Source organism: Paenibacillus sp. FSL W7-1332, assembly GCF_037969785.1.
In the GTDB taxonomy this organism is placed as follows: Bacteria; Bacillota; Bacilli; order Paenibacillales; family Paenibacillaceae; genus Paenibacillus_AQ.
In genome coordinates, this window is sequence record NZ_CP150209.1 from 2,336,201 (window position 1) to 2,566,886 (window position 230,686).

At 50.6% G+C, this 230,686-nt stretch carries 211 protein-coding genes and 2 other annotated features (2 of these 213 cut by a window edge); of the genes, 167 read left to right on the forward strand and 44 right to left on the reverse strand.

Annotated features, from left to right (window positions below):
• Positions 1-188 carry the 5' portion of a rhodanese-like domain-containing protein gene (locus MKX98_RS10205; RefSeq protein ID WP_174819205.1) on the reverse strand. 121 nt of this gene lie to the left of the window's left edge, so 188 of the gene's 309 nt are visible here — the first part of the coding sequence; it begins with the start codon at positions 186-188; the stop codon falls past the left edge of the window.
• Between the two features lie 167 nt (positions 189-355).
• On the opposite strand from MKX98_RS10205, the gene aroA reads away from it, so the two are divergent.
• The 4 genes from aroA to ptsP all read left to right on the forward strand — a co-directional run bounded on the left by aroA (position 356) and on the right by ptsP (position 5,955).
• Entirely contained in the window at positions 356-1,648 is a 1,293-nt protein-coding gene (aroA, locus tag MKX98_RS10210) for a 3-phosphoshikimate 1-carboxyvinyltransferase (protein WP_220686002.1), read from the forward strand.
• 51 nt (positions 1,649-1,699) lie between these two features.
• Positions 1,700-2,122, forward strand: a complete 423-nt coding sequence (locus tag MKX98_RS10215; protein ID WP_071223669.1) for a CoA-binding protein — start codon at positions 1,700-1,702, stop codon at positions 2,120-2,122.
• Positions 2,123-2,311: 189 nt separating this feature from the next.
• Positions 2,312-4,195 carry a glucose PTS transporter subunit IIA gene (locus MKX98_RS10220; RefSeq protein WP_216535160.1) on the forward strand — a complete coding sequence of 628 codons (1,884 nt, stop codon included), beginning with the start codon at positions 2,312-2,314 and terminating at the stop codon, positions 4,193-4,195.
• Entirely contained in the window at positions 4,192-5,955 is a 1,764-nt protein-coding gene (ptsP, locus tag MKX98_RS10225) for a phosphoenolpyruvate--protein phosphotransferase (protein ID WP_194541727.1), read from the forward strand. Before MKX98_RS10220 ends, ptsP begins: the two co-directional genes overlap by 4 nt.
• 159 nt (positions 5,956-6,114) lie before the next feature.
• On the opposite strand, the gene MKX98_RS10230 is transcribed toward ptsP, so the two are convergent.
• Entirely contained in the window at positions 6,115-6,642 is a 528-nt protein-coding gene (locus tag MKX98_RS10230; protein WP_220686001.1) for a type 1 glutamine amidotransferase domain-containing protein, read from the reverse strand.
• Between the two features lie 542 nt (positions 6,643-7,184).
• Between MKX98_RS10230 and MKX98_RS10235 the strand changes: the two genes are divergently transcribed.
• The 4 genes from MKX98_RS10235 to MKX98_RS10250 all read left to right on the forward strand — a co-directional run bounded on the left by MKX98_RS10235 (position 7,185) and on the right by MKX98_RS10250 (position 9,703).
• On the forward strand, positions 7,185-7,346 hold the full coding sequence (locus tag MKX98_RS10235) for a hypothetical protein (RefSeq protein ID WP_339222867.1): 162 nt from the start codon (positions 7,185-7,187) through the stop codon (positions 7,344-7,346).
• 95 nt (positions 7,347-7,441) lie between these two features.
• On the forward strand, positions 7,442-7,789 hold the full coding sequence (gene ytxJ, locus MKX98_RS10240) for a bacillithiol system redox-active protein YtxJ (protein ID WP_339222869.1): 348 nt from the start codon (positions 7,442-7,444) through the stop codon (positions 7,787-7,789).
• 93 nt (positions 7,790-7,882) lie between these two features.
• Positions 7,883-8,893, forward strand: coding sequence for a catabolite control protein A (gene ccpA / locus MKX98_RS10245; RefSeq protein ID WP_071223674.1), 1,011 nt, complete (start codon positions 7,883-7,885; stop codon positions 8,891-8,893).
• A 108-nt stretch (positions 8,894-9,001) separates the two neighbouring features.
• Positions 9,002-9,703: a 5'-methylthioadenosine/adenosylhomocysteine nucleosidase gene (locus MKX98_RS10250; RefSeq protein ID WP_339222872.1), complete on the forward strand. Its 702-nt coding sequence runs from the start codon at positions 9,002-9,004 to the stop codon at positions 9,701-9,703.
• 111 nt (positions 9,704-9,814) lie between these two features.
• Here the strand turns inward: MKX98_RS10250 and MKX98_RS10255 are convergent, their stop codons facing one another.
• Entirely contained in the window at positions 9,815-10,447 is a 633-nt protein-coding gene (locus tag MKX98_RS10255; protein WP_071223676.1) for a GNAT family N-acetyltransferase, read from the reverse strand.
• Positions 10,448-10,732: 285 nt separating this feature from the next.
• Here MKX98_RS10255 and acsA point away from each other — a divergent pair, with 285 nt between their 5' ends.
• Positions 10,733-12,457: an acetate--CoA ligase gene (gene acsA / locus MKX98_RS10260; RefSeq protein WP_339222875.1), complete on the forward strand. Its 1,725-nt coding sequence runs from the start codon at positions 10,733-10,735 to the stop codon at positions 12,455-12,457.
• A gap of 189 nt (positions 12,458-12,646) precedes the next feature.
• Here acsA and MKX98_RS10265 read toward each other — a convergent pair whose 3' ends face one another.
• Complete coding sequence (locus MKX98_RS10265; RefSeq protein WP_339222876.1) at positions 12,647-15,754, reverse strand: transglycosylase domain-containing protein; 3,108 nt, start codon at positions 15,752-15,754, stop codon at positions 12,647-12,649.
• A 144-nt stretch (positions 15,755-15,898) separates the two neighbouring features.
• Positions 15,899-16,157 (forward strand) — a binding site (T-box leader).
• A gap of 51 nt (positions 16,158-16,208) precedes the next feature.
• Between MKX98_RS10265 and tyrS the strand changes: the two genes are divergently transcribed.
• Positions 16,209-17,462 carry a tyrosine--tRNA ligase gene (gene tyrS, locus MKX98_RS10270; RefSeq protein ID WP_339222878.1) on the forward strand — a complete coding sequence of 418 codons (1,254 nt, stop codon included), beginning with the start codon at positions 16,209-16,211 and terminating at the stop codon, positions 17,460-17,462.
• 85 nt (positions 17,463-17,547) lie between these two features.
• Here the strand turns inward: tyrS and rpsD are convergent, their stop codons facing one another.
• Positions 17,548-18,150, reverse strand: coding sequence for a 30S ribosomal protein S4 (gene rpsD, locus MKX98_RS10275; RefSeq protein ID WP_071223680.1), 603 nt, complete (start codon positions 18,148-18,150; stop codon positions 17,548-17,550).
• A gap of 533 nt (positions 18,151-18,683) precedes the next feature.
• Between rpsD and MKX98_RS10280 the strand changes: the two genes are divergently transcribed.
• The 5 genes from MKX98_RS10280 to MKX98_RS10300 all read left to right on the forward strand — a co-directional run bounded on the left by MKX98_RS10280 (position 18,684) and on the right by MKX98_RS10300 (position 23,632).
• On the forward strand, positions 18,684-20,675 hold the full coding sequence (locus MKX98_RS10280; protein WP_339222880.1) for a sensor domain-containing diguanylate cyclase: 1,992 nt from the start codon (positions 18,684-18,686) through the stop codon (positions 20,673-20,675).
• A 103-nt stretch (positions 20,676-20,778) separates the two neighbouring features.
• The gene (locus MKX98_RS10285) at positions 20,779-21,606 is read left to right on the forward strand and encodes a hypothetical protein (RefSeq protein ID WP_339222882.1); all 828 of its coding nucleotides are present in this window, start codon (positions 20,779-20,781) and stop codon (positions 21,604-21,606) included.
• A 131-nt stretch (positions 21,607-21,737) separates the two neighbouring features.
• Positions 21,738-22,853: an aminopeptidase gene (locus MKX98_RS10290; protein WP_339222884.1), complete on the forward strand. Its 1,116-nt coding sequence runs from the start codon at positions 21,738-21,740 to the stop codon at positions 22,851-22,853.
• Between the two features lie 95 nt (positions 22,854-22,948).
• The gene (locus MKX98_RS10295; RefSeq protein ID WP_071223684.1) at positions 22,949-23,194 is read left to right on the forward strand and encodes an HPr family phosphocarrier protein; all 246 of its coding nucleotides are present in this window, start codon (positions 22,949-22,951) and stop codon (positions 23,192-23,194) included.
• Between the two features lie 150 nt (positions 23,195-23,344).
• Positions 23,345-23,632, forward strand: a complete 288-nt coding sequence (locus tag MKX98_RS10300) for a YlaN family protein (protein ID WP_009589686.1) — start codon at positions 23,345-23,347, stop codon at positions 23,630-23,632.
• Between the two features lie 126 nt (positions 23,633-23,758).
• On the opposite strand, the gene cax is transcribed toward MKX98_RS10300, so the two are convergent.
• Positions 23,759-24,832, reverse strand: a complete 1,074-nt coding sequence (gene cax, locus MKX98_RS10305) for a calcium/proton exchanger (protein ID WP_194541737.1) — start codon at positions 24,830-24,832, stop codon at positions 23,759-23,761.
• Between the two features lie 187 nt (positions 24,833-25,019).
• Here cax and MKX98_RS10310 point away from each other — a divergent pair, with 187 nt between their 5' ends.
• A complete protein-coding gene (locus tag MKX98_RS10310) occupies positions 25,020-25,406 on the forward strand; it encodes an Asp23/Gls24 family envelope stress response protein (RefSeq protein ID WP_009589611.1) in 387 nt (128 codons plus the stop codon).
• A 53-nt stretch (positions 25,407-25,459) separates the two neighbouring features.
• Here the strand turns inward: MKX98_RS10310 and ftsW are convergent, their stop codons facing one another.
• The gene (gene ftsW / locus MKX98_RS10315) at positions 25,460-26,677 is read right to left on the reverse strand and encodes a putative lipid II flippase FtsW (protein WP_194541738.1); all 1,218 of its coding nucleotides are present in this window, start codon (positions 26,675-26,677) and stop codon (positions 25,460-25,462) included.
• Between the two features lie 11 nt (positions 26,678-26,688).
• Positions 26,689-27,036 (reverse strand): YugN family protein, encoded by a 348-nt coding sequence (locus tag MKX98_RS10320; protein ID WP_009589628.1) that lies wholly within the window; start codon positions 27,034-27,036, stop codon positions 26,689-26,691.
• Positions 27,037-27,288: 252 nt separating this feature from the next.
• Between MKX98_RS10320 and MKX98_RS10325 the strand changes: the two genes are divergently transcribed.
• The 9 genes from MKX98_RS10325 (at position 27,289) to MKX98_RS10365 (ending at position 36,270) form a co-directional block, all read left to right on the forward strand.
• Positions 27,289-27,798, forward strand: a complete 510-nt coding sequence (locus MKX98_RS10325) for an NUDIX hydrolase (RefSeq protein WP_220685994.1) — start codon at positions 27,289-27,291, stop codon at positions 27,796-27,798.
• A gap of 33 nt (positions 27,799-27,831) precedes the next feature.
• The gene (locus tag MKX98_RS10330; RefSeq protein WP_194541740.1) at positions 27,832-29,001 is read left to right on the forward strand and encodes a M20 family metallopeptidase; all 1,170 of its coding nucleotides are present in this window, start codon (positions 27,832-27,834) and stop codon (positions 28,999-29,001) included.
• 141 nt (positions 29,002-29,142) lie between these two features.
• A complete protein-coding gene (locus tag MKX98_RS10335) occupies positions 29,143-30,927 on the forward strand; it encodes a DNA repair helicase XPB (RefSeq protein ID WP_220685993.1) in 1,785 nt (594 codons plus the stop codon).
• Complete coding sequence (locus MKX98_RS10340) at positions 30,924-32,645, forward strand: helicase-associated domain-containing protein (protein WP_339222891.1); 1,722 nt, start codon at positions 30,924-30,926, stop codon at positions 32,643-32,645. The genes MKX98_RS10335 and MKX98_RS10340 overlap by 4 nt, the downstream gene beginning before the upstream one ends.
• Positions 32,646-32,747: 102 nt before the next feature.
• Positions 32,748-33,185, forward strand: coding sequence for a YlbF family regulator (locus tag MKX98_RS10345; protein ID WP_071223946.1), 438 nt, complete (start codon positions 32,748-32,750; stop codon positions 33,183-33,185).
• A gap of 47 nt (positions 33,186-33,232) precedes the next feature.
• Positions 33,233-33,496 carry a YlbG family protein gene (locus MKX98_RS10350; protein ID WP_006209210.1) on the forward strand — a complete coding sequence of 88 codons (264 nt, stop codon included), beginning with the start codon at positions 33,233-33,235 and terminating at the stop codon, positions 33,494-33,496.
• Between the two features lie 408 nt (positions 33,497-33,904).
• A complete protein-coding gene (locus MKX98_RS10355; RefSeq protein WP_071223691.1) occupies positions 33,905-34,342 on the forward strand; it encodes a hypothetical protein in 438 nt (145 codons plus the stop codon).
• A gap of 117 nt (positions 34,343-34,459) precedes the next feature.
• Positions 34,460-35,365 carry a selenium metabolism-associated LysR family transcriptional regulator gene (locus MKX98_RS10360; RefSeq protein ID WP_071223692.1) on the forward strand — a complete coding sequence of 302 codons (906 nt, stop codon included), beginning with the start codon at positions 34,460-34,462 and terminating at the stop codon, positions 35,363-35,365.
• A 50-nt stretch (positions 35,366-35,415) separates the two neighbouring features.
• Complete coding sequence (locus tag MKX98_RS10365) at positions 35,416-36,270, forward strand: PHP domain-containing protein (RefSeq protein WP_339222894.1); 855 nt, start codon at positions 35,416-35,418, stop codon at positions 36,268-36,270.
• A gap of 172 nt (positions 36,271-36,442) precedes the next feature.
• Here MKX98_RS10365 and MKX98_RS10370 read toward each other — a convergent pair whose 3' ends face one another.
• Positions 36,443-38,200, reverse strand: coding sequence for an NFACT RNA binding domain-containing protein (locus MKX98_RS10370; RefSeq protein WP_220685991.1), 1,758 nt, complete (start codon positions 38,198-38,200; stop codon positions 36,443-36,445).
• A gap of 178 nt (positions 38,201-38,378) precedes the next feature.
• Here MKX98_RS10370 and MKX98_RS10375 point away from each other — a divergent pair, with 178 nt between their 5' ends.
• The 18 genes from MKX98_RS10375 (at position 38,379) to spoVM (ending at position 58,997) form a co-directional block, all read left to right on the forward strand.
• The gene (locus MKX98_RS10375) at positions 38,379-41,174 is read left to right on the forward strand and encodes a calcium-translocating P-type ATPase, SERCA-type (protein ID WP_339222896.1); all 2,796 of its coding nucleotides are present in this window, start codon (positions 38,379-38,381) and stop codon (positions 41,172-41,174) included.
• Between the two features lie 75 nt (positions 41,175-41,249).
• Positions 41,250-42,086, forward strand: a complete 837-nt coding sequence (gene dapF, locus MKX98_RS10380) for a diaminopimelate epimerase (protein WP_220687480.1) — start codon at positions 41,250-41,252, stop codon at positions 42,084-42,086.
• Between the two features lie 182 nt (positions 42,087-42,268).
• A complete protein-coding gene (locus tag MKX98_RS10385; RefSeq protein WP_220685989.1) occupies positions 42,269-44,140 on the forward strand; it encodes a bifunctional homocysteine S-methyltransferase/methylenetetrahydrofolate reductase in 1,872 nt (623 codons plus the stop codon).
• Positions 44,141-44,178: 38 nt separating this feature from the next.
• The gene (locus MKX98_RS10390) at positions 44,179-45,066 is read left to right on the forward strand and encodes a YicC/YloC family endoribonuclease (RefSeq protein ID WP_339222899.1); all 888 of its coding nucleotides are present in this window, start codon (positions 44,179-44,181) and stop codon (positions 45,064-45,066) included.
• Between the two features lie 53 nt (positions 45,067-45,119).
• Positions 45,120-45,380: a DUF370 domain-containing protein gene (locus tag MKX98_RS10395; RefSeq protein WP_006209218.1), complete on the forward strand. Its 261-nt coding sequence runs from the start codon at positions 45,120-45,122 to the stop codon at positions 45,378-45,380.
• A gap of 13 nt (positions 45,381-45,393) precedes the next feature.
• Positions 45,394-45,966 carry a guanylate kinase gene (gene gmk / locus MKX98_RS10400; RefSeq protein WP_071223696.1) on the forward strand — a complete coding sequence of 191 codons (573 nt, stop codon included), beginning with the start codon at positions 45,394-45,396 and terminating at the stop codon, positions 45,964-45,966.
• A gap of 58 nt (positions 45,967-46,024) precedes the next feature.
• Positions 46,025-46,225, forward strand: a complete 201-nt coding sequence (rpoZ, locus tag MKX98_RS10405) for a DNA-directed RNA polymerase subunit omega (RefSeq protein ID WP_113057127.1) — start codon at positions 46,025-46,027, stop codon at positions 46,223-46,225.
• Between the two features lie 123 nt (positions 46,226-46,348).
• Complete coding sequence (coaBC, locus tag MKX98_RS10410; RefSeq protein WP_339222904.1) at positions 46,349-47,602, forward strand: bifunctional phosphopantothenoylcysteine decarboxylase/phosphopantothenate--cysteine ligase CoaBC; 1,254 nt, start codon at positions 46,349-46,351, stop codon at positions 47,600-47,602.
• Positions 47,602-50,130 (forward strand): primosomal protein N', encoded by a 2,529-nt coding sequence (priA, locus tag MKX98_RS10415; RefSeq protein ID WP_339222906.1) that lies wholly within the window; start codon positions 47,602-47,604, stop codon positions 50,128-50,130. Before coaBC ends, priA begins: the two co-directional genes overlap by 1 nt.
• A gap of 43 nt (positions 50,131-50,173) precedes the next feature.
• Complete coding sequence (gene def, locus MKX98_RS10420; protein WP_071223700.1) at positions 50,174-50,668, forward strand: peptide deformylase; 495 nt, start codon at positions 50,174-50,176, stop codon at positions 50,666-50,668.
• Complete coding sequence (gene fmt / locus MKX98_RS10425; RefSeq protein WP_220685987.1) at positions 50,665-51,606, forward strand: methionyl-tRNA formyltransferase; 942 nt, start codon at positions 50,665-50,667, stop codon at positions 51,604-51,606. Before def ends, fmt begins: the two co-directional genes overlap by 4 nt.
• A 50-nt stretch (positions 51,607-51,656) precedes the next feature.
• The gene (rsmB, locus tag MKX98_RS10430) at positions 51,657-52,985 is read left to right on the forward strand and encodes a 16S rRNA (cytosine(967)-C(5))-methyltransferase RsmB (protein WP_339224394.1); all 1,329 of its coding nucleotides are present in this window, start codon (positions 51,657-51,659) and stop codon (positions 52,983-52,985) included.
• A 180-nt stretch (positions 52,986-53,165) separates the two neighbouring features.
• A complete protein-coding gene (gene rlmN, locus MKX98_RS10435) occupies positions 53,166-54,206 on the forward strand; it encodes a 23S rRNA (adenine(2503)-C(2))-methyltransferase RlmN (protein ID WP_220685985.1) in 1,041 nt (346 codons plus the stop codon).
• 6 nt (positions 54,207-54,212) lie between these two features.
• On the forward strand, positions 54,213-54,989 hold the full coding sequence (locus MKX98_RS10440) for a Stp1/IreP family PP2C-type Ser/Thr phosphatase (protein ID WP_071223703.1): 777 nt from the start codon (positions 54,213-54,215) through the stop codon (positions 54,987-54,989).
• Positions 54,986-57,133 (forward strand): Stk1 family PASTA domain-containing Ser/Thr kinase, encoded by a 2,148-nt coding sequence (pknB, locus tag MKX98_RS10445; RefSeq protein ID WP_339222910.1) that lies wholly within the window; start codon positions 54,986-54,988, stop codon positions 57,131-57,133. Before MKX98_RS10440 ends, pknB begins: the two co-directional genes overlap by 4 nt.
• A 51-nt stretch (positions 57,134-57,184) precedes the next feature.
• Positions 57,185-58,093 (forward strand): ribosome small subunit-dependent GTPase A, encoded by a 909-nt coding sequence (gene rsgA, locus MKX98_RS10450; protein WP_339224396.1) that lies wholly within the window; start codon positions 57,185-57,187, stop codon positions 58,091-58,093.
• A 3-nt stretch (positions 58,094-58,096) separates the two neighbouring features.
• On the forward strand, positions 58,097-58,756 hold the full coding sequence (gene rpe, locus MKX98_RS10455; RefSeq protein ID WP_339224398.1) for a ribulose-phosphate 3-epimerase: 660 nt from the start codon (positions 58,097-58,099) through the stop codon (positions 58,754-58,756).
• Between the two features lie 160 nt (positions 58,757-58,916).
• Positions 58,917-58,997 carry a stage V sporulation protein SpoVM gene (gene spoVM / locus MKX98_RS10460; protein WP_034273235.1) on the forward strand — a complete coding sequence of 27 codons (81 nt, stop codon included), beginning with the start codon at positions 58,917-58,919 and terminating at the stop codon, positions 58,995-58,997.
• A gap of 442 nt (positions 58,998-59,439) precedes the next feature.
• Here spoVM and rpmB read toward each other — a convergent pair whose 3' ends face one another.
• Complete coding sequence (gene rpmB, locus MKX98_RS10465; RefSeq protein WP_006209230.1) at positions 59,440-59,628, reverse strand: 50S ribosomal protein L28; 189 nt, start codon at positions 59,626-59,628, stop codon at positions 59,440-59,442.
• Between the two features lie 366 nt (positions 59,629-59,994).
• Between rpmB and MKX98_RS10470 the strand changes: the two genes are divergently transcribed.
• From MKX98_RS10470 to MKX98_RS10485, 4 genes are all read left to right on the forward strand, one after another.
• Positions 59,995-61,773, forward strand: a complete 1,779-nt coding sequence (locus MKX98_RS10470) for a DAK2 domain-containing protein (protein WP_071223706.1) — start codon at positions 59,995-59,997, stop codon at positions 61,771-61,773.
• A gap of 48 nt (positions 61,774-61,821) precedes the next feature.
• Positions 61,822-62,679 carry a DegV family protein gene (locus MKX98_RS10475; RefSeq protein WP_216535135.1) on the forward strand — a complete coding sequence of 286 codons (858 nt, stop codon included), beginning with the start codon at positions 61,822-61,824 and terminating at the stop codon, positions 62,677-62,679.
• Positions 62,680-62,693: 14 nt separating this feature from the next.
• Positions 62,694-64,745 (forward strand): ATP-dependent DNA helicase RecG, encoded by a 2,052-nt coding sequence (gene recG / locus MKX98_RS10480; RefSeq protein ID WP_339222914.1) that lies wholly within the window; start codon positions 62,694-62,696, stop codon positions 64,743-64,745.
• Positions 64,746-64,831: 86 nt separating this feature from the next.
• Positions 64,832-65,119 carry a stage VI sporulation protein F gene (locus MKX98_RS10485; protein WP_113057116.1) on the forward strand — a complete coding sequence of 96 codons (288 nt, stop codon included), beginning with the start codon at positions 64,832-64,834 and terminating at the stop codon, positions 65,117-65,119.
• A gap of 225 nt (positions 65,120-65,344) precedes the next feature.
• On the opposite strand, the gene MKX98_RS10490 is transcribed toward MKX98_RS10485, so the two are convergent.
• Complete coding sequence (locus MKX98_RS10490) at positions 65,345-66,052, reverse strand: SOS response-associated peptidase (protein WP_220685980.1); 708 nt, start codon at positions 66,050-66,052, stop codon at positions 65,345-65,347.
• Positions 66,053-66,248: 196 nt separating this feature from the next.
• Here MKX98_RS10490 and MKX98_RS10495 point away from each other — a divergent pair, with 196 nt between their 5' ends.
• Positions 66,249-67,550 carry an NCS2 family permease gene (locus tag MKX98_RS10495; protein ID WP_194541759.1) on the forward strand — a complete coding sequence of 434 codons (1,302 nt, stop codon included), beginning with the start codon at positions 66,249-66,251 and terminating at the stop codon, positions 67,548-67,550.
• 231 nt (positions 67,551-67,781) lie between these two features.
• On the opposite strand, the gene MKX98_RS10500 is transcribed toward MKX98_RS10495, so the two are convergent.
• Positions 67,782-68,402 (reverse strand): putative glycolipid-binding domain-containing protein, encoded by a 621-nt coding sequence (locus MKX98_RS10500; RefSeq protein ID WP_339222917.1) that lies wholly within the window; start codon positions 68,400-68,402, stop codon positions 67,782-67,784.
• A gap of 582 nt (positions 68,403-68,984) precedes the next feature.
• Between MKX98_RS10500 and MKX98_RS10505 the strand changes: the two genes are divergently transcribed.
• The 7 genes from MKX98_RS10505 (at position 68,985) to MKX98_RS10535 (ending at position 75,685) form a co-directional block, all read left to right on the forward strand.
• On the forward strand, positions 68,985-69,383 hold the full coding sequence (locus MKX98_RS10505; RefSeq protein WP_339222919.1) for a NisI/SpaI family lantibiotic immunity lipoprotein: 399 nt from the start codon (positions 68,985-68,987) through the stop codon (positions 69,381-69,383).
• Between the two features lie 47 nt (positions 69,384-69,430).
• Positions 69,431-70,147, forward strand: coding sequence for a lantibiotic protection ABC transporter ATP-binding protein (locus tag MKX98_RS10510; RefSeq protein ID WP_194541762.1), 717 nt, complete (start codon positions 69,431-69,433; stop codon positions 70,145-70,147).
• The gene (locus tag MKX98_RS10515) at positions 70,144-70,875 is read left to right on the forward strand and encodes a lantibiotic immunity ABC transporter MutE/EpiE family permease subunit (protein WP_194541763.1); all 732 of its coding nucleotides are present in this window, start codon (positions 70,144-70,146) and stop codon (positions 70,873-70,875) included. The genes MKX98_RS10510 and MKX98_RS10515 overlap by 4 nt, the downstream gene beginning before the upstream one ends.
• Positions 70,876-70,900: 25 nt before the next feature.
• Positions 70,901-71,668, forward strand: a complete 768-nt coding sequence (locus MKX98_RS10520; RefSeq protein ID WP_194541764.1) for a lantibiotic immunity ABC transporter MutG family permease subunit — start codon at positions 70,901-70,903, stop codon at positions 71,666-71,668.
• A gap of 30 nt (positions 71,669-71,698) precedes the next feature.
• The gene (locus MKX98_RS10525; RefSeq protein ID WP_339222920.1) at positions 71,699-72,367 is read left to right on the forward strand and encodes a response regulator transcription factor; all 669 of its coding nucleotides are present in this window, start codon (positions 71,699-71,701) and stop codon (positions 72,365-72,367) included.
• Complete coding sequence (locus MKX98_RS10530; protein WP_220685975.1) at positions 72,352-73,743, forward strand: HAMP domain-containing sensor histidine kinase; 1,392 nt, start codon at positions 72,352-72,354, stop codon at positions 73,741-73,743. The genes MKX98_RS10525 and MKX98_RS10530 overlap by 16 nt, the downstream gene beginning before the upstream one ends.
• A 364-nt stretch (positions 73,744-74,107) precedes the next feature.
• Positions 74,108-75,685, forward strand: a complete 1,578-nt coding sequence (locus tag MKX98_RS10535; RefSeq protein ID WP_220685974.1) for a sensor domain-containing diguanylate cyclase — start codon at positions 74,108-74,110, stop codon at positions 75,683-75,685.
• A 65-nt stretch (positions 75,686-75,750) separates the two neighbouring features.
• Here the strand turns inward: MKX98_RS10535 and MKX98_RS10540 are convergent, their stop codons facing one another.
• Both MKX98_RS10540 and MKX98_RS10545 read right to left on the reverse strand, forming a co-directional pair.
• Positions 75,751-76,251: an arsinothricin resistance N-acetyltransferase ArsN1 family A gene (locus MKX98_RS10540; RefSeq protein ID WP_220685973.1), complete on the reverse strand. Its 501-nt coding sequence runs from the start codon at positions 76,249-76,251 to the stop codon at positions 75,751-75,753.
• 29 nt (positions 76,252-76,280) lie between these two features.
• The gene (locus tag MKX98_RS10545) at positions 76,281-76,730 is read right to left on the reverse strand and encodes a MarR family winged helix-turn-helix transcriptional regulator (protein ID WP_220685972.1); all 450 of its coding nucleotides are present in this window, start codon (positions 76,728-76,730) and stop codon (positions 76,281-76,283) included.
• A gap of 393 nt (positions 76,731-77,123) precedes the next feature.
• Between MKX98_RS10545 and MKX98_RS10550 the strand changes: the two genes are divergently transcribed.
• From MKX98_RS10550 to arsC, 6 genes are all read left to right on the forward strand, one after another.
• Positions 77,124-77,474, forward strand: a complete 351-nt coding sequence (locus MKX98_RS10550; protein ID WP_220685971.1) for a metalloregulator ArsR/SmtB family transcription factor — start codon at positions 77,124-77,126, stop codon at positions 77,472-77,474.
• Between the two features lie 159 nt (positions 77,475-77,633).
• Entirely contained in the window at positions 77,634-79,040 is a 1,407-nt protein-coding gene (locus MKX98_RS10555) for an FAD-dependent oxidoreductase (RefSeq protein ID WP_220685970.1), read from the forward strand.
• Between the two features lie 18 nt (positions 79,041-79,058).
• Entirely contained in the window at positions 79,059-81,389 is a 2,331-nt protein-coding gene (gene gshAB, locus MKX98_RS10560) for a bifunctional glutamate--cysteine ligase GshA/glutathione synthetase GshB (RefSeq protein ID WP_259445351.1), read from the forward strand.
• 204 nt (positions 81,390-81,593) lie between these two features.
• Entirely contained in the window at positions 81,594-81,917 is a 324-nt protein-coding gene (locus MKX98_RS10565) for a metalloregulator ArsR/SmtB family transcription factor (protein WP_308116311.1), read from the forward strand.
• Between the two features lie 138 nt (positions 81,918-82,055).
• The gene (locus MKX98_RS10570; RefSeq protein ID WP_220685969.1) at positions 82,056-83,351 is read left to right on the forward strand and encodes an arsenic transporter; all 1,296 of its coding nucleotides are present in this window, start codon (positions 82,056-82,058) and stop codon (positions 83,349-83,351) included.
• Positions 83,352-83,378: 27 nt separating this feature from the next.
• Positions 83,379-83,798, forward strand: coding sequence for an arsenate reductase (thioredoxin) (arsC, locus tag MKX98_RS10575; protein ID WP_220685968.1), 420 nt, complete (start codon positions 83,379-83,381; stop codon positions 83,796-83,798).
• A 61-nt stretch (positions 83,799-83,859) separates the two neighbouring features.
• Here the strand turns inward: arsC and MKX98_RS10580 are convergent, their stop codons facing one another.
• Entirely contained in the window at positions 83,860-85,296 is a 1,437-nt protein-coding gene (locus MKX98_RS10580) for a PLP-dependent aminotransferase family protein (RefSeq protein ID WP_339222921.1), read from the reverse strand.
• Between the two features lie 291 nt (positions 85,297-85,587).
• Here MKX98_RS10580 and rpmG point away from each other — a divergent pair, with 291 nt between their 5' ends.
• The 16 genes from rpmG to MKX98_RS10660 all read left to right on the forward strand — a co-directional run bounded on the left by rpmG (position 85,588) and on the right by MKX98_RS10660 (position 101,497).
• Entirely contained in the window at positions 85,588-85,737 is a 150-nt protein-coding gene (rpmG, locus tag MKX98_RS10585) for a 50S ribosomal protein L33 (protein WP_098742858.1), read from the forward strand.
• A gap of 108 nt (positions 85,738-85,845) precedes the next feature.
• Positions 85,846-86,307: a hypothetical protein gene (locus tag MKX98_RS10590; RefSeq protein ID WP_194541771.1), complete on the forward strand. Its 462-nt coding sequence runs from the start codon at positions 85,846-85,848 to the stop codon at positions 86,305-86,307.
• A gap of 14 nt (positions 86,308-86,321) precedes the next feature.
• Positions 86,322-86,936, forward strand: coding sequence for a DUF1349 domain-containing protein (locus MKX98_RS10595; RefSeq protein ID WP_194541772.1), 615 nt, complete (start codon positions 86,322-86,324; stop codon positions 86,934-86,936).
• Positions 86,937-87,142: 206 nt separating this feature from the next.
• The gene (locus tag MKX98_RS10600) at positions 87,143-88,045 is read left to right on the forward strand and encodes an alpha/beta hydrolase (RefSeq protein ID WP_194541773.1); all 903 of its coding nucleotides are present in this window, start codon (positions 87,143-87,145) and stop codon (positions 88,043-88,045) included.
• Between the two features lie 190 nt (positions 88,046-88,235).
• Complete coding sequence (locus MKX98_RS10605) at positions 88,236-88,424, forward strand: hypothetical protein (protein ID WP_194545116.1); 189 nt, start codon at positions 88,236-88,238, stop codon at positions 88,422-88,424.
• A gap of 296 nt (positions 88,425-88,720) precedes the next feature.
• Complete coding sequence (locus MKX98_RS10610) at positions 88,721-89,695, forward strand: Gfo/Idh/MocA family oxidoreductase (protein ID WP_220685967.1); 975 nt, start codon at positions 88,721-88,723, stop codon at positions 89,693-89,695.
• Between the two features lie 340 nt (positions 89,696-90,035).
• Positions 90,036-93,710, forward strand: coding sequence for a nitrate reductase subunit alpha (locus MKX98_RS10615; RefSeq protein ID WP_220685966.1), 3,675 nt, complete (start codon positions 90,036-90,038; stop codon positions 93,708-93,710).
• Positions 93,700-95,235: a nitrate reductase subunit beta gene (gene narH, locus MKX98_RS10620; RefSeq protein WP_071223729.1), complete on the forward strand. Its 1,536-nt coding sequence runs from the start codon at positions 93,700-93,702 to the stop codon at positions 95,233-95,235. Before MKX98_RS10615 ends, narH begins: the two co-directional genes overlap by 11 nt.
• Entirely contained in the window at positions 95,228-95,806 is a 579-nt protein-coding gene (gene narJ, locus MKX98_RS10625; RefSeq protein WP_220685965.1) for a nitrate reductase molybdenum cofactor assembly chaperone, read from the forward strand. The genes narH and narJ overlap by 8 nt, the downstream gene beginning before the upstream one ends.
• Positions 95,793-96,485: a respiratory nitrate reductase subunit gamma gene (gene narI, locus MKX98_RS10630; RefSeq protein WP_194541777.1), complete on the forward strand. Its 693-nt coding sequence runs from the start codon at positions 95,793-95,795 to the stop codon at positions 96,483-96,485. Before narJ ends, narI begins: the two co-directional genes overlap by 14 nt.
• Positions 96,486-96,536: 51 nt before the next feature.
• Positions 96,537-97,001, forward strand: a complete 465-nt coding sequence (locus MKX98_RS10635) for a GAF domain-containing protein (RefSeq protein ID WP_194541778.1) — start codon at positions 96,537-96,539, stop codon at positions 96,999-97,001.
• Positions 96,998-98,080 (forward strand): ATP-binding protein, encoded by a 1,083-nt coding sequence (locus MKX98_RS10640; RefSeq protein WP_194541779.1) that lies wholly within the window; start codon positions 96,998-97,000, stop codon positions 98,078-98,080. The genes MKX98_RS10635 and MKX98_RS10640 overlap by 4 nt, the downstream gene beginning before the upstream one ends.
• Complete coding sequence (locus MKX98_RS10645) at positions 98,077-98,724, forward strand: response regulator transcription factor (RefSeq protein ID WP_071223733.1); 648 nt, start codon at positions 98,077-98,079, stop codon at positions 98,722-98,724. The genes MKX98_RS10640 and MKX98_RS10645 overlap by 4 nt, the downstream gene beginning before the upstream one ends.
• 166 nt (positions 98,725-98,890) lie before the next feature.
• Positions 98,891-100,405, forward strand: a complete 1,515-nt coding sequence (locus MKX98_RS10650) for a nitrate/nitrite transporter (protein ID WP_071223961.1) — start codon at positions 98,891-98,893, stop codon at positions 100,403-100,405.
• Positions 100,406-100,456: 51 nt separating this feature from the next.
• A complete protein-coding gene (locus MKX98_RS10655) occupies positions 100,457-101,182 on the forward strand; it encodes a YwiC-like family protein (RefSeq protein WP_194541780.1) in 726 nt (241 codons plus the stop codon).
• Between the two features lie 78 nt (positions 101,183-101,260).
• Positions 101,261-101,497 carry a hypothetical protein gene (locus MKX98_RS10660; protein WP_041621962.1) on the forward strand — a complete coding sequence of 79 codons (237 nt, stop codon included), beginning with the start codon at positions 101,261-101,263 and terminating at the stop codon, positions 101,495-101,497.
• 106 nt (positions 101,498-101,603) lie between these two features.
• Here the strand turns inward: MKX98_RS10660 and MKX98_RS10665 are convergent, their stop codons facing one another.
• The 4 genes from MKX98_RS10665 to MKX98_RS10680 form a co-directional block, all read right to left on the reverse strand.
• On the reverse strand, positions 101,604-104,093 hold the full coding sequence (locus MKX98_RS10665) for a glycoside hydrolase (RefSeq protein ID WP_220685964.1): 2,490 nt from the start codon (positions 104,091-104,093) through the stop codon (positions 101,604-101,606).
• 14 nt (positions 104,094-104,107) lie between these two features.
• A complete protein-coding gene (locus MKX98_RS10670) occupies positions 104,108-105,124 on the reverse strand; it encodes an ROK family protein (protein WP_220685963.1) in 1,017 nt (338 codons plus the stop codon).
• Complete coding sequence (locus tag MKX98_RS10675; protein WP_220685962.1) at positions 105,121-107,001, reverse strand: class I mannose-6-phosphate isomerase; 1,881 nt, start codon at positions 106,999-107,001, stop codon at positions 105,121-105,123. Before MKX98_RS10675 ends, MKX98_RS10670 begins: the two co-directional genes overlap by 4 nt.
• Before the next feature lie 123 nt (positions 107,002-107,124).
• A complete protein-coding gene (locus MKX98_RS10680) occupies positions 107,125-108,057 on the reverse strand; it encodes an AraC family transcriptional regulator (protein ID WP_220685961.1) in 933 nt (310 codons plus the stop codon).
• Positions 108,058-108,263: 206 nt separating this feature from the next.
• On the opposite strand from MKX98_RS10680, the gene MKX98_RS10685 reads away from it, so the two are divergent.
• Positions 108,264-108,854 carry a YdhK family protein gene (locus MKX98_RS10685; RefSeq protein ID WP_220685960.1) on the forward strand — a complete coding sequence of 197 codons (591 nt, stop codon included), beginning with the start codon at positions 108,264-108,266 and terminating at the stop codon, positions 108,852-108,854.
• Positions 108,855-108,931: 77 nt separating this feature from the next.
• Here the strand turns inward: MKX98_RS10685 and MKX98_RS10690 are convergent, their stop codons facing one another.
• The gene (locus tag MKX98_RS10690; RefSeq protein WP_220685959.1) at positions 108,932-109,831 is read right to left on the reverse strand and encodes a TIGR01777 family oxidoreductase; all 900 of its coding nucleotides are present in this window, start codon (positions 109,829-109,831) and stop codon (positions 108,932-108,934) included.
• A 221-nt stretch (positions 109,832-110,052) separates the two neighbouring features.
• Between MKX98_RS10690 and MKX98_RS10695 the strand changes: the two genes are divergently transcribed.
• Complete coding sequence (locus tag MKX98_RS10695) at positions 110,053-111,018, forward strand: arsenic resistance protein (RefSeq protein ID WP_220685958.1); 966 nt, start codon at positions 110,053-110,055, stop codon at positions 111,016-111,018.
• A gap of 167 nt (positions 111,019-111,185) precedes the next feature.
• Here the strand turns inward: MKX98_RS10695 and MKX98_RS10700 are convergent, their stop codons facing one another.
• From MKX98_RS10700 to MKX98_RS10720, 5 genes are all read right to left on the reverse strand, one after another.
• A complete protein-coding gene (locus MKX98_RS10700; RefSeq protein WP_339222926.1) occupies positions 111,186-112,376 on the reverse strand; it encodes an ornithine--oxo-acid transaminase in 1,191 nt (396 codons plus the stop codon).
• Positions 112,377-112,471: 95 nt separating this feature from the next.
• Positions 112,472-113,380: an arginase gene (gene rocF / locus MKX98_RS10705; protein WP_220685956.1), complete on the reverse strand. Its 909-nt coding sequence runs from the start codon at positions 113,378-113,380 to the stop codon at positions 112,472-112,474.
• A 227-nt stretch (positions 113,381-113,607) separates the two neighbouring features.
• Complete coding sequence (locus MKX98_RS10710) at positions 113,608-114,969, reverse strand: ABC transporter substrate-binding protein (RefSeq protein ID WP_339222928.1); 1,362 nt, start codon at positions 114,967-114,969, stop codon at positions 113,608-113,610.
• A gap of 126 nt (positions 114,970-115,095) precedes the next feature.
• A complete protein-coding gene (locus MKX98_RS10715; protein WP_339222930.1) occupies positions 115,096-115,920 on the reverse strand; it encodes a carbohydrate ABC transporter permease in 825 nt (274 codons plus the stop codon).
• Positions 115,917-116,897: a sugar ABC transporter permease gene (locus tag MKX98_RS10720; RefSeq protein WP_194541793.1), complete on the reverse strand. Its 981-nt coding sequence runs from the start codon at positions 116,895-116,897 to the stop codon at positions 115,917-115,919. Before MKX98_RS10720 ends, MKX98_RS10715 begins: the two co-directional genes overlap by 4 nt.
• Positions 116,898-117,132: 235 nt before the next feature.
• On the opposite strand from MKX98_RS10720, the gene MKX98_RS10725 reads away from it, so the two are divergent.
• From MKX98_RS10725 to MKX98_RS10755, 7 genes are all read left to right on the forward strand, one after another.
• On the forward strand, positions 117,133-118,116 hold the full coding sequence (locus MKX98_RS10725) for a LacI family DNA-binding transcriptional regulator (RefSeq protein ID WP_220687475.1): 984 nt from the start codon (positions 117,133-117,135) through the stop codon (positions 118,114-118,116).
• Positions 118,116-118,994 carry a ribokinase gene (rbsK, locus tag MKX98_RS10730; protein ID WP_194541794.1) on the forward strand — a complete coding sequence of 293 codons (879 nt, stop codon included), beginning with the start codon at positions 118,116-118,118 and terminating at the stop codon, positions 118,992-118,994. Before MKX98_RS10725 ends, rbsK begins: the two co-directional genes overlap by 1 nt.
• 2 nt (positions 118,995-118,996) lie before the next feature.
• Positions 118,997-119,395: a D-ribose pyranase gene (gene rbsD, locus MKX98_RS10735; RefSeq protein ID WP_194541795.1), complete on the forward strand. Its 399-nt coding sequence runs from the start codon at positions 118,997-118,999 to the stop codon at positions 119,393-119,395.
• Positions 119,396-119,410: 15 nt separating this feature from the next.
• Positions 119,411-120,892, forward strand: coding sequence for a sugar ABC transporter ATP-binding protein (locus tag MKX98_RS10740; protein WP_194541796.1), 1,482 nt, complete (start codon positions 119,411-119,413; stop codon positions 120,890-120,892).
• A 1-nt stretch (position 120,893) separates the two neighbouring features.
• On the forward strand, positions 120,894-121,862 hold the full coding sequence (gene rbsC, locus MKX98_RS10745) for a ribose ABC transporter permease RbsC (protein ID WP_009592570.1): 969 nt from the start codon (positions 120,894-120,896) through the stop codon (positions 121,860-121,862).
• 15 nt (positions 121,863-121,877) lie between these two features.
• Positions 121,878-122,795 carry a ribose ABC transporter substrate-binding protein RbsB gene (rbsB, locus tag MKX98_RS10750; RefSeq protein ID WP_220685955.1) on the forward strand — a complete coding sequence of 306 codons (918 nt, stop codon included), beginning with the start codon at positions 121,878-121,880 and terminating at the stop codon, positions 122,793-122,795.
• 223 nt (positions 122,796-123,018) lie between these two features.
• Positions 123,019-124,095 (forward strand): Gfo/Idh/MocA family oxidoreductase, encoded by a 1,077-nt coding sequence (locus MKX98_RS10755; protein WP_220685954.1) that lies wholly within the window; start codon positions 123,019-123,021, stop codon positions 124,093-124,095.
• A gap of 141 nt (positions 124,096-124,236) precedes the next feature.
• Here the strand turns inward: MKX98_RS10755 and MKX98_RS10760 are convergent, their stop codons facing one another.
• Complete coding sequence (locus tag MKX98_RS10760) at positions 124,237-125,859, reverse strand: response regulator (RefSeq protein WP_220685953.1); 1,623 nt, start codon at positions 125,857-125,859, stop codon at positions 124,237-124,239.
• Entirely contained in the window at positions 125,856-127,595 is a 1,740-nt protein-coding gene (locus MKX98_RS10765; RefSeq protein WP_220685952.1) for a histidine kinase, read from the reverse strand. The genes MKX98_RS10760 and MKX98_RS10765 overlap by 4 nt, the downstream gene beginning before the upstream one ends.
• Before the next feature lie 315 nt (positions 127,596-127,910).
• Here MKX98_RS10765 and MKX98_RS10770 point away from each other — a divergent pair, with 315 nt between their 5' ends.
• The 4 genes from MKX98_RS10770 to MKX98_RS10785 all read left to right on the forward strand — a co-directional run bounded on the left by MKX98_RS10770 (position 127,911) and on the right by MKX98_RS10785 (position 132,971).
• Positions 127,911-128,840, forward strand: coding sequence for an ABC transporter permease subunit (locus MKX98_RS10770; RefSeq protein WP_220685951.1), 930 nt, complete (start codon positions 127,911-127,913; stop codon positions 128,838-128,840).
• 19 nt (positions 128,841-128,859) lie between these two features.
• Positions 128,860-129,780, forward strand: coding sequence for a carbohydrate ABC transporter permease (locus MKX98_RS10775; protein WP_194541802.1), 921 nt, complete (start codon positions 128,860-128,862; stop codon positions 129,778-129,780).
• Positions 129,781-129,824: 44 nt separating this feature from the next.
• Positions 129,825-131,444: an extracellular solute-binding protein gene (locus MKX98_RS10780; protein ID WP_194541804.1), complete on the forward strand. Its 1,620-nt coding sequence runs from the start codon at positions 129,825-129,827 to the stop codon at positions 131,442-131,444.
• 441 nt (positions 131,445-131,885) lie between these two features.
• On the forward strand, positions 131,886-132,971 hold the full coding sequence (locus MKX98_RS10785) for a Gfo/Idh/MocA family oxidoreductase (protein ID WP_233354806.1): 1,086 nt from the start codon (positions 131,886-131,888) through the stop codon (positions 132,969-132,971).
• Here the strand turns inward: MKX98_RS10785 and MKX98_RS10790 are convergent.
• From MKX98_RS10790 to MKX98_RS10805, 4 genes are all read right to left on the reverse strand, one after another.
• Entirely contained in the window at positions 132,966-133,940 is a 975-nt protein-coding gene (locus MKX98_RS10790; RefSeq protein WP_220685950.1) for a hypothetical protein, read from the reverse strand. The genes MKX98_RS10785 and MKX98_RS10790 overlap by 6 nt on opposite strands.
• A 256-nt stretch (positions 133,941-134,196) precedes the next feature.
• Complete coding sequence (locus tag MKX98_RS10795) at positions 134,197-134,397, reverse strand: hypothetical protein (RefSeq protein ID WP_339222936.1); 201 nt, start codon at positions 134,395-134,397, stop codon at positions 134,197-134,199.
• Positions 134,398-134,520: 123 nt separating this feature from the next.
• A complete protein-coding gene (locus MKX98_RS10800) occupies positions 134,521-134,760 on the reverse strand; it encodes a redoxin domain-containing protein (RefSeq protein ID WP_339222938.1) in 240 nt (79 codons plus the stop codon).
• An 86-nt stretch (positions 134,761-134,846) separates the two neighbouring features.
• Positions 134,847-135,515, reverse strand: a complete 669-nt coding sequence (locus MKX98_RS10805) for a Crp/Fnr family transcriptional regulator (protein WP_220685948.1) — start codon at positions 135,513-135,515, stop codon at positions 134,847-134,849.
• 217 nt (positions 135,516-135,732) lie between these two features.
• Here MKX98_RS10805 and MKX98_RS10810 point away from each other — a divergent pair, with 217 nt between their 5' ends.
• The 3 genes from MKX98_RS10810 to MKX98_RS10820 all read left to right on the forward strand — a co-directional run bounded on the left by MKX98_RS10810 (position 135,733) and on the right by MKX98_RS10820 (position 138,659).
• A complete protein-coding gene (locus tag MKX98_RS10810) occupies positions 135,733-137,331 on the forward strand; it encodes a cobyric acid synthase (protein WP_220685947.1) in 1,599 nt (532 codons plus the stop codon).
• Between the two features lie 192 nt (positions 137,332-137,523).
• Positions 137,524-138,396, forward strand: a complete 873-nt coding sequence (locus MKX98_RS10815; RefSeq protein WP_220685946.1) for a hypothetical protein — start codon at positions 137,524-137,526, stop codon at positions 138,394-138,396.
• 23 nt (positions 138,397-138,419) lie between these two features.
• Positions 138,420-138,659 (forward strand): glutaredoxin family protein, encoded by a 240-nt coding sequence (locus tag MKX98_RS10820; RefSeq protein WP_071223769.1) that lies wholly within the window; start codon positions 138,420-138,422, stop codon positions 138,657-138,659.
• Positions 138,660-138,821: 162 nt separating this feature from the next.
• Here the strand turns inward: MKX98_RS10820 and MKX98_RS10825 are convergent, their stop codons facing one another.
• Positions 138,822-139,760: an NAD(P)-binding domain-containing protein gene (locus MKX98_RS10825; RefSeq protein ID WP_220685945.1), complete on the reverse strand. Its 939-nt coding sequence runs from the start codon at positions 139,758-139,760 to the stop codon at positions 138,822-138,824.
• Positions 139,761-140,101: 341 nt separating this feature from the next.
• On the opposite strand from MKX98_RS10825, the gene MKX98_RS10830 reads away from it, so the two are divergent.
• The 6 genes from MKX98_RS10830 to MKX98_RS10855 are packed head-to-tail and all read left to right on the forward strand — an operon-like array spanning position 140,102 to position 144,329.
• Positions 140,102-140,305 (forward strand): hypothetical protein, encoded by a 204-nt coding sequence (locus MKX98_RS10830; protein WP_259445350.1) that lies wholly within the window; start codon positions 140,102-140,104, stop codon positions 140,303-140,305.
• A gap of 24 nt (positions 140,306-140,329) precedes the next feature.
• Positions 140,330-141,010 (forward strand): hypothetical protein, encoded by a 681-nt coding sequence (locus MKX98_RS10835; RefSeq protein WP_194541814.1) that lies wholly within the window; start codon positions 140,330-140,332, stop codon positions 141,008-141,010.
• Positions 141,007-142,206: a glutathionylspermidine synthase family protein gene (locus MKX98_RS10840; RefSeq protein WP_194541815.1), complete on the forward strand. Its 1,200-nt coding sequence runs from the start codon at positions 141,007-141,009 to the stop codon at positions 142,204-142,206. The genes MKX98_RS10835 and MKX98_RS10840 overlap by 4 nt, the downstream gene beginning before the upstream one ends.
• Complete coding sequence (locus MKX98_RS10845; protein ID WP_339222944.1) at positions 142,207-142,881, forward strand: signal peptide protein; 675 nt, start codon at positions 142,207-142,209, stop codon at positions 142,879-142,881. It abuts the gene before it with no gap.
• Positions 142,878-143,270, forward strand: a complete 393-nt coding sequence (locus tag MKX98_RS10850) for a DUF350 domain-containing protein (protein WP_100536174.1) — start codon at positions 142,878-142,880, stop codon at positions 143,268-143,270. The genes MKX98_RS10845 and MKX98_RS10850 overlap by 4 nt, the downstream gene beginning before the upstream one ends.
• Before the next feature lie 36 nt (positions 143,271-143,306).
• On the forward strand, positions 143,307-144,329 hold the full coding sequence (locus MKX98_RS10855; protein ID WP_339222947.1) for an ion channel: 1,023 nt from the start codon (positions 143,307-143,309) through the stop codon (positions 144,327-144,329).
• 154 nt (positions 144,330-144,483) lie between these two features.
• Here MKX98_RS10855 and MKX98_RS10860 read toward each other — a convergent pair whose 3' ends face one another.
• Entirely contained in the window at positions 144,484-145,440 is a 957-nt protein-coding gene (locus MKX98_RS10860; RefSeq protein ID WP_339222948.1) for a GntR family transcriptional regulator, read from the reverse strand.
• 150 nt (positions 145,441-145,590) lie between these two features.
• Here MKX98_RS10860 and MKX98_RS10865 point away from each other — a divergent pair, with 150 nt between their 5' ends.
• From MKX98_RS10865 to MKX98_RS10920, 12 genes are all read left to right on the forward strand, one after another.
• Positions 145,591-146,112 carry an HPP family protein gene (locus MKX98_RS10865; protein WP_071223782.1) on the forward strand — a complete coding sequence of 174 codons (522 nt, stop codon included), beginning with the start codon at positions 145,591-145,593 and terminating at the stop codon, positions 146,110-146,112.
• A gap of 770 nt (positions 146,113-146,882) precedes the next feature.
• Positions 146,883-149,141, forward strand: coding sequence for a hypothetical protein (locus MKX98_RS10870; RefSeq protein ID WP_339222950.1), 2,259 nt, complete (start codon positions 146,883-146,885; stop codon positions 149,139-149,141).
• A gap of 18 nt (positions 149,142-149,159) precedes the next feature.
• Positions 149,160-150,353, forward strand: a complete 1,194-nt coding sequence (locus MKX98_RS10875) for a HEAT repeat domain-containing protein (RefSeq protein ID WP_194541820.1) — start codon at positions 149,160-149,162, stop codon at positions 150,351-150,353.
• A 22-nt stretch (positions 150,354-150,375) separates the two neighbouring features.
• On the forward strand, positions 150,376-151,764 hold the full coding sequence (locus tag MKX98_RS10880) for a glycosyltransferase (RefSeq protein ID WP_194541821.1): 1,389 nt from the start codon (positions 150,376-150,378) through the stop codon (positions 151,762-151,764).
• A 61-nt stretch (positions 151,765-151,825) separates the two neighbouring features.
• Complete coding sequence (locus MKX98_RS10885; RefSeq protein WP_216535081.1) at positions 151,826-152,632, forward strand: response regulator transcription factor; 807 nt, start codon at positions 151,826-151,828, stop codon at positions 152,630-152,632.
• Positions 152,633-152,815: 183 nt separating this feature from the next.
• Entirely contained in the window at positions 152,816-154,177 is a 1,362-nt protein-coding gene (locus MKX98_RS10890) for a nucleotide sugar dehydrogenase (RefSeq protein WP_194541823.1), read from the forward strand.
• Positions 154,177-155,103 carry a hypothetical protein gene (locus MKX98_RS10895; RefSeq protein WP_339222953.1) on the forward strand — a complete coding sequence of 309 codons (927 nt, stop codon included), beginning with the start codon at positions 154,177-154,179 and terminating at the stop codon, positions 155,101-155,103. The genes MKX98_RS10890 and MKX98_RS10895 overlap by 1 nt, the downstream gene beginning before the upstream one ends.
• 400 nt (positions 155,104-155,503) lie before the next feature.
• The gene (locus MKX98_RS10900; protein WP_194541825.1) at positions 155,504-156,955 is read left to right on the forward strand and encodes a polysaccharide deacetylase family protein; all 1,452 of its coding nucleotides are present in this window, start codon (positions 155,504-155,506) and stop codon (positions 156,953-156,955) included.
• A 1-nt stretch (position 156,956) separates the two neighbouring features.
• On the forward strand, positions 156,957-158,270 hold the full coding sequence (locus MKX98_RS10905) for a nucleotide sugar dehydrogenase (RefSeq protein ID WP_339222955.1): 1,314 nt from the start codon (positions 156,957-156,959) through the stop codon (positions 158,268-158,270).
• Positions 158,271-158,285: 15 nt separating this feature from the next.
• Positions 158,286-160,157 carry a glycosyltransferase gene (locus tag MKX98_RS10910; RefSeq protein ID WP_339222957.1) on the forward strand — a complete coding sequence of 624 codons (1,872 nt, stop codon included), beginning with the start codon at positions 158,286-158,288 and terminating at the stop codon, positions 160,155-160,157.
• A gap of 32 nt (positions 160,158-160,189) precedes the next feature.
• Positions 160,190-161,947 carry a polysaccharide deacetylase family protein gene (locus MKX98_RS10915; protein ID WP_220685936.1) on the forward strand — a complete coding sequence of 586 codons (1,758 nt, stop codon included), beginning with the start codon at positions 160,190-160,192 and terminating at the stop codon, positions 161,945-161,947.
• Between the two features lie 29 nt (positions 161,948-161,976).
• A complete protein-coding gene (locus MKX98_RS10920; RefSeq protein WP_339222959.1) occupies positions 161,977-163,065 on the forward strand; it encodes a glycosyl hydrolase family 18 protein in 1,089 nt (362 codons plus the stop codon).
• 130 nt (positions 163,066-163,195) lie between these two features.
• Here the strand turns inward: MKX98_RS10920 and MKX98_RS10925 are convergent, their stop codons facing one another.
• Both MKX98_RS10925 and MKX98_RS10930 read right to left on the reverse strand, forming a co-directional pair.
• Positions 163,196-165,343 carry a YhgE/Pip domain-containing protein gene (locus tag MKX98_RS10925; protein WP_220685934.1) on the reverse strand — a complete coding sequence of 716 codons (2,148 nt, stop codon included), beginning with the start codon at positions 165,341-165,343 and terminating at the stop codon, positions 163,196-163,198.
• Between the two features lie 30 nt (positions 165,344-165,373).
• On the reverse strand, positions 165,374-165,760 hold the full coding sequence (locus MKX98_RS10930; RefSeq protein WP_339222961.1) for a hypothetical protein: 387 nt from the start codon (positions 165,758-165,760) through the stop codon (positions 165,374-165,376).
• A 182-nt stretch (positions 165,761-165,942) separates the two neighbouring features.
• Here MKX98_RS10930 and MKX98_RS10935 point away from each other — a divergent pair, with 182 nt between their 5' ends.
• On the forward strand, positions 165,943-166,452 hold the full coding sequence (locus tag MKX98_RS10935; protein ID WP_194541832.1) for a Crp/Fnr family transcriptional regulator: 510 nt from the start codon (positions 165,943-165,945) through the stop codon (positions 166,450-166,452).
• Positions 166,453-166,634: 182 nt separating this feature from the next.
• On the opposite strand, the gene hmpA is transcribed toward MKX98_RS10935, so the two are convergent.
• Positions 166,635-167,840 (reverse strand): NO-inducible flavohemoprotein, encoded by a 1,206-nt coding sequence (hmpA, locus tag MKX98_RS10940; protein WP_194541833.1) that lies wholly within the window; start codon positions 167,838-167,840, stop codon positions 166,635-166,637.
• A gap of 487 nt (positions 167,841-168,327) precedes the next feature.
• Here hmpA and MKX98_RS10945 point away from each other — a divergent pair, with 487 nt between their 5' ends.
• Positions 168,328-169,020, forward strand: a complete 693-nt coding sequence (locus MKX98_RS10945; RefSeq protein WP_194541834.1) for a YitT family protein — start codon at positions 168,328-168,330, stop codon at positions 169,018-169,020.
• A 69-nt stretch (positions 169,021-169,089) separates the two neighbouring features.
• Here MKX98_RS10945 and MKX98_RS10950 read toward each other — a convergent pair whose 3' ends face one another.
• From MKX98_RS10950 to MKX98_RS10960, 3 genes are all read right to left on the reverse strand, one after another.
• On the reverse strand, positions 169,090-169,272 hold the full coding sequence (locus MKX98_RS10950; protein ID WP_071223800.1) for a hypothetical protein: 183 nt from the start codon (positions 169,270-169,272) through the stop codon (positions 169,090-169,092).
• Between the two features lie 131 nt (positions 169,273-169,403).
• Positions 169,404-170,369: a peptide-methionine (S)-S-oxide reductase MsrA gene (msrA, locus tag MKX98_RS10955; protein ID WP_071223801.1), complete on the reverse strand. Its 966-nt coding sequence runs from the start codon at positions 170,367-170,369 to the stop codon at positions 169,404-169,406.
• Positions 170,370-170,458: 89 nt separating this feature from the next.
• The gene (locus tag MKX98_RS10960; protein WP_194541836.1) at positions 170,459-171,070 is read right to left on the reverse strand and encodes a VTT domain-containing protein; all 612 of its coding nucleotides are present in this window, start codon (positions 171,068-171,070) and stop codon (positions 170,459-170,461) included.
• A gap of 524 nt (positions 171,071-171,594) precedes the next feature.
• On the opposite strand from MKX98_RS10960, the gene MKX98_RS10965 reads away from it, so the two are divergent.
• Together MKX98_RS10965 and MKX98_RS10970 are read left to right on the forward strand one after the other, a co-directional pair.
• Positions 171,595-172,296, forward strand: a complete 702-nt coding sequence (locus tag MKX98_RS10965; protein ID WP_194541837.1) for a TerC family protein — start codon at positions 171,595-171,597, stop codon at positions 172,294-172,296.
• A gap of 91 nt (positions 172,297-172,387) precedes the next feature.
• Positions 172,388-172,696: a hypothetical protein gene (locus MKX98_RS10970; RefSeq protein ID WP_339222965.1), complete on the forward strand. Its 309-nt coding sequence runs from the start codon at positions 172,388-172,390 to the stop codon at positions 172,694-172,696.
• Between the two features lie 100 nt (positions 172,697-172,796).
• On the opposite strand, the gene MKX98_RS10975 is transcribed toward MKX98_RS10970, so the two are convergent.
• Positions 172,797-173,615 carry an AraC family transcriptional regulator gene (locus tag MKX98_RS10975; RefSeq protein ID WP_100536197.1) on the reverse strand — a complete coding sequence of 273 codons (819 nt, stop codon included), beginning with the start codon at positions 173,613-173,615 and terminating at the stop codon, positions 172,797-172,799.
• 141 nt (positions 173,616-173,756) lie between these two features.
• Between MKX98_RS10975 and MKX98_RS10980 the strand changes: the two genes are divergently transcribed.
• The 10 genes from MKX98_RS10980 to MKX98_RS11025 all read left to right on the forward strand — a co-directional run bounded on the left by MKX98_RS10980 (position 173,757) and on the right by MKX98_RS11025 (position 183,941).
• A complete protein-coding gene (locus MKX98_RS10980) occupies positions 173,757-174,857 on the forward strand; it encodes a Gfo/Idh/MocA family oxidoreductase (protein ID WP_194541839.1) in 1,101 nt (366 codons plus the stop codon).
• A gap of 172 nt (positions 174,858-175,029) precedes the next feature.
• Positions 175,030-176,115 carry a Gfo/Idh/MocA family oxidoreductase gene (locus tag MKX98_RS10985; RefSeq protein WP_194541840.1) on the forward strand — a complete coding sequence of 362 codons (1,086 nt, stop codon included), beginning with the start codon at positions 175,030-175,032 and terminating at the stop codon, positions 176,113-176,115.
• Between the two features lie 45 nt (positions 176,116-176,160).
• Positions 176,161-177,129, forward strand: coding sequence for a sugar phosphate isomerase/epimerase (locus MKX98_RS10990; protein ID WP_100536200.1), 969 nt, complete (start codon positions 176,161-176,163; stop codon positions 177,127-177,129).
• 45 nt (positions 177,130-177,174) lie between these two features.
• Positions 177,175-177,897 carry a ThuA domain-containing protein gene (locus MKX98_RS10995; RefSeq protein ID WP_339222969.1) on the forward strand — a complete coding sequence of 241 codons (723 nt, stop codon included), beginning with the start codon at positions 177,175-177,177 and terminating at the stop codon, positions 177,895-177,897.
• A gap of 173 nt (positions 177,898-178,070) precedes the next feature.
• Positions 178,071-178,739, forward strand: coding sequence for a uracil-DNA glycosylase (locus MKX98_RS11000; RefSeq protein ID WP_339222971.1), 669 nt, complete (start codon positions 178,071-178,073; stop codon positions 178,737-178,739).
• A 147-nt stretch (positions 178,740-178,886) separates the two neighbouring features.
• A complete protein-coding gene (locus MKX98_RS11005) occupies positions 178,887-179,207 on the forward strand; it encodes a helix-turn-helix domain-containing protein (protein ID WP_071223811.1) in 321 nt (106 codons plus the stop codon).
• 183 nt (positions 179,208-179,390) lie between these two features.
• On the forward strand, positions 179,391-180,065 hold the full coding sequence (locus MKX98_RS11010; RefSeq protein ID WP_339222973.1) for a hypothetical protein: 675 nt from the start codon (positions 179,391-179,393) through the stop codon (positions 180,063-180,065).
• Between the two features lie 179 nt (positions 180,066-180,244).
• Positions 180,245-182,683 (forward strand): nitrite reductase large subunit NirB, encoded by a 2,439-nt coding sequence (nirB, locus tag MKX98_RS11015; protein ID WP_339222975.1) that lies wholly within the window; start codon positions 180,245-180,247, stop codon positions 182,681-182,683.
• A gap of 95 nt (positions 182,684-182,778) precedes the next feature.
• Positions 182,779-183,096, forward strand: coding sequence for a nitrite reductase small subunit NirD (gene nirD / locus MKX98_RS11020; protein ID WP_339222976.1), 318 nt, complete (start codon positions 182,779-182,781; stop codon positions 183,094-183,096).
• 47 nt (positions 183,097-183,143) lie between these two features.
• Positions 183,144-183,941: a formate/nitrite transporter family protein gene (locus tag MKX98_RS11025; protein ID WP_071223815.1), complete on the forward strand. Its 798-nt coding sequence runs from the start codon at positions 183,144-183,146 to the stop codon at positions 183,939-183,941.
• A 238-nt stretch (positions 183,942-184,179) separates the two neighbouring features.
• Here MKX98_RS11025 and MKX98_RS11030 read toward each other — a convergent pair whose 3' ends face one another.
• Together MKX98_RS11030 and MKX98_RS11035 are read right to left on the reverse strand one after the other, a co-directional pair.
• Entirely contained in the window at positions 184,180-184,338 is a 159-nt protein-coding gene (locus tag MKX98_RS11030; protein WP_071223816.1) for an asparagine synthase, read from the reverse strand.
• A gap of 84 nt (positions 184,339-184,422) precedes the next feature.
• Positions 184,423-185,148 carry a Crp/Fnr family transcriptional regulator gene (locus MKX98_RS11035; protein ID WP_113057034.1) on the reverse strand — a complete coding sequence of 242 codons (726 nt, stop codon included), beginning with the start codon at positions 185,146-185,148 and terminating at the stop codon, positions 184,423-184,425.
• Positions 185,149-185,419: 271 nt separating this feature from the next.
• On the opposite strand from MKX98_RS11035, the gene adhE reads away from it, so the two are divergent.
• The 20 genes from adhE to MKX98_RS11135 all read left to right on the forward strand — a co-directional run bounded on the left by adhE (position 185,420) and on the right by MKX98_RS11135 (position 212,507).
• Entirely contained in the window at positions 185,420-188,029 is a 2,610-nt protein-coding gene (gene adhE / locus MKX98_RS11040) for a bifunctional acetaldehyde-CoA/alcohol dehydrogenase (RefSeq protein WP_339222978.1), read from the forward strand.
• A 318-nt stretch (positions 188,030-188,347) separates the two neighbouring features.
• Entirely contained in the window at positions 188,348-190,594 is a 2,247-nt protein-coding gene (pflB, locus tag MKX98_RS11045; protein WP_339222980.1) for a formate C-acetyltransferase, read from the forward strand.
• A gap of 43 nt (positions 190,595-190,637) precedes the next feature.
• Positions 190,638-191,375 carry a pyruvate formate-lyase-activating protein gene (gene pflA, locus MKX98_RS11050; protein ID WP_339222982.1) on the forward strand — a complete coding sequence of 246 codons (738 nt, stop codon included), beginning with the start codon at positions 190,638-190,640 and terminating at the stop codon, positions 191,373-191,375.
• A 211-nt stretch (positions 191,376-191,586) separates the two neighbouring features.
• Positions 191,587-192,945 (forward strand): extracellular solute-binding protein, encoded by a 1,359-nt coding sequence (locus MKX98_RS11055; protein ID WP_071223821.1) that lies wholly within the window; start codon positions 191,587-191,589, stop codon positions 192,943-192,945.
• A gap of 91 nt (positions 192,946-193,036) precedes the next feature.
• The gene (locus tag MKX98_RS11060; protein WP_194541849.1) at positions 193,037-193,921 is read left to right on the forward strand and encodes a sugar ABC transporter permease; all 885 of its coding nucleotides are present in this window, start codon (positions 193,037-193,039) and stop codon (positions 193,919-193,921) included.
• Positions 193,921-194,748, forward strand: coding sequence for a carbohydrate ABC transporter permease (locus MKX98_RS11065; protein ID WP_071223823.1), 828 nt, complete (start codon positions 193,921-193,923; stop codon positions 194,746-194,748). The genes MKX98_RS11060 and MKX98_RS11065 overlap by 1 nt, the downstream gene beginning before the upstream one ends.
• 22 nt (positions 194,749-194,770) lie before the next feature.
• Positions 194,771-196,627 (forward strand): sensor histidine kinase, encoded by a 1,857-nt coding sequence (locus MKX98_RS11070; protein WP_339224402.1) that lies wholly within the window; start codon positions 194,771-194,773, stop codon positions 196,625-196,627.
• Complete coding sequence (locus tag MKX98_RS11075; RefSeq protein WP_194541850.1) at positions 196,605-197,390, forward strand: response regulator; 786 nt, start codon at positions 196,605-196,607, stop codon at positions 197,388-197,390. Before MKX98_RS11070 ends, MKX98_RS11075 begins: the two co-directional genes overlap by 23 nt.
• A 97-nt stretch (positions 197,391-197,487) precedes the next feature.
• Positions 197,488-199,128 carry a beta-N-acetylhexosaminidase gene (gene nagZ, locus MKX98_RS11080; protein ID WP_339222986.1) on the forward strand — a complete coding sequence of 547 codons (1,641 nt, stop codon included), beginning with the start codon at positions 197,488-197,490 and terminating at the stop codon, positions 199,126-199,128.
• A gap of 155 nt (positions 199,129-199,283) precedes the next feature.
• Complete coding sequence (locus MKX98_RS11085; protein ID WP_339222988.1) at positions 199,284-202,022, forward strand: stalk domain-containing protein; 2,739 nt, start codon at positions 199,284-199,286, stop codon at positions 202,020-202,022.
• A gap of 229 nt (positions 202,023-202,251) precedes the next feature.
• Positions 202,252-202,722 carry a Fur family transcriptional regulator gene (locus MKX98_RS11090; protein WP_220685924.1) on the forward strand — a complete coding sequence of 157 codons (471 nt, stop codon included), beginning with the start codon at positions 202,252-202,254 and terminating at the stop codon, positions 202,720-202,722.
• The gene (yidD, locus tag MKX98_RS11095; protein ID WP_194541853.1) at positions 202,719-202,976 is read left to right on the forward strand and encodes a membrane protein insertion efficiency factor YidD; all 258 of its coding nucleotides are present in this window, start codon (positions 202,719-202,721) and stop codon (positions 202,974-202,976) included. Before MKX98_RS11090 ends, yidD begins: the two co-directional genes overlap by 4 nt.
• A gap of 128 nt (positions 202,977-203,104) precedes the next feature.
• Positions 203,105-203,364: a binding site (T-box leader), on the forward strand.
• Positions 203,365-203,451: 87 nt separating this feature from the next.
• Positions 203,452-205,440: a methionine--tRNA ligase gene (metG, locus tag MKX98_RS11100; protein ID WP_339222990.1), complete on the forward strand. Its 1,989-nt coding sequence runs from the start codon at positions 203,452-203,454 to the stop codon at positions 205,438-205,440.
• Positions 205,441-205,650: 210 nt separating this feature from the next.
• The gene (locus tag MKX98_RS11105; RefSeq protein ID WP_339222992.1) at positions 205,651-206,817 is read left to right on the forward strand and encodes a zinc ABC transporter substrate-binding protein; all 1,167 of its coding nucleotides are present in this window, start codon (positions 205,651-205,653) and stop codon (positions 206,815-206,817) included.
• Between the two features lie 100 nt (positions 206,818-206,917).
• The gene (locus MKX98_RS11110; protein WP_071223831.1) at positions 206,918-207,667 is read left to right on the forward strand and encodes a metal ABC transporter ATP-binding protein; all 750 of its coding nucleotides are present in this window, start codon (positions 206,918-206,920) and stop codon (positions 207,665-207,667) included.
• Between the two features lie 46 nt (positions 207,668-207,713).
• A complete protein-coding gene (locus MKX98_RS11115) occupies positions 207,714-208,520 on the forward strand; it encodes a metal ABC transporter permease (RefSeq protein ID WP_194545121.1) in 807 nt (268 codons plus the stop codon).
• A gap of 17 nt (positions 208,521-208,537) precedes the next feature.
• The gene (locus tag MKX98_RS11120; RefSeq protein ID WP_194541856.1) at positions 208,538-209,251 is read left to right on the forward strand and encodes a cytochrome c biogenesis protein CcdA; all 714 of its coding nucleotides are present in this window, start codon (positions 208,538-208,540) and stop codon (positions 209,249-209,251) included.
• 152 nt (positions 209,252-209,403) lie between these two features.
• A complete protein-coding gene (mntR, locus tag MKX98_RS11125; protein ID WP_009591262.1) occupies positions 209,404-209,829 on the forward strand; it encodes a transcriptional regulator MntR in 426 nt (141 codons plus the stop codon).
• 116 nt (positions 209,830-209,945) lie between these two features.
• Positions 209,946-211,505: a family 10 glycosylhydrolase gene (locus MKX98_RS11130; RefSeq protein ID WP_339222997.1), complete on the forward strand. Its 1,560-nt coding sequence runs from the start codon at positions 209,946-209,948 to the stop codon at positions 211,503-211,505.
• Positions 211,506-211,583: 78 nt separating this feature from the next.
• Positions 211,584-212,507, forward strand: coding sequence for a patatin-like phospholipase family protein (locus tag MKX98_RS11135; RefSeq protein ID WP_071223835.1), 924 nt, complete (start codon positions 211,584-211,586; stop codon positions 212,505-212,507).
• 47 nt (positions 212,508-212,554) lie between these two features.
• On the opposite strand, the gene MKX98_RS11140 is transcribed toward MKX98_RS11135, so the two are convergent.
• Both MKX98_RS11140 and MKX98_RS11145 read right to left on the reverse strand, forming a co-directional pair.
• Positions 212,555-212,887, reverse strand: coding sequence for a hypothetical protein (locus MKX98_RS11140; RefSeq protein ID WP_071223836.1), 333 nt, complete (start codon positions 212,885-212,887; stop codon positions 212,555-212,557).
• 6 nt (positions 212,888-212,893) lie between these two features.
• Positions 212,894-213,886, reverse strand: a complete 993-nt coding sequence (locus MKX98_RS11145; RefSeq protein WP_220685918.1) for a DUF1385 domain-containing protein — start codon at positions 213,884-213,886, stop codon at positions 212,894-212,896.
• Between the two features lie 165 nt (positions 213,887-214,051).
• Here MKX98_RS11145 and MKX98_RS11150 point away from each other — a divergent pair, with 165 nt between their 5' ends.
• From MKX98_RS11150 to xseA, 22 genes are all read left to right on the forward strand, one after another.
• Positions 214,052-214,549 (forward strand): YqhR family membrane protein, encoded by a 498-nt coding sequence (locus MKX98_RS11150; RefSeq protein ID WP_194541860.1) that lies wholly within the window; start codon positions 214,052-214,054, stop codon positions 214,547-214,549.
• A 77-nt stretch (positions 214,550-214,626) separates the two neighbouring features.
• Positions 214,627-215,073 carry a type II 3-dehydroquinate dehydratase gene (gene aroQ / locus MKX98_RS11155; protein WP_339223000.1) on the forward strand — a complete coding sequence of 149 codons (447 nt, stop codon included), beginning with the start codon at positions 214,627-214,629 and terminating at the stop codon, positions 215,071-215,073.
• Between the two features lie 148 nt (positions 215,074-215,221).
• Positions 215,222-216,292: a Xaa-Pro peptidase family protein gene (locus MKX98_RS11160; protein ID WP_194541862.1), complete on the forward strand. Its 1,071-nt coding sequence runs from the start codon at positions 215,222-215,224 to the stop codon at positions 216,290-216,292.
• Positions 216,293-216,383: 91 nt separating this feature from the next.
• Positions 216,384-216,941 carry an elongation factor P gene (gene efp / locus MKX98_RS11165; protein ID WP_009591242.1) on the forward strand — a complete coding sequence of 186 codons (558 nt, stop codon included), beginning with the start codon at positions 216,384-216,386 and terminating at the stop codon, positions 216,939-216,941.
• 242 nt (positions 216,942-217,183) lie between these two features.
• Complete coding sequence (locus tag MKX98_RS11170; protein ID WP_071223842.1) at positions 217,184-218,437, forward strand: aspartate kinase; 1,254 nt, start codon at positions 217,184-217,186, stop codon at positions 218,435-218,437.
• A gap of 202 nt (positions 218,438-218,639) precedes the next feature.
• Entirely contained in the window at positions 218,640-218,906 is a 267-nt protein-coding gene (locus MKX98_RS11175) for a YqhV family protein (RefSeq protein WP_071223843.1), read from the forward strand.
• A 98-nt stretch (positions 218,907-219,004) separates the two neighbouring features.
• Entirely contained in the window at positions 219,005-220,003 is a 999-nt protein-coding gene (gene spoIIIAA / locus MKX98_RS11180) for a stage III sporulation protein AA (RefSeq protein ID WP_339223003.1), read from the forward strand.
• Positions 219,996-220,514: a stage III sporulation protein SpoIIIAB gene (gene spoIIIAB, locus MKX98_RS11185; RefSeq protein WP_194541864.1), complete on the forward strand. Its 519-nt coding sequence runs from the start codon at positions 219,996-219,998 to the stop codon at positions 220,512-220,514. The genes spoIIIAA and spoIIIAB overlap by 8 nt, the downstream gene beginning before the upstream one ends.
• Positions 220,515-220,530: 16 nt before the next feature.
• Positions 220,531-220,734, forward strand: coding sequence for a stage III sporulation protein AC (gene spoIIIAC / locus MKX98_RS11190; protein WP_007129715.1), 204 nt, complete (start codon positions 220,531-220,533; stop codon positions 220,732-220,734).
• A 10-nt stretch (positions 220,735-220,744) separates the two neighbouring features.
• Positions 220,745-221,134: a stage III sporulation protein AD gene (gene spoIIIAD, locus MKX98_RS11195; protein ID WP_071223846.1), complete on the forward strand. Its 390-nt coding sequence runs from the start codon at positions 220,745-220,747 to the stop codon at positions 221,132-221,134.
• A 15-nt stretch (positions 221,135-221,149) separates the two neighbouring features.
• Complete coding sequence (spoIIIAE, locus tag MKX98_RS11200) at positions 221,150-222,358, forward strand: stage III sporulation protein AE (protein WP_339223008.1); 1,209 nt, start codon at positions 221,150-221,152, stop codon at positions 222,356-222,358.
• 42 nt (positions 222,359-222,400) lie between these two features.
• The gene (gene spoIIIAF / locus MKX98_RS11205; protein WP_220685913.1) at positions 222,401-223,123 is read left to right on the forward strand and encodes a stage III sporulation protein AF; all 723 of its coding nucleotides are present in this window, start codon (positions 222,401-222,403) and stop codon (positions 223,121-223,123) included.
• 14 nt (positions 223,124-223,137) lie between these two features.
• Positions 223,138-223,782 carry a stage III sporulation protein AG gene (gene spoIIIAG / locus MKX98_RS11210; protein ID WP_194545123.1) on the forward strand — a complete coding sequence of 215 codons (645 nt, stop codon included), beginning with the start codon at positions 223,138-223,140 and terminating at the stop codon, positions 223,780-223,782.
• A 65-nt stretch (positions 223,783-223,847) separates the two neighbouring features.
• Positions 223,848-224,720 carry a SpoIIIAH-like family protein gene (locus MKX98_RS11215; RefSeq protein ID WP_194541866.1) on the forward strand — a complete coding sequence of 291 codons (873 nt, stop codon included), beginning with the start codon at positions 223,848-223,850 and terminating at the stop codon, positions 224,718-224,720.
• A gap of 168 nt (positions 224,721-224,888) precedes the next feature.
• On the forward strand, positions 224,889-225,392 hold the full coding sequence (accB, locus tag MKX98_RS11220) for an acetyl-CoA carboxylase biotin carboxyl carrier protein (RefSeq protein WP_071223851.1): 504 nt from the start codon (positions 224,889-224,891) through the stop codon (positions 225,390-225,392).
• 54 nt (positions 225,393-225,446) lie between these two features.
• Entirely contained in the window at positions 225,447-226,790 is a 1,344-nt protein-coding gene (accC, locus tag MKX98_RS11225) for an acetyl-CoA carboxylase biotin carboxylase subunit (RefSeq protein ID WP_194541867.1), read from the forward strand.
• Between the two features lie 118 nt (positions 226,791-226,908).
• Positions 226,909-227,322: an Asp23/Gls24 family envelope stress response protein gene (locus tag MKX98_RS11230; RefSeq protein ID WP_071223853.1), complete on the forward strand. Its 414-nt coding sequence runs from the start codon at positions 226,909-226,911 to the stop codon at positions 227,320-227,322.
• 71 nt (positions 227,323-227,393) lie between these two features.
• A complete protein-coding gene (gene amaP, locus MKX98_RS11235) occupies positions 227,394-227,933 on the forward strand; it encodes an alkaline shock response membrane anchor protein AmaP (RefSeq protein WP_113057003.1) in 540 nt (179 codons plus the stop codon).
• A 15-nt stretch (positions 227,934-227,948) separates the two neighbouring features.
• Entirely contained in the window at positions 227,949-228,182 is a 234-nt protein-coding gene (locus MKX98_RS11240) for a DUF2273 domain-containing protein (RefSeq protein WP_113057002.1), read from the forward strand.
• Between the two features lie 176 nt (positions 228,183-228,358).
• Positions 228,359-228,817: a transcription antitermination factor NusB gene (gene nusB, locus MKX98_RS11245; RefSeq protein WP_194541868.1), complete on the forward strand. Its 459-nt coding sequence runs from the start codon at positions 228,359-228,361 to the stop codon at positions 228,815-228,817.
• A gap of 61 nt (positions 228,818-228,878) precedes the next feature.
• The gene (gene folD, locus MKX98_RS11250) at positions 228,879-229,739 is read left to right on the forward strand and encodes a bifunctional methylenetetrahydrofolate dehydrogenase/methenyltetrahydrofolate cyclohydrolase FolD (RefSeq protein ID WP_100536241.1); all 861 of its coding nucleotides are present in this window, start codon (positions 228,879-228,881) and stop codon (positions 229,737-229,739) included.
• 1 nt (position 229,740) lies between these two features.
• Positions 229,741-230,686, forward strand: partial view of an exodeoxyribonuclease VII large subunit gene (xseA, locus tag MKX98_RS11255; RefSeq protein ID WP_220685911.1) — the 5' portion only. The gene runs 425 nt beyond the window's last position; the window shows 946 of its 1,371 coding nt (coding positions 1-946); the start codon lies at positions 229,741-229,743; its stop codon lies beyond the right edge, outside the window.

Sequence of the window (230,686 nt, forward strand, 5' to 3'; positions counted from 1 at the left end):
ACGACCTCCTGATCGCGCGGAATTTCGTCCAGACGATTCGGAATCTCGCCCATAGGGATATGCTTGGCACCGCTGATCATGCCGGCTGCAACTTCTTCATCCTCGCGGACATCAATCATGTACACATTTTCGCCGTTTTGAAGCCGGCTTCTAAGCTCCGATGTTTCCATTTGAGGGATCGGTTTCATCATATAGACCTCTTTTCTGATAATAAATGATTAAGATCGTAACGATCTGAATTTCCAGTTCACATGAACTATGATAACCAAGCGGTTCTTTCCCTGTCAATTTATACTAAGGGAGATTTCAAGGTTGGTTCATCATAACCTAATATATACAAGGAGAGATACATACGATGGATGTAATCGTCAAGCCTACGCCTATATTAAACGGAGAGATTGGAGCGCTATCCTCCAAGAACTATACAACTCGTTACTTGCTGGTAGCTGCACTTGCCGAAGGAACGAGCACGATCTATTACCCAGCTCATAGCGAGGATAGCGACGCCATGAGACGCTGTATCCGGGATCTCGGGGCCGTGATCGAGGAGGATGAGGAGAAGGCTGTCATTACGGGCTTTGGCAAATCGCCGCGGGATGTGAAGGAACTGAACGTCGGTAACGCCGGCGCCGTTTTGCGCTTCCTCATGGGCGTCACGGCGTTGTCTAAAGAGGTTACCTTTGTCAATACCTATCCGGAATCACTGGGCAAACGTCCTCATGATGATCTCATTGAGACGCTTGGTCAATTGGGCGTGGAAGTGGAGCATAATGAAGGCAAACTGCCGATCACGATTCGTGGCGGTCAGCCGAAAGGCGGAAAGCTCACCGTATCTGGCGAAGTGAGTTCGCAGTACTTAAGCGCACTGTTGTTCTTAACGCCGCTGCTTGCCGAGGACAGCGAGATTACCGTTACCGGTGATTTGAAATCCAAGGTCGTTATCGGTCAGACCCTGGAAGTGCTGGAGCAAGCGGGCATTACGATTCACGCAGCGGATGATTATACATTCTTCCGGGTTCCTGGCGGTCAATCCTACGAAGCGAAGACCTATACCGTTCAAGGCGATTATCCGGGCTCTGCTGCCGTCCTGGCGGCGGCTGCGGTCACGCAGTCGGATGTAACCATCCGCAATCTGTCAGAGGACAGCAAGCAGGGAGAGCGGGCTATTATTGACGTCCTGCGAATGATGGAGGTTCCCCTCACGCACAAGGACGGAAATGTCCATGTCCAGGGCAACCGAACCCTGAAGGCTTTGGAATTCGACGGAGATGCAGCGACGGATGCGGTACTAGCGATGGTTGCGGCAGCTGTGTTTGCGGAAGGAACCTCCCGATTCTACAATGTGGAGAATCTCCGCTATAAGGAATGCGACCGGATTACGGATTATTTGAACGAATTGCGCAAAGCCGGAGCGAACGTTGAGGAACGCCAGGCCGAGATCATCGTTCACGGCCGTCCGGAAGGCGTCGAGGGCGGCGTGGAGATCAATGCCCATTATGATCATCGGGTCATTATGGCCCTGACTGTGGTCGGACTTCGCGCACATCAGCCGATCCGGATTAAGGATGCGCATCATGTGGCCAAGTCGTACCCGCAATATTTTGATCACATGAAGGCGCTTGGAGCCAATGTAGAATGGGTAAAATAAAGGAATAGCCAAGCGGCTCGTCTATTACGAATGGAAAGGTGGTCATAAAGCATGGCATTTGAAAATCCTACGCGCGAAGAAATCGCGGATATTTTGCGAAACGCAGGCAATATCGCTGTTGTCGGTCTGTCTGACCGGCCGGATCGTACATCCCATATGGTTTCGGCTGCGATGCAAATGCGCGGATACCGGATTATCCCGGTTAATCCTGGTGCAACAGAAATACTTGGGGAGAAGAGTTATCCATCCCTGAAGGACATTCCGGAGCCGATCCATATCGTCAATGTGTTCAGACGCAGTGAATATTGTGCCGATGTGGCGCGAGAAGCTGCCGAGATTGGAGCTAAGGTGCTCTGGCTTCAGCAGGGCATTATCAGTGAAGAGGCGGCGGCCATCGCGGAGAAGAGCGGCATGATTGCCATCATGGACCGCTGCATCAAGGTGGAGGATTCCATCGCTTTGGGCGGGCGTTAAGTTTTGAGTTGGTGAATTGGAATTAGGAGCAAGCCTTATGTTGAAGCAGCCGCTGGCAGACTGGACACGATCCGGGCCTGCCGAGGCACTGCTCGTGAGGCTTGCTTTTCTATGTGGCATTTGCCCTGATTTCTTTTTGACAAAAACAGGCGCAGCGCTTACCATCAAGGATAGAAAGGAGGGCTCGCCTTGAATTGGTTGGGATCATTACAACAGCTGGGCAGAGCAGTTATGCTCCCTACAATGGCGCTTCCGGCGGCAGCTCTCCTGCTTAGCGTGGGGAGTCTGCCATGGTCGGCGTGGGGCTTCGGAACCTTGGGCGAGATTGCCCAGGCAGCGGGGCACGGCGTGTTTTATTATATGCCGTATTTATTTGCCATCGGTGTCGCATGGGGGCTCTCGAACCAGGGAGGACCCGCAGGGCTTGCCGCTCTGGCTGGCATGTTCATTTACGATCAGGTTATATCCCGTCTCGGAGACGGGAGTGTACAGCCCTCGACCTTGATTGGTATTATTTTTGGGGTAATGTCCGGTTACGTTTATAACCGGTTCAAACATATTAAGCTTCCAGAAGCTATACAGTTTTTTGGGGGCTCCCGATTTGTGCTTTTGTTCATGGGACTGTTCTCCACGATATTTGCATGGATCATGCTGGGGATGGCTCCCATGGTACAGCGCGGATTAGATGCCTTTTATGATCTGACCGTACATATGGGGGCATTCGGATTATTTCTCTACGGAATTTTGTACAGGGTACTGACGGCATTTGGTCTGCATCACTTGTTGAATAACGTCTATTGGTTTCAACTGGGCTCGTACGAGACGGAAGACGGTACCGTCGTTCAGGGGGATCTGCCCCGATTCTTCGCGGGTGATCCGACAGCGGGCGACTTCATGGCCGGGTTGTTCCCGATTATGATGTTTGCCCTGCCGGCGATTGCATTTGCCATTATTCAAGAGGCGCGGGAAGATTTGAAGCCGAAGGTAAAAAAAACGTTTATGCGGTCCGCGCTCGTCTGTTTTTTGACCGGGGTATCGGAGCAGATCGAATTCGCGTTCTTATTCGCGTCTCCTTATCTGTATGTGCTCCACGCCCTGATGGCCGGTTTCGCGATGGTGCTTACCTATGCGTTTGATATCCACCACGGGTTTTCATACTCGGCTGGATTTATCGATTACGTACTCAATTTTCACTTGTCGCAGAACGCCTGGATCATCATACCGATCGGGGCCGTATACGGCATCGTTTACTATTTTTTGTTCCGCTGGGCCATTCGCACCTTCGAAATCCCGACACCCGGGCGTGAAGAAGGCTCGGCGCTGGAAGGCCGGGCAGGAGACATCCCCTATCAGGCACCGCTTATTCTGGAGGCGCTTGGTGGGAAAGACAACATCGTTCAGGTCCAATCCTGCATGACGCGTCTTCGACTGACCGTATACAATGACCGCCAGATTGATTCGGACGCACTGAAATTGCTCGGTTCAGCCGGCATCATCAAGCTGGGCGGCGGGAATGTCCAGGTGGTATTCGGGACGTATTCCGAGCTCATCCGCGAAGAGATAAATAAGCTGATGCAGCAAGATTTACCGCGCGTTCTGTTCAGCGCGCCCGTACAGGGACGCATGCTTCCGATTGATGAAGTACCGGATGATATTTTTGCCGCCAAGCTTGTCGGCAACGGCGTGGCGTTCATTCCGGAAAAAGGGGAACTTGTATCCCCGGTATACGGAACCGTGATGCATGTCTATCCGACGATGCATGCCATTGGCATTTCAACGCCGGATGGACTCGAGGTGTTGATTCATATCGGGATCGATACTTCTCAACTGAAAGGACCGTTTACAGCTGTGGTAAGCGAAGGGGATACTGTCGAGCCGGGGCAATTGCTGGTCAAGTTCGATCTGGCATATTTAAAGACACATGCCGCATCACTGGCCACACCGATGGTGATCACCAATCCCGATAAAGTAAGATCTTGGAGCTTTGCTCCATTCAAGTCCGTTAAGAGAGGACAGTCATCTGTCATGTCCGTCGTATTAAATGAGAGTAATGCTGGGGGTAGAGAATCATGATACAAGGCATTGGCGCAGCAACAGGCGTAGCGATCGGTAAGGCTTTCGTACTGCCGCATTGGGAGCTGGACCTTCCGGATTCCGAAATGGATGCTGTCGATTTAGCCAAAGAGTTCGAGCGCTTATATGAAGGCATACGAACCTCCAAGAATGAAATTGAATATATCAAGAACGAATTCAAGGAAATGGTGGGGCACGAGGAGTCGCAGATCTTTGATGCGCATCTGGCCATACTGGAGGATCCCGTATTCATGAACGAAATTCAAGGGATCATCGAGCGCCAGTACAAGGCTGCCGAAGTAGCAGTTAAAGAGGCGATCGATCATTTCGTATCCATGTTCGATTTGCTGGACGACGAGTATATGAAGGAGCGGGCACTGGATATTAAGGATGTTGGTAATCGGCTGCTCAAGCATCTTCTCGGTGCTCCGGAAGTCAAGCTTCCGGCTGATACGCAGCCTTATATTTTGGTTGCGAAGGAACTTTCTCCGTCTCAGCTTGTGCATCTTAACCCTTCCCACGTTCTTGGCATCGTGACGATGACGGGTGGCAAGACCTCTCACTCGGCAATTATGGCCCGCGCTCTCGGCATACCGCTTGTATCCGGGATTGAGAACAAGCTGGATCATCCGATCCAGACCGGACAGCATCTGGTTGTGGATGGGGATGAAGGCTTGCTGTATTTGGAGCCCGACACGCTGGTTGTAGAGCGTTACGAAGGGATCCGAGAGCAGCAACGGAAAAAGAAAGAGCAGCTGCAGCTCCTGGCAACCGTTGATGCGGTTACGAAGGATGGAACATATTTCAATCTGGCCGCGAATATGAACTCCGTTAAAGAAATGGAGATTGCGCTGAAGAACGGCGCACAGGGAGTCGGATTGTTCCGGACGGAATTTTTATATATGGATCGCCACAACTTTCCTTCGGAAGAAGAGCAATTTGAAGTGTATAAACTGGTTGCCGAGAACGCAGGTGAGTCCTCGGTCGTGATCCGTACGCTGGACATTGGCGGCGATAAACAGTTGGATTACTTCGGGCTGCCGGAAGAAGAGAACCCTTTCCTGGGTTATCGCGCCATTCGTATCAGCCTGGATCGCACAGAGCCGTTCCAGACCCAGCTGTCCGCCATTCTGAGGGCCAGCGCTTTTGGTAACGTCAAAATCATGTATCCGATGATATCCTCGATAGAGGAAGTCAAGCAGGCTAATGCCGTGCTGCGGCGTGCGATGGCCGATTTGGACCAACGCGGCATCGCATACGATCCCAACATTAAGGTCGGCATCATGATTGAGGTGCCCGCGGCAGTTACCATCTCGGATCTGTTGGCAGAGGAAGCCGATTTCTTCAGCATCGGGACGAACGATTTGGTTCAGTATGTGCTGGCGGTAGATCGGATGAACGAGCAGATCGCGCATATGTACCATCCATTTCATCCTGCGGTCTTGCGCATGCTTCGGACGACGGTGGAGGCTGCGCATGCGGCAGGCATACCGGTCAGCGTGTGCGGAGAAATGGCTGGGGACGAGCGGGCGATTCCGATATGGCTGGAGCTTGGCGTTAAGGATCTAAGCATGTCGCCGCAATCCTTGCTTCGCGTGAAGCATCGGATCTTGAATACCAATGCGGCAGAAGCGAAGGGGGAGGCAGCGGCTTGCTTCAAATTGCGTACCAGCTCCGCTGTCGAAGAGCGTCTAAGCGCGTTTGCCGAACGCAGCAGTTATCTGAACGGAACTAACGGTACGGACAGCACGGCCTCTTAAAAAGCCAACCTCAAGAAGAAGGATGTCGTTACAATTTTCATGTTTCTTTTTTGAGTGGACAAGCTAAGCTATACCCGCATGAAAAAAAAAGCTGCCTATCTCACCAGGAGTCCTTCTTGGTGAAATGAGCGGCTGTTTTTGTGTGGTGCAGGGGAGCTTTCAGCCTTGCTGTGCCAGAGCATCGCAAAAAGCTTTGCCGTACGGCGGCAGATCCGGTGGACGGCGGGCGGAAATAATATGACCGTCAGTCACGACGGCTTCATCCTTCCAGATTGCACCGGCATTTTCCATATCGTCGCGGATCCCCGGTGTGGAAGTAACCGTAACGCCGTCCAGGATTTTGGCAGAGATGAGTACCCATCCGGCGTGGCAGATCTGTCCGATCGGTTTTTTGTCCGCATTCATTTCTTTAACCAGTTGAAGGACTTTATCATAACGGCGCAGCTTGTCCGGCGCCCAGCCGCCCGGAACGAGAATTCCATCATAATCCTTGCTGTTCAGCTCTTCAAATGAATATTCGGCTTGAGCGGGAACACCATATTTGCCCGTGTAAGTTTTTCCTTTTTCCAACCCGGCAAGATGGACTTCCGCCCCTTCCTCACGGACCCGGTAAACGGGATACCATAGTTCCAGATCCTCAAATTCTTCGTCTACAAGCGCTATTACCTTTTTTCCAGCCAATCTCATGATTGATATAACCCCTTTCTCACAGATTTCCTCATGTATCCGTATGACTGTTCTTATTGTAACAAATATGGAGGGCAGTTTCATAGGAACGAGCAAAGAACAAACATTTGGAAACATATCTGGTAAATAAAGCATTATCACAAATTAGCAGGATTCTTTGGTATGATAGTCGAATAGAACTAGTTTAGGTGACAGATTTGTGACATAGGCTGTTGGAATTAGATTACGCGATAGGATTTGGGGTGGGCATTTTGTTCAAAACCTGCAACTGTGGACAATGGATGAAGTTGGAATTAAGAAAGCTGATTCATGAAAGAAAGACTCGAATATATCATGTTCCTGTTTATGCCTGTCAGGCTTGCAAGAAGTATGAGCTTCTGCCTCTTATTAAACCGGATTTACTTCGCTATCTAGCATCGATTAGCAATGAGACTAGACGAATACACGTTTCGTTCGCAGATGTTAATGAGTCTGCATACGTACTTCGAGAAGTGTTCCGTACATACGATGATGATTCGTCGGTAGAATGGCAGACACGCTGTATGGAAGTTTTTGATGAGCGGATCAATATGCTGTTGGATCTATTTCGTTATGCCCAGAGCTTGGGCGACGGTGACTGGATGAGACAAATTGAGCGGCGGCTCGAGCAGTTAAGCACGATTAAATCTCTCGTTCCTGAAAATTCGGGAAATTATGCAAGATAATTTTCAGAAAATTTTCGCGGTTGTTGGATTTTTCACGCACTTTTTGTTAGGATAGAGGATAGGAACTTCAATACAATGAAGGGAATGTATATCCTATGGCGACGTTGACGAAAATGACTACTATAAAAGAGTTGCGCAGCACCCTTGAATCTTCGGAGCAGAGGCCCTTGCTGATGTTCAAACATAGTACCAGATGCCCAATTAGTGCCGGAGCCTACAAGGAAGTGCAAGCTTACCTGGAGGACCAGCCGAACGAGCGGATCGACTATGTATGGATTGATGTCATTGCCGACCGTCCGGTGTCGAGTCAAGCTGCGGAAACTCTAAGCATACAGCACGAATCGCCACAAGTTATTCTTGTAAAAGAAGGAGCGCCAGTCTGGCATACATCCCATTCCCATATTACGGCTGAAGCGCTGAAGGCTCAATTGGACGGCATCTAATGCCGTGTCGTTGCACAAAGCAGTAATTTGTCGTATCATAAATTCAATTGGTATTGAACGAATGAAAATCTATTGGCAATGGAGAGAAGGAATTTGACGGTAACCATTTACGATGTTGCGCGCGAAGCAGGCGTTTCCATGGCGACGGTATCACGGGTTGTAAACAATAACCCGAACGTTAAGCCTCAGACCCGGAAAAAAGTATACGAAGCGATTGAACGTTTAGGGTATCGTCCGAATGCGGTAGCCAGAGGTCTGGCCAGCAAGAAGACCACAACCGTCGGCGTTGTGATCCCTGACATTTCGAACTCGATCTTTGCGGAGATTGCCCGTGGTATTGAGGATATTGCTAACATGTACCACTATAATATAATTTTGTGTAATGCCGACAAACGTAAGGAAAAAGAAATCCGCGTTATCAACACATTGCTTGAGAAGCAAGTGGACGGTTTGTTGTTTATGGGTGGAACGGTGACGGACGAGCATATCCAGGCGTTCCAGACATCGGCTGTGCCGATTGTTCTTTGTGCGACAAGTGACGAGAGAGGTTCTTACCCTTCTGTTGACATTGATCATGAACAGGCTGCGTTTGATGCGGTAAACACTCTGATCCGGCACGGGCACCGTGAGATTGCCATGATCAGCGGCACGCTTCAGGATCCGGCGAACGGCTATGCACGTTTCCAAGGGTACAAGAAGGCGCTGGAAACTGCCGGCATCGAGTATCAAGAGGATCTGGTGCGTATTGGTAACTATCGCTATGAATCAGGCGTGGAAGCGATGAAATACTTCCTGGGACTTAAGAAGAAACCGACGGCTATTTTTGCTGCTACCGATGAGATGGCAATTGGCGCTATTCATAGCATTCAGGATGAAGGCTACAAAGTACCGGATGATTTCTCTATTATCAGCGTAGATAATATTCGGATGGCTTCGATGGTTCGTCCACAGCTGACAACGGTAGCTCAACCGATGTATGATTTGGGAGCCGTAGCTATGCGCTTGCTTACCAAGCTGATGAAGAAGGAGAATGTGGAGAATCCTCGCGTGATTCTGCCGCATGAAACGATTCTTCGGCTTTCGGTTAGTCATGTGAACGAGTAAGAAGTGTGAATGAAAGCAATTTACCATTTTGAAGAAAGCTCCTGGTTTTAAAGGGGCTTTTTTCTGGTGGGATTATTTTGTGGTCTTGAATTCAGGAGGGATATCGGTATGACAACACAGGTTATTGGCCTAATCGGGGCCATGGACGAAGAAGTGGAAATGCTGCTCAGTCAACTGGAGAATAAAGAAACGGCAGTTCGTGCAGGGGTTACATATGCTTCGGGAACGATTCATGGCAAGCGCGTCGTTGTATGCAAGAGCGGAGTGGGTAAGGTGAATGCCGCGGTTACTACGCAAATCTTGATTGATACTTATGGCGTTTCCAAAATATTGTTTACCGGCGTGGCGGGCGCGCTGCATCCGGAGCTGAACATTGGCGATATCGTCATCTCTTCCTCCTGCATGCAGCACGATATGGACGTGACGCCGCTCGGCTTTGCGCGCGGCGTGATTCCGTATCAGGCAGTGTCTGATTTTCCTGCTGATCCCTCGTTGATCGAGCTGGCAGAGGAAGCGTGCAAAGAGCAGGCGGCGAATCATTACGTCATCGGAAAGGTTCTTTCGGGCGATCAGTTCATTGCTAGTCGTGATACAGTACGGACGCTTCACGAGGATCTGAACGGGGTTTGCGCGGAAATGGAAGGCTCTGCCGTTGCCCAGGTATGTTATATGAACGGTGTGCCTTATGTGGTAATCAGATCCATGTCGGATAAGGCTGACGGTTCTGCCCATGTCAACTTTCCTGAGTTTACCGTGAAAGCTTCCAAGCGTTCACACGAAATCGTGAACTACATGCTGGGCAAACTCTAGTAAAAACTTTGTGTGAGTGGTAGGCATACATATCCAGTATGCATCTCTACAGACAAACTCCCCGAGGGCAAGCCCTTGGGGAGTTTGTTTTTTTATTTATTGGGTATCGACTTAATACATAAACCGCTGTCTGAAACGGATACGATCGAATTGTTCTTGTGATGAAAGCGGTACGTGCCGTCCGATTCTGACCATGAGACAGTTAGCAGGATGGGAGCAGATTTCCGGATCGTCGGTTGCGTACCACTCCATATCTACAATTTTCATTAACCGCTCCATCATTTTGCGGTAATCCCATACGTTAAGGCCGCTTCCTTTAAGATCCCAATGCCAGTAGTACTCGGTCGTAAACACGATGTAACGCTCCATCTGTTCTTCTTCAAATGCAGTCTTTATCATTTGCTGCCCAAGTCCCAGAGAACGGTAATCTTTCGCTACCTCGATGGCACCAAGTTCAATCAAATCTTCCATATTGCCCTCAGACCAGCGTTCCTGCTCATCCGGGTGATGAAACGTTACATATCCAACGATCATATCTTGGTCTCTCGTGATGATGATTCTGCCTTCGGGCAGGCCTGCAATTTCCACCAATGCCTCATGCTGCTCCGCAGGACGACGAAATGCCTTGAGATCAGGGTGCATGGTTAGCTCGGATAGTTGCTCGGGAGGTACAGGTCCTTCGATGATCAGGCGGCGGTCTTCAGGGAACAAAACATGAGACTGGTATACCTTGCAGTGTTCCATCCGTTACGCTCCTTTCAATTCCATACCCTACTTATAGCAAAAAAATAAAAAAATGAAAAGCAATGACAGGCAAACGAGAGCTATGATATAATCTTTTCGACATAAAATCATCACATTTGTGTCGTACTTAACGATATGTTTCCTTGCGAATTCAGGGGTTAATGACTCGAAGACTGCGACAACGTGACGACCCACCGCAATGTGTAAAATGTATGTTTCATTCAATCATTTTGTAAGCGCTGTCCACTATGAGGAGACCGATTTGAGAATGAGGAGGATGTTATCATGAATCAAACGCATAGCGAAATATTGCCAAGTGAAGTTTCACATTCCAATATGAAGAGTTACGAGCAGGCACGCTCCGAGTTTTCATGGGACGAAATCGAGAGACATTTTACTTGGTATGAGACGGGCAAAGTGAATATGGCCTATGAAGCTATAGATCGTCATGTGGCAGAGGGGCGAGGAGATAAGGTAGCTCTCTTGTATAGTGACGCCAATCGTGAGGAATCTATTACTTACGCGCAGTTGAAAGAAAAATCCGACAAGTTCGGTAATGTACTCCGTAAATATGGTGTTAGCAAAGGTGATCGGGTCTTTATCTTTATGCCGCGCGGTCCTGAGCTCTATGCCGGTTTGCTGGGCATTCTGAAGGTTGGCGCCGTGGTCGGCCCATTGTTCGAGGCGTTTATGGAGACGGCTGTAAAGGATCGTCTGGAGGACAGTGGAGCGATTGCACTGATTACGACGCCTGCACTGTTGTCACGTGTGAAGCGAGACGAGTTGCCTGAACTGAAGCATATTTTTGTTGTGGGCGAGATTGAAGAGGAGGACCCGCGGCTAGTAAGCTACCACGAGGAAGTTGAAGCAGCATCAAGTGAGCTGGAGATTGAATGGCTTGAACGGGAAGATGGATTGATCATGCACTATACGTCAGGCTCTACCGGGAAACCGAAGGGCGTCTATCACGTGCAGAATGCCATGATTCAGCATTATTATACGGGCAAGGTTGTTTTGGATTTAAGGGAAGATGATATATATTGGTGCACGGCGGATCCGGGCTGGGTTACCGGTACGTCCTACGGCATTTTTGCACCGTGGTTGAACGGGGTTACCAATGTCATTCGCGGAGGCCGTTTCAGTCCGCAGGATTGGTACAGTACTTTGGTGAACAATAAGGTAACGGTATGGTACAGTGCTCCCACCGCCTTCCGCATGTTAATGGGTGCCGGCTCCGAGCTTATCGACCAATATGATCTGAGCCATGTACGGCATATTTTATCCGTTGGCGAGCCGCTTAATCCCGAGGTGGTGCGTTGGGGACACAAGGCTTACAAGCAGCGTATCCATGACACATGGTGGATGACAGAGACTGGCGGACAGTTGATCTGTAATTACCCGGGCATGGCGATCAAGCCAGGATCCATGGGGCGCCCGGTGCCGGGCATTACAGCGGCTATCCTGGACGATCAGGGGAAAGAAGTGGCTCCGTACACGATGGGGAATTTGGCAATCAAGACACCTTGGCCGTCCATGATGAGAAAAATTTGGAATAACGAGGCGAAGTATGAAGAATACTTCCGAATTCCGGGCTGGTACATTTCAGGTGATTCGGCATATATGGATGAAGAAGGATACTTCTGGTTCCAGGGCAGAATCGACGATGTGATTAATTCGTCCGGTGAGCGAATCGGACCGTTCGAAGTCGAGAGCAAGCTGGTTGAACATCCGGCTGTTGCTGAAGCAGGCGTGATCGGTAAGCCTGATGTAACCCGTGGCGAGATCATTAAAGCCTTTATCTCTTTACGCGAGGGGTATACACCTACTCAGGAGCTCAAGGATGAAATCTACCGATTTGTGAAGGAAGGACTCTCCGCCCATGCTGCGCCTCGTGAAATTGAGTTTAAGGATAAACTTCCGAAGACACGCTCCGGTAAGATTATGCGCCGCGTACTGAAAGCGTGGGAGCTGGATCTTCCGACAGGCGATCTGTCCACGATTGAAGATTAAAAGCGTGATCAAGACAGGGCTGACAATGAAGATGGTGACCACCATTTTCATTGTCAGTTTTTTTGAGACAGGCGCTTTTCCTTTTACCAAAAAAGATGAACTAGACTAGAAGTTTCTGCTTAAGCAAAAATAAAGCCAGCCCTTCCAACAGACGATCGCTGTAGAGGGGCTGGCTTTTAATATTTCTATCTATTTTTTCTCAAAATATACGGCCGGTGAAGCAGCAGATTCACCGATTGGATTTACGGCAGTTATTCTAAAGGTACCGCCGATTGGGTTACCAGAGGAGTAATAGAACTCCGTGCTCTTACTTGAGCCAAGAATCTGGTAATTGCCGTCACTATTTGGACTGATGTAGATGTTGTAGACCATAACCTCTTCCTCTGGAGCATTGCCGCTCCAGGTGGCCTGAAAGCCCTCAGGGGTAGCTACAAGGGTCGGCTGACCTGGTGCAGACGGTACGGTAGCAGCACCTTCATTCCCAAGTTCCAGGTCGATATTGGGATCTCCCTCAGTCAAGCCATCATCCGGATTATCGATGTCGTCATCCGGATTCGCATCGTTGTCGCCCGGTACTTCGAATCCAGGCGCTGTGCCGCCCACAATGGCGCTTGGCTCAGATACTTTGCCGGCAACGTCAACGGCGACAACGTAATAAGAAGTAAACATTCCGTCAGCTCCAAGTCCCGAGAAGACAAGACTCTCATCGCCAAGCACGACCTGCCCTTGATGTGTATACGGACTTCCGTTAACGGACTTAAAGAGCCGGTATCCGACAACATCAGGAGATCCGCTGGCATTAAAGCTGATCGAGCCGCTGCCCATCGAATAATGAACATTTTTCGGTGGAGTAGGGGCTTTGCCATCATCCGTTCTAGGGTCGAGCCTGCTTGGCATCCCTTTCTTCGCGTCCTGCGGCAGATAAGATTCCAGTGATCTCTTTTCACCTTTCATGACCTTCAGGGCGTTCTGCAGCTCTATAATCAGCTCATCAATGGGTTTCTCACGCTTGATTACGATTTGTTCTCTCAACATATCCAGAGGCGTTGCTTCATGTGGAATGTAATTTACACCCCGATAGGTGATATATTTCGCTTTTGCGATGCCATCATCGCTTTCGGTAGGCACAAACTTCACATTAAACAGATCCGTTACGAATCTGTCCGTTAAGGCGGTCGGCAGTTTGCCGCTGTACGCCGAAACCGTTTTGGAGGTTATGCCTTCAGGCTTCTCAAACGTTTTGGTTGGGAACAGATCCGGCTTAACGTCGGTTGCTTCGTTCATGATTCTTGCCCAAATGGCCTGTGCGTGCTTGCGCTGGTCTCCAACGAGCGTATTTTTTTGTTCTTTGTATCCGACCCATACGCCAAGCGTCACATCAGGTGAGTATCCCATGAACCAGACATCCCCGTAGTTCTGGGTAGATCCGGTTTTACCAACGACCGGAACCTCATTGAATTTCTTGTACGTGTCTCTGACCTTGCTGCCTGTTCCGTTCGTGATGACGGTTCGGAGCATATCCGTCATAAGATACGCTGTCTGCTCGGAGAACACCTGCTCCGGTTTTACTTCATGTTTATAGACAATATTGCCTTTGGAATCCACGATTTTCTCAATCATGAAAGCATCCGTGAATTTGCCTTGATTGCCGATGGAACTGTATGCATTGGTGAGTTCTTCTACTGTCACGCCGTAATGAAGCCCGCCGAGTACACCTGTTGAAGCGTTATAATCGTCTTCCTCCAAGGTAGTGATACCCAGCTTCTTGGAAAACTCCCAAGCCTTCTCGATTCCGACCGTGTTGTTAAACAGTTTGAGGGCCACCGTATTGGTCGAATCGTTCAATGCCTGTCGTGCCGTCATCAATCCTCTGTACCCGGTGTACGAGTTTTTGGGAATATGGAACACTTTGCTGTAGTCCTTTAAGATGATCGGTGAATCGTCCACCACGCTGGCAGGTTGAATCGCTCCCGAATCGAGTGCCGGTAAATAGGCGGCAATAGGTTTCATGGCAGATCCAGGTTGTCGTTTCATTTGTGTGGCGTAATTCATTTGTTCTGTGTTAAAATCCCTGCCCTCAATCATGCCGAGAATGGCGCCGGTTTTGTTGTCGATCATCATCGCGGCGGTTTGTTCCATTCCTTTTTCCTGGCTGTCAGGCAAGTAGTTGCTGTCATCCTCCGCGATGGAGCGCATGGTCTTGTATAATGTCCGGTCGATGGTGGTGTAAACACGGTAACCGCCGGTGCTGAGCTGGGCCCGGGAAGCATCCATCAGATCGGAGTTCGCTTGTGTGCCTTTTGCGTTCTCTTCCGCTTCCTCGCTCAGCTGCATCAGAATATTCGATGCTTGACGTTCTACTTCCATCATGAGATAAGGATAAGTCACATAGGCCTTCTGCGTGCGAGGAGCAAGCGATTTTTTGATATCGAATGCCTTGGCCTCTTCATATTCGGCTTGTGTTATTTTGCCTTCTTCCAGCATGCTTGCCAGCACGCGGTGTTGCCGGTTTACTGCCCGTTTAAATGCTTTCTCGTCAAATTCTCCTTTGCCGTTGAAGGCCGAGTAGGAGGATGGAAGCTGCGGCAGACCCGCCAAATATGCAGCTTGAGCCACGTTCAGATCATCCAGCTTGTTGATGTTGAATATTCCTTTTGCGGCAGCCTTGATCCCGAACAGCTGGTATCCGCTGGAACCATTCCCGTAAGGAACCTTGTTCAAGTAGGCTGTTAAAATTTGGTCTTTACTCAAAAAGCGTTCCATCCGCATGGCAAGCAGCATTTCTTTTACCTTGCGGTTATCGGTTTTGTCGCGACTTAAAAAAGTGAGCCTGGCCAGCTGTTGCGTCAACGTGCTGCCGCCGGTTTGAACCGGTTCGTTCAGGACGCGTTCTTTTACGGCGCGAGCGGTACCTTTTATGTCAACACCCTTATGTGTATAAAAACGGTTGTCTTCTATGGATACGACGGCATCCTTAACAAACTGGGGAATATCCTTGAATTCCACAGGTCGTCTGTCTTCTTCGGTTCTAAGCTGCCCGATCGGTGAGCCATCCGCGAAGTAGGCGAAGCCCGTTATGGCATTGTCGTTCACCGTATTCTCGATGAGAGCTCTGGATCTTACCGGCTCATTCTCAACAATAGAGGTCACGTAGCCAGCTACGGCTCCTCCGGCGAACAAAACGCCCATCAGACCCACCACAAAGAGCCATCCGATGACGGATCCGAGCACCCGCAGAAAGGACCGTTTACGCGGTTTCTTCTGTTTTTCAGGCTCTTGTTTTTTCTCCTCAACCATGAATGTATACTCCTCCTTTTAACGCACCTATTATAGCATAAATCGAAGGTTTTGAATCATGTGTCCCTATATAGCGTGTCCTTTTTTGAGGAAGATTGACTTTTTCGGAAAGCATATGATACAAATAATGCAAAGTTCATATCGTGAAAAGCTTTGAAGGACCCCAGTAGAAGGCGGAGCCTTTCGTTTCCAGAGAGTCGGTGGGTGGTGCAAACCGATAACGAGCCCCTTTGAATTACCGTCCGGAGCTGACCGGGGGAAAAGGAGCCGTACACCTGTGCGGCTGTTACAGTAGTCCGGTTCCGGGATGACAACCCGTTATGGCAATGAAGTGAGAATCCGTTCCTTGTGGTAACGGATTCTAATTAGGGTGGTAACGCGAGCGCTCCTACTCGTCCCTTGGGATGAGTAGGAGCTTTTTTGCGTTCATAAATAGAGGGAGGCTTGCGGAAACATGAAGTGGGATGGTATATCGAACGTTCAGCAGCAAGAGGTGGAACGGCAGATGGAGGTGATCTCCCGTGGAGCAGTGGAGATCATCCCGGAAGAAGCGATGAGGCAGAAGGTGATGAAATCGGTTGTAACCGGCGAGCCGCTGCGCGTGAAGCTGGGAATGGACCCGTCAGCGCCCGATCTTCACGTCGGGCATACCGTCGTGCTGCAGAAGCTGCGTCAGTTCCAGGAACTCGGACATGAAGTACAGCTCATCATTGGGGACTTTACCGGCAGAATCGGAGATCCGACAGGCAAATCCGATACGCGTAAGCAGCTGTCGGAAGAAGATGTTAGACGGCATGCGGAAACGTACAAAAAACAAATATACAAGGTATTGGATCCTGAAAAAACGAAGGTATATTACAACTCCGAGTGGCTTGCGCCGATGACTTTTGCCGATGTGGTCAGCTTATCGGCAAAGGTGACGGTGGCACGGATGCTCGAGCGCGATGATTTTACCAAACGGTATCAGAGCGGGCTTCCGATCAGCATCCATGAATTTTTTTACCCGTTGATGCAGGGGATGGATTCTGTGGCGCTTAAGACCGATGTCGAGCTTGGTGGGACGGATCAGAAGTTTAACTTGCTGATGGGACGCACCCTGCAGAAGGAGTATGGCTCAGAGCCTCAGGTTGCAATCACGATGCCGCTTATTGAAGGGCTCGACGGCGTACAGAAGATGAGTAAGAGCTTGGGCAATTACATCGGTATCGATGAAGAGCCGAATGAGATGTACGGTAAGTCCATGTCCGTTCCGGATGAGCTCATGCTCAAATACTTCAGCTTGGCCACGGATATGGCAAGTGAGGAGGTAACCAGCTTGGAGAAGGGGCTCCGGGACGGAGTTGTCCATCCCCGGGATGCCAAGATGAGTTTGGGGCACAGACTCGTTTGCATGTATCATGGGCGGGAGGCTGCGGATGCTGCACAGCAGCATTTTGTGACGGTATTCCAGCAGAAGGCACTTCCTGAAGACATTGAGGTTTACATGGTACCCGAAGGAGAATTGAAGGAAGGAAAGATTATGCTTATCAATCTACTGACACTGCTCGGTTTTGCCGCTTCCAATGGCGAGGCTAGACGGAGCATTCAGCAGGGGGCCGTAAAATGGAATGGGGAGAAATGCAGCGACATTTACGGTGAGATCGTGCCTCAGGATGGGGATGTGGTTCAAGTGGGCAGGCGTAAATTTGCCAGACTGAGGCTTTCTTAAGCTTATTGAACCTGAAGAGGATTCAATGAGACAGCAAAAACCCTGAAGGCCAAGGCCTTCAGGGTTTTTAGATTCCGAGTTCATCTTAACGGTTGTAGAATTCGACGATTTGTTTCTCATCGATATCTTGGGAAAGTTCGGAACGTTCTGGAAGACGGATGTATTTCCCTTCCATTGCTGCTTCATCAAATTCGAGGTAAGCTGGAAGATGTACACGGTTAGCCAAAGCTTCCTTGATGGAGGAAAGGCCGCGGCTTCTTTCACGAAGACCGATTACATCGCCAGTGCTTACAGCGTAAGAAGCGATATCGACTTTCTTGCCGTTCACAGTCACGTGACCGTGAGCTACCAATTGGCGAGCACCCGCACGGGAATTGCTGAAGCCAAGACGGTAAACCAGGTTGTCCAGACGGCTCTCAAGCAGGAACATAAAGTTCTCACCAGCGATACCTTTCATGCCAGTTGCTTTGTTAAACAGGGTTTTAAATTGCTTCTCGCCCAAGCCGTACATATGACGCAGCTTTTGCTTTTCTTGAAGCTGCATACCATAGTTGCTGACTTTTCTCCGTTGGTTAGGACCATGCTGACCTGGAGGGAAAGGGCGTTTAGCCAATTCTTTACCTGTACCGCTCAGGGAGATTCCCAGACGACGGCTTAATTTAAATTTAGGACCGGTGTAACGTGCCATGTTATATAGACTCCTTTTTAATTAAAGTTTCATTAGGGCTCTATTTGCGCCGTATTTGTTTGCTCTACCGAAATCGCCGGAAGATCTGCCAGGAAAGTTCAGCCGCTGTCCTGTCAGTAACAAATAACGTGAGGGTGACACAACCCGCCCAAATTCATGGAATGCATTGCATTCTTACTCAACAATAAATATTATATGAAGTAATGATATAAAGTCAAGTTCAACCTGCAACTTACTATAACTTGGATTTTGTCTAATTTTGTCGATAGGTCCATGGACCTAAAAATATTGTGAAAAACGCATAAATTTTAATGCAAAAATGGGTAGAAAAGAGTAAGATGATATTGGATTAAGTAGTCTCATTTATCTAGTTACATATTGTAACATCTATCTGGTGTTTATGCAGCACCCTCCCAACATGTTGAACAGCTGGGTTACCGCCATTCATGCGGCAGCCAAATGGATCCTTACATTATGAATCGGAACGCCAGTCTTGGATAGGCCTTTTATAATGGTGCAAAGGAGCGCCCAATATGTCAGAAGATCAACGGAAAGTGTATGAAAGCTCTCCCGGCTCTGCAGTTATGTTTCATGATGCCGAGCCAATTCCTGGAAACGAGCCTTGCTTTTGGCTTCAGAGCTTGGATATTACACCTCATGATTTCCCTTATATTCAGCCTCTCATATCAGACAGCTATCTGGAGTGGCTAAGAGAAAGCGCAGGCACACAGGCGATGAAGAAATTCAGCTGGGCCCTTCTTTCTCATGAGGGAGCTTGGCTGACAGGGGCTTCCGATATAACGGAATACCTTAATGTAAGTGAAGATGAGACATTATCGCTTGCTTTGAACACCAAGGAAGCGGCGCAAGGAATGGGAAAGGGTTCGTTTGAGGGAAGCGTGCTGTGCGCTGTCCCGCTCTTCACTCGCATTCATGGTGATGTATTTGCGGTGATGGTCAGTGTTTCCTCACAGGCAATGGAGCCGGAACAATCACTTATGCTGACAGAAACATACGCCTTATTGTTTCGTTCCTGCTTCTATCGGAAGCTGGAGTACGTGTTTGCTGATGATCTGGAGAAAGTCCACACCCAAGCTGAGCGTGAGGTGCACAGGCGTTCCATCATGTTTCAGTATGTCAAACGGATGCATATCCAGATTGATGTGGACAGCGTGCTGGTGGAGGCTATCGACAGTGTCCTGGCGCTGTATCCCAAGGCCAAAGTCGAATTGTTTATGTCTCAGGACCATGAGAGTGGACATCCGCTTGTACGTCCTCTGCTGCTTCATCATTGGCAGAAAGAGGTTTATGTGCGGACATTTATGGAGGGTACCCTCACGATTGATGAACATGAGGAATCCGATTCGATCGTGGAAATCGGGATTCCCATGGGAGGCAAGCAGGGCGTTTATGGCGTACTCCATGTGGAAGTGGACAAGTCCGAGCTGCCCGATATGGATCTGGAGCTGCTCGGGATGATGGCCGACGCTGCCGGCACCGCGTTTGAGAATGCCAAATTGTACGAGCAGTCCAATCTGATGATTCATGAGCTCCGTATGATTAATGAACTGACACAGCGGTTGAACAAAAGCCTGCATTTGGCGGAGATATTTCAGTTTGCCAACCATGAGCTGCTAAAGATTCTTGAAGCCGATTACTGCTGCATTTTGATTTATAACGAGGAGCTTGGCGGTCTTGAAGTGGTATCCTGCAACGCCGAGTGGCTTGCCAAGGAGGTCTTTGAGAAGGATTATGGTTTGGGCGGCCTAGTCTATCATTCGAAGGAGCCCCTCATCCTGTCAGACTATCACGAAGAACGTCCGGCGGAATCCAGGCTTATGGAGAGCACCCATTCCAGCTCGATGATTGCTACTCCGCTAACCGTTAACGGTGAGGTACGGGGCGTTGTTCTTCTCACCCATGCGAAGCCGCATTATTTTTCCTATGACAGCTATCGGCTGCTTCAAGCTCTGACCAGCCATATTGGTCTGGCTATCGGCAATGCTTTTCTGCATGCGGAAGTGAGGAGAATGGCTAACCGGGATATGCTGACTGAACTGTATGCGAGACATTATCTTGACGAAATGATCCATGAATGTCAGAACCGTGATTTTTGCGGTTCTCTCATCGTTGTGGATATCGATGAATTCAAGCAGGTCAATGATACGTTCGGTCACCAGCGGGGGGACAAAATTCTGAAGCAGGTCAGCAGCATCGTGAAGACAACGATACGGCACAGCGATATTCCAGCCCGCTGGGGCGGTGAAGAGCTTGCCGTGTATTTGCCGGGACTCGGCATTCAACAGGCAATGCAGGTCGCCGAACGGATTCGCATAAGGGTATCGGAAGAGACCGATCCCCGCGTAACGGTGTCCTGCGGAATTTCCGAATGGAACTGGACCAATGACAAGATCAGCGTAGAGTCTCTCTTCTATCGAGCGGATATGGCCCTTTACGAAGCGAAGAATGGCGGCCGCAACCGGATTGTCGTGGAGAGGGCGGAAGCTGAAATCGGACTGGATTAAAAACCCTGCAGCTATTTAGTGGCTGCAGGGTTTTTTCTGTAATCTGCATAATGTAAGGGGCCGCGGATAGCCTAAGAGCAAGATCAACGAGAGGCTGATGATTATGAGAATGAGAAGATCACGGAGCGTCATCGGAATGGTTTTGTTTGTCTTTTGCCTAACCGGATGTGCCTGGCAGGAGCAGTTGTCTGCCGAAGAGTCGTTTAACCGTGCCCTGTCGGGGCTGTCGGGCGTTGATAATTTTTCTTTTCGGGGAGAAGCAGCGATTCGGACCGGAGAAAACGGACCGTTTCAGCAAAGTTTGGCATTTGAAGGCAATCTGCAGCATCATACGGATTTGACACTATCATCAAGGGACAAAGGGACAACAATACAGAAGAATAAGGTATCAGCGGATTCGGTATATAAATCTGATGGACTTACAGTGGCACTGAAGCGCAAAGAAGGCAAGTGGAGCACGCTGTCATCGGAACATGCCGAAGAAATGTGGATCACCCGCTTGAATCCGCTGGAACTGCTGGAGTATATCGGAAAGTCGGAGAAGACGGTGACCCAGGAACTGGGGGCGGCAAGAGGAACCAAGGTGCTGCGCATCGAGCTGTCACCCGAGGCGGCAGCCAATATGGTCTATGGATCGCTGGATGAGCAGATGAAGGCGCTGGCTGCGCGGATCGAACGCAAAGGGGATCCGCTGTATAGTGCAGATCCTAAGGTTCGTAAACGACTGAAGGCCGTCTGGCAGCGTGACTATAATGAAATGAAGAACATGCTCAGCAAGGCGGATGCCGTTTCGGTCTCTCATGTAACGATTAACAACAAAAAACAGCTTCCTACCAAACTGACTATGGAACGAACGTTGTTTTTTGTTGACGAGCAGGGCAGAACTCGCACGGAAACGCTGCTGTCCGATGTTACTTTTACCGGTTATTGAAGGATCAGCCATGAAAATTTTTTTAACGATGAACGCTGACTTCGAGTTGGTTGCATGCTACAATAATTTATAAATTTACCGCTGTTCAATTCATATGTAGGGGAACAGTCATCATAAGGAGGATATGACATATGCGTGATCCCAGAATTCAAAAACTGGCTCAAAATCTCGTGAACTATTCGGTAGATATGCAGCCAGGCGAAAATGTGCTCATTGAAATGATCGGATCGGAGCGCGATCTGCTGAATGCCATCATTGAGGAGGTTTCGAATCAAGGCGGCCGTCCGTTCGTGCAATTGACAGATCGCACGGTTCAACGGGCCATGCTGAAGAAAGCAAACAAGGAGCAGCTTGAGCTGTGGGCTGAGCTGGATCTTGAGCGCATGAAGAAAATGGATTGTTACATCGGTATCCGCGCAGGCGAGAACGTCAACGATATGGCTGACGTGCCTGAGGAAAACATGAAGCTGTACAATGCGCTTTACTCGCATCCCGTACATAGCGAAGAGCGTGTCAAGCGTACGAAATGGGTGGTTCTCCGCTATCCGAACGCCAGCATGGCGCAGCTTGCCAACACCAGCACGGAGGCGTTTGAGGATTTCTACTTCGATGTGTGCAATCTGGACTATTCCAAAATGGACCGCGCGCAGGATCCTTTGGCCGAGCTGATGAGGAATACCGACAAGGTTCGCATCGTGGGACCGGGAACGGACCTCAGCTTCTCGATCAAGAACATCGGCGCGGAGAAATGCTCCGGCCAGAAAAACATTCCGGATGGCGAGGTATACACAGCGCCTGTTCGTGATTCGGTTAACGGAACGATCGCTTACAATACACCGACTCTTTACAATGGCGTCACCTTCGAAAATATTAAATTCCGCTTTGAAAACGGAAAAATCGTCGAAGCAACAGGCAGCGACACGAAGCGGCTGAACGAGATCCTTGATGCGGACGAAGGTGCAAGATATATCGGCGAGTTTGCCATCGGCTTCAACCCGTACATTTTGACACCGATGAAAGATATTCTGTTTGACGAGAAAATCGCAGGTAGCCTGCATTTTACGCCAGGTCAAGCATATGATGTAACAGACAACGGCAATCGTTCCTCGATTCACTGGGATCTCGTGCTGATCCAGCGTCCGGAGTACGGCGGCGGGGAAATCTACTTTGATGACCGTCTCATTCGCAAGGATGGTATATTTGTTATTCCAGAACTGGCAGCGTTAAATCCGGAAAATCTTAAATAGATTGGAAAAAATGTTGCATAAGAAAACGGATTCAATGTATCATGAAGGTGCAGTGATGAGCTTTATTCAGATCCTAAAGTTACGGAGGGATTCGTATGTCCAATAACAATCAATCTATCGTAGAAATTTCACAAACCGCCAGCCAGTTCTCATCCTCCATCGTTTTACAGGCGGAGAACAAGTACATTGATGTTAAGAGCATCTTGGGTCTGTTCACAACGCTTGTCAACAGCCAAAGCTATGAATTGCATGTACATGGACCTGATGCTGATGCAGCTAAAAAGGCAATGATCGACGTATTCACCAAGCATGGTTTGAATGTATCCGTCGTGGCTGAATAACAGTCGCCAAAAACACCCTTCCATAGAATGGAAGGGTGTTTTTTCGTAGAGAAAGGGTCTATTTTGTTCAGGTCCTTGTATTGAGAAACGATTTCGACTAATATTAAAGATAGTAACTGTGCTGTGATTTTTGACATAGGGGGGAAGATCATGACTTCATCTGATTTACAGGAACAGCTGAATCTCAAAGCGATCAGTCTTCTACATGAAGATGCAGATAAAATCCTAAAGCTTATTGAAGTACAGATGGAGAATCTGGCGACCCGTTATTGCCCTCTCTATGAGGAAGTGCTGGATACCCAAATGTACGGTTTTTCAAAAGAGGTTGATTTCGCGGTGCGGGCCGGGCTTCTTCCGGAAAGTACGGGAAAGCAGCTGATCAGCAAGCTTGAACGCAATCTGGCGGTCCTGTACGAAGCCATGAATCAATCCAAATAGCCTGTACTCGTACAGGCGCATACATAGAGAAACGCATGTCGCACTCAGGCGGCATGCGTTTTTTTCTTGTGGATAGGATGGCATCGCACGACGTATGCAGCTGTGCGGGCGGACCGTTTCCTACGCTTAGACGAGGAAGAACGAGACGCCCAGTATGACGTATACGGCGAGCAGCAGAAGGCCTTCATACCAGTTGGATGCACCGTCCTGCGTTATGGATCTGGCAATGAATACGGCGACGCCGATGGCGACCAGCTCCAGCGTGGTGAACACGAGATCCATCGTATCTCCGAGAAAGAAGCTTATAAACACAAGCACGGGAGCAACGAACAGGGCGATCTGCAGGCTGCTGCCAACGGCAATTTCAACGGCGGCGCCGATTTTGTTCTTCATCGCCAGCATGATAGCTGCACTATGTTCGGCGGCATTACCGATAATCGCTACCAAGAAGGCCCCGATAAACAGCTCGCTGAGGCCATACTCGTGACTGATAGGCTCAAGGACCCCGACAAGCCATTCGCTGACAAACGCGACCATGACGGTGGCGACGACAAGATACAGAATCGAGCGTTTCTTGGACCAGGTGGGGCCGTGCTCGTGCGGCAGCGCATCCTGGTCGTGATCGTCGCTGACATCCGCCAAATAATTTTTGTGGGTAATCATTGAGAATCCAAGCCATGCGATGTAGGACACGATAAGAATTCCCGCTACAATGAGGCTGAGCGTCTTGGTTTCACTCTCCGTAATGGAGTGGGTATTCAGAAAGACCGCAGGGATGAACAGCGCGATAATGGCCAGCGTCATCAGGGATCCGTTCAGACCTGCCAGCGTCACATTGTATTTTTGGATTTTAAACTTGAGGCCCCCGGCAAACAGGCTGAGCCCGAGAACGAGCAGCAAGTTGCCGATAATGGAGCCGGTGATGCTTGCCTTCACCATATCGTACAAGCCTTCCTTGATCAGCAGGATGGCGATGATCAGCTCTGCCGCGTTACCGAAGGTGGCGTTGAGGAATCCCCCGAGTCGTTGACCCGCGTAATGCGCAACGCTTTCGGTTGCTTTGCCTAGAAAACCGGCGACAAAAATAACCGAGATCGAAGACAAAATGAATTGGAGCGTGAAGTTCCAGTTCGCAAAGTGTCCCAGCGCGCTCAGTAAAAAAGTGAAGATGAGAAGCGCGGGATTTAGCCATTTTTTCATAACCGACACCTACCTTATGGTTTATGTACTGATGAGTTCTTGCGATTGGAAACGACGATTCTCGCATCGCTTTCTACAATATACCCAAATTTTTCGAAAAATTATCCCTGTTTTCTGAAGGGAGCATTTGCTTTTTGGGTCCGTTACGATTTACAATAACGGATAATGAGGTGAAGGAGGATATGGCATGACGGAACAACTTCAACTGGATAACGGTTTGATTCGAATATCGGATGATGTCGTCTCGAAAATTGCCGGATTGGCTGCCTTGGAAACCCCAGGTATTGCAGCCATGTCCGGTGGATTGTCCGAGGGCTGGGCTAAGAGACTAAGCGGCAAAAATGTGCAAAAGGGTGTTACCGTGGAAGTAGGTCAGCTGGAAGCGGCGATCGACCTGCGGATTATCGTGCTCTATGAGACACCAATACATGAAGTGTGCCGCATGCTTCAACAGAATGTCCGCGAAGCTGTCGAGAGCATGACAGGGCTTCGAGTGGTTGAGGTCAACGTGAAGGTCGAAGGCGTAGCGTTTAAAGACGATGAAATCGACGATATTCAGCTTCGAGCCAAATAAGACGACCATAGGGGATCGTGCCCCGCTAATGATGAAAAAAATCGAAAAAAAGACTACCGGATTGCCCGGTAGTCTTTTTTAATTACGGATTTAACCTGCTCCTCTTTCATCGGACGGTTGCTGTCCCTGGATATGCTAAGCACGATTCCCATACTCAGCATCATGACCAGCAGCGAGGATCCGCCATAACTGATGAACGGGAGGGTAACGCCCGTTATCGGGATGGTATTGGTCACCCCGCCGATATTGATGAAGGCCTGAATGGCGATCAGTCCCATGATGCCGACGCCGGTCAAGGTACCGAAGGGATCCGAACAGCGTAGCGAAACAATGATCCCTCGCAGGATAAAATATAAGTAGAGCAGGAGGAATATCGCGGTTCCGATAAAACCGAATTCTTCGCCGATGACCGAAAAGATAAAGTCGTTGTAAGGATTCGGCAGATAATGCAGCTTCTGCACGCTCTCCCCGTAACCGGCTCCGGTGACACCGCCCTGGCCGATGGCGATCAGCGATTGAACCAAATTGTAGCCCGTGTCCGACTCATCGTGGAACGGGTCCATGAAAGCCTCGATCCGGCCCATCTTATAGTTCTTGGAAGCCTCTTCCTGATCTCCGCCGGAGTTAAAGAGCGATCCGACTCCCAGTGTGAGCACCAGGCCAAGCGCAACAAGCGAGATACATCCGAGGATATGCTTGAGGCTGGCGCCGCCGGCATAGATCAGCAGTCCGCTGGTAGCCACGAGGATGAAACAGGAGCCCAGGTCCGGCTGAAGCATGATCAGTCCCGCTACGATCCCTACAATAATGAGTACGGGGAAGAAACCGCCCTTCCATTGACGGATTCGTTCCCCTTTTTTGGTGATCAACGCTGCCAGATAGACAATGGTCGCTATTTTGGCCAGTTCTGTCGGCTGGATGCCGAATTTCCCCAGGTTAAACCAGCTTGTGGCTCCGTTGGTTGCGGAACCGATGATCACCACAAGAATCAGCAGCATCAAGGTTAGAAAAAACACCGGTATGAATAGCTTTTTGTACTTTTTATAGTTGATGTTCATGGCAACAAACATAACCAACGTGCCAAGGACGGCAAACGCGACTTGCCGCTTCGTAAAATGCAGCGGATCGTTATTGAATTTTTCATTGAAAACGGCCAAGCTGGAGCTGGAACTGAACACCATGATCAGTCCGAATCCCACCAACAGCAAGGTAAGGATCAGCAGTTGAAAATCAGGCGTCCCTCTCTTCGGCTGAGGTTTGGTCGTATTCATAATGTTCGACCTTACGCTTCCAGAAGAGCTTTGAGCTCTTGAAGCTTCTTGGTGGCCACATTCATAACGGGCTGTGGAGCCATGGATTCATACTCGAGTCCGTGCGGGAACGTGGCTTTACCCAGGTATACCGCTTCGATTTTGAGGATGGTGTCCGGTTTTTCGAGCTTGCCTTCAACAGCGCGGGTGTTGATGCGCAGAAAGTATTCAGCCTGATTTTTTTTATCTTCGATTTTCAAGTCATATGTAGCGCGGTAGTATTCCCACTGCCAACGAATGAAGCCTACTTTCTCGGCACATTCATCGAGGTAAGCTAAATCGCTGTGCAATCCGTCCAAGCCTGTATTTTCGAAAATCATGTGGTCGTAACCCCCTTAATAGTCCTTGCAAAGTTCTTTAATATGATAGTATGTTTCAGGAACTTGTGCAAGCCTGTACCGCCCGTCACGCTTCAATTGAGACCTTTTATCCAGATGAGTTTTTGATAACGACAGGCATTCTTCTTTTCTGCTAAAATAAAAGCAAGTGAAAACGCTGTGAAATGTACGCTTTCCATTCCGGTGGTTATATATTCATAGGACTTCAATTCAAGCGAAGGGTGGATATGGCCGATGAACCGCGTCGTTTACCGCACGGATTATTATGTAGTGGAAGAGAACGGGCAGAAGGAAATTGTCGTGATCGACCGGATTCCGGAATCGGCAGCGGTTGTGGCCGTTTATCAAGGGTGTCTGCTCTTGGTATGCCAGCACCGGGAAGCGGTGGATGAGATCACTTGGGAGCTTCCTGGCGGAACGGTGAGACCCGGTGAGGAACGGAAGCTTGCCGTGAAGCGGGAGCTTGAGGAAGAGGCAGGTGTACTGTGCAAGGACTTGTCCTACATGGGCAGCGCTTATCCGATGGCTTCTCTAGCCAACCGGAACGTTCATTTTTATTTCACCGACGATTTGAAGGTGTCCGTTAGCCACGAGTCGAATCAAGATGAGGACGAAGATGTTAGAGCTATGTGGGTCCCGCTCAGGGATGTGTATCGCAAGATGAAGGAAAGCGGCCGAATGGATGCCATGGTTGGGCACGGGCTGCTGCTGAGCAAGCTTCACGGATTTCTTGCGATCGATTGAGCCGCATATAGCGGGGAAGGATGATGGAACTTGATGAAGGAAGCATTTTGGGAACAATGGTATCCACGGATGGTGGAATGGCGGCGTCATTTACATATGCACCCGGAACTTTCGTTCCAGGAGAAGGAAACTTCGACATTTATAGCAACCCGGCTGCAGGAGCTTGGTCTGGAGGTCAAGACAGGCGTAGGCGGTCATGGAGTGATAGGAATTCTAAGAGGAGATAAACCCGGCAAGACCGTTGTGCTGCGCTCCGACATGGATGCGCTGCCGATTGAAGACGGCAAGAGCTGCGAGTACAAATCGCGGGTGCAAGGAGCGATGCATGCTTGCGGGCATGACGGGCATGCATCCATGCTGCTGGGGGCTGCGGCTTACTACAGCACGTACCCGGAAGAAGTTCAGGGCGAGATTCGTTTCATGTTTCAACCGGCGGAGGAAGTCTGCCCCGGCGGTGCGGTAGAGATGATCAAGGATGGAGCGCTTGACGGAGCCGACGTTGTCTATGGTCTCCACTTATGGACGCCGTTTCCAGTAGGAACCGCAGCGAGCGCGCCAGGTCCGCTGATGGCTGCGGCGGATGAGTTTTTCATTGATATTACGGGGCGCGGGGGACACGGCGGTATGCCGCATGTGACAGCCGATGCCCTGGTAGCGGGAGCAGCGCTGGTCATGCAGCTTCAAACCATTGTAAGCCGCACGGTAGATCCGCTGCAGCCTGCCGTGGTTACGGTAGGAACGATGCAAGCCGGAACGGCGCAAAACGTCATTGCTTCCTCTTGCCGGATTACGGGAACGGTACGCACCTTTGACGAACCTACCCGGACGCTAATACGGGAGCGGATCGAGCATATGACCCGGACGGTTTCGGAAACCTACGGCACGAAAGCAGCGGTTCGATATCTCGTCGGTTATCCACCCTTGGTGAATGATGAGACCGAAACCGCTCGCTTCTTCCGTACGGCCCCTAAGGTATTCGAAGCGGATCAGGTCAAGGTGTCACCCAAACTGATGCCGGCAGAGGATTTTGCATACTACTTGAAGGAAATTCCGGGCTGCTTCATTTTCGTTGGAGCCGGTAACCCGGATAAGGCGGCAATCTATCCGCATCACCATCCGATGTTCGACTTTGATGAAGATGCCATGCGTTATGGGGCGAAGCTGCTGGTCGAGATGGTGTCGAGCTATCAGAACGGGGACTAGACTTTAAGAAAATCGCAATCATCGCGCATGAACGCTCGTAATTTGGAAATCCTATAGATCATAGGGGAAGTTCAGATCCATGGACATGGATGTGGGCTTCTTTTTTTTTAAGATGACCAAACGTTACGAGGAGGGAATAGGGTGCATAACAAGCCATGCATCGTCCAGCGGGATCGGACCATATTGCTTGAAACCGCTCATGCGGATGCTGAGATCGCACGCGTACAACTGGCCCAGTATGCGGATTTGATCAAAAGTCCTTCGTCTTTTCATACATATCGCCTCACCCCGTTATCCTTATGGAACGCCGCTGCCGGGGGAATGACGGCTGAGGCAATTTGTTCGAGCCTTCGGTCGCTGTCACGATGGGATGTGCCGGCAGCTCTGCTCGAAGAGGTTTGCCAGCTTGTTGGGCGTTACGGACAGCTGTCGCTGCTCCCGCATCCCACGCTTGACAGCTCATTGCTGCTATCTAGTCATGAGGAAGCCTTGATGCAGGAGCTGATATCCCATCGCTCCCTGAAGGAAATCGGCGTTCGATTGATTTCGCCGAAGGAAGCAGAAGTGCCTTCAGACCGACGTGGCCTATTGAAGCAGGAGCTGACCCGGCTCGGCTATCCTGTGCTGGACCACGCGGGATATATGGACGGGCAATATCTGAACATTCTTTGGCGTGGTGAAAAATCGGACAGTGGGGGTCTTGAAGACTCCAACGGCGGATCCAACGATCAGCGCTTTCAGCTCCGCGACTATCAGCGGAAGGCTGCCGATTCCTTCAGGGATGTCGGCGGTGAAGGCGGCAACGGGGTCCTTGTCCTGCCTTGCGGTGCCGGGAAAACGGTCATTGGCATCGCTGCGATGCGCGATCTGCAGTGCGAGACTCTGATCCTCACTTCCAACACAACGTCTGTACGGCAGTGGATCGCCGAGCTGCTGCAGAAAACCTCGCTGTCCGCGGAGGAGATCGGTGAATACTCCGGTCAGCGCAAAGAGGTGAGGCCGGTAACGGTCGCCACCTATCACATCCTGACCCACCGACAAGGCAAGGGGGATGAACAGCAGCATATGAAGCTGTTTAATGAACGCCGCTGGGGCTTAATCATCTATGATGAGGTTCATCTTCTTCCGGCACCGGTATTCCGTGCGACGGCTGATATTCAAGCGACCCGCAGGCTCGGACTGACCGCCACCCTGGTTCGAGAGGATGGAAGGGAGCATGACGTGTTCTCGCTGATCGGCCCCAAACGATATGAAATGCCGTGGAAAAGGCTGGAGGAGCAGGGCTGGATTGCTTCGGTGGACTGTACGGAGATTAAGGTGCCGCTGCCGGATGAAATCAGAGCAGCCTGCGAGACGGCGGGCAAAAGGGATCAGTATCGGCTGGCTGCCGAAAATCCGTCCAAGCTCCGCGTGATTCGGCAGCTCGTGAATTTCCACAAGGATGCACAGACGCTGATTATTGGGCAATACCTGGATCAGCTTCATGCCATTGCCGAGGAGCTGCAGGCCCCTCTCATTACGGGGCAGATGACGCAGGATCAGCGCAATGAATGGTATAAGGCTTTCCGGGAAGGAACCGTCCGTGTACTTGTCGTTTCGAAAGTGGCTAACTTCGCCGTTGACCTGCCCGATGCCTCCGTGGCGATCGAGGTTTCGGGAAGTTACGGCTCAAGGCAGGAGGAGGCGCAGCGTCTCGGACGCTTGCTGCGGCCGAAGCAGGGGGAGAACCGGGCTTATTTTTATGCATTGGTAACGGAGGAGAGCCGGGAGGAGATGTTTGCGGTCCGGCGTCAGCTGTTCCTGATTGAGCAGGGGTATGAATATCACGCGATTCAAGCGAAGCACCCAGCCTTCCTTGACATGTCATCGATGCGGCATAGGCATCGCCTGCAGATTCCTGACGGGAAGGAGGCCTCGTGGAGATGATGGAACAGCAGGACGTGGCGGATGCCATAAGCTTAGATCGGCTTCTTCCGAAGGAGCGGTCGGTCCTTCATCATATCTGGAGCCGTTTTGCCGGGCAGCGATTTGATGACGACAAACTTCGCTCGCTGCGCGTTCGGCGCTTGAGCGGCGTGGAAGTGCAGCTCGCCTTCTTATCCTTGAGGCAGCAGCGATGGGTTCAAGCGGTGAAGCAGGGCTGGGGCGAGAGGATGTATTTCATCCCTTTTGATAAGCTTCAGATTCTCCAGGAGGCCTTTGGCGATCACAAGGCGGGTTCCGTTCCCGCAGCTGCCGTGAAGCTCCAGCAGGAGGGAAGAAGCGGGATAGCAGTCGATATGTTCAACGTTCTCGTATATGTCGCTAAGAACCGAGTGGCTGTGACTGCTAAAGGGGTTCTGCATAAAAAATTTATTCAGAAGCTGGGGAGCGTGGTGGAATTATCGCCATCCGATGTTGAGGGGCTTGCACTTCAATATGATCACGCTGATGTTTACCCACCACATATTGCGGTTGTATTGGATTTGCTGTTTTCGTTTGATCTGGTCGCCCTGGAGCAAGGGGAGCTTAGACTGAACATGACCGCATTGCGCCATTGGCTTGCACTCACGCGCGAAGCGATGGACCGATTGGTTCTGTTGCGCATGATGGAACGCTATGCTCCGAGTTTGGCCGAGTATCAGCATTTCACATGGCGGATTTGTCACTCATCACGGATCGGTGGGATGTGGTACTATGCTCAGCACACATTGGCATATGGCGAGGAGCCCCAGAACTTGGAGCCAAGTAGCGGAAAGGAATTGTCCGCGGAGGACGCAGCTTCATGGCTCCGTTTATTAACCGGCTGCGGTTACACCGATCTTGGCATGGATCACGATGGCCAATTCCTGTTCCGGTGGCGTATGGATCCCTGCTCCTTGCTGAGTGGAAGCAGCCAGGATAACACCGGATCTTCGGGGCTGTTTATCCAGCCGGATTTTGACATATTGATTCCGCCTGACGCGTCTTACACGGTCAAGTTTACGGCTGCCCTGTGCACGGAGCGCATCTCGGATGACGTAATGACGGTCTATCGTCTGACCAGGGATTCGGTGGCTCAGGCGGCGACGGCAGGAATGGGGCTGGAAGCGATCACGGCATTTTTTACGGAGTATGCTGCGGCGGGAATTCCGGAGAACGTGCATGCTGCCTTATGTCAGTGGGGCAAAGAGCTTGAAAGAACGGGTAAGGATGAGCTTTCACGATTTATCGGCGCAGCTCCGAAAGATAAAGCGGTACCCGGGGCCTGTGATGAAGAAGATAACCGTTACGTCATGCCGGGTTATCCTGGCAGCCCATCCAGCAGTTTGATTCGCCCTGCGCGCAGCGAGCTTGCTCTTGAATTGGACCACAGCCTTCCGGATATAACGTCAATCGTTCCGGATTTGAACCGGATTCCCATCATGTGGACACGGGATTGGCGCTCTTATCACGGTTCGACGGCCAAGCAAATGATGGAGCAGGCGCTTGAATTGTCAGCTAAATTAGAGATTGCGGTCGATGGCAGCCGGATGGAGTTTATTCCATTTCAGCTTGAGCGGCAGCCATGGAAAATTTCGGGAGCGTTATACGATCCGGACTCCGAATCTGATTCCGAAATGACGGAAACCGTGGTGCAGTTAGGCGAAGGGGAATGGAAGGAAATGCGGCTTGTGATTCCGTAAAAGCGTATGAATTCCCCCTTCTTAAGATACGAGCGTTATGCTATGATGAAAGAGTCCACAAACAAAGCGTGGGCCAAACTAATAGAAAAGCGGGATGAGTTCATGAGCGTATCGGAAATAAATACGGTCGATATGGCCGAGGTGCTCACCTATGCCTATGAAATAGGCGACATGATTAATGCTTCCGTCGAAGTGGCGGATTATCTATATTGGAAGCAGGCAGTTGAGGGTGATCCTATGATTCAGGCTTTAATCAAAAAGCTTGAGTCCAAGAAAGAGCTGTTTGAAGAGACCCAGCGGTTCGGTCACTTTCACCCGAATTACCATTCGGCAAAGGATGAAGTAGCCGCGGTGGAAGCGGAGCTTGAGGCTTTCGAGCCTGTAGCCCGGTTCAAGCAGGCGGAGAAGAATCTGGACGATCTGCTGCATTCGATGTCGGAGAAGATTGCTTTTTCGGTTTCGGAGAGCATCAAGGTTCCGGGCAACGATCCTCTTCCCAAGAAGGGTTGCGGCAGCGGCGGAGCTTGTTCGTGCGGATAATAGGCAAAGACTAGAGATAGAGACGAAAGCGAGGCGAGGAGCTTAGGATGTTGGCTGAACGGACCGGTTTTATTATATGGGTCAGCGATGTGAAGGCAGCAAGGAATTTGGAGAAATACGGCAGTGTGCACTATATATCACGCCGCATGCATTATGTTGTCATGTACGTCAATGCTGACCGCGCCGAGGAAACAATGAAGAACATCCGGAGATTGTCCTACGTTCGTAAGATCGAGCGCTCCTACCGGAATGAGATTAAGACGGAGTACAGCAGCAAAGGACCGGATAAAGCGAAGTTTTACGGACCTTAGCATGATGTGCCTGATCGTGAATCTAACGCAAATCGCATAAGTTAGCGAGAAGAGCGTAAAGCGGCCCCCGTAGGGCCGCTTTTTTTAAACTATCGGTAAGTATAAAGTTGGAGCGTGGGCATGGCTTTATAAAGTTTATTATGGATTGATGACGATAGATTGGCATAATTCGGAATCTTGTTTGATAAAATAGTATAAGTAAGGTACAATTTACATTTTAATCAAACCCATCATTCCATTCGGGCGTCAGCGCCCCAACGCACAGGATACAACTAGAGATATTTCTAAATTTTCGGTGATTGTTCACAAGAAGCGAGGTTTCAATCTTGTGAATGCCAGTGGAATGATGTAATATGTTGGGTATATATACATAGATACAAAGACCCATTTGGTGGAGAGTGATATTCCATGCGCGACAAAGGGACTGAGCGGTGGAGCACCTATGAGCCGTTTTATATTACGTTAAATGATAAAAAGGTCGCCGACATCGTCATTACCAATCATGCCAAGAGCCGTTATACGGACCGGGTTCAAGGTAACGACACGTCCCATGAGGAAATCGGGACATGGATGTGGGAGTGCCTGAAGCAGGACCGGATCGTGCCGTATTACCGCAACGAGCAGGATGTCTATCTGATTGACGACGACCTCGTTGTTGTGGCGGAGTTCTCGGAGCTGGAGCATGAACGTGATCTGATTGGCAACCCGCTGCATCGGATGATTATTGTAACTTTTTTGGGACGTATGTCAGAAACCATTGAGCTTCGAGACCTGAAGTCTTATTACTCATGGCTTCGCCATTCACGTCGCATGACACTGATTAAGAACAGCCGTAAACGTAAATAAAGAATTAGAGTTTTCATATGGCATGCGAGCGTAAGCGCGGATGTCTTTTTTGTATGCTCCGCCGCGATCCGTTACAATGATAAATACAAAAGCGGCAGCGAGAGGGGAACCGATGTTATGAACTTTCATCAGCTACATATTTTTTACACGGTAGCAGAGCGCGGGAGTTTTTCCGCTGCTGCCCAGGCGCTTCATATGAGCCAGCCTGCTGTGACGATGCAGGTACAATCGCTCGAGGAGTATTTTGGAACAAAGCTCCTCATTCGTTCCACCAAGCGCATGGAATTGTCCGAAGCCGGGAGGACGCTGCTTCCTTTTGCCCGCAAGAGCCTGGAGCTGTCGCAGGAAACGGACGCGGCGATGGCGGCTTTCTCTAATAAGCTTCAGGGAAGGCTGCAGCTGGGGGCAAGCCTGACCATCGGGGAATACGTGCTGCCCCGATTGCTGGGGCCCTTCGGCCGGGAGTATCCGGATATATCCATTATGCTGAAAGTGATGAACACCACGCAGATCCTCGAGGAAATCGCCGGCCATCAACTGAATTTCGGGCTGATTGAGGCACCTGTGGAGCATCCGGATATGGTTCTCGATTCGGTCATGGAGGATGAGTTGAAACTGATCGTTCCTTCCGGCCATCCTTTAGCAATAAGGAAAGATGCGATATATTTGGAGGATGTGCTGAAGTATCCGTTTGTGCTTCGCGAGAAGGGGTCTGGCACACGGAAGGTGATGGAGGATGTGCTGCTTATGCGGGGGTATGATCCCGAAAGCATCCAAACGGTCATGGAGCTTGGGAGTACGGGAGCGGTGAAATCGGCGGTAGAGGAAGGGCTCGGCATTACGATGCTGTCGACCTCAACGGTCAAGCATGAAACCGCGCTCGGTTTAGTCAAAATGATTGATATTGCGGATGCTTCGTTTAAACGGAATTTTTATTCCATTCAGTTGCGGTCCGCGCTGCTGCCGATGTCGGCGATGACGTTTTTGGCCTATTTAAAGGAACGTCAGCAAAACCAGCGATAAAGCACACCCGAACTTACAACGAAAGGGGATTGATTGACATAGATAAATCGATGAATCGGACAGGCTGCGACCTTCATTCCCACACCCAGGCTTCGGACGGGATGAACACACCTTCGGAGAACGTGCAGCTTGCTTTCGGGCGGGGACTTGGGGCTCTAGCTATAACGGACCATGACACGGTGGCCGGTGTCGAGGAGGCGCTGCAAGCCGGAGAACGCCTTAACATGATCGTGGTCCCTGGCGTAGAAATCAGCACCATGGCAGGCGGGACGGATATTCACGTCCTGGGCTATTACATAGATTACCAGGACCCCGTGTTTCTGGAGCGGCTGGCAGAGCTCCGTCGTACGAGGGGGGAGCGCAATGAGAAGATCATGGCGAAGCTGAGAGGACTAGGCATCGAGCTGACGATGGAGGAAGTGATCGGAGGCTTGGGGCGGCCGCTGGAACCCGATGAGAGCATCGGCCGCCCGCATATTGCGGATGCGCTGGTTCTTAAGGGTCATGCCCTCGATCTAAGGGATGCCTTTGACCGGTATCTCTCACAGGGCGCAGCTGCATATGTGCCGCAGCCGCGGATTCATCCCAAGGAAGCCTGCGAATGGATACGCGAAGCCGGGGGCGTGCCGGTGCTTGCGCACCCTGGACTCTACGGCGATGATGCATTGGTGAGAGCGGTCATTGAAGAGGCTGCTTTCAAGGGGATTGAAGTCTATCATTCGGACCATGGGGCAGCAGAGGAGAAACGGTATTTGGCGATGGCCGAGGCATACGGTTTGATTGTGACCGCCGGATCCGATTACCATGGCGAGAGGCAGGGCCAGGTGTTCCATGGGGATATCGGCAGCCGCCAGGTATCCATCCAGGTGTTGGATGAGCTTCAACAGGCGCGGGCAAGGAGCTAAGATCGACAACACGGCGCGGGTTTCGAGCGGAATACGTTTGCGCGCTCCGGCGGATTCGTATAGGAAATCGCGGCATGACAGTAAGAAAAAACGGGTACTCCGGCTGGTCCTACGACCTTTCGGATACCCGTTTTGTGGTTAAACGAACGATATATCGAGTTCGTTGCTCATCTTAATTGCGATTGTTTTTTACCGAACTGGGCATCGCCTTGATCCGCTGCTCGTCCGGCGTGACGAACAGCGTTTTTTGATTGTCATAAATGACAAACCCGGGTTTGGCTCCATTCGGCTTGCGTACATGGCGAATGAGCGTGTAGTCGACAGGCACGCTGCTGGATTCTTTGGCCTGACTGTAATAAGCCGCCAGCTGTGCCGCTTCCTGCAGCGTTGCATCCCCGTACTCGCTGCTTCGGATGACCACGTGAGAGCCCGGGATATCCTTGGTATGCAGCCATGTATCATTTGAGGAAGCGAGGCGGTTGGTTACGTATTCGTTTTGAAGGTTGTTTTTTCCAACATAAAGCTCGATGCCTTCGGATGAAGTATAGACATGCAGCGTCGGCTTGTCGTTTTTCTTCTTTTTCTTCGCTTTACGATTGCGGTCTCTCAAATACCCCTGCTGGATCAGCTCGTCCCGGATTTCATCGATGTCGCTCAAGGAAGCATGCGACAGCTGCTGCAGAAGATTCTCGATATAGTTGATCTCTTCGCGGGTTTTGATTAACTGTTCGTCGATGACCGCAAGGCTGTTCTTGTATTTGTTATATTTTTTGAAATAGCGCTGCGCATTGTCCGACGGAGTCAGGAGCGGATCCAGCGGAATGGTGACGGTCGCCTGCTCTTCATCATAGAAGTTGACCAGCTGGACCTCACGGTCGCCCTTCTGAATCTGGTGGAGCGAGGCGAAGAGCAGCTCGCCAAAGATACGATACCGGTCGGCATCCCCGGCTTCTTCCAAGTCCTTGTTCAGATTATCCAGCTTCTTGATGTTCTTCGTCCGTTCATTCTGCAGGAATCGGAGGAGGTCGCTTACCTTCTGTTTTACCGTATCCCGCTGCGCCTTATCCCCGTAATAATCCTCCATGCATCGACTGACCGACTCGTAGGTTGTAGTCTCGTCCACCAGCAAGGTCAGCGGAATGACGGAGAAGACCGACTTTCCTTTGGCATTGACGCCTGTAACCGGCGTATATTGATGGTTTCGTACTTGTTCCATGACCTCATCAAATGCGCTCCACAGACTTCCGCAATCTTTTTCCCCTTCAAGCCCGTCTGGACTCCCTTCCCCTGCGCGGTTGGCAATTTCCTGGGCCGCGAGCGGACTGAGGCCGCTGAACGCGCCGACCAGCCATGGAACGGTCTGCTCCTCGTTCATCAGACAGGATTCCCGGAAGGCTTCCTGCAAGGTTTCGAGCGGATTCAGCTTGTGCTGCTCCGGCGGATTCGTATAGGAGAATCCCGGCATAACCACGCGGTAGCTGCTGATGGCTGGCGTCACATGGTTGATGCCGTCCAGAATGGTGCCGCTTGCGGGATCGAGCAGAATGATGTTGCTGTGTCTGCCCATGAGCTCGACGATGATTTTCTTGGAGGAAATATCCCCGAGTTCGTCACGCTGCCGGATCGTAATATGGATAATTCGTTCCATCCCCACCTGCTGGATGTCCTCGATGATGCCGCTCTCGCAATGCTTGCGCAGAATCATGCAAAACATAGGGGCTTCGGCCGGATTCAGAAAGGTCTCCTGCGTCAGATGCACCCTGGGATACGTGGGGTTTGCGGATAGCAGCAGCTTGGCGTTTCCTTGCTGGGTGCGTATATGAAACACGATGTCCCGATCGTTCGGTTGATATATTTTATTGATCCGTGCGCCCCGGCATGATTGAAGCTCATGCACGATCGCACGTGTGACAATGCCGTCTAATGCCATCCTTCATTCTCCTATCTGTCTGTTACCCTTCCTATCGTACTTCTCTATGATGCCATATTTCCCTCAAAAACTTAAGGCCCCTTCTGTGATAATTCAGGACCTGTCCGAATACATTTACGTAGAAAGGGTGGAAAAGCTGTCATCCGCCGGAGCAAAACAACCGGGAGGGAAAGGAAGCATGGAACAAAAGCAATGGCATCAGATGGATACGGATGAGTTGCAGCAAGTGCTGCAAATGCATCCGGAGCAGGGCCTCACGGAAGAGGAAGCCGGGGAGAGACGAAAAAAAAGCGGCTATAATGAGCTCTCCGAGGGCGTTAAAATTTCTCCATTTGTTCTGTTCTTGAATCAATTTAAGGATTTCATGGTGCTGGTCCTCCTTGGAGCCACCCTGGTATCCGGTCTGCTGGGCGAGTATCTGGATGCCGTAACGATTGTGGCCATCATCCTGATCAACGGGATCCTCGGTTTCGTCCAGGAATTCAGGGCAGAACGGTCGCTTCGGGCTTTGAAGCAGCTGTCCGCGCCGACGTCCAGGGTCATCCGGGACGGCAAAGTGGTACAAGTTGCTGCTAGAGAACTCGTACCTGGCGATGTCGTGCTCGTGGAGAGCGGAGACCGCATTCCGGCCGATGTTCGCTGGCTCGACATCAACAACTGCAGCGTCGAGGAGTCGGCCTTGACCGGCGAGTCCCTGCCGGTGAACAAACATGCCGAGCCGATTCGCGATGCGGATGTTCCGCTGGGCGACCGCAAGAACATCGGCTTTATGGGCACGATGGTGGCCCGCGGTACGGGCAAAGGCGTTGTCATCCGAACCGGCATGGATACGGAGATGGGCAAGATCGCCGATTTGATCCAGAATACGGAGTCACAGGAGACGCCGCTGCAGCATCGCCTGGAACAGCTGGGTAAAATCCTGATCGCCGTTTCACTGGGGCTTACGATTCTGGTTGTCGTAGCAGGCATTCTGCATGGACAGCCTGCCGCAGGCATGTTCCTCGCTGGAGTCAGCCTTGCGGTTGCGGCCATTCCTGAAGGGCTTCCGGCCATCGTTACGATTGCACTCGCCCTCGGCGTGCAGCGCATGATTAAGCGCAAAGCGATCGTACGCAAGCTGCCTTCCGTGGAGACGCTGGGCTGTGCATCCGTAATCTGTTCGGACAAAACCGGGACGCTCACGCAGAATAAAATGACCGTAACCCAAGTTTGGCTGGGAGGGCGCTCATTGGAAGTGACCGGGCAGGGCTATGACCCGACGGGTCAGATCCTTCAAAGGGGCAAACCCGTCGAGCTTCGGTCCGACCAGGGACTGCGCAGATTACTGCAAATCAGCGGGCTGTGCAACAATGCCGAAATCTATGAGAACGTGCAGGAAGAAACGCGCAGCAAGCGCAAGAGCAAGGAAGAACCGGCAGCTGCTGCCTGGGAATTAAAAGGGGACCCGACGGAAGGAGCGCTGCTGACGCTATCGTCCAAGATGGGATTGACAAAGGGAAGCCTGAACTCCATCTATCAGAGAGACAAGGAGTTTCCGTTTGATTCGGAGCGAAAGCTGATGTCCGTCATCGTCAGCCATCAGGGCGGGCGCTTGCTCTGCACGAAAGGCGCGCCGGATGTCCTGCTGGATGCATGCACTTATATCATGTGGGACGGAAACGTTGTGCCGCTTACCGCTACGCTCCGTCAAAAGGTGCTTGCGGCCAATGAAGGCATGGCTTCTGACGCGCTGCGCGTGCTTGGTTTGGCTTATCGGGATTTGCGTTCCTATGACAAGCCGGAAACGGAGAAAGAGGCCGAGAGCCAGCTTATCTTTGTCGGGCTGGCGGGGATGATCGATCCGCCGCGCCGTGAAGTGCGCGAAGCGATTGCAACATGCCGCCGCGCGGGCATCAAGACCGTCATGATCACGGGCGACCACCGGACGACGGCGGAAGCGATCGCCGCCCAGCTGGGCATCCTGCCAAGGAACGGCCTGTCGTTATCAGGCCAGGAGTTATCCCGGATGGATGACAAGGAGCTGGATGCGAGAGTGGATCAGACCTTTGTTTATGCCCGCGTATCCCCTGAGCATAAGCTCCGCATCGTGAAGTCGCTTCAGCGTAAGGGGCATGTGGTTGCCATGACGGGGGATGGCGTGAACGACGCCCCAGCCATTAAAGCGGCGGATATCGGAATAGCCATGGGGATTACCGGTACAGACGTAACGAAGGAAGCGTCGTCGCTGGTGCTCAGTGACGATAACTTCTCCACGATTGTTTCGGCGATTGAGGAGGGGCGAAGCATCTATGAAAATATTCGCAAGTTTATCCGCTATTTGCTGGCTTCCAATGTCGGCGAAATTCTGACGATGTTTTTTGCGATGATGATGGGTCTGCCGCTTCCGCTCGTTCCGATCCAGATTCTGTGGGTGAACCTTGTTACGGATGGGCTCCCGGCTATGGCGCTCGGGGTGGATCAGCCGGAGAAGGATCTGATGGAGCACAAGCCGCGCGGAGCCAAGGAAAATATTTTTGCCAGACGGCTTGGTTGGAAAATCATCAGCCGCGGCATATTGATCGGCCTGTGTACACTTGGCGCATTTTGGATTACGCTTCGCATCGCGCCGAATGATCCGGACCAGTTGGCCAAAGCACAGTCCGTTGCCTTTGCCACACTCGTCATGGCGCAGCTGATCCATGTGTTTGACTGCCGCAGCTCGCGTTCGATTTTCCACCGCAATCCGCTTCAGAACAAAGCGTTGGTGCTTGCTGTGCTGTCCTCGGTATTGCTGATGCTCGGCGTCATGTACATCGAGGCGTTTCAGCCGATCTTTAAGACCGTTCCATTGGATTTGAAAGAATGGGCACTGACACTCGTGGCCGCCGGCATTCCTACCTTCCTGATGGGAGCGGGAAGCGTGTGGGGAGGCAGACGGAACCGCAACCGGAACCGCCGCAACATGATGACGAAGAGTGCAAATATTTCGGCATAAATTGAATGGATAGCCCATCACCTCTGCGATATGCTAAGCACGAGCATAGCAATTGCAGAGGAGATGGGTTTTATGATGGAATTTACGAAAATGCATGGACTTGGCAACGACTTCGTTGTCGTATACGGCGAACAAGAACTTCCATCCAATGCATCCGAACGGGCCGTGAAGCTGTGCAATCGCTTTTTCGGCATCGGTGCAGACGGACTTGTATATATTTTGCCTTCCGCTAAGGCTGATTTTATGATGCGCATCATGAACTCAGATGGTTCCGAAGCCGAACAATGCGGCAACGCCATTCGTTGTGTCGCGAAGTATGTGTATGATCACGGTTATATTGACCGAGAGGAGATTACCATTGAAACCATCGGCGCCGGAGTACAACAAGTGCGCCTTACGGTTCAGGACGGTCAAGTAAGCAGCGTGCGGGTCGATATGGGTGAACCGGTCCTGGATGGACTGAGCGTGCCTACATTGATCGATCTCCATCCGGTGGTGAATCATCCCATTGAAGTGGACGGCCGGGAATTCCGCTTCACCGCGGTATCCATGGGGAATCCGCACTGCGTCATTTATGTGGACGATGCCATTAACTTCGACCTCGGCGCATGGGGGCCCAAACTTGAGGTTCATCCGCTCTTCCCGAGAAAGATTAACGTGGAGTTTGCGACGGTGAACTCACGGGGGCAAGTAGATATGCGGGTATGGGAGCGCGGTGCAGGGCCGACCTTGGCCTGCGGCACCGGCGCCTGCGCAACATTGGTGTCCTCGGTGCTGAACGGATTGACAGATCGCAGCGCAACAATTTCTCTTAAAGGCGGGGACTTGTTCATCGAGTGGGAGGAGTCCGACAATCATGTGTACATGACAGGGCCGGCCGAGGTCGTGTACGCAGGAACGCTCGCCTGTTAGAGGATCCGGCAGCCATAACAATCCCCACCGGCAAAAGCAAAAAACGGTATGTTCTAAAGTTTGTCCTGTAGGGGTGGACACGGTAGGGAGGCCTTCTGAAGGCCTCCCTTTTGTCTCTTTATCTTTAGAGAGGTTTTATGATACATTAGTTGAAAATAAACGTCGGGTGGAGGAGAAACGCGATGAAACCGAATCTTCGGCAGGCATGGGAGAATCAGGTACTGGTCGGTGACGGCGCGATGGGTACTTATTTATATCAAAAAGGATTTCCTGTGGGCATATCATATGAAGAACTGAATTTAACCTCCCCGGAGGTCATCGGGAACGTTCATCGCCAGTATGTTGAGGCTGGTGCGCAGGTCATTGAGACGAACACGTTCTCTGCCAATTATGACAAGCTGTCCAAATACGGCTTGGAGGCGAAGGTAGGAGAGATCAACCGCGCAGGCGTAAGAATTGCGCGTGAAGCCGCTGGCGATAACGGATATGTAGTGGGTGCGGTAGGCTCCATTCGCGCGGGCAAAAGAAGCAACATTTCCACGAGCGAGCTCAAGCGTTACTTCGAAGAGCAGCTGACGGTTCTCATATCGGAAGGCGTTGACGGCATTCTGCTCGAAACGTTCTATGACGTGGATGAAATTCAATTGGCTTTGGCGCAGGCTCGAATGCTAAGCGACTTGCCGGTGATCTGCCAGTTTGCGGTGGAGGATATTGCCCGCACGCTGGACGGCTTCACGATGCCGGATGCTTACCGCATCCTGAGTCAAGAAGGCGCGGACGTAATCGGCTTTAACTGCCGGACAGGTCCAAACGGCATCATGCGCGCGCTGGAAACCTTGAACGGTATTATGAATCTTCCGGCTTCGGTCTATCCGAATGCAGGGATCGCCGACTATGTGGACGGGGAATACCGGTATGGTGCGAGTCCCGAGTATTTCGGAAAGACGGCACTGGAGTTTGCGGATCGTGGCGCCCGGATTGTCGGCGGGTGCTGTGGAACGACGCCGGAGCATATTGCTGAAATTTCATCGGCGTTGTCCGGTTACGTGCCTGCGCCGCTTCCGATCGTCGAGGAGGCTGAAGTCAACCGGATCGTGATTCACGAGACGGCCCAGGAGCAATTTTATGAACGCAGCGGGGAGCCGACGATTGTCGATATCGTGAAGGAGCGACATACCGTTATCGTGGAGCTGGACCCTCCAAGGGATTTGGATATCACCAAGTTCATGAAAGGTGCGGAAGCTTTGAAAAAAGCGGGAGCCGATGCGCTGACCCTTGCGGATAACTCGCTGGCCGTAACTCGCATGAGCAACATGGCGCTCGGCCATCTTGTACAAGCACGGACAGGATTGCGGCCGCTGATCCACATCGCTTGCCGTGACCGAAACCTGATCGGCACGCAGTCGCACATGATGGGCTTTGATGCGCTCGGCATCGACCATGTGCTTGCGGTGACCGGGGATCCGGCACGCTTCGGGGATTTGCCGGATTCCAGCTCGGTTTACGACATGACCTCATTTGAAATCATCCGCATGATCAAACAGCTGAACGAAGGTATTGCTTTTTCCGGAAAGCCGCTGAAGCAGAAGGCCAAATTCGTTGTCGGCGCAGCGTTCAATCCCAATGTAAGGCATCTTGACAAGGCGGTTGCTCGCTTGGAGAAGAAGATTGCCTCCGGTGCGGATTATGTGATGACGCAGCCCGTGTACGATCCCGAGTTAATGGTTAGGCTGAGAGAAGCGACGGCACATCTGGATATCCCGATCTTTATCGGCATCATGCCGCTGGCAAGCGGACGGAACGCGGAGTATCTGCATAACGAGGTGCCGGGCATTCAGCTCTCGGATGAAGTCCGCAGCCGCATGGCCGGGCTTGAAGGCGAAGCGGGCCGGGCAATGGGTGTCAAGATCGGCAAGGAGCTGTTGGATGTTGCAACAGAGCATTTTAACGGCATATATTTGATGACGCCGTTTATGTTCTATGAAATGAGCGTACAATTAATGGAGTATGTCTGGGAGAAATCGGGCCGCCGATTGACCCCCTTGTTTCATTAATAATTATCAATTACAATAGTGTAATGGATGTGATTCCGATGTCATTGAGTATGACCGGATATGGGCAATCCGTTGTCGATTTTCAAGGTTACAGTATCTCTTTCGAAGTGAAGTCGGTCAATCATCGGTATTGTGAAATCGTCTTTCGTATGCCCCGTGAATGGGCCTGCTTCGAGGATTCACTTCGACGGACCGTACAGAGCCGAATCGGACGCGGACGGATTGATGTTTATATTAACAAGGAAAACAACGGCGAGTCCCAGGGTGCCGTGCTGAACCACACCATGGTTCAGGCGTATTTACAGGCAGCCGAGGATTTGAAGTCATATGGAATCAAGGGAGATCTGGCGGTGCGGGATATTTTGTCGCTGCCAGATGTTCTTGTTAGTCCGAGCGGACTTCCCATGGATGAAGCGCAGCAGAAGTTATGGAATGATGCGCTTCTTCAAGGTCTTGAACAAGCGCTGGAGGGTCTGATCCAGATGCGCAGCAGGGAAGGTTCTTTTCTCGTGAAGGATATCGAGCAGAGGCTTGTCCGATTACAGCTGCTTCACCGAGAAATGACCGAACTTGCTCCTGAAGTTCCGGAAGAGTACCGGAAGCGTCTGAGGCAGCGCATTGAATCTCTTGATGACGGGTCGCTTGCTGTTGATGAACATATATTCGGAATGGAAGTTGCTCTGTTTGCTGAACGTTCCAATGTGGACGAGGAGTTGATTCGCCTTCACAGCCATTTGGAGCAATGCAGAGAGCTGCTTCATCAGAAAAGCCCTGTAGGCCGTAAACTGGATTTTCTGATTCAGGAAATGAACAGAGAAGTCAATACGATTGGATCGAAAGCCAATCATCTGACTCTGGTAAACCGTGTTGTCGAAATGAAAGCGGAACTGGAGAAGATTCGTGAACAAGCCGCTAATGTGGAATGACCGCAGCTTCATCGGCATGTAAGAGTCAAATGTATAGGGGGAGCAACCGCACTATGGCAATCAAACTTATTAATATTGGCTTCGGAAACATCGTATCGGCCAATCGGATCATCTCAATCGTGAGTCCTGAATCGGCTCCGATCAAGAGGATCATTCAAGAAGCACGGGACCGTCATATGCTGATTGATGCAACATATGGCCGAAGGACACGGGCTGTTATCATTACGGATAGCGATCACGTGATTTTATCGGCTGTGCAGCCAGAAACGGTGGCTCACCGTCTGTCCAGCAAAGATGACGACAACGACGAATAAGATGAGGAGTACTATGTCTAGAGGATTATTGATTGTATTGTCCGGTCCTTCCGGGGTGGGTAAGGGAACCGTCTGTACGGCACTTCGCAGCCGGGTTCCGGAGCTGGTGTATTCGGTGTCGGCAACGACGCGTTCGCCACGGCTCGGTGAGGTACATGGTGTGAACTATTTTTTCAAAAGTCGGGAACAATTCATGGATATGATTGAGAACGACCAGCTTCTCGAATATGCGGAATACGTCGGGAACTATTATGGAACCCCGCGTGATTTTGTGGAAGAAACTTTAGCCTCCGGTAAGGATATTATACTGGAGATCGAAGTGCAGGGCGCACTGAAGGTCAAGGAGAAGTTTCCCGAGGGTATCTTTGTGTTTCTGATGCCGCCGTCGCTGGATGAACTGAAGGATCGGATCCAGGGCCGGGGAACAGAGAGCCAAGCGACCATCGACCACCGCATGTCCGTAGCGGTTGACGAAATCAATTTACTGCAGCATTATGATTATGCGGTAGTGAACGATGAAATCAATCTCGCTTGTGAGAGAATACAATCTATCATTATTGCCGAACATTGTAAGGTGAGAAAGTAAGCTGTCTTTTCATAGACGGTGCTAACTTTCAAGTAAAAGAAGAAGAGGTGCTTCGACCATGTTATATCCATCCATTGATGAAATGATGAATAAAGTAGACAGTAAATATTCTCTTGTGGTTGCAGCTTCCCGCCGCGCACGCCAATTGCGTGAAGGCGGAGTCAGCGAGTTGAAACATCCTAAATCCCATAAGTTTGTCGGTGTCGCTCTGGAAGAAATCTATGGCGATTACGTGAAAATCGAGCGGGGACAGGACTAAGGCTTTTTTTCAATATTTGAATAACATGCGTTAGCGCGCGAAAATGTGACAACCGAAAGGTTGTTATTTTTTTGAGAAGATATGAGAATGTAGCCTTTATACAATGGAAAGCGGGGGATTGTCATGTTGAACGGAAAAGTCATTGTGCTTGGCGTTACGGGTGGCATTGCCGCGTATAAAGCAGCGACTTTATGCAGCAGGCTTGTCCAGAGGGGAGCGGATGTGCATGTCATTATGACGGAATCCGCGAAGCAGTTCATTCCGGAATTAACGCTTCAAACGCTGACCAAAAACCCGGTTTATAGCGATACCTTTGATGAACGGGACCCCTCGGTCGTCTCGCATATTCACTTGGCCGATCTGGCCGATTTGGTATTGATCGCTCCGGCCACAGCCAATGTTATCGGCAAGATGGCACATGGCCTGGCGGATGACATGCTGACCACGACGCTGCTCGCGACGACGGCTCCCGTCATGATCTCGCCGGCAATGAACGTGCATATGTACACGCACCCGGCCGTCATGGCCAATATGGAGACGCTGGTCTCCCGCGGGGTGTCCATGATTGAACCCGGAGAGGGGCTTCTGGCTTGCGGATATGTCGGAAAGGGACGGATGGAAGAACCTGATACGATTGTTGACGTGGTTGAACGTTTTTTCCGAGATCGCGGGGTACGACCTGTGGCGTTGAATGAGGATAAAGCGAGCAGCTCCACTGGCATATTGCACGGCAAAAAGGTGGTTGTCACAGCCGGCGGTACCATTGAGCGCATTGATCCGGTCCGGTATATAACGAATGATTCTTCCGGGAAAATGGGATTTGCGATCGCAAAAGCGGCCAAGCAGCTGGGAGCGGATGTTCACCTTATTGCCGCTCATACCGATGAAGCTCCACCAGAGGGAATCAAGGTGGAAAGAGTGGAATCGGCCCAGGATATGTACGATGCGGTGCAACGCGTATTCGAGCATAGTGATATCGTGGTCAAGGCGGCCGCTGTTGCCGATTATCGCCCAGCTGAGGTAGCGACATCTAAGATCAAAAAGCGCGGGGAGACCATGACGCTGGATCTTGTCAAAACAACCGACATTCTGGAGAGCCTGGGACGCCAAAAAACCTCCCAGTTCTTAATCGGATTTGCAGCTGAGACCGATACAGTGGAGCAGTTCGCCAGAGAAAAGCTGAAACGCAAAAATTGCGATCTGATCGTTGCGAACGATGTTACACAGGCAGGAGCGGGCTTTGGCACGGATACGAACAGCGTTCATATCTTTGATGCAGAAGGGCTGGTCCTGCAGCTTCCAGTGATGTCCAAGGAGGAAGTGGCCCAGAGGTTGTTAACGCTGGCGGCTGATCGGTTAACCGGGAGGTCATCCTGATGGAAATGGCACGAGTGATTGTGGACGTGCCGTCCAAGGATACGGACCGGCCTTTTGATTATTTGATTCCTGAGGAACTTCGGCCCTGGGTCGAGGTAGGCAGCCGGGTCGGCGTGCCGTTCGGGCACCGTACGCTCCAGGGATTCGTGGTCTCTCTGCATCCCCGGCCCGAGATGGATTCGGCCAAAATGAAGCCGATTCAGGAAGTCCTCGATGTGATGCCGCCGCTTTCGCCTGAGCTGATTGAGCTTGGCGAATGGATGAAGGAGCGTTACGCATGCCGATATATATCGGTTCTGCAGTCGATGCTGCCTACGGCGCTGAAAGGGAAGGCGGAGCGGTATATTTCCATTGGCGATTCAGACACGTTGCAGACGGATCAAACCGACGGATTATTTGCGCTCCTGCCCGAAAGTGAGTCGGAGCAGGAGATCATCCGCTTTGTCAGTCAGAAAGGCGAGGTTTCGCTCCAGCAGTTAACGCGGGCATTTCCGGATGGCGCTGCGACCATTAAAGCGCTGATCGGCCGAGGACGGCTTAGCGAATTCCAGCAAATCAAGGATAAGCTGCAGAAAAAAACGATAAAAGCGGTAGAGCTTGCCGTATCAAGCGAGGAAGCTCATCAGGCACTGGCTTCATTCACGGCCAAGGCTCAGCGTCAGAAGGAAGTGCTCCAATATATTTTGGAGATGGAAGCATTTCTGCCGATATCGCAGAAGGATCTGCTCCAGACGCTGGGTGTCACCGCAGGCACCGTGAAGGGACTGGCTGACAAAGGGCTGATTACCCTCGAGGATATCGAAGTGTTCCGCGATCCGTATCGAGGGCGGCATTTCACGCCTAGCACCCCATTGGCGCTCACACCGGAGCAGCAAGCGGTGTATCGCAGCATCGTGCACAAGCTGGATGAACGCAAGCATGGCGTGTTTCTCCTCCACGGGGTGACGGGCAGCGGTAAGACCGAGATTTACCTGCAGACGATTCAGCGATGCCTCGAACAGGAACGTCAGGCGATTGTGCTGGTGCCCGAAATATCGCTGACGCCGCAAATGGTGGAACGGTTCAAAGCTCGTTTTGGCGATCGTGTGGCTGTTATGCACAGCCGGCTTTCAGATGGAGAGCGTTACGATGAATGGCGGAAAATAAGAGAAGGCCGGGCGTCCGTTGTCGTGGGCGCTCGATCGGCGGTATTCGCGCCGTTTAACCGTCTGGGATTGATCATTATGGATGAAGAGCATGAAGGCTCTTATAAGCAGGAAGAGACACCGAAGTACCATGCCCGGGATGTTGCGATTCACCGCGCCCAGCTGACCGGCGCAGCCGTCATTCTGGGTTCGGCAACGCCTTCGCTGGAGAGTTACCATGCGGCGAGATCGCAAGCTCAGGATGATTTTGCGCCTCATCTGCTGGAGATGCCGAGCCGTGCACTGGGCAACAAGCTGCCCGAGGTCCAGGTCGTGGACATGCGGGAGGAGCTTCGTGAAGGAAATCGCTCCATGTTCAGCCGCTCTCTGCATGCTGCGATTTCGGCAAGGCTGGAACGCGGGGAACAGACGGTGCTGCTGCTGAATCGGCGGGGCTACTCCACGTTTGTCATGTGCCGGAGCTGCGGATATGTGGCAGGCTGTCCGGAATGCGACATTTCGCTGACCTACCATCAGAAATCGAATAATTTGCGCTGCCACTATTGTGGTTATGCCGCCCAGGCGCCGGAGGTTTGCCCGGATTGCGGAAGCGAGCATATACGTTATTTCGGGACTGGCACACAGCGTGTCGAGGAAGAATTGGCCAAGCTGTTTCCCGGCATTCGCGTCATTCGGATGGACGTGGATACCACGACCGAGAAGGGCTCACATGAGAAGCTGCTGAAGCAGTTTCGGGATAAAAAAGGGGACGTGCTGCTAGGCACCCAGATGGTCGCCAAGGGCCTGGATTTCCCTGATGTCACCTTGGTCGGCGTCATAACGGCCGATTCGGCGTTGAACCTGCCGGATTTCCGGGCGGCGGAAAAGACGTTTCAGCTGCTCACTCAGGTTGCCGGAAGAGCAGGCCGCCATCAGCTGCCGGGTGAAGTGGTTATCCAATCCTATACGCCGGAGCACTATTCGATTATCCATGCAAGCAGCCATGATTATTTATCCTTCGTCAAGGACGAGCTGAAGCACCGCAAAGCGCTCCATTATCCGCCGTATTGCAGGCTGATCCTGGTGACGCTGTCGCATGAGCAGCTGCCGCTGCTGGTAAGAATGGCGGAAAATTTTGCCGCGACCATCAAAAGCGAATCCGACCGCCGGGGATGGTTTGGGAGCCTGGACCGATTCGACGCAAGCGCGCTCGATATATTGGGTCCGGTAGCTTCTCCCATTCCGCGGCTAAAAAATAGATACAGATTTCAATGTATGATAAAATGGCGGGGAACGATGGATGCTGTCTCGCTGGTGCGCTCGGTTGCCGAGAAGCTGCAGGATTCGGCGCGGGACAGCAAGCTCCAGATCAGTATTGACGTAGATCCGCAAATGTTAATGTAATACAGCATATAATGATGAAAAGCACAAGGATGGTGTCATAGACATGGCGATTCGTATTATCGTTAAAGAACCGGATGAGGTTCTTCATAAAAAGGCAAAGGAAGTTACCAAAATTACGCCGAACGTACAAAAGCTCCTGGACGATATGGCGGATACCATGTACGATGCGGAAGGCGTCGGACTGGCTGCGCCGCAGGTCGGCATTCTGAAGCGTTTGATCGTGATCGACGCCGGTGATGAGCATGGATTGATCAAAATGATCAATCCGGAGATCGTGGAGAGCGAAGGCGAGCAATTCGGGCCGGAAGGCTGCCTGAGCATTCCAGGATGGAACGGAGATGTGCGCCGTGCGGAGAAAGTGACCGTTAAGGGGCTTGACCGCGAAGGCAATGAGCTTGTCATTACAGGTACCGGGCTGCTTGCGCGAGCGTTTCAGCATGAAATCGATCATCTGAACGGGGTGCTGTTTACGGAAATCGCTGACCGGGTGTATGAGTATGTTCCGGAACAGCCGAGAAAAGAGCTGGAGAACCGATGAATATCGTATTTATGGGCACCCCGGCCTTTGCAGTACCCAGTCTTGAAATGTTGATTAGCGAAGGTTATTCCATTGTCGCCGTCGTTACGCAGCCTGACCGCCCGCAAGGGCGTAAAAAGGTGCTGACCCCAACGCCGGTTAAGGAAGCCGCTCTTCGTCACGGCATTCCTGTTCTGCAGCCTCAGCGCCTGCGGAATCCGGAAGCTGTGGCCGAGCTGGCCGCGTATAAGCCTGATATGATTGTCACCGCCGCCTATGGTCAAATCCTGCCGAAATCGGTGCTGGATATGCCGTCACTGGGCTGTCTCAATGTCCACGGCTCGCTGCTCCCCGCTTACCGGGGAGGAGCTCCGATTCAGCGCAGTATCATCAACGGAGAATCCGTAACAGGCATCACGCTGATGTATATGGCGGAGGGGCTCGACACGGGCGACATGATCGCCCGCACCGAGGTTCCCATTGAGGATGACGATACGGCCGGAACCATGTTTGAGAAGCTGAGCCAAGCCGGCGCGGAGCTGCTGCGATCGGAGCTGCCGCGGCTTGTGAAGGGCAAGGTGGATGCCGAGCCCCAGGATGAGACGCAGGCAACGTATGCACCGAACCTGACCCGGGATGACGAAAGAATCGACTGGACTCGCACTTCCCGCGAAATTTACAATCAAATTCGCGGTCTGGTTCCTTACTCCGGCGGATTTACGCTGTGGAACGGGGATGTGTTCAAAGTATGGGCAGCGGCTAAGCCGGACAGTGCACAGACCCCATCTAACGATGCACAGCCAGGAAGCGTGCTAGAGCTTCATGAGAAGGGGATTGTTGTCAAAACAGGCGATGGCACGCTAACGCTGTTAACCGTCCAGCCCAGCGGCAAAAAGGCAATGGATGCGGCGCAATTCGTGCGCGGGACGAGCCTGACGGTCGGGACGGTGTTGTCGTGAGCGGGAACCGCAGGCCGAAGGGACGCCTGGACTCTCCTCGGGAGCTGGCGATGGACGTATTGACTCAGGTTGAGCAGGAGGGGGCGTACAGCAATCTCCTGCTCAACTCCGCTCTGCAGAGGTCCTCGCTTGCAAAGAGCGACGCGGGACTTGCCACAGAGCTGATCTATGGCACGATCTCAAGGCTCAACACGCTCGATTATTTTTTGGACAAGTTTGTCAACAAAGGGGTACAGAAGCTTCAGCCGTGGGTAAGAGCACTGCTTCGCATCAGTCTGTATCAGGTCATATATCTGGATCGGATTCCGGATCACGCGGTTGTCAGCGAGGCCGTTAATCTGGCGAAGCGCCGCGGGCATCAAGGGATCTCCGGCATGGTGAACGGGGTGCTTCGGAATATTCTGCGCCAGAAGGAAAGCTTGGCGATCCCTGAGAATATGCCGCCGGCCCAGCGCATTTCCTTGCAGCATTCCCATCCGTTGTGGCTGGTGGAGCGCTGGATATCGCAGTACGGGATCGAGACGGCAGAGGCAATCTGTGCCGCAAACAACGAACCGCCGGCTGTCAGCGTGAGAGTGAACACCACGATGATCTGCCGTGACGACATGCTGAAATTAATGTGCAGCCAGAACTATGAAGCTGCCCCATCGTCGCTTAGTCCCTACGGGATTGTTGTAAGGGGAGCGGGCAATATGGCCTTGACGGATTGGTACCGGGATGGAATGATCTCGATCCAGGATGAAAGCTCCATGCTGGTCGCTGAAGCTGTTAAGCCTGAGCCGGGAATGCGGGTGCTGGATTGCTGCGCAGCCCCGGGCGGGAAGAGTGCCCACATGGGCGAGCTGATGAAGGATGAGGGCAGCATTGTTGCCAACGACATTCATGCTCATAAAGGCAAGCTGATATCGGATCAGGCTGGTCGTCTGGGACTGGACAGCATTTCGATCGTGACCGGGGACGCGCTGGATTTGGTTGACCGCTTCGAGCCTGCGTCTTTTGACCGAATTTTGCTGGATGCTCCGTGCTCGGGCCTTGGCGTCATTCGCCGCAAGCCCGATCTGAAGTGGGGCAAGTCACAGGAGGACATCCATGAAATAGCGGCGCTGCAGCTAAGGCTGCTGGAGTCGGTCTCCACGTTGCTTCGTCCCGGAGGGCTTTTGGTGTACAGCACGTGCACGATTGAGCCGCTGGAGAATGAAGGGGTTGTATCTGCTTTTCTGGATAGCCATTCCGGGTTTGGAATCGCGGAAGATGGTCTTGGAGACTTAAGCCGGCTGGAAGGGAAATCGCTTCAGCGGGGAGGCGGGATTCAAATTCTGCCCCAGCATTACCATAGTGACGGCTTTTACATTGCAAGACTCGGCAGACGTCCCTCTTAAGGGCTCCGCTGACATGACTATAGTCGTATCCCGCCAATGCCGGCGGGTTTTCCTCTTTTACCGTCTCTTTTATTTATGTTAGAATAGGAAGAATGAAAAAAGAGATGCATATGAATGTAATAGGGAGCGTTCGGAAGAATACTGGCTGGACATCCTCTAAATTAGACAGGTGTGGTGAGAATGAAACCTTTTATATATGATTATTCACTGGAAGAGCTTCAAGCATGGGCTCAAGAGAACGGGGAGCCCGCGTTTCGGGGAACCCAGATTTATGACTGGCTGTACGTGAAGCGGGTGAACGACTTCGCGGAAATGACGAATCTGTCCAAGGAGCTTCGGACCAAGCTGGAGGATGAATTCAGTTTCGTTACCTTGACGGAAATCACCAAGCTGGAGTCAAAGGACGGAACGGTCAAGTTTCTGTTCGGCCTGCATGATGACCATGCGATCGAGACCGTCATCATGAGGCACAATTACGGCAACAGCATCTGCGTTACAACGCAGGTTGGCTGCCGTATCGGATGTACGTTTTGCGCATCCACACTGGGTGGCCTGAAGCGAAATCTGACCTCCGGCGAGATTGTTGCTCAAGTGGTCCAGGCGCAGAAGATTCTCGATAAGACGGGAGAACGTGTTAGCAGCATCGTGATCATGGGCTCGGGCGAACCGTTTGAGAATTATGAAGCGACCATGAAGTTCCTGCGCACGATGATCCATGAAAAAGGATTGAATATCGGCCAGCGCCACATTACCGTTTCGACGAGTGGCATTGTGCCTAACATCTATAAATTCACGGAAGAGGATACCCAGATTAATCTGGCCATCTCCATTCATGCACCGAACGATAAGCTGCGCTCCAAGCTAATGCCTGTTAACCGTCGGTTCCCGTTTGACGACGTGATTGAGTCGCTTCGTTATTATCAAGCAAAAACCGGACGCCGCATTACGTTTGAATACGCCTTGATCGGCGGCGTAAATGATCAGGTTGAGCATGCCGAAGAGCTTGCGGACGTCATTAAGGATATGAACTGCTTCGTCAATCTGATTCCGGTTAACCATGTGCCGGAACGGAAATATGTTCGCACATCGCGTAACGATATTTTCAAATTTCAACGTGCGTTAGCAGACAAGGGGGTCAATGTGACCATCCGTCGTGAACAAGGCCATGATATCGCTGCCGCTTGCGGTCAGCTCCGGGCCAAGCATATGGAGTTGAGGTGAGAAGATTTGATCAAGACGGTTCATGTAAGCCATGTGGGACGCGTTCGTCCTGTTAATGAAGATTCGGTATTTGTTAGCACACTGGAGCATGGCTATACCTTGGGTGTGGTTGCTGACGGTATGGGAGGTCACCTTGCGGGTGACACCGCCAGCAGGCTTGCGGTAGATACCGTGGCCGAGGATTTGTCCTCTTTGGAGGAGGACATGTCCATGGAAAGTATTCGGGCTGCGCTTGGTGATGCCATATTGCATGCCAATGCAGTTATCTATCGGGAAGCCTCGGCTGATGAGCGGCTTCACAATATGGGCACGACGATTGTAGCGGTGCTGCTGCGAGGTTCCGAAGGCTATATCGGACATATCGGGGACAGCAGGGCTTACAAAGTCGTTCCCGGACAAGTGATTCGACTCACAGATGATCACACATTGGTTAATGAGCTTTTTAAGAGTGGTCAGATTACGGAAGATCAACTGGAAACCCATCCTCGGAAAAACGTATTAAGCCGGGCACTTGGAACGGATGTGGATGTGACGGTTGAGCTTACACCGGTTACGATCGGAGAAGGCGAAGTGCTGCTGCTCTGCAGTGACGGGCTCAGCAACCGGGTCAGCCGCGAGCTGATCGGACAGATTTCCGGTTCACTTGACCTTCCTCTGGAAGAAAGAGCGGATCGCCTGCTTCAACTGGCACTTCTTGCTGGCGGTGAGGACAACATCACGGTCGCAATGTTTGAACATCAAGAAGAAGTTGTCGGGCAACGTATAAAGGGGTGGGATTCATGATCGGACATGAATTGGCTGGTCGTTATAAAATTATAGAACGCATCGGTGGCGGTGGCATGGCGCTGGTCTACAAGGCTCAGGATATTTTGCTGAACCGGAATGTAGCGATCAAAGTGCTGCGCCAGCAGTTTGTGCACGACGAGGAATTTATCCGCCGTTTCCGGCGTGAGGCACAATCAGCGGCTTCGTTGTCGCATTCCAACGTGGTCAGCATCTATGATGTGGGCCAAGAGGAAGATGTGCATTACATCGTCATGGAATATATCGAAGGTCAGAACTTGAACGAAATCATAAAAGAACGGGCACCGCTGCAGGTGGAAGAAGCTGTGCGGATTGCTACCCAGATTTGCGATGCGCTGGGACACGCTCATCATAACCAGATCATTCACCGGGATATTAAACCGCATAATATTCTGATTGGCCGTAATGGGAGGGTCAAAGTAACGGACTTTGGCATTGCCAGGGCGGTCACGTCGACAACCATTACGCAGACAGGCTCCGTTGTGGGCTCTGTGCATTATTTCTCGCCGGAGCACGCCAAGGGTGTCGTTACGGGCGAGAAATCGGATTTATACTCCCTTGGTATTGTGTTATATCAAATGCTCACGGCCCGTCTTCCTTTTCTGGGCGAGAGCCCGATTAGTGTTGCTCTGAAGCATCTCCAGGAGGAATTTGATGAGCCTAGAGAAGTAAACCCGCTCATTCCTCAAAGCGTGGAGAACATCATCCTGAAGTCCATGCGCAAAAACCCGGAGGAGCGTTATCAGTCCGCGGAAGAGATGATGGACGATCTTGAGACGTGCTTGATGCCGATGCGACTCAACGAACCGAAGATGGAGTTTGAGGACGATGCCGATTCTACACTGGTCATGCCAGCGCTCAAAACGATGCAGCGCAGCAGTCAGCATCATCATGACGATGACGACGACTCGGATGACGAGGAGTTTGAGGCAAAGTCGACCGGCAAACCGAAGAAAAAATGGGTCAAGCCGACCATCATCATCGGTTCGGTGCTCCTGTTCCTCGGCCTTATGTTTGGTGTTGTCATGTATGTGAACAACATGCTTGAGGTACCGGAGGTTAAGGTGCCGCCAGTTGTAGGCATGACGGAGGAGGATGCGATCCGCGAGCTTGAGGCCAAAGGCTTGACGGTGAATGAGGAAGTCATTCGTGAATATAAACCGAATGTGGACGAAGGCATCGTGTTTGCACAGGACAAGGAAGCTGAGACCATGCTGAAGAAAGGGTCTCCGGTTCAATTGTCGGTTGGGGATGCGAAGCCGCTTGAAAAAATGCCGGACCTCTCGGGTAAGACGTTTGATCAGGCAGTTGAGATCCTGACAAAAATGGGCATTAAGAAAGACGCAATTAAGCAGTCGTCTGAAAACAATGATACTGTGCCTGCCGATCAGATCTTTGATCAGAGCCCTTCCGCGACAACTGATATTAATCCTGAACAGGTGGAGGTCCGAGTCACGATCAGCAAGGGCAAACAAACGGTCAATATGCCGAGCTTGATCGGTATGGACAAAGACAAAGCGGTTGCTACCATCGAATCCTTCGGCCTTAAGGTTGGAGCGATAAAGGAGAAATCCAGCTTCGAAGTGAAGAAGGGCGAAGTAATGGAACAATGGCCGTATGAACCTAATGTTCCTGTAGCTCCTAACTCTGAAATCACGCTGTTCGTCAGCTCAGGCTATCCTTCGGATGCGCTTGAGTATAATTACAGCGTACCTGTCTCACCAAGCGTAGAAGGCCAAGAAAGCAAAATACGGGTCGTTTTCACCGATGCGCTGGGAGAAAACCAGGAAGCCGTGAACAAGACCATAACGACCTCGGAAATGGTACCTGTTAAGCTGCTGCTGGCTCCCGACAAGCATGCAACGGTCATGATTTTCCGTGACGGTCGCCAGGTGGATACGTACAGCGTAAGTTACAGCGATGTCAAGAACGGTACCGTGCCGCAGCCGACCTTTGAACAACCGCCTGTTGAACCTGATGTGCCGGTGGACACTAACCCGGATGAAGGAAATGGCGAGGAAGGTTCGAATGAGGAAGATGATGCTGCTTACCATTGGGACAATGGCAACAATGGCAACAATGGAAACGGCAAGGGGAATGGCAAAGGTAATGATAACGATTAGAAACAAGTCTTGAGAATACTAAATTTCAACAAGAAAGGTGAGGCCTATTATATGCTAGAGGGACTGATCGTGAAGGCACTAAGCGGATATTATTATGTCAAACCCATGCAGGATGGCAACATTATATCCGGGGAGGACCCAGCGGTTCAATGCAGAGCCCGCGGCATTTTCAAAAAGAAAGGCATCTCTCCGCTCGTTGGAGATCACGTTATGTACTCATTGACTGAAAATGGGGAAGGGACCGTGGACGAAATTCTTCCACGGTCTTCCCAATTAATTCGCCCGCCTGTCGCGAACGTCGACTTGGCGGTGCTGTTGTTTTCGGTCAAAGAACCGGATCTGAGCCTGCATCTGCTGGATAAGTTTCTGGTACATATAGAGCATGAGGGCCTTGAGGCATTGATCTGTCTGACAAAGCAGGATCTTGTGGACGCCTCCGACGATGTGCTGGAGCAGGTGAAGCGCCAGTATGAAGAGATTGGTTACGAAGTGCTGATTACCAGCTCTCTGCAAGGGGTCGGGACCGAAGAGGTGAAGAAACGGCTGGCCGGCCGAATCAGTGTCTTCTCCGGTCAATCCGGTGTCGGAAAATCGTCCCTGCTGAATGCGTTAATGCCGGGCCTCTCGCTGGAGACGAGTGAAATCAGCCTGCGTCTTGGCCGCGGTCGGCATACGACACGCCATGTAGAGCTGATTGAGCTTGATAACGGGGGGTATGTCGCCGATACCCCCGGTTTTAGCCAGCTGGATTTTCTGGAGCTGGGTGTCGAGGAGTTATCGACCTGTTTCAGAGAATTTGCTCCTTATGCTGCCGAATGCAAATTCAGAGGCTGCAGTCATCTGCATGAGCCGGGCTGCCGGGTGCTCCAAGCCAAAGAGGATGGAATCATCCTGGCTAGCCGTTATGAGCATTATGTGGAGTTTTATACGGAGATGAGAGAGAAGAAACGGAGGTACTGAATGATGATAAAAATTGCCCCATCCATATTGTCAGCGGATTTTGCGAAGCTGGGACAAGAAATTAAGGAAGCCGAGGCCGGCGGAGCCGATTGGATTCATGTGGACGTCATGGACGGACACTTTGTACCTAATATTACGCTGGGCCCGCCGATCGTCCAAGCCATCCGGCCCCATACGAGCCTGACGCTTGACGTGCATCTGATGATTGAACAGCCGGAGCTGTATATTGCGGATTTCGCCAAGGCAGGAGCCGACCTGATCACCGTTCATGCCGAAACCTGCCCGCATCTTCATCGGGTCATCCATCTGATCAAAGAGTTTGGCGTGAAGGCCGGCGTCGCGATCAATCCGGCTACGCCGGCCCATGTCCTTCAGGAAGTGCTCCCCGACTTGGACTTGGTGCTGGTAATGACCGTGAACCCGGGGTTTGGCGGACAGGCTTTCATCGAGCGGACCATAAACAAGATCTCGCAGCTGCGTGAATGGATTTCAAACTCCGACAACCCGAACATCCATATTGAAGTGGATGGCGGCATTACAGCGGAGACAGCGCCGGTTGTGGTGGAAGCGGGAGCGGATGTCCTGGTTGCGGGCAGCGCCGTATTCGGCAAGCCGGATCGCGCGGCAGCCATTGCAATAATCCGCGACAGCGTAACATCTTGACCAGAACGTGAACAACGGCATGCATAGGGCGCGGGTTTCCCGCATAAATATGGTTACATGAGCTGGGTTCTCATGTAGCCTTTTTTGTCTGTGTTCACATCTATGGGCTTGGTGCATAACATATTCTAGGAAGGCATGAGAATGATGGGGAGGGTGAGACATGAAATTCTATACGTTCAAGCTGCCGAAGTTTTTGGGAGGTTTTGTGAAGGCCATCTTAAATACGTTTCACAAGAGCTGACAGCTTGTCCCGGCGTAACAAAACCTCCGCCTGGGACTGACGCCGCCTAGCCGGTTCTGGGGAAAGAGGCAAGAACACTCCGATAGAGCGCATGGAGGACATACCGCAGCTGCATGCGGAGGTTTTTCTTGCGGTATAAGAAAGCCAAAATGCGCGGTAGTTCTCCTTCGCTTTCTTATATCAAAAGAAGAGTGTCTAGCGACGTACTTATCGAGGACAGACCGCGTTCGACCGGAAGTTTTTCTTGCGATATAAGAAAGTGGGAGTCGTGCTCTTTCATCTTTCTTATATCTAAATAAAAAAAGCACCTGCTAACTGCTCAGGGTGCTTTTTGTTTAGAAGGAGAATATGTATCTAAACGCAAGAAAAACTTCCTTGTCCCGGATCGCCCACAAATGGTGCCTGGAGATTAAGAAGTTTTTCTTCATATAACACAAGATGATTATACGCGAGTCACTTTACCGGATTTCAAAGCGCGAGTGCTGACGTATACACGTTTTGGCTTGCCATCCACCAAAATGCGAACCTTTTGAACGTTGACACCCCAAGAACGCTTGTTGTGATTGTTAGCGTGAGAAACGTGGTTACCACTGCTTGGTTTCTTGCCAGTTACATAACATTTGCGAGCCATTCATTACACCTCCTTGTTCCTAACCCTGCATGAAACAATACTTAAATATAATATCACAGTAAAAATTGCTCCGTCAACTGTCCTAAAAACATTTATTTCTCTTTGCCATTATAGTACAATGTTGATTAGTCCATAATATTTCCGAAGAAATAGTTCGTGGGCTGGTCGGCATGGCTCTCAAGAAGCTTGGGAACCGCCGCAAAGCGTAGAGGACGAGAGGATAGCCCATCATAGATTTATGATCCATTTATCATGATAAGTCTTTTATTTACTGCTTGGGCATTTCGTCAGCTATAAGCTATGAAATAGATATGAAATTTACGACAAGAAGTGTTATGGGTATCAAGCCAGGAAGGGGAATTCTCATTGAGTAAGCGTTCTTTGAATGGAACAGAATTTACCGCGATGGTCCTAGCCGGAGCGGAGCAGCTGCAGCAGCATGCAGAACACGTCAATTCCCTGAATGTGTTCCCGGTGCCGGACGGCGATACGGGGACCAACATGAATTTGACGATGACTGCAGGTGTGGCAGAACTGAAGAGTAAGTACTCGGAGTCCGTCGGGCATAGTGCCGGTGTGCTATCCAAGGGGCTTCTGATGGGAGCCAGAGGGAACTCGGGGGTTATTCTGTCCCAGCTGTTCCGCGGTTTCAGCCGATATGCGGCACCTTATACAGAACTAAATTCTCATCAATTCGCCGCGGCACTGCAGACAGGCGTAGAAGCTGCGTATAAAGCTGTCGTGAAGCCTGTTGAAGGCACCATCCTTACCGTAGCTAAAGAAGCGGCCAAGCATGCGGTCTATTTCTCCCGCCGCAACAACGATATCGTGGAATTGATGGAGCAGGTGTTGGCCAAAGCCAAAGAAACACTGTCCCAGACGCCTGATATGCTCCCTGTTCTGAAGCAGGTTGGCGTTGTGGATTCGGGTGGCCAGGGCCTGGTTTACATTTATGAAGGTTTCTTGCAGGTGCTGAGAAAAGACGCTCCGTCCGGATCGTTTGCTGTTGCGGAAGGACAAGCTGAACAGAGCAGCAAGGCACCGGCCTTCCAAGCGGTTCCTGACTTCTCGGCGGTTCAAGCTCCGGCCTCAGCCCAGTCCAGACTGTCCACAGAGGACATTGAATTTTTATACGACATGGAATTCTTTATTAATAGGCAGCTCGGGGAAGGAACGGGTGCAGACTTTGATGAAGATAAGTTCCGGAAAGCGCTTGCAGTGAATGGTGATTCCATCATTGTTATCGCCGATGACGAGACCATCAAAGTTCATGTGCATTCCAAGGCTCCGGGCGAAGTGTTGAACCTGGCACTACTGTATGGAGAAATTACCCAGATTCATATATTGAATATGCGCGAGCAGCACCGTGATTTGCTGACAACGGGAATGGACATCGCACCGATGCCCGAGTTGTTTGCGGATATTCCGGCAGAGACCGTAACACCGGAAGCTCCGGCTGTTCCTCCGGCAGACGAGATCGCACCATACGGTTTCATTGCGGTATCGTCAGGGGAAGGCATCTCTGACATATTCAAAAGTCTGGGCGTTGACGTCGTTCTCTCCGGAGGACAGACGATGAACCCGAGCACCGAGGATTTTGTCAATGCGATTTCTTCGATCTCGGCTCAGCAGATTTACATTCTGCCGAACAACTCCAACATCGTGCTGGCTGCCCAGCAGGCGAGAGAGCTTCTCGAAGGCGAGCGCAGCGTAACGGTCATTCCGAGCAAGACGATTCCGCAGGGGATCGCGGCTGCATTTGCTTTCCAGGAAGATGAGAATGCGGATATGAATACCGACAACATGCTGGATGCGATCACTCGTGTGCAATCAGGTCAGGTAACCTATGCCGTTCGGGACACAACGATTGATGATCTGGAGATCAAGGCCGGTCAATTCATCGGCATTCGCAATTCCAATATCGTTGCAGCGAATGAGGATTTGATTACGACCTCCCAGGATTTGCTGGGTAAAATGCTGGAGTCCGGCGATGAAATCGTGACTCTGCTTACCGGGGCGGACGCAAGCGAAGAATCGACCAACGCACTCACGGAGTGGCTCGGCGAGCAATACCCTAACGCAGAGGTTGAGGTGCACTACGGCGGACAGCCGATCTATTCCTATCTGTTCTCCGTTGAGTCTTGATAAACAACGCTTTGACATTATGCAAGGTACATTTTAGGAGGGGTTCCGGTGAATAAGACCGTTATTGTGACAGACAGCACAGCGGATATTCCGGCAGACCTGGCGAAGCAACACAACATTCATATTGTGCCGCTGAGACTTATGTTCGGGGAAGATACGTATTTGGACGGAGTCGAAATTACGCCGGGAGAGTTCTACAAAAAGCTGGTGCAGTCGCCCCAGCTTCCAACGACCTCCCAGCCTTCACCCGCAGATTTTGTAGCTGTGTATGAGTCCATTCTGGAACAGCACCCAGGCTGCTCCATTGTGTCCATTCACATCTCATCCGGCTTGAGCGGAACGTATCAGTCCGCATTGCTTGCAACCTCTCTAATCGAAGGAGAAGCGGATATCACCGTATGGGATTCCAAATCGGCGTCCTACGGTTTCGGACTATTCGTGGTTCATGCAGCGAAGCTCGCACAAGAAGGTGCGGCTGTTCCAGATATTATTTCGTCGCTTGAGGATCTTCGCTCCAAGCGCCGTCTCTACTTCCTGGTAGACACGCTGGAGTATTTGCAGAAGGGTGGGCGAATTGGCAAGGCTTCGGCCGTGCTTGGCACCCTGCTTAACATTAAGCCGATCCTGTCCATTGACGGCGAAGGGATTATCTTTCCGGTAGACAAGGTCCGCGGTCGCAAGAAAGCGACGGCCAAAATCATTGAGCTGTTTCAACAGGATCTATCCGGTGTGAAAAATATTAAAGTGGCTGTGGGTCATACAGCTGACCCTGCTCAGGTTGAGGATTTTCTGCAGCAGCTGTCCGCTGTGTTTACGATCGAGGAAACGGTGTATTCCGAGATTGGTCCGGTTATCGGCACGCACGTTGGACCGGGAACCATTGCAGCATATATATGGCCTGCTTAAGTGAGGTAGATGATATGAGTCTCAAACTCGATCAAATATCCGTCAGACAGATCAACGGCGTGAGCGCCCTGAAAGAGGGGGAGCTTCACGCCTTTGGCGTCTCTACGGTCAAGGATCTTTTGGAGTATTACCCCTTCCGGTATGAGGATTACCGGCTCCGTTCCCTGAGTGAAGTCAAGGACGGGGACAAAATTACCATTCAAGCCAAGATCGCGAGCGTGCCGGTACTGCAGCGCTACGGGCGTAAATCCCGTCTCACCTGCAAAATGCTCGCTGAAAACTGGATGTTCACCGCAACCTGGTTTAACCGGCATTTTCTGAAAGACCAGCTTACGGCCGACCGGGAGATCGTGCTGACGGGCAAGTGGGATCAGCGCAGAATGCAGCTTACGGTGTCCGAATCCGAGTTCCCGGATAAGGGAGCCTTTCGCAGCGGAACGCTGCAGCCGGTGTATTCCATCGGCGGGAAGATCACGCAATCCTGGATCCGAAAAACGATGGGACAGGCATTGGAGCAATACGGGGAGATGATTCCCGAGATTTTGCCGCAATCCTTGCTCAGGAAATATGATCTGATGCCGCGTAAAGCGGCGATCATGACGATCCATCAGCCCGTTGACTCCCGGGAAGGTCAGGAAGGACGGCGCCGGATGGTGTACGAGGAGCTCTTCTTGTTCCAATTGAAAATGCAGGCGTTCCGCGCGCTAAACCGGAGTCGGATGGACGGTGTTGTACATACGGCTGACAATGCAACGATCCGCGAGTTCGTGCGCAGCTTCCCGTTTGAGCTTACCGATGCGCAGAAGAAGGTGGAGCTGGAGATTTTGCATGATATGCGTTCCCCTTACTGCATGAACCGCTTGCTTCAAGGGGATGTCGGTTCGGGAAAAACGATTGTTGCCGCCATCGCTCTGTTCACAACGGTGCGCTCGGGCTTTCAAGGAGCCTTGATGGTGCCGACGGAGATTCTTGCCGAACAGCATATGCGTTCCCTGCAGAAGCTGTTTGAGCCCTTTGGCATTACCGTCGGCCTGCTGACGGGCAGCGTAACGGGGAAGAAGCGTAAAGACCTGTTGGCTTCCTTACAGATGGGGTTGACGGACGTTGTCGTGGGTACCCATGCGCTCATCCAGGATGATGTGTACTTCCGGGAGCTGGGACTCGTCGTAACGGACGAGCAGCATCGTTTTGGCGTGAATCAGCGAAGCGTACTTCGCCGTAAAGGCTATAACCCGGATGTGCTCACGATGACGGCGACGCCGATTCCACGGACGCTGGCAATTACCGCCTTTGGCGATATGGATGTATCCACGCTGTCAGAGCGTCCGAAAGGTCGTATTCCCATTACGACCTATTGGGTCAAACATGAACTCATGGACCGTGTGCTCGGATTTATTTCCCGGGAAGTAAATCAAGGACGTCAGGCATATCTGATTGCTCCTTTGATTGAAGAATCGGACAAACTGGACGTTCAGAATGCGATCGATTTGCATGTCCAGATGCAGCAAGCCTTTCCTACATATGCTGTGGGCTTGCTGCACGGCCGTATGACGCCTACCGAGAAGGATGAGGTCATGCGCCAATTCTACAGCAATGAGGTCCAGCTGTTGATTTCCACGACGGTCGTTGAGGTTGGCGTCGATGTGCCGAACGCAACTCTGATGATCATTATGGATGCCGATCGCTTCGGTCTGTCCCAGCTGCACCAGCTTCGGGGCCGCGTTGGCCGTGGGCAGCATGCATCGTATTGCGTACTTGTGGCCGATCCGAAATCGGAAGTGGGTCAGGAGCGGATGCAGGTTATGACCGAAACCGAGGACGGCTTCGAGGTATCCCGGAGGGATTTGGAGCTACGGGGCCCTGGCGACTTTTTCGGTACGAAGCAGAGCGGACTGCCGGAGTTCCGGCTGGCCGACATGGTCGCCGACTTCAAAGTAGTGGAGGAGGCCAGGGGCGATGCAGCGGCTCTGGTCAGCGACAGTTCCTTCTGGACGTCTCCTGAATATGAACCATTACGCGACTTTTTGCAGCAGGAGAAGATCTTTCAGGGCGATATCATGGATTAATAACATGAATCTGTTGGCACAATGGACAGACCTTCGTCATATACTCAAAAAAGGTAGCAGCATTTATGACTGGAGGTGCTTCAACATTGAGTTATCAGCAGTACGGGATTAGTCCGCAGCTGGTTGAACGAATCAAGCTAAAAATGAAAAACCCGGCGGTCAAGGAAAGAATTAAAGGGCTGACTCAGGGGTTGACCAAGGCAGATCTTCAAAATAGCGCAAAAGTCCATCAATTGATCCGGACGGCCAGCGGCATCTTGAATGAAAAGCTGAGCTCCACGCAGGAGCAGCAAATGGTTCAATTCGTGCTTGCACAGCGCATCGATCCGAACAACACCTTCCATTTGATCAAGCTGTGGGGTATGTTTCGATAACAATTGGATGACATCAAGGATTGACTTTGCATAGAAGAAGCCCCTCTCGGGAGTGTTTTCTCCTCATGAGCAGGGGCTTTTAAATTTGGGATATGCAGGGATAAAACGTTCCTGACGTTCTTCCGCAAATGGAGTTTTTGATTTATGTTCCAATCGATAGAAAAGAAACCGGCAAGTTGAGAAAAAGCGGAATTTGAAGAGGAATCCCGAACCTTTCTGAAAGATTTAGCTGCCTGTAATGGAGCGGATGCAATCCTCCGAGTCATTTTTAACGGAGTTCACGGTGGTGCTGACCGGTACGGCCTGCATTTCCTCCGCGGGGTAAGGTCTCAGAAGCTCTTTGAGGGATTGCAGGAAGGAAGGGCTGCTATCATTGGAATGAGAAGACGTCTGTCGTTCAAGCCATAGTGCTTCGTCTGCGGGTCTCAGAATGACAGGCATCCGGTTATGGATCGGCTCCATGAGTTGATTGGGTGCGGTGGTGATGACGGTGCAGGTGCTGAGCTTATCTCCGCCCGGGGTGATCCAGGTATCATACAGACCGGCCATGCTGAATATTTCACCGTTCCTCAAGCCGATGCGAAAGGGCTGCTTGCCATTGTCGTTTTTTTGCCATTCGTAAAAGCCGTCTGCAGGAATCAGGCATCTTTTCCGATAAAAGGGCATCCTAAAGGCAGGCTTGTCTTCCAGCGTTTCACTGCGCGCGTTGATCATTTTGGCTCCGGCCGAGGAATCCTTGGCCCAGGATGGGACAAGCCCCCACTGCAGCTGACCGATTCGGTTGGTGCTGCCGTCGTTAATAATCGCCGTGACCATCTGCGTTGGAGCGATGTTGTACCGGGGAATGTGAAAGGGAGATACCGATTCGGGATCGATGAGATATCTGGTCATCAGTTCTTCCCAAGTGACCGTGAGTGTAAAGCGTCCGCACATCGTTTCAAGCCTCCTGTTATTTGCTGTCGCTTAAGATTTGAATAGATTGTCTAATTAAGATTTTTAATGAGTTCAGAACGAATTTGCTACGTAGAGATTTTCAGTGCATTTGTGTTTGAGTATATCAAATATTGCCTAACTTACCAAAAGGGTCTGGCTCATTGCCAGACTGAGCATCATGAATGGAGGATTTTTCGTGTTTGATTTAAAAGCTAACGGTACCTCGGTTAAGACAGAAGTTGTTGCCGGGGCCACGACGTTTTTCACGATGGCGTATGTGACCGTTGTGAATCCGCTGATACTATCGCAAGCAGGTGTGCCCTTTGAGCAGAGCTTCACGGCTACGATTATTGCCGCTGTGATTGGTACACTGCTGATGGGGCTTGTAGCCCGCTACCCGATCGCTGTGGCGCCGGGGATGGGCTTGAATGCCTACTTCACCTATTCCGTTGTTCAGGGACACGCCGGACTTGGGTATATTGAAGCTTTCTCGGCGGTATTTATAGCCGGTATTCTGTTTTTGGTGTTATCGATGACTTCCCTGCGGCGCAGGCTGATTGAGATGATCCCGTCGAATCTGAAGCATGCGATCACGGTCGGTATCGGCCTGTTTATTGCTTTTATCGGTTTGCGGATGAGCGGCATCATTACAGCGCATCCGGACAATCTGGTAGCGCTCGGCGATCTGCACCAGCCATCGGTTGTACTGGCCTTGGTAGGACTTGCGGTTACGCTTGTGCTGCTGGCCCGCGATGTGAAAGGTGCCTTGTTTATCGGTATGATTATCACCGGGATTATTGCTTATTTTGCCGATATGCTGTCCTTTACGAGCGGGATTATGTCGGTACCTGCGCTGCCGGAAGGTATCTTGGTATGGAACCCGATTACCGCTGCCTCGGATGTGATCAGGCATGGGCTCTATGCCGTTGTGTTCTCGTTCCTCCTGGTGACGCTGTTCGATACCACAGGTACGGTAGTTGGTGTGGCGGAGCAGGCGGGGCTGATGAAGGATAACAAGCTGCCTCGTGCAGAACGTGCCATGTTCTCCGATTCGGTGGCAACCGTGGCCGGATCCATGGTCGGTACAAGCCCGACCACCGCTTATGTTGAATCGGCAGCCGGCGTTGGCGCAGGCGGTCGGACTGGATTGACGGCGGTCGTCGTGGCCGCATTATTCGTGGTTGCCGCCTTTTTCAGTCCGCTGATCGGCGCGGTTGCCGGTTTATCCGCCATTACGGCACCTTCGCTCATCGTAGTGGGCTGCCTGATGCTGAGCAGCGTTCAGCACATTCGGTGGAATGATTTTGATGAAGCGTTCCCCGCGTTTCTTGTCATCCTGACCATGCCGCTTACGTCCAGCATCGCGACCGGGATCGCGCTCGGTTTTATTTCATACCCGCTGATGAAAATCGTGAAGGGCAAGTGGAAGGCGGTTCACCCGTTGATGTATATTTTTGCCGTGCTGTTCGTACTGCAGCTAGTCTTTGTCCCGCATTGATTTATACACGTGAAAATCCCCTGCCAGGCCTAAGCAGACCTGGCAGGGGATTTTGGTGTATGCCGATAAAGTATTGCAGCCGAACACCGAATTCTCGCCGATGGATATTTTCTCCGAAAATGAGCGTGAGGCTTGCTTGTAACGGGTCGTGATGATGCTGCAACGGTTCCGGGTTGTTGTTTTCGTCCGGATACAGGGATGCTGCTCCTGGTGGCCATGGACGCATCGGGCTCAGCGAGCTCGGCTCCATACGTCCGCGTACTTCGTGACGAGGCCGTGCTCGTCAACCTCCAAATCCGCTTGATAGGCTCCATCGTTACTCTCATAACGATAGGTATACTCGCCCGTACGCGTATATTGCTGGGGAAGGGGGGCAATGGTTAGACTCGGGAACTGAATCCAAACGGCCGTCATGGAAGCGCTCTCTCCAGGCCTCAGCTTCAAGCGTCGGATCGGCAAGGAATTGGTGGAGGGGGTAATTCCGAGGTCAATGTCGGTCACGCCGGCAAATGCGGTGAGCTCGGTATCGCCGTCCCACCAGCGGCCGTCATCATCCCGCTCCAGGTGAAGGGACTGAACTTCCGTGCCGATTGAGAGCTTAATCTTTACCTTCCGGGTCTGCCAACTGCGGGTGGTTTCAACCTCATAGGAGCAGTGAAGCGGCCGACCTTCCAGGCTGGCTACGACCATTCCGGTGAGCGTAAATCCGTGATGATGTCGATAGAGCCGACCATGCTCCAGAGAGGGGAGATCGTGTCTGTTCCAGAGCAGCGACTGCAGGAGCTGATCCGAGTTTGTGTTCAATAGTCCGTTTGGTTTCATTTCTTCTTCAACGTGCATATTGTCGTTCATGTGAGATCCCGTCCTTTATCAAAAGAGTATGAATGCGCATACATTCCCTTAACTTCGTTTACCTCGTAATTTGCTTAGTCCCCGTATACTTGCAGTTGTACCTTTTCCTTGTTCCGAGCCGTGCTCTGATCCTCTCTTAAATCCATTGCGGGGGTGACCGCTTGTGCTTCTCGCCCTGCTTCTCCAACTGCGGATATCCCGTTCCCGCGCATCAAGCAAAAGCGGTAGAATGACGCAGTCCTTGCAGACAGCAGCTCTTCCTAGGTTTGCAGTGGAGACGTTCATCTTCACCATCATATACAAACATATGTTTGTTATGCAACTGATAAATACAGAGTATGACAAAATACGAATTCAGACAAAGGAACTTTAGGTAGTTTCACCAGATATGCTGTAAGCTTTTTTTTCTTCTTGATAGTTTTCTGATAATTACCGCTTATAGTCAAACGTAGCCACAAATGAGATGGATTTACGAAAGGAGTTTGATTTATGGGGAAGTCTTTCAAGCGTTGGCTCGTCTTGACGTTCAGCATATTTATTCTATTAACAGGATGCGGGAGCCTGAAAGATTTCACACAAAAGGTGATAGATGAAACAGAAAAAACCGCCCATTTTACATTGGATCTCGAGGAGGATACTTCATATACCATTGAGCAGCTCATCGATGATGGCCAGTTGGACAGAGTTGTTTTTGGCGGAAGACTGTATGAACTAAAGGATGAAGTCAATCCGAAGTCCAAGGGAGAGTATCTAGGGTTCATTGGGCAGACGCATTATGTGGATCAAGAGGGGAAGAGGTGGACAGAAGAGGAGCTAAAGAAGCCATATGTTTACTACAATCCGAAAGACATTCGAGAGAAACAGCCTTTGACCTACGGTTCCGCCTATCGATACAAACGGCAGCCTGAAGGCAGTTTCGACCTGATTATCATTGAGCTCAACAAAAAGCTTTTTCAAGCCAAGATGGTGCAGGGGGATTAGGGATTATCGCATCTTTGAAACATTTATTATGAAAGGATGAATGATTGTTGAAGGGTCAATTGTTAGAAATGAAGAAGGTCTCAAAAAGCTTTGGTAAGGAAAAAGTCGTAAAAGAGCTGTCGTTGCAGGTGCCTGAAAATTCCATATATGGATTGCTCGGCCCTAATGGAGCCGGAAAGTCCACCACACTTAAGATGCTGACCGGCATCATTACACCGACATCCGGCAGCATTTGGTTTGATGGTCATATCTGGAGTCGGCGGGACCTTGGCCAAATCGGAGCGCTGATCGAATCCCCACCCATTTATGAAAATTTAACAGCTTTCGAAAATTTGAAGGTTCGGAGTCTGCTGCTCGGACTGCCGGACTCTCGGATCAAGGAAGTTTTAAATATTGTAGATCTTCAGTATACCGGCAAAAAAACGGCAAGCCAATTTTCTATGGGGATGAAACAGCGGCTAGGTATAGCGATTGCCCTTCTGAATCGTCCCCGGTTGCTTATCCTGGATGAGCCTACCAACGGCTTGGACCCGGTTGGAATTCATGAACTTAGGGAGCTTATTCGTACCTTCCCCCGTCTAGGTATGACCGTGATTCTCTCAAGCCATATACTGTCCGAGGTTGAACAAATCGCCGATCGTATCGGTATCATCAGCCAAGGCGTTTTGGGATATCAGGGAGAGATCCAATCTGGACAAAATTTGGAGCAGTTATTTATGGACGTCGTTGCTGCCCATAGGATCAGAGGTGGGGTAGTACAATGATGGATTTCCTTCGGTCAGAACATCTGAAACTGAAACGCACATTCTCATTGAAGCTGCTTATCCTAGTCCCTTTCGCAAATGTGGCATTTTCTTTCATCATGAATCCCATGTATTTTGTATCCAATACGATCAATTGGTGGTCCATTCTGTTCCTGCCGCTCACGATTGCGCTATGGTGCTGCCTGACACATCAAAAGGAACAGCGAGCTTCGAGTTATTCCGGCGTCTATCTGCTACCGGTTTCTGTGAAAAAAATATGGTTTGCGAAGCAGTTAGTAATTTCTATCTATTCCCTTGCTGCGATGATGGTTTATCTTGTTGTAATGGGCATTGCCGGCATGCTGTTATCCGGAGAGCTTATCGTTAATGTTAGGACTCTTGTGGCTGTTTTGGTACTCTGGATCACAACGCTTTGGGAAATTCCTTTGTGTTTATGGCTGGCTCGGAAATGGGGAGCGGCCTTGGCCATGGGATTCAACATTGTGTGTGCATTGGGGTTTGGAATTCTGCTCTCTGCTCGGACGTTATGGTGGGCATGTCCATGGAGTTGGTCCATTCGGCTGATGTCTCCGGTTGTCAAGGTACATCCCAATGGAACCTTGCTTGAACAAGGACATCCCCTTCTTGAGTTGCAGGTTCTTCCGATTGGAATCGGTTTGTCGATATTGCTGACCCTACTCCTATGTTTATGGACGATGCAGCGATTTGAGCCACAAAAAAGCGCATAAACAATAGGGAGGGTAAAGTAGGAGTATGAGTTTGTGGAGATGTTTAAGAGCGGATTTGTTAAAGCTTCGAAGAACCAAGATTTTATGGATTCATGTTGCGATTCCAGTCGTATGTGCAGTGCTTTTTCTGGGTTACTTCCATGGTAGAAAGATGGATTCTTTTCAGATGTATTCCTTTTACATGGAGAGCATCGGCGTTGCACTGCCCTTGCTTCTTGGGATGATCACCGGCTTGATGGTTTACCAAGAAAGACGTGCAGGGCACTTTCAAGTACTTCTTAGCGGTTCCGCATCCCGCTTATCAGGATATACGAGCAAGCTGCTGCTCTTGATTTTATTCGAGGCTTTTTCGATTCTTTTGGCTGTAGTACTATGGGTAGCAGGGATGAAATGGGTATTGCACTTGACCGATATTCCTTTGTGGAGTTACTTTTACGGATGGCTTTGGCTTACAGGTTCCAGTCTATTGATTTGGATCGTACAACTTTTTTCAGCCTTTATGTTTGGAATGGGTGCTTCGATTCTATTGGGAGGCGCAGGGCTTCTGTTATCGGCACTTATGGCGACAGGGTTGGGAGATGGGATATGGATGTATGTCCCTTGGGCCTGGGGAGTTCGTTTCAGTGGGTTAACCGGCCTATTGCAAGAAGGAACCTTGCCGATGGAATTGGTGGACTATGTTCAAGATGAGTTAAAGCAGGGGCTTGTGTTTGCGACTTTGCTAACTTTAGCCGGTCTGGTTTTAAGTATGATCTGGTTTCGCCGATGGGAAGGCAAGCAAGCGCATGAATAGGCTGTTATTATAGGGAAAGACGTGATAGAAATGGCCAAAATCTTGGCGATTGACGACGACTCTGACATTTTAGCATTAATATCCAATATTTTGCATCGCGACCAACATGCCGTGATAACCCTTCAGGAAGTTACAGACATTAATCCAGAATTTTTTCAAGAATACGATCTGATCCTTTTGGACGTCATGATGCCTTATGTGGATGGCTTTGAGCTATGCAGGAGGATTCGGGGGTTTGTCAGCTGCCCCATTCTCTTTCTTACAGCCAAATCCCAAGAGGAGGATGTGGTTAACGGCTTGATGACGGGAGGGGATGATTATATTGCAAAACCGTTTGGCGTAAAAGAGCTGCGTGCGCGGGTAAATGCCCATTTGCGGAGGGAATCCCGGGAAAAGAACGTATCGAGGATGACCGTCGCGGGGGTTACTTTTGATTATGACGCCAAAGAAGTGTGGGTGGGGGAGCAACAGGTTCGGTTAACCCCCAATGAGTATAAGATATGCGAAATGCTTGCCAGACGAAAGGAGCGGGTATTCAGCCGGGAAGAAATCCATCAAGAGATATATGGAATTGATGGGGATGCCCTGTTTACTACGATTACGGAGTTTATACGGTCAATCCGCAGTAAATTTAATGCGTGTGGAGTGTCTCCGATCTCGACGGTCTGGGGAGTGGGCTACCGATGGCAAAACGACTGAAACAGACAACTCTACGTGTAGAGCTGCTCAAATACGTCATTTCATTAACCGTGTGTCTCGTTTCAATCGTACTTATAGGCGTATTCCTAAACCAGCTCGCCATTAATTCAGGGCTTGTGGTAAACGCTAATTATGATGAACGACGCGTGCTTGAAGCTGAGTCGATGATACAGGAAACTCCCCAATTCAAGAGGGAGCTGGTTCCCGATGAGATCCCGTTCGTTGTGCTGAAAAAGCCTGCGCTTGAAGTGGTAGATGGATCACTGGATGCTGCGGGAATGTCCTCGGCCATTCGGGCGATCCAGAACAGGACGGCTTACCAGGGACAATCGGTATACCGGGTCGTTGAGAGAGAGGATGCATACGTTGTTTTACATTATAAGGTTCGTACGCGCTTTACCTCACCGTTTTTAAGGGAGCATTTTCCGGATTATGAAGTGACAACCATCGCGCTGGGCATTGTATTGATCATAGGTGTGGTGTTGGCTGTCACTTCGGTGTTCGCGAGGAGACTTCAACGCCAATTCGACCGTATACAGGAGCTGACCCGAAGCATTCAAAACCAGGATCTGAGTCTGGAAGCGCAGAGGTCCCCGATTAAAGAATTCGATGATGTCATGACCTCCCTTCAGGAGATGGCAAAGGCGTTAGAGGCCTCACTGAAAGCGCAGTGGAAAACAGAAACTCGAAAGCGGGAACAAATCGCTGCCTTGGCCCATGATATCAAGATTCCGGTAACGATTATTAAAGGAAATGCCGAACTGTTAAATCTTGATGAACAGAGCGAGGAGCATGCGGGATATACCGAATATATCTTGAATGCGAGCAATAGGATCGAACATTATGTTAACATGCTTATTCAACTGTCCAAGGCCGAGCAGGACATGGCGATCATTAAGAAACCGACCTGTCTTAAGGATTTTATAGATGAACTCGTTCAGGACTTTACGGGTTATATCGGACATCGGAGGATTGAGCTTGAATTCGATGTTATGGAAGGATTGAAGATTGAACAGTCGACGATCTACATAGACAAAGCGCTGCTTCATCGAGCATTGATGAATATCTTGACAAATGCCGTGGATTATTCGCCTAATGGAGGGAAGATAGGACTCACGTTAATCAAGCGAGACCAACTCCTGTCATTTCGTGTGACTGACAGCGGACCGGGCTTTACCCTTGAGGACCTCGAGCAGGCTACCCAGTTGTTTTACATGGGAGACAAGAGCCGCACAGCTACAGGACACTACGGAATCGGATTAACCTTTGCCAGCAATGTTGCAAAGCTCCATCATGGAACTTTAACGCTTCGCAATCTTCAATGGCAGGGTGGAGCTGAGGTTACATTTCGAATTCCCATCGATCGAAGTCACTGACTCCGTGGCTTCGGTCTATTTGATTTGCCATGATTTGGAAGGGCTGTACCGAATTAATTTCCGGAGCAGTCCCTTCATCGTGTGACTTTCCGATATGCCGAAGAAACATTATGTTATTTGGAGCAACATCGAAGCCAGAGCAAGCAGGGCAAACACTTTCCCCGGGTGAGCTGATGGATACTACTCCTCGGTTCTTAACCAGCACTCCACAGAAACACGATCGGTTGAAAATCCCGCATTGCACCAGAACCCTACCCATAAAACGCTTATTCCGTATATGGACTTGAAAACGTATGTGAAGTAATATGAAAAGATCGTATATCTCATACGGCATCATTTCATCAAGAGTAGGGGTACAGCTTCCATGAACATACCTAAACAACGCATCAAAATCAGTCTAGCCATGGTTATGCCTGCGCTGGTTTCATTATCCATTCTCATGACGATGTCGATTATGTTCTATATCCAGTATAAAAACGAGAAACGATCCTTATACAACAACACCATGTCGCTTAATTTATCCTCCGCACAAAAAATGGCGGTTACCCTTGAAGCGATTTTCTCAGGGATGCGCCAAAGTCTTCGCGCCTCTGCCAACAATCCGGCTATTGAGGCCAGCGCGGCATCCGATCAGAAGGAGCTGCAGGTCATTTTTGATCTGATGCTGCAGAGCAGCCCTTATTTCAACTCCGTATTTTGGGCCGATCAAGCGGGTACCATTCGCGTGGTTTCTCCTGTGGGGAATAATTTGAATCAGGCCCGATTAAAAACGGAGGGGACTACGGAGGCGCTACAGGAGAGAAAGTCCTATATATCTGCACCGTATAGAACGCCTGCCGGACGCTGGATTGTTCTTGCGAGCGAGCCGATTTTTGACAGCTCCGGCGAGTATCACGGTATGATTGCCGGCACAATCTACTTGGAAGAGAACAATATATTGCATCGGATCTTCGGTTCCGGTGCGGGGAATGAGGAAGAATCCTACTCCTATATCGTGGATGCCCGCGGGAGGCTGCTCTATCATCTGGATAAAAGACGGGTAGGGGAGGACGTAAGCTCTAACGGCGTGGTAAAGCGGCTCATGAGCGGCGAGAGCGGCATGCAACGTGTCATGAATACGGATGGTGACGATTATTTGGCCGGTTATGCCAGCGTTGCAATGAATGGCTGGGGGATTGTCATGCAGACGTCGGTAAGTTCCATTCTGGCCGATGTCGACCGCAACTTGGAAGACCAACTGAGAAGCATGCTTTTTCCGATCGTGCTTATGCTGGTCATAGCCGCCTATACGGCTGCAAGAATTGCCGCTCCGTTTACCCGGCTGTATAAATTAACGAAAATGGTAGCAGCGGGACAAACGGTGTCTTCTCAGGAATTCCGGCCGCATTGGAATCGGGAAGCCGATCAATTGAACCGGATCATGGGGGTGGCTGCCGAATCGCTGGCCAAGCAGACCCTTTCGTTACAGCAGGAAGCCATCACGGATCCATTGACGGGGCTGTCCAATCGCCGAGAGCTGGAACGCTGCCTTGATTCATGGGAAGCGCTTAGGGATCCATATGCTGTTTTAATGCTGGACATTGACCATTTTAAAAGCGTAAACGATACATATGGCCATCAAACCGGCGATCAGGTCCTGAAGCTGGTGGCGGCGGTCATGAACGATTGCGTTCCAGAGGGTGCGGTCTGCTCTCGTTTCGGCGGGGAGGAGTTTGTCATTCTTCTTCGGAAGCATAGTATGGATGAAGCCTATCGTTTGGCTGAGCGAATTCGCAATGCGATTCAGAATTCCAAAACGCCTTATTCGCTAACACTTACCGTATCGATCGGCGTCTCCTTGTATCCCGAACATGGCAACCGAGAGGATGTATTCCAGGCAGCGGATATGGCGTTATACCGGGCGAAGGACGAAGGACGTAACCGGACGGTCTCGGCAGGATAATCGGTGTAAAAACAACTTATGCGTTGTATTCAGCAAGGAGACTGTCTCAATGAGACAGTCTCCTTTTATAAATTCAATAACTTCTCCATAATCTTGACGTCCACGAACTTGCCATCCAAGATGCCTTGGTTTTCAAGAACACCGACGTCGCGGTATCCCAGTTTATGATATAGGCCTTGACCGTTTTGATTAAATGGAAAGGTGAACAACACGATTTTATAAAACCTTTGTTCCTTTGCAATTACCTCAAGACGCTGAAGCAGCAAACTTCCGATTCCTTGGCCTCTGAATGCCCGATCGATGTATATGGATAGGTCGGCAACACCGTCATAAGCACATCGCTGCGAGTAAGGGTTGAGGGAAGCCCAGCCGATCACCTCGCCAGCGAACTCGGCTACAATGACAGCGTAACGATCTTGGTGTTGTTGGAACCAGTTATTCATATATGCAATATCCTTTACATCCATTTCAAGGGTTGCAATCCGATCCTCGATTCCTTGATTATAAATGTTCAAGATTCGTTCCATATCGTCATTGACTGCTGCTCTAATCGAAGCGGTGTTCACTGTTGGTTCCCCCTATAAATCATAATTATTTATTCAGATATTGGGCCGCAGCATTTACTGGATTTGGCCATTGCATCGTTGAAAATCTTAACGGAGTGAAGCACGGTTTCTTTTTCGAACTCGGTCATATACGAAAATACTTCGTTCAGGTAGTCATTCATTTGTTGATCAATGGTAGCCGCTATAAACTTTCCCTCCATCGTAAGAGCCAGCGTATAAACTCTTCGGTCCTGTGGATCCTGAGTTTTTTTCACTAAATTCATTTTGATTAGGGATTGTACCTGTCTGCTAAACGTCGTAATGTCGGTTCCAAGCGTATCTGCAATCTGTTGCATGGAAGGGTTGTGCTGCCGATCCACTTCGTATAGGATGTGGCTTTGTACTAATGTGACATCGTTTCCTCCAACACTGCAGCAGTTTTTATTAAGTAGTCCAAACCTTCGGGTCATGATCTGAAACAGCTCGCGAGCATTTTCCATTGTTGAATCACCTCTTGTATTAGTTATACAACACATATTTGCAATATGCAAATATGTGTTGGAATCCATATAAAATAATGATTTGCAGTTCAATAAGCTGGGTGAATGATTATTAAATCAAAATATTTTGATTTAGCCCTTGAATATGAAATTACATCATGATATGCTTCATTCATCAAAATTAATTGATGGATGGTGGAAAGTCCAATGATGAATTACTATATCATGGAAAGATTGATTGAGTTTCAACAAAAAGAAATAGAGCAGAAAGCACGACATGTCTGGAAGCGGTTGGAATCAGCTTATCCGAGACAGTCGACGATGAACTCTTCGGCCCATGTCACTTTACAACCAGCCGCTGTTTGTTGCTGCTGCTAAATGGAGGTTACGGATATGATCAAAGAACTGAATGTTATTCAGGGATCCAGCGAGACTGTTGATTTTACCCAATACGAGGCTAAGTTCAAAGCATTGGCGGATCAGAAAAGACTGAAAATCATGCATGAACTCAGCCAAAAAGGAAGCGTCTGCGTCTGTGACCTGATGGAAATTATGGAAATGCCTCAGTCTAAGCTATCCTATCACCTAAGAGTCCTACTCGATGCCCAATTGGTCACTCTCGAGACCAGAGGAACCTGGAGCTATTATGAATTAAATCATGCTGTAGTCAACCGGTTGCTTTCACCGGATTTGTGCTGCATTTTCCGTACAATGGATGCCAAGCAGAGTGGATGCTGCTCATAAGATCCGCAAGAACTGTTGGTTTTCTATTGTACTCCTAATTTAACTTATAGTTGCAAAATACAAGTTATTAAGTTTTGTTTATAGATTAAAACAGATTTCTTCTTTATTTAGTTAATAAATCAAAAAAATTGATAAATAGAAATGTAGGAGGATTTATGGATGAAAAACATTGAATTTAAGGTAGCTCCAACATCTTGCTGTACACCCCTGGTATCAAATAAAACTAAAGAAACGGTCAAGGAGGAGCATGCGTCCTACAACAATAATCTGCCGATCGCGATTATCGGTGCCGGACCGATTGGCTTGGCAGCCGCAGCGCACTTGGCGGAGAGAGGACAAAAATTCATCCTTTTTGAAGCAGGGCCCAGCATTGGTCAAAACATCCTGCAATGGGGACATGTACGTCTTTTTTCACCATGGCAGTATAACATCGATAAAGCCGCTGAGCGTCTTTTACGCAATCAAGGGTGGCAGCCTCCCGTTCTAACGGATTTGCCTTTTGGTCAAGAGTTGGTTCATCAGTATTTGGAGCCTGTGGCGAAATTGCCTGAACTGGAGTCTTACATTAGGTTGAATTCCAAAGTCATCTCCATAACGAAGAAGAACACAGATAAAATGAAATCCGCAAATCGTGAAGCTGCGCCGTTTGTACTATATGTTGAAACAAGCGTCTCCACCGAGCGGTTTGAAGCACGGGCGGTGATCGATGCCTCCGGGACTTGGGGTCATTCGAATCCGCTGCATGCAGACGGGATATGGACACGTGAAGAGCGTGATCTGAAAGATCGCATTTATTATGGAATTCCGGATCTATCAGGAGAACAAAGGCAGAAGTATACAGGGAAACGTGTAGCAGTTGTAGGAGGCGGGCATTCGGCGATCAACACATTACTGGATCTAGCCAAGCTTAAAGAGACGGATTCGGATACGGAAATCATTTGGGTGATGAGAAAGAAATCGGTGGAAGAAGCTTACGGTGGGGAAGAGAATGACCAATTAGAGGCACGAGGAACACTTGGAAGTCACATTCACCAGCTGATTGATGCCGGCGAAATCCAAGTGGTTACTCCATTCATGATCGAAGGGCTTTCCAAAAACGATGGAAGAATGACAATCATTGGGAATGTAAACAGCGAATCCAAGGAAATCCAAGAAATCGACGAAATGATCGTAAATACGGGAAGCCGACCGGATTTCTCATTCTTGAGTGAGATTAGACTTAGCATTGATCCTGCTACGGAGAGTGTTGAAGCGCTTGCGCCCCTAATCGATCCCAACGTGCACAGCTGCGGAACCGTAAGACCCCATGGCGAAAAAGAGCTGCGTCATGTAGACAAGAACTTTTATCTCGTTGGAATGAAAAGTTATGGCCGGGCACCAACCTTCCTTATGGCAACAGGCTACGAACAGGTTAGATCCATTGCGGCATATCTCGATGGAGATATGGAATCAGCATTAAAAGTTGAACTAGAGCTGCCCGAGACCGGCGTGTGTGGAATTAGCAGTACTCCGAATGCCAACGATTGTTGTATGCCTGCTGCCTCATCTACTTCGGAATGCAATTAATATGAAGGGGTTATATACATGATGAATTTATTGAATCGTGAACTTATACAGGTTGTAATAGACCATGCACTTCAAAAGGATCTACTTCGGGGTCATTTCGGTTTAGAAAAAGAAAATGTACGGGTCGAACAAGATGGAAAACTTGCATTGACACCCCATCCAGAAGCCTTTGGGAATAAGACGGATAACCCTTATATTCAAACTGATTTTTCAGAGAGTCAAATCGAGCTGATAACCCCCGCGTTTGAGTCGATTGAAGAGACTTATTATTTCATGGAAGCCTTGCAAGACATTGTTTCTGTGGAATTAGAAGGGGAATATTTGTGGCCAAGCAGCAATCCTCCCATGCTGCCCGAAGAGAAAGAAATTCCTATTGCCAACATGAGCGATCCCATTGCGGACGACTATCGAAGTGAACTGGCGGATAAGTATGGTCGTAAAAGACAGTTGTTAAGCGGAATTCATTATAATTTCTCGTTTGATGAGAAATTTCTTGCAAAACTATATAATACCCAGGTGCTGCACAAAGACTTTAAGGAGTTCAAAGATGCAATTTACTTTAAAGTAGCCCGTAACTTGATGAGGTGCCGTTGGCTGCTTATTTATTTAACAGGGGCAAGTCCTGTTTTTGATAATACCTATATTGAGCAGTGTGTTAAATTAGCGAATACCCATGATAATAAAAGTTATTATTTTCCGATCATGAACTCACTTCGGAACAGTATGTGCGGCTATCGGAATGATAAATCGTATTATGTTTCTTTTAATTCGGCCAAAGAGTACGTTCATGACTTAAACAGGCTGATTCAACAGAATGAATTACTGAGCGTAAAGGAATTTTACAGCCCCGTCCGCATAAAAACCGAAAAGGGGATCAACCCCTGCCAGGAGCTTGTGGAAGATGGGGTAGCATACTTAGAGCTTCGATTTATGGATATCAATCCACTTCACAAGATTGGAATAAGTAAAGAAATGATGCACTTTATACATTTGTTTATTCTCTTTATGCTGCTTAAAGTAGATGAATCCTTCCATGAGGAAGATCAAAGGATAGCTGAAGAAAACCAAGATCAGGTGATTATGGAAGGTATTAAAGGTTATTTAAACGAGCCGGAATATAGTCAGTTCACGATGGAGGAAATGGCACTCGCTGTTATCGATGAGATGAAGGATATGGTGAAGCTCTTGTTTCCTAAGAATGAGGATTATCAGCACATTCTGGACAGTGAAAAGCAAAAGATTCTTCATACGGAGTTGAATGTTGCACATAGGGTGAAGTCTGACATTCAAAAATCATCCTATCTGACATACCATTTGGAAAAGGCGAAAACATACGCTCAGGACAGTATGCAAAACGGATACCGTTTTGCAGGGTATGAGGATCTCGAATTATCAACTCAACTGCTCTTAAAGGCAGCGGTGAAACGTGGCATACGCTTTAAATGGATGGATCGGGATGAGAATTTTGTATTACTATCAAAAGGTAATCATCAAGAGTATGTGAAGCAAGCTACGAAAACTTCCCTGGACTCCTATAGTACGGTGTTAATAATGGAAAATAAGGTGGTTACGAAAGAAGTCCTCAAACAACATGGAATTCGTGTACCGTCAGGGGAAGCGTTTCAGAGCTTGGATGAAGCCATGTCCACCTATGAAACCTACCACGGCACTCCCATCGTGATAAAGCCCAAATCAACCAATTTTGGATTGGGCATTACGATCTTCAATCGAGATTATTCGAGAGAGGATATGAAAAAAGCGTTTGAAATCGCATTTACTCACGATCAAACGGTTCTTCTTGAGGAATTTATGACAGGAAAAGAATATCGCTTTCTGGTCATGGGTGATCAAGTTGTAGGGGTCCTGCATCGTGTGCCTGCAAATGTCGTCGGTGACGGTGTTCACACGATCGAACAGCTTGTTCATGAGAAGAATAAAGACCCACTTCGAGGTAAAGGGTATAAGACGCCCCTTGAGAAAATTCAGTTAGGGGAAGCAGAAGCGATGTTTTTGAAAAATCATTCTATGAGTTGGAACGATATACCCCAACAAGGGGAGGTTATCTATCTGAGAGAAAATTCGAATATTAGTACGGGTGGAGACAGTATCGATTTTACGGATGAAATGCCAAATAGCTACAAGGAACTTGCCATTCAATCAGCTAAAGCTGCAGGAGCGACCCTATGTGGTGTGGATATGATGATTGATTCTTTGGAGGAAGAAGCAACCGATACCAATTACAGCATTATAGAAATCAACTTCAACCCAGCGATTCATATCCACTGCTACCCTTATATCGGAAAGAATAGAAGGGCAGATGAAAAGATTCTGGATTTATTGTTTGGTTAGTTTCGATTACGGCGATGTAAGTTGATTCCATCGGGAAACGTGTCGCAGGAAACCAGGGATGCACGCTGGTGTTGTTGAATGAGAAATTATTGGGAGTTGAGTTTACACACTTGAAATCAAGGGCGATTTCGATTAGCATATAAGCATTAACTTATATGGTTATGATTCGGTCGAAGTGATCTTTTAAGGAAGGAGGGGGCCTTATTGGAGCAAATGAACGAGATGGCCGAGAAACTCAAATTGCTTGGAGATAAAACTAGGCTTACCATGTTGACGCTCCTTAAGGAAAGAGAATGGTGCGTTTGCGAGTTTGTAGATATTTTTGATATGTCACAACCTGCAATCAGCCAGCACTTAAGAAAGCTTAAGTCTCAAGGGATCGTTAATGAAGCCAGACGAGGCCAATGGGTTTATTATTCATTGCATGTTGCGGATAAGCCATATATCCAAGCCGTGTTAAATGAGATGCCAAGTGCTCAAGAAGTACTGTCTTCCTTAAATAGGGAAACTAAGTGTGCTTGTGATTAATCATGCTAATAGGGATATTTAGCATAAAATTGAGGGATGTAAACTATTATCTCTGCTCATTATATAAGAATATAGTTATATATTGATTCTTGAAAAAACATTTATTCTAGTTCAGCGTGTAATTGGAGGGTTTGAACATTGGTTTCTGTTGTTCTGGCTAGCATCATTTTTCTGGTCACGTTAGTTTTTGTCATTTGGCAGCCTAAAAATCTATCCATTGGATGGTCGGCATGCGGGGGGGCAGTACTGGCACTGCTCGTTGGAGTCGTCGACTTTCAGGATGTATGGGATGTCACTCAGATCGTGTGGAATGCAACGCTCGCCTTTGTCGCGATCATTATCATTTCATTGATCTTGGATAAGATCGGTTTATTCGAGTGGGCCGCCTTACATATGGCGAATGCTGCTCGAGGAAACGGGATCCGGATGTTTGTGTACGTATCCGTTCTTGGAGCTGTTGTCGCCGCTTTTTTCGCAAATGACGGTGCGGCTCTGATCTTAACTCCGATTGTGCTGGCTATGGTACGAGCGCTGAATTTCGACGAAAAGAAGGTATTCCCCTTTATCATCGCAAGCGGCTTTATTGCGGACACGACCTCTCTTCCGCTTGTGGTCAGCAACCTGGTGAATATCGTATCGGCCGATTTCTTCGGAATTACGTTTACCGAATATGCGAGTCGTATGTTGGTTCCCAATCTGTTCTCTTTAGCAGCGAGTGTCCTGGTGCTGTATCTGTTTTTCCGCAAAAGCATTCCGCGAAAGTTTGACGGCACCCAGCTTAAGCATCCATCAACGGCAATTCAAGACCCTGCCATGTTCCGTTTATCCTGGATCGTGTTGAGTGTGCTCCTTTTCGGTTACTTTGTGTGTGAATTTGTTGGTATTCCGGTATCGATCGTAGCTGGCGTTATCGCGATTTTCTTCCTCCTGATGGCAAGAAAAAGTCCGGCTGTGCAAACAAAGGAAGTACTCCAAGGTGCTCCTTGGGCCATCGTGTTTTTCTCCATCGGCATGTATGTGGTCGTATATGGCTTACGTAACGCGGGTCTTACGGATCTTCTGGCCAGTGTCATTCAGAGCATAGCGGACCAGGGACTGTTTGCGGCAACGATGGGGATGGGATTTATCGCTGCGATAATTTCCTCCATCATGAACAATATGCCAACTGTGATGATTGATGCACTCGCCATCGATGCGACAAACACGTCGGCTGCTATCAAAGAGGCATTAATTTATGCGAATGTTATTGGCGCCGATTTAGGTCCCAAAATCACGCCGATCGGTTCGCTGGCCACCCTGCTGTGGCTGCATGTCCTTTCGACCAAAGGCGTGAAGATCAGCTGGGGAACCTACTTTAAGACAGGGATCATATTAACCATCCCAACGTTATTTATAACCCTCCTAGGTTTATATATCTGGTTGACCATACTTTAATTCAAGCGATAGGGGAGAGACACGAATATGGAAAAAAAGACACTTTATTTCTTGTGCACAGGCAACTCATGCCGCAGCCAAATGGCGGAAGGATGGGCCAAGCAGCATCTGGGTGATGATTGGAATGTTTACAGCGCCGGCATCGAAGCTCACGGCCTGAACCCTAATGCCGTCAAAGCGATGAATGAGGTAGGTATTGATATTTCGAAACAAACGTCCGATGTCATTGATCCGGAGCTGTTAAATCAAGCCAACCTGGTGGTCACCTTATGCGGTGATGCTGCCGATCGTTGTCCGGTGACACCTCCGCATGTTCGCCGCGAGCATTGGGGATTCGACGATCCTGCCAAGGCACAGGGCACCGATGAAGAAAAATGGGCTGTTTTTCAGCGTGTTCGCGATCAAATCGGCGAGCGTATTCAAACATTCGCTGAAACCGGCGAGTAATATAACAGGATTTTGAGCCGGGAGCTTTCCCGGCTTTTTTCCATGAAGGCTCTTTGAAGGCCTATTGAATCACGGCGCGCAGAGCTTGAGCGAACTTGGATATTCCGGATGGGATATCCTCGGCTCTGGCACGGGCATAAGTAAATCTCACATAACCGGAAGCGGAACCGTACACGCTGCCTGGCGCAAAAATTACTCCTTTTTGAATGGAAGTCTCCAGCAGCTTGCTGTCATTCACTTCCGGTACGATTTTGCACCAGAGATGCAGGCCGCCCTCGGGCACATGGAAATGGACCAGGCCTTGAAGTTCTTTCTGAAGGGCCTCGATCAGTAAATCCCGCTTGTACAACAGGCTTGCTCTTAGCCTGTCCAGGTGCGGAGCAAAATAGGAAGAATTGAGGAACTGTCCGGCCAAGCTTTGAGGCACCACGCTCAATCCGAAATCCATCTGCTGCCTGGCGTCCGCAAGCCGCTCCACCACGGAATTCGGGGCGACCATCCAGCCTACGCGGAGGCCGGATGCGGCTATTTTTGAGAAAGACCCGATGTACAATACCGAGCCGACGGAATCCACCGATTTCAAGGGGACAGGCGGAGAACACTGATAGGCCGTTAAACTGAAGGGATCATCCTCAACGATCGGTAGCCCCAGCTTACTAGCCGTATCAAGCAGCTGGGATCTTCTCTCATGGTCCATAATGGTGCCCGTGGGATTCTGGAAATTCGGATTAATGAATATCATCTTGATCCGGTGTTTCTTGTAAAGGGAGCGGATGTCGTCCGGTTGTACCCCTCGTTCATCGACAGGGAGCCTGAACAATCGGAGCCCTGCGGATTGAAACATCGGCAGCGAATAACAATAGGATGGATCCTCGATGGCCACAGCGTCACCAGGTGACAGCAAGCACTGTGTAATGAGATACAGCGATTGCTGGGATCCTGACGTAATCAGTATGGACGATTCGGTAGTATGAATCCCGCGATATTTTTTGAGATAGGTAACCAATGCTTGTCTGAGTGGACCATATCCTTGCGGATTGTCATAACCGAAATAGGATAGACTGGGTTTCTGGCTCATCAATGTATTCATTTCTTGGATCGGTGCCAAATCCCCGGCGAGCTCCCCGCTGGCAAAATCAATCAAAGAAGGATCATGCGCCAACGCTTCCCGAATCCGGCGGAGAAAAGGGGGGTTAGGCAGAAAATTTCCTCCCTCAGCGTAACGGCGCCAGTTCGGCGTATGCTTCGGCGTGGCGCCCCACTTGGAACTGCTGACCCGCGTACCGCTCCCGGAACGGCTCTCTATGATTCCCAGCGCCCGAAGCTCCGAGTAAGCCAGAACCACGGTGCTTCGATTAACTCCGATTTGCTCCGCCAGTTTTCGTTCGGAGGGGAGTAAGCTGCCTGGAGGAAACTCACCGTAAGATATTCTTTGCTCCAAAGCATCAGCAATTTGCTGATATAGAGGTTGTGTGCTGTTGCGATCCGGCTTCCACACCTTCCTCATCCTTTCATGAACATAATCAGTTGTTTCTGTCTGTAATGTTAATCATATCACTATGCTTAAATGAAGGGTTTTCATAATTTCATCATTACGATGACAAATATCCAGTACACCGGTAGAACATGGAGGTTATATCGATTGTAAATCGGATGGGTCACCATAACCCTGCCGGGATAGGGGGGAATCGCTGCAGTTTCTTGACAAAACTTAAAAACAGGAATAAAGTATGATTTAATTAATCGTAATAATTACGATTATGAAACACGAGAATAGGAGGTGTTGAATATGCGAGTGACGGTAACTTTGGCATGTACGGAAACCGGCGACCGTAACTATACAACGACTAAAAATAAAAGAAATCACCCGGAGCGAATGGAATTGCGCAAATATTGTCCACGCTTGAAGCGGGTGACGCTTCATCGGGAAACCAGATAGCGAATACAACGTAAGCCGGACCTATCATCCGGCTTATTTGACTTCAAGCGAAATGGGATTACACTAAAATAACAGAATGCAGCGATGTGAACGAGGGGGATGGATGGGATGAACCAGGAACGACATGATTCCAGCGGTGAGCTGCTCCTGAGCACACATACCCCGGAACAGTGGAGGCGGAGAAGGCAGGAGCTTAACGAATGGATCAACAGACCCAAGGTGCGCAAACAGCCCAAACGGACACGGTTATTCGGCGATACTTCTGTCGATGAGCAGTTATATCCGATATTGATCCAGCTGCAAAAGGCGGGATTGGAGACCGAGTTTTCCTGCGCCGGCGTAAGCCCGCTGGATGAACCCGTTGATCATTCCCTGTATGCCTACCTGACGTTTTTCGCGAGTGGTCCTGCGGAGAAGTTCGCGAACATTCTGATGGGAAACATGAGACATCGAGCGCTGATTACCTATGAGCCTGCCCGTCAACGCTATGACGTGTCATCGTTTTTTATCGGACATAACCGTTCCTTCTGTCTGCTTCTGCAGCACAGTGCGGATCGGTTACTAATATAAGGAGTCGTGATCGAATGACGAGAAGCATCATGGAATGGGATGCGGGCGAATGGACAACCGAACCGGTATCGGTGACAAAAGAAGGGTACCATCTGAAGGTAGAGTCGAGAGAAGGCAGTGATTATTGGGAGAAAACCTTGTACGGATTTCAACGCGACAGCGGGCATTCACTGCTTACCTCGTGGGATCACGATGCGGCCATGGAGGTCACTTTTGAATTGGATTCCTTTACAGAACTTTACGACCAGGCTGGGATTATGCTTATGAACGCTCCGGGACAGTGGATCAAAGCAGGGATCGAGATTAATGACGGAATCCCGCAGCTTGCCACTGTCGTCACCGATGGATATTCGGATTGGTCGCTCGCGCCGGTGCCGGAGTGGGTTGGCGAGCGTGTCACGATCCGTGCCTCGAGGCTGAATGATGCAGTCATCATCAGGGCAAGAACCGGCAAGCATCCTTGGCGAACCGTCCGCGTTGCCCCATTCCCTACCGGGACAGAATGTCAGGCCGGACCTTTTGTTTGCTCGCCGACCCGTACCGGACTGAACGTAACATTCACGCATTGGGTGAGGACGGAACCGGATAGCGACATCCATGTCGACCCGCCTATTGAAGCTGAAGTGTAGGAATATGTGCGGGTTTTGGTCGAATCAAGGAACTGGAATAGCGATAAAGAGACTTCACCTGAATGTCGTTACCGGTGAGGTCTCTTTTATATGCCGGTCCTCTGTATCAATTGCCACAGCGGGCATGCTGCGTGTATTGATATATTGAAGGTGGACACACGAACCTGCGAAATATTGATCACGTCCAGCAAAGGGGATACAACCATATGCGAAGCAAAGAAAGTGTTGCTATTAAAGAACGGTTGACCGCAGAGGGATTTCATCATAAATGGGAAAATGCCGGAACGATTCGGCAATATATCGAAACCTTGCCTCCGTATCCTGCACTTTCAGAGGAACAGGAAGGATTGGAAACCCGTTGTTTTCACAGCGGATCCGGCTTGAGTATGAATTATTATATATCGCATGGCGCGATGGAACAGGGGACCATCGTTTATGTGCACGGCGGAGCTTATATCGAAGAGATTCTTCCACCTCATTTTGCTTTTGCCAAACAGTGGACGAAGCGAACCGGATTCACCGTCATCATACCGAATTATCCCACCGTCCCGGCTATAGATGCGAAGAAGCTGACGGGGCTGATGCGCGAATTTTACAAGTACATCTGCGCCCAGACGGGGAGTCCGGTATTTCTAATGGGTGATTCGGCAGGTGGAGCGCTGGCTCTCGATATGGCCCAATCGGTAAAAGGAACGCCGCTTGTCCCAAAGGGATTAATTCTGCTCTCGCCATGGGCGGATGCAGCCACGGACAACCCCCAGATTGCCGCACTCGCTATACCGCAGCGTGACGTCTTTCTACAGCCGGCCGGACTCGGAGAGGTCGGTAGGATGTATGCAGGAAGCCTTCCTGTGGACGACCCAGCGGTCAGTCCTTTGTTCGGCGAGATGGGAGGCCTTCCCCGCACGGTCATCCTTGTCGGAACCGATGACTCCTTGCTGCCGGACGCTCGTTTGCTGCGCGATAAACTGGTCCGAGAAGGCGTTAATGCCGAGTATTGGGAATACGAGAACATGATGCATGTGTGGCCTCTGTTTCCGATGCCTGAAGCCGAAGAAGCACTGGAGCGGATGCATCAATGGGTGGCGTGCAATGGAGGCAAGCCCTAATGGAGGGTGAAGGACCATCCAATTGGATGGTCACAACTGTCGCGCAATTGGATGGTGTGCATTAGTCGATTGTTCATTATAATGAGGCAGAAATGACAAATGAATGATTATTACGGTTGATCCTGATGCCTCAGGTTCTATAATAGAATGTATATAATGAATAATCGAATGGGGTTGTTTGTGGTTGGTTATGTATATTATCGTCATCGCACTGGCATTAATTGGAGGAGTTTCCACGCTTCTTGTAGGATTATCTCAGGAGAATAAGAAGGCAAACCCGAACTATGAGCGGAAAACAAAAACCAATCTCACGAAGCTGCTCATCATTTATCTTGTTTCGTTAATTGCGTTTATTGTGATATGGATGATGTTTAGATAATTGTAGAGGCCGTAACCTGGAATGATGACCGGGGAGCGGCCTTTTTTATTCCGATAAAGGACTTGCGGGTGAAGCCGACGAAACATGATGCTTGCCAGACTGTCCCGGTATTATGTTTTATTCATGATGATCATTGGAACCTGGGTCCATTTGATGTATTCTGGAGACATCAGCTCAACGGAAATTGTGATCATTGCTTACTTTCAGATGCGAGCTGTGTTCACTTCAGGATGGTTTATGAATGGATGAGAAGAAAGGACAGCATCACTAATCGATAAGGGAGGTCTTAGGATTACATGGCATTAAACATAGGAATGATCGGCACAGGCTGGTTTAGCAAAGTACATGCGGATATTCTGTCCAATATGGATGGAGTGAATGTTGCGGCTTTTGTCGGGACGAGCCAAGAGAAAGCGCAAGCAGCGGTAAAGAACTACGCCACGGCCAGGGCATATAGTGATGTTGAGCAAATGCTGGATAAAACCAAGCCTGATGCGGTTTATATCTGCGTTCCGCCGTTTGCGCATGGCGATATCGAATCCCAGCTTGTGCAGAGGGGTATTCCATTTCTGGTAGAAAAGCCGCTTGGGACAAACCTGGCTACACCCAAACAGATTCTGCATGGGGTGAAGAAGGCTGGATTATTGACATCGGCCGGGTATCATTTTCGTTATACGGATGCAGCCATGAAGGCTGCCGAGATGCTGGATAGCCGGAAGATCGGGATGGCACTTGGCTACTGGATGGGAGACATGCCGCAGGTATACTGGTGGAGACAGCAGGAAGGCTCCGGAGGGCAATTTATCGAGCAAACCACCCATATGGTTGACCTGCTTCGCTGCCTGCTGGGAGAAGTGGATGAAGTGTATGCGGCGTTCGCCCATAGAGCCATGCAGGACATTCATGAGGGAGTAACGGTACACGACGTGGGTACCGCGACGCTGAAATTAAGGAGCGGGGCGGTGGCAACGATCTCCAACACCTGCATGCTGCCGGAATCGGATAAGGTAGGCTTGGCCATCTATACGGAGCAAGGAGTCATTGACATTCAACCCGATAAACTCATCGTCAAGGAAAAAGGAAGAATAACGGAAATCCGCAATGCAGCTAATCCTTATCTTCGAGAGAGTGAAGCTTTCATCCATGCGCTGCGCACAGGCGATGCTTCCGGAATCTTATCGACCTATGAGGATGCCGTCAAAACGATGGAAGTTACCTATGCGGCTTTGCGGTCAGCCGAAACGGGAGTACCGGTAAAGGTCGGGGAATGATCATCAACCCCTCACCGCGGTCTGTCTGAAAAGTACGTCGATCGACGTTATTCTTATGTTCGTCGACCAGATTCATAATGATTGCATTAGGGATGTCCCATGAGATCTTCAGGTCTTATGGGACATTCTTTTTTTTTGTTCAAAAAGCGCTCCGTGCACGAATCGTTCCTTTCGAAGGGGTTTTTCGGGCGACAAGCCATCAACAAGGGAATTCTCTTAGGAATATAGGTGTTTCCCTAATAGGAACCGGGGAAGAAGCCACCCATAATAAAGCTATACGAAGGACGGCACATTGATTCCCCAATCATTGTCATTCAAGCAGAAGGAGTTGAACTGTCCTATGAAACGAAAGTCGGGGCTGAAGTTCTTCAAGAGGATGGAAAGCTATTCTGACAATTGGTCCGTTCTGGAGGAGAAAAGCAGGGAATGGGAGGATATGTACCGCAAGCGCTGGTCGCATGACAAAGTGGTGCGGACAACGCATGGCGTGAACTGTACAGGCTCCTGCAGCTGGAAGGTTTTTGTGAAGAACGGGATCATCACTTGGGAAAACCAGCAGATTGATTATCCTTCCTGCGGGCCGGATATGCCGGAATTCGAACCGCGCGGATGCCCGCGCGGAGCTTCATTTTCCTGGTATGAATACAGTCCGCTGCGAGTGAAATACCCTTATATGCGCGGCCGGCTATGGCATATGTGGAAAGAGGCCTTAAGCCAACACAGCGATCCGATCGCCGCTTGGGCCAGCATCGTCGAAGATCCGGAGAAATCGAAGTCCTATAAACAAGCACGGGGTAAAGGCGGTCATGTCCGTGTGTCCTGGCAGGAGGCCACGAAGCTGATCTCCGCGCAGCTCATTTATACGATCCGCAAATACGGGCCGGACCGCATTGCCGGTTTCACCCCGATTCCGGCCATGTCGATGATCAGCTATGCTTCAGGTGCCAGATTCATTTCTCTGCTCGGCGGCGAAATGCTCAGCTTCTATGACTGGTATGCGGACTTGCCGCCGGCATCTCCACAAATCTGGGGAGAGCAGACCGACGTGCCGGAATCCAGCGATTGGTACAATGCCGGTTACCTGATCATGTGGGGCTCAAACGTACCGTTAACGCGGACGCCGGATGCCCACTTCATGACGGAAGTGCGATATAAAGGCACCAAGGTTGTGTCGGTCGCGCCGGACTATGCCGAGAACGTCAAATTTGCCGATAACTGGCTGGCTCCGAATCCCGGAACGGATGCGGCCATTGCGCAGGCCATGACGCATGTCATTTTAAAAGAATTCTATCATGAGCGCCAGGAGCCGATGTTCCTGAATTATGCGAAACAATATACGGATATGCCTTTCCTGATTCTATTGGATGAGTTTGAGGGGGGCTACAAGGCGGGACGCTTCCTGCGGGCAAGCGATCTGGGCGATGCCTCTCAGCATGCCGAGTGGAAGCCGGTGATCATCGACGAGAATACCAATGAAATCACGGTTCCGAACGGCACAATGGGACAGCGCTGGGAGCAGGATAAGAAATGGAACCTGATCCTGGAGCGCGAGGACGGCTCGGTCATTGCGCCGGCGCTGTCCGTGGAGTCTCAGGGTGGGGAGTGGCAGACGATTTCCTTCCCGTTCTTTGACAACAACGCTAACGGTACCTTCAAACGCCTAATTCCGGCGAAGACCATTCAGCTGGCGGATGGAACGGAGCGTCTGGCGGCAACGGTATACGATCTGATGTTGAGCCAATATGGAATAGGGCGGGCAGACAGCGGGCTGGGTGTAGACGAATACAAGGATGCTGATTCCTTCTATACCCCGGCCTGGCAGGAAAAAATCACGGGTGTGAAACCATCGGTCGTCGTCCAGATTGCCCGGGAGTTTGCGCAGAATTCGCTGGAGACCGGGGGACGCTCGATGATCATCATGGGCGCCGGGATTAACCACTGGTTTAACAGTGACACGATCTACCGTTCCATTTTGAATCTGGTCATTCTAACGGCGTCTCAAGGCGTAAACGGCGGCGGCTGGGCGCATTACGTCGGCCAGGAAAAATGCCGCCCGATCGAGGGCTGGTCCACGGTCGCCTTCGCGAAAGATTGGCAGGGACCGCCGCGTCAGCAAAATGCGACCTCGTTCTTTTATTTTGCGACCGACCAATGGAAGTACGAAGAAATGGGGGCCGATTCGCTGAAATCGCCAACGGGCGGGGAAATCCGTTACCAGCACCCGGCGGATTACAACGTGCTTGCCGCGAGACTTGGGTGGCTTCCATCTTACCCGCAGTTTAACAAAAACAGCTTGAAGTTTGCGGAGGAGGCAGCACAGCTGGGGAAAACCACCCATGAGGACATTGTGAAGCATACGCTTGCGCAAATCGTCTCTGGAGATACCAAGTTTGCGGCCGAAGATCCCGATGCGCCTGAAAACTTCCCAAGATCCTTGTTCGTATGGCGCTCGAATCTGATCTCAAGCTCGGCCAAGGGTCAGGAATACTTCATGAAGCATTTATTGGGCGCCTCGGACAGCCTGCTCTCGACGCCGAATGAAGAGGATAAACCGGAAGAAATGGTGTGGCGCGAAGAAGTCGAAGGCAAGCTGGACCTGCTTGTTGCGCTGGACTTCCGGATGACATCAACGCCGATGTACGCAGATGTAGTCCTTCCTGCAGCGACCTGGTATGAAAAAACGGACTTGTCTTCAACCGATATGCATCCTTTCGTGCATCCGTTTAACCCGGCAGTAGATCCGCTCTGGGAATCACGGTCGGACTGGGATATATACAGAACGATTGCCGAGGTCTTCTCCGACATGGCAAAGACCCATCTTCCGGGAATATATAAGGACCTGGTCACCACTCCGCTCTCTCATGACTCCATAAGCGAGATCGCCCAGCCATACGGTGAGGTGAAGGATTGGCGCAAGGGTGAAATTGAGGCCGTACCTGGCAAAACAATGCCCAATCTGACGGTGGTTGAGCGGGACTATACGAAAATTCACGACAAATATATTACGCTCGGTCCGAACCTGGCTACAGGCAAAGTCGGAGCGCACGGCGTCAGCTTCTCGGTCGCCGAAGAGTATGAAGAGCTGAAGCGTTTGAACGGAACGTATTACGACGACACCATCAAAAACGGCCTGCCCAAACTTCATACGGCAAGAAATGCGGCGGACGCCATTTTGAATCTGTCTTCGGCCACGAATGGCAAGGTATCGCAGCGAGCCTGGGAATCGGCGGAGCAGGACACCGGCGTGCAGCTAAAAGACATTTCCGCGGACCGCGCTGCAGAGCGCATCACGTTCCAGAGCATTACGGCGCAGCCGCGGGAAGTCATTCCGACGCCGGTATTCAGCGGATCGAACAAAATGGGAAGACGATACTCCCCGTTCACGACGAATATTGAACGGCTCGTACCTTTCCGCACGCTGACCGGCAGACAGCATTTTTATATCGACCACGAAATTTTCCTGCAGTTCGGCGAAGCGCTGCCGGTGTATAAACCGACCCTTCCGCCAATGGTATTCGGGCCGCGCGACAAGCAGATTACCGGGGGAAAGGATACACTCGTGCTCCGATATCTGACGCCGCATGGCAAATGGAACATTCACAGCACCTACCAGGATAATCTGCACATGCTGACGCTGTTCCGCGGAGGCCCGACGGTATGGATTAACAATGATGACGCAGCGGCGAACGACATTCAGGACAACGATTGGCTGGAAGTATACAACCGCAACGGCGTTGTCACCGCCCGCGCCGTCGTCAGCCACCGGATGCCGAAAGGCACGATGTACATGTATCATGCGCAGGATAAACACATCAACGTGCCGGGCTCGGAGATTACGAAGGATCGCGGCGGCAGCCACAACGCGCCGACGAGAATCCATGTAAAGCCGACCCAGATGGTCGGGGGCTATGCCCAGCTCAGCTATGGTTTTAACTACTACGGACCGATCGGCAACCAGCGGGATGTGTACGTGGCTGTCCGCAAAATGAAAGAGGTGGATTGGCTTGAAGATTAAGGCACAAGTCGCCATGGTCATGAATTTGGATAAATGCATTGGCTGCCATACGTGCAGCGTCACCTGCAAGAGCACCTGGACCAACCGTCCGGGTGCGGAATACATGTGGTTCAACAACGTGGAAACGAAGCCGGGCATAGGCTATCCGATCCGCTGGGAAGACCAGGAGAAATACAAGGGAGGCTGGACGCTGAAAAAAGGCAAGCTGCAGCTGAAATCCGGCAGCAAGCTGTCCAAAATCGCGCTCGGCAAAATTTTCTACAACCCGGATATGCCGGAAATGAAAGATTACTATGAGCCGTGGACGTATAACTATGAGCATCTGACGAATGCCGGGGAGAAGAAGCATCAGCCGGTGGCCCGTCCGAAATCGGCGGTAACCGGCGAGACGATGAATCTGGAATGGGGTCCGAACTGGGAAGACGATCTGGCGGGAGCCCATGTCACCGGCCCGAAGGATCCGAATATCGAAAAAATCGAGGAAGAGATTAAATTCAACTTCGAGCAGGCGTTCATGATGTATTTGCCCCGCCTGTGCGAGCATTGCTTAAACCCGAGCTGCGTAGCGTCCTGTCCTTCCGGTGCGATGTACAAGCGGGATGAAGACGGCATCGTCTTGGTGGACCAGGAAGCCTGCCGCGGCTGGCGGTACTGCATGACCGGCTGTCCGTACAAAAAGGTGTATTTCAACTGGAAAACGAACAAGGCCGAGAAATGCACCTTCTGTTTCCCGAGAATTGAAGCCGGTCTGCCTACGGTATGCTCCGAAACCTGTACAGGACGTATCCGGTATTTGGGCGTGCTGCTGTACGATGCCGACAAGGTACAGGAGGCAGCTTCCACGCCGGACGAGAAGGATCTTTATCAGGCCCAGTGCGATCTGTTCCTGGATCCGCATGATCCGGCAGTGATCGAGCAGGCGCGGAAGGACGGATTAACCGAAGAATGGATCGAAGCTGCCCAAAATTCGCCTGTCTATAAACTAGCCATTGAATACAAGCTGGCCTTTCCGCTCCACCCGGAGTACCGGACGCTGCCGATGGTTTGGTACGTACCGCCGCTCAGTCCAATCATGAACTATTTTGAAGGCAGAGATTCGATCGAGAATCCGGACATGATTTTCCCGGCAATTGAGGAGATGCGCACACCGATTCAATATCTCGCGAATCTGCTCACGGCAGGGGACACGGTGACGGTGAAGGATGCCTTGCAAAAAATGGCGATGATGCGTTCTTATATGCGCGCGCAATCGTCGGGGGCTGAGTTTGATGAGACACGGTTAGCACGGGTTGGCTTGACCGCCTACCAAATGAAGCAGATGTACCGTCTGCTTGCCATCGCGAAATACGATGACCGGTTTGTTGTCCCGACTTCGCATAAGGAAAGCCATATGGATGTTTACCGTTCGCAGGGTTCCGAAGGTTTTAGCGCAAGCTGCGGCGGTTGCGGACCGGAAGGACTGCAGGGCAAAACGGGCAAAGAGCTGTACGAAGAAAACTTCTACGGGGGGATCTGGCGTGATTAATCTCGGAAAGCTGCATGATTATAAACATGTTTTCGGTTTTTTCGCTCAGCAGCTCACGTATCCGGAAAAGCTGGATTTCCACCCGTCGGTTATGGAGGAGTCGCTTGACTCCTCTGACCCGGCCTATGAATCCGTCAGAACGTACTGGACGACCATGCATGAATACAGCATGGAAGAGATTGAAGAGCTGTACGTCCAGACCTTCGACTTTCAGGCGAAATCCACATTGTATATGACCTATTATAAATTTGAGGACGGCAGGGAACGTGGCCAGATGCTCGCCAAACTTAAAGAGACGTATGAGATGTTTGGTCTGGGCATCGCGGGCTCGGAACTATCGGACTATCTCCCGCTGATGTGCGAGTTTCTATATGCAGCGAATTGGCAGGGGCACGAGAAGGAAGCTGGAGAGAGCCTGGATTTGATGCTGGCTGTCATGGAGGACGGCACCTATCATCTGCTGAAAGCTTTGGAGAAATATAAGAGTCCGTATCTTTATCTCATTCAAGGCCTTCGCGCGACGTTCAAAGCATGTTTCAATCAGGAGGAGGCGGCTCATGAGCATGATTAATCAGTTTCTGTGGGTCATTTTCCCCTATATCTGCCTTGCCGTGTTTATTGTCGGTCATATTTACCGTTACCGTACGGACCAGTTTAACTGGACGGCCAAATCCAGCGAGTTTATCGAGAAGAAACATCTCAAGCTGGGCAGTCTCATGTTTCATTTAGGCATCATTCCTGTTATCGGAGGGCATGTTGCAGGCTTAGCTATCCCTCAATCCTGGATGGAGTCACTGGGGATCAGCGACCATATGTATCATATCGGGGCGGTGTATATTGGAAGCGCATTTGGCTTTCTAACGCTGGGAGGCATGGTATTGTTAACCGCCAGGCGGTTCACCATTCGTAATGTCCGAAAACTCAGCACCGCTTCGGATATGCTGGTTAATGTCCTTCTGCTGTTTATCGTATTTATGGGGATGTACAGCACGCTGGTCACGAACGCGGTGCAGCCGGAATTCAATTATCGGGAAACGGTCTCCGTGTGGTTCCGTGGATTGTTTATGCTCCGTCCGGATGCTTCGTTGATGGTGAACGTGCCGCTGTCGTTTAAAATTCATATTCTGGCCGGATTCGGCATTTTTGGCTTATGGCCGTTTACCCGATTGGTGCATGTGTGGAGTGTTCCGTTGAATTATGTGGGGAGAAGATATATTCTGTATAGAAAGCACCGTAAATTTGAATCGTAGAGCGGAAGAAGGCTGTTGGGCCTTCTTTTCTACGTCAGAGGAGTAATGGAAATGAAGAATCAGCCGATCTTTAATTACCAAAGTGAAATGGATAAGCTTCGAGCCCGGTTTCAATTCGATTTCGTGTCCATGGCGTTGGTGCAGCCGGCTGAAGACCGATTTGTTTTGACCTGGCAGTATGCCTCGGGAAATATAAACGAGAGGTACAAGCGTATCGTTTTACATTCCGGCAAAGGCATCGCGGGAATGGTATTTAAGACCGGAAAACCGATGCTGATTCAAAACGTGAATGCCGATATTGAATCAAGGGACTTGTATAATTATCCAATTATCGTTGCAGAGCAGTTGAAAAGCCTTGGCGCAGTACCGCTGTGGGAAGGCTCTCGCGTCAAGGGGGTTTTGCTTGTGGGATATCGCAAGGAAAACGTGCTGGATCCAAGGTCCTTTGAGTCGTTTCAGGAAGGAATGGGAACGGAATTTGGTGCTTTTTATGCCAAGGAGGTATCACAGCCTTGATTCAGATGACGGATGAGCATTTAAGCGAATTGCTTAGAAGCATGTATCAGAATAGCATGGAGGCCATTTTTTTTATCGACGAAAAGGGCAGCGTGGTGGCTATGAATCCGGCTGCGGAGAACATCCTTGACATTGATGTGATTGAGAGGATGCAGTCCGGTGCGGATGGTTCCTTCTGCCAGACCTGCAAAGGCTATACCGATGAACAGGATCTTATAACCTGCTCCACATGCTATTTAGATTATCCGCATGGGGAGTTTTCATCGTTCCAGGTCTATCTTAAGACGCGCGGCGAAGGCATCGTTCCCTATGCGGCCAGTTACCATATCATCGATGAAGCCCGCGGCATCCGGGTGATGATGCTCCTTGACCTGACGAAGCAGCAGAAAACACAGGAAATGCTGCAGCGGACGAATATGCTGAAATATGTCATCAAGGCACAGGAGGACGAGCGTAAGCGGATATCCCGCGAGCTCCATGATAGCGTGGCTCAAGAGCTGCTCAGCTCGCTGGTCGACCTGCGTGTCGTTAAATATATGGATGTAGGCGAGGATGTGCTCAAGAAGCTGCATCAGACCGAGGTGTCTTTAACCCGGCTTCTGGATGATATCCGGCATTTATCCGTTGAACTCAGACCTGCTTCATTGGATGATTTGGGGCTTGAGGCTGCATTCCGCTCCCATTTTAAATGGATCGGGAAGAATTACGGAGTGCTTGTTGAGTTCTCTGCGGAGTTAGCGGCAGCCCGCTACGGCAGCGAGATTGAAACGGTTGTGTACCGGGTATGTCAGGAAGCGGTGCTGAATGCCATGAAATATTCAGGAACGGACGAGGTGCATGTACGATTATGCGAAGTGAACGGCTACCTTCAGCTAACCGTTCGTGACCGTGGAGTTGGGTTTAATATGGTCATTGATGAAGCCAAGGGAACCGGATTGGGGCTGTACGGGATGAGGGAACGCGCGGAGCTCGTCGGGGGGCAGTTTATTTTGCTGTCCGCTCCCGGTGAGGGTACGACGGTTCAGCTCAACATTCCGCTTACGAATGGTGACGACAAGCCGGAGGTGAGGGTTACGTGAAAATTGTGATTGCGGATGATCATGCCGTGGTCCGCAGCGGATTTTCCATGATTCTGAATTACCAGGAAGACATGGAGGTTGTCGCGACGGCGGCAGACGGTATGGAGGCTTACACCATGGTGGCGAAGCATCGGCCGAATGTGCTGTTGATGGATTTAAGCATGCCCCCCGGCGAAAGCGGACTGATTGCGACCGGCAAGATCAGCAGCGAATTTCCGGAAACGAAAATTCTGATTCTAACCATGTATGATGATGACGATTACCTGTTTCATGTTTTAAAAAACGGGGCTTCAGGTTATGTGCTCAAAAATGCGCCGGATGATGAATTAATCTCCGCCATCCGCATGGTGCATAAGGGAGGGACCTATATTCATCCCCAGATGGCGACTTCCCTGGTCCGGGAGTTTATTAAGAAAGATAGTGAGAGCGCGGAGCAGGATCCGTTTAACAGCCTGTCCAAAAGGGAGATTGAGATCCTGCCTCTAATCGCCAAGGGCTATGGCAATAAGGAGATTGCGGAAAAACTGTTCGTATCGGTCAAGACGGTGGAGGCGCACAAGGCCAAAATTATGGAAAAGCTGAATTTGAAAAGCCGTCCGGAGTTAGTGGAATATGCGCTGAAGAAAAAATTGCTGGATTTTTAGTCTTACCTATACAACAGGGCGCAATAAAGGGTCATTGCTTAAAGGAATAGGGAAGTTCCCCGGTGAGATTCAGGGAACTTCCCTATTAGCATTGTGAATAGGTGCACGTACAATAGGAGCTGGGGATCAATATGCCATTCATTACGCTTTAGAAAAGGTGATGGAAATGATCAAAAAGGTGCAGCTTCCGCTGCAAACAATGAATCTGGTGCTTGGCTTTATGGTATGGGTCATCATCTCCGCGCTCTTGCCGTTTATTCGCGAGGATATCTCCATTACGGCCGACCGCCTCGCTATTCTGACGGCTATTCCGGTGGTGCTGGGTTCGGTCCTCCGGATTCCGCTCGGCTATTACGCCAATGTGGTGGGAGCACGAATTGTTTTTATCGCCAGCTTTATCCTGCTGCTGTTTCCGGTTTATTTTATCAGCTCGGCTACCTCCTTTACGCATTTGGTAATCGGCGGCTTGTTCCTTGGGATCGGGGGGGCCGTATTCTCGGTCGGCGTGACCTCGCTGCCTAAATATTATGCGAAAGAGAAGCTCGGACTCGTAAATGGGATATACGGAATGGGCAACATCGGCACCGCCATTACCACGTTTGCTGCACCGGTCATCGCGACTCAGATCGGATGGTCCAAAACCGTCCAGCTGTATTTGGTTCTGCTGTTGATCTTTGCCGTGCTAAATGTAATCTTAGGCGACCGTAAAGAAATCAAAGTGAAAACACCGATCATGGAACAGATCAAGGGTGTATATAAAAATGAAAAATTGTGGTTTTTCTCTCTTTTTTATTTTATTACATTCGGTTCGTTCGTAGCCTTTACGGTGTACTTGCCGAACTTTCTGGTTACCCATTTCGAGCTTGCGAAGGTGGATGCCGGGATGCGGACGGCAGGGTTCATTTTGGTAGCAACAATATTACGTCCTGTAGGCGGCTGGCTTGCAGATAAGTTTAAACCGCTGTTCTTATTAATGGGCGTATTCATAGGGCTCACGGCTGCGGCCATCCTGTTGGCATTCTCTCCGTCCATTGGCTTGTATACGGCCGGCTGCTTAACCATTGCCGTTGGTGCCGGGCTTGGAAACGGGGTTATTTTCAAACTCGTGCCCCTTTATTTCAACAAGCAGGCCGGCATTGTGAACGGTATCGTGTCCATGATGGGCGGTCTTGGCGGATTCTTCCCGCCGCTGATGCTTTCCTTCATCCATTCGGCTACGGGGCAATATTCCATTGGGTTCATGGCTTTATCGCAGGTTGCGCTGGCCAGTTTCGTTATTGTGGTATGGATGTACTATCAGGACAAACTCTCCGTACAATCCGAGGTGTTTAACTCCACCGGCCAGGGGATATTGGTTACGGATCGGAGCGGAAAGATCAATGCCGTCAATCCGGCATTCACGAAGTTAACGGGATATTCAGAGGAGGAAGTACTTGGCAAGAATCCGAGCGTATTGAAATCCGGAAGACAAACACCTGCGTTTTATCAGGCGATGTGGTCTGAAATCATGGAACACGGGAGCTGGCAGGGGGAGATTTGGAACCGCAGGAAGAACGGAGAAGAGTACTTGGAACTGCTAACGATTAACGCGGTAAAGGACGAATCGGGTGACATCGTTCAGTATGTGGGCACCTTCAGCGATATTACTTATCATCCGCCTGGCCGTTGTTCGAATGGCTGAAGTTATGGATCGTACCGGGTATGAGTCTATGGATTGGAGAGGGAGAGACACATGAAAAAGACGAGGTTTGTCATACCCCGGGAGCATGGTGGCTGGGCCATGGTCAGCGTACCCTATATCATAGGAATGGCGGCCGCCAAGCCGGCGCTTCTGCACCTTCCGCTATTTTTGGCGTGGTTAGGTTTATATATGGCATCCTATCCGTTTCTGCAATCCTTAAAGAAAACATCCCAACGTAAAACATGGTTATCCTGGGGGATCGTTTATGCCCTTATCGCTATTGCGTTTCTCATTCCGGTGCTTGTCTTCAAACCGATGATGCTCTGGTTTGCACCTGTGCTGCTCATCCTGATCATGGTGAATGTTTGGCATGTCCTTCAGAAATCGGAGCGTGCGCTGTTAAATGATATTTGCGCGATTCTGCTGTTCTGTACCGGAGGCGCCGCTGCTTATATGCTGGGAGGCGGTGGTTTCGATCCGATCCTTGCCGCCGTCATTGGGTATAATTTCCTTTATTTTACGGGGACCGTGTTCTTTGTCAAATCGGTCTTCCGTGAACGCAAAAACAGCCGCTGGACCGTATACGCAAAATTGTATCATGCTGTGATGTTGGTTCTGCCGATCATCTTCGGGAATCCATGGATGTGTCTGCCATTCTTATTTCCGTTCATTAAGACGTTACTGTATTCCGGAAAAATAATGAAACCGATGAAGGTCGGAATCATCGAGATTGTAGGTTCCGTCCAGTTTTTATTGCTGTCCATCATTTTGATGTAGTCTGCCGTTTTCATAAAAATCGATTCCATCGTCCATTCTGTTATAATAAGTGAAGGTATACAGAAGGGAACGATGTTAATGACATATACAGCGCAGCAGGTGGCCGAATGGATGGTGGAGGAAATCCGGTTTACGGGTAATTTGTATCAGACGGAGGCCATCCGCTATGTACGCGAGAACTTCGGGGAAGAATTTGTTTTCGTGAACGAAAACGGAAACGCCTCGCTGTCCAAGGACGTGAAGAAGGCATTCCGCAAACTGCATGGCGGACGGATTGCTTGGGATCGCGACGGATTCATGTGGGCGTGGACGTAGTCTTGTTGAGAAAAAATAATAAGGACAGAGACCGCTTAACGGCCATCCTCCCTTTCATAATGAGAACAGCTGCCTTGAAACCAGGGCAGCTGTTTTTCTTCATGACTTATTTAATTCGGTGAACCGTGAATTGTCCGGTTGAAGCGTGCAGGGTCTTCGCAGCCTGCTCTGGGTCCAGCTGGCGATGCCGCTCTACCGCATAACGGAACTCATAGAAGCCGCCAAGCGTCGCTTTGAAGTTGGTTTCCCAGTAGTTGGTCAATATCCAGGCATACGTGGAAGGACGGCTGTCCGCCGGCTGCATGGTGTGGAGCTGACGAGGCGCGTGCTCCAGCGTTCCCAGCTGTACAAGCGGCGTGTCCGTCATGGACAGGGCCAGCGCTTCCCGGTCTATAGCCGAGTGCCAGAATATTCCCTCTTGCACACTGGTGTAATCCAGGCAGCTTCCGGGAATTTGATCCTTCCAAGGCCGGAAATGACAACCGGCTTTTTCCACGTATAACTCGGCTTCAGTGCCCATGGAGAACGGCAAAGCCACATAGACATTTTCCGGCAGCCAGACGCTGTCCTTGTGGAAGCGGACGGACACCTCGACCCGAGGCTGGTTGGAAAACATCTTGATGTGGAGGGCATAATAGCTGAGTCCCTTCACGTCGAACACCAGCTCGACCAGAGCAAATAGCGGTCCGTTGTCCAGCACGGTGACTCGGGTCAAGCGTCCGGTATCCCGCTGGACGTTCGTGCCCTTCCGGTTGCGTCCCATGCGGCGGCGGGTTGAGCATATTTCGGACGGATTAAACTCATCCTGTGCCGGCGTTACCTCGTAGATGGGGGTGAAAGGCGCGTGCTCACGTGCGCCGTCCAGCAGGTCTGCTGAGCGTGTCTTATCGATCCAGGCCGTAATGCCTTCGTTCATCTCCCATTCGATCCGGAAGGATTCGGATTCGATCGAACGCTTGCCCACCACAATCGGATAAGGAGTTATGGGCTGTGACTGGATGTCGGCGATTCCTTCGCACGCAATCGGTTCGGTGTTGCGCGCAGTCACCATGTTCCGGGAAGCGGAGAGTGCATCCGGTGTTTCGTGCGGATGGATGTACAAGATCCGGGACTCATCCGGTTCAAGCGAGAGCTGCGTAACAAGCGCCCCCGTGTGTGCCAATTGGTACGGTAGCGCCTGCCCGGTCGTTTCGTCGATGAGCTCGAACTTTTTCTTCAGGATCACGTGTTCCCAGCCATCCAACGGAATGGCGACCTGCAGCGTCGCTGCGGCCGGTTCCGTATTGATCACCTCGTAGCGTAGGGGACGATGGGGAGCGAGCAGCGCGCCTTGACGGGCTACGAGCGCTTTATCCAGCGCCCGGTAAGCCATCTTGCTGGCTTCCGCCGCATAGGCCTGCTTCCGCACCTCGAGCATTTGCACCTGCGGATGCCATGGCTCATACACGGAGGAATGATAGCCCCATGTATGCTCGGCATACATGGTCAGCGCCTGTGACGTTTCCTCGACCTCGGCCAGGCTTGCCGCACCATGGACCGGATCTAGCCGCTTGACTTTGCGGAGCGTGCGCTGGGCATCCCGGTAAATCTGGGTATGCATTGCTGTTGAAGCGACCCCATCCGTCCACCAGTCCGGCCAATCCCCCCGGTGTACCGGAAGCGCAGACAGGTCCTCCTGTTTCAATGCCGCAAAAAATTCGGACAGCGTAGCCATCTTAATGGTGATTTGGTCGCCGTATTGTTCATTCCATTTCGTAATCCACTCCGCGATATCCGCATTCGGGGATGCATTGTCCGTGCCCAGGCCGGAGACCATGACCGGAACGAAGGAATACGGATAGGACTCCTGCTCAAGATTCCATAAATACCGGTTAATCCGTAAAGCAGCGATCTCGTTATGACGTTGTTCAGGCTCCATCAGGTTATGCTGAAGCTCGTCCTTGATGATATATTTGCCCAGTGCATCAGGGCAGAACCCGAGCTCGTTGCCAAACATATAATGTTCGCCGTTCCAGACAAGCAGCCTGCCGCCATTCGGACTTTCCCACCAGAACGGGGTTTGTTTGCGGCCCAGCGGATACATGCCGTGATGCGTATGGATGCAGGAAAACAGATGCTCAATGTTATTTTGCAGCAGGCTTTCGGCATACCCCCAGCTGTATCCGTTAATGTCGGCGGTCATGGCGCTGTCGATCCGATGTCCGAAGGACTCCGCGAACTTTTGCGCCTTGCCGTGATTCCGCAGAAGGAGGTCGAAATCCGGGAGTTCGGTCATATTGAGATAGGTCCCGGACAGTTCGATGTCGCCACGCTTTACCGCTTGTTGAAAAGCTGCTTTTTCCGCCGGAGTCGCTGCTTCGAGAAATTTTTCTACGGCCCAGAAGGTCTCGCAAGTCCAGCGGAACGATTCCCATTCCGGGCGCTCCCCGCGTTGTGCGGCTTCCGTGATGTCTAGTGCCTGGCGGATAAAATCAACATGGTACTGCTCGATTCTCTCTTGGCGTTCCGTGTAGCCGATATCCGTGTGGGAATGATGGATGACATAGATCGTCCAGGGACGGGCGGGTCGATGACCGCCTTGGGTGGATAGGTTCATATATTAGTGACCTCCTATAGATTAAAATGGGGAGCGGATGCATGATGATCCGTATCCTCGAATAGCTTCTCAATGCCGTTAAACACAGCCGCCGTTCCGTCTGCGAGAGCGTGAACGGGAACGGCGTGCCTGCCCAAAGCGAGCATGATATCCTTTTCCCATAAGGGCAAACTGCCCGAGATTTGCCCGCCCAGCACTAGGCGGCTCGGTTTGAACACGGATAAATAAGGTAGGAGCATTTCTCCCAGCTCGCTGCCATATTCGCGGAATACATCCTGAGCTTGCGCGTTACCGCTCTTGGCAGCTTCAGCGAGGTCGGCTACGTCGAACCCGTCAGCCAGGAGTCCCCGCTCCGAAGCCATGTTCAGAATGCCCCTTTTCCCGAAATAGCTGTCCACGATATGATCCCGGTAAGGCTCCGCAAACAGCATTCCGCTGCTTGGGATACCGTGCCTGCCGGCTACGATTTGACCATTCTCCACAAAGGCAGAGCCGAGGCCCGTACCGAGCGTAAGGCATAGGAGACGGCGTTCCGATGGGAACCGGGTGGAGGCCCCAAGGCCGAACATGAAGGCATCATTGCCGAACCGGATATCGGCGGCGGTCAGACGGTTCATCGTGACACCCGGGAAGGATGACTTGAGTCTCTGAAATTCGCAGCGGAGCAGATCCCGAACCGATTGCTTGAACAGAGCGTCATATTTGCCTAGGCCTTGAAGAAGCGCAATGCCTTTTGCATAATCGAAGGGCCCCGGAAAAGCGAAGCCGATCCGGATTGAATCATGATAATCCAACGGCCGGAAGGCCGAAGCGTGATAGTTGATCAGATCATGACAGGCTTGGGCGAAGCTGGAAATCGTATCCGCCGCGGCTCCGTGCGATTCCGAAGGCCGGGTTATGAACGAGCCGGGGATTGGCAGCCCGTTCACGATGAGCGCTCCCTTCAAAGCGGTGCCGCCGGCATCAAGCGCGATGGTGATGGGGGCAGGGGAGGGCACGCTTTCTGGATCGGCGCTATCCTTGCGGTTCATGCAAATTCCCCGCTTTCTGTTGGCCGGGAAGGCGGAAGCAGTGGAGAATCCCAATCGGGATTGACCCTCGCTGCAATCAATGCGCATGGGGATCCGGACAGATTCTCCAGTCGGTATTCGCCTAAACATGCCGGAACAATGTAAGATTCCGCATAGCCCCATTCAACGGCCGCACTCTCGTCCGCTGCCGGCACGAGGCGGACACGTTCGCCTTCCACGAGATTGTACATGACGAATTCTCCTTGGGTGTCCGCTTTCCACGTTTCCTGCAGATTCAGCCTGCTGACCTGGAACAGAAGATCTTCCCGTTGACCCAGCAGTTCCTCCGAGCTGCCCCCTTGACGGCTTACGACGGTTGGCCGGGCGATAAGCCCGCTTTCTACCGCAGGCGTATTCATGGCGTCATTAATATTGTGGCGCGCATGCTCAGGGTTCATCGGGCGCGGTTTGCCATCGGCGTCCAGCCGCAGATAATCGTAGATCTTGAACGTGAACCACCAGGTGGTCGAGGAAATTTCCAGCACCAGATTATCCCTGCCGGAGCAGTGGACCGTGCCCGGTGGAATGAGGTAGAGATCCCCTGTTTGCGAGTTGTACTCGTTAACGTAGTCGGAGAGCTCAAGCGGCTCTTCCCGAAGCTGGGCGTCTTCCACTGCTGCAAGCAGCCGTTCGCCGCTTATTCCTTCCTTCAGCCCGAGATACACCTTGGCTTCCGGGGCATTGCGCATGATGTAGTACGATTCTTGCTGCGTCATATGCTCATTGAACTGCGACTCTGCATATTCCTGCAGCGGATGCACCTGAAGCGACAGCTCGCCGCCCTGCATCGTATCCAGATAATCAAACCGGATCGGGAAGTAGTCGCCGAACAGCCGGACATTACGCCTTCCCATAATCTCTTGAGCCGCTGCTTCCATGAGCAATGTGAACGGAACCTCGAAGGTGATATCCTGCACGCGCAGCAGAAGCGTGTTCTCGGGAGCGATAGGCTCAAAGCTCCAGGCGCAGTTGGGCCATTCGTCGGGAAGACCGCATAATTCCTTAAGATATTGACCGCCCCATATTCCCGGGGCAAAAAACGGCTTGACCCGAAACGGCTGCCGACTTGCTTTGCGCAGTACGTTTGCCAAGGCGGCAGCCGGCAGCCACACCGGCTCTTCCGGACGATTTAAGTCCATGTAATACGCTTGGTTGTCGGAGTGTTGGGCATGGGTATGATGGGCTAACCAGTCGCGACGGTAGGTCTCCCAGACGGGCCATTCGAGAAATAAACAATTCTTGTAAGTCTCAACCTTGTCGAAGGAGCTGCCCAAGCCGAAGCTGCCCATATGCTGGGCATGACGCCGCTGCTGGTTCTCGCGGGAGTAATCGGCGTAGAAACGAAGGTCGGGGGTCCGGCCTTGAAGCAGCGAAGCGCCGGGTCCGTGCAGGACGTATATGCCGCGCATCGCGTCAAATGCATGCGCATTTTTATTCAAGGCTGGCCGTGCGTCCTGTTGAAAATATTGAATGGGGCGGACATCGGTTGCTTTATAGCCGAATGCCCGGTTATCCGTCAGATAAGGAGCCATCTCGGCCCGGAGCTCGGCTTCGGATTTGACGTAATCGGACGTGGAATCGCATGCGAAGGCGATGCCTTCTTGCTCACAGGCTTGCTGAAGCTTGGCCAGCAGTTTATCGAAATCGGCGCCGTGTGTTCCGTCAAGCGTAATGAAGATACTGCGTTTTTCCTGTGCTTCATGCTGGGAATTTTTTTGTTTATAGGTCGACAGGATAAACGAGCACCATGCGTCGGTCCCATTCTTCATAAATTGAGGTTCGCTGCCAAAGTCCAAGTGGTTGATCGGGTGTGATTGAAAGGTCGTTGCAGGTTTCATGGATAAATGGATCCTCCCTTCCGGAATGTCGGTTACGACTTCATTGTAGGAGGCAGGGGAGGATCCGTCTTTATAAAAAGAGGAAGTGTTTTTGTACGATCAGGACATCGACGTCTCTAGTCGCTAAAGCTCGGAGTCGTAACGGCCTTCTGAAAACTGGGAACGCCGGAAGCGGGCCGGGGTTACGCCGAGCTTGGACGTAAACACCCGGGTGAAGTAGTGCACGGACTCAAATCCGCAGGAGACGGCAATTTCTTTGATCTGCCGGTCTGTATTCAGAAGCAGGTGTTTCGCTTGCTGCACGCGCTGCTCCTGCACATAATGAACAAAGGATTGATGTCCGTATTTACGGAACAGCCGGGTTAAATGACGGGTCGTAACGTGAAGATGGCCAGCTACCCGCTCCAGCGAGAGCGGCTCGCCCAGATTATCCTGGATAAACAATTCGGCCTGATGAAACATCGAAGCTCCTTCTTCGCGTGCCCCAAGATCGGAAGGTTCTTGGTAGAAACCGGGACCGTGGGCAGCCAGAATCGATAATATGAGTGAAGCTGCCAAGCTGTTCAGCATATGCGGCGGGTGCTGCTTACCGCCAGAGCCCGACTGAAACATCGATAGCAGCGAAAGCCACAAGAGTCCGGACGCTTGCCCGGCATCTTCCTGAAGCACCGGAATGCCTTGGATGGCTAACCTTCGGAAAGCAGCCGTATGGAGATCGCTCTTTGCTGATTCATCCAGTTCAAAGGCAACATAACATAAGGCCAAGCCCTCCCTGCTCTTAATTTGGTGCTGGATGCCCGGTCTTGAGAGAAACAGGGTGCCTGGATGAAGATGGAACTCTGTCTCGTTTTCGATATACGAGCCGCAGCCTGTCAACACGTAACAAGCTTCAAAAAAAGAATGCTTATGCTCCGTATTGTCGTAGTGGCGCGGCATAAATCCCCAGTAGTGGATCCGGACGCTCAGTTCCTGCTGTTCAATGGAGCTCAGGGTTCGGTTTAATATGGAATTGGCCCGTTTGAATAACGGGATGAAAGTTTCGTCATCGATTTGCATGGGAGAGGGTGCTCCTTCTCGGAATTGGCATATATCTCTGCTAAGAATATAGGACAAAATGGGACTTCTAGTCACTCTCTATTTTATATCACAGATAGGTTTTATTGAAAAAATGGGTAAGTGATGTCATGCATAGATAGCTACACAAGTTCTTCATAAGTAGCTGCTATGCTATGAACATTCAATATAAGAGAGGAGTTCATCATATGTCAGCTAAGAAACGATGGAAGCCGCTTATTCTGGTTGCGTTGGCATCCCTCATCCTCATACTGGGTGCCTGCGGTAATACGAAGAGTGCAAACCCCGATAACAAGGAAAACACGGAATCCACCGGGAATATGGATGGCATGGATCATGGCAGCATGAACCATTCCGGCTCGGGCGAGATCCCGGAAGGGTTGAAGGCGGCAGAGAATCCGACCTATGCGGCCGAGACCCAAGCGATCATTAAATCCGATCACATGCCCGGAATGAAGGGGGCAAAGGCAACGATTGTCGGGGCGTACGATACGACGGTGTACACGATATCGTATACGCCGACGACCGGCGGACCCGAAGTGAAGGATCATAAATGGGTGATTCATGAGGAACTGAAGGATGCCGGGAAGGAGCCCTTGGAACCCGGAACGGAAGCTGTCGTGAATGCGGATCATATGGAGGGCATGAAGGGAGCCACTGCCGTTATCGATTCCGCCGAACAAACGACGGTCTATATGGTGGACTTCACGACGACAACCGGCGAAGAAGTCAAGAATCATAAGTGGGTGACGGAAAGCGAGCTGGCCCCCGTACAATAGAAGTTTTATTAAAAAAGAAAACAATCGTTCTCTATATCATGAGAGCGATTGTTTTTTTATGCATATGGCCGTACGGCTCAGCTTTCTTTGATCTGCTTCAGAGCGTCCGTCACTTCCGGATATCGAAACTGGAAGCCGTGTCGCAGTGCCTTGGCCGGAAGGATACGCTGGCCCTTTAGCAGAATGAGCGACATTTCGCCCAGGATGGCTTGGAGCATGAAAGCAGGCAGGGGGAGCCAATGCGGACGGTGATAGACCTTGGCGATGCTCCTGCCGAATTCATCATTCGTGACCGCATGCGGGGAAGCCGCATTCACGGCTCCGGATATGGCCTCGTGCCGGATGCAATAATCGATCAAATCCACGATATCGTCGATATGTATCCAGGAGAGCCATTGCTTGCCGCTGCCGATCTTACCGCCAACGCCTAGTTTGTAGGGCAGCAGCATTTTGGGAAGGGCTCCGCCTTTACCGCCCAGAACAACGCTGATGCGCAGCTTAATTAACCGGTCAACCGGGATGCGGTCGGCCGCTTGCTCCCATTCCTGCACAACCTCGGACGGGAAATCCATAATCGTGGCTGGGCTTTCCTCATCAAAGGTTTCAAAATCGGATGTGCCGTAAATGGCCATCGCCGAAGCTTGAATGACCACCGGAGGTTTAAACTCCAGGCGGTCCATTAGCTCGGCTACGGAGGAGACGGTTCGTTGTCTAGACTGAAGGATTCTCTGCTTGCCTTCCTGCGTCCAGCGCTGACTCAGGGAAGAGCCTGCAAGGTTAACGAGGGCATCCAGACCCTCAAACCGCTCGGGATGGGACTTCATCTCATCCCAGGTCAGATAGGATATAGGCCTGCTGGGTTGGGGATTGTCCGGTTTCGATCTTGTGACGATGATCATGTCATGCCCGCCCTGCTGCCAACGCGTGCACAATGCCTCTCCAATGAAACCGGTGCCTCCGCAAATGGCTATTCTCATGGTCGAACCTCCTTGCAAAAGTTATCATCAACCCTGACAAAACAAGGCTAAGAATCGTTGCCCCTCATCGATTGAAATGAGCGGAGAAGGATACTGGGATGCGTTTCTTACCTGATGCTAAATCCAGTATTATACAATCCATTATACTGGAAATGCGGTATGATACCATTAGATGATATTTCTTTAGTTTGTTCATAATTCGAATCGGTAAGGAGTGCGGGATGGGACTTATAGAGAAATTTCAAACCTTGATCATTATGGGCGCGGTGGCGATTGGGCTGGCAGTGGGACAGCTGCCGTTCGCCGCAGAGTATGCGGAATACACGATCGTTCCTTTTTTGCTGCTGATGTTATATGGATTGTTTCTGACGATACCGCTGCGGCAGCTGCGAAAGGCGTTTAAGAGCATCAGGTTTCTGGGAGCGAGCACGCTCATTAATTTTATATGGACACCGCTGCTAGCCTGGGGACTCGGTGCTGTCTTTCTGTCGGACCACCCGGCGCTTTGGATCGGATTCATCATGCTGATGGTGACCCCCTGTACAGACTGGTATTTGGTCTTTACCTCGATTGCCAAGGGAAACGTACCCTTGGGTGCTTCGGTGCTTCCTATAAACCTGATCCTACAGGTGCTGCTGCTTCCGCTGTATTTGCTCTTGTTCTCCGGCACGATCGAAACGATTTCGATGGCAACGCTGATCGAAAGCGTGCTGCTTGTGCTCGTCGTTCCGTTCACGCTTGCGCATCTCACCCGTTTCATTCTGAGAACCAGGAAAGAGGTGCTGGAGCACAAGGTGATGCCGTTCTTCGGCAGGGCCCAGATTGTCTTTCTGAGTCTCGCCATTGTTGCGATGTTTGCGTCTCAAGGGTCATACTTATTGAATAATATGGACATGGTATATATCCTCATTGTTCCGATCCTGATTTATTTCACGATGAATTATATGCTGGGCAGTGCGGTGGGCAGCATGCTGCGTTTCACCTATGAGGATTCGGTCAGCCTCCATTTAACGATCATTGCCCGGAATTCCCCGGTAGCCCTCGCGATCGCCGTGACGGCCTTTCCGGACCAGCCGGTGATTGCCCTTGCCTTGGTCATCGGACCGCTAATCGAACTGCCTGTGCTTGCCGTTGTATCCCAGCTGCTGTTAGTAACAAGAAGAATGAAACAGAAGTCGGTTACCTGACGGTGCTCAGAGCCGCACGATCAACGTTGCGCGGCGGCTCGCAGTGTCAGGATAAGCTGCAGGGCTTGGAATAGAGAAGAACCGGAAAAACAGTTTGTTGCACCCTCATGCTGGAGTCAGGGGTGAACAAACTGTTTTTTTGTGCACATGCCATCGGTATCGATTCCTCATGCAAACGCCTGCCTTACGATCTCGACGGCCTGGTCCAGTTCCGCTTTGGTGATGATGAGCGGAGGGGCGAAGCGGATAATGGATTCATGGGTTTCTTTGCAGAGCAAGCCGAGATCCTTTAATTTCTCGCAGTAGGTTCTGGCTGGGACGTTAAGCTCCATGCCGATAAATAGGCCTCTGCCGCGCACTTCCTTGATATCGGGGTGCCGGATGGTTCGAAGCTGCTGAAGGAAATATTCGCCGAGCTCCTTGGAGTTGCCTTCAAGCCCTTCCTCCAGGAATACATCCATGGAGGCAATGGCCACCGCGCAGCCGAGGGGATTCCCGCCGAAGGTAGAGCCGTGGGACCCCGGCTCGAATACACCGAGGATATCGGCGTCCGCCGCCACGGCAGAGACGGGGAAGACGCCGCCGCCAAGCGCTTTTCCGAGGATGTACATATCCGGCACGACATCCTCCCAGTCGCAGGCAAACCGTTTCCCCGTCCTGCCGAAGCCGGTCTGGATTTCGTCCGCGAGCAGAAGGATACGATGCTGCTTGCACAGCTCCATTGCGCCGCTCAGGTATCCGTCAGGAGGGATGACGATACCGGATTCTCCCTGGATCGGCTCTACAAGAAAGGCGGCCGTATTCGGTGAAATCGTCTGCTTGAGCGCTTCCAGGTCACCATAGGGGATGACTTTGAAGCCCGGCGTGAACGGGCCGAAGCCTTCCCGATATTCGCTGGAGGAGGAGAAGGAGGTGATGGTGATCGTGCGTCCGTGGAAATTGCCTTCGCAGACGATAATTTCGGCCTGATTGGCCGGCAAACCTTTCTTCCGGTAAGCATAGCGGCGTGCTGCCTTGAGCGCCGTTTCAACAGCCTCGGCTCCCGTATTCATGGGAAGGATCATATCTTTGCGGGTGATAGCAGACAGCTTCTCGTAAAACTCGCCCAATCGGTCATGATGGAATGCGCGCGAGGTCAGAGTCACCTTATCTGCTTGTTCCTTTAAAGCCCCGATAATACGGGGGTGACAATGTCCTGCGTTCAGCGCCGAGTAGGCGCTTAACATGTCGATATACCGCTTGCCGTCCGAATCCGTCACATGGATGCCTGCCGCTTCGGCAATGACGATGGGGAGGGGATGGTAGTTTCTCGCACCGTACTTTTCGGCTTTCTCGATATGCGGGTTTGAAGGGTCCATAGCGTTACCTCCTTGGGAGTCTAAAGAAACCTAAACGGCAATGGCACTGTATACCGCGCAAAAAAAGGCCTTTCTTCATCAAGCATGAGGACGCATCACAAGATGCTCTCGCCAAGCATGGAGCCGATTAAGCCGACAAGCAGCCGGGACGTTGTCTGTCCGCGGTCCAGCAGCGGGTTGTTCTCCACGAATTCGGCCGAGGTCAGAATGCCGGATTCCGACAGCATCTCCATGGCCAGATGCGCTTCCCGGTAACTGAGTCCGCCTTGAACCGGCGTTCCCGTTCCGGGCGCGATTTTCGGATCGACACTATCGATATCGAAGGAGAGGTGTACGCCATCCGTGCCCGTTGACGCGATGCGGATGGCTTCCTTCATGACGCTGAACATGCCCATGCGGTCGATATCCTGCATCGTGAAGCAGGAAATGCCTTCCCGGCGGATGAAATCCCGTTCGCCTTGGTCGAGGGAGCGCGCGCCAATGAGCACCACATGTTCGGGCTTGATCGTTGATTTTGCGCCGCCGATCGATGTTAGCCGCGCATCGCCTCTTCCCAAGCTGACAGCCAGCGACATGCCGTGGATATTGCCGCTTGGGGTCGTATCGGGTGTGTTGAGATCGGAGTGGGCATCGATCCAGATGACGCCCAGGCTTCGGTAGTGCCGGGTAAGCCCGGCAAGCGTGCCAATTGCAATGCTATGGTCACCGCCAAGGACTAGCGGGAAGACACCCGATTCTGCCAGGGCAGAAACATGAGCGGCGAGCTGCTCGTTAATCGTTAGGACTTCTTTCAGATGTTTTAATTGAGGATGGTGCGTTCCACCCTTATGTTCGGGGAGTCCAGCAAGCTCATCAACCTGATAGGATATTCCGAGTGCGTCAAGCTTGCGCTTCAGGCCGGCTCCGAAAATCGCGTCTGGTCCCTGGCTTGCGCCGCGGCGGGTAGCACCCCGGTCAAACGGCACCGGGACGATGGTTACGGTGGACGGAAGATTGTTCATCATAGGCTCACCTCCACTTTGTATCAGTGTATTCAGGAGCCGGCTGCGTGACTTGGGCAAACCCCTATACAAGCTGATCAATATGGAAGGTTTTGGATTGAAGAGAAAAACACCCTTATTGCATGATTCATGGAATGTCCGCAGAGGGCCCCATGATTCAGCATGAAGGGTGTGGAATAGGTGCAATTCGATTTATGATTCAGCGCATGCTTACGCGGCATGCGCGACGTTTATTTTACCGTCTTATTATAAGTCTCGATCTTGGAGCTAATTTCCTGAGCGGCTTTGTCCAGTGCTTCCTGGGCCGTTTTTTGACCATTCAGCACTTCCTCGATGGCCGTTTCCGTCAGCTGGCGGGCTTCAGGGAATACGCCCATGACAGCCCCCTGCGTTGCCAGATTGGCCGTCGTTTGATGCAATTGATCAACGGCCGTCTGGAAATGCGGATATTTCTCCAGGTTTTCTTTTACGAGGGTCTCTTCGTAAGCTTTGGTCGTGACCGGGAAGTAACCCGTGTTGACATGCCAGTAAGCTTGTGTTTGCGGCTCGGCCAAATACTTCATGAATTCCCAGGCGGCCTGCTGCTCTTCTTCCGATTTGTTGTTCATCAGCCACAGGCTTGCACCGCCGATGATAACGCCGCCTTCGCCGCCGTCAGCCGGTTTAGGGAGGAAAGCCGTACCGACTTCGAATTTGCCTTCCGCTGCGCTGACGATCCCGCGGAGGGAAGCCGTCGAGTCCAGCGTCATGGCGATTTGACCCGCTGCGAATGCTTTTTTGGTATCGTCCGTTTTACGTCCCAGGTTCAGCAGGACCTTATCGTCCAGCATTTGCTTCCACCATTCCAGCGTCTTCACGGCAGCGGCGTTGTTGACTTGCGAAGCGGTGGCCGGGGACGTGCGTCCGTTGCCGTTGTTCAGCAGTTCAACACCTTGGTTCGCGAGGAATTGCTCCATGAACCAGCCGTAGATCGCAAAGGATGCGCCGGTTTGGCCGTCTTTCGTTAGCGTCTTGGCCGCTTCCGCTACCTCTTCGTAGGTTTTTGGAGGATTTTCCGGATCCAGTCCCGCCGCTTTAAAGGCATCTTTGTTGTAGTAAAGGATCGGGTTGGAGGAGTTAAATGGCATCGAGTACAATTTGTTGTCGAATGTATAATAATTTTTAATGTTCGGTTCCAAGGAGGAAATGTCGTATGCTTCAGCATCCATGAAGTCCTGAACCGGACGGATCGCCTTGGTATCCATCATGAAACGACTGCCGATCTCGTACACCTGAATCATGGTCGGGCCGCTGTTCGATCCCAAGGAGGCCTTCAGCTTGTTCAAGCTTTCATCGTACGTTCCTTGAAACACGCCCTCAACCTGAATATCCTTGTGGGCGGCATTAAAATCGGAGATCAGCTTGTCCGCGACGGTCCCGAGCTCACCGCTCATGGAATGCCACCATACGACCTTAACGGGCTCTTTGGCTGGCTCGCTGCCGGCGGCAACGGTCGTTTCTCCAGCAGCTGGCGTATTGCTGCAAGCGGCGCTGAGCAGCATGAAGCAGGAAAGCAGGAGCAGCGCGAAGGACCTTTTACCAAAACGTTTCATGATCGGTTAATCTCTCCCTTTTGAAAATATAGTATGGTTTTGATCTATCAGAAATTGCGCGGCCCGTTTCTTACCAGATAACCGGCACGCAAGGCTGATCCATTAAAGCCCTGGCATATGGGCCAGTTAGCCCTTCAACGCACCTGCCGTAATGCCGCGGACTAGCGGCTTCAAACCGAGTGCAAGCAGCAGCAGGGAAGGCAGCAGCAAGAGGAGCACGCCGGACAGTATCAGATTCCATGAGTTCATCTCTTCGAACTGCAGCATCCCGATCCCGATCTGGACGGTTCGCATCTCGACGCGGTTTGTTGTCAGGAGCGGCCACAGGTACATGTTCCAATGGTTCAGGAACGAGTACACGCCCAGCGTGGCGATTCCGGGGATGGATAACGGCAGGACCATACTCAGGAAAATGCGGACATGTCCGCAGCCGTCCACGCGGGCCGCTTCAAACAGCTCCTTTGGCAGCTGCAGGAAAGCTTGTCTGAGCAGGAAGGTTCCGAAGGCCGTTGCCAGGAATGGAATGATAAGCCCTTGGTAGGTATCCAGCCAGTTCAGGCTTTTGACCGTTAAATAGTTCGGAATCATGATCACTTCCCACGGAATCATCATCGTGGCGAGAAAGAGACTGAACAGCAGCGTTTTTCCCGGGAACCGCAGGAAGGTGAAGGCGTATGCCGCCAGACTTGCGGTCACGATCTGACCTGCCATGATGGCAATGGAGACGACAAGGCTGTTCCCGATAAAGGTAAGGACAGGGATCGTATCGACCACCTTGGCGAAATTGGACAGATTGATGGCTTCCGGAAGAAGAGGCGGCGGATAAACAGCCGATTCAGCCTCGCTCATCAGCGATGTTGACAAGGTGTACAGGAGCGGAAAGGCAATGACCAGCGAACAGAGAAGCAGCGCGATGTAGATGAAGCTTTTGGGCATGAGTCGCATGTTCATTGGTAATGCACCTTCTTCTCCACGAATTTAAATTGAAAGATGGTCAGCAGCAGAATGATCGCAAACAGGATGAGCGCTTGCGCACTGCCGATGCCAAAGCGGAAATTGACGAAGGCATCCTGATAAATGTTGAACACGATCACGTTGGTGCTGTTCATCGGACCTCCCTTGGTCAGGATGTTGATCTGTCCGAACGCTTGGAAAGCGCCGATGACCGACACGACGGATGTAAAGAATAACGTAGGGGAGATCAGCGGCATCGTAATCCGGAAGAAAGTTCTCAGCGGACCGGAGCCGTCGATCTTGGTGCTGTCGTAGATATCCTCGGATACGCCCTGCATGCCGCTCAGCATGAGGATGTAATTAAAACCAAGATTCATCCAGACGGTCATGATCGCGACGGAGATCATGGCCCATTTCGGATCGGTCAGCCATTGAATGGGCTGAGTGCCGAGTTGCGACAGAAAGTAATTCAGTACGCCCAATGTCGGATGATACAGAATCATCCAGATCATCGAGCCGGTGCCGACGGACACGGCCATCGGCAGCGAGAATATGAAGCGGAATATTTTCATGCCTTTCAGCTTATTGTGCGTCAGGGCTGCGAGCAGTATGGCGGCCGCCATCCCGGTCGGGACCGTCAGCACGATAAACAGCAGTGTGTTGCCGAAGCTGGTATAAAACATCTCGGAGGTCAGTATTTCCTTAAAGTTATCGAACCCCACGAATTCGGCTACCCGGCCTTGAGGATCGGTCAGGAACAAGCTCAGATAAACCGATTTAAGCAGCGGATAGAACAGAAACAGACCGAAAATGAGCAGCGAAGGTGCCAGACATGCATAGGCGAGCATGATTTCCCTGCGTTTTGATTTCTTGATGGAGATCGTTTTCGCCGCTGTTGAAGGTTCAGCTTCGCTGACCGGCGGCGTCAGAGAGTGACTCGGAGAAGGAAGCGTAAATTCTTTTTCCATCATCATGTTTACCTCACTTTCCTGCTTGGCCTTACAGGTATTGAGTATAGGAGCCGGATGTAAAATCCAGTAATGGGTTTTGTAAGAATACCGTAATTTATTGCTGGATATGTTAGATGCTGAATTTGCGCTGGACAGCGACGGTACATAAATATTCCAATCCTCAAACGCTTGCACGTTAAAAAAAGATGTGATATGTTATAGCTGTAACCGGTTACACATGAATGAGGTGATGACGGTAATGGCAACGATCAAGGATGTGGCAAATCGGGCCGGCGTGTCTGTGGCCACGGTTTCACGGGTTTTAAATGGAAACGGTTACGTGCATGAGGACACCAGGTCCAAGGTAGAACAAAGCATTCGCGAGCTGAATTATACGCCGAATGAAGTAGCGCGTTCTTTATATAAAAGAAAGTCGAAATTAATTGGACTTTTACTTCCGGATATTATGAACCCTTATTTCCCGCAGCTAGCCCGCGGAGTTGAGGATGAGATGCAGGAGAATGATTATCGGCTGATATTCGGGAACAGCGACGAGAGCAAGAAAAAGGAAATGGAATATATCCAAACCTTTGTCCAAAATAATGTGGTTGGTGTCATATCATCGACCAATGATCCGGATGCCGACATGTATACAGGGCTCAAGATTCCGGTAGTATTTCTGGATCGCACCTCATCGGATCGTCCTTCCGTCTATGCGGATGGCCGGCAGGGCGGAAGAATTGCAGCGCAGGAGATCATTAGGCGAGGCAGTAAAGCTATAACCGTGATTCAGGGCCCGGCGGATGTCCGTCCTGCTCAAGAGCGTTTTGAAGGAGCCGTCGAGGTTCTGGAAGGACAGGCGGCAGCGTATCAAGTGCTGAAGACGACATCGTTTTCTTTAATCGAAGCGGAAGAATTCGCCCAGCAAGTGTTCATCGAGTTTCCGGACACGGACGGCGTAATCGCCAGTAACGATATTATGGCATCCGCCGTAGTCAAGGAAGCGTTTCGGCTGGGGAAAAGGGTGCCGGAAGACGTACAGATTATAGGGTTTGACGATATTCTGCTCAGCCGGCTGCTGGCACCGCCCCTGTCTACGATTCATCAGCCGGCATATGAAATGGGCCGGGAGGCGGCCAGATTGCTTATCGGACTTATTGAAGGGCATCACATAGAGAGAAGCAGCATCGAATTCTCGGTAGAATTTATAGAGCGGCAGACAACGAGAAAGGTGGAATCATAATGGCGAAAATCGTGGTAATCGGAAGCGCGTCGATGGACTTGGTGGTCACCTCCACCAAGCGCCCCGGCGCGGGAGAGACGGTGCTTGGCGACAGCTTTAAGACGGTACCCGGAGGGAAGGGGGCCAATCAGGCCGTCGCGGCGGCGCGTCTGGGTGCAGAGGTGAACATGATTGGCTGTGTCGGTGAAGATTCCTTCGGCGAAATGATTTTGAGCAATCTGAAGTCAAATGGCGTTTTGACAGACCATGTGGAACCGGTTACAGGTATGGAAAGCGGAACCGCACACATCATTTTGGCAGAGGGAGACAACAGCATCGTGGTGGTAAAAGCTGCCAACGACCGGGTCACTCCGGAATATGTTGATCAGGCAGCGGAGGTTATCCAGGCTGCGGATATCGTGTTGATACAGCAGGAGATTCCGGAGGAAACGGTGATCCATGTTAGTGAATTGTGCGCAAAATATCAGGTGCCGTTGATGCTGAACCCGGCTCCTGCCCGCCCGGTGCCAAGCAGCGTTATTGAACGGGCGGCTTATATTACGCCAAACGAACATGAAGCGGCTATCTTGTTCGGCGATGAGCCATTAGGCGACGTGCTGCGCCGTTATCCGAACAAACTGATCGTGACGGAAGGCAAGAGGGGAGTTCGTTATTTCGACGGCCTGCAAGAGGTTGTCGTTCCCGGCTACAAGGTTGAAGCCGTGGATACGACGGGAGCCGGCGATACATTCAACGGCGCTTTCGCCGTGGCTCTGTCCGAAGGCATGAGCATAGCAGACAGCCTGAGATTTGCGAACCGCGCAGCGTCCTTGTCGGTCATGAAGTTCGGAGCGCAGGGCGGAATGCCATCGCGCCTCGAAGTAGAAGGGAGTCTTTGATCATGAAGAAGAACGGCATGCTAAACAGTCACATTGCGAAAGTGCTGGCAGATCTGGGGCACACCGATACCATCGTAGTTGGAGACGTCGGTCTTCCGATTCCCCCAGGCGTTCCGAAGATCGACCTGGCTCTCACGCTGGGGACGCCAAGCTTTACCGAGGTGGTGGAAGCGATCGCCGACGATATGGTGATTGAAAAAATCGTGATTGCTGAAGAAATGAAGCTAGATAATAAGGAAACACTGCATTATATACAGGAGAACTTTCAGGATTGCGAGATCGAGGCTTGCTCGCACGAGTTGTTCAAAGCACGGACGCAAAACGCCAAGGCGGTTATCCGTACAGGAGAAGCCAAGCCCTATGCGAACTGCATTTTGCAGGCCGGTGTTCATTTCGGTTAAAAAGGAGGAAGCACCATGAACATTGAGATGACCAATATCCATAAATCCTTTGGCACGAACCGCGTACTGGCAGGCGTAGACTTTGATCTCCGGGAAGGAGAGGTTCACGCCCTGATGGGAGAGAACGGCGCGGGCAAATCGACGCTGATGAATATATTAACCGGTCTTCACAGCCGGGATGAGGGCAAGATTGTCATCGACGGCAAGGAAACTTATTTTGCTAATCCGAAGGAAGCGGAAGAAAGAGGCGTTGCTTTCATCCATCAAGAGCTTAACATCTGGCCGGAAATGACGGTTCTGGATAACTTGTTTATCGGCAAGGAGATGACATCCGGCCTGGGTTTCCTCAACATGAAGCAGATGAAGGCGCTTGCGAAGGAACAGTTCGGCAAACTGGCGGTGAAGATACCACTAACGCAGGAGGCGGGGGAATGCTCCGTCGGCCAGCAGCAGATGATTGAGATCGCCAAGGCGCTCATGACCCAAGCAAAAGTCATCATTATGGACGAGCCGACGGCGGCGCTGACCGAAAGAGAAATCGAGAAGCTGTTTGACGTCATTCGTTCATTGAAAAAACAAGGCGTATCCATCGTCTACATCTCTCACCGGATGGAGGAGATCTTTACGATCTGCGACCGGATTACGGTCATGCGGGATGGTAAATCCGTCGATACCAAAGCTATTCCGGACACGGACTTTGATGAAGTCGTCAAAAAGATGGTCGGCCGGGAGCTGACCGAGCGATATCCGGCACGCCATCCCTCTCCGGGCGAGCCTGTGCTGGAAGTGAAGAATATTAGCAGCAAAGGCCGGTTCGAGAATGTGAGCTTTTCGGTTCGTGCCGGCGAAATCGTTGGCGTATCCGGCCTGATGGGGGCTGGGCGCACCGAGATGATGAGAGCGATCTTCGGATTGGACCCGCTGGATAGCGGCGAAATCTGGGTACGCGGAAAGAAAGTTACGATCAAGAAGCCGGATGATGCCGTGAAACACGGCATTGGATTCATCACAGAGGACCGCAAGGATGAAGGGTTGGTCCTGGATTTCTCGGTCCGTGAAAATATGGCGCTGCCCAATCTGTTCAGCTTCTCTTCCAGAGGGTTCATCTCCGGGAAGAAGGAACAGGATTTCGTGGATACGTTGACGAAGCGGCTGCAGATCAAGACGCATACATCCGAGACGCTGGCACGCAATCTGTCTGGTGGTAACCAACAGAAGGTCGTTATTGCCAAGTGGATCGGCATTGGGCCGAGCGTGCTCATCCTAGATGAGCCGACACGCGGCGTAGACGTTGGTGCAAAGCGGGAAATTTATCAGTTGATGAATGAGCTGACCGAACGGGGCGTGGCGATTCTGATGGTGTCGTCGGAGCTGCCGGAGGTGCTCGGAATGAGCGACCGGATTCTCGTTGTTCATGAAGGCAGAATTTCCGGTGAATTGGATCGCGAACAAGCCACGCAGGAACACATCATGACTCTAGCTACAGGAGGTCAGTAATATGACAACTATTAACGATGCCAAGGCGGAAAAAGGGTTTAAGGTCTCAGGTTTGACGCAAAAGCTCGGTCCGCTGCTCGGACTGATCATTCTTATCGTTATCGTATCCGTCCTAAATCCAAGCTTCTTGGAACCGCTTAACATTCTGAACCTGCTGCGTCAGGTATCGATTAATGCATTGATTGCATTCGGTATGACGTTTGTAATCCTGACAGGCGGCATTGACCTGTCGGTCGGTTCGATTCTCGCGCTGTCCAGCGCATTTGTCGCCAATATGATGGTGGCCGGGTTTGACCCGATCCTCTCGATTATCATCGGCGTTGCGCTTGGCGGTGTCATGGGGATGATCAATGGTCTCATGATTACCAAGGGGAAAATGGCGCCGTTTATCGCCACCCTGGCTACCATGACGATATTCCGAGGCCTTACGCTCGTTTATACGAACGGTAACCCGATTACGGGTCTCGGCGACAGCCTTGTATTTCAATTGTTCGGCCGCGGATACCTGCTGGGTATTCCGGTACCCGCCATTACGATGATTATCACGTTTGCGGTGCTATGGGTCATCCTGCATAAAACGTCTTTTGGCCGCAAAACGTATGCCATCGGCGGTAACGAAAAAGCATCGCTTGTATCCGGTATTAAAGTACCGCGCGTCAAGATTATGATCTACTCCCTGGCAGGGATGCTGTCCGCGCTGGCGGGCGCGATTCTGACCTCCCGTTTGAATTCGGCACAGCCGACAGCGGGTACGTCCTATGAATTGGATGCCATCGCAGCCGTTGTTCTCGGCGGTACGAGCCTGACCGGCGGTCGCGGCCGGATTGTCGGTACGTTAATCGGTGTGCTGATCATAGGCATACTGAACAACGGGCTCAACCTGCTCGGTGTGAACTCTTTCTATCAGATGGTTGTCAAAGGCGTCGTGATTGCGATTGCCGTACTGCTCGACCGTAGAAAATCGGCTTAAGGGGGAGAATGAACGATGAAAAAAACAACTTTGCTGCTCGTATCGCTTATGCTGATCTTCATAACAGGCTGTTCTCTGGAGCCGCCGGAATGGGCGAAGCCCAAGGCTAGCGGCGATGTCAAAGACATCAAAATCGGTCTTTCCATCTCGACCTTGAATAACCCGTTTTTTGTATCCCTGAAGGATGGCGTCGTCGCCGAAGCGACCAAGCAAGGAATGGAGGTCGTTGTCGTAGACGCACAGAATGACTCGGCCAAGCAGAGCAACGACGTCGACGACCTGATTCAACAGGGCGTCAATGCACTGCTGATTAACCCGACGGACTCGTCCGCGATTTCAACCGTAGTGCAAACGGCAAACAGCTTGGGCATTCCGGTCATTACACTCGACCGTTCCGCAGATCAAGGCGAGGTCGCTGCGCTGGTTGCCTCCGATAACGTCAAGGGCGGTCAGATGGCAGCCGAGTACATCGTGGATCAACTGGGCAAAGATACGAAAGTCATTGAGCTCGAAGGCGTTCCGGGTGCTTCCGCAACCCGCGAACGCGGCCAGGGCTTCCACGAGATCGCAGATGAGCAGCTGAACGTGGTTGCGAAGCAGGCAGCGGATTTTGACCGGACGAAGGGTCTTACCGTCACGGAAAATCTGCTGCAAGGTAATCCGGATGCCAAAGCGATTTTTGCCCACAATGACGAAATGGCCCTGGGCGCAATCGAAGCGATCCAAAGCTCGGGCAAAGACATCATGGTCATCGGCTTTGACGGTAACGACGATGCGCTGAAGTCCATCGAAGCCGGCAACCTGACGGCTACCGTAGCCCAGCAGCCGGAGCTGATCGGTCAGCTTGCCGTCGGGGCAGCGAAAGACGTGCTGCAAGGCAAAGAGGTAGAGAAGAATATCGCCGCTCCGCTGAAATTGGTAGTGAAGGAGTAATCCAGCAAGATCAAGAAGCGTTACCTTTTGCGATAGAAGCAGGGTAACGCTTTTTTTTTCGGGACATATTTTGCTCATTTCTTCCGGGCTGCGAAGTAACTCACAGCCTTGCGATAACGGCGGGAATACAATATCGTTACAAGAGGACAGTTATTTCGCATATGGTATTATAATGGATGTGTATGCGTTTACTGCTTAGATGTGATAAAGGAGCTATGTAACTATGACGATGGAGAAAAGAAAACATGCGATCGTGATCGTGGGTTATGGCGGAATGGGCAGCTACCACGCCAAGCTGATTAAGGACAATGCATATCTCGAGGTTACGGGAACCTTCGATGTTTTGAAAGATCGCCGGGAAGTATCCCGGCAGGACGGGTATCCTGCCTATGAGAGTTATGAGCAGGTACTAAACGATGCTGCGGTTGACGTGGTGCTCATTGCTACGCCTAATGACGTGCACAAGGAACTGGCGCTGCAGGCGTTTAATGCCGGCAAACATGTCATCTGCGAGAAGCCGGTAACATTGTCCGTCAGTGACTTCAAAGAGATGGTGTCTGCGGCCGATGCTGCCGGCCGGGTGCTGATGGTCCACCAGAACCGCCGCTGGGACGAGGATTTCCTGACGATTAAGCAAATGTACAACGAAAAGACGATTGGCGATTTGTTCCGTATCGAATCCAGGGTACACGGGGCGAACGGCATTCCGGGCGACTGGCGCCATCTGGAAGCGCACGGCGGCGGCATGCTGCTGGACTGGGGCGTGCATCTTCTTGACCAGGTCCTGTTCATGGTGGACAGCCGGATTACGAGCCTGAGCAGCCGCTTAAGCTTTATTCTCGGCGATGAGGTGGATGACGGCTTTGAATCGGTCATTGAATTCGAGAACGGCGTATCCGTTCTGATTGAAGTGGGAACGACCAATTTCATAACGCTGCCTCGCTGGTACGTCAAAGGAACCGAGGGAACCGGCATTATTGAGGATTGGTCGTTAAACGGAAGAGTGGTTACCCGGAACCAGGATGTCGTGAAAGTGGAGCCGAAGCCAATTCAAGCCGGGGTAGGCTTGACCAAAACGATGGCGCCTCCTTCAGAAGAAGCTACCATTACGGGAGCTCTGCCGGAGCCATACCGTCAATCCAGCAGCTTCTTCGATAACTTTGCGGCCGTGATTCAAGGCGAGGCTGAGCCGATTGTGAAGAACGAGGAAGTGCTGCGCGTTCTGAACCTGATCGAAGCCGTGTTTGAATCGGCCCGGACGGGAGAAACGCTGAAGGATTTCGATATTTACCCTGCGTAATCCATATCGATTAGCTCTCATTCTTATTATAGAAAAAGTACCGCGGTGCCAAGCAGATGAAGCTTGAGGCTGCGGTACTTTTTATGTTCAAGATGTGGTTGCGGACAGCTGATGCTCAATGCCTAAGTCGAAAGTGTAATGTTATTTCGCATGATCGATCTTTCCGCTGCTCCCGGCTTGCAGCACCCGCCTGTAATCGCTGGGCGACCAGCCCGTATCCTGCTTGAACAGCTTGGAGAAATAGGAATAGTTGGCGTATCCCACCTTAGCCGCAATCTGGTACACCGACAATGGTGTCGTCTCCAGCAGATGCTTGGCCGCCTTGATGCGGGATTGAATGATGTATGTACCCAAAGACACGCCCGTTTCCTTCTTGAACACGCGGGCCAAATAATCCGGGTTGAGGTAGACGAGTTCAGCCAGGCTCGTACGCGTCAGCTCATCCCCGTAATGGCAATGAATATAATGCTTAATCTCCTCCACCACGGTATGCGAATGGTCGGCGTAGGCATGATATTCTGCTGCCGTGCTGACGAGATACTCCGTATATTTCTCCATATCTTCAATCGAGTTCAATGATTGCAGAAACAACTGGTCATTGGTTTTGCCGGTATACAGCTTGTGTGCCTGGATTTCTTTGCCCTTCAGATAGGAATAGACCAGTTGCACGATATCCAAGCGGAATAAACGCAGCACCGAGGCGTTGTAGACGCCATTCCTGGCTAGGTTTTGCAAGTATTTGCGGGTTTCAACCAGAAACCCAGCCGGATCGTTCCCGCTGAGAAGCGCTTCCCAGTCTTGCAGCTGGGGAGGGGTATACGCGACTTCTTGCAGGGAATGGTGTTCCAGAAAAATAATCTGATTCCGCTTCTTGATCATATCCTCATTCATTTGCAGCAGAATCCGAACGGACTTGTTGATTTCCTCCAACGCCACCGAAATCGATACGCTGCATGAAGCATCGCTCCGAAGGAATTGATTGGCTTTTTCAATGAACGACGTGCAGATGTTTTCCATGACGCGGGAGTCAGGAGGATGATTCCATTTCAGCATGACCATCCAATTGTAATCCTTATATTCTATAGCGGCTTCAACCGTGAAGAGCGGGTCCTGGAACAATTCGGACAGCACGTTGAGAAACGCATAGTCAAACAGATCCTTGTCTTCTCTCCCCAAACTTTGATCATGCGGAAAAATGGTGATGAGCACAGGAAGAAATAGATCCGACATCTTATAGGACAAATTCTGCTCCGCGATATATCCTGCGATGGCGGCCCGGTCCGAAGAAGCTTTCCTTTCTTTGATCAGCTTGCTCCAAAAATGCTCCTGGAGCTTTTTTTGATTTTTTTTCCACAGCTGTCCGTCCTGGATCGCTTCCTGATCGCTTTGCTGTTCCTTTGCTTTATAGGCGGCTTTGGAGATGATGAGGCTTAGCTTATCGAATTCGATCGGCTTCAGAAAATAGTCAAAGCTTTGCAGCTCAATGGCTTTCTGCGCATAATTGAAATCAGCGTAATTCGTCAGAAATATCGTCTGAATGCTGTATTGTTCCTCGCGAATCCAGGCGAGAAGCTCGAGTCCGCTGCCTTGCGGCATTTCGATATCGCAAATGAGGATGTGGACCGAATGCTGCTGCAAAATATCCCTTGCTTGCGCAACGCTGTAAGCAGTATAGACCTGTTCGATTGAAAGTGCCTTCCAATCGATTTTCTTCTCCAGCGCGGCCACGACAAAATAGTCATCATCCACTAGCAATATGTTCATTGAATTTCTCCTCTCCGTTCCTGTATGGGTTGTGGAATCGTTAATGTGACGCAAGCGCCGCCTTCCTCCGGGTTTGAAAATTCCACAAACGCCCGGCGATGATAGAGCAGCTCCAGCCGCTGAAGGGTGTTCATGATTCCGATGTGTTTTCCTTCGCTTTGATCAAGCGGTTTGCCGGCTGATAATTTCTCCAATACTTCGGCGGGAAACCCGGGTCCGGTATCGGATATCCGGATGACCATAGTAGGTTTCTCCCCCTCCATCCGCATGCTAACGGATAATCGAATTTGCAGCTCTTGATCTCGGGAAACAGCGTATTTTACCGCGTTTTCGATAAAGGTCTGTAACACGAGGGGCGGAATGGTGAGACCGGAAAGCTCCTCTTCAACATCAATGCGATATGAAAAGGCATCACGGTAGCGGTGCTTCTGAATTTCCAGGTAAATGCGGACATGCTCGATTTCATCTTGCAGCCGTACGACATTATCTCCGCTTTGAAAGATGTAACGAAAGTATTTGGATGTGGACAGCGACATATATTCGATTTCCTTAAACATCTGCATTTGCGCCATGCTGTAGATGTTCGTCAAGCAGTTCAGGAAAAAATGGGGGTTAATTTGCAGCTTCATATAATCCAGCTGGATTCTCTGCTTATCCAGCTGCTGCTCGTAAATATCGATTTTAAACTTCTTAATCTGTTCGATCAGATGTTTGAATTGGGAGTTGACTTGCTCCAGCTCGATAATCTCGCTGCTCATGAAATCCAGATTCTCGCTGTCCTCGTGGATGCGCCTTACATTTTCTGAAAAATTCTGAATCGGCTTTAACACCTTCTTCTTGAAATACAGCATAACTACGCTGAGCGTGCACGTCAGAACAACAAATAACAGCATAATGAGAAGCTGGGCGATCATGATCGTCTCAAATATGCCGAATTGGATCACCAACTGCACGTTGAAGGAGGCGTTCGAGAATCCCTCCGTAACCGTAGTCCGCGGCTGGGACAGGCTCAGCAGGGATGCCTTGGCTCCTTGAAGACGGTTGGCATCCATCACGCCTGTACCCGGGCTCGTAAGGGCTGCCCCCTGAGCATTCACCAGAGAGACGTAACCGTCCTCGCCCAAATCCAGCTGCTGGAGCGGCCGGATCAGATCGTTGGCGGAGATGAGGCAGATCAGATACCGGTTGTGGTAAGGAACGATGTTGATGATGTAATGGGTGTCCTGAACAAGGATCGGGTTCCAGTTGGAGTAGAACGTTTCGTATACGTTTTTGGAATCCGTGAGGGATACGATCTGTTCCTTAAGTTCCAGGAACTCTGTATATGACAGGGACATGGGTCCATAGTTCTGGAAGAAGTCCTGTTCCTTTAAATAGAAGAAGAAGTTGTATTCCTGGCCGTAGTTTTTCTGAAGCTCGTTAAACTGTTTATGCACTCTTTCGTTCGATTTAATATAATCCACGTAATCGGTGCCGGGGGTATCCATCATCTTAACGCTCTCATCATTCGCGAGTGTCCAGCCCATATAGTGGTTGATGTAGGAGAAGTCATGATTGATCTGCCGGATGTACAGATTCGCCGTATCCTGCAAATATCGGGTGGACTGCTGCTTTACGATGAAGATGGAGGCGAAGCTGATCACCAGATCCACTACAAGGGCAAAGATCGAGATAAAGAGCATGATTTTCACATAGTGACGGATGGGATAAGGCTTGTTATTCAATGCTTTAACCATACGGATGCCTTGGTTCCTTTCAGTCCGCTTCCACATGAAAGCGTTTTTATGGTGGTAAAAACATTATAAATGGAAATCACGAAAAAAGCAGGAGTGAACGCTCGGGCATCTATCATAAAGTCCGGATACCACATCGTAAAGTCCGGATAATGGCATGCTTCCAACAGGGGACTCGAGGATTCCTTGAAGGGGGATAAGGAGAAGGTCCGAATAGCGCATGATGAGGTCCAAATAACGATTCCGGGCAGAAGTATACTTAAGTTGCTTACGCGACATGCCGGTTTCACGACGACGCGAACAGAAAGGGGAATCGATTTGAAAGCAGGCCAACTGAATAGAACCACGCACCCAACCCTCGGGCGGATCAGAAAAAATTGGGGCCTGTATTTGCTGCTGCTGCCTGCGGTTGTGCTGGTTCTGTTGTTTTCTTACGTACCGATGTACGGCATCCTCATCGCATTCAAGGACTACAGTCCCGCTCTCGGCATTATGGATAGTCCATGGGCGGGTCTAAAGTATTTCGAGAAATTTTTTAACTCTTATCAATTCTCGACAACGATCACCAACACGCTCGTAATCAGCTTATACAGCGTTGCGACGTTCCCGATTCCGATCATGCTTGCCCTGATGGTCAATCAGATGCGCCAGAATGGGTTCAAGCGTTTCTTCCAGACGGTAACCTATATGCCGCATTTTATATCCACGGTCGTGATGGTGGGACTCATGCTGATTCTGTTCTCGCCAGGCTCGGGATTGATCGGGAATATTTTCCGGCTCTTTGGTGCCGAAGCGCCGAACCTGATGGGATCGGCCGGCTTGTTCAGCAGCGTGTACGTATGGTCGGATGTGTGGCAGCATACGGGCTGGGACAGCATTATCTATATCGCGGCGTTATCCGCCGTGAGCCCCAGCTTGTACGAAGCGGCTACGATGGACGGGGCAAGCCGGTGGCAGAAAATCCGGTTTATCGATATCCCGATGCTGATGCCTACGGTCGTAACCTTGCTTATATTGCGGATCGGCAGCTTGCTTGGCGTCGGCTTCGAGAAGGTTTACCTTATGCAAAACAGTCTCAATATTACCTCCAGCGAGGTCATCTCCACCTATGTGTACAAAATCGGGATGCTGAGCAGCCAATACAGCTTCTCGTCGGCGATCAGTCTGTTTAATACAATCATTAATTTTGTTCTGTTGATTCTGGTTAACCAGATTTCGAAAAAATACAGCGAAAACAGTTTGTGGTAACACAAGAGAGGAGGGTTCTATGGGCGTTGTGGAAATAAAAGAGAAGACAGCGCCAAGGCGGAGGAATACCCGATCTTCCGACAGGGTGCTGGAGATCGGCCTGTATGTATTCGCTGTCTTGATGCTGATCGTGTTGATTTACCCGCTGTACTTCATCATCATTGCTTCGTTCAGCGAGCCGGCCGCGGTTGCGAATGGACAGGTATGGCTGTGGCCCAAGGATTTTACGCTGGCAGGCTATCAAGAATTGCTGAAGCACTCTAATATATGGATTGGGTACCGAAATACGATTGTGTATACGATTGTAGGTACCGCCATCGGCTTGGTGGTTAACATATCGGCAGCTTACGCGCTCTCGCGAAAAGACCTCGTAGGCCGCAAGTATATATCGCTGCTCTTTATTTTTACGATGTTTTTTAATGGCGGTTTGATTCCGACTTTTATGACGATCCGCGATTTTCAGCTGTACGATACGTTTCTTGTTATGGTGCTGCCGTTTTCGGTAGCCGCCTTTAACATCATTGTGGCACGGACTTTTTTCCAGAGCAGCATTCCGGAGGATTTATGGGAGGCGGCCCAGCTTGATGGCTGCGGAAATCTGAGATATTTCGTGACCATCGTGATTCCGCTTTCGAAAGCGGTCATCTCGGTCATTGCCTTGTGGACGGCAGTGGGTCATTGGAACTCCTATTTCAATGCCCTGATCTATTTAAAAGATACGAACCTGTACCCGCTGCAGCTCATCCTGCGAAATATTCTGGTCACCAACCAGATGCAGTCCGCCATGGGTACCGGAGAAGCCGCGGCCATTGCGCTGCGACTCGCCAATATTATGCGTTATGCAGTCATTATCGTCGCAACGGTGCCGATCATGTGCATCTACCCGTTTGTACAGAAGTATTTCAATCAGGGGGTGATGATCGGAGCCGTGAAGTCGTAAAGCCGGATGGATCTATTAAAAATAATAATTGGGGGAATGGTTAAATGGGAACAAACCATGCAAAGAGGAGACATCGCTTCAAACTGGCTGGCGTCATCATGCTGGCCGCAATCCTGCTGTTGAGCCTGGCGGGCTGCAGCGGCGGCAAGAAGGAGGACGCCAAGACGGATGCCGAAACCGCGTTTAACAAAGAAGGCCTGCCGATTGTCAATGAGCCGATAACGCTGGACGTGCTGACCGTTCGCTGGGGCAACATGGGGGATACGTTCCTTCAGAACCAGTGGCTCAAGGATTTGGAGAAGGAGACGAATGTCAAAATCAATTGGCAAATCATGTCTTCCAATGATTGGGGCGAACAAAAGTCGATCATGCTGGCGAGCGGTACGCTGCCGGATATTATTTTCGGCGATATCGTATTCAGCGATTCCGACATCGTGAACAACCTGTCTTATTTCCGTCCGCTCGACGACTATATCGATCAATACATGCCAAACCTGAAAGCGGCACTGGAAGAAACACCCGAAATGAAGAAGATGAGCACATTCCCGGATGGTAAAATCTACTCTTTGCCGGCGCGGCTGCCGTCAAGGCCGAAAGCATCGATCCAGCCGATTATCAACAAAACATGGCTGGATCAGCTCGGCCTTGATATTCCGGACAACACAGACGAGCTGTACGAGGTATTCAAAGCGTTCAAAGAAGGAGATCCGAACGGCAACGGCAAGGCCGACGAAATTCCGGTCAGCGGATCGGGGAACATCAGCATCGATCTGTTGAACCCGTTCGGCATTACGGACATCAACGGAAACAGCATGATGGTCATCGATAACGAGCCCGTGTTCTACCCGGTCACGGAGAATTATAAAGAAGCGATCAAGTGGGCGCATAAGCTGTATGCCGAGGGCCTCATAGACCAAGAGATCTTTACGCAGGACAGCACCATGTCCACGGCGAAGCATCAGAACCCGGATGCGGCGCTGATCGGCTTCTCGAACCAGTGGGTGCCGGACGCGGTGTTCGGGAAGTGGAAGGATCAATATATTGCGATTCCGTCCATCGCCGGACCTGACGGAAAAAGGTATCAGGGCGGCGAGCCGCAGGGCATGAGCCTCCGCAGAAACGAATTCCTCATTACCACGTCGAACAAGTACCCGGAAATTTCGGCTCGTTGGGCGGACCAGTTCTATACCAATGAAGCGAGCATCCAAAATTTCTGGGGAGCCATCGGCACGGTGATTCAGAAGAACGACGACGGAACGTTTACGCTGATGAGTCCGCCGGAGGGAACGAGTGCGGATGCCTGGTATTGGGAGCAATCCGTAAGGGATTTTGGACCGAAGTACGTAAGCCCGAGCTTCGAGAAAAACATCATTCTGGATGAGACCACGGGCGATGGCTTGAAGCTGGTCATCGACAAGCTGGGCAGCGATTACGTAACGACGCCGTTCCCGAACGTCATGTACAGCGCCGAAGAATTCCAGGAGCTGCCTACACTGACAACGGATATCGATGGTTATGTCGGCACGACCCGCGCGAAGTGGATATCCGAAGGCAATATCGATGCGGAATGGGATGCGTACGTCAAGAAGCTGAACGATATGGGTCTTGAGCGGCTGGTACAAATCCGCAAGGAAGCCTATCAGCGGTATATCAGCGTCAAATAGGGATTGACGGCAATCGTCATGAGCTGCCCCGCAGATTGATATGCTGCGGGGCAGTAACGTTTCGAACGATGACGAAACTGTGATTTATTTATGCGATCAGCTTCAACGGAGAAGGCGGAATTGTTTTGGAGAAGCGAAGCGTACCCCCGAAAGCTTTCCAACGGAAAGCTCGCATCGAAAGCATATACGATCCCCGGATTTTAACATTATTAAATTTCATTACGAGAAAATCCGGGGGTAACAGGGATCGGAAAAACAATCCGAATTCGTAGTGATGAATGGGCAATGTTATCAATCTACAGGTGGCGACCATGCGAAACATAAGTCACGGTGTGGAATGAATATCGGCATGAGAGACATAATGACCTGGTAGCCAGCATATATCCGAACGGCATAATCAATACCAGTGAGAGATAAGATATATATACAAGGAGGGTATCGATGATGAATCAATTTCGAATCGGATTAATTGGATTGGGCGGGATGGCGCAGGAGCACATCCGCTGGATGAATGCAGAGAATGTCTATCAGTTCGTGGCCGTGAGCGACGTCAATGGAGAAGCGGTGGCCCGAGTAGGCGATCAGCTGGGAATTGAGGATGGCAAGCGATATGCAGATTTTAAGGATTTAATTGAAGATCCGGACGTCGATGCCGTCATTTCGGTTACGCCTAACAACGTGCACGCGGATATTATTAGAGCATGCCTGCAAGCGGGCAAACCTTTTTTGGCGGAAAAACCATTTACGCGGGTGTTCGAAGAAGCAATCCCGTTGCTGGAGCTCTACGAGAAACAGCCGGTTCAGGCCATGATAGGCTTTACATACCGTTACACGCCGGCTTTTCGTTATGCCAGGGAACTTGTCCGAACGGGCAAACTCGGGACGATCCGTCACTTCTCCATTCAGTATTTGCAAGGGTTTGGCGTGCCGAGCCAGCAGGTTCCCTACATGTGGAGATATAACAAAGCCGTCACGGGAACGGGGACGCTTGGAGATCTGGGATCGCATATGATCGATATGGCCCGATTTCTGTTTGGTGAATTTGAAGAAATTACGGCCCAACTGCATACCATCATTCCGGAACGCAGGGACCCGGTAACGGGAGCGATGGCCAAGATCGAAGTCGATGATTTTGCCAGCTTCCAGGCTCGGATGACAGATGGCATGATGGGCGTATTCCAGACGTCGCGCAATGCCTTCGGTTCAGGCAATCAGCATGAAGTATCCATTTACGGCGACCACGGCACGGTCCACGCCAGCACATTGGATCCGGAACGGGTGATATGGATTCGCGAAGAAGAGCCCGGGCAGCTCGCGAAAACGACAATGGAGGTGCCGCAGCATTGCAAAGTCAAGCAGTATGCCGATTTTGCCGGGCTATTACGGGGAACGCCTGCCGACGGGATCCCAGAGTTTATGGACGGGTACCGGAATCAAGAGGTGCTGGATGCAGTCGTTAGGGCACATGAGACCAAAGCGGTGGTAGAGCTTCGGAATCATGGCCAACGGATCCAGAGCAAGTCATAACGTCTTGCCCATCCAGATATACAGCGCCATCAATGTGAACAGAAAGAGACAAAAGTTAACGCTTACAAATAACCCGCGAAGTAACGCGGAGCGGTGGAATTGAAATGGAGTCTTAAGCTCCCCCGTCCCTTCGATCAGGAACAGGATCAGCACTGTATGAATGATCGTATGGCCTATGACTTCCTTGTAACCGAATACAAGGCTTGTCATAATAAAAATGCCAGATACCAGGAGGGCGGTGAATCGGCTCATGATACCCACGATAAATGCCCACGCCAGCCCAATTTCGATAAAAGCGGTGATCAGGACGAAATTCTCAATGGTAAAACCGAAGGTAGGAAGCCCGTAGCTGCCCATTACCGAGCAAGCCAGTTCGGGAATGGTCAGTTTTTCCATGGCAAGCCAAGCGAGGGACATGCCCGTGCATATATACATGACGGGGGCAGCCGTTCTTTTTATTGGAGTGCCGCTCACAAACAGATAATACACGATACCGAGATAAATCAAATAATCGATGGAATGAAACATACCGTAGGTTAATGAAGCTTGCAGATAGAGCAAGAATAAGATGGCACCACTCACCGGCAATGTGCGCTTATAGAGCAAGCAGGCTGCGGCGGCGGAGAGACCGAGGATAATCCACATGGAATTGGTTCTGAACTCGGGCGCCAGATACGAGCCGCTCAGTAGCTGCAGCACCAAGCCGATGGCCAGCCCAATGCGCAGGATGACTTCGGTATGGGGCCTTAGCCTGTACAGCCATTGATGAACTTTCATGACCGGCCACATCTTCCCCAGCGGATCGTGGAAGACGCATGTGAGCAATAAGATCAACAATGTAAACGCTAACCAAAACAGGAATGTCAGCGTAACGATCCGGGGAAAGGGCAGGGGGACCCATTCAAAGTTATCCGTAAACCATTTGACATGATTATAGATGTTGCTAATCTTGGAGAAATGCATTATCATTCAATCAGCTCCTCCCTTAACCAACTCTAGTCACTTATCCAAGATAATACAATATTAGATAAAAAAGTATATTATTGGATGAATATATCCCTCATTATGAAAATATTATCCCTTAAGAGCATTTAAAGACAGCGTTTGAACTTATAGTTATAAGCTTCACTAAACAAGCCGATCCATCCGGATCGGCTTGTTGTTATGTCTCATGCTACGAGTTCTTATTACTGCTGAAAACGACTGAAAGACAGGCTCAGCCCAGCTAAGGAAGCTGTGTTCCGCCAGCATAACGTTCAATGGTTTCGTAAGGCAGATGATCGGTAATCAGGCGACTGTAATACACGATTCGTAGGATGCCGTCCTCGTCCAACACAAACTCTGCCGGAATCCGATTGAAATTTGAACCTTCTTCCGGCGTCAGCTTGAAACCTGCCGCTTCTGCTTCATCCGTGAACTGATGCACATTCGGTTGAGCTAAGGTGGCTTGTGTCTTGGCTACCGAGGTCTCGACCCCATAGAGAGAGTAGAGCTCCGCATTCGGATCGGCAATAAGTGGAAACGGCGCATTTTGCTGACCGACATGCTGCTAAAGTGCTGCATCCGGTGATTCAAAAACGCAAATGACATTCAGATGCTGCTGCTGCCACAGAGGATATCGCTGAATAAACTGGTGCACCCTCAGATTGCATAGGGCACAGGCAGCGTTGCGGAAAAAGGCGAGAAGTAATTTACGTCCGCGATAAGCTTCCAGTGAAACCATATTTCCATTTTGATCTACGCTTTGGAATAATGGAGCATAATCTCCGGGTTGAAGCATGTTGTTCATTTTGGATTTCCTCCTGGCTTAACGGTATATAGGCGCGAGGCCTATTACCAATGTAGCAGGGAGGACTCCATTGCTCTGTGACTAGGTCACATAGCAGCTTCTGTTAGACAGGCCCGGTTGATTATTTTCACCCAGCCTCTTCCTGTCTCCAGCCATCCTTTCTTTTGGAACTGGCCCAGCGTACGGGAAACGACCTCTCTTACGGAGCCAATGTCATCCGCAAGCTCTTGGTGGGTTGTGCGCACTAGTGGATGTTCATCCGAGCTGATGCGCAGCAGGGTCCTGGCAAGGCGCTGCTCCAGCGGTAATGTCTGTCTCTCCTGCAGCATGTTTGCCATCCGCAGTGTTCCATCAAGCAGACCGCCAAAAATAGCGCTGCGGATGGGTTCATACACCTGCAGCCAGCGGAGGAAGCTGTTTTTCAGCACATACAAGACCTCGACCTTGGACTCGGCAATCAGAGTGCCCGGATAGTCCTGCCCGCTTAGCCCGCTAAGTACGAGGAGCGAACAGACTTCTCCGGCTGATAATATGTTTAATACCGATTCGTTGCCATCTTCGTGGATGATCGTGATGCGGGCCGATCCGCTCATGAGGAACATGCCATAGATCGCGGCATCCTCTCGTTGAAAGATTCTCGATTTGGCTTCAAAATGTTTGGTAAACGGATTAGCTTGAATCCATTCTTCGGGTGGTACGACTTTCAAATAAGGGAAGATGTCGGTTATCTGCTTATCATTCAATTCAGGCTTCATGATGGGTTTCCGCCTTTCGGTGATCATGCACGGACATGCGAAACTGCTATTCTATATAGTTAACATTTCAGCCTGACAAAGTTCAAGCGAAATTATCCGGATTTCATGCGAAAGGACTCCTTTGGCGATGGTTTGCTATAATGATATGAGCAAGCGGTATAGGTCAGGGAAAAGGGTGAGGAAGATGAATGAAACAGAATACATAAGGGATACACCCATGAATATCAGGAAGAGGCAAGGAGCGGTACTCATGCTGCAGGGCACCGCTTCGGATGTAGGTAAAAGCATCGTCACAACAGCGCTATGCCGCATATTTCTACAGGATGGTTATCGCACGGCTCCATACAAATCGCAAAATATGGCTCTTAATTCCTATGTGACCCTGGATGGCAAAGAGATCGGCCGAGCACAGGGCGTACAGGCTGAAGCCTGCGGCATTGCCGCAACTACGGACATGAATCCGATCCTGATCAAGCCGATAAAGGACATGCATTCGCAAATCGTGATCCACGGCGTACCTCAAATGCAGATGAGTGCAATGGATTACCGGACTCTGTTCCTGCCGAAGGCTAAAGAGATTGTGCTGGATGCACTGGATCGACTGCGGAAGAGCTACGACATCGTTGTTATGGAGGGGGCGGGAAGTCCGGCGGAGATCAATCTTAAGGACCGGGACATTGTTAACATGAATTTGGCAGGATGGGCGGATTCACCGGTTATTCTGGTTGCCGATATCGATCGCGGAGGTGTGTTCGCTTCCATAGTAGGTACGCTTGAACTGCTTGAGGCCCATGAGGTGGCCAGGGTCAAAGGATTTATCATTAACAAATTCCGCGGGGATCTGGCGCTGCTTCAGCCGGGACTGGACTGGCTTGAAGAGCGGACAGGTATTCCCGTGCTGGGCGTACTCCCTTATATACAGGACATGCGGATCGAGGCTGAGGATTCGGTTGTGCTGGATGAGCTTCAGAATCAAAGACTGGAAAAACGAGACCTCGATATTGTCGTGATCCGGTATCCGCGTATTTCGAATTTTACGGATGTTGATGCGCTGCGCATGGAACCGGATGTTGTCGTTCGCTTCGTCCAATCGGCGGATGAACTTGGGATGCCGGACGTCATTATTTTGCCTGGTACCAAGGATACGATCAGTGACCTCGGATTCCTCCAGGGCCGGGGGCTGGCCGATGCGATCTTGAGCCAGATGCGGCAGCGGGATGTGCAGTTGGTTGGCATCTGCGGAGGATATCAAATGCTGGGCGAGCAGCTGTCGGATCCGCATGCGGTCGAAGGGAGCGTTCGGGAAGCGAAGGGGCTCGGCCTGCTGCCGATTCAGACTTCCTTTTCAAAGCATAAAAGGACCGTTCGGGTGAAAGGGAAGTTGTTACAGGAACATTCGCTGAGGTTCGTTGTCTCGGATACAGAGGCGGATTCGTCGATTACGGCCTATGAAATCCATATGGGCGTGAGCGAGTGGAGCGCCTTGTCTGGCGGCTCAGAATACCGCCCGCTTTTTTCGATTGAAGCGGATGGCACAGATGCTTTAAAGACGAAAGAAGATATTCAACCGCATATTGAAGGGACAGCTACTTCGGATGGACGCATATGGGGATGTTATCTGCATGGCTTGTTTGACAATGATGTCTTTCGCAGATCCTGGTTGAATGGCATTCGGATGAAGAAAGGGCTAACTCCAATTATGGAAACGTTCAAAGCAGAAGAGCGCAAATTCGCGGAATTTGACCGTGTAGCGGAAGTCGTTCGTAATCATGTGGATATGAAAAAAATATATGAAATCATCGGTTATACGCATTGAATGATAAGGAATGCATCCGAACATTCAGGTAATAATGATGAAGAGGAAGATAACACCATGCAGGCAGCATGGTGTTATTTGTATGGAGCGAACAGAAAAAAGTTGATTAATTATAGGATAGGGGGGTATACTAAATATATAGACGCATGATCATTCGTCTTGCAGTATATTCGATGATTGGAGTGATAGCCCATGTTGAATAGGAAGGGCACCATACTAACCTTAACGGGCATACTTGCTTTTGGATTGTTGACAGCATGCGATAACGCGAAGCTGGCCCCCGATGCGGGCGGTCATGGCGGGAACCATAAAAAGGAAAATGAAAGCCATGAAACGAACGGGCATGGCGAACACGCTGGCGGGCATGAAACGGCCTCAGATCATTACAACGCCGCGTTTACATGGAATGAACCGGTAAGAGCAGACGCCGAATCCGAGCTGACGATTCGAATTACGGATCAAGACGGTGGACCTGTCCAGGATTTTGATGTCAATCATGAGAAGCTCCTGCATCTGATCATCGTGAATCGCGATTTGTCTTTCTTCGAGCATATTCATCCGGATTACAAGGAGAATGGCGTATTTACCGTGAACACGGCATTCCCGGCTGGCGGCGACTATAAATTGTTCGCTGACTTTGTGCCTAAGGGTGCTGGAGGGGCCACGCTAAGCGAATGGGTTCAGATTGAGGGAGAAGCAGGGGAATCTTCGGCGATTCAACCGGATTCCAGCCTAATCAAACAAGTAAACGGCAAGGAAATTGAACTGAGCCTAAGCAATACGTTATCGAATGAAGAGGTTGTGCTCGCCTATCATATTCAGGATGCCAAGACAAAGCAAGGAATCAACAACCTGGAGCCATACCTGGGCGCAGTGGGGCACGTGGTCATTCTGTCCGAAGACGCTGAGCAGTACATTCATGTACATCCCCTGGACGAACGGAGCACAGGACCCCATGCGGAATTCGCCACTACCTTCCCACACAGCGGTATCTACAAAATCTGGGGACAATTTCAGCATCAGGGTGAAGTGATGACCGTGCCTTTTGTTGTTGAGATTAAATAATTTTCGCTTGAGGAGTGATCGATATGACAGAATCATTAAAAATCTATACCATACCCACTTGCAGCGACTGTCATCATGCCAAGCGTTACTTCAAGGAGCAGGAGGTACCGTATACGGAGTATGATTGCACACAGAACCCGGAATATCCGGAAGAAGTACGACGTCTGACAGGAAAGCAGATTGTACCTACGATCGTTATTGGTGACAAGGTATTTATCGGATTTGCCGATAACTTTCAGGAGATCAGGGAATTGATTAAATAATAAGGGCGCATGGAAATGGAAAAGAAGCATGGATCGTTCCCGCGGGAGGATCCATGCTTCTTTTGCTGGTGAGGAGCCAAAAAGTATCGCTTTAGACTAGTCGGTAAGCGTAATGCTTCGTTGCATGCTAGCCCAATGCCGCTAATCGCTCATTTATGCCTATCAAGACGATGGGCGCTTGCGGATCAGTTCAATCACGCTGGCGAAGTCGTCCCCTCCATGTCCATCCTCCACCCGGCGTTTCATCAGCTCGAAGATCGGTGTGAATGTCTCGGGGCTGACGCCTTGTACCCTGCTAACCTCCCCGATGGTGTCGTGGGCGGCCTGCATCGCCAGGCTCGCATCCTTGGCGGAGTAATCACCGGAATCGATCTGCTTCGCCATCTCCGGCATGGTGGACATCATGGCTTGCAGAAAAGGCATCAGCAGCGTCGTCGTGAAGTCCAGTGCCTTCACGCCTTCGGTGCCCACAAGCGCCACCGCATGGATAAAGCCCCCGAACATACCGTACATTCCGCTTAGCAGTGCCAGGTCATTCAGTGGGGCAAGCGCAGGATCGGAACCTAAATAGTGACTTGTACCTAAGCTGTCCAATACCTGTTTATAATTATCGTAAGCTGTCTTCGAACCGCTGTAGAGGATAACGGCATGGGGCGTGGCGATCAAGGAAGGGACGGCCATGATGCCGCCATCCAGATACTCTGCGCCATGGTTTCTCATCCATGTCCCCATCGTGCGGGCCTCTTCGGGAGTACCGGTTGTCAGATTTACGACAACCTTGCCGGAAAGCTTCTCCTTCATGGGTTCCAGAATATGGCGGGCGGCATCATAATCAAGTACGCATATAATCAAGAGGGGGCTGGCGGCGATGGCATCTGCGATTTCCGTAGCGCCGGAGGCACCTAAGCCTACAAGCTCAGCGGCTTTTTCAGGTGTGCGGTTCCAGACTGTGGTGGCATATCCGCTGTGCAAGAAGGTGCGGGCCAGCTTGGAGCCCATGGAGCCTAATCCGATCACGGTTACTGAAGGAAGGGTGGAGCTGTTTGCCTTCGCATCGTGAAGATGGTTAACGTTTGATGATCTATCAAGATTTGCATTCATCGGTAAAACCCCTTTCTGGACTGGAATGATACCGATTCTAAAGTATGACACTAGTGACAATGTCAAGACAGATCATCATCATGAAATTTGATGCTACACCTAATAAAACGTAAAAAATCAGGTACTGTGCGGCCAGAATGTTCGTTTTCATCAATTTTTTAATGGTAATTCGCAGGTGTAAATAATCAGAAGCAGTGTTATTATATGGGTTGCGTCTTTTGGAAAAGATCGCTGGGCAAGCGTCGATATCCCATCGTAGATTTTTTGAAACGATTCGGAATATAACACGTATCAATACTCACTGCTTAGATGGAAGGGGTAGACACACAGTGGATAATGGGATGAACGTCATTTTGTTTGAAAAGAGGCCGGACGGTGAGCTGGTTCAGATTGAAGAGCGGTCATGGACGATGAACATGGTAGCTGCACTGGAGCATGTGAATTATATCGTTGTTGGCGGCCGGGAATATGAAACGATTGAAGGCAGATTAAGTGTAGACACGGGTAAACTTGAGCTTCTGCTCGTCCCGATGCGGAACGATTAATCCTGTCCGAAAGGAGAAACCATCTTGAGTAATGAAAAAGACAAAAAAGATCAGCCTGCATCCAAATGGCTGACGCCGGAAGGCAAACCGATTCGGGTCTTGTCGAGCTCGCTGGGCATCGCCTTGCTGGCGAACGCATTTCTGGTATCGGGCGCAGCAGCGAAAGACCTCGCTTCGGAAGCGGTTACCTCATCCGAAGAGCCGCAGCTGGTGTCCTGGTCAACAGAAGAAGTAAAGAAGTATTTTGACAAGAATGTTGATTGGAACATTCCGTTTCCTAGCGAGAAGGAATTCCAGGAAGAACCGGTAGAAGGAGCCGCTGCAGGATCAGGTTCGGGCGGCGGAACAACGATCGTCAACAACTATGGCGGGTACAATTCCGGCTTCGGCTGGGATGATTTGCTTCTTTATCACATGCTGTTCAACAATGGTTCGTATTATTCATCCAGCGGATGGTACAACAATCATCGCGGTTATTATGCGAATAACGGCAAGCCATATAAACCCCGCACCTATTCAAGCGGTACGTTCCAGAACAAACCGGTGGTGAACTCCAACGTCCGTCCTAAGACCTCAACGTCATCTTCGGGGACGATTACGCGTCGTTCCACGTCGTCGAAGTCCGGGGGCATTGGCGGCAAATCCAGCGGGTTCAGCTCGTCGGGTTCGAAATCCAGCTCCAGATCCGGTGGTTTTGGAGGATGAGTCACGACAGCGTATTCACCGTATCGGGACTGCCTGACCCCAATCGGGAGGGACGCGTAGCGGAGCTCGCGGAGCTCGGCTTTACCTGGGCGGATTTGGAAGGGGAGGCCTACTGGATAGACCAGCTTGTCACCATACGCCAAGAGACCTATCGTGAGCTGGAAGAAGCGGCTGCGGTATTATGGGCCATGCTGGACAAAACCGTCCGTTATATCCATCGCAATCATCATATATACAGTTTAATCGGCATTCCGCCCGTCCTGTGGCAGATGCTGGACGAATGTCCCCTGCCGGAAGAGGGATTGATCAGCCGGTATGCCAGGTTTGATTTTGCTATTGCCCATGACGGCAGCATCAAGCTGCTGGAGCTGAATGCGGACACGCCGACAGGCTATGTTGAGGCTTCCATTGCAACGCCGTGGATGTGCGCTCAGGCCGGTATCTTCTCTCCCAACGAACGGATGCAAGAGCTGGTCGCACAAGCGTGGGGAGTTGAGCGTCCGGATACGGCCGCCTGCATTGCTTACGGCGAGCATAAAGAGGACTCCGGGACGATCGAAGCATTGGTCCGGCACAGCGGGCTGGATATCCGGCTGGTGGATTGTCTTGATCTGTGGGTGGACGAAGGCATGCTGAAGGACGGGGATGGCCGGGAGATTCACCGGATGTTTGCCCTATATCCGAAGGAATGGATGTCCGTCGATGATGGCGGAGATGCGCTTGCCTATGCCATCGAGACAGGACGACTGCAGCTGTTCAACCCACCGCACAGCATTCTGCTGCAATCCAAAGGACTGCTTGCCGCCATGTGGGGGATGTACGAGCTGGGCCTTTTGTTCGATGAGAAAGAACGTGAAGCCATCGTCAATTATATGCTGCCGACATACAACAAACCGGTATTCTCCGGCAATTTTGTATCAAAGTCGATGTTCGGCCGCGAGGGTGGTTCAGTTAAGCTGTACGACCAGGCCGGACAACTCGAGGTAGAGGATCAGGACGGCTATGATACAAGTGTCATGTTTCCGACGGTCTATCAGCGGAGGGCAGACCTGGCCCGCGTCGAGACGGCGGAAGGCGAATTTCATTTACTGACAGGATTGTTCGTCCTTAACGGAATCCCTTGCGGTTTGCTGGGACGGGCAGGCGGTTTGATTACGGGTAATTCCAGCCATTTTATCGCAATGGGAGTGAAATAAATGCAGTTGAAACAAAAAAGAAGGCAGCATAGCGGTGCTCCTAAGGGAAAGAGGAAACTTCAGGTTGTCCTGGCGGTAATGATCCTATCCCTCATGGTCCTGGCGCTGAGTGCATGCTCCGGCAATGGGTCGACGGTATTCCACACCGGATCGGAGGAAGTATCCTCAACCTCTGCTCGCGTGCCTTGGGACTACCGGATCATTGAAGGGACCGTTGGCGATTTGATTGGCGGCGATATGACCGTCCTGCCGGACAACGAGCTGCTGCCAAACGATAACAATTATGCTACCGGGGATAAAATTTGGACGCTTCAATTCATGGATGCGGAGCTTACCACGGATGCGAATCAGCGCAATGATATCCGATTATCGTCTTGGCAGACGATTAAGTCGTTTAAGGACAAAAAAACAGCGGAATCGGATTTAACCAACCTGAAAGTCACGGTCAAAACCGATGTAAAGCTGGTTGGGGTTTATAAAACAACGTATAAAAAGGACACCAGGCATTTTGCTGTCATCGAGCTGCCGACGGGCAATCGGATCAAGCAGCCGATCGATGAGAAGCGTTATGCGGCAATGGAGAAGAAGGACAGGGTTGATGTTGTATTGGAGGAAGTGCATGATTTCGCCGATTACGACTTGGCCTATGCAAAATTTCGGGGGTGGGCGGATTGACGGTCGTCATTAATATTGTTGTAAGTGTAATCTGCATTATCGTGCTTCAATTGCTGGGTATGTTGATTTTCAGCTGGATGACCCGGTTTAACGACATGGAGGAGCTGAAGAAGGGCAATGTTGCGGTTGGCCTTGCTTTTGGCGGCAAGTTTATGGCAACGGCCATTATTCTGGGCATATCCGCATATACGAATTCATCGATCTGGCACATGATGCTGTGGTTTGCCGTCGGGTATGTATGCTTGATTGTCGCCTATTGGGTATTCGAGCTGGCTACACCGGGCATTCGAATTAGCGAGCATCTGCAAAAGGGGAACGTTGCGATCGGCATTCTGCTTGCGATGGTGTTTATCGGTACGGCCTTTGCAATCAGCAGCCTGATTATTTAGGTCAAATAGCACCATTTTCGGGAGAGGAGCAGGAGCGTGCACTTTTTTCTAAGATTATCTTTGAAAATGATGCGTCTGCGTAAAACAACGATCAGCGTGATTGTAGTACTGTTTGTGGTGCTGTGCTCGACCCTGGCATTTCTGCTGGAGCCGGAAACGTTTCACCATTGGTTTAACGCCTTTTATTGGGTACTTACCACGATGGCAACAGTAGGGTACGGCGATTATTATGCAGTTACCGTGCCAGGCAAGATATTAACGATATTTATCTATATCTTTGGTATCGGGCTGCTCAGTTTGGTGATCGGCAAGGTGATTGAATCGTTTGGAAGCATGCAGCGGCAGAGAGGAGCGGGCAGGTTGAATTTTAAGGGTAGTGGTCATGTCATCATTATCAATTGGAGCAAAAAGGCACAATCCGCTATTGAAGAGATCCTGTTGTTTGCACCGGAATCAGATATTGTTCTCATTGATGAGCTCAACCGTCATCCGGTGGAGCATCTCGAACAGGTGCATTTTGTAAGCGGCGATCCAGCAGCGGATGACGTGCTAATGAGAGCCAATATCATGGAGGCCAAATCGGCCATTGTTTTTGCAGACGCCAGAATTGATGAATCGGCTCTCGTGGACGGCAAGTCGCTGTTGATCGTATCCAGCATTGAACGAATTGCGCCAAATGTACATACCACGGTTGAGATTGTGCAGGAGAAGCATGTTCAGAATTTCCGCTACAATCATGTGAATGAGTTTGTGCTCTCACATGATGCCGTGTCCCGATTGGCCGTACGCGCAGCGCTGCAGGAAGGAAACTCGGATGTGCTGATGCAGCTGCTTAGCCGCCAGCATGGCGATGATATTTACGAAGTGGCATTGGACCCTGCATGGAACACCTACGGCGATGCCTTTTTGGATCTGCTGCGGCAAGGAGCGACGCTTATCTCCGACCGCAACGACCTCAGCATTAATCGCAAGCTCGATGTGTCGATTCCGCGGGATGCCAGATTGTATGTGGTCTCGGACGAGGCGACCTATAAGCGGATTGCCGGCAAGCTTATCTGAAGTTGGGCCTTCAATCCGATGCCCGTGGAATGACACAGGACCTTCGGATTTAGTGATACCGGAATCCAGAAGTTTGAACATTCGGCACAGATAGAAATATCCAGCCCAACAACGCCCCCTGTTTATAACAGCGGGCGTTTTCGTGCGTTAAGATTCAGACCAACTCTCTCAGAACGCTCTCGCTGCTCTTCTCCAGCGTCATGGGAAACAGCTTCACTTTGCCGGGGGATAAGGCTCGAACCTCTTCATATGCGGCGTCAGATGCATAGATCAGATCGGATTCCTCGATCCGCTGCAGTAGGTCCTCCCGATTATCCAGCCCAGCCAAGCTGGCATGGACCCCCTCAATACCAGCTTCTTTCATACGGCTGGCCATCCACTGTGCACCTGCCTTACCCAAGCAAACAAAGCTGATACCACTTCCAGGCGTAAGCCGGGCAATATCGAGCAAGACCGATGTTTCCACGCTGGCGCCAATGACCGTTACTTTTTTGTCATATTTGCTGCACAAAGCCTTCACTTCGGTATCGTGGTTTAAAGTCGTGATGATGAGGTTTGAGTACTCCAGTGCGTCGAATATGGCTTGTGTCCCCGTCAACAGGTCCTCGAGAAATACCGTTTTCACTTCGGCACCCGTTATTTGCTCAATCGCTTTCTGATAAAAGGGAAAATCATGTTCCTTGCATTCGATGAACAAAATACGCTGTTTCGTGTTCAGGACAGGCTCCCGCAGCAGGGTAAAGGCGAGGGATGCGGCAAAGAACTCGCTCGCCGGGATGTTAACGGAGCTTAGCTCCTCCGTCGTTCGCTCTACCAGCGCGTGCATGATCTTTCTGCGAGTTCTAAGCTCCTCTACCTGTGCGTTGTTCAATACCTGCGTTCCTTTGCCTTTATGCATCGAGACGATCCCCTCATCCTTCAACTGGTTGTAGACCAGATTTACGGTGTTGCGATTCAGTCCCAGCAGATCCGCCAGCGCACCGGCCGGAGGGAGCATATCGAATGGTTCGATCTGTCCAATACCAATCAGCCACTTTAACTGCTCTTTAACCTGAGTACTGACATTAAGGGTGGCGTGCGGGTCGACACGAAGCATCAGTTTATGCGGCATAACGAAACATCCTTTCCTAGTCAACTAGTAATTTAACTGTACACAAACATTTGCAAATTATCAAGAAAGGTATTGACATGTAAGGTTGTGATTCATTATTTTATATATAACCAAATAACTAGTTAATTATGAATATAGGAGGGATAATCAATGAAGGACCAGGCAGCAGCATATGTACAGAAAATGAAGGGAGGGGCTAGAAGTCCGTTGACCGTTCGTCCCATGAATATCGCCATTGGCTTTATCGGCGGCGCTGTTTCCATCGGATTGTTGGCTCTTCTGACGACACTTGCAGGGAGTGTTTGGATCATGGCACCCTTTGGGGCGAGCTGCGTGCTTGCGTTTGCGGTGTGGGATGCGCCGCTATCACAGCCCAGGAACCTCGTAGGAGGTCATCTGATTTCCACATTCACGGGACTCGTAACGCTTGAGGTTCTGGGTGACGGAATCTGGGCTATGGCCATCGGCGTGGGAGCGGCAATCAGCTTGATGGGGATAACCAAAACGACCCATCCACCGGCTGGTGCAGACCCTTTGGTTGTGATTATGGCTGGCAGCGGATGGTCATTCCTGTTTACCCCTGTGCTTGCCGGGTCCGTCATGATCGTGGTTGTGGCTCTGCTTGTCAATAATGCGGTGAAGGAGCGAAGATATCCGACTTTTTGGTGGTGAAGGCAGTTTTTTCTTTGATGAATAAACGGTAATCATGGTAACTTCTTCAATCTTATATCGCCAATAACAGACTCGGATCTACAATGGACCGGGTCTGATTTATGTTATTCTGCCGCAGGTTTTAAATTTCCCAAACTAATTTATATACCACGATGCGGGGAGATCCAAACCGAAATCATAAAAAATAGGCGATACTTACCACTTGATCCCGAGTGTCAATTCTATAGAATATTACACAATCCCGGTACAGGACTCTATTCTCATTTTGTATAAAAGGTAAACATTGCCAAACCTTTACAGAATGCGGTTCTCAGCCGTTTTTTTATACGACTTTGGTATCAAATTTGTAATAACTATGGATAATGATGTAAAAATGACCGGAACTTTAGCAATTTTTTTGCGTTTAACCTTATGATTCACGAAAATTTTCTGAAAATCTTTGTCATATCGCTGCTTTCCTCAAATGGAATGAAGTCGTGCAGTTCCAGCTTTATTCGGACAGCGATGCTGTTCACTGCACACAACTAACATCAGGCTGTTAAGTTGTCAAATGACAGGGGTGAAGAGGCAGCGGTAAGTTTTATCGGGGGAAAAATGTGGAAGAGGTTTGTTTTACTTCTTTTTGACTACTATCGATATCGGAAAAGTTGGTAAAGAAGGAATATGGTATCGGGAACGCATCGGCTATAGAATGACGAGTATGGCTCAGTCGTCATGTGTCGGTGCAGCAACAAACATGTCATAGAAAGGGCAGGTGAGCAACGAAGACGATGAGCAGGCGAAAATGGTGGGTGATCGCAGCACTTTTCACTATAGTGCTTCTCTGCGGTGCCGCTGTAATTCTAGGATATCTACGGCCGTCATTAAAGACGTATGCGGATGCGGACGGCGTGAAAATGAAATTCAAAACAGAGGGAACCTCCTTTCTCGTATATGAGGATGAGGAAGTTTGGAAAGAGGTTTTTGCCAAAGGCGTGAATCTGGGGGCAACCGTACCCGGACATTATCCCGGTGAGCTTCCGGCAACGGAGGAGGATTACCTTCGCTGGTTTAAACAGATTGATGATATGGGAGCGAACGTAATCAGGGTCTACACCGTGCATAATCCGGTCTTCTATTCTGCACTTGTGAAATATAACCGGGATAAAGGCGATGACCCCTTGTACTTCATGCAGGGCATTTGGTCACCGGAGGAGCAGCTGATCGAGCGCAAGGATGCGTATGACGAAGAAATCGTCCAGACGTTCAAAGCGGAGATATCGAAGGCCGTTGCTGCTGTCTACGGCGATATCAATGTTGAGGCTAAGCATGGACAGTCGAGTGGCAAGTATAAGGTCAATGCAGGCAAGTACCTTATGGCCTGGCACGTGGGAACTGAATGGGACCCAACCATGGTCGATAACACCAACACGGTACATAAGGATGTCCCTCGGTATGAGGGATCCTATTTCTCGGGGACGAAGGACGCAAGTCCTTTTGAGAATTGGCTGGCATCTTTATTGGACCATACGGCTGCCGAGGAGCAGAAGTACGGATGGCAGCATCCGATGACATTTACCAATTGGGTCACAACGGACGTGCTTGAGCATCCGGGGGAACCGCTGTTTGAAGAGGACTTGGTATCTGTCGATGCAAGGCATGTAGAACCGGTGAACTGGGATGCAGGTTATTTTGCCGCATACCATGTATACCCGTACTACCCGGATTTTTTCCGGACGGACAAAACGCTGCAGACCATTCCTGATGGTAATGGGGGTTACAACACGTACAAAGCCTACCTGCGAAAATTGAAGGCAGCTTTCGAAGATATGCCGATTATGGTCACCGAGTACGGCGTACCTTCATCCATCGGTATTTCGCACCATGGTCCCGGCGGTAAGGATCAAGGGGGGCATGATGAAGCTGAGCAAGGCTTAGTCAACGTCTCGCTGACCCAGGATATTTACGACGAAGGTTATTCCGGGGCGATCCTGTTCATGTGGCAGGACGAATGGTTCAAGAAAACATGGAATACAATGCCTTTTGAAATACCGGCAGACCGCCGGGCATTCTGGTTGAATGTACTGACGAATGAGAAGATGTTCGGCGTTCTTGCGATGCAGCCGGGCAAGGTAGAGCAGATCACGATCGACGGGGATCTCAGCGATTGGGATAAAGTTCCCGAAGGGGAAGTCAAGACCTGGTCCGGAACGGCACCGGGCGTCAAGAACATGAAGTTGACTCATGATGAAGCCTACCTGTATATCGGCATGGAACTGGAGGAAGCGTTTGATCCCGAACGTTCCAAGCTTTTCATCGGAGCAGATACGATCCCGGGCGGCGACATCCCTAAGAAAGAATTGGCGGGACGAACGCTTACAGGTGGAGCTTTGGAAACTTTGATTCAGTTAGGTCAAGAGGATGAGTCCCAGGTCACCATTGCGCCATCCTACGATTTCCACAGCCGGTTGTACGGCAAAGAGGGGTATTGGATGCTGCCTAGAGAGGAAGCGAAGGGGACCAAGGACGATCCTGTGGTGTCCGGAGGTTCGTTTCATGCCTGGAAGCTGGCCATCAGCCTGTTGATGAATCCGCCGGATACCCGCTTTTCCCATCCGTTTGTGGATGAAAGAGTAGGGATGCTGAAACGGGGGACCAGTGATCCGCAATCTCCGGATTTTAATTCTCTAACGGCCTGGCAGTATCAAGACAGGTTCGTGGAGATGAGAATTCCATGGATGCTGCTCGGGTTCGGGGATCCGAGTTCGCTGCAGGTGCTGGATTACAGCCCGCTTCAAGACAAGCGTACATTCAGCACGATAACAGCGGAAGGGATCCGGCTGGCTCCGTGGATCGCGCAGCGATCTGAGAATAACGGGCAGTCAGCGTCAGGATCGGCAGAGTCCATCAACCTGGAGGAGATTGAACCTTATACTTGGGAGCTATGGGAAGCAACCAAGTACAGTGAACGATTAAAACAAAGCTATTATGATATGCAGGACATATTCACCCGTCTGTCTGAAACGGAGCGGAAACCAGATGCTAAATAAAAGGAGGAGCCATCGGATATGTTTTCAAATTTAGAAATGGCATACGTCTTTGTCTATGTATGTCTCGGCCTTATTGCAGCCGGCATTATCCTGTTGTTCCAAATGAAGATCAAGCACAATGCTGTACAAAGAGAAACGGAACGCTTAACAGAAAAACATCATGACTATTTTGTGTATGTCCAGAGTCATCTGCATGACGATACGAAGCTGGAACTCCCGCCAGGCAAATTGACTTCGGCTGAGCGCCGGGTCATTCAAGCCAAGTTTATAGAGTGGATCGAGCAATTCAAAGGGGACGCCAGAGACAAGCTGCTGCGCTTATGCCGGGAAGCCGGATTTGTGGAAGAGGAGGTTCGGGCATTATCCAGCCTGCGGAAAGACCGTCGTATTGAGGCGGTCTACCGTCTTGGAGGGATGCGTGCGGAAGAGGCTGTGCCGCAGCTTCAGCAGCTGATGAACCGCACCAAATACGGCCCGATGACCATCATCATTGCGCGGGCGATTGCCAAAAGCGCAGTTCAGTCACAGCAGATTCGAGAGATGTTGTCCAAACTGCTGTCCTACGATAAAGCCATTCATCATATGGCTGCCGATATATTGCTTGAAACCCGGCTCGATTCGGCCAGCCTCATGCGCAAGCTCTTGGATGATCCCGATCCTGGACTGGTCAAGGTATCGCTTGTAGCCATGTGGGGGCAGGCCATTCCGGCTGTCGTGCCGGCACTCGATCGACTGGTCGGTTCTGAGGAGAAGGACGTGCGTGCGGAGGCGGTCAAGCTGTATCTTGGCTCTTATCCGGCACTGAAGGATGATACCATTGCGGAGCTTATGAATGATCATGAGTGGGAAGTACGTGCCGCAGCGGCCAAAGCGCTGGGACGACTGCACGCCGCAGGCAGCATTCCGATTCTGGCTTCCGCCTTGAAGGACGAGAATTGGCATGTGCGCAACAACAGCGCGGAGAGTCTTGCGATGTTGGGAGAACAAGGATTCGAGACCTTGTGCCAAGCTGCCCTGACAGGAGAAGGTCCAGCCAGGGAGACGGCCTTGTACCGGATCGAACGGATCATGTCCAACGAAGGCGAATACGAGCAAGTCGAACAAATGGTGGCATTTAACAAAAGAAAACTGGTGTACGATCGTTATTTCGGTGTTCAAACGAACAAACGGATCAGCACGGTTGCAGGAGTAGGAGGAGATTACACTGCTTAGAGATATCCTGCTCACTTACGGGATGGTGGCGATTTATTACGTCATGATCGTTAGCGCGCTTTATTTTGTAATTCTGATGTTTTCTTTCAGAAATATTAAAGATATTTTCAGACGCGCCACGTATTCCAAGTACAATACGCTCTCGGGTTCGGAACTGGTTCCATCGGTATCTTTGCTGGTTCCGGCCTATAACGAAGAGCTCACTATCGCGGAGAATGTCCGCTGTCTGATGACGCTGAACTATCCAACCTATGAGGTCATTGTCATCAATGACGGATCCTCCGACGAAACGCTGAAGGTGCTGATTGAGGAGTATGGTTTGACGCTGCTTCCTAATCCGGAGATCCGCGGCAACATCAGCACGAACAAGGTTCGCGGCATTTATTATAATCCGCAGTACCCTCAGCTATATCTCATTGACAAAGAGAATGGCGGTAAGGCGGATTCATTGAACGCGGGCATTAACCTGTCCCGTTATCCGCTGATTTCTTCCATCGATGCGGATTCGTTGCTGGAGAAGGATGCACTGATCCGGATGGCCCGCATGTACATGGAGAATCCGGAGGAAACGGTGGCTATCGGCGGAGATGTTCGGATCGCCAATGGCTGCGTGATTGAGAATGGAGAGGTTAAGGACGTATCCTTGCCGCGCCGGGTATGGCCGATGTTCCAATCGATCGAATATTTGAAAGCTTTCCTGGGAGGACGAATCGGGTGGAGCCATTTCAACGGGCTCATCATCGTCTCGGGAGCCTTCGGCTTGTTCCGGAAAGATTATGTCATCGCGGTGGGCGGCTATCGGGGTGGCTACCCCGGCGAAGATATGAACATCATTATCAAGCTGCACCGCTATATGCTGGAAAATAAAATCAAGTACCGCGTTTCCTTTTGCCCGGAAGCGGTGTGCTGGACGCAGGCGCCGGACAGCTACAACATTCTGTCCAACCAGCGCAAGCGCTGGGGACGGGGAAACTTGAAGAACATGATCGAGAACCGCGATATGGTGTTCAATCCGAAATATAAAGTCATGGGCATGTTGACGATGCCCTACAACGTTATTTTTGAAGCGTTAAACCCTTACTTCAGAATTACGGGCCTTCTGGCTCTGCTTGGATATGTATTGCTGGATATGACAAATTGGCATGTGCTGGTCGTGTTTGGACTCGTCAATTTTTTAAGTGGGTACCTGCTCAGCGTGGGAGCTCTCATCCTGGAGGAGATGGCCTTCCGCCGGTATACCAAATTGTCCGATCTGGTGAAGATGCTCCTCTTCTCGGCACTCAAATTTGTGGGATACCACCAGTTAGGCGTGCTGTGGAGAGTACAGGGGCATATTCAATATCTGCAAAACAACAATTCATGGGGGACCATGACCCGGCAGAGCTGGAAAGATAAGAACGAGGCTGCCTGACTTCAAGGCCCGGTTCATATGTAACAGCATCAAAATATAAAGAGAGGTGGGACCTACAGTTATGTCTCAATCCGCAACATTGCAACGCGTGCAGGCCGTAGATTTTTACGGCCGCCTGGAGGAGGAAGTGAGAAACCATAGCCATGGAACAGCATTGCTGTTTCTGTACTGTGCAGGCAATCCGTCCGAGACGGAGGCTGGGCTGGCAGAGGTTCAAAGCTTTGTGGATCAGCTGTCCGGCGTGAACGGTGAGGTACTGCAAGACACCCAAACCGGTGTAATGGCCGTTACCTTGCCTGGATATTCGCTGGATGCCGCCCATTATCAGGCATTGCTCCTGAAGCAGCATCTGCAAGGCCGTTTGGAGCAAGCAGATCCGCGTATTACGCTTGCCGCGCTTACGGAAGTGCCATCAGCGCTGACGTTGAAGCAGATGGCGGAAGCGACCAAGCTCAGCACCTCTTCGGATATTCATATATTTACGCAGGAGGAAGCAGACAGCGGTCAAAACCGCATTCTCATCGTGGATCAAGATGCCACGGTGAGGGAGTTTTTACAGATCCGCTTGGCCATGCAAGGTTATGAAACGCTTGAAGCCGTAGACGGTTTGGAGGCGCTGGATCTCATCCCGAAATGGGAGCCGGATCTTGTGCTGACCGAGCTCAACCTGCATGGCATCGACGGCCTGCCTTTCATCCATCATATCCAGCAGCTGGATATGAAGGAGCCGCCGAAAATTGTGGTATTAACGGAGAAACGAGTGGAGCAAACGATCAGCCAATGCTTCCAAAACGGGGTGGATGATTATGTAACCAAACCGTTCTCGCCGGTGGAGCTGGATGCCCGCATCCGCCGCTGCCTTCATTAAACACATCGTTACTAACGCTTCTAGTTTGATGAGAATTAATGAATGATGAATGATACGTGATTAGTTGAGCTGAGAGGTTCTTTAATCGCAAGGAGAGAGTTCAACAAAACGAGGTCTGTCTTTTGGCGAATAGGCAAAAGAAATAGACGAATAGACTAAACATCCGATGGAGGTTGAATACTTGTGAATGAGGAATATGAAACTTTATTGAGTGCCATTGAGAATAAGAAAGCCGTTCTGGGTGTAGTGGGACTGGGCTATGTAGGATTGCCGCTGGCTGTGGAAATGGTAAGACAGGGATTCACGGTCATCGGTATCGATCTGGATTCTGACAAAATTGACCGCATTTACCGCGGCGAGTCCTATATTAGTGACATCTCGTCCGAAGAGCTTGCGGCATGCATGGAGACCGGACGCTTTAAGCCGACAACGGATTACAGCATGATTGCTGTGATCGACGCCGTCAGCATCTGCGTGCCGACGCCGCTCAGCGAGAATCAGGATCCGGATACATCCTACATTACAATGGTAGTCGATCAGCTCAAACGCTTTATGAAGCCTAACCTGTTAATTACACTGGAAAGCACGACTTATCCGGGAACCACGGAGGAGCTGATTCAGCAGCCGATTGAGAAGCTCGGTTATAAGGTCGGCCAAAACTTCTATCTGTGTTTCTCGCCGGAACGGGTCGATCCATCCAACAGCCGGTTCAATACCCGAAATACGCCGAAGGTCATCGGAGGAACGACGGATGCCTGCCTAAAGCTGGGTGAAGCGTTATACAAGCAGTATGTGGAGACGGTGGTACCCGTCAGCAACCCGAAAGTGGCGGAAATGTCCAAACTGCTGGAAAATACGTTCCGCAGCGTGAATATTGCCTTTGTCAACGAGATGGCCATGATGTGTGACCGCATGGGCATTGATGTATGGGAAGTGATCAATGCAGCGGCAACCAAGCCGTTCGGATTCATGCCATTCTATCCGGGACCGGGCATCGGCGGCCATTGCATCCCGCTGGATCCCATGTATCTGTCCTGGAAGGCCAAGGGCTTCCGCTTCTACAGCAAATTTATTGAGCTGGCACAGTCCACCAACGATAATATGCCTTACTATGTGATCAATAAGACGGCTACGATTCTGAACGAATATGCCAAATCGATAAAACGCTCCAATATCCTGCTGTTAGGCATGGCTTACAAACCGGACATCAGCGATTTGCGTGAATCCCCGGGCCTTGAAGTATATGAACAGTTCAAGGAAAATGGCGCCTATGTGGATTATTACGATCCGTATGCCCACAGCTTCGTGGATAAGCAAGGCGGAACGGTACGCAGCGTGGAGTATGATCTGGCGAAATTCAGCCGTTACGACTGCATCGTCCTCATTACAAACCACAGCAATCTGGATTATCATTCGATCGCTTCGACCGGCGTGCCGATCTTAGATACACGAAATGCATTTAAAGCGTTCGCCGAGCCTCATATCTACAAGATCGGCCATTCTGTTCAGCATGTAGCTGAGCCGGGTGAGGCTGTCTTGATCTGATGAAATGGACGAGAAGAATGAGGCCTATACATGCAAAAGCGAAGTGGATCATTCTGGTTGCCGGCATCTGTCTTTTGCTGCTGATCCTTTTTCTTCTCCCGTCAGGCAAGGTGAATCAGAACAAGGCTACATGGCTGTGGGATGCAAGTCTGATCCGGAGTGAAACGGAGGAGATTGTAGCCTTTAGCGGCAGGGAAGGCATCACAACGATCTTTTTGCAGATTCAGCAAGAGGTGGCGGACGAAGAATACCGCCATTTTGTAGCTGCGGCACATCAGCAGGGGATCAGCGTCCATGCCTTGAACGGTCAGCCGGATTGGGCTTACGAGGAAGGCCGGCGAAAAGGGATGGAGCTGCTGGCCTGGCTGGAAGCGTACAATCGGACGGCTGCGCCGGAGGAGAAATTCGAGGGCGTGCAATTCGATGTTGAGCCCTATGTGCTCCGAAGATGGGGCCGTGAACAGGCACAGGTGGTGGAAGAATGGAGCGCGAACATGGAGGTTTGGGTGCAGGAGGCAAAGCGTCAGGGGCTAACGTTCAGCGCCGCCGTTCCTTTCTGGCTTGACTCGATACCTGGACCCCGCAGCGCGGATGCCGATTCGTTCAGCCGCTGGATGATTGAGAATACGGACGCGATTGCCGTTATGGCGTACCGGGACAGCGGGGAGCAGATGTATGAATTGTCCAAGGAAGAGCTGGAGCAGGCGGACGAACTCGGCAAGTCTGTCTGGATCGGCATGGAGCTTGGGGATACGGAGGAAGGCGAGCATCTCACCTTCTTTGCCAAGAGCGAACAGGAGATGGAGGATGAAGCCCTGCGTGCGGCCAAACTTGGCAGCGACCATAACTCCTTTGCGGGACTGGCCGTCCATCACTACCAAGCTTGGGTTCACAAACGAACCGCGATGGCTGGGGAAGAGCCTTGATTTTGCATGAGGTTCAATAGCGATTTTCAGGTTAAATGGAACAACATGAACAACATGAATCATTCACTATTCAACATACCTTCGAAGGTCTTAAGAGACTTTCGGAGGTGTTTTTTTTGTCTGACAGGGGGCCAAGTCCCGGTTAAATCGGAAATGTTTAGAAATTGTATAGAACTGAATTCTATAATGTGAATCATCGAGCGGCAGGGAGTAAAAGCATGTTTAGAAAAAAACATGGGCAACGGATTACATAAGCTGGACGACCGGGGTTCCTTATTGTAATTCAAAGTTATGAAAATGATGAAAATCCATGAATTTTTTCAAAATGTTATAGCAATTGTTGAAATTTAAAAGGAGTATCCAGATGAAAAGAGATTTTAGTAAAACCCGAATGTTATACATGCTAACAAGAATGACCGGACTGTTGTTAACCCTGGCGTTACTGGGGGGTTGTGGTCTTTTTGGTGGTAAGCAAGCTCCCAGCGATGAAGCGGGCGGTTCGACAGCGACAGTTCAAAAAGTGGAACGGTATACAGGGGAAAAGAGCAGGGAAATCCCGTTTGTTTACACAGCCAGGAAAGAATTGGCGCTCACCTTTAACGGCATGGGCGATAAAGCGACCATGATGGCCCTGATCGATGAGCTGGATGCCTATGGAATCAAGGCGACCTTCTTTCTTCCGGGGATCCGTGTGGCGGAGGAACCAGACATTGCGGATGCCATTTTGTCCAAAGGTCATGAAATTGAGAACAATACGCTCAATCAGCTCGATATGAATCAGCTTGATTACGATCAGATTTATAAGGAAATCAAACTCGCGAATGATGTCATTGAGCGGGAAACGGGCGTCCTGCCCCGCTATGTGCGGACACGCTCGGGCGATTATCCGGATGAAGTGCCGCTGGCAGCTGCACATCTTGGAATGAAGGCCGTTGTAAGTTACAACATTAATCCCAAGGATCGCAATATGCAGAGTGCAGAAGAGATTGGAGAGTATGTGACCAGGTACATCTCCAGAGGCGGCATTATTTCCATGAATACCGATGTCAATCCGGAAGTGATTTCTTCTATTAAATACATAGCCCAGGCCGTGGACGATATCGGATATCAATTGGTTACGCTGGATGAGCTGGTGCGCAATGGCGGCGTGCGAAAACCGCTCGAGTTAATTCCGGGATACGACGCTGCTAGAATGAACCCGGATTATGAACAGGCGAAATATGAACTGGTTTATAAAGTCAATACGAACAAAAAAGAGGTTGCCCTGACCTTTGATGATTTCGGAAGCGACAAAACGGTAACCCGCATCCTTGATATTTTGGAGGAGCATGATGTGAAGGCCACCTTCTTCCTGCGGGCCAAAGGAGTGGAAAGCAACCCGAATTTGGCGCGGGCGATGGTCGAAGGCGGACACGATGTGGCCAATCATTCCTACAGCCATCCCGTCGTTACATCGCTAACGCCGGAAGAGCTGCAGCAGGATGTCGTCAAGGCCCACCAGGTTATTACGGAGGCCATACAGCAGCAGCCTGTCATGCTGTTTCGCCCGCCGACCGGCGTGGTAGATGACGAACGGGCCAAAGCGCTGGCGGCTGCCGGTTACCCCGCCATTGCAATGTATGATGTGACTACGCTGGATTGGGATATTTCCAACAGTGCCGACGATATTGTGAACGGAGTTATGACCAAGACACAAAAGGGAAGCGTCATTTTGCTTCATATGCTGGATGACATTCATACTATTGAGGCCCTGCCCCGAGTACTCGAAGGGCTGAAGAATAAAGGATATACGTTTGTAAAAATGGCGGACATGATGCAGCTGCAGGATAAAGCCGCAATGGAGATGGAATAAGATGGAATTATATGTGAATATGTTGGACCGCGTTGACAAATTAGCGGTCGTCGGTCTTGGATATGTGGGGCTGCCGCTGGCGGTCGCATTCTCAAGAAAGCTGGATGTCATCGGCTTCGATCTGAGCGAGGCCAAGGTGCAGCAGTACCGCAGCGGATTCGATGCTACCGGTGAGATCGGGGATACTTCGCTTGCGAACTGCACGGCGTCCTTCACCTCGGATCCGGACAAGCTGAAGGAAGCGCGCTGCTTTATTGTCGCCGTTCCGACACCCGTAAAAAGCGGAAATGTCCCGGATCTGAAATTCGTGCGCAATGCCAGCCGATTGGTCGGCCGCGCATTGACCCGGGGAGCGGTTGTTGTGTATGAGTCAACGGTTTATCCGGGCGTAACGGAGGAAGTTTGCATTCCGATTCTTGAAGAGGAGTCCGGCCTGCGCCTGGGCGAGGATTTCAAGGTGGGGTATTCCCCGGAACGAATCAATCCCGGAGACCAGGTACACCGACTCGAGACCATCGTGAAAATTGTGTCCGGTAATGACCCGGAGGCACTGGAGACGGTTGCCAGCCTATATGAGCTGATTATTGATGCAGGCGTTCACCGGGCGGAAAGCATCCGGGTGGCGGAAGCAGCCAAGGTCATCGAGAATGCCCAGCGCGATATCAATATCGCTTTCATGAACGAGCTCTCCATGCTGTTCAACGAGATGGAGATCGATACGAATGCCGTGCTGCGGGCTGCAGAAACGAAGTGGAATTTCCTCCCGTTCCGGCCGGGGCTTGTTGGCGGACATTGCATCGGAATTGATCCATATTATTTGACGTACAAGGCCGAGGATACGGGATATCATTCCAAAATTATTTTGGCCGGGCGGCATATTAATGACGGAATGGGCAAATACATCGCCCAGCATGTCATTAAACTCGCGGTTCGCCAAGGTATCGATCTGATGAGGGCGAAGGTGGCGGTAATGGGTCTGGCCTTTAAGGAAGACTGCCGGGATATCCGCAACTCCAAAGTCATCGATATTATTACGGAGCTGCAGGACTACGGAATTCAACCGATGGTCGCGGACCCGCATGTGGACCCGCATCAGGCTTATGAGGAATATGGTATCGAGCTGTCGGACATGAGCGAATTGAAAGACATTCAGATTGCGGTTGTCGCCGTCGCTCACCGGGAGTTCAAGCAGCTTGGGATTGCCGAATTCAAGGACATGTTTAGCTCTGAAGGAGAGAAGCTTCTGATCGACGTGAAGGGAGCTTATCCAAAAACCGAATATGAAGCAAATGGCTTTCATTATTGGAGTTTGTAACGATGGGAGAAAGCAATGAGGATTATAAAAAGAAAGCAACCGAAGAGCACTAAAGAAGTTCTTGCGGTTCCGCGCACGGATAGACGTACTCTTTCCTATGTACCTGACCCGGAGCAGATTCGTTTGAACGCGGACCGGAGAGGCAACCGGGCTGAGCAGCCCGGGGATGATTTGTCCAGCTCTGAATATTTAAATAAGCTGCGTATGCTCAGCTTGCGTTATGAAGCGGAATTTGAAGTATGGATCGTCCCCAAGGGGAAAAAGAAAAAAGCCGGGATTAAGGGACAGGCAGCCGATATTTCGGCCACGGGCCTGCTGCTCAAGCTGCCGGACGCTTCTTCAGGTCTCGAAGTGGGCGACAAGGTAAAGGCCCGATTCCGGATCCCGCCAGGCGCGATGCCGGAAGGTTTCGAATCGGCTGTAAGGATGGATGCAAGCATCGTTCGCCGGGCCACGAATTTGGCAGAATCCGGTGAAGAACATATGCTTGCCTTGGAATTTGAGAAACCGCTGACTGAATATTTTCAGCGCAAACGGTGGGGCTATTCCGTATATTCTGCCAGCGCGTTGATGTTCGTGGCGGTGCTCTTCATCATGCTGATGCGGGCCGAGAGCATTATCTATTTTAAATACAACATGGTGCTGTATTTGTACAGCTTAATCGCAGCCCTGTTTTTGCTAACTCGCTACCTGTTTGGGGCATTGTACCGCGATGTGCCGATCAATCCGGATTATACACCGGGGGTTTCGATTATCATCCCCTGCTTCAATGAAGCGGATTGGATTAAACGTACGATTCTCAGCTGTATTAATCAGGATTATCCGGTCGATAAGCTGGAGGTCATCGTCGTGGATGACCGATCGACAGACCAATCGGTGCAGCAGATCAAGGATATGATTGAAGTGATTCACTCCGAGGCGGAGCGATACGCTACCCGCGAACGCTTGTCCTATACGGTGCTGCCGGAGAATGCGGGCAAGCGGGTTGCCCTGGTCAAGGGTGTGGAGATGGCGAAGCATGATTTGGTGGTGTTTGTGGACTCCGACAGCTTTCTGGACCCGACGGCGATTCGCCACCTCGTTCAGCCTTTTCAGGACCCTAAGATGGGCGGCGTGGCCGGCCGGACGGACGTCGAGAACAAATATACCAATAACATGACGAAGCTGCAGACGGTCCGTTATTATATTGCTTTTCGGATCATGAAAGCGGCGGAGTCCTGGTTTGACAGCGTGACCTGCTTGTCGGGCCCGTTATCCTGCTATCGGAAAGAGCTGATCCTGCAGCATGCGGACGCCTGGCTGAACCAGAAGTTTCTAGGCAGACCCGCCACCTTCGGGGATGACCGAAGCATGACGAACTTTATTTTGAAAACACATCGCACCGGTTACCAGGATTCCGCCATATGCTCGACGATTGTCCCTTCGCAGATGAAGGTGTTCCTGAAGCAGCAGATGCGCTGGAAGCGCTCCTGGCTGCGCGAGTCGCTCCGGGCCGGAAGCTTTATTTGGCGCAAAGAGCCGTTTATGGCATTGTTTTTCTACGTAGGCCTAATCGTGCCGATTGCCGCGCCTGTCGTGGTTGCCTATAACTTGATGTACGTGCCGATCGTTCACGGCATTTTCCCGGGGACCTTCCTGATGGGCTTGCTGCTGATGGCGCTGCTCATGAGTCTTGCCCACCTGCTGTTTCGCAAGAGCAAGCTCTGGGTGTTCGGCTTCGTGTTCTGTCTGTTCTATGAGTTTGTCCTGTTATGGCAGATGCCGGTGGCCTGGTTTACCTTCTGGAAGTCGACATGGGGGACCCGGGAAACACCGCAGGATATTGAAGCTAGAGAGAAGAAGGAAGCCCGCAAGCGTAAAGGCAAAAAATTCGGATTACCGTTCTGATCGTGTCAAAGCGGTTGAAGTGAGGATGACAAATGGGTAAAAAACAAAATGCAGCCCTCAATGTTCAGCGAAAAAATCGCCGCAAAATCATCAAAGTTACGGCACAGGTCGTTGTATTGGCCGTAGTAGCTGTCCTGCTGGCGAATGCGATTTTCGATTTTCGCACCTATAAGGAGCCGGACAGAGCGGCCTGGCGTCAGGATCAGGGCTTTATTGCGCTATCCTATTTCGGGGTCGGCCGCACCGGGACATCCAAGCTCGTATCCAAGAGCCAGCTGGATGCACAATTGAAGGCCTTATATGAACAGGGCTACACCACGATTTCGCAGCAAGATATTATCGATTATTATCGTAATGGCAAGAAGCTGCCGGATAAAGCGCTGTATCTGTCCTTTGAAGATGGACGGAATGACTCCGCGCTGTTCGCGCAGCCGCTGCTGGAGAAATACAACTATAAGGCCACCTTCCTGTCCTATGCGGACAAAATGGGCAACAGTGAACGTAAATTTCTGCAGCCGAAGGATATGCTGAAGATGACCCGCACCGGTTATTGGGAGCTGGGGACCAACGGCAACCGGCTGACTTATATTAATATTTTTGATAGTGAAGGCCGTTATATCGGCGTTAAGGATGAGGGGGAACTGACCAGCAAATCCAACGTGGAGTATTACAACCACTATTTGATGGATTTCATTCGCGACGAGAACATGATACCGCTCGAGAACCGCGCGGAGATGGAAGAACGGATTCAAGCTGACTATGAGGCGATGAATAAAGTCTACACGGAATCGCTGGGTTACGTTCCAGGGACATATATGATCATGCATGCCAATGCGCTTGGCAGCGGCATGAATCAGCTTGTAGCCGATGCTAATACGGAGCAGATTGAGCAGTTGTTTGGGATGAATTTCAACCGGGAAGGTATGGCTTTCAACTCGCAGGATAGCGATCTTTATAATCTGACTCGGGTCCAACCTGCTCCTTACTGGTCCACCAACCACCTGTTGATGAAGCTGCACAAGGACCAAGGACAATCTATGCAGTTTGTGCGGGGGGACAAGCAGCAGGCTGACAAGTGGGAGCTGCTCGGCGGAGCGGTTGAATTTTCGGATAACCGTTTCGTGGTCACATCGCCTCCGTCTCAGGCAGGGACGGTTTATTTAAAAGGTAGCGAAGAGACTGACGTAACCGTCTCGGCTAAAGCGCTCGGCAATGTGGTAGGACGACAGTCCATCTATGTCCGTTACGATCGGACCAAGGGCACTTACGTAAGACTCCTTCTGGAGAACAATAGCGTGGTGGTAGAGCAGAAGCGAGCAGGTCAAGCGCCCGAGGAGCTGTTCACTTATTCCCTGCCGAAGGTCGAGTGGGGTGAAGAGGATCTGCAATTCGACAAAGCATCGGTATATACCAAGGAACAGACGCAGGCCGGAGATCGGGATGATGAGAATGAGTATCCGGTCAACATACTTGGCAACCGCTCGTTGGAGATTTCGGTGAAAGGCCATTCCGTGTCGGTGAGTGTCGATCAACAGTTAATTCTGGACCAGCAGCCTGTGGATGTTTCGATTGGCGCAGGGGGCGTGGCGTTTGAATCGCAATATCACGAGCAGAATGAGAAGGATGATATTTACGACGCTATTTTTGAAGATGTCACCATAACATCTGAGTCTGCGGGCGGCGATCGGAAGCTGCTGTTTACGAACAAGCCGTCCGGACTGACCGGAGTCCTGACAGGCGTGCAGAGAAGTTTGAACCGGGCGGTTGACTGGGCTGTGGAGACCTTTTAAAATTCGGATGGCGTAGGACGTGAACAAGAATGAAGAATCGCAGGAGGAAATGGGCAGGAGCAGTGGTGCTGATGGCTTTGTGCGCTGCTGTCTCCTTCTGGTGGCTGCGCACCGAAGAGCAGGAGAAAGCACTGCAGGCTCAGATACCGCAAACGGGAGTAAAGCTGTCTGCCTGGATTACGGATTGGCAGTGGAGGACGGGCATAACCGATATGGAGCAGCTCGGCAGCGAGCTTGAAGAGATTCATTTTTTTGCAGCCTACTTCAATCATAAAGACGAACTCCATTTTACTTCGGATTTTCGGGAGGGGCTGCCTGAATTTCAGGAGATTTCCCGGAAAGGGGAGCAGCTTCGCCGGGTCCTGACCATCGTAAACGATCGCTTCGATACCGATGGGACGGCTGATCAGAAGGATCCTGAGCTCATCTCCCGGATCGTGGCTACTCCGGAAAGCCGCAGCCTGCATATCGGGCACATTCTGGCTGTAGTATCCCAGCATGGCTTTCGTGGCGTGGAGCTGGATTACGAAAAGGTACGCAAGGAAGATTGGGCGAATTTATGCGCTCTGTACAAGGAGCTGTATGAACGTTTACAAGCGGAGGGTTTCTCTCTTCGAATCGTCCTGGAGCCGGGGATCTCCCAGTCATCCTTGGAGTTGTTGCCGGCAGGCCCGGATTATGTCCTGATGGCATATAACTTGTACGGAGGGCATAGCGGACCGGGGCCGAAGGCGGATCATGCCTTGATCAGAAAGCTGGCGGACAAACTGCGCAGGATTCCGGGAGACCATGCCATCGCACTGTCGGTTGGAGGGTTTGATTGGGCGAAGAACGGCAAGGTTGTCTCTTTAACGGAAAAGCGTGCGGTGGAGCTGGCGCATTCCATCTCGGAAGTGCCGAAGCGGGATTCTTCAAGCGGTGCCCTGTATTATGAATATACGGACGAGCAAGGCATCGGCCATACGGTATGGTATGCAGATGGTATGACCATTGCCGGCTGGATGGATACGGCGACAGATACGGGTGTTTCGAAGATTGCGATCTGGCGGCTTGGGGATATGGAAGAGGATACGTTGAAACAGCTGAAGGAATACCATCAGCAATCCCAACATAAGTGAATCTTATATGAAAAAAAGGACATCCCATGGCTCTAGGAAGCCGCTTGGGGTGTCCTTTTGCATAAAGGTTGACTCAAGTTGTAATCAGGCAGTCTTTCTGTGCGGATATACGCTCCGAAAGGGGGCTGGATTAATGGATGAGTTTCGAGGCTCTCGCTTTACGGACAAGACCGCCGCTGGCCCGGTTGATCGGCTTCTTGAGCGCAATCCCGATCATCAGCGCAATTGCAGCAAAGATCAGCATGAACAGGACATCCCGGATGACAATATCCCATAGAATGCCGCCAACGGCTTCCCGCATCATGCTAATGGCGTAGGTGAACGGCAGATACGGATGCAATGCCTGGAAGAAGGGCGGCGTCATCTGGATCGGGAACGTTCCGCCCGCGCCTGCGAGCTGCAGCACGAGAAGTACGATGGCCATCGCTTTTCCGACATTGCCGAATACGGACACCAGCGTATACACAATCAGCATGAAGATGGAGCTGATCAGCAGCGCAAACAGGATGAACCAGCCCGGATTCACCACATAGGTCCGCAGCAAATAGATATCGCCCAGGGTGACGAATAGCGCTTGGAACAGGGCAATGGTGAGAAAGGTTAAATAGCGTCCGAAGTAAACCTCGATGCTGCGGAAGCTTCTCTCTTCATCATGAACCTCAACGGAGAGCAGGGAAACGAGCAGCAGGGCACCTACCCACAAGGATAAAGTCGTGAAGAAGGGAGACATGGCGGACCCGTAGTTCGGGATCGGATACAGGCGATTCTCTTCCAGCGTTACAGGCTCGGCAAAAAACTGGCTTTCGAGCTCGAAATTATTTTGAAGCAAATCAATAACCTCTTGGATATCTCCCTCAGCTTCCATCTCACGGAGCCGATTCGCCAGCTGCGTAATCCGAAGCTCGGCCTCCGGCAGACGGCTTTGAGCAAGCTGTACTTCTTCTCCGCCTACTTTAAGACCTTTCCGGGCGTCTTTGAGCAAATGCTGAATGTCGGGGACGCTGGCAAGTGCCTGGGTCAGCTCCTGCTGCACGCGCTTAGCCGTGTCTGCGCCCGAGGTGAAGGCTTTGCTTATCGCTGGACCGATCTCCGTATCGTAGCGGCTTAACAGCGTGTTGGTCAGTCCCGTAATATCATCGTTCAGCTTTTTCAACTTATCGATGGAATCTGCTGGCGCTTCTTCTCCCCGTTCCACGGCTTGGGCTATGGTTTGCAGCACGGATTGAGCTGAGGTCCATCGTGCGGCAATATCCTCGAGCTTGGCCGCCCCGGAAGCTGCTGCCGGGGAGATGGAGCCCAGCCGCTTGAACAATTGACCCAGCCGGGCGGCTGCTTTCGCTGCGGTCTCTGCGCGTTCCTGCGCAGCGTTCAGGCGGCTGGCAAGCTCCTTCGGGTCAATGTCGGCTTGCCCTAGAGCGTCCAGCACTTGCGAGAGCGCTCCGGTGGTTGCAGCCAGTACCTCCAAGTCCTGACGCAGAGTTGGCTCCAGCGATTTCGAGGCACCGGCGGCCTGATTCGCGAACTCCGCCAGCGCACCGGCCATGGCTTTGCCGTCCGTGGCAATCCCTTCAAGGCGAGGCAGGGCGGCGTCGGCTTGCTGAACCAATCGGTTGGCCAGCTTAATATCTTGTGCAGCTGTGCCCACCGCTTCATTGAGCTCCGGAAAGCTTTTTTCGAGCCGGAACAGAAGGCTTCGTACTTTATTGATGGCCGGGAGCTGGTTCTCAATCTCAATCCCGAGCGTGTTGAAAATCTCGAAGATGGTGCCGTTGGCGGTTTTGATGAAATTTTTGCTGATTTCCTCCACAACACCGGATGCACCCTGAGCCGTCACTTTGGGAGAAATGGCGTTGATTTTTTCGTTCGTATAATAGAGGATCTGAGCTTTGACAGGCTCATTGGTCAGCACGGTGCCGATCCGGGCAGAGAAGTTCTCCGGAATAATGATAGCGGCGTAATCATCGCCGCGCCGTACACCCTGAATGGCGTTCTCGCTATCCTCTGTAAAACGCCACCCCAGCTTCTCATTGTGATGGAGGGACTCCACGATTTCTTTTCCCAGGTTAATGGGCTGATCGCGGAGGGTGGTGCCTTTATCCAGGTTGGCAACGGCAATGGAGACGCCGGAGGTCTGGCCGTAGGGATCCCAGGAGGCCTCAATGTTAAACCAGGCATACAGAGAAGGAAGAATAGCGAGCCCGACGATGATGACGCCTGCAGCCCAATTACGGATGATTCTATGGATATCGGCAGAATATATGTGGAAGATATTCTTCATGGAGCGCTCCTGTCTTGTACGTAGTTGGTGCTAGTATGCCGCCAAATCCGTGCCAAGATACGAAACGAGCCGATCCTTTATCTCTTCCTTGAAGGAGTGCCATTCGCAGAGCAGAGAGCCATCATATCCGCGGCATAAATACTGGACACGCAGCCCTTCCTCGGCTGTACCGCTCTGACTATGGATCCGGATGCCGCGCCTTCTCATTTGTTGTTGTAGGAACCAGGCATGATCCGAATATCCTTTTTTAATGAGCTGCAGATTTAAGATATAGAGCTCACCCATTTTCAGTTGAAGGGTCTTGAGAATCTGAATATCCCGCTCGAGAACAGACTGAATGAAGTGATACAGCAGATAATCTCGGATCAGGGCTTCGTCTTCTAGTGAAGGCGGAGGAGGAGTGGAAGGTTTCATCATAAGAGACACATCCTCAAACATGAATAAATACAGGAACATATGTTCTATTATACACATGGTATGCCAACAATATACGGTGCGCAACCATTAATTTCTGGTAATTGTTATTTGCCTCTAGTGGATTCATGACGGCATATCGTTTACACTCCTGATAACTGCATTCATCAGGAGGCGATTCATTAATGATTCTTCATAAAGGCGAAATACTGTTCAGGCAAGGAGATAGCGGCGATCATCTATATCACATCCGGAGCGGATTGTTCAAGGTGACCCGTCTCCATCCGAATGGCAATATGGTGCTTTTCAATATTTTATATCCCGGTGAAACGGTGCCGCACCATTCCCTGATCAGCCCGAAGGAGACACATGGAACGGCGATCGCTCTGATCCAGAGCGAAGTGGAGGTCATATCGGCTGAAGCGTGGTACCGCCAGCTTGCGGAGGATCCGCAGAAACCGCTCGAGGTGGCCAGATTGCTGCAGGAAAAGGTGCGGTTCATGCAGATGAGGCTGGATCACTTGACGGTCGGAGGACCTGCGGAGCGGCTTGAGCTGCTGATCCAGTGGCTGGATGAGTATTCACAGGGAATACACTTGACCGAGTATCTGACGCAGGAAGAGATCGGACAGCTGATCGGCGTGAGGAGAGAAACGGTAAACCGGCTGCTGCGGGAACAGGGCAAGCATATCTAGTTCCGAAATATTGAGGACGGTATGAACGCCAAGGTACATAGGTTTATAAATTGCGCATGACCAGAACTGGCATATGGTTATCTTCTTCGCTGGATAATAGTCGACAGCAAGCGTGTACCATCTAAAAAGGGTGCCTGTCTTTATGCAAGACAGGCACCCTTTGATTGTGTAATACGGTTATTTTAATCTTCCAATGTACCAGCCGGGCCGAAAAATTCATAATGAATTCGGTCCGAAGGTACCTCCATCGATTTCAAATGATTGTTCACGGCTCGCATGAACGGAACGGGGCCGCAGAAGTAGAAGTCGGCCTTGTCATCAACGGTTTTGCGCAGGAAATCAAGATCAATATAGCCTGCTTGGTGACACTGATCCTCCGATTCCGGTTGTTCATAAATGACATAAGAGGTTAGCTGCGGATATTTGGAGGCAAGCGCATCGATGTGAGCTTTCATCGCATGCTGGCTGCCGCACTTGGCCGCATGAATAAAGGTTACGTTCCGGTCAGGCTGTTCCAGCAGCACGGTTTCGAGCATGGCCACCATCGGGGTTAAACCGACGCCGCCGCTGATCAAGACAAGCGGAAGATCGCTGTCCGTATCCAGCGTAAAGGTACCGGCCGGAGCCGTGACCTCAAGAACGGTCCCAACCTCGGCATGACGGTGCAGCCAAGTGGAGACGACGCCTGCGGGCTTTCCTTCCAGTTCATCCTCACGCTTGACCGTAATTCTGTAGTAAGGCTGACCCGGTGCGGATGAGAGACTGTAATGACGATTATGATAATAGGCTTCACCTTCGGGTTTCACCCGGAGCGTGATATATTGACCGGGTTGATAAGCGGAAATCTCGCCACCGTCCTGCGGGACCAGATAAAAGGAAGTGATAACGGAGCTTTCTTCCACCTTCCGGTCAATGACGAAATTGCGGTATCCGCTCCAGCCGCCGGCCTCGTTCGCGGCTTGTTGGTACATATCCGCTTCAATGCCAATGAAGACATCGGCAATAGCCCCGTAAGCTTCGGCCCAGGCCTCGATAATTTCGGGCGTTGCAGCGTCTCCCAGCACTTCCTTCATGGCGGCGAGCAGCGTTTCGCCAACGATTGGATAGTGCTCGGGCAAAATGTTTAATGCCCGGTGTTTGTGTCCGATCTGCTTAACAACCGGGACAATCGCTTCAAGACGGTCGATATGGGCTGCGGCGGCGTATACGGCATTGGCAAGGGCAAAGGGCTGTTTTCCTTCTCGTTGATTCGCATGGTTGAATATGTTAAGAAGCTCCGGATGATGATGAAACAATTTTTGGTAAAATGCAGTCGTAATTGCCGTTCCATGTGTTTCAAGAACAGGAACGGTCGATTTAACGACCTCAATCGTATGCTGGCTTAACATGCAGACTCCCCCTGATTCATAATTCGAATTCGTATTCGATTTAAGTATAGACAAGGGAAGAAGGGGTATTTGTGATTTAAGTCACATCGGATTTAGCGAATATGTGAACAGAACGGCGATATTTTATGGAGGGAGTTCTGAAAGCGAGTTTTTTTACATATTTCATATATATATTCCAGTTCATTCTAGCCAGCTGTTTAGCTTGTATGCCAACTGTGTTATAATAATGTAAGCAGTCTAATTAAAACGAGAAAGGATCAGGATACCATGTGTCCCCGAAGGACGAATCCCCAAAGGACGATTTGGAAACGTTATGATCTCTCATACACATAGCTTCCTTCGTAGAGCGAAGTCGGACGTCAGAAGACAAGGACGGTCTCTTACGAAAGGATGGGAACTATGGTTCGAAGGATGAACTCCTCCAGGTTGCCTCTATGTAGAGATTGGCCTATGTCTGACCAATCTACTACGACAAGAGGGATCCTGTATGAGGAAAAGACAAAACACAATTATCACCATGTCGGCGATGTTGTTCGGAACGTTTTTAATGGCTTTTACGTATTATCACATTAATTTTCACAATCATTTAACCGAAGGCGGCTTTGTCGGCCTTGCGCTGCTTGGCAAATATGCGCTTGATATTCCGCCCGCATTAAGTATGGTCCTCATGGACATACCGGTTCTGCTGGTTGCCTTATTCATCAAAGGTCGGAAGTTCATTATCAATACCGTAGTTGCGGCGAGCATGTTCACCTTGTTCTACGCATTGATCGAGCGGTATTCCACGCTTGTGATCGATCTGAATCATAACTTGCTGGCAGCCGCGCTGCTGTCCGGTTTATTGACGGGCTTTGGTGCAGGCATCGTGCTCCGTTTCGGCGGAGCGACAGGCGGTGACGACGTGATCTCCGTGCTGTTCAGCGAGTGGAGCGGGCTTAAGGTAGGGACGGTGTTTTTCCTGATGGATGCCGTAGTACTGCTATTATCGCTATTCTACATGCCATTGGTTGAAACCTTATATACTATATTAGCCGTATCGATTGCCGGACAAGTGATCACCATCACAGTGACGTACGGTACCGAGAAAACGGAAAAGAAACCGATTCGGAAGGCGGTCCGTGCCCCAAGCACTCCGGTTACTCCGAAGACAGCGCAGCATACCGTTAGCGGCCGTTCATAAGACGGTCCAACTAAGAGAAGCTCACCCGCATGCAGGGTGAGCTTCTTTCGTATGCTTATGCCCGGATTTTCACTTCTCGTCCTTCGGATGATTCTCATCCCACTCCTGTGCCTTGGCGGTGGCGATAGCGATGGCACGACCTTCATCGTAATCTTCCTCCAGCAGGGCATTGGCAATTTCCACGGCTTTATTCCTCACCCGAGGCTCCAGGTTTTTCATGGATGGCGGATAATCATGTTTGCTCCAAGGCATGTGCAATCCCTCCAGTTCATCTCTAATTCGTATGTAATGTATATTACCCCGTGCAGCCAAATTGAATAAGCGGGTTCAATCGTACCAAAAAGTGCATTGCCCTGAAGGGCAATGCACTAGGAAACTTGGATTTATTCAAACAGCTGCAAATACTCGCCGTAGCCTTCCTTTTGCATCTCTTCCTTCGGTACAAATCGGAGTGCCGCAGAATTGATGCAGTAGCGAAGCCCGTTCGGCCCAGGTCCGTCGTCAAATACATGGCCGAGGTGCGAGTCGCCTTTTTTGCTTCTTACCTCGGTGCGGACCATCATATGGGTAAGATCCATTTTTTCCTTAATGTTGTATTCGCGAATCGGACGGGTGAAGCTCGGCCATCCGCAGCCGGCATCATATTTGTCCGTTGAGCTGAAGAGCGGCTCGCCGGATACGATATCCACGTAAATGCCTTCCCCGTGATGGTCCCAGAACTCATTGTGGAACGGAGGCTCGGTTGCGTTATTCTGGGTCACTTCATATTGGATCGGTGTCAGGCGCTGTTTAAGCTCGGCTGGATCTACCGGATCCGACCAGTGCTGCTCAATGAAATCCTCGCGTCCTGAACCTTTGCGATAGCGTTTGTAATGGCTCGGGTTTTTCTTGTGATAATCCTGATGATATTCTTCAGCTTCATAGAAAGTGCTGGCGGGGATGATGGGCGTTACGATCGGTCCATCGAATCGTCCGCTGGCAGCTACGGCTTGCTTGGATTGCTCCGCAAGTTCACGCTGCTCCTCCGTGTGGTAAAAAATAGCAGTCCGGTAAGATGTGCCCCGGTCATGGAATTGTCCGCCCTCATCCGTAGGATCGATTTGCTGCCAGAAGAGCTCGAGCAGCTTTTCGTAAGGGAACACTTCCGGGTTATAGGTGATTTGAACAGCCTCGTAATGACCTGTTGTATCAGAGCATACCTCTTCATAGGTCGGATTTTCCTTATGGCCGCCCGTATAGCCGGAAACGACCTTCAGGATGCCCGGCAGCTCATCAAAAGGAGAGACCATACACCAGAAGCAGCCTCCCGCAAAGGTAGCCAATTCACTTGGGGTTGAACGATTATTCATCTATTATCCCTCCATCGTTATAACATATAAATGTAAGTCTTACTCTATATTATAATCATTTTGGTCAGGGAAACCAAAATGATGCTCCGTTAAGCCGGTCTCCCTTTATACCACCGGACAGCGGCCAGGCACAGAGCGGTAACCAGCATAAGTCCGCCCGCGATACCCGCGAAGAGGAGCGGATGATCGGAAAACCCGCTGCCCAGCCAGGCATACAGGAGAATCGCGGGGATTTTACCGATGGCTGAAGCGGTTGTGTACGTCCAGAATGGAATGGATGCGACGCCGGCATAAATATTGACGGCCATTTGCGGAATAATGGGCAGTAAGCGCGCGAGCAGGATCGACTGAAAGGGGCGCCTTTCTACCAGGGCTGTAAACCTATGGATAGCCTCGTATTTGCCAAGCAGTCGCCTGCCGGGCTCCTGGTACAGGGACCGAACTGCCGCATACAGGATGACGGCCGCTATCGTTGTTCCGAACCACGAAATGGCTGCAGCCCAGAGTGTCCCATATGCATAACCGAGAATAGCGATAATGACTTTATAGGGCGCAATAGGAAATAAGGCAAGCAGGGCTGCCAGCAGGATCATCAGGTAGAGCGGGGGATTTCCTCTCAGCCAGTCTATGATTTCATGTCTGTATGCAAATGCCAGTATCAGGGCTGTTGAATAAATTGCGGGTATGATCCATCTCTTCATGTTCAATCCTCACTTTGCGAAAGTCAAAGTCAACCAGAATAGCACCATGATAGCAAAAAAACAGGACTGCTGCCCATATTTCGGACAGCTAAGCATTCGATTTCGGTGGGAAAAATTGAATATACAAGCGATTTTTCATATGTTATAATATGTCCAACCGAATAGTTCCCAAAGGGGAGTAGCTTCATAAGAAAACCTTCTATCGTGGCCTTTCAAGGAAGCAACCGCGATTCAAAGGTTGGTTTTCTTGCGATATAGAATTTCATGGGTTCCGCTGATAACTTATAAATTCTATATCGTAAGTAAAGTCGTCATTACGGGATCAATCATCCCCGGCTTTATTGGCAACGATTATGTTGTTTAGCGAGACCTTTGCCTGATTTATTTATGAATGAGGTGGAGGTCTATTTTTGCGCCCAAAAAACGCTGTAGACCTTGTAATCTAAGGGAACAGCGTTTTTTTTTTTGGTGGAGGACATCGGTAGGTGTAAATCTAAAGAAAATGCAGAAAGGATGGGAGAAGCATGGATATAATGTCGATGGATTTTTGGATGGCACTGCTATCGATTGTCCTCATTGACCTTGTGTTGGCAGGCGACAACGCGATTGTTATCGGGCTTGCCGCTCGTAATGTCCAGAAGGAGGACCAGAAGAAGGTCATCCTGTGGGGTACCGTCGGTGCGATCGTGATTCGTATCGTGGCCACACTCCTCGTTGTACAGCTCTTAATGATCCCCGGCTTGCGATTGATCGGTGGCTTTGCCCTGTTGTGGATTGCCTACAAGCTGATGGTGGATGAGAAGCAGCATGAAATTTCCGCTGGCAACCAAATGTGGGCGGCAATCCGTACGATTATTATCGCGGACGCGATGATGGGACTGGATAACGTGCTTGCTGTAGCTGGCGCTGCTGGCGAAAGCTTCATGCTGGTTATTATCGGGCTTGCGATTTCGGTTCCAATTATGGTGTGGGGCAGTACCATTATCCTGAAGTTGACGGATCGCTTTCCTATTATCATCACGATCGGTGCTGCCGTGTTAGCCTGGACCGCATCGAAGATGATTGTGGAAGAGCCGATGATTCACAGCTGGTTCGCCAATGGCGTTCTGAAGTATGGTTTTGAAATTCTTGTTATTGCCATTATCATCAGTCTTGGAACTTGGATGAAGAAGAAAAATGACCAAAAAGCGAAGAGCCATCCGGTGCAGGTCAAGATGGTTGACTAGTTTAGACTTTGTCTGAGCGCAAGTAAACGGTATAATGTCTTCATGAACGAAGAGAGCTCCGAAGCCCTTTTCGCATGAGGAGGGGTAACACATGGAATTTACGGAAAAATCCGTAGAAGAACGGATTGCGGAGTCGTACCGCCAGGACGAGGATATGATGATCCTCGTGTTTGCCCAGTGGTGTGTGAATCACGGACTTGACCCAGCGGAACTGTACCGTAAAGCATATCCGAATCAGCCGGACAATGAGCGGCTGGCACGGGTGCTGGAATTAACGGTGCCCAAGGATGAAGCTGGTGAAATACCGGATCAGACCCTGCTTGGCGTCCTGTCGTTATTCGGAAATGAAGACTTGGCTATCGTTGTATCCGAGGCGGCGGCCAACCGTGATAAGAAGTAATTTTGGATCATGGAATATCTTACATTTGATTCAAGAAAGAAGCGGGCCGATCAAGGAAAAACCTTGGTCGACCCGCTTTTTTACTGCACTGCTGGCACGATCAGTTTGACGTTCGGCTGGCCATGCGGAATTGTTTGGGCGAAACGCCGAATCGGGAGCGGAAAACGCGGTGAAAATAAGTATAGTTGGCAAAGCCGGACGTTTCGGCAACATCCTCCAGCGAGAGAGGACTAAACACAATCCGTTCCTTGGCCATGCTCAGGCGAACGTCCATGGTGTATTGCATGATGGTGGTGCCAAACGCTTCTTTGAACAGATGGACTGCCCGAGAGACACTAATGCCGACATGGGCCGCGACGTCCTCCAGCTTGAACATCGAGGAGGCATTCTCTTCAATGTAATTTTTCATGCGGTAGGCTAGATACGTCTTGGGTGTGGTCGATGGCTGCTCCGATAACAGGCGGTCCACTTCGAGGCACAAAATCCGCACCGTGTAATCCGAAATCTCCGGATAAGGATCCGATACACGGCGCTGCTCCAGCAGAATTTGCCGAAACAGACTCAGGTAACGCTCTTCCAGTGGAACCCGAATTTTGGTTGGGCGTTTCTTGGAATTCCACCACGCGTCAGCCCAGGGACCCTTGAAAAAAATATGGTAATCTCCGCTTTCGATGGTTAACTCACCCAAAGCGTTATATTCGTCATCTATTCGGAGTTCATAGGGTTGTCCTGGCGTGAAGATTAACAGATCCCCTGCTTCAACGAGTGACAGCTCGTCATCGATTTTGGCACGGCATTTGCCGTCGGTCTGCCATCGCATCAGGTAGGTGTCGAAACCGTCAGCCAGGGACATCTTGAAAGGTTTACGATGAAATGAGAAATCCGCTGCTACGACTTGGTTGGAAAGATTTGAATCCATTGCTAAAGTCCCCTTTGAAGAATAAGAAAATAATGACCAGATTGTTCATGTTTTAATCATATTCTTCATTTTAAACGAAAGCATAAAAGAATACCATGGTACTAGTCCGAGCACATCTAAAACACTCAAGGAGTGACAGCGATGAAAAAAATGAAAGCAGGTATAATTGGCTGCGGAACCATCAGCGGCGTATACTTCACGAACTTAAAGAACAGCCCTTGGGTTGAAGTCGTGGCATGTGCTGACCTTATTCCGGACAACGCGAAGAAGAAGGCCGAAGAGTTCAACATCCCGAACGTGTATACAGTTGAGGAGATGCTTGCACAGACTGACATTGAGTTTATTATTAATCTGACCATTCCGGCCAGCCACGCCAATGTGGACATTGCTTCGCTGGAAGCAGGGAAGCATGTTTACAGTGAAAAGCCGCTGGCGATTACCCTTGATGAAGCCCGCCGGGTGCTAAATATGGCAGATCAAAAAGGACTTCGCGTCGGCTGCGCGCCCGATACGTTTCTGGGCTCCGGCGTACAGACGGCCAAAGCCGCTATTGAATCCGGGCTTATTGGCAGACCTGTTGCCGCTACGGCGTTTATGATGGGTTCAGGACCGGAAGCTTGGCATCCTAATCCTGAATTTTTTTACGCGTCGGGCGGAGGTCCAATGATGGATATGGGTCCTTACTATGTATCGGCCCTCGTAGAGCTGCTTGGACCTGCAAGCCGGATCAGCGCATCCACCGGCATCCAGATTCCAGACCGCGCCATCGGCTCCGGCCCGCTCCAAGGAAAACCGATTACGGTTCAGACCCCAACGCATTTAGCAGGGACGCTGGATTTTGAGAACGGTGCCATTGCAACCATGATTACAAGTTTCGATATCTTTGGCGGATCGAACCTGCCCTGGATCGAAATCTATGGCACGCAGGGAAGCCTAAGCCTCGGGGATCCGAACTACTTTAACGGCGAAGTGAAGCTCCGGAAGCACGGCTCCGAGGAATGGGAGCTGCTTGACCCCGCATTTGAATGCGGGAAGAACGAGCGGGGGCTGGGTATCAATGATATGATCCAATCAATTCATGAGCAGAAGGACCATCGCGTGAGCGCCCGTCTGGCATACCACGTGCTGGAGATTATGCAGTCGTTCCAGCAGTCTTCGCTGGAGGGCCGACATATCGTTCTGCAAAGCACATACCGCTACGGCAAACTTCCGGCGCCGCAGCAGGCAAACATGTCGGAATAGCGAACTGGCAGCCCGGTTCATATTCTTGTACACTGGTTATGAACGACATGCAAACCAGCTTCTGACGGATCTGACAGGGGTGTGAGTTCTTGGAAATGGTCCGCATGAAAGCGTTGCACTAATATTTGGAGAGCATCCAAAATGATCAAATGCCTATGGGGAGGAAATGGACATGTCGAAAACGTTGAAAATCGGAATTATCGGTTGTGGGGGAATCGCCAATGGCAAGCATATGCCGAGCTTGAAGAAGCAGGCGCAGGCGGAACTGGTCGCTTTTTGCGACATCGTAGAAGAGCGTGCGCAGAAGGCGGCTGCTGAGTACGGGGTTGAAGGCGCAAAAGTGTACACGGATTTCAGAGAATTGCTGCAAGACGGCAGCATCGATGTTATCCATGTATGTACGCCGAACGATTCCCACTCCGAGATTACGGTAGCATCCCTTGAAGCCGGCAAGCACGTGATGTGCGAAAAGCCTATGGCGAAGACCGTTTCCGAAGCCAAAGCGATGCTGGACGCCGCGAAGCGTACAGGGAAAAAACTTACCATCGGTTACAACAACCGTTTCCGCGACGATAGCATGTATCTGAAAGGCGTCTGTGAGGAAGGCGAGCTGGGCGAGATCTACTACGGTAAAGCGCTGGCTGTTCGCCGCCGTGCCGTTCCGACCTGGGGCGTATTCCTTGACGAAGAGAAGCAAGGCGGAGGTCCGTTGATCGATATCGGTACCCATGCGCTGGATTTGACCTTGTGGCTGATGGACAACTACAAGCCGAAGAGCGTGCTGGGATCCACGTTCCATAAACTTGGTCAACGGGAGAATGCGGCGAATGCGTTCGGTCCTTGGGATCCGAAGGAGTTCAAGGTAGAGGATTCGGCATTCGGGTTCATTACGATGGAGAACGGCGCAACGATTATTCTGGAATCCAGCTGGGCCCTTAACGTCGTTGAGACCGGCGAAGCCAAAGCCGTGCTGGCAGGTACGGAAGGCGGGGCTGACATGAAGGACGGTCTGCGAATTAATGGCGAGAAAATGAGCAGATTGTACGAAACCAAAGTCGATTTGAATGCCGGCGGCGTAGCGTTCTATTCCGGCTCCAAGGAAAATGATTCGGACCGTGAAGCCAGAATGTGGCTGGAGGCCATTATTGAGGATAAGGACCCTGTGGTTAAGCCGGAGCAAGCGTTTGTTGTAACGCAAATTCTGGAAGCGATCTATGAATCGGCGAAGACAGGAAAAGCGGTTTATTTCGATAACTAAATCTTGCAATCCCTACTAATATTAAGGTAAACCAGGAGGTATACAATGAAATTAGGCGTATTTATGGTATTGTTGAGCGGACGTAAATTGGAGGATGCATTGGACTATGTGGCATCCAAGGGTCTTAAAGCGGTTGAGATCGGAACAGGCGGTTATCCTGGGAATGCGCATTGCAACCCGGCCGAGCTGCTGGAGAATGAAACTGCGCTGAAAAACTTCAAAAATGCGGTGGAATCCCGTGGGTTGATCATTAGCGCACTGAGCTGCCATGGCAACCCGCTTCATCCGCAAAAAGCGATCGCAAAAGAGTTCCATGACACATACGTAAAAACGGTAGAGCTTGCCGAGAAGCTTGAAGTACCTGTTGTTAACACATTCTCCGGCTGCCCAGGCGACCATGAGGATGCCAAATACCCGAACTGGCCGGTTGCGCCTTGGCCTAACGACTACCAAGAGATACTGACCTGGCAGTGGGATAACAAGGTCATTCCTTACTGGACCGAATGGGGTAAATTTGCTGCAGACCGCAATGTGAAGATTGGTTTGGAATTGCACGGCGGCTTCTCCGTTCATACGCCTGGCACGCTGCTCCGTTTACGTGAAGCCGCAGGCGAAGTGATCGGTGCCAACCTGGATCCGAGTCATATGTGGTGGCAAGGGATCGACCCTGTTCAAGCGATTCAAATTTTGGGCCGCGAAGGGGCAATCCACCACTTCCACGCGAAGGATACAAGCATTGACCCGATCAACGTGAACAAGCACGGTCTGACCGATATGCAGTCTTATGCCAACATGCTGGATCGCGCTTGGCAGTTCCGCAGCGTAGGCTATGGGCATGACGTGAAGGAATGGGCGGATATGATGAGTGCCCTTCGTCTGGTTGGATATGATTATGTCGTAAGCATTGAACATGAAGATGGATTGATGTCGATTGAAGAAGGCTTCTCCAAAGCGGTGCAAAATCTTCAGCAAGTGCTGATCGAAGAGCCGCTCGGAGAAATGTGGTGGGTCTAACAGCTTAGAGTAACAACCGAATAAGCAATTAGGGGGAACAGCAAGATGCTTAACGTAACCATTTGGAATGAATTCGTACACGAGAAAATCCATGATGAGGTTCGGAACGTTTATCCAGCAGGGATTCACACAGTTTTGGCGGAGGGTCTGCAAAATCCGGATTTCGTTATCAGAACGGCAACGCTCGATCAGCCGGAGCATGGATTGACGGACGATGTACTGGATTCAACCGATGTGCTGTTGTGGTGGGGGCATATGGCTCATGACCAGGTAAGTGATGAAATCGTAAGCAAGGTCGTAAAACGCGTGCAGGATGGCATGGGTCTGATCGTTCTTCATTCCGGACATTTTTCCAAGCCGTTCAAAGCTTTGATGGGCACGAGCTGTGATTTGAAGTGGCGCGAAGCAGGAGAACAGGAAATTATTTGGAGTGTAAATCCGACACATCCGATTGCGGCAGGAATTACAGGCCCGATCATCATCGAGCACGAGGAAATGTACGGCGAGTTCTTCGATATTCCAGCCCCAGACGAACTGGTATTTGTCAGCAATTTCGAAGGCGGCGAAGTATTCCGCAGCGGTTGCACGTTCAAGCGTGGTCATGGGAACATTTTCTATTTCCGTCCGGGGCATGAGACCTATCCAACCTACTACAACCCCGAAGTGCTGAAAGTGATCACCAATGCGATTAACTGGGCTTATTCCACGGCAGGCAAGCAAACCTTTGGCAACAGTCAGCCGGTTCGCGCGCTTCCCGTTTTAGTCTAAGTTTACGAGCGTTTATTAAGAAGTCATGCGTTAACGAGTCGTTCAGGGGGAGCCCTTGAGCGGCTCGTTTTATCGTTGGCGGTGAATGTTCACCGAAATGTTTTTGCCGGCTAGGGATAGAATATACCTAAGTATGGGGTATTGTATGATATACAAGAAGGGGGGCTGTACACATGAATGAAGTACAAAGCGCACCTGTAGATCCCGCAATCATCGCCATATGCCAGGCCAAGCTTGTCCATCAACCCGTAGAGGGCTTCCTGCTGGGGAGAGGAGTCCGCTTCGCCAAGATTATGTTTATTGGGGAAGCACCCGGCGCCCATGAAGTTCTGGAAGGTTTACCTTTTGTAGGGCAGGCTGGGCAAGAGATGAATGCCTACCTGGAACGTCTGTTCCTGACCCGGGAGCAAGTGTATATTACCAGTGCCTTGAGAAGCAGGCCCTATAAGGAAAAGCTAATCGTGAGATCCACGGGCGAGAGCGTCATCAGCCGTTCTAATCGCACGCCGACGAAGGCGGAAATATGGGCCCATGCACCTTTGCTTGATGAAGAGATCCGATGGGTTCGCCCGCACATTATCGCACCCATGGGAAATACGGCACTGCACCGGTTAATCGGAAGCCATGAAACGGTGACATCGCTGCACGGCAAACTGATGGAGGGCCCGGTCCAGCAAGCAGCAGATCCGGAGAATCCAAGTGCAGGCTATATGTTTTCGGAGGAAACCTATAAGATATTCCCTCTGTTCCATCCAGCGGCCGTACTGTATAATAGGAAATTGTCCACATTGATCCAGAATGATTTGGATATTTTGGCTCGTATTTTATGGGATAAAAGCTGATTTTATGGGAAAAAGGGGCTAGGTGGTTTTCAGTTTCTCGGAAATGTGCTAAAATGAAACATACTTACAATTCGTAAGTTTTCTAGTTTTTTGATTAAGCTTATGAGTTTCTATAAACAAGGTGACTTCGTAAAGAGGTGAAGGGATATGGAAGTTACAAATGTTACGATGTGTCCCCGTTTTGAATCTGCATTTTCTTTTCTGGGCAAACGGTGGAACGGTTTGATTATTCAAACGTTGATGAGCGGGCCTAAGCGCTTTAAGGATATTTCGAATTTGATTCCGTCCATGAGCGATAAAATGCTCTCCGAGCGGATGAAGGATTTGGAATGTGAAGGGATACTGATTCGTCATGTCTATCCGGAAACACCGGTACGTATTGAATATGAACTGACTGAAAAAGGCAAAGCACTTCGTCCGGTGATGGAGCAAATTGCATCCTGGGCAGAACAATGGGTCGAAAGATGAGTCATCTTAAGACTCCCCTTGATGATTAAACCCTGGCATGAGATATCCTCATTTCAGGGTTTTTTTTCTAAACGGAAGTATGGTTCCTGTTTATTTACGGCAAGAATATGTGGACATGCACCAAGCGGACGCAGCCGCTATATGATGTAAATAACGAGAGCGGCATATCAAGGAGGCGAGCCCATGACCAAGCGAACGTATATCTCCCGTTTCCATTATGGACAAGAGGACATCTCAGAACTTGAAAACGCTTCATTAAAAGTGCTTCATATTTTTGAGAAAACCAAGCGGATGCTGAGCCAGTATGTGCCGGACTCCCTGTGGTTAGCTGCTTCTGGAACAAGCCCGGAACCTGCAGAAAACGTTAACCAAAACGGTACCAGTGCTTCAGTCATGTTTCAGAAATGGGTCAAAGCCCCCGGCGGATGGAAGTTCATTGGTTATGAAACCGATCGATTTCATGCTACCGGGCAGAATAGGGGACGAACGGGAAGATTTCTGCAGATGATCATCTGGTCACTCTATGAGAAAATCGTGATGATGCATCCCTTCCTTGGCAGCGAGCCGTTTTTTGACGGGGAAGAGCTGGATGTGATTGCGAATTACTTTGTGCCTACGTATATCAGCGCCGTACCGTTGGTGGAGCAGGGAAAAGCCTTTAAGACCATACAGGCCGGCATCGTTCTGTATCAGGAGCATATTCAGGCGCCTGCCGTCGCTATGCAATCGGATGGCGGCTTATTAGAGGGGAACTGGATGACCGGGGTAAATCTGGATGCGAAGGGGTTTGCGGGTATTCGCCCTTATTTAAAAGTGCCAAGCGGCGAACGAGCCTATATGGAAGCCGATATTATATAGAGGGTGTTCTCATCATAACCTTGTTCCGACGCGGACAGGGTTATTTGGTATTTTTGTTTAAAATTTTAACGATTTATGTGAAATATATCACAATAAATAATGCCGTCAGACGATATAATTTATGTGAAAGGAACGGAATACCACGATCTAGATAAACGTGTTGGGGAGGAATCAAACTTATGTCCAATATAAAGAGAGAAAAGTTAGTTGTCATTGGCAACGGTATTGCCGGGATTAGCACGGTCGAGCAAATCATTAAACTGGGTGGGAATTTTGACATCACCGTCATTGGACAGGAGCCTCATCCGAATTATAACCGCATTATGCTGTCGTATGTGTTGGAAGGCAGCAAAACCTTGGATGACATTGTATTGAATGATTGGAAATGGTACGAGGATAACCATATCACTTTGCATACGGGTGTCACCGTAACAGCCATTGATGGAGAGCGCAAGGTCGTGACAGCCGACAACGGATTGACGGTGCCTTATGACAAAGTAATGATAGCAACGGGCTCGAAGCCTTTTATTTTACCCGTACCGGGTAGTGACAAAGAAGGCGTTATCGGTTTCCGTAACATAGCCGATTGCACCCAGATGCTGGAGGCCGCTAAGGCCTACAAGAAAGCGGCAGTCATCGGCGGGGGGCTTCTGGGTCTGGAAGCTGCCAAGGGATTGGTCAGCCTCGGCATGGAGGTGACGGTGGTTCATCTCATGCAGGATTTGATGGAGAGCCAATTGGATTCGATGGCATCCGGCATGCTGAAAAGGGAGCTTGAACAGCAGGGTATCAACTTCTTACTAGGCAAACAAACAACCGAAATATTGGGAGATACCAGAGTCACGGGACTCCGGTTCAAGGATGGGGATGAGCTTGAAGCCGACCTGGTGGTCATGGCAGTGGGCATCAGAGCGAACACGGGAATCGCCCAAGCGAGCGGAATCGAAGTAAACCGGGGAATCGTAGTTAATGATTATCTTCAAACTTCCTGGCCGGATGTGTACGCGGTTGGCGAATGCTGCGAGCATCGGGGCGCATGCTACGGCCTGGTTGCGCCGTTGTTCGAACAGGGACAGGTACTGGCGAAGCATCTGTGCGGCGTGGAAGGCCAGCCTTACGAGGGAAGTATTGTATCGACGAAGCTGAAAATCAGCGGTGTTGATGTATTTTCTGCCGGAGAGTTCATGGAGCAAGCCGAACACGCGGTGATCACCGCGAAAGATGATTGGCGCAAGACTTATAAGAAAATATTAATTCGCGACAATATCATTGTCGGGGCGATATTGTTCGGAGATGTGAGCGATTCGGCAAGCCTTCAATCCATGATTCGGAAAAAGACAGCCATGACGGATGAGATTTACGATTCGATCATGGGCACGGATCGTGCAGGGACAGAAGGCGGCAAGGCATTTTCGCTTGAAAAGATGCCCGACGATGAGATCGTATGCGGATGCAACGGCGTAACCAAAAAAGCCATCGTGGATGCCATTACTCTCCAAGGTCATACGACAGTGGATGAGATCAAAGCTTGCACAGGTGCTACCCGCTCGTGCGGCGGCTGTAAACCTGTCGTGGAGCAAATACTCCAGAGCGTATTGGGCGATGGCTTTAAGGCCGCAGGCAAACAAGGCATATGCCCATGCACGACACTCGATCGGGATGAAATCGTCGCCGAAATCCGTGCGAAGGGGCTTACCACGACGAAGGAAGTCATGCATGTTCTGAACTTCAGCAACCCGGAAGGCTGCTCGAAATGCCGCCCGGCCATTCATTATTATCTGGCCATGCTGAACCCGGTAACCCATCAGGAGGAGAGGGAATCCCGTTTTGTCAACGAACGGATGAACGCCAACATTCAGAAAGACGGCACGTATACGGTAGTCCCAAGAATGTACGGCGGCGTTACCACGCCGGAGGATTTGAAGAAAATCGCGGATGTATCGCTTAAATATAATGTGAAGGTTGTCAAGGTTACCGGCGGACAGCGTCTGGACCTCATCGGTGTTAAGAAGGAAGACTTACCGAGCGTCTGGGAAGAGCTCGATATGCCGTCGGGTTATGCATATGCCAAATCGCTGCGGACCGTGAAGACCTGTGTAGGATCCCAGTTCTGCCGTTTCGGTACGCAGGATTCGATGGGCATGGGGGCATTCCTCGAGGAGAAATTCGAAAGACTGGATTTCCCGGCGAAATTTAAAATGGCGGTCAACGGATGTCCGCGAAACTGTGCCGAGTCGTGCACGAAAGATATCGGAATCGTCGGCAATGACGGTGGATGGGAAATATTCGTTGGAGGCAACGGCGGCACGAAGGCACGTCTGGCGGATTCGTTCTGCAAAGTGAAAACGGATGAAGAGCTGGTCGAAATCTGCGGAGCCCTGATGCAGTATTACCGTGAAACCGGTAAGTACCTGGAGAGAACCTCGGAGTGGGTAGAGCGTTTGGGACTGGAACAAATCCGAGCCGTTATCCTGGACGATCCGAAGCAGCGTAAGGAACTGGTGGAGAGAATCGAGCTTGCCCTGCAGCAAGTTGAGGATCCTTGGAAGAAAGTGCTGAACGACGAGAAGCTGCGTTATACGCTATTCGAGGATGCAAGACCAGTGATCAGCAAATAGAAGAGGGAGGAACCTGCTTTCCTCTAGCCGCCTGAGCATATAGAGCTTATTGCAGTATGGATCGGAATAGACAAGAGAAGTGGAGGCTGCATGTTATGGAAACCGAAAGATTTATTACGGTAGGAAATGAAAATGATTTTCTGTCACAGCTCGGAAGGGTGGTCCATCTCGGAGACCGGGAGATTGCCGTCTTCCGGACTTCGGATCATCAATGGTTTGCGCTGGACAATCAAAGCCCGCATCCCAAAGGAGGGCCACTCTCGGAAGCCATCGTATCCGGGCACTACATCTACGATCCGTTATACGATTGGAAGATCGAGCTTTCAACCGGGCTCGTACAGGCTCCGGATCAAGGCCAGGTTCGTGTATACCCGATTCGCACCGTGGACGGGAAGGTTGAGGTGGCTGTTTAAGGCCAGATCTCGCATATTAAACAGACGAAATCAAGGGGTGGTATCCCATGTTTAAAACGGATGTGGAAGCCGTTGTTAATGCCGCCGTCGGGAAAAAGGAGCAGATGAATCATAATCTGCTGCGCTATATGGTATCGGCTATGCTGGCCGGCGCGTATGTCGGCATTGGAATTGTATTGATCTTTAAGTTGGGGGCGCCGCTCGCGGCTGCCGGTTCGCCCTTCCAATCCCTCGTCATGGGAGCGGCATTCGGGATCGCGCTCACGTTGGTGGTGTTCGCAGGATCAGAGCTGTTTACCGGGAATCATATGTTTTTTACGATAAGCACATTATCCGGTCGAACGACAATGGGGGATACGCTGAAGAACTGGGTGCTCGTGTTTATCGGCAATCTGGCCGGAGCGATTCTGCTCAGCTATCTGGTGTATGCTTCCGGCCTGTTCAAAGGCCTGCCGCCGGACCATCTCATCTTCACGGCTGCCGCCAAGAAAATGAATGATCCGTTTATGGAGCTGTTCTTCCGAGGCATCTTGTGTAACTGGCTTGTCTGTCTGGCCTTGTGGATGGGGATTCGGGCCAAAGGAGAAACGACCAAGCTGATCTTAATATGGTGGTGTCTGTTTGCCTTCATTGCGACAGGGTACGAGCATAGTGTAGCCAATATGACACTTCTGACGCTCGCGACGATATTGCCGGGGCATCCCGAGACCATTTCCATCGGCGGTTGGATCAGCAACATGGTGCCGGTCACGCTGGGGAACATTCTTGGCGGCGGATTGTTTGTGGGGATGGCGTATTGGTTTATCTCGTCGGGAAAAGGGAGCAAGCAAAAGAAGGTTGCATAGTAGGCATCATAGAAAAGGGGCTGCTCATAAAGTGGGTTTACTCACTTGATATACAGCCGAAAAGAAGCGGTCGACCAAACGGTTGACCGCTTCTTTCATTTGTCTAGTTAAAGTGAGGGATCTGCACGGAACGTCTCCTAACAAAAAAAGAGGGATCCCGTCGGGCACATACATAAAAAGCCGTCCCTTCAGTTCAATGACTGAACAGGACAGCTATATGAATCTTGTCTTCCAATCCTTACCGATGTTCCACCAGGTCAATCGCACCAAGCACAATATGAGCCAGTCCGAAGCCGAGAATACCGGTTGCGGCAAGTTTATACTTGCTGCCAAGCAGAGCGGCACCCGAAGCAGAAACCACAGTTCCAAGAACAGCAGGAATCAAACCTTCACGCATGCTGAGCACTCCCTTTATTTTGGTTTGGAAAGACAAGGTTATTGTAAGCAGATGACTGTATATTATGCACTGAAGGGAGGCCGATTAAATCCGGCAGATTTCGTTCGGACACAACTCGCAATGGCAGATTTCCTGCAGCATCGGAAGATCTTTAATGACAATCATCCCGCCGGCATATTCGATAGCATCTTTTTTGCGCAGGTCACTCAGCATCCGGTTCACGCTTTCGCGGGTTGCGCCAATCATGTTCGATAGATCGGTGTGGGTAATCTTCTTGTTGATGAGAATAGTATCATCCGCTTGATGCTGCCCGTAGGTGTTGCTCAGCCGGATGAGTGTCGATGTTAAAGCGCCGGGCTTGCCGTACATCATGAGATCCCGAAATTTGGTCTGGGTGATGCGGTGGTGAATGCCCATCCACTTCATAAAATCAATGGCGAAGTCGCAGTGCTGACAGATCAGCAGCTCCAGATCCTTGTGCTCGATGACACCGACAACACTATCCTCAAGCACCTCTGCCGAGAAACTGTGATTGTTGCTGAAGAATGGATCGGCTTGCCCGACCATGTCTCCCGGATGGTACATATATAGAATCAGTTCTTTGCCTTCATCGGTCGATTTGGTTAATTTGATTCTTCCTTGTTTAACGTAGTACAGCTTGTCGGCGAAATCGCCTTCCCAGAACAAATGGGATCCTTCAGGGAGTACCCTTTCCTTCATGCTGACCAGCAGACGGTTGCGGTTTTGCTCCGAGAAGCACTGCGTGTTCCCTAAGTTTTCGATTTCCATTACATGGTCTACAGTATTCATGTTGGTATCCCCTAACATCCTAAAATTTGATCTGTTTAATCTTTAAATACATTATAACGTGAAAACATTCACTTTTGGGGGAGAATAAGAGGGAAATCGTGGCGAATTTTCAAACTTTGTGATCTCTTTCACTTGAAAGGAGGGGGAGACAGGTGTAAATCACACAGAAAAGATAAATACTTATATTGTGAAATAATTCACATGAAATTAAAAACAGCTGTGTTACGATCAAAGCGTAGAAAGAAACATGAATCATGGGAGGATGAGAGATATGGCTGTGAGCAAAGGAACGGTGGAAGTAAAAGGACAAACAGCGTCGGAGTACATTCAGGGGCTGATTGACAAGGCGAATCGGGCCAAAGAAAAGTTTATGGAATTGAATCAGGAGCAAGTCGACGGGATTGTACAGGCCATGGCCATGGCAGGTCTTGAGAAGCACATGCAGCTGGCGAAAATGGCGGTTGAGGAAACCGGACGCGGCGTGTACGAAGACAAGATCATCAAAAACCTGTTTGCCACGGAGTATATCCACAACAGCATTAAATACGACAAAACCGTGGGTATCATTGAAGACAACGCCTATGACAGCTTTCAAAAAATAGCAGAACCGATCGGGATTATCATGGGGATAACACCGGTAACCAATCCGACCTCCACGACGATATTCAAGGCACTGATCTCCATTAAAACAAGAAACCCGATCATCTTCGGATTCCATCCATCCGCGCAGGCCTGCAGCAAGGAAGCCGCACGGATACTGCGGGATGCTGCCGTGAAGCAAGGTGCTCCTGCCGATTGCATCCAGTGGATCGAAGCTCCTTCCATGGATAAAACCAATGCGCTGATGAATCATCCTGACGTTGCCTGCATTCTGGCTACAGGCGGTTCGGCGATGGTCAAAGCGGCATACAGCTGCGGCAAGCCTGCCCTGGGCGTTGGACCAGGAAACGTGCCTTGCTTTATTGAGAAGAGCGCGGATTTGGATCAGGCAGTGAACGATTTGATTTTGTCCAAAACCTTTGATAACGGCATGATCTGCGCTTCCGAGCAGGCTGTCATTATCGAGGAGCCTATATATCATACAGTGAAGAAAAAAATGATTGCCAGCGGCTGTTATTTTGTCAACAAGGAAGAGCTGGCGAAACTGACTGCGCATGCGATGGTATCGGATAAATGTGCGGTAAATCCTACTATCGTCGGACAGCCGGCAACTAAGATAGCCGAGGCTTGCGGATTCGAGGTACCGGAAAGCACCAAGATCCTGGTCGCCGAGCTGGAGGGAGTCGGACCTGCCTACCCGTTGTCTGCCGAGAAGCTTAGCCCGGTGCTGGCCTGCTATAAAGTGAAAGATGCGGAAGAGGGCATCACGCGCGCTGAAGAGATGGTTGCTTTTGGCGGCATGGGCCACTCGTCGGTAATCCATTCGCACAATGAGGACATCATCATGAAATTCTCGGATCGGATGAAAACCTGCCGTATCCTGGTGAATCAGCCATCTTCGCAAGGCGGTATCGGCGATATCTACAACACGAATCTGCCATCGCTGACGCTGGGCTGCGGTTCGTATGGACGTAATTCCACTTCGTCGAACGTGACGGCTGTCAATTTAATCAACGTGAAAAGGGTGAACCGCAGAACCGTGAATATGCAGTGGTTTAAAGTGCCGGACAAAATTTACTTTGAAAAAGCTTCGACGCAGTATCTTGCGAAAATGCCGGAAATCACCCGTGTCGCTATCGTTACCGACCCCATGATGGTGAAGCTGGGTTATGTGGAGCGGGTAGAGCACTATCTGCGTCAGCGCAGAGTGCCGGTAGCCATCGAAGTCTTCTCGGAGGTTGAGCCGGATCCTTCGACAACGACCGTAGAACGCGGAACGGAAATGCTTGCAAGATTCCAGCCGGACTGCATCATCGCCCTCGGCGGCGGATCGCCAATGGATGCAGCGAAAGCCATGTGGCTGTTCTATGAATATCCGGATACGGATTTTAACAATCTGAAGCAAAAATTCATGGATATCCGCAAGCGGGTCTATAAATATCCGAAGCTAGGACGGAAAGCGAAGTTCGTTGCCATTCCAACAACGTCGGGAACGGGCTCGGAAGTAACTTCGTTTGCCGTCATCACGGACAAAGGGCTGGGGAATACCAAGTACCCGCTGGCTGATTATGAGCTGACACCGGATGTGGCGATTATCGATCCGGAATTCGTTTACACGCTGCCTAAAACGGCGGTAGCCGATACCGGCATGGACGTTCTGACACATGCAATTGAAGCCTACGTATCGGTGATGGCCAGCGATTATACGGATGGGCTTGCCATCAAGGCCATACAGCTGGTGTTCCAGTATCTTGAGCAGTCGGCGCTTACCGGCGACAAACTTGCCCGCGAAAAAATGCATAATGCTTCGACGCTTGCCGGCATGGCTTTTGCGAATGCGTTCCTTGGCATCAACCACAGTCTTGCGCATAAGTGGGGCGGACAGTATCATACGGCACACGGACGCACCAATGCGATCCTGATGCCTCACGTCATCCGTTACAACGCGAAGAAGCCAACGAAATTCGCTGCATGGCCTAAATACACCCACTTTGTGGCTGATGAGAGATATGCTGAAATCGCGCGGATTCTCGGACTGCCGGCAAGAACGACGGAAGAGGGCGTAAACAGTCTGATTGGCGCAATCCGGGAGCTGAACAGCAAGCTCGGGATCGAGGAATCGTTCCAGCAGCTTGGCATCGACCCTAAAGATTTCGAGAAAAATGTTGAGCATTTGGCGGACCGGGCTTTTGAAGACCAGTGTACAACGAGCAATCCGAAGCTGCCGCTGGTAACGGAGCTCGCAGAAGTTTACCGCAACGCATTTTACGGCCGGTTCTAGACAAGATAGACTCTAAACGCTGATCGTGAAGATCCATGAAGATTTTGAGGTAAGGCATGCAAAACTAGACTCAGAGTGATAAAAGTCACGGGAAAAGATAAGTTTGTGATTATTATCACAGATGCAGGAGATCAACAGGACTACAATAAAGATGTAGAAGGAAGCTGAATCTCAGATCTTTGATATAGAAGCTTGAAGGCACAAGGCGGGGTAGTGGCACCATTGATCGTGAAAATAATCACATTAAAGATCTGAGATAGATCAAGGTGTGGCCCCGCCTGTCCTTGCAAGCCCCAGCAAATCTAGGAGGGATTCAATATGTCGGTGATTGAAAAAGAAGCAGGCTGGAAAGGTTTTAAATCAGGTAAATGGACCAAGCGGATTGACGTTAATGATTTTATTGCAGAGAACATTACTCCCTATTATGGCTCTGATGAATTTTTGGCTGGACCCACGGATAACACCAAAGCGCTGTGGGATATCGTATCGGATTTAACCAAGAAGGAAAGGGAGAATGGCGGGGTTCTGGATGTGGATGTCCATACACCATCAACCATCACCTCCCATCAACCCGGCTATTTGGATAAGGATAAGGAACAGATTGTCGGCGTTCAGACCGACGAGCCGTTCAAACGCTCCATCCAGCCTTTCGGCGGAATCCGGATGATGATTGATGCGTGCAACGCATACGGCTTTGAAATGCCGCAGGCGGTTGTGGACATCTTTAACGGCATACGCAAAACGCATAACCAAGGTGTGTTTGATGCCTATACTCCTGAGATGAGAGCAGCGCGCAAGGCCGGGATTATTACGGGTCTTCCCGATGCGTATGGCCGTGGACGTATCATCGGTGACTATCGCAGAGTATCGTTATACGGCGTGGACGCGCTGATCCAGGACAAATTGAGAGAACTCGCCGAGCTTGAAGTGGATGCGATGGATGAGCCGGTCATCCGTTTGCGGGAAGAATTGTCTGAACAAATGCGGGCGCTCAAGGAACTGAAGGAAATGGCGGCTATGCATGGTTATGACATTTCCAAACCTGCGAATACGGCGAAGGAAGCATTCCAGTGGCTGTATTTCGGTTACTTGGCCGCTATCAAGGAGCAGAATGGCGCTGCGATGTCTCTTGGCCGGGTATCCTCTTTCCTTGATATTTATATTCAACGGGATCTGGCTGAAGGCAAGCTGACGGAAGAAACAGCCCAGGAACTGGTCGACCATTTCGTAATGAAACTTCGGATCGTGAAATTCCTGCGTACACCGGATTATAACGAGCTGTTCAGCGGGGATCCGACGTGGGTAACGGAATCCATCGGCGGTATGTCGGTAAACGGTGAGACGAGAGTGACCAAGAACAGCTTCCGTTTCCTGCACACCCTGTACAATTTGGGACCTGCTCCGGAACCGAACTTAACGGTGCTATGGTCGGAGAAGCTGCCGGAAGCCTTCAAAAAATATTGTTCGAAAGTTTCGATCGAAACCAGCTCGATTCAATACGAGAACGATGATCTTATGCGCCCGATCTACGGAGACGATTACGGCATCGCCTGCTGCGTATCCGCAATGCGCATCGGAAAGCAGATGCAGTTCTTCGGAGCCAGAGCAAACCTCGCCAAAGCGCTGCTCTATGCGATTAACGGCGGTAGAGATGAGAAATCCGGCGCCCAGGTTGGACCGGAATATCCGGCCATCACCGCGGAAGTTCTGAGTTATGATGAAGTCATGAAGCGGTTCAAGCCGATGATGGAATGGCTTGCGAAGCTCTACATGAATACGCTCAATGTGATCCATTACATGCATGACAAATACAGCTATGAACGGATCGAGATGGCGCTTCACGACCGGGATATCCTGCGCACGATGGCATGCGGCATTGCAGGCCTGTCCGTAGCAGCGGATTCACTGAGCGCGATTAAATATGCGAAGGTGAAGCCGGTACGCAACGAGCAAGGGATTGCGGTGGATTTTGAAATCGAGGGCGAGTTCCCTTGCTATGGCAATAATGATGATCGAGTGGATAGCATCGCTGTTGAGCTGGTCGAGGCCTTCATGAGCATGATTCGCAAGCACAAGGCATACCGTGATGCCATGCCAACGCAATCGGTGCTCACGATTACGTCGAACGTTGTATACGGCAAGAAGACAGGAACCACGCCGGATGGACGTAAGGCAGGCGAGCCGTTTGCGCCGGGCGCGAATCCAATGCACGGACGCGATAAGAAGGGAGCTCTCGCTTCGCTGACCTCCGTGGCCAAGCTGCCATACGAGGACAGTCTCGACGGCATCTCGAATACGTTCTCGATCGTACCGAAAGCTCTTGGCAAGGAAAGTGATATCCGTGTGAACAACCTGGTTGCGATGCTGGACGGTTACTTTGGCAGCAAAGCGCACCATCTGAACGTCAACGTATTTGACCGGGAGCAGCTGATGGATGCGATGGAGCATCCGGAGAATTATCCGCAGTTGACGATCCGGGTATCCGGTTATGCGGTCAACTTCGTCAAACTGACGCGCGAACAGCAGCTTGACGTTATCAACCGTACGTTCCACGGATCGATGTAAGGATGGAAGACTACCATAGCGGATACGGAAAGGATGACGCACCATGCTAAAAGGTCATGTACACTCCATAGAAACGTTCGGAACGGTGGACGGTCCGGGTATCCGCTTTGTGCTCTTCATGCAGGGCTGCCTCTTGAAGTGTCAATACTGCCATAATCCGGATACCTGGGGACTGCATGAAGGACGCGAGATGACGGTAGATGACGTATTGGCAGAGATTGAGCCTTATCTGAGCTACTACCGTTCATCGGGCGGCGGGTTAACGGTCTCCGGCGGTGAGCCGACATTGCAGTATCCTTTTGTCACGGAGCTGTTCAAGGAAGTGAAGCGACGCTGGAATTTGCATACGACGCTGGACAGCAACGGCTATAATGAACCGGAGAAAATATCGGAATTGCTGGAGCATACCGACTTGGTGCTGCTGGATCTGAAGCATATCAACGACGAGAAGCATATCAAGCTCACCGGGAAGTCCAATGAACGGACGTTGAAGACCGCCCGCTGGCTGTCCGAACATGGTCGGAACATGTGGGTCCGGCACGTATATGTGCCGGGCATCCATGACAGCGAAGAAGACTTGATTGAGTTAGGTCAATTTATTCGGACGCTGCACGGCGTCGAGAAATTCGAAATTTTGCCATATCATCAGATGGGCGTGTATAAATGGAAGGAACTCGGCATGGCTTATCCATTAGAGGGCGTTCCTTCGCCATCCGAAGAGGAAGTGGCACGCGCTTACCGGTTGATTGGCGAAATACCCGAGAATATAGAGACTGTCTAGTAATGATTTCAGCTGCATAATACTAAACATAATATGTTATGATTAATGACAATAACCTTTCCTATTAATGGAAGGGTTATTGTTTTTTGTAGAGGATTTTATCCCTTGGATAGAAAAATGTCGACCTATCGAAATATGCAATCGCTTTCTATAATGAAGATGTAAGGAAAGTGCCTATCAAATATACAAACACTTCGGGAGGGTCAAGACAATGAAGAAAAAGGGTCTGGCATTATTAATGTCGCTTCTGTTCGTCTCATCCACGCTTTTGTCTGCGTGCGGCGGCGGTGACAAGGCAGCAGAGAAGCCGTCAGGTGGTTCGGAAGGAACGGTAAGCAATGAGCCGTTTGAAATCACCATCCGCCATACGCAAGTAGGTGAATCCAAGAAGTTCCGTCTCGCATTGCTGAACGATGTGGTCAGTAAGACCGAAGAGGCGGTGCCCGGACTGAAAATCAAGCTGGACGCTGTAGACTCTGAAGTGAACCGTAAAGAGAAGCTGAGAGGCGAGATGGCAGCCGGTAAGCCGCCGGAAGTGTTCGATGTGTTCGGCAGCCCCGATGCAGGCGTATATTCCAAAGAAGGCTTGATGCTCGATTTGACTCCGATTTTGGATGAGCTGGGCATTAAAGACAAATTTACGACGCTAGACCCGTTCACACATGATGGCAAGATCTACGGATTGCCGATTGGCGGTTCCATCGAAGGTATTTTCTATAACAAGGACTACTTCACGCAAAAAGGGCTGAGCGTTCCAAAAACATTGGCTGAATTAGAGCAAATTGCCGAAACCATCAAAGCCGACGGCAAGATTCCGTTCGCGCAATCCTCCAAGGATGCTTGGATTCCGCTCATGACCACGAATAACTTGTGGAGCTATTACGCGGGGCCAGAGGTTACTTACGGCTTTAAGACCGGAGAAACGAAATGGACGGATCCGAAAGTCGTTGAAGGTGTGAAGAAGCACCAAGAATGGGTTGAGAAAGGGTACTTCAAAAAAGGCGAGCTCGGATTCGAATATGCGGACATGAGAAACCAAATGATTACCGGCGAAGCCATCATGATGATGGACGGATCGTGGGCGAACTCCGTATTTAGAGATCCGGCTCAAGCGGGTGACATGGTAGGCAAGGTCGGATACTTCAACCTGCCTCCGGTTAATGAAGGCGACCCAGTCATAGTCATGCAGGACGCAAACAACGGATATGGATTCTCGGCAGCGGTTGCGGAAGATCCTCGTAAACTTCAGGCGGTTAAAGAGTTCATCAAAAATATGTGGACAGATGAAATGCAGCTTCGCGGACTGAAAGAAGACGGTGTACTGCCGGCGATGAAGATGGATCTGGCCACCATGAACTCCACTTCGGACGACCCGCTTATGCAAGACATTTTCAAAGGCGTAAGTGAGATCAACAAATCCTTCCCTGCCTTTGATGCACTTGTTCAAGCAGACGTGAACACCGCACTGAGCATGGGAATTCAGCAAGTCATCGGCGGCGAGCTTGATGCCGAGAAGATGCTCGAGAATGTGCAGGCAGCGCAAGAAGCGGCCAATGCTTCAGAGGAATAACTACAATCCTAGACGGAAGGGCACCACCCGCTGCGGTACATGGGGGTGCCCTTTCGCCTAAACAACATCAGACATAAATACGGAGGTTACCATGAACAAAGCGCTGAGAAATCCTCTGATTTACATCGTTTTTGTGCTGCCGGCATTCTTGCTGTTTCTGGCTTTTTTCATATACCCGATCTTTACTGCATTTGACAACAGCTTTACGAGCTGGAACGGCATCTCCAAAGATGTGAAGTATATTGGGTTCGATAACTATGTAACAGCCTTGAATGACGATGCTTTTTGGAAAGCTGTCAGGAACAACGTTTATTTCATTCTCTTTTCCTGTTTGATCCAGGTTCCGACGATCATTATCTTTTCCCTGTTAATCGCAAACGTGAAGCGTTTGAAGGGGCTTTATAAAACGGCGGTTTTCGCGCCGTCCATCATGTCGACGGCTGTCATCGGCATTTTATGGGGATTCATTTACAATCCGGACTTTGGTCTGATGAATGAGATTTTAGGGCTGGTTGGCATTGAACCCATCTATTGGTTATCGGATCGCAAATGGGCCATGATTGCCATCCTGATCACAAACGCGTGGCAATGGACCGGCTTTTACATCGTGATGGTGCTTGCCGCAATTTTATCCATACCGAAGGAGCTTGATGAGGCTGCGGCAATCGATGGAGCGACAGGCGTCCAAAGAGCAACCAAAATCACGCTTCCCTTAATTATGCCAATTATCTCTGTTGTGATCATGCTGTCGATCGCGGGAGCTATGAAAGCGGCGGACATTATTCTGGTTATGACCAAGGGTGGGCCGGCCGGCTCAACCGACGTTATGGCGACATATATGATTCGATATGCAATTACGAGCTTCAAGCATGGCTTTGGCAATTCGATCGCCGTGCTGATCTTCCTCTTTACGATTATTGTAACGGTGCTCTACCAGGTGCTGGTCGCAAGACGCAACGAAAGGATTGAATACTGATGAGAGCAATAAAGAAACTGATCCCGCACATTTTTCTGATGGCCTACTTGCTCGTCATACTATATCCATTCCTCTTCGTCCTGTTCTCTTCCGTGAAGGTGGATAACCAGTCCATTGCTACGAACCCATTTGGTTTGCCAAGCACGTTGGTATTTGATAACTATGTGAACGCATGGGTGAGCGCCAAAATTAGCACGTATTTCTGGAACAGCTTATACATCGGCGTGCTGTCAGCCTGCTTGTCGATTCTATTTGCGGCGATGCTGGCTTTTGCCGTGACGCGGATGAGATACAACCGGATCAGCGCGATTGTCTTTCAATGTATTTTGATAGGTATGCTGATTCCAAATAACTCTCTCATGCTGCCGATATATGGCATGATGAGGCAGTTGGATATTTTGAACACGCATATGGCCCTGATTCTGCCGTATGTTGCTAATGCCATCCCATTCTCGGTTATTATACTGGCTGCCTTCATGCGGTCGCTGCCCGGTGAAATCGAAGAAGCCGCGGTTATTGATGGATTGAGGTCCGGAGGGTTGTTTGCTAGAATTATCTTACCTCTGACCGTTCCGGCCATCGTTACCGTATTTATCATCAACTTCCTGGGTAACTGGAACGAATTCTTGCTTGCTAACTATTTCCTATCGAATGATGAACTGAGAACGCTGCCTGTCGGAATGGTCGGATTCAGGGACGCCTACAATATGAACTACGCACAGATGTCCGCGGGTATCGTATTCAGCGTGCTGCCGGTCCTTATCATTTATGCCGTGCTGCAAGAGAAGATCATTGAAGGCGTTACCGCAGGAAGCGTCAAGGGGTAATACCAGGAGCAGGAGCATGCGTATGAATTTGCGGAACAAACTATTCACGGCCTTTTTGGGGCTTATTATTATTCCGTTATTTGTGCTGGGCCTATTTACATTCTTTATTACGTACAATTCGATTGAGAAAAAATACAGCCAGCAGGCTGAATATTCGCTAAAAGCGATCAGCTACAGCATTCTGAGCGTGTTCAAGGAGATGGAGTATGTCACGGATAACGGGATTGCCACCTCCGTCTTTGCCATGGCGCTGAATGCCAAGAATCCCGATGATCAAAACCTGATTAAGGAATCCAATGCGGAACAGCTGAAACTGAACGACAGACAGCGAAACTTTCGGAATCTACTATACAATCACCCAGCCATCAGTTATGCGTTTTTATATCATTTCAATAAAGAGTCATCGCCGATTCCGATATTCAGTAAAGAGGATTTCAGAACACTGCCCTATGAGCAGTTTAAGAACAGTCCTTTATACGAAGAGGTTGTGCAGCTTAACGGAATCCCCAAATGGCTGGCTCCGCACGAATTTCCGGAATTGACGGGGGCGGAGCCGGTATTTACCCAGATCAGGCTGATTAAGGACGTGACGACACTCCGCAAGCTGGGGATCCTGGTCGTCCAGATCAAGAGGTGGGAGTTTGAAGAGATTTTCCGTCATCTGACGCTGCCTAACAATCTGCAGAATACATCGTTTATGTTGGTCAACAATGAAGGCTTCATTTTATTTGATCCAAATAACGATATGGATGGCCAAAATATTAGTCAATATATGAAGCGTGACGTTGAATTTAAGCAAGGCTACCAAAGTTTTAAAGCCAAGTTTAACGGTAAGGAGAATATTGTCTCCATCTATCATCTGAATGATTACGGCTGGAATCTCGTCTCGGTGACCAGCTGGAACTCGCTCTCACAAGAAGTGACTTCTTTTGCCAAGTGGTTCTTCGTCATTATGGGCCTCTGTCTGGTTACGGCGATTGTGTTCAACCGCCTGTTCATGAATCGGATTACCGGGACGATCGCTGTCATCGTACGGTTTATGCGCCGCGTGGAAGATGGGGATTTGAATGCGAGAGTTGAAGAGAAGGGAGAGGATGAGCTGCTGCTACTGTCGCAAGGGTTCAACAATTTGATGAACCGGATCAACAATCTGTTTGCGCAGATCAAAAAGGAGCAGAGGCAGAAGACCGATGCGGAGATGCGTGTGCTGCAAGCGCAGATTAAGCCGCACTTCCTCTTTAACACCTTGGAATCGATCAACGTTCTCGCTGTACAGAATGAAGGACGCAAGGTCAGCGAAATGGTATACCGGCTTGCCAGCATCTTGCGGATCAGTATACAGGAAAAGGAAGAAATTACGCTGGATGAAGAAATCAAGCACTTGCAGAGCTACCTTGAAATCCAGAAGTTTCGGTTCGAGGACCTGTTCGAATACGAGATTGACGTGCCGAAAGAGCTTATGCACAGCCGCATCTTGAAGCTGACGCTGCAGCCGCTGGTTGAGAACAGCATACAGCATGGCTTTGAAGGGATTTCTTATACAGGATGGATACGCATCTCTGCATGGAAGGAACTCGGTAATGTCATCATTCGGGTAGAGGATAACGGGCTCGGCATGACCTCAGAGCAGTTGTCCATGTTTGAATATATGGTGTCCGAGGATAACGGATCGGAACAGACGACGATGCAGAATCTCAAAGTGAACCAGGAACGACGGGGACTTGGACTGCGGAGCGTGGCTGACCGGCTTCGCATTCAGTACGGGGATTATTACGGTCTATTCATATGCTCAAGCCGCCCCGGCGGCACCGTTATACAATGCGTCATACCCAATTATGACAGGGGGGAAGGGCAGCATGTTGAAGGCATTATTAGTTGACGATGAGGCTCCAATCCTGAACAATCTCAGCAAGGTTCTGCCTTGGGAAGAGATGGGCATGAAGGTTGTCGGACTTGCCCGAAGCGGGATGGAAGCACTTGAAGTAGCGGATCAGTATAACCCGGATCTGATTCTGTGTGATATCCGGATGCCCGTCATGGACGGACTGACCTTTATTACGAAGATTCGGGAGAAAGGAAGCCGGGCGGAAATTTTTTTGTTAACGGGATATCAGGAGTTTGAATATGCCCGGGAAGCAATTAAGCTGGGCGTCAAGGATTATATCAGCAAGCCGATTCATTACGGTGAGCTTGAAATGAAGATTCGAGAGATCGGGGAGGAGATCCGCAAGAAGAGGGCGAAAGAGAAGTATTACAATACCGTTTCGCTAATCGATGAGGCTCCGAATCCTGAAGCGGTTAAGAAAACGCCGGAGCAATTGGTAACGTCTGCTCTGGAGTATATCAATACCCATATGGGACAGGATTTGGGGATTGAGGAGCTTTCGGAGCATTTAGGGATCAGCTCCAGTTACTTCTGTTTATTGTTCAAGAACCATGTCGGACTTACCTTCGTGGAGTACTTGACGAGACAGCGGATGGAGGCGGCCAAGTTCCTGTTAGTGAACAGCGACAAGAACATTGCGCAGATCGGCTCCTTTGTCGGTTATCATGAGCGGCGGTATTTTACCAAGGTATTTCAAAAGGCTACCGGCATGACGCCATCCGAGTTCCGGGAAATGTCCGGGGAGGCAACGGTATAGGTTTTGATAGGGCCTATGCAGGCGCTACAGTCATCACGAGATCAATCCGCTTGGCTTGCAAAGTCCTTTAAATGGATAGAAAGTAGGTATGAGATCAATGAAATGGACGGCAGCAGATTTATCGTTAGAACAAAAGGTAGGACAAATGTTTATATGCGGCTTCAACGCCTTGACGCCGAATGAGCACGCCAAAATACTGATTGAACAATATCAGGTCGGGGGCATCTGCTATTTTCGCCGGAACGTGAAAACGCTCCCTCAGCTTGCCGAACTGTCAGAGTCCTTGCAGCAGCTCGCATCGGACCGCCAAAAGTTTCCGCTTCTGATCTCAATAGATCAGGAGGGCGGTATGGTTGCCCGGATTGATCATGAAGGCATCAGCCGCATTCCGGGAAATATGGCGCTTGGAGCAGCGGGCAGCGCGGAGGATTCGTACAGGGTAGCGCAAATCGGGGCGCGCGAATTGCGTTCACTCGGCGTGAACATGAATTTCGCTCCTTGCCTCGACGTGAACAACAATCCTCGTAATCCGGTCATCGGCGTGCGTTCCTTCGGCGAAGATCCCCAAGCTGTTGCCGCGCTTGGGGCTGCGGCCATTAAGGGATATCAGGAAGAAGGCGTGTCCGCTACGGCCAAGCACTTCCCGGGACATGGCGATACGAGCGTCGATTCACATCTCGGGCGGGCTTCTGTACCGCATGATCTGGAACGGCTCCGCAGCGTGGAATTGTATCCGTTCGCGCAAGCGATCCGGGACGGTGTGGACGCCATTATGACGGCTCACGTCAGTTTCCCGGCGATAGAGCCGAGTGATCTGCCGGCAACGCTTTCTCATGCCGTGTTAACGGGTTTGCTGAGGGAAGAGATGGGGTTTGAAGGGCTGATCATAACGGACTGCCTTGAGATGCATGCGATCTCCAAAGAGTACGGGATTCCGGAGGGCGCGATACGCGCGATCGCAGCGGGTGCGGACTGCGTACTGGTCAGCCACAATCTATCCGAGCAGACGGCGGCGATTACGGCCGTCATTGAAGCTGTCCGCAGCGGAAGGCTTTCAGAGAATCTGATCGATACGGCTGTAGAGCGGATATTGGCGCTTAAGCAGCGTAATGCGATGCTCGCAGAGGAGCTTCCGGTCTACCCGATTGGCGAGGTGGCGGAAGAGACCAAACAATTGCTGGCTCAAATCGCAGGCAGAGGCATCACGCTGGTGAAAGACGAAGGGCAGCTGCCTCTTAAGCCGGCGCAGGCTGTGGCCGTGATCTGGCCGGAACTGCTTTCGGCAACCCAGGTTGATGAAGCATGGAGCATGAGCTATACCTTGGGGGATGCCTTAAGATGTTACGGGGTTCCGGCAGACGATCTGCGAGTCGGAACCGATATGTCCGATGAAGAGGTCGAGCAGGCCGTTAAGGCAGCCGAAGGATATAAACAGATTGTGGTAGCCACGTACACTTCCGAGAGCCGTCTTCCCGCCGGCCAGCAGAAGCTGGTGAACAAGCTGGCTGAACTTGAGGATGTGGCCCTTGTTATCGTCGCTACCCGTAATCCTTATGATATCAATGATCTTCCCCCGGTTCCGACGTATTTGTGCAGCTACGAGAACACGCCTTATTATATGAATGCGACCGCGGGCGTCTTGATAGGACAGGTTAAACCGGAGGGTAAGCTCCCGGTAGGGATCAGCGAGGCTTATCCGCTAGGTTGGAGCGGTAATCAGGACTATGTCAACAATTGAATAAGGGTTGCTCAAACCGGAGTCTTCCTACCCAGGAATGCTCCGGTTTTCCTATTTTCCAGCCATTTCTGAGCAACTTTTCGGGAAACTTCGCGTCTAATAGTATGTCCAATAGAGGCAGACAGACTATACTGAGTGTTTTAAAGGAGTAGAGAATGAATTTCAAGAGAATCTCGATGATTACAGTCCTTGCCGCGGCACAGGTATCCATGGCATTTCCCGCGGCAGCTGAATCACCGGATATTACAGCTCCGGCGCTAAATAGCCAATCAGCGCTGCAGTCCCCGGTGGAAGGACAAAGCCAGCAGAGTGGAGAACAACAGACGGACATGCAGCAAGCGGAGGAAACATCGGCAACGCCAAAGGAAACACCTTCTGATTCAGTTGAAGGCACGATTAGCGATCCGAATGCCGAACCTTCTACCCCAAATGAACAGCAGGAGCAGGAGGACACGGATAGCGATCCTTCCGATAATGAGGTATCAGAGAACGAATCGGGCAGCCCATCCGGAGACAAGCCCGAAGTCAGCACTTCCCATGTTTCGGCTAACGAACTTGTGCTGCTGATGAACAGCAATGTGATGTACCATAACGGCAAGAAATACAAAGCGGGTCAGCCGATGGCTGTGAAGCAAGGGGTATCCTATGTCGCCATTCGCGCCATGGTTGAACGTGCAGGACTGAAGCTGTCTTACGATAACAAAACGAAGGAAACCATCATCCTTAAGGATGGCAATGAACTTCGGTTTACGACAGGAAGCAGCAATTATAAGGTCAACGGACAGGTACGCCCAATGAAAGGCCCTGCTTACCAGAGCAGCAATGTGTTTATGGTTCCGTTAACCGCGATCACGCAAGCCCTTGATATTCCATACCGGGTAAACCAGCCCGAGAAAAAGGTTATTCTTGATTTATCCGGTATGGGCAGCGGCAACGGTAACGGCCAACAGCCAGGCGGAAATAACGGCGGGGGATCTGGCAGCGAGGTTCCGAACATACCGAACCTGGGTCCGAATGACCTCATCCTGATGATGAACAGCAACAAGATGTATCAGAACGGGAAAGCTTATACGGCAGGTCAGCCAATGGCAGTCAAGAATGGCGTATCCTATGTTGCCATTCGCTCCCTCGTTGATCGTGTCGGCCTGAAGCTGACCTATGACGGAAAGACAAAGGAAACGATTATTATCCGCGGTAACGATGAGCTTCGTTTTAAGACGAACAGCAGCGTATACACCGTGAACGGGGTCAGAAAATCAATGAAGGGACCGGCTTATCAGTCCAACAATACATTCATGGTGCCGCTGACCAGCATTACACAGGCGCTGGACATTAGTTATCGGGTGGACCAGCCGAACAAACGGGTTATCCTTAGCCTGAGCTCAAAGCCGGTAGCTTCCTTCACGGTGCAGCCTGGCGAGATTCTTGCCGGACAAACAACGGTTACGTATAAGACGAATGCCTATTCTCCGACAGGACTAGCTATTGTTGACGAGCATTGGGAAGGCCGGGAAGAGATTTTTGACGAACCCGGCGTGCATACGGTTTCCTACTCGGTACAGGATTCCAGCGGGGAGTGGAGCGACCCGTATATATTGAGCATTCAAGTATCCGCACCGAATACGCCCCCTGTTGCCATGTTCGAAACGGACAAACAGGAATATAAGATCGGTGAGAAAATAACGTACATGAATATGAGTTATGACAACGATCCTGGCGATGAGCTTACGTATAAGTGGGAAAACAACGATCAGGCCTTTTTTACGGCAGGAACGCATAAGGTGCTGCTCATTGTTACCGATAAACATGGAGCGACCAGCTCATACGAGAAGATCATCAACGTAACGAGTGAAGTGTTGTATACGCGCGATCAATTCAATCAATTATTTACGGGCATCGGCGACAAATACACCTTTGACGGATCAGCTGTGCCGACATGGAAACTGATGCCGATTACGAGAAGCTCCGAACCGTATCTGTTGATTCGCAGCAACTCTCCGGAAACCGTCTATCAAGAGGGGATTGTCTACCGTGAGGTCGGCAATGCCAGCACGCGATTCATGATTCACCACTTGAACGCTACCGGGAAGAATATGAAGATGTATGTCGTCGCTACCAACATCAACACGATGACGGCGCGTCTGACCACCGAATATACCGGTTTGGGCGGTCCGATCAATATCCCGACAGCCACGGGTAAAGCGGCTGTCCAGCGTTACCTCGAGTCCATGCAGTCAGCGGATGCATTCAAAACGATCTCGCTCGCCCCTGGGGAAAGCCGGATCATTTTGCAAGACTTGAGCGCGCAAACCTTGAAGAATCAGCAGGTGCTCTCCATGTTTGCTGATCTCTATTCCGACTCGCCGATCCGATATGATGTCATCATGATTGATGAAGCCAAGGATCCGATTCAAAAGCTGCCTTACCTGAAACTCCATCCGAGCGATGGCGTGCATAACCGGGGAACGTATCCGGACTCGACGCGGATTATTGAATCCTATGACTTGGTTGGCGACACGCCTACCCGTCTCGCGCTCGGCGACAAGACAAACGATCCGAATCTGGAAGGGTATGACGGCATTAACGGTTCATATCAATCCAATGCCGGGAACTTCGGTGTACTGTACAAAATCAAGCTGCACCGCGTAGCACCCAATACGCTGATCACGCTGAATCCGCGCGGAGGCAAGTACATGGGTGCGATGATGGTGAACGGAAATATCATTCAGACGCCGAATACAAGCGGTGGCGCCGTATCTGCGCCGAATGAAGCTGCCGTTCTCTATCGTACGGGGAATTACGAGCAGACCGTGGAAATCCTGTTTACGGCGGCGCCGGGAAGCAGTCTGCCAATCAACATCCTGCTCCAGCCGCTTCCGCAATTAAAGAACTAATCCATTCATCATGTATAGCAACGGGACAGCCTTCTTAGCCAGAACATGGTTAGGGCTGTCCTTTTTGTTGGTTCTTGCTGAGGGATCATGTCATATCCCAGGCATCTATTTTCCACTGGCGGGTACCTTGCAGGCGTTTAGCCTATACAGAACCGCTTTCATTGACGCTGCCTTATTTTTCAGGCATTATAAGAAGAGAGTATCTTCAAGTAGAGGAGGTTACCTCCGTATGCTTACGACGGAACAGATCATCGACGCCATGTCGGAACATGGGCTGCGCATTACTGATCAGCGCAAGACACTTGCCAAATTGTTTGGGGAACATCCTGGATATTTGACGGCCAAGGATGTGTACGAATATATGGGCCGGAAGTACAGCGGTTTGAGCTTCGATACGGTCTATCGGAATCTTCGGGTATTGTACGAGCTTGGCGTATTGGAGCAGGTTGTGTTCGAGGAAGGCATCAAGTTTAGAGGACGCTGCAGCGAAGAACATCACCATCATCACATGATCTGCCTGCAGTGCCAGAAGACGTACCCGATTACGTTTTGCCCGATGCAGCTGACCGATGCGCCGGATGATTTCCAGGTGGTTCAGCATAAATTCGAAGTGTTCGGCTACTGCCGGGACTGCGGCAAGGACAGTGCGGATAATGAAGTTTCACCAGGCGGTGCAGGAAAGCGGGATAGCCGGGCATGAGCACAGCGCGCAGGGTGGTGAAGGTGCCGATACACTTCTATCGGAAATTCATCTCTCCGTTGAAACCGGCGACTTGCCGATTCTATCCAACCTGCTCGGCCTATGCTCTTGAAGCGATTGAGGTGCACGGCGCGCTCAAGGGCTCCTGGCTGGCGGCCAAGCGAATAGCAAGATGCCATCCGTTTCATCCAGGCGGCATTGATATGGTTCCGCCGCGCAAGGATAAGATGTCGTCTTCATGGACAGAGAAATAGCGTTTTTTGGGGTATCCTAGCGGATACGAAACGGAATGCATCCTGTCTTATAGGTCATAGCCATTCGACGGACCGCGGCTCATCTTGACACGCCGCAGCCCGTTTGATTAAAATGTAAGAAATTATAGGTATATCCGAGGAAGAGATAAGTACGGAAAGCTTGCCTTGAACAGAGAGCCGGAGCTGCTGGAAACCGGTCTTGGCGAATTTCGGAAAATGGTCTTGGAGGATCCGCTTTTGAGCGCTGCAGTCGGGGTATGAAGGCTGCCGTAAAGGAGCGGCGTGAGCCAGCGTTAATGGACGGCCGGATGACGGCAGATGAGCCTGTTACCCGTAAGGGGACAGGGAATTTGGGTGGTAACACGTGAGAACAACTCTCGTCCCATGGGGACGGGGGTTTTTTGCTATTTACTGCTGTTTTCGTAAAGAGATTGCCTGATACAAACAATCCATTTCACGGTAAAGGAAGGTTACAATGGCAGACAAAAAGACGTTTTATATTACAACGCCAATCTATTATCCAAGTGATAAGCTGCATATCGGGCATGCTTATACTACAGTGGCCGGCGACGCGATGGCCCGCTACAAACGGCTTCGCGGATACGATGTCCGTTATTTGACGGGGACCGATGAGCACGGACAGAAGATTGAACGCAAAGCGGCGGAGGCTGGAAAAACCCCGCAGCAGTTCGTCGACGATATCGTGGCCGGCATCAAGGACCTGTGGAAGAAGCTGGACATATCGAACGAAGATTTCATTCGCACCACGGAGCAGCGCCACACCACGGTTGTACAGGAGGTATTTGAGCGTCTGCTGAAGCAGGATGACATCTACAAGGGCGAATACGAAGGCTGGTACTGTACGCCTTGTGAGTCTTTCTTCCTGGAACGTCAGCTTGTAAACGGCAACTGTCCGGACTGTGGACGACCTGTTGAGCTTGTGAAGGAAGAGAGCTACTTCTTCCGTATGAGCAAATATGTGGACCGCTTGCTCCAGTATTACGAGGAGAATCCGGATTTCATTCAGCCGGTATCCCGCAAGAATGAGATGATCAACAACTTCATTAAGCCGGGTCTTGAGGATCTGGCTGTGTCCCGTACGACCTATGAGTGGGGCGTGAAAGTGAAGAGCGATCCGAAACATGTGATCTATGTGTGGATTGACGCCCTTCTGAACTATATAACGGCACTCGGTTACGGTACAGAGGACACCAGCCTGTATGACAAATACTGGCCGGCCGACGTACACCTGATGAGTAAGGAGATCGTCCGTTTCCATACGATCTATTGGCCGATCATTCTGATGGCGCTCGATGTTCCGCTTCCGAAAAAGGTGTTTGCCCATGGCTGGCTGCTGATGAAGGACGGGAAAATGTCCAAGTCCAAGGGGAATGTGGTTGATCCGGTTACGATGATTGACCGGTATGGTCTTGATGCGCTTCGTTATTACCTGCTGCGTGAAGTTCCATTCGGAGCGGACGGCACCTTTACGCCGGAAAGCTTCGTGGAACGGGTGAACTCCGACCTGGCCAATGACTTGGGTAACTTGTTGAACCGTACCGTGGCCATGGTCGATAAATATTTTGACGGAGTCGTTCCTGCGTTCTCCGCCGGCGTAACGCCGTTTGATGCAGCGATCGAGGAAGCGGCTAAGTCGGTTTATGAGAAAGTCGAAACCGCTATGGAAAATATGGAATTTTCCGTTGCGCTGACGGCCATCAGTCAGTTTGTCAGCCGCAGCAACAAATATATTGATGAGACCCAGCCTTGGACGTTGGCCAAAGACGAGAACAAACGGAATGAGCTGGCATCGGTCATGAGTCACTTGGTGGAGACGCTCCGCGTAGCATCAATCCTGCTTCAGCCGTTCCTGACCCGAACACCGAAGAAAATGTGGGATCAGCTTGGCCTGGCGGAAGGCGAATGGACGACTTGGGAGAGCGGACGCCAGTTCGGAGCTATACCGGCTGGAACGAAGCTTCAAAAAGGCGAGCCGATATTCCCTCGCCTGGATACAGAGCAGGAAGTGGCATACATCGCCGAGGCGATGACAGGCGGTACGAAGGCCACTCAGGAAGAGACTTCGACCTCGGCAGCAGATTCGCCGGCCGAGAGCACGGCGGAGCCTGTAGAGCTTAAAGAGGAAATCGGCATTGAGGATTTTGCCAAGGTCGAGCTGCGCGTAGCGCAGGTGATTGCAGCCGAGCCGGTGAAGAAAGCGGACAAGCTGCTTAAGCTGCAGCTTGACCTCGGATTCGAGCAGCGGCAAGTGGTATCCGGCATAGCGAAGTTTTACACGCCGGAGGAATTGGTTGGACGGAAAGTGATTTGCGTAACGAACCTGAAACCGGTGAAGCTTAGAGGCGAAATGTCGCAAGGCATGATTCTGGCCGCATCCCACGGCGATCAGCTGACGCTTGCAACCGTACCGGACGGCATGCCTAACGGCGCAGTTGTCAAATAAAATGCTCTCTCATTGAATTAAGTCGCGATAGACGGTGTACCCTGTTAAAGGGTACGCCGTTATTTTTTCCTTTAATACGGAGGATATAACATCTCTATTGAAAATTAATAGTAATTCTTACGATTTGGTTGACAACGAGGTTGCCTGCTTTTATAATCTTGTTAGTAAAGATTACGATTAATTGATCGGAGCGGATATGGGGAGATGAACATGAACAAGAGAAAGAGAGAGAACAAACTTACCGGTTGGACCTGGAGTGTAACCTCTATCTTATTGGCGGTACTCATCCTGTCGGGATGCGGAAGTAAATCCGGCGGCAGCATTGTAGAGGGCAAGGTAAACGTCATTACGACCTTTTATCCAATATATGAATTTACGAAGGAGATTGGCGGGGATAACGCCAATGTCGTAAATCTTCTGCCAACGGGCGTGGAGCCGCATGATTGGACACCGCGCAGCCAGGATATCGTGAATACTTCCAAGGCCCAGCTGTTTCTCTATAACGGTGCCGGGCTGGAAGGCTGGGTACCGGGATTTTTGAAGGGACTTGATAAAGACACGCAAGTCAAGCCGGTTGAAGTCAGTCACGGCATCCAGCTGATTGATGCTGTGGGAGACGATGGTCATGGACACGGGGAAGCAGCCCACGAAGAGGAACATGATCACAGCCATGAAGAAGGCGCCGAAGCGGAGCACGATCACAGCCATGAAGAAGGCGCCGAAGCGGAGCACGATCACAGCCATGAAGAAGGTGCCGAAGCAGAGCACGACCACAGCCATGAGGAAGGCGCTGAAGAAGATCATGCGGGCCATGACCACGCAGAAGAGCCCGCCGAGACTAGCACCGACACACATCATACGGACCCGCATACATGGGTAAGCCCAAAATCCGCGCTGGTCATGGCTGAGAATATCAAGAACAGCCTTGTCGAGGTGGATCCTGAACATAAGGACGGTTACGAACAGCGCTTTGAAGCCTTGAAAGAGAAGCTGGTCAAACTGGATAAGGATTTCACAAGCGAGTTATCCAAAATGCCGAAAAAAGACATAGTCGTATCCCACCAGGCGTTCGGATATCTGTGCCGGGATTACGGTTTGACGCAGCATGCGATTATGGGGCTGTCGCCAGACGCGGAGCCCAGAGCGCAGGATATTGTGAACCTCACCAAGACGGTGAAAGAGAAGGAAGTTAAATATATTTTCTTCGAAGAGCTCGTATCGGATAAACTTGCCAAAACGCTGGCAAATGAAGCAGGCGTGGAAACCTTGGTATTGAATCCGGTGGAGGGACTGACTAAAGAGCAGGCGAGCGGCGGCGAGAATTATTTCACGCTGATGGAGAAAAATTTGCAAAATCTAACGAAGGCTTTACAATAAGGAAGATGGGGGAGCATATCCCCCTCTTCTTTCGTGTTATGAATGTTTATGAAGTTCATATATTAGATAGAAAGACTACAGAGAGAAAGGCGGCCTGGTTATGGAGCCGGCAGCACAGGATTGCCACCAACCTATTGTACAAATCAAGGATGTATCCTTTCATTACCGCGAGCAACAGGTGATCAAGGATCTCAATTTCACCATAAAAGAGCGGGACTTCGTAGGTATTGTCGGGTCGAATGGGGCAGGCAAAACGACGCTGCTCCGCATGATCGTTGGATTGCTGCCTGCCGCCGAAGGTTCTATCGAACTGTTCGGTCAGCCGATCCGTAAGTTTCAGGACTGGGAGCGAATCGGGTACGTTCCGCAGAAAAATTCGTTTAATCCGCTGTTCCCGGCCACTGTGCGTGAAGTTGTCATGTCCGGGCTATATAATCGGAAGAAAATGTTTCGCCGTTTGAACCGCCTGGACCACCAGAAATGTGAGGACGCGCTGGAAGTGATGCGCATTCAGGATATTGCCGATAAGCGGATCGGGGCTCTGTCAGGGGGACAGCAGCAGCGCGTGTTTCTCGCTCGGGCGCTCATCAATCGTCCGGATCTGCTCATACTGGACGAGCCTACGATCGGCATTGATGCCGAGACCCAGGCCGGATTCTTTGAACTGATTACCCATATGCATGCCCATCATCACATGACGTTTTTGATGGTCACCCATGATTTGGACATGGTCAAAGACTACCTGGGAGAATCGCCGGTATCGCAGAACGGGAAAATTCAGTTTTTTGTAAGGCATTCTCATGAAATCGAAAACTGCGCGGAAGTGGATTTGCAGCATTCGCTCGTATAATGGTATAGAAACAAGCTTTTTGAAGCAGGAGAAGGGGACGTTATCATTGCTTGATATTTTGTTTAGCGATTTTTTTCAGCGGGCGCTGATCGGAGGGATTCTGATCGGCATTACAGCCCCGCTTATCGGGATATTCCTCGTGCTGCGCAGGCTGTCCATGATCGGCGATACGTTGTCGCACGTTACGATTGCGGGTGTGGCGCTCGGATTTTTGATCGAAGTATATCCGCTTGCCGCTGGACTTGTGTTCGCGGTGCTGGCCTCATTTGCGATTGAGAAGCTGCGAAAGGCATATAAAAGTTATGCCGAGCTGTCAATCGCCATTATTATGTCTGGCGGCGTTGCGCTTGCTTCGCTGTTTTTTACCCTGGGAATGGGCTATAATACGGATGTTATGAGTTATTTGTTCGGCAGCATCTACACGCTGGATTCCACGGATATTTATATGGTGGGCGGTGTAACCATCGTTGTCATTGCGGTTGTGGTGATGTTCTTTAAAGAGTTCTTCCTGCTCAGCTTCGAGGAGGATGCCGCCAGTGTCAGCGGACTGCCTGTCAAATGGATGAACATGATCATTACGGTACTGACGGCCCTTGTCGTAAGCACCGCCATCAAAATTGTGGGCGCACTTCTGGTATCCGCATTGTTAGTGATTCCGGTAGCGATCAGTTTACTGCTGGCAAGAAGCTTCCGAAGCTCTATCGTATTATCGGTCATCATCTCCGAAATTGCCGTAATCGGGGGATTGATGCTTGCGGGCGTATTTAATCTGGCACCCGGCGCGACCATCGTGCTGCTGCTGATCAGCCTGCTTATCATTACGCTTGTCGGCAAAAAGGGCTTTACGACATAAGGGGGTTCTGAAATAAAATGGCTGATATTAATATCGGCATCGCGTTTGCTGCCGGTTTTGCTTCTTTTATATCTCCATGCTGTTTACCGCTGTACCCGTCCTACTTATCGATTATTACAGGCATGTCGGTTAATGACTTGAAGAACGATCAGAACCGCAAGGAGGTCCGATTCCGGACCATGACGCATACACTTGCGTTCATCCTTGGGTTTTCTGCTGTTTATTATACCCTCGGTTGGGGGGCTGGCCTGTTCGGGGAGTTCTTCACGGAATATCAAGACTTGATCCGTCAGCTGTCTGCGCTGCTGATCATCGTGATGGGACTTATGCTCATTGGCATTTTCCAGCCCAAGTTTTTAATGAAGGACCGGAAATTCAATTTTAAATCCAAACCGACCGGATACATAGGAACATTTCTGTTTGGCATCGGGTTTGCTGCAGGCTGGTCGCCATGCGTCGGCCCGATTTTAACGGCCATCATCGCGCTGGCAGCTTCCGATCCGGGAACCTGGTTCCCGTTGATTACCTCGTACTCCCTGGGTTTTGCAGTGCCTTTTTTCATCCTGGCTTTTTTCATCGGCTCGACCCGCTGGATTCTCAAGTATTCAAGCACGCTGATGAAGGTCGGCGGCGTCTTGATGATATTGATGGGGGTTCTGCTCTTTACAGATCAAATGTACAAAATTACGATTTGGCTGCAAGGCATTACGCCGGAGTGGCTTAAATTCTAGAATCGATCGGAAGACTGGTTCAATTCATAAGTCATTATTGACATAGGATTGGGCCAGGACTTGCCAACCGGTCTCCAAAACATGTATCATTACTAGTGCAGGTAAAACAGTGTTTTGCACGGGTTATGTAATTATAGAAAAGAGGGAATAAGATGCCGACACCTAGCATGGAGGATTATTTGGAGCGCATCTACAAGTTGATCGACGAAAAAGGATATGCGCGCGTTTCGGATATTGCCGAAGGCTTGGAGGTTCACCCCTCATCCGTCACGAAGATGATTCAAAAGCTGGACAAAGACGAATATTTGATCTATGAAAAATATCGCGGTTTGGTTCTGACCAGCAAAGGCAAAAAAATGGGCAAACGGCTCATGGAACGTCATCATTTGCTTGAGGAATTCCTTGAGATGATAGGTGTACAGGATGAAAATATTTATAGGGATGTTGAAGGAATCGAGCATCATTTAAGCTGGGATTCCATTACGAGAATTGAGACGCTTGTGGAGTATTTCAAGCGCGATGAGAATCGACTTCAGGATTTGCGTGACGTTCATAACGAATTAGTCAACGAATCGTAATGTGGCATCTGTCCGCTTGTGACAGATGCTTTTTTAAACTGAACCGTCATATTTCTAGTGTTATATTAATAAGTTAGATTACCTGCAAATTTCATATTTTCGGAGGATTAATAGAAATGAAGCTTCGTAGATGGTTGTTGGTGCTGATTATGTTACTATTGTGTCTCCCGTCGGTGGTCCCAACTGCGCAAGCGAAGGCAGCTCCTATCCGTATTCAGTTGGACGGCGTAACCTTAAACAGTGACGTATCTCCTTACATATTGCCGAAGGTTAATGTAACCATGGTTCCTACGCGGATTATCAGTGAAGGCCTGGGCGCTTCGGTAGCTTGGAATCAGAAGTTAAAGACCGTAACGATCGGGCTGGACGGCTCGAATCTGCAATTGACATCCGGCAGTAAAACCGCGCTTGTGAACGGCTCATCCGTAGCACTTGATGCATCGGTTGAAATTAAGAGCGGCCGGGTTATGGTTCCGCTGCGGTTTGTCAGCGAGAACCTGGGTGTGCAAGTCGAATGGAACCAAGCGGCACAGCGTATCTCGCTGACCACAGGCACGGACGTTGTTCTTCCACCACTGGTATCCAATGGGGATGAAGTCAGAGGGGCCTGGATATCCACCGTGTTTAATCTGGATTGGCCGAAAACAAAGACCAGTGCTGAACAGCAAAAGGCATCTTACATCGCCTTGCTGGATTCGCTCCAGGAAGTCGGCATCAATACCGTGTACGTGCAGGTACGTCCGGCTGGCGATGCATTATATCCGTCCACTATGGTGCCATGGTCCAAAGTGCTGACAGGCATTCAAGGAGCAGATCCGGGGTATGATCCGGTAGCTTTCATGGTGGAGGAAACGCATAAGCGGAATATGGAGTTCCACGCATGGTTTAATCCTTTCCGGGCCAATACCGATATTTTGACGGCATCGCTTGATCCATCCCATGTTGCGCTCAGCCACCCGGATTGGATCGTGAACACAGGCAAGCAGCTGTACATCAATCCAGGGATCCCGGAAGCTCGTCAGCATATCATCGATACCATTATGGAGGTCGTGAACGGATACGATATTGACGGTATTCACCTGGATGATTACTTCTACCCATCGAATACGGTCTTCAAAGATGATGCGGCATACCGCCAATACAATCAAGGTGCTTACGCAAACCTCGCAGATTGGCGTCGCGGAAACATCAATGCATTTGTGCAATCGCTCGGTGAGAGCATTCACCGTGTGAAACCGGACGTTGAATACGGAATCAGTCCTTTCGGCGTATGGCGTAACCAGTCCATGGATAAGACGGGATCGGATACGAAAGCCGGCGTGACGGCTTATGACAGCATGTATGCTGATGTGAGGGCCTGGATCCAGAACGGCTGGATCGATTACGTGGCTCCGCAAATCTATTGGAGCATGAGTAATCCGGCCGCCGACTATGATAAGCTGGTGGACTGGTGGGCCGGCGAAGTACAAGGAACCGGCGTAGATCTCCTGATCGGGCATGCCCCCTACAAATTGGGAACCAGCGAAATCGGTTGGCAGAGCGCATCGGAGATCATCAATCAATTGAAGTACAATCAGAATTATGCCGAGGTTAAAGGCAGCATTTTCTTTAGAGCAGAGAATATTTTAAGTAATCCGTTAGGCATTAAAGATCAATTGCAATCATATTATAGATAAATCGGCACGTCCCATAGGTATGAAACATCCCCCGCGCTCATACATAGTCATTAGACCATGTGAGGCGGGGGATTTTATATGCAAATTAATGCGGTATTTGAAGGTGGGGGAGTGAAGGGGATCTCGCTTGCCGGGGCTGTCAAGGCGGCGGAGAATGCCGGCATGGAATTCAGCCGTGTTGCCGGAACGTCCTCCGGTTCGATCGTGGCATCCGTGCTGGCAGCAGGCTACCGGGCAGACGAGATCAAGCGCATTATTGAGGAGACGCCCTTTCATTCGTTTCTCCAGCGAGCGCCGATTTTTAATACGAAGTTTATCGGTCCCGCCTTGCGGGTGTTGATTAAGAAAGGGTTGTATTCCGGAGAAGCCCTGGAGAACTGGATTCGGGAAATCCTGCTTGCCAAAGGGATATTTACGTTCTCGGACATCCCGGCAGGCAAGCTGTATATCGTGGCTTCGGACATTACGAATGGAAGGCTGCTGGTGCTTCCGGATGACCTTCGCCAATATGGCATAAACCCTGCGACATTTCCCGTGGCCAAGGCTGTGCGCATGAGCTGCAGCATTCCGTATTTTTTCGATCCCGTCATTCTTCGCTTATTGGGCAGGGCCGCCAAAGGCAAGTCGTTCGGCGAACAATTTGTATACATTGTGGATGGGGGACTGCTCAGCAACTTTCCGTTATGGCTCTTTGATCGCGAGTCGAAGGGGGGACCTAAGCCGCTGCCAGTGCTTGGCTTCCAGATGGTCGGGAAGAATAGTAACTTGCCCCATTTGATTGATGGCCCGATCGGCATGTTAACCGCCATGTTTGAGACGATGCTTTCCGCTCACGATGAACGTTATATTGAACAGCAAAACCGGAATCGAACGATTAAAATTCCGACGCTTGGCATTGGTACCACTCATTTTAATCTGACCAAGGAGGAAAGCGAGAATTTATACAATTCGGGGTTAACGGCGGGTACGATGTTTTTCGCCCGCTGGAAATCCGAACATTAAAAAACCGTCCGGCCGGCATGAGTTTGCACGGTTGGACGGTTTTCTTCTTAGTGATATTTAGGAACATCATCGGATGGGTCCGGTTTTCCTTTTTGCCCATCGATAACCTGAAACGGGTACTGTTTACGTTTTGCAGCTGGATTGCTCTTCCGTGCGGTGCTATGTTTAGCCGCCAGCTTAGCTGCCGTTCGCTTGGAAGGTTTCACCTTAGGCCGCTTGTTAAAACGACGAGGCGGGAACTTATAGAGCACATACACGACAGCTACAATAATGAGTGGAATCATAATATTCATTCTTGATCCAGGATCTAACAGGAATACCAGTAGCCCTATGGCGGCTAACGTGATCGCCGTCCAAAAAATGATCGCATGCCTTCTCATGGATTATCACCCTTTCGCGGGATCCAGCACACTTCCTGTCACAGATTGGTGAACTGTAACATTCTCGTATTGAGCATCTAACTCACGCATTCTGTTAAAGGATGCGATGGATACTTCAACTTGATCATCAGTAGGTTCCTTCGTCGTTAAAAGCTGCAGCCACAGACCGGGATATCCGAGGAAACGGAGTACCGGCATGTCTCGCATGGCATTGGTAAGTTTGAGGAACTCAAAGGAAACGCCAAGCACGACCGGAAGAAGCGCGATTCTTTGAATGACCCGCTGCGTCATGGTATCCCATGGCACCACCGAGTAGACGACAACGCCGAGAACAATGGTCAGCATCATGAAGCTGCTGCCGCAGCGATAATGCAGTCGCGTATATTTCTGAACATTCTTCACCGTCAGCTCTTCACCGGCTTCAAATGCGCTGATGACTTTGTGTTCGGCACCGTGGTACTGGAACAGTCTTTTAATGACAGGTGTCTGGGAGATGGCCCATAAATACACGAGCAGCAGTATTAATTTAATGACGCCTTCAATCAGGTTATGCACAATATAGTGATCAAATGTATCGCCAAAAAAGAAATCCTCTACAAAAACAGGAACGAGTGTAAACAGCAGCTTACCGAATACGAAGGAAAGCACGCTGACGGCGGCCACACCGATGATCATGCTTAGACTCCAGCCGGAGTCTTCTTTCTCCTTCTGTTTTTCACGTTCTTCCGGCTCTAGGGTATCGTCAGCATAAGCATCCGCAGAGTAATTCAAATGTTTGGAACCTTTAATTGTAGAATCTATGAGACTGACGATGCCGCGAAGAAGCGGAATCTTCCGCAGCTTTCGAACCCAAGCCTTGTCTTCGCGAGGCACCTCGAGAAACTTGATTTCGTTATTTTTACGCCGCACGGCCGTCACATTCACATGCTTGCCGCCGAACATAACGCCTTCGATTACAGCTTGGCCTCCATAGCTGATCGGGGTTGACTTATCGGACAACCAGTTCACCCTCCCTGACATGTTTTTCGTTCTATGAACTATTGTATCGAATTTTGAAAGTAATTTCTAGTTGGATTAGGGCAGGGGAAGAAGAGCATACTACGTTCAGAGATGAAATGGAGTAACAGCGGGCATTCGATAATTGAAAAAGAGGAGAATCAATAGATGCATGAACATCAATTTCGCAAGCAGAACCAAGTCACCAATCCGTTTACGTTTGCCCTGGAGCTGGGCTATTTTGCAGGTCTGATCTGGGGGGCCGTGCTTTGGATATTTTACTGGCTAAAATTCACGAAGGTGCTGCCAGGCTTTTTGCTGGAGCCGTTCTTCAAGCATGAGTTCCTGACGACGACAGCAGGCCAAATTGCCGGTTGGCTGTCCTTTATCGCGTTTTCCGTCATCGCTTCCCTCATATATGTCACCTTGTTCAGGAAGCTGAGGGGCCCATGGCCCGGGATTGCATACGGAATCGTATGGTGGGCGGTGCTGTTCGTCGCGCTCAATCCATGGCTTCGGCTGACGGATCCGGTGAAGAAGCTGCCTTGGGATACAAACATCTCTGAGGTTTGTATTTTTATATTATGGGGACTATTTATCGGTTATACGACTGCGCAGGAATTCACCGATGAGAAACTGCGCGAACCGAAGAAGGTGACGGGCTAGCCAAGAAAAACTTCTCAACCCTATCCCGCCTATGGTAAAATAGCTTTTGGTTATTTGACGAAAAGGTGGGAAGCCCTATGAAATCCATATGGGTGATAAACGGACCGAACTTAAACCTGCTCGGCTTCCGTGAACCGGGCATTTACGGTTCACTCAGCCTGCAGGCGATCGAAGATAATTTGCGTAAACAGGCGGAACTCGCCGGTATCGGTATTACCTTCTATCAGTCTAATCATGAGGGTGCTATCATCGACCGTATTCATGAAGCTATTGGACAGGCGGACGGCATACTTCTTAACCCGGGAGCACTGACTCACTACAGCTATGCTGTACGTGATGCCATCAGTTCTACCCGTATTCCGACAGTGGAAGTTCACCTATCGAACATTCATGCCAGGGAGGAATTTCGTCATACCTCCGTCATCGCACCTGTTGCTGTCGGACAAATCGCGGGTTTTGGCGCAGCGAGTTACACACTGGGCTTGTCGGCCCTTTTGCAAGTCCTGAACGACCAAGAAGGATAGCTAATCCGATCAGATATTAGAAAGCTTTAACCGAGAGGTTGCTTTTTGTTATCAGAAGAATTACAGCTAACCGTAACTGGCTGCTTAGAAATACGTCGAAGATGTTTTTCTTGTGCCGGCTTGGACATGGGTGAGAGGAGAGGTTAGAATGAGTAACAAACGAGTGGTTAAACTGCGCGAGAAACTTCAGACTAGAGGCTTAACAGCCATGCTGGTGGCAAGCCCGATCAACCGCAGATATTTGACAGGCTTTACCGGGTCTGCCGGCTATGTGCTGATTACCCGGGATCATGCCTATCTGCTGACTGATTTCCGTTATATGACTCAAGCTCCACAGCAAGCCGTCGGCTTTCAGGTGGTTGAGCATGGTCCGAAGGTTATGGAGACGGTCAAGGAATTGCTATCTTCCGAGGGAATAACATCGCTTGGATTTGAACAGGACCATGTTACATACGGCGTATTTTCGACCTATTCGGAACAGCTCGCGCCAATTAGCCTGGTGCCGGTTTCAGGTCTTGTAGAGGATCTGCGCATATTCAAGGATGCGGAAGAATTGAGCATTATGCAGCGGGCTGCCGATTTGGCTGATCAGACGTTCAGCCATGTGCTGACGATTCTGGCTGCCGGAAAAACGGAGCGAGAAATCGATCTGGAGATGGAAATGTTCATGCGCAAGCATGGCGCAACCGCGTCTTCCTTTGATACCATTGTCGCTTCCGGCGAGCGTTCGGCTCTTCCGCACGGCGTTGCCAGCGAGCGAGTGATTCAAGGGAACGAATTCGTTACGTTTGATTTCGGTGCGCTGCTTGACGGATACTGCTCCGATCTCACCAGAACCGTTGCGCTCGGAAGTCCTGATCCTAAGCTGAAGGAGATCTATGATATCGTGCTGGAAGCGCAGCTACATGCACTGGATCATATTAAACCTGGCATGACAGGACGCGAGGCAGACGCCTTAACCCGTGATATTATTACCCGTTATGGATACGGGGAATACTTTGGTCACAGCACCGGGCATGGATTGGGTATGGAGGTTCACGAATCTCCAAGACTGTCCAAGCTGAGTGATGATGTGCTGCAGCCGGGCATGGTGGTAACGGTGGAGCCGGGCATATACTTGCCTGGGCTTGGCGGTGTCCGTATTGAAGATGATATCGTGATTACGGAATCGGGTATTCATATACTAACAAGCTCGTCCAAAGACTACACTGTGCTTTAGGAGACTGTTCAAAAAGCTAGCTTTTTGAACTTGTACTTTAGGAAAATTGTGTACTATATTAATTAGACCGCATCCTTAGGAGGGAATCTTAGTGATTTCAGTAAACGATTTTAAGACAGGTTTGACCGTAGAAGTAGATGGCGATATATTCACCGTTTTGGATTTTCAGCACGTTAAACCTGGTAAAGGCGCAGCTTTCGTTCGTTCCAAATTGAAAAACCTTCGCAACGGCAACACCGTCGAGAAAACGTTCCGTGCAGGCGAAACGATTGGCCGCGCCATCATCGACAACCGTGGGGTTCAGTATCTCTATGCCAGCGGTCAAGAGCATGTCTTCATGGACAACGAAACTTACGATCAATTCAGCTTGACGAGTGAGCAGCTGGAGTGGGAGCTTAACTTCCTGAGAGAGAACATGAACGTTAACATCATCAGCTACCAAGGCGAGATCCTCGGGATCAACCTGCCTAACAGCGTGGAGCTGAAGGTCGTTGAAACCGAGCCGGGAATCAAAGGCAACACGGCTACGGGCGCAACGAAGAATGCGAAAGTGGAAACCGGCCTGAATGTACAAGTACCGCTGTTCATTAACGAAGACGATGTGCTTCTGATCGATACACGCGAAGGTAAATACATCTCCCGTGCATAGTAGGCTTTAAAACGGGACCCTTCAACGATTGACGGGTGCCAATATCTTCTAAACAACGAGGACTCCTGTACGTAAGTACGGGAGTCTTTTTGGCGATGGGCAAAAGCCGGTGCCATAAACCTGACTCCTTTTTGCCTTGAAAAGCCTTGACGGGATGACTCACTTTCGTATTATACTGTTTTAAAGTGAGAAACCACCTGAATGCTGTTACATACTGATATTAGTGGGGAGTGAAAGAAGCATTGTCACTGTACGTCATGAAATTCGGAGGCAGCTCTGTAGGGGATACAGAACGTATGAAGCGTGTTGCCAGAAGAATTGTAGAGAAACAAGATGAAGGTCATCAATGTGTAGTCGTGGTGTCTGCTATGGGGGATACAACAGACGATTTGATTGACCAGGCAAAGCTGTTGAACGAGAATCCACCGGCACGGGAAATGGATATGCTGATGACCACGGGAGAGCAGATATCCATATCGCTGCTATCCATGGCTATTCACGGTCTCGGACGCAAGGCAAAGTCTCTTACCGGCTGGCAGGCGGGGTTCCGTACGGAAGCGGTGCATGGCAAAGCCCGTATCACGGATATTATGCCTGAACGCGTGTTTAAAGCGCTTGATGAAGGGAATGTCGTCATTGTAGCGGGATTCCAGGGAATGTCGGAAGACGGAGAGATTACAACGCTTGGACGCGGGGGATCAGATACCACGGCGGTTGCTCTTGCGGCTGCCATTCAAGCGGATGTATGTGAAATATATACGGATGTGGACGGGATTTACTCCACGGATCCGCGGGTTGTCAAATGTGCGCGGAAGTTGAAGGAGATTTCCTATGACGAGATGCTGGAGCTAGCCAATCTTGGTGCAGCTGTTCTTCACCCGCGCGCGGTTGAGTATGCGAAGCATAATCAAGTGAAGCTTGTCGTCAGATCCAGCTTTAATCATAACGAGGGTACGGTTGTTAAGGAGGAAGCAAGCATGGAACAAGGTGTGGTTGTCAGCGGAATTGCATTTGACAAGAATGTGGCAAGAATCAGTATTCTGGGCGTTTCCGATACGCCGGGCGTTTTGGCTCAAGTGTTCGGTGAGCTTGCGAAAGAAGCGATTGATGTTGATATTATCGTACAGAGCGGTGTCCAGAACGGCGAAGCAGACTTTTCCTTTACCGTTTCCTTGGCCGATCGGGAGCGTGCGTTGTCGGTTATCGAACAAATCCGCGGCAAGATTCCGTATCGTGACGTTACCTCGGAAGATCATCTGGTGAAAGTATCGATTGTTGGTGCCGGAATGGTCAGCCATCCGGGTGTGGCGGCGCAAATGTTTGATGTCATCTCCCGGCAAGGGGTCAGCATCAAGATGGTCAGCACGTCCGAGATCAAAGTATCCTGTGTCATTGAAGGAACCAATCTGGAAGGTGTCGTACAAGCGCTTCATACCGCGTACGGACTGGATACGGATCAGCAGGCTTCCGTTGGCGGACCGCAGGTGCGTCGATAACCTGTTTTTAATGGAATAATTTATGCAATCATATCGATATTAAATAGAGTTAATCCCGGTCCATATCGACCGGGATTTTTTGCGTTGTCCGAAAGATTCAAAGTTCGCTTCTATGAAATTGAAAAAATAGAGATAAAACGAGAGTGGCTCGCATATTTTTAAACATCACACTTGTGAACAAGGAAGAAGGAGGATATAGAGCATGCTGGACAAGTTTGTCGCTAGTATGGCCACGCTTCGTTTTTTCTCCGGCAGTCTCGAGATTGTGGCGGCCATCATCATGCTGCGCCTGAACCAGGTCGATAAAGCGCTGGCTGTGAATTCCGCTCTGGCTTTTATGGGCCCGCTGATCTTGATTCTGACAACAACGATCGGACTCGTGGGAATGGCGGATAAATTGTCGTGGGGGAAGATCGGCTGGATTTTGTGCGGCGTTTCCTGTCTCTTATACGGCGTTTTAAAAAAATGATAGATTCGCTGCATATTTTTCAGGTACAAGCATACACATGGGATATGAAGTTCTCTTATTAGAAGATGATCAAAAAGGACAACCTGGGGGAAATTGATATGACATTGAACTGGTTAGACCTGTTTCCCGAGACCGTAAAACGGATGCTGCTGAACCTGTCGAAAGAGCTTCTCGATCATGTGGAGGAGGTACGTATCCGGGAGGAACGTCCGCTGGAGATTAATTCGGCGGGCAAGCATCATTTTCTGGACCGGTGCGGCGGGCTCACCTTGCGGCCTGATGAAGCGTATAAGCCGACGCGTGAAGATACCCATAGGTTGCTGGATCTAATCAGTAACCATTCCCTCTACACCATGGAAGAGGAATTGCGAAAAGGGTTTATCACGATACCTGGGGGTCATCGGGTCGGGCTCACCGGCCGGACGGTGCTCAGCGGTGGTAAGGTTGAACACATTCGGGATATTAGCGGATTTAATGTCCGGATTGCCAAGGAAGTTCAGGGTGCGGCGGATGACATCATCCCGCATTTACTCGACCGGAAACGGAAAAGGGTAATGCACTCGCTGATTTTATCCCCGCCCCAGCAAGGCAAGACCACGCTGCTTCGGGATCTGGCGAGGCAGATCAGTTACGGCAAATGGGGGAAATCGACCGTGCATTGGCCGGGAATGAAGGTAGGCATCATTGACGAACGTTCTGAAATCGCCGGTTGTCTGCGCGGAGTCCCTGGATTCGACGTAGGTCCGCGTACGGATGTGCTCGATGGCTGTCCGAAAGCTGAAGGGATGATGATGATGATCCGTTCGATGTCCCCGGATGTGTTGATTGTGGACGAGATCGGTCGGCCGGAGGATGCGGAAGCCGTCATTGAAGCCTTGCATGCGGGAATCAGCGTCATAGCAACGGCACATGGCTCGTCCATACAAGATATGCGGGGGCGACCAGCACTCGCCGGTCTTCTGGAGAACCGGATGTTTGAAATGTATGCCGTTCTTAACAGAACGGGCGACCACAGATCATTCAAGCTGTTTGACGGAGGTCAGCGAACGCTTCAGACGGCTGCAGCCGGTCCGCCGGGCGGTGATGCCTATGCTTAAACTGGTCGGGGCTGTGCTCGTGCTGGGAGCTGGAACTTTAGCCGGATTTTATCAGGCCCAGCAATTCGCGGCAAGACCCAGGCAGCTGCGAGAACTCATTCTCGCGCTTCAACGGCTGGAAACGGAGATCAGCTACGGCTTGACGCCATTACCCGATGCGCTGGAGCGAATTGGCGATTCCCTTCGTGAACCGCTCAGATCATTATTTGCCGCAGCCGCGCTTTACATGAGGCCCGACTACGGGTTATCCGCACAGGAAAGCATCCGCAAGGCACTGGGCGAATACTGGAAACGAACATCGATGAAAAGTGCCGAGCGTGAGGTGTTGGAGCAGCTAAGCGGCGTTCTTGGCACCAGTGACAGGCAGGACCAGATCAAACATATCGCTCTGGCCGTGGGACAGCTCAAGCATGAAGAAGCAGCGGCAAGGGATGACCAGGTCAAATATGAAAAAATGAGCAAAAGTCTGGGACTGCTCATTGGAGCATTGATCGTCATTTTGATCTTTTAGCGAGGTGCCAAGGGAAATGAACATTGAAGTGAACGCCATCTTCCAGATCGCCGGCATTGGGATCATCATTGCCATGATCCATACGGTCCTGAAACAGATGGGGAAAGAGGATATGGCACATTGGGTGACCCTTATCGGGTTTGTGGTTGTGCTGTTTATGGTCGTCAGACTGCTTGACGATTTGCTCAAGGAAATCAAAAGTATTTTTCTATTCCAGTAGGTGGACCTTTATGGAAATTATCCAGGTGGTAGGACTGGGCATCATCGCTACCGTGCTGATCTTGGTTGTCAAGGAACAGAAGCCGCTCTTTGCCTTTCTTCTCGCAGTGGCGACCTCGCTCCTCATCTTCCTGTTCCTGATCGGGAAGATCGGAAATGTCTTATCCATGCTGGAAGATTTGGCGGAGAACTCCGGTGTCCAGATCATCTATTTAAAGACCGTTCTGAAAATTATCGGAATTGCCTATATCGCGGAGATGGGGGCCCAGATCGTACGAGATGCCGGACAGGAATCGATCGCATCCAAAATAGAACTGGCGGGAAAAGTGCTCATATTGGTGCTCGCTGTACCGATTATCGGGATCATCATCGAGACGGTCCTGAAGCTCCTCCCGGCTTGAAAAAGGTGGGGGGACATGGTTACAGGAGTAATACTTCGAAAAGGCTTGGCCGTGTTTCGTCTACTGATCCTGATGTTGTTTATGACCGGATTGTTCTGCGGAACGGTAAGTGCGGCTGACGCGGCCAATCCAGCCGATGAGTGGGTTGAGCAGCAGACGCAGCAGCTGCCGACAGACCAGGTCGAGAAATACTGGGACCGGCTCATGAAGGATTACGGCGGTTTCTTCCCGGATGGAAAGACGCCGTCCCTGATGGATATGCTGCTTCCGGGCGGCGACGGTCTTAGCTTCAAAGGGGTTATGTCCGGCATCGGAAAATATTTGTGGCACGAGGTACTCTATAACGGCAAGCTGCTGGCAACCATCGTGATGCTGAGCATCATGAGCCTGATCCTTGAGAATCTGCAGACGGCCTTTGAAAAAAGCACCGTGAGTCGGGTTGCCTATACGATCTGTTACATGGTTGTCCTTGTCATTGCCGTTAACAGCTTCAGCATCGCGATAGGATATGCTCGGGACGCCATTACCCAAATGATCGATTTCATGATGGCGATGCTTCCCCTGCTTTTTGCACTGATGGCTTCGATGGGGAATGTGGTGACCGTCTCGGTGGCTCATCCGCTAGTCATCTTCATGGTACATACGGTAGGTACGCTGATCAGCACGGTTGTGTTCCCGCTTCTGTTCTTCTCGGCTTTGCTGCACCTGGTTAGTTCGCTTTCCGAAAAGTACAAGCTAACCCAGCTTGGCAACCTGCTGCGAGGAATTTCGATGGGTGTTCTGGGCGTGCTGCTTACCGTGTTCCTGGGTGTCATCTCCGTCCAGGGACTTACCAGCTCGGTGACGGATGGGGTGACGATCCGGGCAGCCAAATATGTAACCGGCAATTTCGTCCCGGTAGTCGGCAAGATGTTCGCAGACGCAACGGATACCGTGATCTCGGCCTCATTACTCGTCAAGAATTCCATCGGGCTGGCAGGGGTCATCATTATTTTGTTCCTATGCGCATTCCCTGCGATCAAGATCTTGACGCTTGCCTTGATATATAATATCGCGGCGGCCGTCATGCAGCCGCTAGGAGACACCCCGATCGGCACCTGCCTGCAGACGATCGGGAAGACGATGCTGTATGTTTTTACAGCCTTGGCCGCAGTCAGTATGATGTTCTTCCTGGCCATAACGATTCTGCTCACGGCAGGCAACATTACCGTCATGATGAGGTGAGGCAGAACATAGAAGGCGGCCAATGCTTAGGAGGAATGGCGAATGGACTGGCTTGGAGGTTGGTTGAAAAGCGTCATCATGGTGGTTCTCTTTGCAGCCTTCGTTGATTTGATACTGCCCGGCAAGGCGCTTGAACGGTACGCCAGATTAGTCTTGAGCCTGTTGATTCTGCTTACGCTGCTTAGCCCGATTATCGCATTGATAACGGATCCCCCCGAGAATCAACTGGCGATGGAGCTGGAGCGGCAGGAGAAAGGGCTGCCGGAAGAGGTTCAGCTGGAGCATATTTTGGCACAGGCCGAGAAGCTGAAGGAAACGCAGCAGAGCCAAAGCCTTCAGTGGGCAGGCAATGAATTAGCCCGGGTGATGAAAGAAGAGATTGCGGCAGAAACGGGGGAAGCGGTCCAGGAGGTCAAGGTGGTGCTGGCTGCAGTTGCTGGGCAGGACAAGGGATATGCAGGCGCTGCGATACGCTCCGTTGACGTAAGGCTGGTTGGAGGTGAATCGGAGAATGCAGAGGTAGACAAAAGGGAGGGTAAGGAGCCCATCAGCATAGAACCCGTGGATTCCGTTCAGGTGAATGTTGAATCCATGCAATCGGAACGGGATGAAAAGGCAGCGGTGAAAGAGAATGCAGAAGCAGTGAGCAAGGCCGAAGAAGCAAGAGCAGACCCGGTTCGGGATTACATTAGCCGCCGGTGGGATTTAGAGCCGGATCTGATCACGATATACATGCCAGGGCAGGAGCAGGATAAAAAGCTGTAGCGGAGGTGAGGATGATGGGAAATTGGTTGAAGCGGTTGGAGCAATGGCTTGGCGGAGGAGCTGGCGGAGCAAGAAAAATGCAAACCTTCAGATGGTTGATCATTCTAGGTCTGATCGGCGTCGCAATTATGCTGTTCAACTCCTTCGTCAATGTGAAGAAGCTGGATCATGAGAATATCGGCCGCGAGCCGCCGCCGGAGTCTGCAGCGGTCTCAACGCCCCAAAGCGGGACTTCAACCAGCGGCGGCGGTGAGTTCGAAAGTATCGAGCAGGATTTTGAAAGTCGCACCAAAACCATGCTGGAACAGATTGTTGGGGTTGGGGCCGTCGATGTCATGGTGACTGTGGAATCTACAGAAGAGCTGGTCGTCCAGCGAGATATGAAAGATACCCAGGAGCTGACGGAGGAAACCGATGCTAACGGAGGTAAGCGCCATGTAACAAGTTATCAGCGAGACGGCCAGATTGTCACCTATGAATCATCCGGGGAAGAAACCCCAATCGTCACCAAGAAGATCAAGCCTCAAGTCCGGGGTGTGCTCGTCGTAGCCAAGGGAGCCGAGAATGATGTTGTAAAGAGCTTGATCGTGGATGCGATCCAGCGAGGCCTCAATGTCCCGTCTTATCGTATATCCGTTGTCCCGCGTAAACAGGAATAACCGCAGCCAATCGAATGATCCGATCATTCGTGCCAAGGTTTTCATTTAAAGGAGGAAACGTTCAGATGAATAACAAAAGACAAACCATATGGTTAGTATCCATGCTTAGTTTGATGGTCATCCTGTCAGCTTATTATTTATTCACCGACGATTCGGGAACGAAAGCGCCGCCGGTTGCCGAGAGCACGCAAGTGGACGGTCAGAAGCCGGGCGCTGGACAAGAAGCAAACGGAACCGCAGGCGCTGGCGACGAGCTGGTTGTGAACGAAGTGCTTGAAGAAGGCACTGACGGTGACTCCGGTGCCAATGAGCAAGGCACTGATACGAGCGATACAGGTGCGGCCGGCACGGAAGATCCTGCAGAAGCAACACAAGGTGAGCAAGGGGATCAAGGAAAAGCCAGCGGTGAAGCTGGAAAAACGGAAGAGCCGGAAGTGAAGGAATCCCAAGAGGGGGCCGAGAACTCCAAAGACGCTAGCAGCACAGGCAAAGAGGGAGCCGAGGAGTCCAAAGACACAAGCAGCACCAGCAACGGAAAGAAAACGGATGAAGAAGTGCTGGAGCAAGTGGCGGCCAATGCAACATCCGCAGCAGCTCAGTTGGAGTCCTATAAATTGGACCGCTCTCAAAAAAATATGAAATTATACGATGAGTTAATGACAAAGATCGACAATCATGAGAACAAGCCGGAGCAAACAGCTCAAGCAACCGAGCAGCTGAAAGCGGCCGAAGCAAAAGAGGAAGTGATTCTCAGCATCGAAGAAGCGCTGCAGCAGCAATACGGCAACGCCGTTGTGAAGGAAGAGAGCGAGAAGTATAATGTGGTCGTTCTGAGTGAAAAACTCGATGCCAAAGGTGCAGCCGGCATCGTGAGTCTTGTGATGAAGGAATTGAAGGTTTCGCCGGATAAAGTAACCGTTCAATATGTTGCGCCATAAGCTTGTCTGCAGATTTCAACATAAATCACGGATATACGATAAACCGAAAGAGTCTAAGGATTGCCTTGGGCTCTTTCTATTTCGCTCGATTGTGATATAATACTCTAAGCTATTGACTGACTGTCCTAAGCAAGGGCTTCCAAGAAAGTGAAGGAGTGAACGTCGATAATGTTTAAATTAAACGAAATCAAGGAACTTATTAAGCTGGTGGATCAAACTTCCGTGCATGAACTGGAAATTGAGAGCGAAGGTACACGCTTATCCATTAAGAAACCCAATGCAGCCGAGGTTGTTAACAACTATCAGGCAGCGCCGCAAGCGTATATACCGGCACAGCAAATGATGGCACCACAGATCGTACAGCCGAATACGGCAAATCAAGCACCTGCAGCGGCACCACAGCAGGATTCAGTGGAAGATAGCAACAGCTCATTACATAAAATCGTATCACCGATGGTAGGAACCTTCTATCGTTCCCCATCGCCTGAGGCCGGGCCGTTTGTCAGTCCCGGGGACAAGGTGACTGAGAAATCGACGGTCTGCATCATTGAGGCCATGAAACTGATGAATGAACTGGAAGCAGAGATCAAAGGCGAAATCGTAGAGGTTCTCGCTCAGAACGGTCAACTTGTAGAATTCGGGCAGCCTCTGTTTCTGGTGAAGCCGGAGTAATATGGAGGGACTCGCCAAGAACGAGAGTCGCAAGAGTCCGAAGGAGGTTACTGCATGACATTTCAAAAAGTGCTTATCGCGAACCGGGGAGAGATTGCCGTCCGTATCATCCGGGCTTGCCGGGAACTTGGCATCGCAACGGTTGCCGTATATTCAGAGCCGGACCGGGAATCCCTGCATGTTCGCTTGGCGGATGAGGCCTACTGCATCGGCCCTACGTTATCGAAAGACAGCTATTTGAATTTTACCAATATCATGAGCGTGGCCACACTGACCGAGTGTGACGCCATACATCCCGGTTACGGCTTTTTGGCCGAGAACGCGGATTTCGCGGAGATTTGTGAATCCTGCAACATTACCTTTATCGGTCCTTCCGCTGACGCGATCAACCGTATGGGAGACAAGGCTGTTGCGAAGCAGACGATGAAGGATGCAGGTGTTCCGGTTATTCCGGGATCCGACGGATTGGTCGAGGATCTGAATGAAGCCGTTATGCTTGCACGCGATATCGGATATCCCGTCATTATCAAAGCTACTGCAGGTGGCGGAGGTAAGGGTATTCGGATCGCCGAGGATGAAGAAACGCTGGTTAAACAGATTACAAACGCACAGCAGGAAGCTCAGAAGGCCTTCGGCAATGCAGGCGTATATCTGGAAAAATATCTGACCGGCATGAAACATGTAGAGATTCAAATTATCGCCGACAAACATGGCAACGCCGTGCATCTCGGGGAGCGTGACTGTTCTGTGCAGCGCCGGAGACAAAAGCTTGTTGAGGAAGCTCCTTGTCCGGTGCTAAGTGAAGAGGTACGCAGCCGGATGGGCGAAGCCGCCGTTCGTGCCGCGAAGGCCGTTAATTATTCCGGTGCAGGTACGCTTGAATTTTTGCTCGGCCAGGACGGTCAGTTCTACTTCATGGAGATGAACACGCGGATTCAGGTAGAGCATCCGGTGACCGAGATGGTGACCGGGGTTGATCTGATTCAGGAAATGATCTCCGTTGCCGAGGGCAACACGCTCTCTTTCACTCAAGAAGAAGTCGTTATTAACGGCTGGTCCATTGAGTGTCGGATTAATGCCGAGAATCCGGACAAGGGCTTTATGCCTGCCCCTGGAACCATTCAGTTCTATTTGCCGCCAGGAGGTCCTGGCGTGCGGGTAGACAGTGCGGCATATCCCGGTTATACCATTTCGCCTTATTATGATTCGATGATTGCCAAGCTGATTGTATGGGCGCCGACCCGCGATGAAGCCATCGCCAAGATGAAGCGCGCTTTGGCCGAATTCGAGATTGAAGGGATCTACTCAACCATCCCGTTCCATCAGAAACTGATGAACCATCCTACCTTCTTGAAGGGTGACTTTGATATTAAGTTTTTGGAAGAAAATGAGATTTGAAACCTTTGGCCAAGTTTGTCATAAACTTGGCCAAATGGTATAGTATGAGTAATAAGAGCGCATGCCTTATGCAGTTCAGGTGCATCCGCTAACTTATTCCGAAAGGTGTGTTGAGACAATGGCGGAAACTTTGCCTACAGAATTTGAACGTACAGATATCGGTGAGATTCAGATTGCACCGGAGGTTATTGAAGTCATCGCTGGACTTGCTACGGTAGAGGTGCGTGGGGTTGCAGGGATGAGCGGAGGCTTTGCAGGCGGCATTGCCGAACTGCTCGGACGCAAGAATTTATCCAAGGGTGTCAAAGTGGAAGTTGGACAACGGGAGGCTGCTGTTGACGTATCCGTTATCGTGGAGTATGGCCATCGTCTTCCTGAAGTAGCCGGAGAAATCCAGCGCAACGTGAAACGTTCGATCGAGAATATGACAGGGCTTACGGTAATTGAAGTCAATGTACATATTCATGATGTCCATTTCATGAAAGCCGTGGAGAAGACGGAAGAATTGGATCTTGCTCAACGCGTGAAATAGAATAGTTTCAGGCTAGCCCTGGGCAGCGATGTCGAGGGTTTCATCTAATTTTAAGGAGGCTGTGCTGAATCGTGGCCAAAATAATGGACAGACTTTTGCTGTTTATCTACAGCTTAAGTATCGGTGTTATATCCGTAGTTGCCATCCTCCTGTTGAGTGGCGCTGTTCCGTATGAATTAACGAGTGTTCAGGAACAACGCCTTTTCTGGGCTGGAATTATCGTAGCTGCGGTTTTGTTTTTACTGAGCATCCGTTTCTTCTTCATCTCCGTAAGGCGTGATCGCTCGAACCTGAATTCCATCGATCAGCGCACGGAATTTGGCGACATCCAAATCTCTGTGGAGACGATCGAGAATCTCTGCCTGAAGGCGGCTTCGCGCGTCCGGGGAGTCAAGGATTTGAAATCCCGGATCAAGGTATCCCAATCGGGTCTTGATATTGCGATTCGTGCCGTGGTTGATGGTGAGGAATCCATTCCTACACTGACAACGGAAGTGCAGAAGCAGGTGCATGACTTTGTTGAAGATACAACAGGAATACCCGTGTCATCCGTATCCGTATATATTGCTAACGTGGTTCAGGCACCAAGCTTCAAGAGCCGCGTGGAATAGAGGTGAGCTTCCCCAATGCCTTGGAAAGAAATATGGGAGAGTCACAGAGGAAGAATTGCCGGGGTGACCGGCGGGCTTGTGTGCGGACTGATTTACTTATTATCCGGTTTTTGGGATATGCTGTTCTTTGCATTAGTGGTATTTATCGGCTATATATTTGGCAAGCGCAAGGATCTGAAGGAAGGTTCCATGTTCCACTTTCAGGAATGGGGACGATGGCTTTCCGAGCGCTGGCGGCCGTTTAAATGAACCCTGTGATATGCTTTCTCCGGAAAAAATGCTGAGGACAGGTGTCGTGCGCCTTTTTTGCGGAGAGAGATATTCACAGGTTTTTTTTTGGCGTTTTAATTGTTGTCAAGTCTTGACGGCAAATGGATCATACTAATTAGAAAAATGGATTCAGCAGGGTCCACAGGAGGAACAAAATGAAAAGACGTGTAGCAAGAGAGATTGTCGTTCAAAGCCTGTACCAGATGGAGATGAACGAAGTCGACAGTGTGGAAGCCGTGTCGATGCTGCTCTCGGAAGCGGCCGAAGAAAATGAGACCGAGCGGGTCATCGGCGACGAAGTTCAAATGAAGGAGTATGTGCTGCAATTGGTCAATGGAACATGGGAATCCAAGGATTCGATTGATGCACTGCTCGCTCATTATTTGAAAGGCTGGCAGGTAAGTCGTCTTTCCCGTGTGGATCGTCAAATCCTGCGTCTGGCTGTATATGAACTGACATCCCGTGAAGATGTGCCTGGCAAGGTAGCTGTGAATGAAGCGATTGAGTTGTCCAAGCATTTCGGAACCGAGGAATCAGGGAAGTTCGTCAACGGTGTACTTGGCCGGATGATTCAGGAGCTGGATCAAGTCAAGGTGAAGCTGCGTCAGTCTTAATCTGTACGCTTAAGCTAAGCTTGAATCGGCATCATTCAATCATAATGGAGGAGAGATTAGGATGACAGCAGCAACGATAATTAGCGGAAAACAGATTTCTGAAGAAATTCGCAAGGGGATTGCGTTAGAAGTAGAACAATTGTCCAAGCAGAATGTACGTCCTGGTTTGGCTGTTGTACTTGTAGGTGATGATCCGGCTTCGCATGTTTACGTTCGCAACAAGGAGAAGGCATGTCAGGATCTGGGCTTTTATTCCGAGGTGCACCGTCTTTCCGCGGAATCCAGCCAGGAAGAAGTGCTGGCGCTCGTGGACAAGCTTAACGCACAGGAATCCATTCACGGAATTTTGGTCCAGCTCCCATTGCCAAAGCACATCCATGAGAAGGCCGTCATTGATGCGATCGCAGTGGAAAAGGACGTGGACGGTTTCCATCCAGTTAATGTGGGTAACCTCGTAATAGGCGATGACAGTCTGCTGCCGTGCACGCCTGCCGGCGTGATTGAAATGATCAAGCGGACAGGCATCGAGATTGCAGGCAAGCATGCGGTTGTAATCGGGAGATCCAACATCGTTGGCAAACCGGTATCACTTCTCCTCCAGCGCGAGAACGCCACCGTTACGATGTGTCACTCCCGAACGGGGAATATGGCTGAAATCGCTCGCCAAGCGGATATCCTGGTCGTTGCAATTGGCAGAGCGAATATGATTGATGCCAGTTATGTGAAGCCGGGTGCTGTTGTAATTGATGTCGGCATGAACCGTTTGGAGAACGGGAAGCTTGCCGGGGACGTGGACTTTGAGAGCGTGAAGGAAGTGTCCGGTCCGATTACTCCGGTTCCTGGAGGCGTGGGCCCTATGACCATCACGATGCTCATGCAGAATACCTTGATAGCCGCCAAAAGGCTCAATGGGTTGAGCTGATATGAAGTCGGCAGATCCAGGACGAGTATTATCCGTTAAGGATTTAAACCGTTATATCCGCATGAAAATGGAAGGCGATTCGAGGCTCTCCGACGTATGGATCCGCGGTGAAATTTCGAATTTCACCCATCACTCCAGCGGACATATGTACTTTACCTTAAAGGATGAAGGCAGCCGGATTCGTGCGATCATGTTTGCGACTCATAACCAGAGGCTCCCTTTTATACCGAAGGAAGGCTCGCGCGTCATTGCCCGGGGCAATGTGTCGGTATATGAACGAGATGGTCAATATCAATTCTATGCGGTTCAAATGCAGCCCGACGGGATCGGCAGTTTGTACCTTGCTTATGAACAGCTGAAGTCGAAGCTGGAGGAAGAGGGCTTGTTTGCAGCCGAGCGCAAGCGGCCTCTGCCGCGTTATCCCAAGACAATTGGTGTTATTACCTCGCCGACGGGTGCCGCGGTTCGGGATATTATGATTACGATCCGGAGACGGTACCCACAGGCGAGAGCCATTCTTTATCCGGTGCTGGTTCAAGGCAAAGGGGCTGCTCCTTCGATCGTGAAGGGTATTCGGACGATGAATGACATGGCTGAGGCGGATGTGCTCATCGTTGGGCGCGGCGGCGGATCACTGGAAGAGCTGTGGGCGTTTAATGAGGAGATCGTTGCAAGAGCTATTTATCAATCCGATATTCCCGTCATTTCGGCCGTTGGACACGAAACGGATTTTACGATCGCCGATTTTGTTGCAGATTTACGAGCCGCAACGCCGACGGCCGCCGCTGAACTTGCGGTACCGAGCAGCGCGGAACTGAGAGGGCAGCTTGTTCAAAGACAGCGTCAGCTGAACCAGGGACTTCAGCAGCGTCTTCAGCGGAGTCGTGAACGTTTATTTTCGCTCCAGCGTTCCCCGGTTCTGGTTCATCCCCGCCGGTATATGCTTC

Coding starts and splice junctions, on each gene's coding strand:
- aroA (WP_220686002.1), top strand. CDS start 356: ATGGATGTAATCGTCAAGCCTACGCCTATATTAAACGGAGAGATTGGA.
- MKX98_RS10215 (WP_071223669.1), top strand. CDS start 1,700: ATGGCATTTGAAAATCCTACGCGCGAAGAAATCGCGGATATTTTGCGA.
- ptsP (WP_194541727.1), top strand. CDS start 4,192: ATGATACAAGGCATTGGCGCAGCAACAGGCGTAGCGATCGGTAAGGCT.
- MKX98_RS10230 (WP_220686001.1), bottom strand. CDS start 6,642: ATGAGATTGGCTGGAAAAAAGGTAATAGCGCTTGTAGACGAAGAATTT.
- MKX98_RS10235 (WP_339222867.1), top strand. CDS start 7,185: ATGGAAGTTTTTGATGAGCGGATCAATATGCTGTTGGATCTATTTCGT.
- ytxJ (WP_339222869.1), top strand. CDS start 7,442: ATGGCGACGTTGACGAAAATGACTACTATAAAAGAGTTGCGCAGCACC.
- MKX98_RS10250 (WP_339222872.1), top strand. CDS start 9,002: ATGACAACACAGGTTATTGGCCTAATCGGGGCCATGGACGAAGAAGTG.
- MKX98_RS10255 (WP_071223676.1), bottom strand. CDS start 10,447: ATGGAACACTGCAAGGTATACCAGTCTCATGTTTTGTTCCCTGAAGAC.
- acsA (WP_339222875.1), top strand. CDS start 10,733: ATGAATCAAACGCATAGCGAAATATTGCCAAGTGAAGTTTCACATTCC.
- MKX98_RS10265 (WP_339222876.1), bottom strand. CDS start 15,754: ATGGTTGAGGAGAAAAAACAAGAGCCTGAAAAACAGAAGAAACCGCGT.
- tyrS (WP_339222878.1), top strand. CDS start 16,209: ATGAAGTGGGATGGTATATCGAACGTTCAGCAGCAAGAGGTGGAACGG.
- rpsD (WP_071223680.1), bottom strand. CDS start 18,150: ATGGCACGTTACACCGGTCCTAAATTTAAATTAAGCCGTCGTCTGGGA.
- MKX98_RS10280 (WP_339222880.1), top strand. CDS start 18,684: ATGTCAGAAGATCAACGGAAAGTGTATGAAAGCTCTCCCGGCTCTGCA.
- MKX98_RS10285 (WP_339222882.1), top strand. CDS start 20,779: ATGAGAATGAGAAGATCACGGAGCGTCATCGGAATGGTTTTGTTTGTC.
- MKX98_RS10290 (WP_339222884.1), top strand. CDS start 21,738: ATGCGTGATCCCAGAATTCAAAAACTGGCTCAAAATCTCGTGAACTAT.
- MKX98_RS10295 (WP_071223684.1), top strand. CDS start 22,949: ATGTCCAATAACAATCAATCTATCGTAGAAATTTCACAAACCGCCAGC.
- MKX98_RS10300 (WP_009589686.1), top strand. CDS start 23,345: ATGACTTCATCTGATTTACAGGAACAGCTGAATCTCAAAGCGATCAGT.
- cax (WP_194541737.1), bottom strand. CDS start 24,832: ATGAAAAAATGGCTAAATCCCGCGCTTCTCATCTTCACTTTTTTACTG.
- MKX98_RS10310 (WP_009589611.1), top strand. CDS start 25,020: ATGACGGAACAACTTCAACTGGATAACGGTTTGATTCGAATATCGGAT.
- ftsW (WP_194541738.1), bottom strand. CDS start 26,677: ATGAATACGACCAAACCTCAGCCGAAGAGAGGGACGCCTGATTTTCAA.
- MKX98_RS10320 (WP_009589628.1), bottom strand. CDS start 27,036: ATGATTTTCGAAAATACAGGCTTGGACGGATTGCACAGCGATTTAGCT.
- MKX98_RS10325 (WP_220685994.1), top strand. CDS start 27,289: ATGAACCGCGTCGTTTACCGCACGGATTATTATGTAGTGGAAGAGAAC.
- MKX98_RS10330 (WP_194541740.1), top strand. CDS start 27,832: ATGAAGGAAGCATTTTGGGAACAATGGTATCCACGGATGGTGGAATGG.
- MKX98_RS10340 (WP_339222891.1), top strand. CDS start 30,924: ATGATGGAACAGCAGGACGTGGCGGATGCCATAAGCTTAGATCGGCTT.
- MKX98_RS10345 (WP_071223946.1), top strand. CDS start 32,748: ATGAGCGTATCGGAAATAAATACGGTCGATATGGCCGAGGTGCTCACC.
- MKX98_RS10350 (WP_006209210.1), top strand. CDS start 33,233: ATGTTGGCTGAACGGACCGGTTTTATTATATGGGTCAGCGATGTGAAG.
- MKX98_RS10355 (WP_071223691.1), top strand. CDS start 33,905: ATGCGCGACAAAGGGACTGAGCGGTGGAGCACCTATGAGCCGTTTTAT.
- MKX98_RS10360 (WP_071223692.1), top strand. CDS start 34,460: ATGAACTTTCATCAGCTACATATTTTTTACACGGTAGCAGAGCGCGGG.
- MKX98_RS10365 (WP_339222894.1), top strand. CDS start 35,416: ATGAATCGGACAGGCTGCGACCTTCATTCCCACACCCAGGCTTCGGAC.
- MKX98_RS10370 (WP_220685991.1), bottom strand. CDS start 38,200: ATGGCATTAGACGGCATTGTCACACGTGCGATCGTGCATGAGCTTCAA.
- MKX98_RS10375 (WP_339222896.1), top strand. CDS start 38,379: ATGGAACAAAAGCAATGGCATCAGATGGATACGGATGAGTTGCAGCAA.
- dapF (WP_220687480.1), top strand. CDS start 41,250: ATGGAATTTACGAAAATGCATGGACTTGGCAACGACTTCGTTGTCGTA.
- MKX98_RS10385 (WP_220685989.1), top strand. CDS start 42,269: ATGAAACCGAATCTTCGGCAGGCATGGGAGAATCAGGTACTGGTCGGT.
- MKX98_RS10390 (WP_339222899.1), top strand. CDS start 44,179: ATGTCATTGAGTATGACCGGATATGGGCAATCCGTTGTCGATTTTCAA.
- MKX98_RS10395 (WP_006209218.1), top strand. CDS start 45,120: ATGGCAATCAAACTTATTAATATTGGCTTCGGAAACATCGTATCGGCC.
- gmk (WP_071223696.1), top strand. CDS start 45,394: ATGTCTAGAGGATTATTGATTGTATTGTCCGGTCCTTCCGGGGTGGGT.
- rpoZ (WP_113057127.1), top strand. CDS start 46,025: ATGTTATATCCATCCATTGATGAAATGATGAATAAAGTAGACAGTAAA.
- coaBC (WP_339222904.1), top strand. CDS start 46,349: ATGTTGAACGGAAAAGTCATTGTGCTTGGCGTTACGGGTGGCATTGCC.
- priA (WP_339222906.1), top strand. CDS start 47,602: ATGGAAATGGCACGAGTGATTGTGGACGTGCCGTCCAAGGATACGGAC.
- def (WP_071223700.1), top strand. CDS start 50,174: ATGGCGATTCGTATTATCGTTAAAGAACCGGATGAGGTTCTTCATAAA.
- fmt (WP_220685987.1), top strand. CDS start 50,665: ATGAATATCGTATTTATGGGCACCCCGGCCTTTGCAGTACCCAGTCTT.
- rsmB (WP_339224394.1), top strand. CDS start 51,657: ATGGACGTATTGACTCAGGTTGAGCAGGAGGGGGCGTACAGCAATCTC.
- rlmN (WP_220685985.1), top strand. CDS start 53,166: ATGAAACCTTTTATATATGATTATTCACTGGAAGAGCTTCAAGCATGG.
- pknB (WP_339222910.1), top strand. CDS start 54,986: ATGATCGGACATGAATTGGCTGGTCGTTATAAAATTATAGAACGCATC.
- rsgA (WP_339224396.1), top strand. CDS start 57,185: ATGCTAGAGGGACTGATCGTGAAGGCACTAAGCGGATATTATTATGTC.
- rpe (WP_339224398.1), top strand. CDS start 58,097: ATGATAAAAATTGCCCCATCCATATTGTCAGCGGATTTTGCGAAGCTG.
- spoVM (WP_034273235.1), top strand. CDS start 58,917: ATGAAATTCTATACGTTCAAGCTGCCGAAGTTTTTGGGAGGTTTTGTG.
- rpmB (WP_006209230.1), bottom strand. CDS start 59,628: ATGGCTCGCAAATGTTATGTAACTGGCAAGAAACCAAGCAGTGGTAAC.
- recG (WP_339222914.1), top strand. CDS start 62,694: ATGAGTCTCAAACTCGATCAAATATCCGTCAGACAGATCAACGGCGTG.
- MKX98_RS10490 (WP_220685980.1), bottom strand. CDS start 66,052: ATGTGCGGACGCTTTACACTCACGGTCACTTGGGAAGAACTGATGACC.
- MKX98_RS10500 (WP_339222917.1), bottom strand. CDS start 68,402: ATGAACGACAATATGCACGTTGAAGAAGAAATGAAACCAAACGGACTA.
- MKX98_RS10515 (WP_194541763.1), top strand. CDS start 70,144: ATGATGGATTTCCTTCGGTCAGAACATCTGAAACTGAAACGCACATTC.
- MKX98_RS10520 (WP_194541764.1), top strand. CDS start 70,901: ATGAGTTTGTGGAGATGTTTAAGAGCGGATTTGTTAAAGCTTCGAAGA.
- MKX98_RS10525 (WP_339222920.1), top strand. CDS start 71,699: ATGGCCAAAATCTTGGCGATTGACGACGACTCTGACATTTTAGCATTA.
- MKX98_RS10530 (WP_220685975.1), top strand. CDS start 72,352: ATGGCAAAACGACTGAAACAGACAACTCTACGTGTAGAGCTGCTCAAA.
- MKX98_RS10535 (WP_220685974.1), top strand. CDS start 74,108: ATGAACATACCTAAACAACGCATCAAAATCAGTCTAGCCATGGTTATG.
- MKX98_RS10545 (WP_220685972.1), bottom strand. CDS start 76,730: ATGGAAAATGCTCGCGAGCTGTTTCAGATCATGACCCGAAGGTTTGGA.
- MKX98_RS10550 (WP_220685971.1), top strand. CDS start 77,124: ATGATCAAAGAACTGAATGTTATTCAGGGATCCAGCGAGACTGTTGAT.
- MKX98_RS10555 (WP_220685970.1), top strand. CDS start 77,634: ATGAAAAACATTGAATTTAAGGTAGCTCCAACATCTTGCTGTACACCC.
- gshAB (WP_259445351.1), top strand. CDS start 79,059: ATGATGAATTTATTGAATCGTGAACTTATACAGGTTGTAATAGACCAT.
- arsC (WP_220685968.1), top strand. CDS start 83,379: ATGGAAAAAAAGACACTTTATTTCTTGTGCACAGGCAACTCATGCCGC.
- rpmG (WP_098742858.1), top strand. CDS start 85,588: ATGCGAGTGACGGTAACTTTGGCATGTACGGAAACCGGCGACCGTAAC.
- MKX98_RS10590 (WP_194541771.1), top strand. CDS start 85,846: ATGAACCAGGAACGACATGATTCCAGCGGTGAGCTGCTCCTGAGCACA.
- MKX98_RS10595 (WP_194541772.1), top strand. CDS start 86,322: ATGACGAGAAGCATCATGGAATGGGATGCGGGCGAATGGACAACCGAA.
- MKX98_RS10600 (WP_194541773.1), top strand. CDS start 87,143: ATGCGAAGCAAAGAAAGTGTTGCTATTAAAGAACGGTTGACCGCAGAG.
- MKX98_RS10605 (WP_194545116.1), top strand. CDS start 88,236: ATGTATATTATCGTCATCGCACTGGCATTAATTGGAGGAGTTTCCACG.
- MKX98_RS10610 (WP_220685967.1), top strand. CDS start 88,721: ATGGCATTAAACATAGGAATGATCGGCACAGGCTGGTTTAGCAAAGTA.
- MKX98_RS10615 (WP_220685966.1), top strand. CDS start 90,036: ATGAAACGAAAGTCGGGGCTGAAGTTCTTCAAGAGGATGGAAAGCTAT.
- narI (WP_194541777.1), top strand. CDS start 95,793: ATGAGCATGATTAATCAGTTTCTGTGGGTCATTTTCCCCTATATCTGC.
- MKX98_RS10635 (WP_194541778.1), top strand. CDS start 96,537: ATGAAGAATCAGCCGATCTTTAATTACCAAAGTGAAATGGATAAGCTT.
- MKX98_RS10650 (WP_071223961.1), top strand. CDS start 98,891: ATGATCAAAAAGGTGCAGCTTCCGCTGCAAACAATGAATCTGGTGCTT.
- MKX98_RS10655 (WP_194541780.1), top strand. CDS start 100,457: ATGAAAAAGACGAGGTTTGTCATACCCCGGGAGCATGGTGGCTGGGCC.
- MKX98_RS10660 (WP_041621962.1), top strand. CDS start 101,261: ATGACATATACAGCGCAGCAGGTGGCCGAATGGATGGTGGAGGAAATC.
- MKX98_RS10665 (WP_220685964.1), bottom strand. CDS start 104,093: ATGAACCTATCCACCCAAGGCGGTCATCGACCCGCCCGTCCCTGGACG.
- MKX98_RS10670 (WP_220685963.1), bottom strand. CDS start 105,124: ATGAACCGCAAGGATAGCGCCGATCCAGAAAGCGTGCCCTCCCCTGCC.
- MKX98_RS10675 (WP_220685962.1), bottom strand. CDS start 107,001: ATGAAACCTGCAACGACCTTTCAATCACACCCGATCAACCACTTGGAC.
- MKX98_RS10680 (WP_220685961.1), bottom strand. CDS start 108,057: ATGCAAATCGATGACGAAACTTTCATCCCGTTATTCAAACGGGCCAAT.
- MKX98_RS10685 (WP_220685960.1), top strand. CDS start 108,264: ATGTCAGCTAAGAAACGATGGAAGCCGCTTATTCTGGTTGCGTTGGCA.
- MKX98_RS10690 (WP_220685959.1), bottom strand. CDS start 109,831: ATGAGAATAGCCATTTGCGGAGGCACCGGTTTCATTGGAGAGGCATTG.
- MKX98_RS10695 (WP_220685958.1), top strand. CDS start 110,053: ATGGGACTTATAGAGAAATTTCAAACCTTGATCATTATGGGCGCGGTG.
- MKX98_RS10700 (WP_339222926.1), bottom strand. CDS start 112,376: ATGGACCCTTCAAACCCGCATATCGAGAAAGCCGAAAAGTACGGTGCG.
- rocF (WP_220685956.1), bottom strand. CDS start 113,380: ATGATGAACAATCTTCCGTCCACCGTAACCATCGTCCCGGTGCCGTTT.
- MKX98_RS10710 (WP_339222928.1), bottom strand. CDS start 114,969: ATGAAACGTTTTGGTAAAAGGTCCTTCGCGCTGCTCCTGCTTTCCTGC.
- MKX98_RS10715 (WP_339222930.1), bottom strand. CDS start 115,920: ATGAACATGCGACTCATGCCCAAAAGCTTCATCTACATCGCGCTGCTT.
- MKX98_RS10720 (WP_194541793.1), bottom strand. CDS start 116,897: ATGATGATGGAAAAAGAATTTACGCTTCCTTCTCCGAGTCACTCTCTG.
- MKX98_RS10725 (WP_220687475.1), top strand. CDS start 117,133: ATGGCAACGATCAAGGATGTGGCAAATCGGGCCGGCGTGTCTGTGGCC.
- rbsK (WP_194541794.1), top strand. CDS start 118,116: ATGGCGAAAATCGTGGTAATCGGAAGCGCGTCGATGGACTTGGTGGTC.
- rbsD (WP_194541795.1), top strand. CDS start 118,997: ATGAAGAAGAACGGCATGCTAAACAGTCACATTGCGAAAGTGCTGGCA.
- MKX98_RS10740 (WP_194541796.1), top strand. CDS start 119,411: ATGAACATTGAGATGACCAATATCCATAAATCCTTTGGCACGAACCGC.
- rbsC (WP_009592570.1), top strand. CDS start 120,894: ATGACAACTATTAACGATGCCAAGGCGGAAAAAGGGTTTAAGGTCTCA.
- rbsB (WP_220685955.1), top strand. CDS start 121,878: ATGAAAAAAACAACTTTGCTGCTCGTATCGCTTATGCTGATCTTCATA.
- MKX98_RS10755 (WP_220685954.1), top strand. CDS start 123,019: ATGACGATGGAGAAAAGAAAACATGCGATCGTGATCGTGGGTTATGGC.
- MKX98_RS10760 (WP_220685953.1), bottom strand. CDS start 125,859: ATGAACATATTGCTAGTGGATGATGACTATTTTGTCGTGGCCGCGCTG.
- MKX98_RS10765 (WP_220685952.1), bottom strand. CDS start 127,595: ATGGTTAAAGCATTGAATAACAAGCCTTATCCCATCCGTCACTATGTG.
- MKX98_RS10775 (WP_194541802.1), top strand. CDS start 128,860: ATGGGCGTTGTGGAAATAAAAGAGAAGACAGCGCCAAGGCGGAGGAAT.
- MKX98_RS10780 (WP_194541804.1), top strand. CDS start 129,825: ATGGGAACAAACCATGCAAAGAGGAGACATCGCTTCAAACTGGCTGGC.
- MKX98_RS10785 (WP_233354806.1), top strand. CDS start 131,886: ATGATGAATCAATTTCGAATCGGATTAATTGGATTGGGCGGGATGGCG.
- MKX98_RS10790 (WP_220685950.1), bottom strand. CDS start 133,940: ATGATAATGCATTTCTCCAAGATTAGCAACATCTATAATCATGTCAAA.
- MKX98_RS10800 (WP_339222938.1), bottom strand. CDS start 134,760: ATGAACAACATGCTTCAACCCGGAGATTATGCTCCATTATTCCAAAGC.
- MKX98_RS10805 (WP_220685948.1), bottom strand. CDS start 135,515: ATGAAGCCTGAATTGAATGATAAGCAGATAACCGACATCTTCCCTTAT.
- MKX98_RS10810 (WP_220685947.1), top strand. CDS start 135,733: ATGAATATCAGGAAGAGGCAAGGAGCGGTACTCATGCTGCAGGGCACC.
- MKX98_RS10815 (WP_220685946.1), top strand. CDS start 137,524: ATGTTGAATAGGAAGGGCACCATACTAACCTTAACGGGCATACTTGCT.
- MKX98_RS10820 (WP_071223769.1), top strand. CDS start 138,420: ATGACAGAATCATTAAAAATCTATACCATACCCACTTGCAGCGACTGT.
- MKX98_RS10825 (WP_220685945.1), bottom strand. CDS start 139,760: ATGAATGCAAATCTTGATAGATCATCAAACGTTAACCATCTTCACGAT.
- MKX98_RS10830 (WP_259445350.1), top strand. CDS start 140,102: ATGAACGTCATTTTGTTTGAAAAGAGGCCGGACGGTGAGCTGGTTCAG.
- MKX98_RS10840 (WP_194541815.1), top strand. CDS start 141,007: ATGAGTCACGACAGCGTATTCACCGTATCGGGACTGCCTGACCCCAAT.
- MKX98_RS10845 (WP_339222944.1), top strand. CDS start 142,207: ATGCAGTTGAAACAAAAAAGAAGGCAGCATAGCGGTGCTCCTAAGGGA.
- MKX98_RS10860 (WP_339222948.1), bottom strand. CDS start 145,440: ATGCCGCATAAACTGATGCTTCGTGTCGACCCGCACGCCACCCTTAAT.
- MKX98_RS10865 (WP_071223782.1), top strand. CDS start 145,591: ATGAAGGACCAGGCAGCAGCATATGTACAGAAAATGAAGGGAGGGGCT.
- MKX98_RS10870 (WP_339222950.1), top strand. CDS start 146,883: ATGAGCAGGCGAAAATGGTGGGTGATCGCAGCACTTTTCACTATAGTG.
- MKX98_RS10875 (WP_194541820.1), top strand. CDS start 149,160: ATGTTTTCAAATTTAGAAATGGCATACGTCTTTGTCTATGTATGTCTC.
- MKX98_RS10880 (WP_194541821.1), top strand. CDS start 150,376: ATGGTGGCGATTTATTACGTCATGATCGTTAGCGCGCTTTATTTTGTA.
- MKX98_RS10885 (WP_216535081.1), top strand. CDS start 151,826: ATGTCTCAATCCGCAACATTGCAACGCGTGCAGGCCGTAGATTTTTAC.
- MKX98_RS10895 (WP_339222953.1), top strand. CDS start 154,177: ATGAAATGGACGAGAAGAATGAGGCCTATACATGCAAAAGCGAAGTGG.
- MKX98_RS10900 (WP_194541825.1), top strand. CDS start 155,504: ATGCTAACAAGAATGACCGGACTGTTGTTAACCCTGGCGTTACTGGGG.
- MKX98_RS10905 (WP_339222955.1), top strand. CDS start 156,957: ATGGAATTATATGTGAATATGTTGGACCGCGTTGACAAATTAGCGGTC.
- MKX98_RS10910 (WP_339222957.1), top strand. CDS start 158,286: ATGAGGATTATAAAAAGAAAGCAACCGAAGAGCACTAAAGAAGTTCTT.
- MKX98_RS10915 (WP_220685936.1), top strand. CDS start 160,190: ATGGGTAAAAAACAAAATGCAGCCCTCAATGTTCAGCGAAAAAATCGC.
- MKX98_RS10920 (WP_339222959.1), top strand. CDS start 161,977: ATGAAGAATCGCAGGAGGAAATGGGCAGGAGCAGTGGTGCTGATGGCT.
- MKX98_RS10925 (WP_220685934.1), bottom strand. CDS start 165,343: ATGAAGAATATCTTCCACATATATTCTGCCGATATCCATAGAATCATC.
- MKX98_RS10930 (WP_339222961.1), bottom strand. CDS start 165,760: ATGATGAAACCTTCCACTCCTCCTCCGCCTTCACTAGAAGACGAAGCC.
- MKX98_RS10935 (WP_194541832.1), top strand. CDS start 165,943: ATGATTCTTCATAAAGGCGAAATACTGTTCAGGCAAGGAGATAGCGGC.
- hmpA (WP_194541833.1), bottom strand. CDS start 167,840: ATGTTAAGCCAGCATACGATTGAGGTCGTTAAATCGACCGTTCCTGTT.
- MKX98_RS10945 (WP_194541834.1), top strand. CDS start 168,328: ATGAGGAAAAGACAAAACACAATTATCACCATGTCGGCGATGTTGTTC.
- MKX98_RS10950 (WP_071223800.1), bottom strand. CDS start 169,272: ATGCCTTGGAGCAAACATGATTATCCGCCATCCATGAAAAACCTGGAG.
- msrA (WP_071223801.1), bottom strand. CDS start 170,369: ATGAATAATCGTTCAACCCCAAGTGAATTGGCTACCTTTGCGGGAGGC.
- MKX98_RS10960 (WP_194541836.1), bottom strand. CDS start 171,070: ATGAAGAGATGGATCATACCCGCAATTTATTCAACAGCCCTGATACTG.
- MKX98_RS10965 (WP_194541837.1), top strand. CDS start 171,595: ATGGATATAATGTCGATGGATTTTTGGATGGCACTGCTATCGATTGTC.
- MKX98_RS10970 (WP_339222965.1), top strand. CDS start 172,388: ATGGAATTTACGGAAAAATCCGTAGAAGAACGGATTGCGGAGTCGTAC.
- MKX98_RS10975 (WP_100536197.1), bottom strand. CDS start 173,615: ATGGATTCAAATCTTTCCAACCAAGTCGTAGCAGCGGATTTCTCATTT.
- MKX98_RS10980 (WP_194541839.1), top strand. CDS start 173,757: ATGAAAAAAATGAAAGCAGGTATAATTGGCTGCGGAACCATCAGCGGC.
- MKX98_RS10985 (WP_194541840.1), top strand. CDS start 175,030: ATGTCGAAAACGTTGAAAATCGGAATTATCGGTTGTGGGGGAATCGCC.
- MKX98_RS10990 (WP_100536200.1), top strand. CDS start 176,161: ATGAAATTAGGCGTATTTATGGTATTGTTGAGCGGACGTAAATTGGAG.
- MKX98_RS10995 (WP_339222969.1), top strand. CDS start 177,175: ATGCTTAACGTAACCATTTGGAATGAATTCGTACACGAGAAAATCCAT.
- MKX98_RS11000 (WP_339222971.1), top strand. CDS start 178,071: ATGAATGAAGTACAAAGCGCACCTGTAGATCCCGCAATCATCGCCATA.
- MKX98_RS11005 (WP_071223811.1), top strand. CDS start 178,887: ATGGAAGTTACAAATGTTACGATGTGTCCCCGTTTTGAATCTGCATTT.
- MKX98_RS11010 (WP_339222973.1), top strand. CDS start 179,391: ATGACCAAGCGAACGTATATCTCCCGTTTCCATTATGGACAAGAGGAC.
- nirB (WP_339222975.1), top strand. CDS start 180,245: ATGTCCAATATAAAGAGAGAAAAGTTAGTTGTCATTGGCAACGGTATT.
- nirD (WP_339222976.1), top strand. CDS start 182,779: ATGGAAACCGAAAGATTTATTACGGTAGGAAATGAAAATGATTTTCTG.
- MKX98_RS11025 (WP_071223815.1), top strand. CDS start 183,144: ATGTTTAAAACGGATGTGGAAGCCGTTGTTAATGCCGCCGTCGGGAAA.
- MKX98_RS11030 (WP_071223816.1), bottom strand. CDS start 184,338: ATGCGTGAAGGTTTGATTCCTGCTGTTCTTGGAACTGTGGTTTCTGCT.
- MKX98_RS11035 (WP_113057034.1), bottom strand. CDS start 185,148: ATGAATACTGTAGACCATGTAATGGAAATCGAAAACTTAGGGAACACG.
- adhE (WP_339222978.1), top strand. CDS start 185,420: ATGGCTGTGAGCAAAGGAACGGTGGAAGTAAAAGGACAAACAGCGTCG.
- pflB (WP_339222980.1), top strand. CDS start 188,348: ATGTCGGTGATTGAAAAAGAAGCAGGCTGGAAAGGTTTTAAATCAGGT.
- pflA (WP_339222982.1), top strand. CDS start 190,638: ATGCTAAAAGGTCATGTACACTCCATAGAAACGTTCGGAACGGTGGAC.
- MKX98_RS11055 (WP_071223821.1), top strand. CDS start 191,587: ATGAAGAAAAAGGGTCTGGCATTATTAATGTCGCTTCTGTTCGTCTCA.
- MKX98_RS11060 (WP_194541849.1), top strand. CDS start 193,037: ATGAACAAAGCGCTGAGAAATCCTCTGATTTACATCGTTTTTGTGCTG.
- MKX98_RS11065 (WP_071223823.1), top strand. CDS start 193,921: ATGAGAGCAATAAAGAAACTGATCCCGCACATTTTTCTGATGGCCTAC.
- MKX98_RS11070 (WP_339224402.1), top strand. CDS start 194,771: ATGAATTTGCGGAACAAACTATTCACGGCCTTTTTGGGGCTTATTATT.
- MKX98_RS11075 (WP_194541850.1), top strand. CDS start 196,605: ATGTTGAAGGCATTATTAGTTGACGATGAGGCTCCAATCCTGAACAAT.
- nagZ (WP_339222986.1), top strand. CDS start 197,488: ATGAAATGGACGGCAGCAGATTTATCGTTAGAACAAAAGGTAGGACAA.
- MKX98_RS11085 (WP_339222988.1), top strand. CDS start 199,284: ATGAATTTCAAGAGAATCTCGATGATTACAGTCCTTGCCGCGGCACAG.
- MKX98_RS11090 (WP_220685924.1), top strand. CDS start 202,252: ATGCTTACGACGGAACAGATCATCGACGCCATGTCGGAACATGGGCTG.
- yidD (WP_194541853.1), top strand. CDS start 202,719: ATGAGCACAGCGCGCAGGGTGGTGAAGGTGCCGATACACTTCTATCGG.
- metG (WP_339222990.1), top strand. CDS start 203,452: ATGGCAGACAAAAAGACGTTTTATATTACAACGCCAATCTATTATCCA.
- MKX98_RS11105 (WP_339222992.1), top strand. CDS start 205,651: ATGAACAAGAGAAAGAGAGAGAACAAACTTACCGGTTGGACCTGGAGT.
- MKX98_RS11110 (WP_071223831.1), top strand. CDS start 206,918: ATGGAGCCGGCAGCACAGGATTGCCACCAACCTATTGTACAAATCAAG.
- MKX98_RS11120 (WP_194541856.1), top strand. CDS start 208,538: ATGGCTGATATTAATATCGGCATCGCGTTTGCTGCCGGTTTTGCTTCT.
- mntR (WP_009591262.1), top strand. CDS start 209,404: ATGCCGACACCTAGCATGGAGGATTATTTGGAGCGCATCTACAAGTTG.
- MKX98_RS11130 (WP_339222997.1), top strand. CDS start 209,946: ATGAAGCTTCGTAGATGGTTGTTGGTGCTGATTATGTTACTATTGTGT.
- MKX98_RS11135 (WP_071223835.1), top strand. CDS start 211,584: ATGCAAATTAATGCGGTATTTGAAGGTGGGGGAGTGAAGGGGATCTCG.
- MKX98_RS11140 (WP_071223836.1), bottom strand. CDS start 212,887: ATGAGAAGGCATGCGATCATTTTTTGGACGGCGATCACGTTAGCCGCC.
- MKX98_RS11150 (WP_194541860.1), top strand. CDS start 214,052: ATGCATGAACATCAATTTCGCAAGCAGAACCAAGTCACCAATCCGTTT.
- aroQ (WP_339223000.1), top strand. CDS start 214,627: ATGAAATCCATATGGGTGATAAACGGACCGAACTTAAACCTGCTCGGC.
- MKX98_RS11160 (WP_194541862.1), top strand. CDS start 215,222: ATGAGTAACAAACGAGTGGTTAAACTGCGCGAGAAACTTCAGACTAGA.
- MKX98_RS11175 (WP_071223843.1), top strand. CDS start 218,640: ATGCTGGACAAGTTTGTCGCTAGTATGGCCACGCTTCGTTTTTTCTCC.
- spoIIIAA (WP_339223003.1), top strand. CDS start 219,005: ATGACATTGAACTGGTTAGACCTGTTTCCCGAGACCGTAAAACGGATG.
- spoIIIAB (WP_194541864.1), top strand. CDS start 219,996: ATGCTTAAACTGGTCGGGGCTGTGCTCGTGCTGGGAGCTGGAACTTTA.
- spoIIIAC (WP_007129715.1), top strand. CDS start 220,531: ATGAACATTGAAGTGAACGCCATCTTCCAGATCGCCGGCATTGGGATC.
- spoIIIAD (WP_071223846.1), top strand. CDS start 220,745: ATGGAAATTATCCAGGTGGTAGGACTGGGCATCATCGCTACCGTGCTG.
- spoIIIAE (WP_339223008.1), top strand. CDS start 221,150: ATGGTTACAGGAGTAATACTTCGAAAAGGCTTGGCCGTGTTTCGTCTA.
- spoIIIAF (WP_220685913.1), top strand. CDS start 222,401: ATGGACTGGCTTGGAGGTTGGTTGAAAAGCGTCATCATGGTGGTTCTC.
- spoIIIAG (WP_194545123.1), top strand. CDS start 223,138: ATGGGAAATTGGTTGAAGCGGTTGGAGCAATGGCTTGGCGGAGGAGCT.
- MKX98_RS11215 (WP_194541866.1), top strand. CDS start 223,848: ATGAATAACAAAAGACAAACCATATGGTTAGTATCCATGCTTAGTTTG.
- accB (WP_071223851.1), top strand. CDS start 224,889: ATGTTTAAATTAAACGAAATCAAGGAACTTATTAAGCTGGTGGATCAA.
- accC (WP_194541867.1), top strand. CDS start 225,447: ATGACATTTCAAAAAGTGCTTATCGCGAACCGGGGAGAGATTGCCGTC.
- MKX98_RS11230 (WP_071223853.1), top strand. CDS start 226,909: ATGGCGGAAACTTTGCCTACAGAATTTGAACGTACAGATATCGGTGAG.
- MKX98_RS11240 (WP_113057002.1), top strand. CDS start 227,949: ATGCCTTGGAAAGAAATATGGGAGAGTCACAGAGGAAGAATTGCCGGG.
- nusB (WP_194541868.1), top strand. CDS start 228,359: ATGAAAAGACGTGTAGCAAGAGAGATTGTCGTTCAAAGCCTGTACCAG.
- folD (WP_100536241.1), top strand. CDS start 228,879: ATGACAGCAGCAACGATAATTAGCGGAAAACAGATTTCTGAAGAAATT.